197 protein-coding genes, 1 tRNA gene and 2 pseudogenes (2 of these 200 cut by a window edge) are annotated in these 230,686 nt (G+C 40.3%); 88 read left to right on the forward strand and 112 right to left on the reverse strand.

What is annotated here, in order from left to right; translation table 11 throughout:
• From ESV85_RS05330 to ESV85_RS05340, 4 genes and pseudogenes are all read left to right on the forward strand, one after another.
• Positions 1 to 491: pseudogene (locus tag ESV85_RS05330) on the forward strand (MFS transporter); its annotated part reaches 706 nt to the left of the window's first position; the annotation flags it as partial.
• Between the two features lie 3 nt (positions 492 to 494).
• Positions 495 to 776 carry a rhodanese-like domain-containing protein gene (locus tag ESV85_RS22455; RefSeq protein WP_223275934.1) on the forward strand — a complete coding sequence of 94 codons (282 nt, stop codon included), beginning with the start codon at positions 495 to 497 and terminating at the stop codon, positions 774 to 776.
• A 765-nt stretch (positions 777 to 1,541) separates the two neighbouring features.
• Positions 1,542 to 1,994 carry a hypothetical protein gene (locus tag ESV85_RS05335; protein WP_146915471.1) on the forward strand — a complete coding sequence of 151 codons (453 nt, stop codon included), beginning with the start codon at positions 1,542 to 1,544 and terminating at the stop codon, positions 1,992 to 1,994.
• A gap of 137 nt (positions 1,995 to 2,131) precedes the next feature.
• Positions 2,132 to 2,980: a toll/interleukin-1 receptor domain-containing protein gene (locus ESV85_RS05340; protein WP_146915473.1), complete on the forward strand. Its 849-nt coding sequence runs from the start codon at positions 2,132 to 2,134 to the stop codon at positions 2,978 to 2,980.
• An 84-nt stretch (positions 2,981 to 3,064) separates the two neighbouring features.
• Here the strand turns inward: ESV85_RS05340 and ESV85_RS05345 are convergent, their stop codons facing one another.
• Positions 3,065 to 4,078 carry a LacI family DNA-binding transcriptional regulator gene (locus ESV85_RS05345; RefSeq protein WP_146915474.1) on the reverse strand — a complete coding sequence of 338 codons (1,014 nt, stop codon included), beginning with the start codon at positions 4,076 to 4,078 and terminating at the stop codon, positions 3,065 to 3,067.
• 198 nt (positions 4,079 to 4,276) lie between these two features.
• Between ESV85_RS05345 and ESV85_RS05350 the strand changes: the two genes are divergently transcribed.
• The 8 genes from ESV85_RS05350 to ESV85_RS05385 all read left to right on the forward strand — a co-directional run bounded on the left by ESV85_RS05350 (position 4,277) and on the right by ESV85_RS05385 (position 16,813).
• Positions 4,277 to 5,320 (forward strand): aldo/keto reductase, encoded by a 1,044-nt coding sequence (locus ESV85_RS05350; protein WP_146915476.1) that lies wholly within the window; start codon positions 4,277 to 4,279, stop codon positions 5,318 to 5,320.
• A gap of 102 nt (positions 5,321 to 5,422) precedes the next feature.
• Positions 5,423 to 6,433, forward strand: a complete 1,011-nt coding sequence (locus ESV85_RS05355) for a zinc-binding alcohol dehydrogenase family protein (RefSeq protein WP_146915478.1) — start codon at positions 5,423 to 5,425, stop codon at positions 6,431 to 6,433.
• 94 nt (positions 6,434 to 6,527) lie between these two features.
• A complete protein-coding gene (locus tag ESV85_RS05360; protein WP_410488845.1) occupies positions 6,528 to 8,615 on the forward strand; it encodes an alpha-L-fucosidase in 2,088 nt (695 codons plus the stop codon).
• Between the two features lie 106 nt (positions 8,616 to 8,721).
• Positions 8,722 to 10,395, forward strand: coding sequence for a glycoside hydrolase family protein (locus tag ESV85_RS05365; RefSeq protein ID WP_146915480.1), 1,674 nt, complete (start codon positions 8,722 to 8,724; stop codon positions 10,393 to 10,395).
• A 109-nt stretch (positions 10,396 to 10,504) separates the two neighbouring features.
• Positions 10,505 to 12,970 carry a glycosyl hydrolase family 95 catalytic domain-containing protein gene (locus tag ESV85_RS05370; RefSeq protein WP_146915482.1) on the forward strand — a complete coding sequence of 822 codons (2,466 nt, stop codon included), beginning with the start codon at positions 10,505 to 10,507 and terminating at the stop codon, positions 12,968 to 12,970.
• A gap of 43 nt (positions 12,971 to 13,013) precedes the next feature.
• On the forward strand, positions 13,014 to 13,853 hold the full coding sequence (locus tag ESV85_RS05375) for a sialate O-acetylesterase (RefSeq protein WP_146915484.1): 840 nt from the start codon (positions 13,014 to 13,016) through the stop codon (positions 13,851 to 13,853).
• Between the two features lie 47 nt (positions 13,854 to 13,900).
• Positions 13,901 to 15,820 carry an alpha/beta hydrolase-fold protein gene (locus tag ESV85_RS05380; RefSeq protein ID WP_146915486.1) on the forward strand — a complete coding sequence of 640 codons (1,920 nt, stop codon included), beginning with the start codon at positions 13,901 to 13,903 and terminating at the stop codon, positions 15,818 to 15,820.
• A gap of 69 nt (positions 15,821 to 15,889) precedes the next feature.
• Positions 15,890 to 16,813, forward strand: coding sequence for an alpha/beta hydrolase (locus ESV85_RS05385; RefSeq protein WP_146915488.1), 924 nt, complete (start codon positions 15,890 to 15,892; stop codon positions 16,811 to 16,813).
• A 742-nt stretch (positions 16,814 to 17,555) separates the two neighbouring features.
• On the opposite strand, the gene ESV85_RS22460 is transcribed toward ESV85_RS05385, so the two are convergent.
• Together ESV85_RS22460 and ESV85_RS05395 are read right to left on the reverse strand one after the other, a co-directional pair.
• Positions 17,556 to 17,660 (reverse strand): ATP-binding protein, encoded by a 105-nt coding sequence (locus ESV85_RS22460; RefSeq protein WP_223275935.1) that lies wholly within the window; start codon positions 17,658 to 17,660, stop codon positions 17,556 to 17,558.
• A gap of 248 nt (positions 17,661 to 17,908) precedes the next feature.
• Positions 17,909 to 22,057 (reverse strand): two-component regulator propeller domain-containing protein, encoded by a 4,149-nt coding sequence (locus ESV85_RS05395; RefSeq protein WP_191321941.1) that lies wholly within the window; start codon positions 22,055 to 22,057, stop codon positions 17,909 to 17,911.
• 534 nt (positions 22,058 to 22,591) lie between these two features.
• On the opposite strand from ESV85_RS05395, the gene ESV85_RS05400 reads away from it, so the two are divergent.
• The 3 genes from ESV85_RS05400 to ESV85_RS05410 all read left to right on the forward strand — a co-directional run bounded on the left by ESV85_RS05400 (position 22,592) and on the right by ESV85_RS05410 (position 25,931).
• The gene (locus ESV85_RS05400; protein WP_146915492.1) at positions 22,592 to 23,596 is read left to right on the forward strand and encodes a hypothetical protein; all 1,005 of its coding nucleotides are present in this window, start codon (positions 22,592 to 22,594) and stop codon (positions 23,594 to 23,596) included.
• Positions 23,597 to 23,627: 31 nt separating this feature from the next.
• Positions 23,628 to 24,878: a glycoside hydrolase family 76 protein gene (locus ESV85_RS05405; protein ID WP_146915494.1), complete on the forward strand. Its 1,251-nt coding sequence runs from the start codon at positions 23,628 to 23,630 to the stop codon at positions 24,876 to 24,878.
• Between the two features lie 156 nt (positions 24,879 to 25,034).
• The gene (locus ESV85_RS05410; RefSeq protein ID WP_146915496.1) at positions 25,035 to 25,931 is read left to right on the forward strand and encodes an AraC family transcriptional regulator; all 897 of its coding nucleotides are present in this window, start codon (positions 25,035 to 25,037) and stop codon (positions 25,929 to 25,931) included.
• A gap of 676 nt (positions 25,932 to 26,607) precedes the next feature.
• Here ESV85_RS05410 and ESV85_RS05415 read toward each other — a convergent pair.
• The 15 genes from ESV85_RS05415 to ESV85_RS05485 form a co-directional block, all read right to left on the reverse strand.
• Positions 26,608 to 26,886 (reverse strand): hypothetical protein, encoded by a 279-nt coding sequence (locus ESV85_RS05415; protein WP_146915498.1) that lies wholly within the window; start codon positions 26,884 to 26,886, stop codon positions 26,608 to 26,610.
• Between the two features lie 12 nt (positions 26,887 to 26,898).
• The gene (locus ESV85_RS05420) at positions 26,899 to 27,156 is read right to left on the reverse strand and encodes a helix-turn-helix domain-containing protein (protein ID WP_146915500.1); all 258 of its coding nucleotides are present in this window, start codon (positions 27,154 to 27,156) and stop codon (positions 26,899 to 26,901) included.
• Positions 27,157 to 27,189: 33 nt separating this feature from the next.
• Positions 27,190 to 27,459 carry a hypothetical protein gene (locus ESV85_RS05425; RefSeq protein WP_146915501.1) on the reverse strand — a complete coding sequence of 90 codons (270 nt, stop codon included), beginning with the start codon at positions 27,457 to 27,459 and terminating at the stop codon, positions 27,190 to 27,192.
• Between the two features lie 44 nt (positions 27,460 to 27,503).
• Positions 27,504 to 28,286 (reverse strand): hypothetical protein, encoded by a 783-nt coding sequence (locus tag ESV85_RS05430; protein WP_146915503.1) that lies wholly within the window; start codon positions 28,284 to 28,286, stop codon positions 27,504 to 27,506.
• A gap of 61 nt (positions 28,287 to 28,347) precedes the next feature.
• On the reverse strand, positions 28,348 to 29,187 hold the full coding sequence (traN, locus tag ESV85_RS05435) for a conjugative transposon protein TraN (RefSeq protein WP_146915505.1): 840 nt from the start codon (positions 29,185 to 29,187) through the stop codon (positions 28,348 to 28,350).
• 29 nt (positions 29,188 to 29,216) lie between these two features.
• Complete coding sequence (gene traM / locus ESV85_RS05440) at positions 29,217 to 30,506, reverse strand: conjugative transposon protein TraM (RefSeq protein ID WP_146915507.1); 1,290 nt, start codon at positions 30,504 to 30,506, stop codon at positions 29,217 to 29,219.
• Between the two features lie 2 nt (positions 30,507 to 30,508).
• Complete coding sequence (gene traK, locus ESV85_RS05445) at positions 30,509 to 31,126, reverse strand: conjugative transposon protein TraK (protein ID WP_146915509.1); 618 nt, start codon at positions 31,124 to 31,126, stop codon at positions 30,509 to 30,511.
• 11 nt (positions 31,127 to 31,137) lie between these two features.
• Positions 31,138 to 32,358, reverse strand: coding sequence for a conjugative transposon protein TraJ (gene traJ, locus ESV85_RS05450; RefSeq protein ID WP_146915511.1), 1,221 nt, complete (start codon positions 32,356 to 32,358; stop codon positions 31,138 to 31,140).
• Positions 32,359 to 32,372: 14 nt separating this feature from the next.
• Positions 32,373 to 33,011, reverse strand: coding sequence for a TerB family tellurite resistance protein (locus ESV85_RS05455; protein WP_146915513.1), 639 nt, complete (start codon positions 33,009 to 33,011; stop codon positions 32,373 to 32,375).
• 7 nt (positions 33,012 to 33,018) lie between these two features.
• Positions 33,019 to 33,666 (reverse strand): hypothetical protein, encoded by a 648-nt coding sequence (locus ESV85_RS05460; protein ID WP_146915515.1) that lies wholly within the window; start codon positions 33,664 to 33,666, stop codon positions 33,019 to 33,021.
• A 27-nt stretch (positions 33,667 to 33,693) separates the two neighbouring features.
• A complete protein-coding gene (locus tag ESV85_RS05465) occupies positions 33,694 to 34,398 on the reverse strand; it encodes a conjugal transfer protein TraI (protein WP_146915516.1) in 705 nt (234 codons plus the stop codon).
• A 124-nt stretch (positions 34,399 to 34,522) separates the two neighbouring features.
• Positions 34,523 to 36,982: a TraG family conjugative transposon ATPase gene (locus tag ESV85_RS05470; RefSeq protein ID WP_146915518.1), complete on the reverse strand. Its 2,460-nt coding sequence runs from the start codon at positions 36,980 to 36,982 to the stop codon at positions 34,523 to 34,525.
• Between the two features lie 51 nt (positions 36,983 to 37,033).
• Positions 37,034 to 37,363 carry a DUF4133 domain-containing protein gene (locus tag ESV85_RS05475; RefSeq protein ID WP_146915520.1) on the reverse strand — a complete coding sequence of 110 codons (330 nt, stop codon included), beginning with the start codon at positions 37,361 to 37,363 and terminating at the stop codon, positions 37,034 to 37,036.
• A gap of 28 nt (positions 37,364 to 37,391) precedes the next feature.
• Complete coding sequence (locus tag ESV85_RS05480) at positions 37,392 to 37,718, reverse strand: DUF4134 domain-containing protein (RefSeq protein WP_146915522.1); 327 nt, start codon at positions 37,716 to 37,718, stop codon at positions 37,392 to 37,394.
• Positions 37,719 to 37,781: 63 nt separating this feature from the next.
• Entirely contained in the window at positions 37,782 to 38,216 is a 435-nt protein-coding gene (locus tag ESV85_RS05485; protein ID WP_146915523.1) for a hypothetical protein, read from the reverse strand.
• A gap of 325 nt (positions 38,217 to 38,541) precedes the next feature.
• On the opposite strand from ESV85_RS05485, the gene ESV85_RS05490 reads away from it, so the two are divergent.
• Positions 38,542 to 38,781 (forward strand): winged helix-turn-helix domain-containing protein, encoded by a 240-nt coding sequence (locus ESV85_RS05490; protein WP_146915525.1) that lies wholly within the window; start codon positions 38,542 to 38,544, stop codon positions 38,779 to 38,781.
• A gap of 236 nt (positions 38,782 to 39,017) precedes the next feature.
• Here ESV85_RS05490 and ESV85_RS05495 read toward each other — a convergent pair whose 3' ends face one another.
• From ESV85_RS05495 to ESV85_RS05550, 12 genes are all read right to left on the reverse strand, one after another.
• The gene (locus ESV85_RS05495; protein WP_146915527.1) at positions 39,018 to 41,288 is read right to left on the reverse strand and encodes a xanthine dehydrogenase family protein molybdopterin-binding subunit; all 2,271 of its coding nucleotides are present in this window, start codon (positions 41,286 to 41,288) and stop codon (positions 39,018 to 39,020) included.
• Between the two features lie 12 nt (positions 41,289 to 41,300).
• Entirely contained in the window at positions 41,301 to 41,759 is a 459-nt protein-coding gene (locus ESV85_RS05500; protein ID WP_146915529.1) for a (2Fe-2S)-binding protein, read from the reverse strand.
• A 94-nt stretch (positions 41,760 to 41,853) separates the two neighbouring features.
• Positions 41,854 to 44,103, reverse strand: a complete 2,250-nt coding sequence (locus ESV85_RS05505; protein ID WP_146915531.1) for a xanthine dehydrogenase family protein molybdopterin-binding subunit — start codon at positions 44,101 to 44,103, stop codon at positions 41,854 to 41,856.
• Between the two features lie 215 nt (positions 44,104 to 44,318).
• On the reverse strand, positions 44,319 to 45,428 hold the full coding sequence (locus tag ESV85_RS05510) for an aldo/keto reductase (protein ID WP_146915533.1): 1,110 nt from the start codon (positions 45,426 to 45,428) through the stop codon (positions 44,319 to 44,321).
• Between the two features lie 64 nt (positions 45,429 to 45,492).
• Positions 45,493 to 46,740 carry a PQQ-dependent sugar dehydrogenase gene (locus tag ESV85_RS05515; RefSeq protein ID WP_146915535.1) on the reverse strand — a complete coding sequence of 416 codons (1,248 nt, stop codon included), beginning with the start codon at positions 46,738 to 46,740 and terminating at the stop codon, positions 45,493 to 45,495.
• A gap of 46 nt (positions 46,741 to 46,786) precedes the next feature.
• Positions 46,787 to 48,394 (reverse strand): carboxylesterase/lipase family protein, encoded by a 1,608-nt coding sequence (locus ESV85_RS05520; RefSeq protein WP_146915537.1) that lies wholly within the window; start codon positions 48,392 to 48,394, stop codon positions 46,787 to 46,789.
• Between the two features lie 43 nt (positions 48,395 to 48,437).
• A complete protein-coding gene (locus ESV85_RS05525; RefSeq protein ID WP_146915539.1) occupies positions 48,438 to 49,289 on the reverse strand; it encodes an aldo/keto reductase in 852 nt (283 codons plus the stop codon).
• Between the two features lie 82 nt (positions 49,290 to 49,371).
• A complete protein-coding gene (locus ESV85_RS05530; protein ID WP_146915540.1) occupies positions 49,372 to 49,800 on the reverse strand; it encodes a helix-turn-helix domain-containing protein in 429 nt (142 codons plus the stop codon).
• Positions 49,801 to 49,837: 37 nt separating this feature from the next.
• On the reverse strand, positions 49,838 to 50,446 hold the full coding sequence (locus tag ESV85_RS05535) for a flavodoxin family protein (protein WP_146915542.1): 609 nt from the start codon (positions 50,444 to 50,446) through the stop codon (positions 49,838 to 49,840).
• 12 nt (positions 50,447 to 50,458) lie between these two features.
• Positions 50,459 to 50,902, reverse strand: coding sequence for a nuclear transport factor 2 family protein (locus ESV85_RS05540; RefSeq protein WP_146915544.1), 444 nt, complete (start codon positions 50,900 to 50,902; stop codon positions 50,459 to 50,461).
• Between the two features lie 154 nt (positions 50,903 to 51,056).
• The gene (locus ESV85_RS05545; protein WP_146915546.1) at positions 51,057 to 51,506 is read right to left on the reverse strand and encodes a nuclear transport factor 2 family protein; all 450 of its coding nucleotides are present in this window, start codon (positions 51,504 to 51,506) and stop codon (positions 51,057 to 51,059) included.
• Between the two features lie 26 nt (positions 51,507 to 51,532).
• The gene (locus ESV85_RS05550; RefSeq protein ID WP_146915548.1) at positions 51,533 to 52,618 is read right to left on the reverse strand and encodes an alpha/beta hydrolase; all 1,086 of its coding nucleotides are present in this window, start codon (positions 52,616 to 52,618) and stop codon (positions 51,533 to 51,535) included.
• 425 nt (positions 52,619 to 53,043) lie between these two features.
• On the opposite strand from ESV85_RS05550, the gene ESV85_RS05555 reads away from it, so the two are divergent.
• From ESV85_RS05555 to ESV85_RS05565, 3 genes are all read left to right on the forward strand, one after another.
• Positions 53,044 to 54,042: a sensor histidine kinase gene (locus tag ESV85_RS05555; RefSeq protein ID WP_146915549.1), complete on the forward strand. Its 999-nt coding sequence runs from the start codon at positions 53,044 to 53,046 to the stop codon at positions 54,040 to 54,042.
• Positions 54,039 to 54,746: a LytR/AlgR family response regulator transcription factor gene (locus ESV85_RS05560; RefSeq protein WP_146915551.1), complete on the forward strand. Its 708-nt coding sequence runs from the start codon at positions 54,039 to 54,041 to the stop codon at positions 54,744 to 54,746. Before ESV85_RS05555 ends, ESV85_RS05560 begins: the two co-directional genes overlap by 4 nt.
• A 198-nt stretch (positions 54,747 to 54,944) precedes the next feature.
• Complete coding sequence (locus ESV85_RS05565) at positions 54,945 to 55,574, forward strand: hypothetical protein (RefSeq protein WP_223275913.1); 630 nt, start codon at positions 54,945 to 54,947, stop codon at positions 55,572 to 55,574.
• A gap of 246 nt (positions 55,575 to 55,820) precedes the next feature.
• On the opposite strand, the gene ESV85_RS05570 is transcribed toward ESV85_RS05565, so the two are convergent.
• Genes ESV85_RS05570 through ESV85_RS05580 form a run of 3 tightly spaced genes read right to left on the reverse strand, consistent with a single transcriptional unit; the run spans position 55,821 to position 58,261 of the window.
• Positions 55,821 to 56,870, reverse strand: a complete 1,050-nt coding sequence (locus tag ESV85_RS05570; protein WP_146915553.1) for an NAD(P)-dependent alcohol dehydrogenase — start codon at positions 56,868 to 56,870, stop codon at positions 55,821 to 55,823.
• 10 nt (positions 56,871 to 56,880) lie between these two features.
• Positions 56,881 to 57,270 carry a cupin domain-containing protein gene (locus ESV85_RS05575; protein WP_146915555.1) on the reverse strand — a complete coding sequence of 130 codons (390 nt, stop codon included), beginning with the start codon at positions 57,268 to 57,270 and terminating at the stop codon, positions 56,881 to 56,883.
• Between the two features lie 10 nt (positions 57,271 to 57,280).
• Positions 57,281 to 58,261, reverse strand: a complete 981-nt coding sequence (locus ESV85_RS05580; protein ID WP_146915556.1) for an aldo/keto reductase — start codon at positions 58,259 to 58,261, stop codon at positions 57,281 to 57,283.
• A gap of 449 nt (positions 58,262 to 58,710) precedes the next feature.
• On the opposite strand from ESV85_RS05580, the gene ESV85_RS05585 reads away from it, so the two are divergent.
• The 4 genes from ESV85_RS05585 to ESV85_RS05600 all read left to right on the forward strand — a co-directional run bounded on the left by ESV85_RS05585 (position 58,711) and on the right by ESV85_RS05600 (position 63,784).
• On the forward strand, positions 58,711 to 59,625 hold the full coding sequence (locus ESV85_RS05585; protein WP_146915558.1) for a helix-turn-helix domain-containing protein: 915 nt from the start codon (positions 58,711 to 58,713) through the stop codon (positions 59,623 to 59,625).
• A 446-nt stretch (positions 59,626 to 60,071) separates the two neighbouring features.
• Positions 60,072 to 60,542, forward strand: a complete 471-nt coding sequence (locus ESV85_RS05590) for a JAB domain-containing protein (protein WP_146915560.1) — start codon at positions 60,072 to 60,074, stop codon at positions 60,540 to 60,542.
• 426 nt (positions 60,543 to 60,968) lie between these two features.
• Complete coding sequence (locus ESV85_RS05595) at positions 60,969 to 61,955, forward strand: ArdC family protein (RefSeq protein ID WP_146915562.1); 987 nt, start codon at positions 60,969 to 60,971, stop codon at positions 61,953 to 61,955.
• Between the two features lie 350 nt (positions 61,956 to 62,305).
• Positions 62,306 to 63,784 (forward strand): Fic family protein, encoded by a 1,479-nt coding sequence (locus ESV85_RS05600; protein WP_146915564.1) that lies wholly within the window; start codon positions 62,306 to 62,308, stop codon positions 63,782 to 63,784.
• A gap of 150 nt (positions 63,785 to 63,934) precedes the next feature.
• Here ESV85_RS05600 and ESV85_RS05605 read toward each other — a convergent pair whose 3' ends face one another.
• On the reverse strand, positions 63,935 to 64,234 hold the full coding sequence (locus ESV85_RS05605) for a DUF3892 domain-containing protein (RefSeq protein WP_146915565.1): 300 nt from the start codon (positions 64,232 to 64,234) through the stop codon (positions 63,935 to 63,937).
• Between the two features lie 115 nt (positions 64,235 to 64,349).
• Entirely contained in the window at positions 64,350 to 64,595 is a 246-nt protein-coding gene (locus ESV85_RS05610; protein ID WP_146915567.1) for a hypothetical protein, read from the reverse strand.
• Between the two features lie 394 nt (positions 64,596 to 64,989).
• Here ESV85_RS05610 and ESV85_RS05615 point away from each other — a divergent pair, with 394 nt between their 5' ends.
• Both ESV85_RS05615 and ESV85_RS05620 read left to right on the forward strand, forming a co-directional pair.
• Positions 64,990 to 65,367, forward strand: a complete 378-nt coding sequence (locus ESV85_RS05615; protein WP_146915569.1) for a nuclear transport factor 2 family protein — start codon at positions 64,990 to 64,992, stop codon at positions 65,365 to 65,367.
• 49 nt (positions 65,368 to 65,416) lie between these two features.
• Entirely contained in the window at positions 65,417 to 66,622 is a 1,206-nt protein-coding gene (locus tag ESV85_RS05620) for a hypothetical protein (RefSeq protein ID WP_146915571.1), read from the forward strand.
• Positions 66,623 to 66,878: 256 nt separating this feature from the next.
• On the opposite strand, the gene ESV85_RS05625 is transcribed toward ESV85_RS05620, so the two are convergent.
• From ESV85_RS05625 to ESV85_RS05665, 9 genes are all read right to left on the reverse strand, one after another.
• Positions 66,879 to 69,059 (reverse strand): TonB-dependent receptor family protein, encoded by a 2,181-nt coding sequence (locus tag ESV85_RS05625; protein WP_146915573.1) that lies wholly within the window; start codon positions 69,057 to 69,059, stop codon positions 66,879 to 66,881.
• Positions 69,060 to 69,137: 78 nt separating this feature from the next.
• A complete protein-coding gene (locus tag ESV85_RS05630) occupies positions 69,138 to 69,686 on the reverse strand; it encodes a hypothetical protein (RefSeq protein WP_146915575.1) in 549 nt (182 codons plus the stop codon).
• Between the two features lie 856 nt (positions 69,687 to 70,542).
• Positions 70,543 to 72,963: a TonB-dependent receptor domain-containing protein gene (locus tag ESV85_RS05635; RefSeq protein ID WP_146915577.1), complete on the reverse strand. Its 2,421-nt coding sequence runs from the start codon at positions 72,961 to 72,963 to the stop codon at positions 70,543 to 70,545.
• Positions 72,944 to 74,320, reverse strand: coding sequence for an HTTM domain-containing protein (locus ESV85_RS05640; RefSeq protein WP_223275914.1), 1,377 nt, complete (start codon positions 74,318 to 74,320; stop codon positions 72,944 to 72,946). Before ESV85_RS05640 ends, ESV85_RS05635 begins: the two co-directional genes overlap by 20 nt.
• The gene (locus ESV85_RS05645; RefSeq protein WP_146915579.1) at positions 74,307 to 75,434 is read right to left on the reverse strand and encodes an imelysin family protein; all 1,128 of its coding nucleotides are present in this window, start codon (positions 75,432 to 75,434) and stop codon (positions 74,307 to 74,309) included. Before ESV85_RS05645 ends, ESV85_RS05640 begins: the two co-directional genes overlap by 14 nt.
• 74 nt (positions 75,435 to 75,508) lie before the next feature.
• On the reverse strand, positions 75,509 to 76,684 hold the full coding sequence (locus ESV85_RS05650; protein WP_146915581.1) for a DUF4856 domain-containing protein: 1,176 nt from the start codon (positions 76,682 to 76,684) through the stop codon (positions 75,509 to 75,511).
• A 487-nt stretch (positions 76,685 to 77,171) separates the two neighbouring features.
• Positions 77,172 to 77,435 carry a hypothetical protein gene (locus tag ESV85_RS05655; RefSeq protein ID WP_146915583.1) on the reverse strand — a complete coding sequence of 88 codons (264 nt, stop codon included), beginning with the start codon at positions 77,433 to 77,435 and terminating at the stop codon, positions 77,172 to 77,174.
• A 119-nt stretch (positions 77,436 to 77,554) separates the two neighbouring features.
• Positions 77,555 to 77,872, reverse strand: coding sequence for a carboxymuconolactone decarboxylase family protein (locus ESV85_RS05660; protein ID WP_223275915.1), 318 nt, complete (start codon positions 77,870 to 77,872; stop codon positions 77,555 to 77,557).
• 197 nt (positions 77,873 to 78,069) lie between these two features.
• On the reverse strand, positions 78,070 to 78,315 hold the full coding sequence (locus ESV85_RS05665; RefSeq protein ID WP_146915585.1) for a hypothetical protein: 246 nt from the start codon (positions 78,313 to 78,315) through the stop codon (positions 78,070 to 78,072).
• Positions 78,316 to 78,376: 61 nt separating this feature from the next.
• On the opposite strand from ESV85_RS05665, the gene ESV85_RS05670 reads away from it, so the two are divergent.
• The 4 genes from ESV85_RS05670 (at position 78,377) to ESV85_RS05685 (ending at position 82,923) form a co-directional block, all read left to right on the forward strand.
• Positions 78,377 to 78,886 (forward strand): hypothetical protein, encoded by a 510-nt coding sequence (locus ESV85_RS05670; RefSeq protein WP_146915587.1) that lies wholly within the window; start codon positions 78,377 to 78,379, stop codon positions 78,884 to 78,886.
• Positions 78,887 to 79,433: 547 nt separating this feature from the next.
• Entirely contained in the window at positions 79,434 to 79,706 is a 273-nt protein-coding gene (locus tag ESV85_RS05675) for a hypothetical protein (RefSeq protein WP_146915589.1), read from the forward strand.
• Positions 79,707 to 79,836: 130 nt separating this feature from the next.
• Positions 79,837 to 80,484 (forward strand): hypothetical protein, encoded by a 648-nt coding sequence (locus ESV85_RS05680; protein WP_146915591.1) that lies wholly within the window; start codon positions 79,837 to 79,839, stop codon positions 80,482 to 80,484.
• A 285-nt stretch (positions 80,485 to 80,769) separates the two neighbouring features.
• Positions 80,770 to 82,923, forward strand: coding sequence for a DNA/RNA non-specific endonuclease (locus ESV85_RS05685; protein WP_146915593.1), 2,154 nt, complete (start codon positions 80,770 to 80,772; stop codon positions 82,921 to 82,923).
• Between the two features lie 199 nt (positions 82,924 to 83,122).
• On the opposite strand, the gene ESV85_RS05690 is transcribed toward ESV85_RS05685, so the two are convergent.
• The 15 genes from ESV85_RS05690 to ESV85_RS05760 form a co-directional block, all read right to left on the reverse strand.
• The gene (locus tag ESV85_RS05690) at positions 83,123 to 83,833 is read right to left on the reverse strand and encodes a M48 family metallopeptidase (RefSeq protein ID WP_146915595.1); all 711 of its coding nucleotides are present in this window, start codon (positions 83,831 to 83,833) and stop codon (positions 83,123 to 83,125) included.
• Positions 83,826 to 87,065: a type I restriction endonuclease subunit R gene (locus ESV85_RS05695; protein WP_146915597.1), complete on the reverse strand. Its 3,240-nt coding sequence runs from the start codon at positions 87,063 to 87,065 to the stop codon at positions 83,826 to 83,828. The genes ESV85_RS05690 and ESV85_RS05695 overlap by 8 nt, the downstream gene beginning before the upstream one ends.
• Positions 87,066 to 87,080: 15 nt before the next feature.
• Positions 87,081 to 88,448, reverse strand: coding sequence for a helix-turn-helix domain-containing protein (locus ESV85_RS05700; protein ID WP_146915599.1), 1,368 nt, complete (start codon positions 88,446 to 88,448; stop codon positions 87,081 to 87,083).
• Positions 88,449 to 88,459: 11 nt separating this feature from the next.
• A complete protein-coding gene (locus ESV85_RS05705) occupies positions 88,460 to 89,230 on the reverse strand; it encodes a GGDEF domain-containing protein (protein WP_146915601.1) in 771 nt (256 codons plus the stop codon).
• Positions 89,231 to 89,242: 12 nt separating this feature from the next.
• The gene (locus ESV85_RS05710) at positions 89,243 to 90,208 is read right to left on the reverse strand and encodes a CBASS cGAMP synthase (RefSeq protein WP_146915603.1); all 966 of its coding nucleotides are present in this window, start codon (positions 90,206 to 90,208) and stop codon (positions 89,243 to 89,245) included.
• Positions 90,205 to 90,633: a hypothetical protein gene (locus ESV85_RS05715; RefSeq protein WP_146915604.1), complete on the reverse strand. Its 429-nt coding sequence runs from the start codon at positions 90,631 to 90,633 to the stop codon at positions 90,205 to 90,207. Before ESV85_RS05715 ends, ESV85_RS05710 begins: the two co-directional genes overlap by 4 nt.
• Positions 90,634 to 91,647: a CBASS cGAMP synthase gene (locus ESV85_RS05720; RefSeq protein ID WP_146915606.1), complete on the reverse strand. Its 1,014-nt coding sequence runs from the start codon at positions 91,645 to 91,647 to the stop codon at positions 90,634 to 90,636.
• A 3-nt stretch (positions 91,648 to 91,650) separates the two neighbouring features.
• A complete protein-coding gene (locus ESV85_RS05725; protein WP_146915608.1) occupies positions 91,651 to 92,664 on the reverse strand; it encodes a CBASS cGAMP-activated phospholipase in 1,014 nt (337 codons plus the stop codon).
• Positions 92,657 to 92,908, reverse strand: coding sequence for a hypothetical protein (locus ESV85_RS05730; protein ID WP_146915610.1), 252 nt, complete (start codon positions 92,906 to 92,908; stop codon positions 92,657 to 92,659). Before ESV85_RS05730 ends, ESV85_RS05725 begins: the two co-directional genes overlap by 8 nt.
• Positions 92,909 to 92,917: 9 nt before the next feature.
• Positions 92,918 to 94,222, reverse strand: coding sequence for a restriction endonuclease subunit S (locus tag ESV85_RS05735; RefSeq protein WP_146915612.1), 1,305 nt, complete (start codon positions 94,220 to 94,222; stop codon positions 92,918 to 92,920).
• The gene (locus tag ESV85_RS05740) at positions 94,222 to 95,751 is read right to left on the reverse strand and encodes a type I restriction-modification system subunit M (protein WP_146915614.1); all 1,530 of its coding nucleotides are present in this window, start codon (positions 95,749 to 95,751) and stop codon (positions 94,222 to 94,224) included. Before ESV85_RS05740 ends, ESV85_RS05735 begins: the two co-directional genes overlap by 1 nt.
• Positions 95,752 to 95,755: 4 nt before the next feature.
• Positions 95,756 to 95,983, reverse strand: a complete 228-nt coding sequence (locus ESV85_RS05745; RefSeq protein ID WP_146915615.1) for a DUF2188 domain-containing protein — start codon at positions 95,981 to 95,983, stop codon at positions 95,756 to 95,758.
• Positions 95,976 to 96,545 carry a restriction endonuclease subunit S gene (locus ESV85_RS05750; protein WP_146915617.1) on the reverse strand — a complete coding sequence of 190 codons (570 nt, stop codon included), beginning with the start codon at positions 96,543 to 96,545 and terminating at the stop codon, positions 95,976 to 95,978. Before ESV85_RS05750 ends, ESV85_RS05745 begins: the two co-directional genes overlap by 8 nt.
• A 123-nt stretch (positions 96,546 to 96,668) precedes the next feature.
• On the reverse strand, positions 96,669 to 96,869 hold the full coding sequence (locus ESV85_RS05755; protein ID WP_146915619.1) for a hypothetical protein: 201 nt from the start codon (positions 96,867 to 96,869) through the stop codon (positions 96,669 to 96,671).
• Between the two features lie 970 nt (positions 96,870 to 97,839).
• On the reverse strand, positions 97,840 to 98,712 hold the full coding sequence (locus ESV85_RS05760; protein WP_146915621.1) for an exonuclease domain-containing protein: 873 nt from the start codon (positions 98,710 to 98,712) through the stop codon (positions 97,840 to 97,842).
• A gap of 177 nt (positions 98,713 to 98,889) precedes the next feature.
• Between ESV85_RS05760 and ESV85_RS05765 the strand changes: the two genes are divergently transcribed.
• The 10 genes from ESV85_RS05765 to ESV85_RS05800 all read left to right on the forward strand — a co-directional run bounded on the left by ESV85_RS05765 (position 98,890) and on the right by ESV85_RS05800 (position 114,566).
• Positions 98,890 to 101,226: a tellurite resistance TerB C-terminal domain-containing protein gene (locus tag ESV85_RS05765; protein ID WP_146915623.1), complete on the forward strand. Its 2,337-nt coding sequence runs from the start codon at positions 98,890 to 98,892 to the stop codon at positions 101,224 to 101,226.
• Between the two features lie 2 nt (positions 101,227 to 101,228).
• Positions 101,229 to 102,536 (forward strand): ATP-binding protein, encoded by a 1,308-nt coding sequence (locus tag ESV85_RS05770; RefSeq protein ID WP_223275916.1) that lies wholly within the window; start codon positions 101,229 to 101,231, stop codon positions 102,534 to 102,536.
• Between the two features lie 11 nt (positions 102,537 to 102,547).
• Positions 102,548 to 104,674, forward strand: coding sequence for a DEAD/DEAH box helicase (locus ESV85_RS05775; RefSeq protein WP_223275917.1), 2,127 nt, complete (start codon positions 102,548 to 102,550; stop codon positions 104,672 to 104,674).
• Between the two features lie 1,198 nt (positions 104,675 to 105,872).
• On the forward strand, positions 105,873 to 106,016 hold the full coding sequence (locus ESV85_RS22200; protein WP_191321942.1) for a hypothetical protein: 144 nt from the start codon (positions 105,873 to 105,875) through the stop codon (positions 106,014 to 106,016).
• A 107-nt stretch (positions 106,017 to 106,123) separates the two neighbouring features.
• Positions 106,124 to 106,513, forward strand: a complete 390-nt coding sequence (locus tag ESV85_RS05780; protein ID WP_146915629.1) for a hypothetical protein — start codon at positions 106,124 to 106,126, stop codon at positions 106,511 to 106,513.
• Positions 106,514 to 106,670: 157 nt separating this feature from the next.
• Positions 106,671 to 108,641 (forward strand): DUF2779 domain-containing protein, encoded by a 1,971-nt coding sequence (locus ESV85_RS05785; protein ID WP_146915631.1) that lies wholly within the window; start codon positions 106,671 to 106,673, stop codon positions 108,639 to 108,641.
• Positions 108,628 to 109,629 carry a helix-turn-helix transcriptional regulator gene (locus tag ESV85_RS05790; RefSeq protein ID WP_146915632.1) on the forward strand — a complete coding sequence of 334 codons (1,002 nt, stop codon included), beginning with the start codon at positions 108,628 to 108,630 and terminating at the stop codon, positions 109,627 to 109,629. The genes ESV85_RS05785 and ESV85_RS05790 overlap by 14 nt, the downstream gene beginning before the upstream one ends.
• Before the next feature lie 105 nt (positions 109,630 to 109,734).
• Positions 109,735 to 109,908, forward strand: a complete 174-nt coding sequence (locus ESV85_RS22205) for a hypothetical protein (RefSeq protein WP_191321943.1) — start codon at positions 109,735 to 109,737, stop codon at positions 109,906 to 109,908.
• Between the two features lie 171 nt (positions 109,909 to 110,079).
• Entirely contained in the window at positions 110,080 to 110,787 is a 708-nt protein-coding gene (locus ESV85_RS05795) for a toll/interleukin-1 receptor domain-containing protein (protein ID WP_146915634.1), read from the forward strand.
• An 11-nt stretch (positions 110,788 to 110,798) separates the two neighbouring features.
• The gene (locus ESV85_RS05800; protein WP_146915636.1) at positions 110,799 to 114,566 is read left to right on the forward strand and encodes a tetratricopeptide repeat protein; all 3,768 of its coding nucleotides are present in this window, start codon (positions 110,799 to 110,801) and stop codon (positions 114,564 to 114,566) included.
• A gap of 150 nt (positions 114,567 to 114,716) precedes the next feature.
• On the opposite strand, the gene ESV85_RS05805 is transcribed toward ESV85_RS05800, so the two are convergent.
• Positions 114,717 to 114,929 (reverse strand): helix-turn-helix transcriptional regulator, encoded by a 213-nt coding sequence (locus tag ESV85_RS05805; protein WP_146915638.1) that lies wholly within the window; start codon positions 114,927 to 114,929, stop codon positions 114,717 to 114,719.
• A gap of 986 nt (positions 114,930 to 115,915) precedes the next feature.
• Between ESV85_RS05805 and ESV85_RS05810 the strand changes: the two genes are divergently transcribed.
• The 3 genes from ESV85_RS05810 to ESV85_RS05820 all read left to right on the forward strand — a co-directional run bounded on the left by ESV85_RS05810 (position 115,916) and on the right by ESV85_RS05820 (position 122,183).
• Complete coding sequence (locus ESV85_RS05810; protein WP_146915640.1) at positions 115,916 to 117,556, forward strand: TlpA family protein disulfide reductase; 1,641 nt, start codon at positions 115,916 to 115,918, stop codon at positions 117,554 to 117,556.
• Positions 117,557 to 117,560: 4 nt separating this feature from the next.
• Positions 117,561 to 120,746, forward strand: a complete 3,186-nt coding sequence (locus ESV85_RS05815; protein ID WP_191321944.1) for a SusC/RagA family TonB-linked outer membrane protein — start codon at positions 117,561 to 117,563, stop codon at positions 120,744 to 120,746.
• A gap of 120 nt (positions 120,747 to 120,866) precedes the next feature.
• The gene (locus ESV85_RS05820) at positions 120,867 to 122,183 is read left to right on the forward strand and encodes a RagB/SusD family nutrient uptake outer membrane protein (protein ID WP_146915644.1); all 1,317 of its coding nucleotides are present in this window, start codon (positions 120,867 to 120,869) and stop codon (positions 122,181 to 122,183) included.
• Between the two features lie 44 nt (positions 122,184 to 122,227).
• Here the strand turns inward: ESV85_RS05820 and ESV85_RS05825 are convergent, their stop codons facing one another.
• Positions 122,228 to 122,503 (reverse strand): DUF6520 family protein, encoded by a 276-nt coding sequence (locus ESV85_RS05825; RefSeq protein WP_146915646.1) that lies wholly within the window; start codon positions 122,501 to 122,503, stop codon positions 122,228 to 122,230.
• 210 nt (positions 122,504 to 122,713) lie between these two features.
• Positions 122,714 to 123,163, reverse strand: coding sequence for a MauE/DoxX family redox-associated membrane protein (locus ESV85_RS05830; RefSeq protein ID WP_146915648.1), 450 nt, complete (start codon positions 123,161 to 123,163; stop codon positions 122,714 to 122,716).
• A 188-nt stretch (positions 123,164 to 123,351) separates the two neighbouring features.
• Between ESV85_RS05830 and ESV85_RS05835 the strand changes: the two genes are divergently transcribed.
• From ESV85_RS05835 to ESV85_RS05850, 4 genes are all read left to right on the forward strand, one after another.
• Positions 123,352 to 125,016, forward strand: coding sequence for a terpene synthase family protein (locus tag ESV85_RS05835; RefSeq protein WP_146915650.1), 1,665 nt, complete (start codon positions 123,352 to 123,354; stop codon positions 125,014 to 125,016).
• Positions 125,017 to 125,040: 24 nt separating this feature from the next.
• Positions 125,041 to 125,889 carry an RteC domain-containing protein gene (locus ESV85_RS05840; protein ID WP_146915652.1) on the forward strand — a complete coding sequence of 283 codons (849 nt, stop codon included), beginning with the start codon at positions 125,041 to 125,043 and terminating at the stop codon, positions 125,887 to 125,889.
• 97 nt (positions 125,890 to 125,986) lie between these two features.
• On the forward strand, positions 125,987 to 126,826 hold the full coding sequence (locus tag ESV85_RS05845; RefSeq protein WP_146915654.1) for an RteC domain-containing protein: 840 nt from the start codon (positions 125,987 to 125,989) through the stop codon (positions 126,824 to 126,826).
• Between the two features lie 18 nt (positions 126,827 to 126,844).
• On the forward strand, positions 126,845 to 127,252 hold the full coding sequence (locus ESV85_RS05850) for a hypothetical protein (protein WP_146915656.1): 408 nt from the start codon (positions 126,845 to 126,847) through the stop codon (positions 127,250 to 127,252).
• Between the two features lie 119 nt (positions 127,253 to 127,371).
• Here ESV85_RS05850 and ESV85_RS05855 read toward each other — a convergent pair whose 3' ends face one another.
• Entirely contained in the window at positions 127,372 to 127,632 is a 261-nt protein-coding gene (locus tag ESV85_RS05855) for a hypothetical protein (protein WP_146915658.1), read from the reverse strand.
• Positions 127,633 to 127,657: 25 nt separating this feature from the next.
• Positions 127,658 to 127,939: a hypothetical protein gene (locus ESV85_RS05860; protein ID WP_146915659.1), complete on the reverse strand. Its 282-nt coding sequence runs from the start codon at positions 127,937 to 127,939 to the stop codon at positions 127,658 to 127,660.
• A gap of 255 nt (positions 127,940 to 128,194) precedes the next feature.
• Between ESV85_RS05860 and ESV85_RS05865 the strand changes: the two genes are divergently transcribed.
• The 9 genes from ESV85_RS05865 to mobC all read left to right on the forward strand — a co-directional run bounded on the left by ESV85_RS05865 (position 128,195) and on the right by mobC (position 140,106).
• Positions 128,195 to 128,869, forward strand: a complete 675-nt coding sequence (locus ESV85_RS05865; RefSeq protein ID WP_146915661.1) for a response regulator transcription factor — start codon at positions 128,195 to 128,197, stop codon at positions 128,867 to 128,869.
• Entirely contained in the window at positions 128,866 to 130,155 is a 1,290-nt protein-coding gene (locus tag ESV85_RS05870) for a histidine kinase dimerization/phospho-acceptor domain-containing protein (protein WP_146915663.1), read from the forward strand. Before ESV85_RS05865 ends, ESV85_RS05870 begins: the two co-directional genes overlap by 4 nt.
• Positions 130,156 to 130,214: 59 nt before the next feature.
• On the forward strand, positions 130,215 to 130,679 hold the full coding sequence (locus ESV85_RS05875) for a PepSY-like domain-containing protein (protein WP_146915665.1): 465 nt from the start codon (positions 130,215 to 130,217) through the stop codon (positions 130,677 to 130,679).
• Positions 130,669 to 133,077: a TonB-dependent receptor domain-containing protein gene (locus tag ESV85_RS05880; RefSeq protein WP_146915667.1), complete on the forward strand. Its 2,409-nt coding sequence runs from the start codon at positions 130,669 to 130,671 to the stop codon at positions 133,075 to 133,077. Before ESV85_RS05875 ends, ESV85_RS05880 begins: the two co-directional genes overlap by 11 nt.
• 20 nt (positions 133,078 to 133,097) lie before the next feature.
• Positions 133,098 to 133,850, forward strand: coding sequence for a glycosyltransferase (locus ESV85_RS05885; RefSeq protein ID WP_146915669.1), 753 nt, complete (start codon positions 133,098 to 133,100; stop codon positions 133,848 to 133,850).
• Complete coding sequence (locus ESV85_RS22210) at positions 133,843 to 136,113, forward strand: lipid-A-disaccharide synthase N-terminal domain-containing protein (protein ID WP_191321945.1); 2,271 nt, start codon at positions 133,843 to 133,845, stop codon at positions 136,111 to 136,113. Before ESV85_RS05885 ends, ESV85_RS22210 begins: the two co-directional genes overlap by 8 nt.
• Before the next feature lie 326 nt (positions 136,114 to 136,439).
• Positions 136,440 to 136,826 (forward strand): plasmid mobilization protein, encoded by a 387-nt coding sequence (locus tag ESV85_RS05895; protein WP_146915671.1) that lies wholly within the window; start codon positions 136,440 to 136,442, stop codon positions 136,824 to 136,826.
• Positions 136,811 to 138,094 (forward strand): relaxase/mobilization nuclease domain-containing protein, encoded by a 1,284-nt coding sequence (locus ESV85_RS05900; RefSeq protein ID WP_146915673.1) that lies wholly within the window; start codon positions 136,811 to 136,813, stop codon positions 138,092 to 138,094. Before ESV85_RS05895 ends, ESV85_RS05900 begins: the two co-directional genes overlap by 16 nt.
• Before the next feature lie 20 nt (positions 138,095 to 138,114).
• Positions 138,115 to 140,106, forward strand: coding sequence for a conjugal transfer protein MobC (mobC, locus tag ESV85_RS05905; protein ID WP_317130770.1), 1,992 nt, complete (start codon positions 138,115 to 138,117; stop codon positions 140,104 to 140,106).
• 326 nt (positions 140,107 to 140,432) lie between these two features.
• Here mobC and ESV85_RS05910 read toward each other — a convergent pair whose 3' ends face one another.
• The 8 genes from ESV85_RS05910 to ESV85_RS05945 form a co-directional block, all read right to left on the reverse strand.
• Complete coding sequence (locus ESV85_RS05910) at positions 140,433 to 141,293, reverse strand: class I SAM-dependent methyltransferase (protein ID WP_146915675.1); 861 nt, start codon at positions 141,291 to 141,293, stop codon at positions 140,433 to 140,435.
• Between the two features lie 175 nt (positions 141,294 to 141,468).
• Positions 141,469 to 143,250: an efflux RND transporter periplasmic adaptor subunit gene (locus ESV85_RS05915; protein WP_146915676.1), complete on the reverse strand. Its 1,782-nt coding sequence runs from the start codon at positions 143,248 to 143,250 to the stop codon at positions 141,469 to 141,471.
• A gap of 62 nt (positions 143,251 to 143,312) precedes the next feature.
• On the reverse strand, positions 143,313 to 143,735 hold the full coding sequence (locus tag ESV85_RS05920; protein WP_223275918.1) for a heme-binding domain-containing protein: 423 nt from the start codon (positions 143,733 to 143,735) through the stop codon (positions 143,313 to 143,315).
• 20 nt (positions 143,736 to 143,755) lie between these two features.
• Complete coding sequence (locus ESV85_RS05925) at positions 143,756 to 144,364, reverse strand: DUF3347 domain-containing protein (protein WP_146915680.1); 609 nt, start codon at positions 144,362 to 144,364, stop codon at positions 143,756 to 143,758.
• A 162-nt stretch (positions 144,365 to 144,526) separates the two neighbouring features.
• Positions 144,527 to 146,566, reverse strand: coding sequence for a copper-translocating P-type ATPase (locus ESV85_RS05930; protein ID WP_146915682.1), 2,040 nt, complete (start codon positions 146,564 to 146,566; stop codon positions 144,527 to 144,529).
• A gap of 21 nt (positions 146,567 to 146,587) precedes the next feature.
• A complete protein-coding gene (locus ESV85_RS05935) occupies positions 146,588 to 148,960 on the reverse strand; it encodes a multicopper oxidase domain-containing protein (protein ID WP_223275936.1) in 2,373 nt (790 codons plus the stop codon).
• A gap of 57 nt (positions 148,961 to 149,017) precedes the next feature.
• Positions 149,018 to 149,476: a DUF305 domain-containing protein gene (locus tag ESV85_RS05940; protein WP_146915686.1), complete on the reverse strand. Its 459-nt coding sequence runs from the start codon at positions 149,474 to 149,476 to the stop codon at positions 149,018 to 149,020.
• A gap of 2 nt (positions 149,477 to 149,478) precedes the next feature.
• Positions 149,479 to 149,706, reverse strand: a complete 228-nt coding sequence (locus tag ESV85_RS05945) for a hypothetical protein (RefSeq protein WP_146915688.1) — start codon at positions 149,704 to 149,706, stop codon at positions 149,479 to 149,481.
• 108 nt (positions 149,707 to 149,814) lie between these two features.
• Here ESV85_RS05945 and ESV85_RS22215 point away from each other — a divergent pair, with 108 nt between their 5' ends.
• Positions 149,815 to 149,979: a hypothetical protein gene (locus ESV85_RS22215; RefSeq protein WP_191321946.1), complete on the forward strand. Its 165-nt coding sequence runs from the start codon at positions 149,815 to 149,817 to the stop codon at positions 149,977 to 149,979.
• A gap of 102 nt (positions 149,980 to 150,081) precedes the next feature.
• On the opposite strand, the gene ESV85_RS05950 is transcribed toward ESV85_RS22215, so the two are convergent.
• The 5 genes from ESV85_RS05950 to ESV85_RS05970 all read right to left on the reverse strand — a co-directional run bounded on the left by ESV85_RS05950 (position 150,082) and on the right by ESV85_RS05970 (position 156,719).
• Positions 150,082 to 150,498 carry an HYC_CC_PP family protein gene (locus tag ESV85_RS05950; protein ID WP_146915690.1) on the reverse strand — a complete coding sequence of 139 codons (417 nt, stop codon included), beginning with the start codon at positions 150,496 to 150,498 and terminating at the stop codon, positions 150,082 to 150,084.
• Between the two features lie 160 nt (positions 150,499 to 150,658).
• Entirely contained in the window at positions 150,659 to 153,748 is a 3,090-nt protein-coding gene (locus ESV85_RS05955; RefSeq protein ID WP_146915692.1) for an efflux RND transporter permease subunit, read from the reverse strand.
• Positions 153,749 to 153,760: 12 nt separating this feature from the next.
• Complete coding sequence (locus ESV85_RS05960; RefSeq protein ID WP_223275919.1) at positions 153,761 to 155,254, reverse strand: efflux RND transporter periplasmic adaptor subunit; 1,494 nt, start codon at positions 155,252 to 155,254, stop codon at positions 153,761 to 153,763.
• A 39-nt stretch (positions 155,255 to 155,293) separates the two neighbouring features.
• The gene (locus ESV85_RS05965) at positions 155,294 to 155,515 is read right to left on the reverse strand and encodes a hypothetical protein (protein ID WP_146915695.1); all 222 of its coding nucleotides are present in this window, start codon (positions 155,513 to 155,515) and stop codon (positions 155,294 to 155,296) included.
• A 19-nt stretch (positions 155,516 to 155,534) separates the two neighbouring features.
• Entirely contained in the window at positions 155,535 to 156,719 is a 1,185-nt protein-coding gene (locus tag ESV85_RS05970; protein WP_146915697.1) for a TolC family protein, read from the reverse strand.
• 331 nt (positions 156,720 to 157,050) lie between these two features.
• On the opposite strand from ESV85_RS05970, the gene ESV85_RS22635 reads away from it, so the two are divergent.
• The 13 genes from ESV85_RS22635 to ESV85_RS22465 all read left to right on the forward strand — a co-directional run bounded on the left by ESV85_RS22635 (position 157,051) and on the right by ESV85_RS22465 (position 171,656).
• Positions 157,051 to 157,173 carry a hypothetical protein gene (locus ESV85_RS22635; RefSeq protein ID WP_262713333.1) on the forward strand — a complete coding sequence of 41 codons (123 nt, stop codon included), beginning with the start codon at positions 157,051 to 157,053 and terminating at the stop codon, positions 157,171 to 157,173.
• Positions 157,174 to 157,356: 183 nt separating this feature from the next.
• Complete coding sequence (locus ESV85_RS05975; RefSeq protein ID WP_146915699.1) at positions 157,357 to 157,749, forward strand: hypothetical protein; 393 nt, start codon at positions 157,357 to 157,359, stop codon at positions 157,747 to 157,749.
• 132 nt (positions 157,750 to 157,881) lie between these two features.
• Entirely contained in the window at positions 157,882 to 162,252 is a 4,371-nt protein-coding gene (locus ESV85_RS05980) for a CusA/CzcA family heavy metal efflux RND transporter (protein ID WP_146915701.1), read from the forward strand.
• 105 nt (positions 162,253 to 162,357) lie between these two features.
• Positions 162,358 to 163,548: an efflux RND transporter periplasmic adaptor subunit gene (locus ESV85_RS05985; protein WP_146915703.1), complete on the forward strand. Its 1,191-nt coding sequence runs from the start codon at positions 162,358 to 162,360 to the stop codon at positions 163,546 to 163,548.
• A 38-nt stretch (positions 163,549 to 163,586) separates the two neighbouring features.
• Positions 163,587 to 165,551, forward strand: coding sequence for a heavy metal translocating P-type ATPase (locus ESV85_RS05990; RefSeq protein WP_146915705.1), 1,965 nt, complete (start codon positions 163,587 to 163,589; stop codon positions 165,549 to 165,551).
• A gap of 68 nt (positions 165,552 to 165,619) precedes the next feature.
• On the forward strand, positions 165,620 to 165,976 hold the full coding sequence (locus ESV85_RS05995) for an STAS/SEC14 domain-containing protein (protein ID WP_146915707.1): 357 nt from the start codon (positions 165,620 to 165,622) through the stop codon (positions 165,974 to 165,976).
• A gap of 220 nt (positions 165,977 to 166,196) precedes the next feature.
• The gene (locus ESV85_RS06000) at positions 166,197 to 166,991 is read left to right on the forward strand and encodes a cation transporter (RefSeq protein WP_146915709.1); all 795 of its coding nucleotides are present in this window, start codon (positions 166,197 to 166,199) and stop codon (positions 166,989 to 166,991) included.
• Positions 166,992 to 167,525: 534 nt separating this feature from the next.
• Complete coding sequence (locus ESV85_RS06005; RefSeq protein WP_146915711.1) at positions 167,526 to 168,710, forward strand: di-heme oxidoredictase family protein; 1,185 nt, start codon at positions 167,526 to 167,528, stop codon at positions 168,708 to 168,710.
• A gap of 62 nt (positions 168,711 to 168,772) precedes the next feature.
• Positions 168,773 to 169,162, forward strand: a complete 390-nt coding sequence (locus ESV85_RS06010; protein ID WP_191321947.1) for a Rieske (2Fe-2S) protein — start codon at positions 168,773 to 168,775, stop codon at positions 169,160 to 169,162.
• The gene (locus ESV85_RS06015) at positions 169,159 to 170,385 is read left to right on the forward strand and encodes a hypothetical protein (protein ID WP_146915715.1); all 1,227 of its coding nucleotides are present in this window, start codon (positions 169,159 to 169,161) and stop codon (positions 170,383 to 170,385) included. Before ESV85_RS06010 ends, ESV85_RS06015 begins: the two co-directional genes overlap by 4 nt.
• A 97-nt stretch (positions 170,386 to 170,482) precedes the next feature.
• Entirely contained in the window at positions 170,483 to 170,851 is a 369-nt protein-coding gene (locus ESV85_RS06020) for an ArsR/SmtB family transcription factor (protein ID WP_223275920.1), read from the forward strand.
• A complete protein-coding gene (gene merTP, locus ESV85_RS06025) occupies positions 170,848 to 171,441 on the forward strand; it encodes a mercuric transport protein MerTP (protein ID WP_146915719.1) in 594 nt (197 codons plus the stop codon). The genes ESV85_RS06020 and merTP overlap by 4 nt, the downstream gene beginning before the upstream one ends.
• A gap of 5 nt (positions 171,442 to 171,446) precedes the next feature.
• The gene (locus tag ESV85_RS22465; protein WP_146915721.1) at positions 171,447 to 171,656 is read left to right on the forward strand and encodes a GDCCVxC domain-containing (seleno)protein; all 210 of its coding nucleotides are present in this window, start codon (positions 171,447 to 171,449) and stop codon (positions 171,654 to 171,656) included.
• A gap of 465 nt (positions 171,657 to 172,121) precedes the next feature.
• On the opposite strand, the gene ESV85_RS06035 is transcribed toward ESV85_RS22465, so the two are convergent.
• From ESV85_RS06035 to sucC, 7 genes are all read right to left on the reverse strand, one after another.
• The gene (locus ESV85_RS06035; protein ID WP_146915723.1) at positions 172,122 to 173,321 is read right to left on the reverse strand and encodes an MFS transporter; all 1,200 of its coding nucleotides are present in this window, start codon (positions 173,319 to 173,321) and stop codon (positions 172,122 to 172,124) included.
• A 6-nt stretch (positions 173,322 to 173,327) separates the two neighbouring features.
• A complete protein-coding gene (locus ESV85_RS06040) occupies positions 173,328 to 174,452 on the reverse strand; it encodes an MBL fold metallo-hydrolase (protein WP_146915725.1) in 1,125 nt (374 codons plus the stop codon).
• 67 nt (positions 174,453 to 174,519) lie between these two features.
• Complete coding sequence (locus tag ESV85_RS06045; RefSeq protein ID WP_146915727.1) at positions 174,520 to 175,095, reverse strand: Crp/Fnr family transcriptional regulator; 576 nt, start codon at positions 175,093 to 175,095, stop codon at positions 174,520 to 174,522.
• A 740-nt stretch (positions 175,096 to 175,835) separates the two neighbouring features.
• Positions 175,836 to 176,783, reverse strand: a complete 948-nt coding sequence (gene rhuM, locus ESV85_RS06050; protein WP_146915728.1) for a RhuM family protein — start codon at positions 176,781 to 176,783, stop codon at positions 175,836 to 175,838.
• 73 nt (positions 176,784 to 176,856) lie between these two features.
• Complete coding sequence (locus ESV85_RS06055; protein WP_146915730.1) at positions 176,857 to 178,071, reverse strand: site-specific integrase; 1,215 nt, start codon at positions 178,069 to 178,071, stop codon at positions 176,857 to 176,859.
• Positions 178,072 to 178,453: 382 nt separating this feature from the next.
• Positions 178,454 to 178,527: transfer RNA gene (locus tag ESV85_RS06060), tRNA-Arg, on the reverse strand.
• 38 nt (positions 178,528 to 178,565) lie between these two features.
• A complete protein-coding gene (sucC, locus tag ESV85_RS06065) occupies positions 178,566 to 179,780 on the reverse strand; it encodes an ADP-forming succinate--CoA ligase subunit beta (RefSeq protein ID WP_146915732.1) in 1,215 nt (404 codons plus the stop codon).
• 231 nt (positions 179,781 to 180,011) lie between these two features.
• Between sucC and ESV85_RS06070 the strand changes: the two genes are divergently transcribed.
• Positions 180,012 to 180,662, forward strand: a complete 651-nt coding sequence (locus tag ESV85_RS06070) for an ABC transporter ATP-binding protein (protein WP_146915734.1) — start codon at positions 180,012 to 180,014, stop codon at positions 180,660 to 180,662.
• A 289-nt stretch (positions 180,663 to 180,951) separates the two neighbouring features.
• On the opposite strand, the gene ESV85_RS06075 is transcribed toward ESV85_RS06070, so the two are convergent.
• Entirely contained in the window at positions 180,952 to 181,401 is a 450-nt protein-coding gene (locus tag ESV85_RS06075) for a peroxiredoxin (RefSeq protein WP_146915736.1), read from the reverse strand.
• Positions 181,402 to 181,544: 143 nt separating this feature from the next.
• Here ESV85_RS06075 and ESV85_RS06080 point away from each other — a divergent pair, with 143 nt between their 5' ends.
• The 5 genes from ESV85_RS06080 to ESV85_RS06100 all read left to right on the forward strand — a co-directional run bounded on the left by ESV85_RS06080 (position 181,545) and on the right by ESV85_RS06100 (position 186,007).
• Positions 181,545 to 182,357 (forward strand): DMT family transporter, encoded by an 813-nt coding sequence (locus tag ESV85_RS06080; protein ID WP_146916134.1) that lies wholly within the window; start codon positions 181,545 to 181,547, stop codon positions 182,355 to 182,357.
• A 56-nt stretch (positions 182,358 to 182,413) separates the two neighbouring features.
• Positions 182,414 to 183,910, forward strand: a complete 1,497-nt coding sequence (locus tag ESV85_RS06085) for a nicotinate phosphoribosyltransferase (RefSeq protein WP_146915738.1) — start codon at positions 182,414 to 182,416, stop codon at positions 183,908 to 183,910.
• Positions 183,888 to 184,526: a bifunctional nicotinamidase/pyrazinamidase gene (pncA, locus tag ESV85_RS06090; RefSeq protein WP_146915740.1), complete on the forward strand. Its 639-nt coding sequence runs from the start codon at positions 183,888 to 183,890 to the stop codon at positions 184,524 to 184,526. The genes ESV85_RS06085 and pncA overlap by 23 nt, the downstream gene beginning before the upstream one ends.
• Before the next feature lie 2 nt (positions 184,527 to 184,528).
• Positions 184,529 to 185,044, forward strand: a complete 516-nt coding sequence (locus ESV85_RS06095) for an acyl-CoA thioesterase (protein WP_146915742.1) — start codon at positions 184,529 to 184,531, stop codon at positions 185,042 to 185,044.
• A 375-nt stretch (positions 185,045 to 185,419) separates the two neighbouring features.
• Entirely contained in the window at positions 185,420 to 186,007 is a 588-nt protein-coding gene (locus ESV85_RS06100; RefSeq protein ID WP_146915744.1) for a hypothetical protein, read from the forward strand.
• 603 nt (positions 186,008 to 186,610) lie between these two features.
• Here ESV85_RS06100 and ESV85_RS06105 read toward each other — a convergent pair.
• A complete protein-coding gene (locus ESV85_RS06105; RefSeq protein ID WP_146915746.1) occupies positions 186,611 to 187,849 on the reverse strand; it encodes an ADP-ribosylglycohydrolase family protein in 1,239 nt (412 codons plus the stop codon).
• Complete coding sequence (locus tag ESV85_RS06110) at positions 187,846 to 188,811, reverse strand: phosphotransferase (RefSeq protein WP_146915748.1); 966 nt, start codon at positions 188,809 to 188,811, stop codon at positions 187,846 to 187,848. Before ESV85_RS06110 ends, ESV85_RS06105 begins: the two co-directional genes overlap by 4 nt.
• Before the next feature lie 171 nt (positions 188,812 to 188,982).
• On the opposite strand from ESV85_RS06110, the gene ESV85_RS06115 reads away from it, so the two are divergent.
• Together ESV85_RS06115 and ESV85_RS06120 are read left to right on the forward strand one after the other, a co-directional pair.
• Positions 188,983 to 190,140, forward strand: a complete 1,158-nt coding sequence (locus tag ESV85_RS06115) for an acyl-CoA dehydrogenase family protein (RefSeq protein WP_146915750.1) — start codon at positions 188,983 to 188,985, stop codon at positions 190,138 to 190,140.
• 302 nt (positions 190,141 to 190,442) lie between these two features.
• Positions 190,443 to 192,125, forward strand: coding sequence for an AMP-binding protein (locus tag ESV85_RS06120; protein ID WP_146915752.1), 1,683 nt, complete (start codon positions 190,443 to 190,445; stop codon positions 192,123 to 192,125).
• Between the two features lie 510 nt (positions 192,126 to 192,635).
• Here ESV85_RS06120 and ESV85_RS06125 read toward each other — a convergent pair.
• Positions 192,636 to 193,022: a hypothetical protein gene (locus tag ESV85_RS06125; RefSeq protein WP_146915754.1), complete on the reverse strand. Its 387-nt coding sequence runs from the start codon at positions 193,020 to 193,022 to the stop codon at positions 192,636 to 192,638.
• A gap of 448 nt (positions 193,023 to 193,470) precedes the next feature.
• Here ESV85_RS06125 and ESV85_RS06130 point away from each other — a divergent pair, with 448 nt between their 5' ends.
• Complete coding sequence (locus ESV85_RS06130; RefSeq protein WP_146915756.1) at positions 193,471 to 195,039, forward strand: sulfatase; 1,569 nt, start codon at positions 193,471 to 193,473, stop codon at positions 195,037 to 195,039.
• 82 nt (positions 195,040 to 195,121) lie between these two features.
• Here ESV85_RS06130 and ESV85_RS06135 read toward each other — a convergent pair whose 3' ends face one another.
• The 5 genes from ESV85_RS06135 to uxaC form a co-directional block, all read right to left on the reverse strand.
• Positions 195,122 to 196,054 carry a UDP-glucuronic acid decarboxylase family protein gene (locus tag ESV85_RS06135; protein WP_146915758.1) on the reverse strand — a complete coding sequence of 311 codons (933 nt, stop codon included), beginning with the start codon at positions 196,052 to 196,054 and terminating at the stop codon, positions 195,122 to 195,124.
• A gap of 100 nt (positions 196,055 to 196,154) precedes the next feature.
• Positions 196,155 to 196,709 (reverse strand): sugar O-acetyltransferase, encoded by a 555-nt coding sequence (locus tag ESV85_RS06140; protein ID WP_146915760.1) that lies wholly within the window; start codon positions 196,707 to 196,709, stop codon positions 196,155 to 196,157.
• An 87-nt stretch (positions 196,710 to 196,796) separates the two neighbouring features.
• Positions 196,797 to 197,981: a mannonate dehydratase gene (gene uxuA, locus ESV85_RS06145; protein ID WP_146915762.1), complete on the reverse strand. Its 1,185-nt coding sequence runs from the start codon at positions 197,979 to 197,981 to the stop codon at positions 196,797 to 196,799.
• Positions 197,982 to 198,023: 42 nt separating this feature from the next.
• The gene (locus ESV85_RS06150; RefSeq protein ID WP_146915764.1) at positions 198,024 to 198,842 is read right to left on the reverse strand and encodes an SDR family oxidoreductase; all 819 of its coding nucleotides are present in this window, start codon (positions 198,840 to 198,842) and stop codon (positions 198,024 to 198,026) included.
• Positions 198,843 to 198,844: 2 nt separating this feature from the next.
• On the reverse strand, positions 198,845 to 200,284 hold the full coding sequence (uxaC, locus tag ESV85_RS06155) for a glucuronate isomerase (RefSeq protein ID WP_146915766.1): 1,440 nt from the start codon (positions 200,282 to 200,284) through the stop codon (positions 198,845 to 198,847).
• 167 nt (positions 200,285 to 200,451) lie between these two features.
• Here uxaC and ESV85_RS06160 point away from each other — a divergent pair, with 167 nt between their 5' ends.
• Complete coding sequence (locus tag ESV85_RS06160; protein WP_146915767.1) at positions 200,452 to 201,471, forward strand: LacI family DNA-binding transcriptional regulator; 1,020 nt, start codon at positions 200,452 to 200,454, stop codon at positions 201,469 to 201,471.
• Between the two features lie 93 nt (positions 201,472 to 201,564).
• Here the strand turns inward: ESV85_RS06160 and ESV85_RS06165 are convergent, their stop codons facing one another.
• The 4 genes from ESV85_RS06165 to ESV85_RS06180 all read right to left on the reverse strand — a co-directional run bounded on the left by ESV85_RS06165 (position 201,565) and on the right by ESV85_RS06180 (position 209,358).
• Entirely contained in the window at positions 201,565 to 203,235 is a 1,671-nt protein-coding gene (locus ESV85_RS06165; protein ID WP_146915769.1) for a RagB/SusD family nutrient uptake outer membrane protein, read from the reverse strand.
• Between the two features lie 6 nt (positions 203,236 to 203,241).
• Complete coding sequence (locus ESV85_RS06170) at positions 203,242 to 206,259, reverse strand: SusC/RagA family TonB-linked outer membrane protein (RefSeq protein WP_146915771.1); 3,018 nt, start codon at positions 206,257 to 206,259, stop codon at positions 203,242 to 203,244.
• A 353-nt stretch (positions 206,260 to 206,612) separates the two neighbouring features.
• On the reverse strand, positions 206,613 to 207,956 hold the full coding sequence (locus tag ESV85_RS06175; protein WP_146915773.1) for a Gfo/Idh/MocA family protein: 1,344 nt from the start codon (positions 207,954 to 207,956) through the stop codon (positions 206,613 to 206,615).
• A 19-nt stretch (positions 207,957 to 207,975) separates the two neighbouring features.
• Positions 207,976 to 209,358, reverse strand: a complete 1,383-nt coding sequence (locus ESV85_RS06180) for a DUF1080 domain-containing protein (protein WP_146915774.1) — start codon at positions 209,356 to 209,358, stop codon at positions 207,976 to 207,978.
• A gap of 573 nt (positions 209,359 to 209,931) precedes the next feature.
• Here ESV85_RS06180 and ESV85_RS06185 point away from each other — a divergent pair.
• Positions 209,932 to 211,095 carry a class I SAM-dependent RNA methyltransferase gene (locus tag ESV85_RS06185; protein WP_146915776.1) on the forward strand — a complete coding sequence of 388 codons (1,164 nt, stop codon included), beginning with the start codon at positions 209,932 to 209,934 and terminating at the stop codon, positions 211,093 to 211,095.
• 77 nt (positions 211,096 to 211,172) lie between these two features.
• Here ESV85_RS06185 and ESV85_RS06190 read toward each other — a convergent pair whose 3' ends face one another.
• The 9 genes from ESV85_RS06190 to ESV85_RS06230 form a co-directional block, all read right to left on the reverse strand.
• A complete protein-coding gene (locus tag ESV85_RS06190) occupies positions 211,173 to 212,684 on the reverse strand; it encodes a DUF4301 family protein (protein WP_146915778.1) in 1,512 nt (503 codons plus the stop codon).
• A 108-nt stretch (positions 212,685 to 212,792) separates the two neighbouring features.
• The gene (locus tag ESV85_RS06195) at positions 212,793 to 213,665 is read right to left on the reverse strand and encodes a biotin-dependent carboxyltransferase family protein (RefSeq protein WP_146915779.1); all 873 of its coding nucleotides are present in this window, start codon (positions 213,663 to 213,665) and stop codon (positions 212,793 to 212,795) included.
• Positions 213,662 to 214,357, reverse strand: coding sequence for a 5-oxoprolinase subunit PxpB (gene pxpB, locus ESV85_RS06200; RefSeq protein ID WP_146915781.1), 696 nt, complete (start codon positions 214,355 to 214,357; stop codon positions 213,662 to 213,664). The genes ESV85_RS06195 and pxpB overlap by 4 nt, the downstream gene beginning before the upstream one ends.
• The gene (locus ESV85_RS06205) at positions 214,354 to 215,073 is read right to left on the reverse strand and encodes a LamB/YcsF family protein (protein WP_146915782.1); all 720 of its coding nucleotides are present in this window, start codon (positions 215,071 to 215,073) and stop codon (positions 214,354 to 214,356) included. The genes pxpB and ESV85_RS06205 overlap by 4 nt, the downstream gene beginning before the upstream one ends.
• Positions 215,074 to 215,136: 63 nt before the next feature.
• Positions 215,137 to 215,646, reverse strand: a complete 510-nt coding sequence (locus ESV85_RS06210) for a YdeI/OmpD-associated family protein (protein ID WP_146915784.1) — start codon at positions 215,644 to 215,646, stop codon at positions 215,137 to 215,139.
• A complete protein-coding gene (locus ESV85_RS06215; protein ID WP_146915786.1) occupies positions 215,646 to 217,124 on the reverse strand; it encodes a hypothetical protein in 1,479 nt (492 codons plus the stop codon). Before ESV85_RS06215 ends, ESV85_RS06210 begins: the two co-directional genes overlap by 1 nt.
• A 102-nt stretch (positions 217,125 to 217,226) precedes the next feature.
• Positions 217,227 to 218,672 (reverse strand): hybrid sensor histidine kinase/response regulator, encoded by a 1,446-nt coding sequence (locus tag ESV85_RS06220; protein WP_223275921.1) that lies wholly within the window; start codon positions 218,670 to 218,672, stop codon positions 217,227 to 217,229.
• Positions 218,673 to 218,681: 9 nt separating this feature from the next.
• Positions 218,682 to 219,125 carry a response regulator gene (locus ESV85_RS06225; RefSeq protein ID WP_146915788.1) on the reverse strand — a complete coding sequence of 148 codons (444 nt, stop codon included), beginning with the start codon at positions 219,123 to 219,125 and terminating at the stop codon, positions 218,682 to 218,684.
• A 100-nt stretch (positions 219,126 to 219,225) separates the two neighbouring features.
• Positions 219,226 to 220,665: a sensor histidine kinase gene (locus ESV85_RS06230; protein ID WP_146915790.1), complete on the reverse strand. Its 1,440-nt coding sequence runs from the start codon at positions 220,663 to 220,665 to the stop codon at positions 219,226 to 219,228.
• A gap of 188 nt (positions 220,666 to 220,853) precedes the next feature.
• Here ESV85_RS06230 and ESV85_RS06235 point away from each other — a divergent pair, with 188 nt between their 5' ends.
• The 6 genes from ESV85_RS06235 to ESV85_RS06260 all read left to right on the forward strand — a co-directional run bounded on the left by ESV85_RS06235 (position 220,854) and on the right by ESV85_RS06260 (position 224,317).
• A complete protein-coding gene (locus tag ESV85_RS06235) occupies positions 220,854 to 221,006 on the forward strand; it encodes a lmo0937 family membrane protein (protein ID WP_146915792.1) in 153 nt (50 codons plus the stop codon).
• A gap of 65 nt (positions 221,007 to 221,071) precedes the next feature.
• Positions 221,072 to 221,257, forward strand: a complete 186-nt coding sequence (locus ESV85_RS06240) for a CsbD family protein (protein ID WP_146915794.1) — start codon at positions 221,072 to 221,074, stop codon at positions 221,255 to 221,257.
• Between the two features lie 29 nt (positions 221,258 to 221,286).
• The gene (locus ESV85_RS06245; RefSeq protein WP_146915796.1) at positions 221,287 to 221,538 is read left to right on the forward strand and encodes a hypothetical protein; all 252 of its coding nucleotides are present in this window, start codon (positions 221,287 to 221,289) and stop codon (positions 221,536 to 221,538) included.
• Between the two features lie 133 nt (positions 221,539 to 221,671).
• Complete coding sequence (locus ESV85_RS06250; RefSeq protein ID WP_191321948.1) at positions 221,672 to 222,052, forward strand: response regulator; 381 nt, start codon at positions 221,672 to 221,674, stop codon at positions 222,050 to 222,052.
• Between the two features lie 4 nt (positions 222,053 to 222,056).
• A complete protein-coding gene (locus ESV85_RS06255; RefSeq protein WP_146915799.1) occupies positions 222,057 to 223,469 on the forward strand; it encodes a sigma-54-dependent transcriptional regulator in 1,413 nt (470 codons plus the stop codon).
• Between the two features lie 359 nt (positions 223,470 to 223,828).
• Complete coding sequence (locus ESV85_RS06260) at positions 223,829 to 224,317, forward strand: Dps family protein (protein WP_146915801.1); 489 nt, start codon at positions 223,829 to 223,831, stop codon at positions 224,315 to 224,317.
• Between the two features lie 132 nt (positions 224,318 to 224,449).
• Here ESV85_RS06260 and ESV85_RS06265 read toward each other — a convergent pair whose 3' ends face one another.
• Entirely contained in the window at positions 224,450 to 225,478 is a 1,029-nt protein-coding gene (locus ESV85_RS06265; protein ID WP_146915803.1) for a sugar phosphate isomerase/epimerase family protein, read from the reverse strand.
• Between the two features lie 144 nt (positions 225,479 to 225,622).
• Between ESV85_RS06265 and arfB the strand changes: the two genes are divergently transcribed.
• The gene (gene arfB, locus ESV85_RS06270; RefSeq protein WP_146915805.1) at positions 225,623 to 226,054 is read left to right on the forward strand and encodes an alternative ribosome rescue aminoacyl-tRNA hydrolase ArfB; all 432 of its coding nucleotides are present in this window, start codon (positions 225,623 to 225,625) and stop codon (positions 226,052 to 226,054) included.
• 32 nt (positions 226,055 to 226,086) lie between these two features.
• Here arfB and ESV85_RS06275 read toward each other — a convergent pair whose 3' ends face one another.
• From ESV85_RS06275 to ESV85_RS06290, 4 genes are all read right to left on the reverse strand, one after another.
• Complete coding sequence (locus ESV85_RS06275; RefSeq protein WP_146915807.1) at positions 226,087 to 226,476, reverse strand: hypothetical protein; 390 nt, start codon at positions 226,474 to 226,476, stop codon at positions 226,087 to 226,089.
• Positions 226,477 to 226,688: 212 nt separating this feature from the next.
• A complete protein-coding gene (rpiA, locus tag ESV85_RS06280) occupies positions 226,689 to 227,390 on the reverse strand; it encodes a ribose-5-phosphate isomerase RpiA (RefSeq protein ID WP_146915809.1) in 702 nt (233 codons plus the stop codon).
• 129 nt (positions 227,391 to 227,519) lie between these two features.
• Positions 227,520 to 228,734, reverse strand: coding sequence for a serine hydrolase domain-containing protein (locus ESV85_RS06285; RefSeq protein ID WP_146915811.1), 1,215 nt, complete (start codon positions 228,732 to 228,734; stop codon positions 227,520 to 227,522).
• A 405-nt stretch (positions 228,735 to 229,139) separates the two neighbouring features.
• Positions 229,140 to 229,631, reverse strand: coding sequence for a DUF1080 domain-containing protein (locus ESV85_RS06290; RefSeq protein WP_146915813.1), 492 nt, complete (start codon positions 229,629 to 229,631; stop codon positions 229,140 to 229,142).
• 362 nt (positions 229,632 to 229,993) lie between these two features.
• Between ESV85_RS06290 and ESV85_RS22470 the strand changes: the two are divergent.
• Positions 229,994 to 230,598, forward strand: a pseudogene (locus ESV85_RS22470) (IS1595 family transposase); the annotation flags it as partial.
• Positions 230,599 to 230,634: 36 nt separating this feature from the next.
• Here ESV85_RS22470 and ESV85_RS06310 read toward each other — a convergent pair.
• Positions 230,635 to 230,686, reverse strand: the 3' portion of a protein-coding gene (locus ESV85_RS06310) for a DUF1080 domain-containing protein (protein WP_146915819.1). It continues 749 nt past the right edge of the window; only the last 52 of its 801 coding nucleotides appear in the window; its start codon lies off the right edge, out of view; it ends in the stop codon at positions 230,635 to 230,637.

The following is a 230,686-nucleotide window of genomic DNA, read 5'->3' on the forward strand; positions in this document are numbered from 1 at the left end:
TAAATGATGGAATGGTCTGGGGAATATTCCCGCTATTATTAATCAGCAAAAATTTCACCATAGAACAAATTGGTTTAATTACAGCAGTTTATCCAGCAGTATGGGGAATTGGGCAATTATTTACAGGCAAAATGGCCGACAAATACCAAAAGAAAGAAATGTTATTTTGGGGAATGTTATTACAAGCCATCACCCTTTTATTATTTGTATTTGCTCAAGAATTGTATCAATACATTACACTAGCTGCAATTTTAGGATGGGGAACCGCAATGGTTTACCCTACCTTTTTAGCAACTATTGCTGAAAATACAAATCCAATTGATAGAGCAAAAAGTATTGGTATTTTTAGATTATGGAGAGATTTAGGTTATGCTATTGGGGCAATATTAACGGGGTTAATTGCAGATTTTTATAACATAAATAGTTCGATTATTTTTATAGGATTGCTTACGCTAATTTCTGCAGTTATTATTAAATATAGAATGCGAAGTAAGATGAATTGTATTTCAAAATCAGATGTACTTAAATATAAAAATTTTATAATACTTGATGTAAGAACTAATGAAGAACGAGAAATTAAGTATATTCCCAACTCTATTCATATTCCAATTAATGAACTGGAAAATAGAATAAACGAACTGTCCAATAAAAACTTTTATATAACCGCTTGTGGAAAAGGTGGAGGGAGATCAATTCTGGGTGCTGAAATATTACGCAAATCAAATTTTGAAGCAAGCTGGCTCTGTAATGGGACAATAGGATGGCTTGAAAAATAAAAAACACATGGTAACACAATCTAAAAATTCAAGAGAATCTTTCTGTTGAATTAAAGGATACCTGTGATTTCCACATCAAACAATACCACGAAAATTACCGCTTTGATCTGAATTCGTAATTGAAAGACTTTTCGCTTCTGGATTTTAAAGTGTCAAATGAATAGCTTTTGATTAGTTAACCCTTGCATAAGAGAGAGAGAGATTAGTGGGCCTATAGCTGAATAAATAGGAAGATACCCCTTCAGCCTTCCAAAATGATGACTAGAATGAAGGTGGGGAAAAGTGATAATACAGCTGGGACTGTGAGGATTAATAAAAAGACGAAATAATCTGTTCAATTAGAATCCCCATCAGTTAATTTTCTGACTCGTAGTTAATTTGAATTTTCTCAACTTTTTGCTTCAGACATGATTCCCTGATAATTAGTTTAGTTTCTATCCTGCTTGTTTCCATAAGCATTGTCGGATTTTGGATCTTGTTAAGTAAGTAATTTGCTCCCATTACACCCATTTCAAACGGCTGCTGATTTACTGTGCTATGAGTGGGGCTGATGTAGGTTCATCGGCAAAAGCTTTCAAAGAAAATTTCTTAAGCATCAGAGTTCTATCTACTCACCCAAAAAATAAATTTCATCTCCTGCACAATTCCCCTCGACGAAATCCTTAATTTGGACTCAACATCACCTCGGAACCCTGTGGACAATAGTGATATAGACGCAATAGGGTAGTGGGAGGTGAGTATATACAACTGTTGGCACCAATAAAAATGACACGAACCGCATTTCTGCTAATATCGACAATCATTTATCTAAGTCTTGGTAATCAAATAGTCTTTGGGCAGTTTAAGCGACTGACCATTTCTTCTAATGATACTTCTGCACTTTTTATAGAATCCTACGAAGTAAATTTCAACAAGGAGAAAATATACCGAAAGACTCCCATTTCCAATTACTTACATATTCAAGGTGAAAAGCTCAAAAGCAAAATTAGGATCTCTAAAAAGGACTGGAAGGAATTAGAAAGTTTATTACGGAGAATAAATTTAACTGAATTTGAAAATCAGATTTCTGCTAATTCAAGTGAAAACACTTTCTATTTAGAATTTGAAAAGGAAAACAATGAAATAGAACGCTTTCGTTTTTCAAAAGACCAAGTGCCAATTGAAATTGAAAATATTTGGAAAGAAATTAAAAAAATAACTGGTGCCAACAAGATGTAAAAAACAGCGCGGGTTGACGGCCAACCGAGGGGTTTTGGCTTTTCGGCCAGCTTTGCACACGGCCGACAATAACGTACTTTTAACCGCGCCATTCTTTACACAGACCGTTATGTGGCAAGCTTAAAAATGACAGAGCAATGAATTCATCCTATTACCAAAACCAAGTCAATAGACTTGAAAAAGATGTTGCTGACTTACAAAAGAAGATAGCAGACGAAAGCAAAAAAGAGAATGAAAAAAATCGTCAGATTGATTCTATTAATAAGTCTATTAGTAAAAACACGTCTTTGTCTTCATTGCAAAGCAAGCAAAGACAGATTCAAGGTTATCAGAACGATACATATAATTGTAAAAAGAAAATTGCAGACTATCAGCAACAGATTGCAAAAAAATCAATTGAGATCGGTAAGAAAAAGCATGATTTAAGAAAAGCTGAAGAAGCCGAGCAAAAAAAGCAGCAAAAAGAACAATTAGACTTTCAGCGTAAATTGCAGCAAGACTTTGAACGACAGAAATCTCAATTAGATTTTCTAATAAATCAAACTTACTCATCAAAAAAAGCGAGTCTTAACGATATAGACAACAAAGAATACGATTTTTTCATATCACACGCATCTGAAGATAAAGACGAGATAGTAAGAGATTTAGCTGATGCTTTAAAGGAGAATGGATTTGAAGTTTGGTATGACGAATTTGAGTTGAAAGTTGGAGATAGCTTAAGGAAAAAGATTGATAGTGGTTTGTCTAGATCCAAATATGGAATTGTGATTATTTCACCTTGGTTTGTGAAAAAGAATTGGCCAGAATATGAATTAAATGGAATGGTAGCCAAAGAAATGAATGGGCACAAAGTGATATTGCCTATTTGGCACAAAATCACAAAAGATGAAGTGTTGAAATTTAGTCCTACATTGGCAGACAAGATGGCTTTAAACACATCAATTCATAGTATTGGAGATATTGTGAATTCATTGAAAGAGTTATAAATGAAAGCCTGCCATTAACTATATTTCTCTACTCTCAGAAGGGTTACTACCAACATTCAAAAGCAACGTACTAGGACTTGAGATTTAATTATTCAGATTTCTGCAAGATTCCCTTAGGATTAGTTTAGTTTCTACCCGGCTTGTTTCCATCGCTATAGTAGGATCATGAATCCTATTCAGTAGATATTTTGCTCCCAATACACCCATTTCAAACGGCTGTTGATTTACGGTACTTAGGGTAGGGTTGATGTAAGTGGAAATAGGTTCATCCGCATAGCCTATCACGGACAATTGCTCAGGAATCGGGATTTTAAGTTCGCTTGCTACCTTGTAGATCTCAAAAGCTAGGTAATCGCTGTAAGTGAAAGCTCCATCTAAAGGGTGGTTTTTCATACAGGAAGTGATCTTTTCAAACAAATCCGGATCACTGCCTTCCAGTATTAAATGCTCATTCAACTCGATTTCATGCTTGCGTAGCGCCTCTTTATAGCCCATAAAGCGGTTGAAAGTGGTTGAGAGATTATCAGGCCCTTTGATATGTAGGATATTTCTGCACCCGTTTTGGCACAAATATTCCACTGCCGAAAAGGCTCCCTTGAAATCATCCGAGATCACATAGGGAGTTTCTATTTCCTCTGAAAAACGATCTACCAATACCAATGGTGTTCCGCTGTCCAGTACTTCCTGAAGATGCTCAAACTTATCATTCATCTTGGAGATCGTGGCAAGAATTCCATCCACTCGTGCATCCAAAAGGGTTAGTGTGGATTTTATTTCCTGATTCTGATTTTCATTGGAAGTACAAATCAGCAATTGGTACCCGGCCTTAGAGGTTACACTTTCTATTCCGGCAAGCATGCGGCTGTAAAAATGATGAGTGAATTCCGGGATTATCAGGCCTATGGTATGGGTTTTATTTTCCAGAAGACTTTTAGCGATCGGATTGGGTCTATATCCAAGTTCTTTTGCCAAGGCTATAATTTCAAGCCGTTTTTTCTCAGAGACTTTTCCGCCACCATTCAGCGCCCGGGAAACCGTTGAAGGTGTCACATGCAGGGCATAGGCAATATCGGTGATGCTGATTCTTTTCTTTTTCATTCTAGGCTACTTGACAGTCACAATTTAGAATAAATGCATGAAGGCTGGATGGTTTTTAGTCAGGCGGTTCAATTGCTTGGTCAAACGTTTGACCAACATTCTTTTATACAGAATGATGATATTGGTTTATTGTTTTGGTAAAATAGATTTAGTCCATACAAAATATTGATAAAGTAAAGAGTTGAAGCGTTTAGAATTATGGAGTTAGGGAATACAGGCATAGAAATACCTTCTATGATTATAGGGACAAGCTCTTTGGGGAATCTCTATGAAGCCAAACCTTATGGAGAAAAGCTGGAATTAGTAATAGCCGCTTTGGAATGCTTCAAGGATGAGATTGTCTTTGATTCGGCAGGGAAATATGGAGCAGGTTTGGCTTTGGAAACTCTGGGGCAAGCTCTGAATGATTTGCAAATTCCAAAAGAGAAGGTCTTGATTAGCAATAAGCTGGGATGGAAGCAGGCTCCTTTGCAAGGAGAACCAACTTTTGAAAAAGATGTCTGGAAGGATCTTAGCCATGATGCGGTGCAGGACATCAGTTATCAGGGAATCTTAACTTGCTTTGAAGAGGGGAATGTGCTGTTGAAAGGATACGATAGTCAGTTGGTTTCCATCCATGATCCGGACGAGTATTTGGATCAGGCAGATTCCCCTAAAGATTACGAAAAACGATTTGCTGATATTCTGGATGGCTATGCGGCATTGGATGAATTGAAACAAGCCGGCAAGGTGAAAGCAATTGGTGTGGGGTCCAAAAATTGGAAAGTAATCGAAAAGATCTATTCAAAGGTGAAGCTTGATTGGGTGATGATTGCCAATAGTATGACGATATACGATCATCCCGAGGCCCTATTTCACTTTATGTGTAAATTGGAAAAGGAGGAAGTAGGAATTATCAATTCGGCTGTATTTCAATCAGGATTCTTGGTTGGAGGAGATTATTTTGACTATCAAAAGATGGAAAAAAGCGATCCGCACTATCAGCAAAGACATGAGTGGAGATACCAGTTCTTCCAAATTTGTGAAGACCATGGAATAGATCCAGCACATGCCTGTATTCAATTTGCACTTCAGCTCCCCGGAGTTAATTGTATAGCGCTCAACTCCACTTCTCCTAGGAGAATTCATGCAAACGCGGAGTTTTGCTCCACCAAACTCCCAAATGCTTTTTGGGATGAAATGAAAGATAAAGGGATGCTCGCTGACTATTTATCAGAATTTAATTTGAATCAAACAACATGAAATCGAGCAAGGACCACGAGTCATAAACAAGAATGATTTGCAGCATTGCGAGATTCCTCCCGATAGCGATCGGGATGGCCATTAAAAGAAAATTATAATCACATGAAAATATTATCCTGTAAAACACCGGGAGAATTTGAATATCAAGAAAGCACTATTCCACAGCTTTCAGAAGGTAGGGCTATTGTCAAAATCAAGAAAATAGGTATTTGCGGTACGGATCTTCATGCATTTGAAGGTACCCAACCTTTTTTCTCTTACCCAAGGATTTTGGGACATGAGCTGGCTGGTGAGGTGATTGAAATTGGAGATAATGAGGAAATCCTGAAAGGTGATTTAGTCACAGTGATTCCCTATTTCAACTGTGGAACTTGCGTGGCCTGTAGAAATGGTAAACCAAATTGCTGTCAGAAAATCAGTGTTTTTGGAGTTCATGAGGATGGAGGAATGCGGGAATATGTCTCTTTACCCATCGCATCTTTGGTTAAAAAAGAAGGTCTTAGCCTTGAGCAACTTGCGATGGCGGAGCCTTTTGCCATAGGCGCTCATGGAGTGCGCAGGGCAGGAGTGAAGCCAGGGCAGTTTGTATTGGTAATTGGTGCAGGCCCTATTGGATTAGGAGTTATGGAGTTTGCACGAATCGCAGGAGCTACGGTCATCGCGATGGATATCAACGCGAAGAGATTGGAGTTTTGTAAGGAAGTTTGGAAAATCCCACATGTGGTGAAAGCTGGTAAAACTGCCAATGAGGCAATACAGGAAATCACAAACGGGGATTTCTGTGATGTAGTCATTGATGCCACGGGTAGCTTGGCCGCCATCAACCAAGGATTTCAATACATAGCGCATGGCGGAACCTACGTCTTGGTGGGCTTGCAAAAAGGTGAAATTGCTTTTTCCCACCCTGAATTTCATAAGCGAGAAGCCACATTGATGAGTAGCAGAAATGCCACAAGAGCCGATTTTATGCAGGTGTTAGATGCTATGGCTTCAGGGCAATTGTCTGTGGATAATTACATCACTCACCGGGTAAGCTTTGATCAGGTAAAAGAAGATTTCCCGTCCTGGCTGGATCCTGAGACTGGAGTGATCAAGGCAATGGTTGAAATGTGAATTGAATAAAAGTAGAATTGAGTTAAAAGGAAGCAGCAGTGAATTGCTTCAGCATCTAATAAGTGAGAATCATAAAATTAACCAAGGAGTAAAAATGTGTAACAAGGGCTTTATTTTCAGTATGTTCTTTATTCTGGGTCTGCTATTCACTGCATGTGAAGAAGTGAAACCACCCGAACCTTTCGGCCCCGTGCCGGACGAAAACCAGATGAACTGGCAGGAGATGGAATATTATGGATTTATCCATTTTTCAGTCAATACCTACACGGATATGTCTTGGGGCTTTGGAAATGAGGATCCAAGCACTTTTGACCCAAAAGAACTTGATGTGCGCCAATGGGCAAGAATTGCCAAGGAGGCTGGAATGACTGGGTTGATTTTGACGGCCAAGCACCACAGCGGTTTTTGTCTTTGGCCTTCTGAATACACCGATTATGATATGACTAGCTCTCCTTATAAAGATGGAAAGGGCGATATCGTACGGGAATTAGCGGATGCATGCAAGGAATATGGATTAAAGTTCGGAGTTTATCTTTCTCCTTGGGACAGGAATTTTGCAGACTATGGCAAGCCTGAATACATCACTTATTTCCGAAATCAATTGACTGAATTGCTTACCAATTATGGGGATATTTTTGAAGTTTGGTTTGATGGTGCCAATGGTGGTTCGGGTTACTATGGTGGAGCAAATGAAACTCGAAAAATTGACCGCACGACTTATTATGATTGGGCAAATACGTACGATTTGGTGCGCAAACTTCAGCCGAACATTGTCATTTGGAATGATGGAGGCAAAAGAGCAGATCTTCGCTGGGTAGGAACAGAATCTGGCTATGTGGGAGAAACCAATTGGAGCTTATTGGATTCTCTTGGAGATGTGCCAGAGGATATGTTGCGCCACGGTGTTGAAAACGGAAATGCCTGGGTGCCAGGGGAAGTCAATACTTCCATTCGCCCAGAGTGGTTTTACCATAAAAGAGAAGATTCCAAAGTCAAAACACTTCCTGTTTTGATGGATACATATTACAATTCCGTAGGAAGAAATGGGACCTTGCTGCTCAATTTTGCTATCATGCCAAACGGCTTGATTCATGAAAAGGACGAGGAAAATGTATTGGCTTTTGCAAAAGCTGTCAAAGAAGCATTTGATGAGGATCTTGCACTAAATGCAGATGCAGAAGCTTCCAATGTGCGCGGCGGAAGTAGTAAATATGATGCATCAAAGGCTTTAGATGGAGACAAAGAATCGTATTGGGCAACTGACGATGGAGTAAATACGGGTTCGCTGACGATATCCTTTGATGAGCCGACAAGTATTAACCGCTTTATGGTTCAGGAATACATTCGTTTAGGGCAGCGAGTAAAAGCATTTACAATAGAGGCAATGGTGGACGGAGAGTGGAAAGAACTGGATAGCCAAACCACGATTGGATACAAGAGAATCTTGCAGTTCCCAACCGTAGAAGCTACCAAGTTCCGTCTGAACATTACAGATTCAAAAAGCAATTTTCTCATTTCATCGGTCGGTGTATTCAATGCTCCTCAAATTTTGACTTCACCGAGTATAATCCGGGAGCAGTCAGGAAATATCCGGATCATTCCAGCTGATGAGGAGTCAGTGATTTACTATACGCTGGATGGAAGCGAGCCAACAACAGATTCACAGGTTTATTCAGACCTTATTTCAACTGGTGATGGCAAAGCACAGGTCGCTGCTATGGCCTATGATCCAGATTCTCAAAAGAGCAGTCCGGTGACGGAGGAAAGTTTTGATATTTCCAGAAAAAGCTGGAAGGTCATTTCCGTAGAAAATGAGCGTGTTGGGCAAATTATTGATGGAAATCCCAATACAGTTTGGCATCAATCAAGGGAAACAAAGCTTCCTGTTGATTTGGTGATTGACATGGGGAAAGAGGAGGAGCTTATCGGTTTTAGATATCTCCCAGATCAAAACCTTTGGTCGAGTGGAATTATTACCGAGTATGAGTTCTCCGTTTCTCTGGACAATAAATCCTGGACTAAGGTGAGTCAAGGTGAATTTTCCAATATCAACAACAATCCGCTTTGGCAGAGTAAGGAATTCGCAACTAAGAAAGCGAGATATATTAAGCTCACAGCATTGAAGAATACCCAGAACAATAATTCAGCTGGCTATGCCGAGATCGATGTGATAACCCAGTGATTTCTTTGCGCTCAACCTTAACCTAAAATTTAAAAACCTATCCCAAAATGCCTGTTAATCAATACTCTTATTTAAGAAGCTTATTTTTTATAGTATGTATCATAAAATGAAACAGAAAAATTTCAATAAGCTCTTTGTAATACTCCTTTTAGGAACTGTCGCCTATATACCTACGAAAAGCTGGGCCCAAATTCAAGAGCGAGCCAAGCCTGCAGAGTGGATAGACCTTGTTCCGGGAGGAAAGTTTATTGATTTATTTCAACCTATATCTCCAGTTGGACAGCTTACTTCAGATACTTGGGGGACAGCTACAGTGAAGCCTCGGTACGTGGATAATGGTATAGAGGATAATGAATGGTCTTATTGGGGAGGAAATATTTTAGAAGGAGAAGATGGACAATTTCATCTATTCGTTTGTCGATGGAGGGAAGATTCTCCAAAAGGGCATCATGAATGGTCTAATTCTATTGTCGTACATGCAGTATCTGATAATTCAATGGGACCGTTCAAGGTTTTGGATGAAGTAGGAAAAGGTCACAATCCGGAAGTTTATAAGACAGCAGACGGTAGGTTTGTAGTCTATGTTATTGATGGTTACTATGTAGCCAATACGCTAAATGGACCTTGGGAATATGGCAAATTTGAATTTGACCAAAGAGATAGGCCAATTATAGAAGGTCTTTCAAATTTGACCTTCGTACGTAGGGAGGATGGTTCCTATCTTATGGTTTGTCGTGGTGGTGGAGTTTGGTTTAACCAAGATGGACTGGGTAAATTTAATCAGGTTTCTAACGAAAGGGTATATCCCCCTGTGGATGGTAGGTTTGAAGATCCAGTGATCTGGAAAGATAATGTGCAGTACCATCTGATTGTCAATGATTGGTTAGGGAGAATTGCATTTTATCAGAGATCCAAAGATGGCGTGCATTGGAAAATTGATCCAGGGGAAGCATACATGCCGGGAATATCGATTTATGAAGATGGAACGAATGAAGATTGGTTTAAATATGAGCGGATCAAGATTTTTCAGGATGATCTAGGTAGGGCTGTTCAGGCAAATTTTGCCGTGATTGATACCTTGAAAAATGAGGACAAACCCAATGATTCCCACAGTTCAAAAAATATAGGAATCCCATTAAAAGTTGGTATGCAGCTGGATTTGCTAAATAAAAAGCAAGTAACCGCAAGTACAAAAACGATGAAGGTATTGGTCAAAGCTGAATCGGGTTTTGATCCTCAGAATGACTTGGATCTTTCTTCCTTACGATATGGAGCCTCAGAAGAAGTCAATTTTGGCAGAGGCTCAAAAGTGTTGAGTTCTAAAGTCAAAGGAAATGATCTGGAAATCACTTTTGAAGGAAAAGGGAATGGTTTCAAGGAAGATAATTTTGCAGGGAAAATGCTTGGAAAAAACCAAAATGGAGAAATGGTATTTGGTTACTCCAGACTTCCTTGGGTGGATTATAATCAGGCAATCCTTTCTGCAAGAAAGCCTGAGATTTTAAAAGAGCAAGGGATTGTCCGTGTCAAAGTAGAGAATTTTGGCCAGGTGAATTCCAAAAAAGCAATGGTGTCGGTGGAGATTTTTGAAGATGGGAAAAGTGCTTTCGTTTCCACCAAGAAAATCAAAGGAATCCAGCCTTTTGAAGGAGTAACAGTAGATCTTCCTTTTGACGAATTTATTCCATTAGGCACCAACCTTTCTTTCAAAGTTTCAATTCAATCTTCAAAGGTCGAGTCAGAAGTTTTTGAAGGAAGTTTGTCTGGTCCAAATAGGTGATAGAATAGTATTCAGCTGATTGATTGTCAGTATTTTAATAATTAACAAAGGTGTCTCAATGATCCTTAGCAGGAAAAGAGAGAATTGCCAAAATCCAAAATTTTATCTCATGAAAAATGTGATGTTTTCTTTTTTCGTCTTCCTTTCCTTACAGAGTTTCGCTCAGGAAAGCTCGCCTCTTACTCTTTGGTATAAGCAACCTGCCGCCGAGGTGTGGACAGATGCCCTGCCCATTGGAAATGGGAGATTGGGAGCCATGATCTATGGCAATGTGGAAAATGAGCTGATCCGCTTGAATGAGCATACTGTCTGGTCAGGCGGGCCAAACAGAAATGATAATCCAGATGCTTTGGCAGCTTTACCGGAAATCCGAAGATTGATTTTCGAGGGAAAACAAAAGGAAGCGGAACAGCTTGCAGCAAAGACGATACAAAGCAAGAAGTCTCACGGGCAGAAGTTTCAGCCTGTAGGAGATCTGAAAATCGCCTTTGAGGGTCACGATGAGTTTAGCCAATATCGCAGGGAACTGGATATTGAGCGGGCGATTTCCAAAGTAAGTTATGTAGTGGATGGGGTAACTTATACCCGTGAATCCATCGCTTCCTTCGCTGATAATGTTATTGCTGTTCACTTGACAGCAAGCAAACCGGGGAAAATATCTTTTACCGCCTCCATGGCAACACCTCAGCCAAATTCGACTATTGGCCTCAACTCAGAAAACGAATTGACAATTTCGGGTACTACCACTGATCATGAAGGGGTGCAAGGTGAGGTGAAATTCAAGAGCCTAACTAAAATCAAAACTTTGGGAGGTAGAATTTCATCTACTGATTCTACACTGATAGTATCTGATGCTGATGAGGTGACAATCTATATAGCCATCGCTACCAATTTCAACAATTACAAAGATCTCGCAGGTGATGAAAATGCAAGAGCAGAGGCTTTTATGGCAAAAGGTTCATCCAAAACCTATGATGACTTATTGAAGACAAACTTGGTAGATTATCAAAAGTATTTCAATCGTGTGAGTTTGGATTTAGGGAAGTCTGAGGCATCAAATCTCCCAACTGACGAACGTTTAAAGAACTTCAGATCTGCAAATGATCCCCAGTTGGTTACGCTCTATTATCAATATGGTCGATACCTTTTGATCTCTTCTTCCCAGCCAGGAGGACAGCCTGCAAACCTTCAGGGCATTTGGAATCAACAGATGTCACCTCCATGGGACAGTAAATACACAATTAATATCAATGCACAGATGAACTACTGGCCGGCTGAGAAAACTAATCTGCAAGAGCTTCATGAGCCCTTCCTGAAAATGGTTTCTGAGATGGCAGAAGCAGGGGAAGAAACTGCCCGAGTAATGTATGGTGCCAGAGGCTGGATGGCTCACCACAATACTGACATTTGGAGGATTACAGGTCCGGTGGATGCGATTTTCTGGGGAATTTGGAGTGGAGGAGGAGCTTGGACTAGTCAGCATATGTGGGATCATTTCCAATACAGCGGGGATATGGATTATCTGAAGTCAATCTATCCGGTTTTGAAAGGTGCTGCGATGTTCTATGTTGATTTCTTGGTAGAGCATCCCGATAATAAATGGTTAGTAGTAAATCCTGGAACTTCTCCAGAGAATGCCCCAGCTGCACATGATGGTTCTTCCTTAGATGCTGGAACTACGATGGACAATCAACTGGTTTTTGATGCATTTAGTGCAGTGATTCAGGCGGCAGAGATGCTAGGCAAGGATCAATCTTTTGCAGATTCTCTTCGTGCGATGAGAGATAGACTTCCGCCAATGCAGATCGGGAAGCATGGGCAGCTACAGGAATGGCTGGATGATATCGACGATCCTAATGATCATCATAGACATATTTCGCATTTGTATGGATTATTCCCATCCAATCAGATTTCACCATTGCGCACACCAGAACTGTCTTCAGCAGCTAAAAACACACTAATTCAGCGGGGAGATGTTTCCACAGGATGGAGCATGGGTTGGAAAGTGAATTGGTGGGCAAGGATGCTCGATGGCAACCATGCCTACAAACTGATCCAAAATCAACTCTCTCCAGTAGGTTCTAACCAAGGGGGCGGTGGTTCTTATAACAACCTTTTTGATGCACATCCTCCCTTCCAGATTGATGGAAACTTCGGTTGCACTTCAGGGATTACCGAAATGCTGGTGCAAAGTGCCAACGGTGAAATACATCTTTTACCTGCCTTACCGGACGTTTGGCAAGAAGGAAGCATCACCGGAATTCGTGCCAAAGGTGGATTTGAGGTAGTAGAACTGACATGGAAAGATGGGAAGATTGAAAAAGCGGTGATTAAATCGACAATCGGAGGAAATCTACGATTGAGAGTTCCAAATGCTTTGACTTTAGAAAATGGAAGTGTGCTTTTAAAAGCATCTGGAGAAAATACCAATCCTTTCTACCAGGTGCCAGTAACTGCCGAGCCTATTGTATCGCCACAAGCTACAATTGACTTACCTGATCTTGGTGAAACCAGCGTCTATGACTTAAAGACTGAGGCGGGCGAGACCTATGAATTTATGCCCAAAAGCCTATAAGGAGAAAGCCTAATTAAGCTCTCAAACCTAACCTATACCCAAAATGAAAAAGCCTAGCATCTTCTTTTCAATTCTCTTTTTACTCTTACTGACTTCCCAGAAAGGGTTTTCACAGGACCCTAACTTTTACATATTTCTGAGTTTCGGTCAATCCAACATGGAAGGAAATGCCAGATTTGAACCGCAGGATACGGTAGCTAATGAACGATTTATGCTGCTCCAAGCAGTGGATTGTCCAGACTTAAATCGGAAAAAAGGGAATTGGTATCCTGCCGTTCCCCCACTTAGCCGCTGTAATACCGGGATTACTCCGGGAGATTATTTCGGTAAAACTCTCGCTGCTAGTCTTCCAGATAGCATCAAAATCGGGATCATCAATGTTTCTGTGGGAGGTTGTAAAATTGAGCTTTTTGAAAAAGACAGTTATGGAACCTATGTAGAAACTGCTCCAGGATGGATGAAAGGGATGATCGCCCAGTACGATGGAAATCCATATGGAAGTTTGGTTGAGCTCGCAAAGCTTGCCCAGCAGGATGGAGTCATCAAAGGGATTTTGCTGCATCAAGGTGAGTCTAACACAGGTGACCAATTTTGGCCAAAGAAAGTGGAAGGAGTATATGATAATTTGCTAAGCGATTTAGGATTAGCTCCCGATTCTGTTCCTTTATTAGCGGGTGAACTAGTCAGTGCTGAGCAAGGTGGCAAGTGTGCGAGCATGAACCCAATCATTGCTACACTTCCATCAGTAATTCCAAATTCCTATGTGATTTCATCGGCTGATTGTGAGGCTATTCCGGATGGACTTCATTTTTCGGCCGCAGGTTATCGCTTGTTGGGATCCAGATATGGAGAAAAAATGGCTGAGCTTCTGATGAAAGAATAATCCCAAAGCTTATAATAGAAATAATTTAACCCAGAAAGTAACCCTATATGAAACTCTTAAAAAACCTATTAATCCTATTGTTTCTGTTTGTGGGGCAACTCAATGCCCAGCAACTGGAAAAAGAAGCCCCCGCGGGTTTTGACAAAGTTAAAGATGGTATTTCTCACGGGAAAATTGATACCATCAACTATTCATCCAAGACAGTTGGCTCCACTCGGAAAGCCTTGGTCTATACGCCTCCGGGCTATTCGAAAAAGACAAAGTATCCAGTTCTTTATCTGCTACATGGTATTGGCGGAGATGAAAAAGAATGGCTCAAAGGGGGACATCCAGAGATCATCTTGGATAACCTTTATGCGCAAGGAAAGTTGGAACCCATGATTGTGGTCATGCCAAACGGCAGAGCCATGAAGGATGATAGTGCAGGTGGAAATATCATGGCTCCTGATAAAGTGGCTGCTTTTGCTACCTTCGAACAGGATCTATTGAGTGATCTGATCCCTCACATTGAAAAAAACTATCCAGTTCTTACCGATAGAGAAAGCCGCGCAATTGCAGGTCTTTCCATGGGTGGAGGGCAGTCACTGAATTTTGGCTTGGGCAACTTAGACAAGTTTGCTTGGGTAGGAGGCTTTTCTTCAGCTCCAAATACTAAAGCGCCAGAACTCCTTGTTCCAGATCCTGAGAAGGCAAAAGAACTGCTAAAAGTGCTTTGGATATCCTGCGGTGATGCGGATGGATTGCTGAGTTTCAGCTCTCGTACGCACGATTATCTGCTAGAGAATGATGTACCGCATATTTACTATTTGGAAACTGGGGGACATGATTTCAAAGTATGGAAGAACGGACTTTATATGTTCTCACAGCTCCTTTTTAAACCAGTTGATCAATCCAAATTCAATAAATACAGTCCCTTAGGAATGCCTTCAGCTACTAACATTGGTGCTTCAAGTTTTCCACAGATTTTCCCGGATCATCGTGCTGCTTTCCAGTTAAAAGCTCCAGAAGCCCAAAAAGTGCAGTTGGACCTCGGTAAGAAATACGATATGGTGAAGAATGGTGAAGGTATATGGGAAGTCAAAACTGATTCACTCAGCGAGGGTTTTCATTATTATTCATTGATCATTGATGGGGTAGCAGTTGCAGATCCAGCAAGTGAAACATTTTATGGAATGGGTAGAATGGCCAGTGGGATAGAGGTACCATTTAAAGGAGATGGCTATTACGAACTTAAAAATGTTCCTCATGGTGAAGTGAGAAGAGTTCGGTATTTCTCAAATGCTTTGAGAAGCTGGAGACAGTTTTTCCTTTATACACCTCCGGGATATGATATTCAAACTTCAGAAAAATATCCTGCCTTATACATTTATCATGGGGGAGGAGAAGATGAGACAGGTTGGGCAAATCAAGGTAAAACTGATTTGATTTTGGATAACCTGATAGCAGATGGGAAAGCAAAACCGATGTTGGTGGTGATGCCAGATGGAAATATGCCTGCCAGTGCTTTTACCGAAAATGGACTGAAGCAATTTGAACGAGAGTTGAAGGAAAGTCTTATTCCTTATATCGAAAAGAATTACCGGGTAAAAATAGGAGCAGAAAATCGTGCTTTGGCTGGCTTATCTATGGGGGGAATCCAAACCCTTTATGCAGGTGTGAATAATACGGATATATTTTCTTATTTGGGCGTATTCAGCTCGGGTTGGTTTGCTAACCAACAATCTGATATCACAGATGCTCAGTACGAGTTTATGAAGGAAAATTCAACCAAAATCAACTCAGACCTAAAGGAGTTCTGGATTGCTATGGGAGGCAAGGAAGATATTGCTTACCAAAATTGTCAGGTCATGATGAAGAAATTTGATGAAATGAATATTGACTATACCTATTCAGAATATCCTGGTGGACATGCCTGGCCGGTATGGAGAAATAACCTGTCTACGTTTGCGCCGCTTTTATTTAAGTAGAATTGGACTAGGTGAATTTTCCCGAATTGCCTGTTAGATTTTAACCAATTAACAAAACCCAATACAAAAATGAACCTATTTAAGACCTCAATTCTGGCTTCATGCCTTTTAATTGCTTCCTCCGCCATGGCACAGGATGGCACTATTTATCCATTAGAAACTCCAGCTGAACCTCATGCAATTTTGCTTGGTACTGGTGGCGTTGAAAACCAACCAGCCTCAGAAACATGGTTCAAACAATGGGGAGACCCTATGGCACGAAACATCACTGTGGCAACTTTGACTCCTTTTTTGCCCGCGCCGGGCACGGCTACGGGAGCAGCGGTACTCGTTGCACCGGGCGGTGGATACAGATGGCTTTCTTTGAAAAATGAAGGATGGGAAGTTGCAGAGGCATTGGCAAAGCAGGGAATTGCTGCCTTCGTTCTGAAGTACAGACTTCGCCCAACTCCTGAATCTTTGGACGGTTTCAAAGAATCAATGAACCAAACCTTAGCTCCACCACCAGCCCCTGCTGGTTCTCAACCTGCGACCCGGCCAACTCCAGCTCCCTTTGATCTCTCAGATCAATTGGAAGATGCTGAAGCTGCCTATGCCATGATCTTGGATCGGGCAGAAGAGTGGGGAGTAGATCCAAAGCGATTAGGTATGATAGGTTTCTCTGCTGGAGCAGGTCTGACCATGCACAGCACTCTCAACTCTAAGACTATGAAATTGGCCTTTATCGGCCCGATATATGGCGGTATGGGTCCGGTAGAAGTTCCTAAAAATGCTCCTCCCATGTTCAACGTTATTGCCACAGACGATTTTCTTTTTAGAGGCCAATTTGGAGTGATTGATTCCTGGTACAAAGCAGGTATTCCGGTTGAATTCCACCTATACCAAAACGGTGGTCATGGCTTTGGTCTTGGCAATCCAAACCGAACAAGTAATCGCTGGTTTGACGCTTTCATATACTGGCTGGAAGTCAATGAATTTCTCGCGTCTAAATGAGTTCATAGTTAGCTCTTATTTTCCTTTTTACACCAAGTAAAAAAATCCTGAATAGAATGATAAAACCATACTGTCTAATTATCAGGTGTGAAAACTGTATGTGATAGATTTTTTCATGTGCGAATAAAAATATTTTAAAATATTGAGGTTGTTTGACCTCAATTAAAACTCTTTATAAGTGAAGAGTGGAGATACTTTCCTGTTCAAATGAAAAAAGCCCAGACTTTAATTATATCTATCGAAAGCATGTAGCGGATCTATTTAACTATGGAATGCAAATCTGCAAGCAAGAAGAATTAATCAGGGATTGTCTTTAGAAAATGTTTGTAGATCTACGTAAAAACCAAGCGAAACTTGGGGATGTACAGCGTATAAAAGGTTATCTGTACACAATGTTTCACCGTTAACTTTTCAAGTTTCTCAAAAAAGAGAAAAAACTAAATGCTGATTTGATATCTCTCGAGTCCGAGGAGAGCATTTTTTATTTATAACCTAATCTCATTTTATTACTAGTAGTAAGACTTGTAGTCTTATTGCTTGTCTCTTATAAGACCTAATAGCTATTTACTCCTAAAGAGAGGGTGTCCATTCAGGGGTTTATATAGGAATATAAGGTGTTTCCCATCGAGCAGATTGAAGGTATTTAATGAGCAACTTCCTGTCAGCGCTGCAATACCTGTCTCTAGACCCCAGTGATAATTGTTTTTTTAAGTAAGAATTGTGGACTTACATCGTGCTAAAGTTATTGAATTGCAGGATTGATTTTTCGTTTGCTTTTCAGGGATTCTCCCTGTAGTTCGATGTGGCGTACATCGTGTACAATTCTGTCCAAAATAGCATCTTCCAGCGTGTGGTCACATGTTTCGTATACAGGTGAAGAATGAAATTAATTCAATTAGGAAATTCAGGATGAGAAGTCTTATGTCGTATTAGAAGTTATAGTTATGTAATAGTTTGAGCAACAAGTACCTTTCTGAAGGAGATTGCAACGTTCAATTCTTTCTTGATTAAACGCCTACTTAAGTTAAAGCACTTACAATATTTTTCTCTAGAATTTATTTAGTTGATGGCGATGATTTAGTTTACTGTGGATTTCTAATTTTGCCTAAGTGCTTGCATATACTGCAAAGGTGATTTGCCGTATTTCTTTTTGAATACCTTAGAAAAATTAGAGCTGCTCTGCAAGCCTATTCTTTCGACTACCTTATTTAAGGGGATGTCCTCATGGGTCATAATTTGGATCGCTTTCTTGAGTCGTATAGTTCGTACAAAGTCGCCGACAGATTGATCCGTGATACTTTTTATTTTTTGATAAAGCTTAGTTCTGCTGGTATGCATATGCTTGCATAAAAAATCAACATCCAATTCAGTGTCTTCTATATTATCTTCTATCAGGTTCAAAAGCTCCTGAATAAAGGACTTATCCTTCTCCGAGTGTACGAGTTCAGTGGCTTCTGATAGATAATCATTGGTGTATTTAAGTTTTAATTTTGCACTTTGCTCGAAAATATTGTGAACAGTTAGTAGGAGCAAATCAATACTTAATGGCTTGGCAAAATAGAAATCAGCTCCCGATTCCAAGCCTTCAATTTTGATTGCCAACGCATCCTTCGCTGAGAGAATTATAAATGGAATATGACTGGTCTCAAAACGTTCCTTTACTGCTTTACAAAGTTCAATTCCATTCATTCTAGGCATCATCACATCACTTATGATTAGATCTGGGACTTTTTCAATGGCTATATCTAAAGCAGCTTGACCATCTGCAGCCTGATAGATTACATAGCTTTCCTCAAATGTCTGTCGTAAAAATGTTCTCAACTCCTCATTGTCTTCTACAATCAGAATTCTTTTGTGGCCAAATGAAGAAGCAGGAAACGCTACTTTATCAGGTGATTTTATCGGCATAAGTTCAGAAAGGTCCACCGTTTCCAATCCTAGCTTTTGTTCATTTCCTACTTCCTTTCTTTCCGATTCATTATAATTTTCATCACCTAAAGGAATTCCAATGATGATCTCTGTTCCTTTATTACGCTCACTATACACGTAAATATCTCCTTTGTGTAATTGTGTAAGGCTTTTTACCAATGCTAGCCCAACACCGGAACCCAGATGATCCTGGCTAATCCTATAAAAGCGATCGAAAATATGAGTGATACTATCGCTTGAAATGCCGATTCCAGAATCCACCACACGAAAATATAGATAGCTAGTGGCGCGATGGGATTCATTTGGAAGTTTAAAACCTGTGGTGAAAGAAGGAGTAAAGTCTTCTATATTCTTGAAGATTTCGAAATATACTTTTCCACCATTACCGGTGTATTTAAAGGAATTATTTAACAGGTTGAGGAGAATCTTTTCAAGGATATGATTGTCAAAAAGTCCTTTTATCGGCCAATCTGCAGTTGATTCAGTACGGTCAATGAATTGAAAATCAATCTCTTTTCCCGCTGCGATAGGTTGAAATTCTGTGTACAGATCCTGACAAAACTGATTAATATCCAAAAGCTGTACCTGCAATTTGATCATACTTTCTGCCACTTTTCTGAAATTCATCAGCTCACTGATCAGGTTAAAAAGTCTTTTCGCATTTCGGAGCATCAGTTGATATGAATTATCCATTGCCCCATTTCGGTTCAGTCGAATCAAATTTTCCAATGGACCAAGAATTAGCGTCAAAGGAGTCCGGAATTCATGCGAAATATTAGTGAAAAAAGTCAGCTGCTGCTGATACAGTTCTTCCCGTTGCGTGTACATTTCCTCTCGCTTCTTTTCCTTAAGTTTTCGAACTTCCATTTCTCTTTTCAGGCGATACCACCTTGCCTGGTAAATGTAAATTCCCGAAATAACCGATAACACTAACAGGGCATAAATGACTTTTGCTATATCAGTTTTCCACCAAGGTGGAGTAACAACAATAGTGAGTTCGGCTGTGTTTCCACTCCAAATTCCATCGTTATTAGTCGCTTCCACTATCAGTTGGTATCTTTCATAATCCAGGTTGCTATAGGCTGCAGTTGGTCGTCTTCCATCTGTATAGTTCCACTCGTTGTCAAAGCCAATCAGTTTATATCGGTATTCGCATTTCAAAGGATTCGCGAAATGCATGGCAGAGAAAGTGATTACAAAATTATTTTGCAAATAACTGAGCTTTAATTCATTACTATAACCAATCGCAACCCCAAGAGTATTCTGCAAAGAATCTTCTGCAGAGTAATGTGGTCTTTTATTATTGATCAGAATATCGGTCAAAATAGGCTTAGCTTCAATTTCGTTGGCCTTGATTTGTTCTGGGTAAAAGTAATTCAACCCATTCACACCACCGAAGTATAGCCTACCGTCAGCCCCTTTTGCAGATACGCCGACCTTAAAGCTGTTGCCTTGAAGCCCATCATCTTTATTATATCTGATTACTTTTCCGTTTTCTGGATCCAAATGTTCTAACCCATTTCCACCCATCCAAACATGGCCGATCTGATCAATTTCCACGCTTTCTACGTCGTTAAATTCACCGGATTCATCACTAAAAGCACTGAATGAATGAGTATTGTCGATTGCTTTTAATGAAAATTTGTTCAGTCCACTTCCAATAGTGCCGACCCAGTAGGTGCTGTCATTCTGGCGACTGAGGGCTGTTATATAGTCGGAACTTATGGAGCCGGGGGTAGCTGAAGCATTGTACTTAAAGGTTTGTGTAATATTTCCTTCCTTGTCCACAATGATTCGCTTCAAACCATGTCGGCTGGAAATAAATAGTTGGGGTTTAGTTGGGTCAGGTAAAATGAAATAACCTTCTAAGTAAGTTTTAACAGAGTATAGGCCTTTTTCATCTTTCCAGATCACACCGAAATTGTCCATGTTGCCAAACCAGATATTTCCAAAATAGTCTTTAGCAAGAGTGCTGATATTAAAGGTGGGAAATTGATTATACCCTGGCGGATTCAAAAGATTTTTTCGATCAGATCTTAATATTTCAATGCCTGACTTGCTGCCGATCCATAAGTTATGATCAGAGTCAAAAGTCAGGGCAGTTATTTCATTATCCTTGAGTTTGATAGGCGTACTGTTGGTATTGAAAAAGGAAAATTGCTGGGTTTTTAAATTATACAGATTCAACCCATTTGCATTTGTGCCGATCCATACCTCTTCTCCATCTTCTAGAATGGATTTCACATTATTACCACTCAGAGAATTTAGCTGGTCAGGAATGCTCTTTAACGTGTAAAACAGCTTTTGATTCAAGTCACAATAATTAAGGCCACCACTTGAAGTACCTACCCAAAGGCAATCCGAGCGATCGATAAATGAGCTTAAAACTGTATTAGAATTCAGGCTGTTCTGAGTGCCTTTGTTATCTATTTTTTGGATGAAATTAAATTGAGAATCCAGCCTTGTTAATCCTCCTCGGGTATTAATCCAGTAATCTCCATTTTTGGCGACTGAAATTACCTGCACCAAGTCTGCATCTGCGATGGTCACCTGCTTGTTAACCGATAGGGAAGAAGAACCCTTATTTCTAGACTGGTGCTGATTTACAAGAAAAAGGCTGTTTCCGGATGCCAGTAGCAAATTATTCTGTTTGTCAAAAAATACCTTTGACAAATCGCTATCCGGCAAACCATTTACAGCAACTCGGACAAAACTTAGCTTTTCATCCAATCGCCACACTCCTTTATTACTTGCAAAATGAATGATGCCATATTGATCTGCTTGCATGTCAAAAAACTGAATTCCCTCGGGCAGATTGATTTTTTGCTCTTCAAGATGACTACCGTTAACCTTAAAAACTCTAAAGGAATTATTCAGATAACCATAAATTAAATCACCCGCCGGTTTGAAGAAATTCCAAAATACTGGACTTGGCTGATCTTGACCTATGCTGAAATCTGTGAACGTTTCGGTTTTAGGATTGAAGCAATGTAAACCATCTTCAGAGCTTAGCCAGATATTATCCTCTTCGTCGGGATATATTTTAATAATGCGGTTTTTAAACGCGTTTTTGATCGGTTCATTGTTGTTGTAGAATTTCCGGATGGCATATCCATCATACCTATCAAGACCGAAATTAGTCGCCAGCCAAATGTATCCCTTACCATCTTGGGCTATGTCGTTGACATCAGTATGGGACAGTCCTTCGTCTACGGTCAGATAATTGAATTTGTACGGAAAGGACTGGCCTGAAACCCGGTAGGTAGCTAAAAATAAAATTGCGATAAAACATAAAATTCGTATCGATATACTCAAACTAAAGGGTGTATGACAATTAATAATCGACCGGAGCATTTTCACAAAGCTAGAATAGGATACTTTTTGTTACTTCAAAAGGAAAGGTACTAAATGTACGAGGGTACAAAAAACGTGAATGTAAGGACAAATTTATTACTAGGCCTGGCTATTCAGAAAGCGCTGCTATTCAATAATAAATGTACGAATGGGATAAAAAAATGTACATCTGCGTAATTCTCCTGCACATTTAAAATCGGTTATTTGGGTAGATGGATAAAGGTAACTTGGTATTGCCAAGGACTTGTTTATGAGTAAGGACCTCTAGTAGGTCCTTACTTTAAATACATAGTTAAAATAAATATCACCGTAGATAGTAATCCAATTTCTCATCATTGAATTGCTTACAAAATCATCTTAAAGGTTAGACATATCAGGTTAATTCTCATGTAAGGAGTACAACCTAATCAATAAGTTGTTTTAATTATGATTTTGGAGTAGGAATTTAAATGAAGGAGTTAAATTATAAATAGTATAGAAATTAACTACGCCAAAATGATCTCAAGAAGTCTTATAACTAAAATTTTTGTGATTTGCATCGTTCAAATTACTGCGGTGGAAAGCTTTGTGCTTGCTCAGCAGGCTACTGATTCAGAAGTAGCATCAAAAATAGATTTGTCAAGGCATGATTTCCTCTACGCTGGAGAGGCCAAAGTTCAGGACATGTATATAGTGAAGGATGGCAAAGTGGTCTGGGAGCACAAAGGTCCTAGAGTGGAAGAATACTTGGGAGAGATCAGCGATGCGGTGATGATGACCAACGGAAATATTCTTTTCGCGCACCAATATGGAATTACCTTAATTAATCAAAAGGATGAGACGCTTTGGAATTATAAAGCCCCCGCTAATACGGAGATACATACAGCTCAGCCCATTGGAAAAAAGCATATCATTTATGTGCAAAATGGTAATCCTGCTAAAGTGAATGTCATGAATATTGAGACCAATAAAATCGTCCACAGCTTCATTGTTCCTGTTAAAAATCCAGATAATACCCATGGTCATTTTAGACATGCTAGACTCACCAAAAACGGAACCTATTTGTTGGCTCATATGGATTTGGGTAAAGTAGCTGAATATGATTTTGACGGCAATGAGGTTTGGTCTATAAATGCACCGGGTGTTTGGTCAGCTGAACCACTTAAAAACGGGAATGTATTGCTTTGTGGAAGTGATAGGTGGATACGTGAAGTGAACAAAAATAAGGAGGTAGTTTGGGACTTTAAATTAGATGATCATCCTCAGTATAAAATGACCTCGCCTCAGATAGCCACTCGCTTGGACAATGGAAATACCATCATCAATACGTGGTTCAGCCAATGGGGGGATAAATTGGATTTAAAAAACCCACCTATCCAAGTTATAGAAGTGACACCGAGAAAAGAAGTAGTGTGGGTGCTACAATCTTGGGAAGATCCATATTTAGGCCCTTCTACTACTATTCAGGTACTAGGAGACAAAAGGATTTCTGAGCATGCACATTTCGGCAATATTAAATAAGATTATTTCATTAAAACCATTTTATTAAAAGATGCATAAGATCAATTTATTTATCATTCTCTCTCTACTCTTTGTTTTTTCTTATTGCGGAACCAAGAGTGATGCAAAGCAGGGTTTGGAGGCTGATCAATACTCGACTGAATCAAGTCTCGGTGACGTAAATAGAGATAAAGTCTATTGGGGAAATATAGCCAATGGCATGAGTCGATCTCTGGTCAATCATTTTTGGGGTGCAAACTTCGAAGGGTATGAGGGTCGCTACTACTTTAATTATGGTAGTGATTTATCTAATATGACCACAAACCACTATTGGCCACAGGCACACGCGATGGATGTAATTGTGGATTCCTATAAACGTAATTCTGACCAATTTTATCTTGACTACTATCCACTTTGGTGGGAGGGTGCACCTAAGTATAATTTCTCTGGAAGGGATGAAGACGCCTGGTGGAATGTTTTTGTAGACGACATGGAGTGGATTGTACTTGCGCAGCTTCGAATGTATGAATCCACTGAGAAGGAAGTATATTTTGCGAAAGCCCAACAAATGTACAATGATTGGATATGGCCAGCATGGGGACCTGAGAGTGAGGAGCCTTGGTTTGGAGGAATCACCTGGAAAACAGATGTAGAGAAAACAAAAAATGCCTGTTCCAATGGACCTGCTGCAATTGTGGCTGCAAGAATATACAGCATGTATGATCAGATTGATAATCCTGGCGAAAAGCCTAAGCAGGAATATTTAGATGAGGCAGTTAAAATATATTCTTGGTTGAAGGAAAATCTTTATGATCCAACCGAGGGAAAAGTCTTTGACAACATGAATGGAAAGGGAGAAATAAGCCCCGCAGTTTATACTTATAATCAAGGAACTTTTATAGGTGCTGCTCATGAATTGTACAAAATCACTGGTGACAGACAATACCTCGAAGATGCCATTACAGCCTCTAATTATGTGATAGACCATATGTCAACTAATAATGGAGTGCTAGCTAATTCAACATCAGGAGACGGCGGACTGTTTAACGGTATTTTCTTTCGTTATTTTGTCAGCTTAGTTAATGAACCTGATTTGGACTCAGCAACTCACGAGAAATTCCACAACTATATCACAAAGTCTGCGACTGTGATGGTTGAAAATGGTTTAAATCAAAAGACAATGTTATTTGGAGGAGATTGGTGGCATGCTCCTGGGGAAAATGAGCCTGTGGCTTTGACTCCTATGTTGTCTGGATGCATGCTTGCCGAAGCCATGTGTATACTGAAGCCTTTGAAGGATTAACAGGTTCTAACACCAGCAGTGCTTAAAATGTACTATAATTTTCGGCCTCATGCCTAATAGTAAGCCATTTCATTCTAAAATGAATCCTGCTCTTGATATTTGGTCAAAATACATATTGAAACCTAAAGCCTATACCCATTATTTTACTTGTCTTTTATGAATGCTAAATACCATAATATTCCAATTAAACCTCAAAAATCCTTCAATTTCCGGCATGAAATGAATTCTGATTTTGGGGATCTATTTCACTTTCACCCTGAACTAGAACTGCGACATATTGTAAAAGGAAAAGGGGTTCAATTAATAGGAGATGATGTTAGTGTTTTTTCAGAAGGAAGTATGTTTTTGTTGGGTGAAAACCTTCCCCATGCATGGCGTTTCGAAAAGAAATATCGACAAGAAGATCCATGTTTAAATGTGGAATCTCATGTTATAGAATTTTCAACTCAATTTAGTTCTCAGTTTTCAAATTTACCCGAGGCAGTAGCTGTCAAGACATTGTATGAAAAGGCTAAGCAGGGTATGATAATTACAGGAGAGACAAAAACTAGACTGGCTGATCTTTTGCAAAAATTAGAACCTACCGACAGTTTAAAAAACATTGTGCTGTTACTCGATATTGTAAGAGTTTTATCTGAAACCAATGAATACACTACCATATCTCCTGGCTTTGTCACTAGTACTTTGAACTACGTTCCTGAGCACGATAGACTTGAGAAAGTGTTCTTATTCATCAGGAACCATTATAGTGATGAAATTAAATTAGATGAGGTAGCGGCACTAGCCAATTTTAGTGCTTCAGCTTTTTGTCGTTATTTTAAATCGGTGACGAATCAGACATTTACCGAATATGTGAATCAAATTCGAATTTCTAGGGCTTGTCGTAAGATGATTGAGAAAAATGGTTCTATAGAATCGATTTCATATGAGTGTGGTTTCAATACTATTTCTAACTTCAACAGGCAATTTCGTAGAATCACAGGCATGACTCCGTTTAATTACAAAAAGGCTCATATGTATTTCCCGAAAGGCAACCGAACGATAGATTATTGATGATATATTTAAGATAAAAAAGTAGTTCAATAGTTTTTTTATCACTTAAGAATTCGAAGTCCCCTGATTGCAGCTAAGGTGATTTTTCATGCGTATGAAGGGTCGAATGAAAAATTATTCAGGTAATAATTGATACTCTGGACAGGTATCGCTCCGTCAGCCGAGGGGCAACTTCATCGTTTTTTGCAGATTAAAATCAGGTTGTTATTATTGATTATTTAGAAAAAGTGTAAAAGCCAGATTTTCCGGAAAAACCTGGCTTTTACACTTTTTTGATCTTAAATAAAAAAGGCTTAAACGTATGTCTAAGCCTTTATGTGCACTCGGAAGGATTCGAACCCTATTTGTAATCCTTTTAAAATCAATGATTTAGCTGATCTTGTTTTTTGTGACTACATGATTGACGCAACTAATAATTGATGGATTTTAGTAAAATCTAATTTACACCTGTTGAATTCCACTTAGTCAAAGAGCTTGTTTTCAGACGACTAAGTTATGAAATAATATTTGTTTAAAGCAATAAACATTCAGAATGAAATACACGGATAGTAGTTAGCATACCATATTTAGATGGGCAAACTTAACCCTTAATTTTGATGTAAATAATGAGGTTGTTGATCGTTCAGAGGGTGTAATTTTGGATAAATTGGACGAAAGCAATCCAGCTTACCATAAATTACTTCAATCTCACTTCACTCCCCATCTTAGGATGATACGAAGGCCTATATAAAACAAATCCCCGATCAGTCAACTCAGAGATACATTTGTGGTAGGTGACAATACTTTTCACTCCTGAAAGTTTCATGATTTTACTTCTAGAGATCTGAAAGGGATTTCTACGCTCCTGTTCTTTCCAGAGTTGGATTATAGCTAAAAAAACTGATACTCTTGTTGGTTGAAGATCAGGTTCTTTTAATATACTTTCCACCAAATGTTCCATTCTGAGAGCTGTCATAAGTGATGGTTTTTATTGCTTGAAAAGTGATTTCAGCTCTTCTGATTTGTAGTAATAAAGGCCTGAGATTTTAACAGGATGCACTAATCCCCGAATCCTTAAATTCTGTAAGGCGGCATCGGAGATACTCAGCATCTTTTTTACATCCCGGCTACGAAGCCATTCCTTGCTGTCCTTACTGGGTTCATCCTGCTTTTCCAGCAGTTCCTTCAGATCAGCAAACAGCTGAAAACGTAAGGTTTCCAAATCTTCTTTAGTGATGGTTTCCATGCTTTTCTGATTTTAGGTATTATTAAATTACTGTTACATAGTTTCCACTTCACTACCTATACTGACCCTGCTTTGGCGCATCCTGTTGAAGGTGGGCAGGTAGTGGATGTAGCCGTATTCATTCAGTTGTCGGATGATTTTGAAGTAGGTGGCAGTGCTGGATATCTTGGCAGCCTTCATTAGCTCCTCCCGTTTTATTGGAAAGGGTTCTATGCCGTCAAATTCTTCCCGTACATGAAGCAGCACGGAGAACAGTCCGATATGGGAAAGACTGATCCTAGGATCTTTATCAATCCCGGACATAAAGTTCTCCAGCGCTTTTTTAATCTGCTCCATAGGTGGGTGATCTATCCTGCTATTCCAGTACTTTTCCTTTTTCTTGTTTTTTTCGTGGGACTCTCATCCGATTCTTCTTTCACTTCCTGCTTTTTTGTTTTGGACTGTGATTCTGATTTGCTTTCCCTCTGTGTTTCTGAGGTACGCATCAGGTTAGTATCGTAGATATTCACATTTTTGAACTGTGGGCTGGCTTCAATGAAGCGTTTTTGATCCTTTCCTTCGCTACCTGTAAAAGTCACGGATTGACGGTTTCCTTTTTTTAAGGAATCTATCAGTCTAGACTGATCTTCCTGATTGTTCAGCTCTTTGATCGGATGCTTTTCCAGTGCTTTAGGCAGATCAAACCCGTAATTTTCGTGGAATTGCTTCAGTTTAAAATTGCCCTGATTATCAGTCTCCTTAAAGTCTAACTGCACCCATGCATTGTATTTTTCCTGCTCTTTGTTAACCAAGTCTTTGTTTACTGCACGTCCGTCCAATAAATTGTAGCCTTCTTTTAAGGTGATGTTATTGTCCTTACCGATGTAAAAGGTTTGGTTGATTGCTGGTTCATCCTGTCCTGATTTGGTCAGGCTCAGGTCGTATTTATTGAAGAAATACATGTCTGTTAAGGCTGATTTTCTGAAGTGGAGATTGGCATTGACAGTATCACCCCCGAAATCTGCCTGATGTTTCAGGGAGAAATCGGGTTCTCCTTTTTGGATTTGTTCCTTTAGGGGAGCTTCAAGCGAGTCTCCAAACCCGCTGTACTTGACCTGGTTTTTGAGGTAATCAAAGTTTTGTTCGTTCATGGCTTTGGTGTTTTGTGGTTAAATTGTATGTATATGAAATGTGTAGTACTAGAGTGGTTTCCTAGTCCACATGCATAGCCTTCATCAGGTGTCTATTTTTTACTTTTATCTGTAGGTGACGTCCTCCCTTTTGTTCCATCAGTTCGATTTTCAGTTGTTTTTGATCGGGAATGGTGAATTTGGGGAGGGCCACAACCAGTGTTTGGGTGGATTGGGCTGGGATACGATCTGACTCTCCATAAATCAATAGGGGTATCTGTTCCAGTTCCTGGGATGCGCTGCGTTTGCTTTGCTTATTGTCTCGGATAAACAGGCGAAACTGTTCGATATCATAAGGGATATTGGTCTGGTTTTCCAGCCTTAGCTGAAAATAAAGCAGGTCGTTTTCAATATAAATCCCTGTCAGTGCGATCCCTGTCAAATACCTCCGCTGTCGGATAGGGGGTATGGACCTGTTTTTCCTAGCGACTTTTCTTGCGTTCTCTGCCAGTTCAGATTCTGTTTGCATCGGTTTTGAAAAATCTGCAAGCTCTGCTTTCGCGGCGTGTTGGATTTTCAGATTGAGATTTTGGGGAACTTCTTGGTACTCCACTGCGAAGGAATAGAAGCTGCCATCAGCGGTTATTACCGTAAGATTACTGTTATGCATCTCGCTGCTTTCCGCTTTGACCTGAAGGATGTTTTCAACGGCATTGGCTTTTTGAACCAGGATTTTCCGATTTCCCCGGTCAACACTTTTGATTGCGTGGGGAAAGATCAGGTTAGTTGTCATTTGATCACTGATCTGAAGCTGGGAGGCAGGGATGGCTTGTGCTGAACCTTTTGAAATACCTTGTGCGGTTAAATTAACGGTAGGGAGGAGAACCAATATGGCAAAGAGAATGAGGTTAATGATTTTCATGGAAGTGGATTTAAATGGATGGTGAATACTTACTTGTTTTCAATAATCCAGACCTGATAGCCTGCTTTGAGATTGACCCTGACCTGCCTGACCTTTCTGCCTAAGAAGCTTTTTGCGGTTTCTATTGCGGCACTGGTAGCTTGGGCTTCCAGGGAATTATCAAAGCTACTGAAGCCTAGTCCCTGTAAGGCTTGACTTCCTGATTGCGTACTGACTTGCTGTGTAATGGAACCGGGAATCCGTATTCCTTCCATGCCATCGGCATCATGGATGCGGAGATCGACAGGAATTATTGCATCGGCTACTCGGATCTGTCTGATGGAAATCTTCAACCGGTTTCCGTTTAATGAAGCTATGCCATAAATGAGCTGATCTTTGGGTAGATGAGTTCCTGAAACCTTGGTCTCCTGTGTTAACCGCAACTTGACTGTTTCTCCCGATACAAGGGTTTGTTCCTCATGGATTACCGCTTGGATTGATTGAGCTACATACGATTTTGTTAAATCGGACTCCAATCCAAAGAACCCGTTTTGGGATGTGCTTTCATTTTGTAAATAGCTGGACGATGGGCTATCCAAACTGGTGGATTGGGTTTCGGAAATAGGTGAAATGACCTGGTTTTGATGCTCGTTTTTTGCCTTACTTTCTGCAGCCAGCCTTTTCTGCACTCTTTCTGGATGTTGGATGTCAAGTATTTTGTCTAGCAATTCTGCCATTTGCTGAAATTCAGGGTCGGGTTCAGCGTTGGTATTTTGCATCTGCATCATCATTTGATCCAGTCGATCCAGATCTTTATCCAATCCATTGCTTGATTGAATTGGTGCTGAGCTGACCTCAGTAGGAGGGGTGGCTGATGCGGTTAAAGATTCCGGGCTTTCAGAAAGAGTTCTGTTAAGGGCTTCCAGCCTTTCCAGTATCAATTCTTCCTGCGGATCACTATACAGGTTTTTGGAAAGGTTTTGATATGAAGTTTGGTCTATCTCTGGTGATTCCAATGATGGTTGGGATTCACTTTCTGATTCGGCATTAAATGCCATTCGATAATAGGGGTCTTTATTTACTTCCTGAAGGTATCGGGTAGAGTCGGCTTTGGAGCGTTGATAATGTTCCATTTTATCCAAGACTTTTTCTTCATTTTCTGCTATTCCGGGAAGCTCTAGATTGAAGCCCTTCTGTTTAGAAGCAACGGAGAAATCACTTGGTGTTTTACCTCCTCCCAGTGCCCAAAAGGTAAGCGTCAGGAAGGGTACGGTCAGGATAGGGATCATGAGCAGCAGTTGTCGCCTTTGCCTGAATTTTTGGTTGTTCGAATGGTTCATAGCTATCGTGTTTGGATTTGGATGTCATAATTTTCCAGGGTGTTCCAGTTTTCGATTAGGAATCCATGGGGATTGTGTTCACTTCTGGAAACAGTTCTTAAGAAGCCTTCTGTGATCAATTGTCTGGTGACAATGGATCCGGTCCGGGTAAGAACCTGTTTGCCATAAAACCTGAAATAATAAGGTGCTTGCGCCAGATCTACCTTTACGCTGTCAGTTTGGATATCCTGACTGATGTTTCCGGCAATGATGTTGGAGTAGTAATTGCTTTCCCGCAGGTTATCATATTGCCTTTTTGCGGAGGCATCAGCCAGATAAAGAGCTTTGCCAGTATTGGCTCTGATCACTTTTTCATCGGGATCCAGTGTGAAAAAATACTTGTGAAATGTGGAAATATGATCTTTGGCCTCTACAGACAGATTTTCTCTACGGTCGGTCAACAGGGCTTCGAGTACTTTTCCATTGGCCAGGATATACACCTTTTGCTGCAATGCGGAACTGAGTTGCTGGCTTTGGTACAGGGTAAAACCCGAAAAGAGTAGGCATCCCAAAATCACCACAAGTGTAAACAGTCGGATTTGACGGAAGGCAGTATCGATGTTTTTTGGTTTGTTAAACATGGGTCGTAGAATTAAGAGTTGCCTTTAAGTTTTCCGGATTGATAATCGCTATCCTCCTTGAAATAACCGGAAGAGGTGCCACGGGAGGCCATGGATTGGTTCATGCTTCCTGCCTTATCCCCATAGGAATCTGTAGACATACTAGATCCTTTGGTAGCCATTCCAGCTGCGGTTCCAGCCATAGAAACTGTGCTGATTGCACCTTGGGTGAAAAATCTGGATGCTTTATGTGGAAGTGCTCCGCCTGATGCAGCATGGACAATGTAGTTGGCTACGGATGGGACTGAGAAATAGCCGATGATACCGATAACCAAAAAGATCAGATATCCTGTATCTGTGGCTGAAAAGAAGGTGTCTCCAGTGCTTTCGATTTGTCCTATGTCCAGCACCAGCATTTTTTCCTGTATAGTGCTGATGATAGCCCCGAAGATATTCGCCACAGGTAGCCAGAGGTAGATGTTAATGTATCGGGCTAGCCAGACAGTCAATGTGTGATGGAAACCGTCATAGACGGAGAGCCCAAAAACCAATGGTCCTAGAATAGATAGAACAATCAGTTGAAAGGTTCTCAAGGTATTGATGCAAAGGGCTGCTGCTTCAAAGAGCAACTGTAAAATTTCAGCAAGTGCCTGTTTGATCCAATGTTTAAAATTGAAACTGAATTTTTCTCCTGCAAACGCCAGACTATTTCCTATGGATTCCCAAAATCCTTCCTCTGATGACGGACTTTCATCGGGAAGTCCCTCAGTGTATTTCAACCATTTTTCATAATCTCCCTGTCGGTGATTATTGCGGTACATTTCTCCCTGAATGGTCCCTTTGACGAGTTCTTCTTTGTGCTTTAACAGATTCTCGATTGCCTGATTGGAATTGTCCATCATGGACGCTGTGGCTTTGACGGTCGGGTTCATCACCCCATTGATCAGGGAAAGGACGGATGGGAATAACAGGATACAAAAGCCGATGACAAATGGACGGAACAGCGGATAGAAATCGATGGGTTCAGCATTGGCAATGGAACGCCAGACTCTCGAGGCGATATACCATAAGGCTCCAAATCCTGCTATTCCCTGTGCCACGCTGATCAACTGGCTGCATAGTGGCATCATCTCAGTGTATAGCTCTTCCAAAACCCCATGCAGTCCTCTGTCATAGCCCACCTGAGCATGTGAAGTCACCGGGATAAGAATGGTTATTGAAAGTGTAGTGATGGATTTAAGAAATAATTTCATGATGCTAGCAAAACTTAGTTGTCTCTTTTTTGGTAGAGGTTTCTGATTCCATCCAGTTGCTTGGTTTCTCTAAATCGGCTGATAGCCAGCATCTGGGTTTCCTGGTTGAATGCGGTCAGGAACATCAGCTTGTTCTGGATATCCAGATGGATGCGGTCTATGGCTTCCAACCGTTCTTCATCGGACATTCTCAGTTTTCCTGCAGTCAAAACCAGCGTCAGTTCATCGAGTTGTTGCAGGCTCTTTTTAAATAGATTTCCATAGACCTGGGACAGGTAGGAAATTTCATTTACTGTAAACTGGCCTGAAGCTTTGAAGCCGGAAAATGCCCGTTTGTAATCCCTGACCAGCTTGAGCTGATAGTTGATGATTTCTGCTGTTTTGTGGTAGTTTTTTACAGCAGGACTTACCTGTAGCAGTTGGTTGAGGAAGGCCTCATGCAAGTTGAAGTTTCCCGATGCCAGGTTTTCTATCTGGGAATAGCCTGTCCTCAAGGTGGTGTACCCTTTTTCCAGATCTGAAAGGATTTGCTTGAGCTGTTCGAGTTTGGTGACGTTGAGCAGGAGCTGGGCAGCCTCGTCGGCCTGGGCATTGGAGTTCTGAAGCCCAAGCGACAGGTATAGCGGAAGTAGAAGAATAAGGAATGGTTTCATAACTTATTTAATCTTTGGTTGGTATGAATAGACTTTTATAATGTTTGATTGCCCGGGATTCATGCAGCCTCGAAAGGCTTAGGTTTTGGCAGTTTTGGTAGAAACGGACGGTATAGGTGTAGGCTTCCAGCATACTTCCATGTATTTTTTTGAGTAGAATGGCCCTTTCAGAATCACTCATTCTCAATTCATCATTTTCAAGCAGGGTTTGGAGCTCAGCCAGGATATCATCGCAGTCTTTAGCAATGGACTGAAGCACATACCGGATGATATTTTCCTCTGAAGCTTTAAACTGATTTTCGGCAAAAAGTTTAGTGGGAATCTGCAGCGTCAGTTGCCTGGTTTTGGAATAGAGGGCAAGGGTACGTTCTGCTTGTGGATGCTTTTTGATCAGGGGATTGACAGTAGAAAATGAGCTGAAATAAGTTTCATGCTGGATGTAATCACCATTTTGAATAGTATGCAACAAACCCAATCCTTTGGATGCTACTTCATAGCCTTCTTTGAGTACAGCTCCATAGGCTTTTAAAGCAACAATTTGTTCTGCCAGATACTTCTTTTGGGTGTCTTTCTGCTTCCACCATTCATTCCAAGTTTGGGCATGGGAAGGCAGGGACATGCTTGCCAGATAGAAAATGAGAATCAGTCGTTTCATGTTTTTGGAGTTTAATTGGGTGCTGCTTTAGGGGGTGATTCCGTAGAGGTATTGGATCTGGTTGATTTCCTTTGTGTTTGCAGCCCGTTGCAGACTGAGCTGTCCGTTGCTGAGATTGAAAGCAATCAGATCCTGATAGTTTTGATCCACCCGGTTTGCGGTTTCATTGATCAGCGCCAATCGTTCCCCTTCACTCATCTGAAGGGTAAAGGATTTGACCAGGAGAGCCATCTGGTCCAGATTTTCCACCGTGGTTGCCAAAATGCCCCCATAGATCCTGGCCATGTATTCTTTTTCCGATATGGTAAAATGCCCGTCCTGCTGGATGACTGACCAGACTTTTTTGTATTCTGACACAATGCGGGCCTGCTTCTGGGAGATACCTTTGATCCTCTGAAATCCGGAAATGGCTGATTTGACTGTCTGCAGCTCGTTGAAATATTTTCCGTACAGATCCCGCTGCTTTTCTGTCCAGTCGGCGATTTGTTCCAGCTTGAGTTTGGATAGCGTGTTTTCCAGAACCTTTTGGGCATTCTGCATCCAGAGTACTTTGTTTTGCTCACGCTGGATCTTCAGATCCATGGCCACAATGACTTTTTTCACACCCGCTTTGATAATTTCAAGGATGGCCAAGGGGACGGCTGCTTCACTCTGCCTTGGGGATAGTGTAAGGAAGGTGCACAGCAGGGTCAGAATTAGGCTTCTATGGAGTATGTTTCTGTAGGTTTTCATGTGTTTATAAATTGATTTTGAAAGGCCACATAGCCTGTCCCGAACTCGATTAAGGAGAGTCTCGCATGGTGAATAATCATCTCTTTATGTGTATTCGATATGCTCGATTTCATATGGGAATGGTTTAGGTATCAGATTCAGCACAAAGGGCTGCAATTCCCTTTTGGATGGATCCGAAGCGTTGCGCATATTCCATGACCTTGATTTTCTCGGTTTCCTCGGTGGTATAGGCTAGGTATTCTTCTTTTGAGACCTCGGTTCGGTACACTTTGGAAAGGGTTCCTCCCAAGCTGATAAATACTTCCTTGTATTTTCGTTTGGGATCATTGGCCTTGTTGACAGAGAGGACCAATGCCCTTTCTTTGTCGGTCAGCCCCAGGAGTTGCTGGATCTGGTCGAACTTGTTCTGGTATTTGGATTGATCGAGCAGGATTTTGCAATCACTATTGTTGATAATTGCCTGTTTGACTACCGGTGAGCTGATGATATCTTCCACTTCCTGGGTGACCACGATGGCTTCCCCATAGAACTTGCGGACAGTTTTGAACAGGTATTTGATGTATTCGGCCATACCTTCCTTGGCGATGGCTTTCCAAGCTTCTTCGATCAGGATCAGTTTGCGGATGCCTTTCAGCTTGCGCATTTTGTTGATAAAGACCTCCATGATAATGATGGTGACCACTGGGAAAAGGATGGGGTGGTCTTTGATGTTATCCAGCTCAAATACTATAAAGCGTTCCTGAAGTAAGTCTAGATTTTCAGAGGCATTGAGCAGATAGTCGAATTCTCCACCTTTATAATAGGGGCGCAGTACATACAGGAAATTGCCGATATCAAAGTCCTTCTCTTTTACCTTGTCGGACGAGAGTGTTTCCTGAAAATCTGATTGCAGGTATTCATAGAAGCTGTTGAAACTTGGAAACAGGGATTTATCTGAAGCCAGCTTTTCGTAATAGCCTTTTAAGGCATTGGAAAGGGCGACGTATTCACTTCGCTTAAACGTCTCATTGTCTTTTTTCCAGAGGGCAAGCAGAAGGGTTTTGATGCTTTCTTTCTTTTCGGTGTCCAGTTGGTCTCCTTCGGCAATGAAGAATGGGTTGAAGCGGATAGGGTTCTTTTCATCATAGGTGAAATAGTATCCATTTACCATATCACATAGTCCTTTGTAAGAATGCCCCACATCCACTAAGACCACATGAGTGCCCTGCTCGTAATAACTTCGGATCAGGTGGTTGGTAAAAAAGGATTTTCCGGAACCACTTGGACCGAGGATGAATTTGTTGCGGTTGGTGCAGATTCCTCTTTTTACCGGTTCGTCGGAAAGATCCACATGGATAGGCCTCCCGGTCTGTCTGTCTCCCAAGCGGATACCAAATGGACTGATGGAATTTTGATAGCCCGTTTCCAGATTGAGAAAACAGGACGCTTGCTCGACAAAAGTGTCAAAGCTGTCATTCATGGGGAAGTCGGCACAGTTTCCGGGAATCCCTGCCCAAAAGAGCTGTGGGGCTCCTACGGTTTCTTCTTTGACAGAGGCTTCCATCTGGGAAAAGGCGGAGCCTACCTGCTTTTTAATCTCTGAAAGTTGATTTGGGTCTTCCGTCCAGGCCAGGATATTGAAATGGGCTTTGACCGGAATCCGTTGCTGGCCGATGGCTTCATTGAGAAAATCGTTGGTGGCATCCCGGGCAATGCAATTTTCTCTGCTGTAGTTGGCCAGAGACTGGAGCCGCAGCCGTTTGGACTCCAGTTCTTTGAGGGTTTGCTGCGTGTCACCGATAAAGAGGTACTGGTTGTAGATATGGTTGCATGGGAGCAGCTGTCCTAGGGAGGAAGCAAAACCCACACTGAATTTTGTGGTGTCCGTGCTGTATTTATCGTAGTTGATCCGGGAGCCACAGAGCAATGGGAGATCATCGGTTTCACTTATGCTGAAAATCCTGCAGGATTTATTCCCAACCTGTAGACTGGGTTTAAAAAGGATATCTGAAATCCAGACCGGTTTTTTATCGCCTGTCAGACCGCAGTATTTTTCCACAATCCCTACCTGGGTTTGATTGCTATATAGCCAATCCTCTTTCATTTTGCTTAGGCTGACAAATCCACTATCAGTTAGGATCCGCTCAAACTGTCCGCAGGCATCCAGGAAATCTGGAAGTATATGGGGCAAATTCAGCCCTTCAGGAATAATATGGGAGCGGAGTAGAGTGGAGAACAGACTACTGGATGGTTTCCTGTTTTTGGGTTTTAGGGTAAGAAACAGGTAGCAGGAATGGTCGAGAAAGGGTCTTTCATGGAAAAAGCGCTCACTGCTTCTGTTTAGGAAACTAGGGTTGTCTTTGCTGAAATCTGCCTGATGGATGCTCTCTGTAAACCAGTCCTGCTTATGAAGAATACTGTTTTGGGGCAGAGTTTTAATTGCTTTGATCCAGGCTTGATGAAATGCCTCATAATCCCGGTCGCTAAGTGTGAAGATTTCAGGAAGGATGGCTTCGTAAGCTACCGTGATATCTCCCATTTTGGATAGGATACAGTCTTGCTCTATACTCAATATCGGAAAATGCTTTTCCAGTAATCGTTCCATGGGATTCAGTGTTTTGGAGATGAAGGATTGATTTAGTATTGGGATATAGGGTTATTTACTTGTGGTTTTCACCTTGCGGAAAACCCCTCTGGATTTGAGACGGATCGCATGGGGAACCTGGCGATAGGCAAGTTTTTTGCCTAGTCCATGTTCCCCATAGGTTTTGCTGAACCGGTAGACCTGGATGACCAGAATGGTTCCTGAAATCACTACAATTGCAAGGCACACAAATGGATTTATTCCCAGAAAATATAGGATGGCAAAAAGGATAAGTAGTGCCAGCACACCGGCGCCGAGGTACCAGATGTACTGGGCTTTTAATCCCTTGAATTCTATGGGTTTGTTGATCCCTTTGTTGATTTTATAGATGCTGTTGGCCATGGCTTTGGAGATTTGGATAGGTGGTTGCTTAGACTCCGAAGAAGGATTGGATGACTGTGGCTACTACCACAAGAAACACACAGCTGCCGAACCAGGCTGCGGCAACTTTTCCGGTGTCGGGATCACCTGCATTCCATTTTTGATAGACTTTCACTGCCCCGATCAGACCGAGAATGGCTCCGATGGCATACATCAGACTGGTGCCTGCGGCAAAGTAACTTCTGACCTGACGGTCTGCTTCGGCTATTCCTGCCAGGCCATCCTGGGCCTGTGCTGTGATGGAAATTAATGAGAGCAGGAAAGCACCTAAGAAGAGTTTTTGGTTTGTGGATTTGATTAGGATTGGCTTTTTCATAGGGAGGGATTTTAGAAGTTTTGGTATGTTTTTATTGGAGTTTAGGGAGTAAGGTTAATTGGATTATTCTGTCCAGAGAGTTTCCAGCTCAGATTCGCTGATATCGTGGCGGGTTACTTTGGGTATGTTCTCTGAGAGGTAGTTACCAATGGCAACCCGGTAGGCGGGATCCCGAAGCCCGGGGTGGCTGGACAAAACCTGGCTTAGCTGCTCAAGCATAAGATTCTTGTCTGTTATATTTCCCGCTCTTCCGAGTGTGCCTTGGAGTTCCGCAACCGTGACCTCCAGTTCTTCAAACAGATCAGTTTTGGTTGGGTCAGTCCTACTCTGATGCCGTTCCTTTTCCTGCTGACCGGAAGGATTGAACTGCATTGATTTTCCAGAAATCAGACTGCGGAGTTCTTTGGGGTAGTATAGTCCGATGATGATGAGGTAATAGGTTGTGATGCCTATTGCCAAAGTGATGAAGTAGTTGTTCCAGGTAATTGCTTCCAACATGGGATTTCTGTTTTGTTGATGCGGGTTTGTTTTCCGCTGACAGAAGCAAATTTGTGTGTTGTAAATCCCTGTATTTTACACCGTTGTGGTAGCTACCAAAAAAAGTTATGAACTTATTTATAGAGAATAAGAAAGGGTAGATGCATTCATTGACCTGTAGAGATTGGTCAGGGGAATATGGGTTATGTTTTGGAGGATTAGTTTTTTCATATGATAAGGCTACCGTTGGTTTTTCTCAAATTGTGGATAGAATCTTTTGTCTAGTAATACTTCAGGTTAAATTTAACTTATAATTAGAATTCAAATGAAACAGGCCTAATTGAGCATGAACAAAGAAATCCGTATACGCTGCTGGTTTGAGATTGACGGGATAAAATTTTTCAGTCCCGGTCCGGCCAGACTTTTGGAGCTGATTCAAAGTAAGGGATCTCTTTCAGGGGCAGCAAAAAAGATGGGCATGTCTTATAAAAAGGTCTGGGATTTAGTGACGGATCTCAATACCAGAGGGCAAGCCCCTCATGTTGTCTCCCATAAAGGAGAAGGAAGGGAGGAGAAGCGGAGTTGACAGCCAAGAGAGAAGAGATTGTAAAAAGATTCCGGGAGTTGAACAATAAGCTGATTGATTTATAAGATTCAGAAAGGGATCTTTTATACATCGATAAGAATAAAAATTACCGAAATGTATTGTTTTGCTCCGGTTTTATATCCTAAGTGGAACCCTAAACGAATATGCTTTTTTCTTAAAGAGAGAATGGTTCTCCCTGGATAGGAGAACCATGTTCGTTATTTTAAACCAACAGATTACATTCTCAGATTTTCCATCTGCATAATCTGTGGCTGGAAAGGCTGATCATACAAACGCTTGCCGGTTGCTTTGTAGAGTGAATTGCCCAAAGCAGCGAATACAGGAGGGAAGAGCGGTTCTCCCAATCCAGTTGGATCTTCAGTACTTTCAACGAAATGAACCTCGATTTTCTTTGGAGCTTCGCTGTGGCGGATCATGCGGTATTTATCGAAATTTGTCTTGGTAGGAACTCCGTTTTCGAATGCCATTTCCCCATAGAATGCATTGCCGATTCCATCGACAATCGCGCCTTCGCCCATATTTGCTGCTGCATCAGGATTGACGACTATACCGCAATCAACTGCCGCAAATACATTTTCTACCACAGGCTGATTGTCTTTTATACTTACATCAATGACTTCAGCTACATAAGAATTATGACAGAAGTAAGCAGAAACTCCGCGAGATATTCCATTCGGCACGGAAGACCAGTTTGATTTTTCCCTGACCAGTTCCAGTACTCCGGCATACCGCTTAGGATCATAATCATTTCTTTCCCCTACAGGGTTGGTCTCTGCTCTTTTAAGCAATTCCAGACGGAATTCGATCGGATCTTTTCCCATTTCTTCGGCCAATTCATCCAGAAAGCTCTGTTCCGCTCCTGCGATAAAGTTTGATCTGGGTGCACGGAAAGCCCCGATTGTAATGTTGGACTCGATCTGCCAGCCTTCAGCCAGATAATTGTCAATTGCTCCTGCAGGAAATCTATTGGCATGAAGGGGAGATTCGGGAATTCCCCCTGCTTTTATATGAAGAGCAAGTAGGTTATTGTTTTCATCCAAAGCAGCTCTGTAAGTGGCAGAATAAGTAGGTCTATACACCCCTGCACTCATATCATCTTCCCGGCTATACACCATTTTCACAGGAGCCTGGATTTTTTGGGAGATCAAGGCTGCCTCTACCAAATGATGGCTATAGGCTCTTCGACCAAAACCACCTCCCATTCTGGCAAGGTTGATCTGAATATTTTCTTTAGGGAGGCCCAGGCTACTGGAAAGGGCATTCATAATGGATTCCGGAGCTTGGGTTGGGCCATAGATTACTGCCTTGTCACCTTTTACATCTGCAAAAGCGTTCATAGGCTCCATGGTATTATGTGCCAAGAAAGGAGCAGTATAAGTTCTCTCGAGGACTCGGGCAGCTTTTTTAAAAGCTCCCTCAGGATCCCCGTCTTTTCTTTGAACATTTCCCGGTTTGGTGATATACTCAGCCATCTTTTCTTTATGTGCAGCAGAGTTTTCCAAGCCTCCAGGGACTTTAATGTCCATATTTTGACCTCCTCTACCCGCCATAGGGAAAGTGGAGTCAGGAGCTTTCTCCCATTCTACATTCAGTTTTTTCTTTGCCTGCATCACTTCCCATGTGCTATTGCCAACGATGGCGATTATCTCCGGGAATGTCGTTGTGTCAAAGAAGTTTCGTCCATAATCATCCTTGAAAACTTTCACTTCAAAGGCATCCTGAATTCCCGGCAGGGAAGTGACTGAGCTTTTGTCAAATGATTTCAGCTTCATACCGAATGCCGGAGGATGGACGATGGCAGCATATTTCATCCCTTCCACTTTATGGTCTAATGCAAAAAGAGGTTTTCCTGTCACAATTTTGGCTCCATCCACGTTCTTTTTGGAATTACCGATGATCTTGAAATCTGCATTTTCCTTCAGTTTCACTGCCTCGGGATCCGGAGCTTCAAGGGTTCCTGCCAGCGATGCCAGTTCACCATAACCGGCTTTTTTACCAGAACTTTTATGTTCTAGCATTCCTGTACTGGTGGTGATTTCCCCTGCAGGTACATTCCAGGTCTGCGCAGCAGCATTTATGAGCATATATCTGGCTGTAGCACCAGCTGTTCGAAGCGGTTTCCAACTTGAACGCACACTATTGCTTCCCCCAGTAAACTGTCTTTCAAATCGTTCCGGATAGAAGTCTGCTTGCTCTACAAAGACGTTTTTCCAATCCACATCCAACTCATCAGCAAGGATCATTGGCAAGGAAGTTTTGACGTTTTGGCCAAACTCAGGATTCGGGTTGAAAAGTGTTACGGCTCCATTTTCACCGATTTTGATATAACTGTTTATTGTAAACCACTCATCAGGCATGGTCAGTACTTCTTCAGCGGTGGGTTTACATCCAGCCAGCCAGCTAAAGCTTAGCATCATTCCTCCTCCTGCCAGTGTAGAGACTTTCAGGAAAGATCTTCTGTTTAATTTTTTATCAATTAATGTCATGATTTGCGCGGATTAGAGTGATTTAGAAGCAGTTTTTATGGCTGCTTTGATTCGGGTATAGGTACCGCAGCGACAGATGTTCCCGTTCATTGCATAGGATATTTCTTCATCTGTAGGATTGGGATTTTCAGCTAAAAGTGAAGCGGCAGTCATTATCTGCCCGGATTGGCAATAGCCGCATTGGGGTACATCATGTTCCAGCCAGGCTTTTTGCACTGGATGATCGCCTTTTTCGGACAAGCCTTCTATGGTAACCACTTTTTTGTCTTCAATCACACTAACAGGGTAGGAGCAGGATCTTACCGCCTCGCCGTCTATGTGAACGGTACATGCACCACACTGGGCGATGCCGCAACCGAATTTGGTGCCGACCAAATCAAGATGATCTCTCAATACCCATAACAGAGGGGTGTTGGGATCGACATCTACATTCATTAATTTTCCGTTGATGCTTAAATTATACTGTGCCATAAGTGTTGTATTTATCTCTAAATTAATTATTTACAAGGAGTGTTGCTTACGAAATTCAAACGAAGCGTATTTTCTGCCATCGAATTATTACTATTTAAAAGGATTCTAACTTCAACTGATTGATAAAGGGCTGATCATAAAACCGTTTGCCGGTTGCCTGATACAGTGCATTAGCCAAAGCGGCGAAAACAGGAGGGTAGGCAGGTTCACCGAGTCCAGAGGGATCTTCTCCATTCTCCACAAAATAGGTTTCTATGGATTCGGGAGCTTCCTGCATTCTTATCATTCGGTAAGTATTGAAATTGGTTTTGCTGACAACTCCTTCTTCGAAAGTCAATTCTCCATACATTGCCGTTCCTATCCCATCCACTACTGCTCCTTCACATAGGTTTTTGGCAGCGTCGGGATTCACCACCAATCCGCAATCAACTGCATTGGTCACTTTATCGATTTTCACTTCACCATCAACAATTCTCAGATCCAACACCTGGGCTGCGTAGCTGTTGTGACAGAAATAGGCAGATACCCCTCTGGAAATCCCTTCCTTCGAACTTCCCCAATTAGCCTTTTCCCTAAGCAATTCCAGTACTTTGGCATAGCGATCCGCATCGTAATCATTTCCATCTCCCACAGGGTTTGCTTTGGCTTTTGCCAATAATTCCAAGCGGAAATCAATCGGGTCTTTGCCTGCCGCCTCGGCAACTTCATCCAAGAACGATTGTTCCACGCAAGCCATAAAATTGGATCGCGGGGCACGAAATGAACCTGTGGTAATATTGGAAGGTACTTCCCAGCCTTCTGCCAGATAATTGTCCACAGCACCAGCGGGGAATCTATCCGGATATAATGGATTCTCGGGAAGCCCTCCGGCATTGACATGAAATGCGGTCAGTTGATTGTTTTCATCCAACGCCGCCCGGTAAGTTGCCTGATAGCGTGATCTATAAACTCCTCCGGTCATATCATCTTCCCGTGTGTAGATCAGTTTGATCGGCGCGTCCATTTTTTGTGATATGACTGCAGCTTCGATGAGCCAATGTGCGTAAGACCTTCTTCCATAGCCACCACCAAGTCGGGTCATTGCTATTTCTATGTTTTCCAAGGGAATTCCCAGTCTGGAAGAAAGTGCCTGTTCGGTCAATTCCGGTTTTTGCAAAGGACCAGCGCACTCCGCTCTATCACCTTTTACATGGGCAAAGAAATTCATCGGCTCCATGCAGTTATGTGCTAAAAAAGGGCCAGTGTAACTTCTTTCTATGACTTTGGCGGCTTTGGCAAATGCAGCTTCAGGATCGCCGTCTTTCCGTTGGGTTTTGGGTTTTTGTGCTGCTACTATCATTGCCTGCTCTTGGGATGCAGCTCCTTCCAGACCTTTCGGTACTATTCTTATCCCTTCCCTGCCTAACATATCCCGCTTCTCTTCATAGGCTTCCTGAATCTCCCATTCTGCTTCGATAACTTTCTTTGCCTGCATTACCTGCCAGGTACTTTCTCCTACGATAGCGATGAGATCTGTGAATTGGACGGTGTCAAAAAATGTTTTTTTGTAATCGTCCTGAATAGACTTGATCCGGAAAATATCCGCAATTCCCGGCATGGTACGTGCCTTAGAATCGTCAAAAGATTTCAGTGTTTTGCCAAAAGCAGGGGGATGGACGATCATGGCGATGAGCATTCCTTCCCGCTTGGTATCTATGCCAAACAGTGGTTTTCCAGTCACTATATTTTTGGCTTCTACATTCTTTTTGGAGGTCCCGATAATTTTGAAATCCCCTGTGTTTTTTAATTGGACTTCCTCAGGTACCGGCATCTTAGCCGCCAAGGAAGCAAACTCACCGAAATTTGCTGATTTGCCTGATCCCTTATGGGAAATGGTACCTGTTTTCACAGTTATTTCATTTGCGGGAACATTCCAGCTCTGGGCTGCTGCAGCTACCAACATCGCACGGGCAGTTGCCCCTGCGGTTCTAAGGTTGGTGAAACCCGAGCGGATAGCTTGACTTCCACCTATGAACTGTCTCGTGAAGTATTTGGTATCCAAATCCGCCTGCTGTACGACGACATCCTTCCAATCCACATCGAGTTCTTCGGCAACGATCATCGGCATGGAAGTCTTCACATTTTGTCCGCCTTCCGGATTCGGTGACATGACAGTTACCAGCCCGTTTTCGCCGATTTTAATAAATCCATTGAACTGGAACCATTCTTTAGGCATCCCCAAAGCGTTTGCTTCCTTAGGTTGGCAAGCCGCCAGCCAGTTGAGACTGAGCAGCATCCCACCTCCGGTAAGTGCGGAGACCTTGAGAAATGAGCGGCGGTTGATTTTAGTGCTTGCAGTTTTCATGAATATAGTTTCACAGATTTTTAATCCAGACTTTTTGTGAATAAAGCCATCACTTTCGTCCTTATCTCCTCTACGTCAAACATAGATCCGAAGTGGGGAGCGTCTTTGGCAATAATCAATTCATTGGGTACTTCTTTTACCTTCAGCCAAGAAACCAGTAAATGAGATTTAATTTACTGATTTAAAAGGTGATATGCTTAGGTGTAGTTTAGAATTTACTGATCAACCAAAGCAGATTCTTTCGTACGGACACCCAGCAATTCGAATTTTTCTATTTCAGATCGAATTTCAGTTAACTCGCTTTCGCTAAACCTCACTTCTAAAGCTCCGAGGTTTTCTTCCAAATGCTGGGGGCTGATTGTTCCCGGAATAGGCACGATAAACGGCTTTTGGGCAAGTAGCCAGGCAAGGGAAAATTGCGCCATGGTGATCCCTTTTTTCTGTGACCATTCCTCGACAATCCGCAAAAACGGCATGTTCTGTTCCAATCCCTCAGCAGAGAAAAATGGCAACTGAGAACGTCTGTCCAATTCGTCAAATCGGCTATACTCATTAAACCTTCCCGTCAGAAAGGATCTCAATGTCGGTCCCCAAGGCACGAAACCTACTCCAAGCTCTTCGCAAATATCCAGAATTTGGTTTTCGGGAAATCGCTCACCTAAGGAGTACTGGGTTTGCAGAGCAGAAACAGGCAATTCAGCATGAGCTTTTCTCAAGGTATCGGGGGCAACCTCTGATAATCCCCAGTGTTTTGCTTTTCCTGCTGCTATGATTTCTTTAAATGCTCCTGCTACTTCTTCAATCGGAACCTGTGGATCCCACCTGTGCAGATAAAGGAGATCAATGGTTTCCACACGAAGCCTTTTTAAGCTACCATCGACCACTCTTTTAAGTGATTCAGGGCTGCTGTTTCGTCCCATACGCTGCCTGTTTTGGATCTCGAAACCGATTTTAGTAGCAATTTTGATTTGACCTGTGAATGGTTCCAAACCTTCACCAACAACTTCTTCGCTGCCATAAGGGCCATAAACTTCCGCCGTATCAAAAAAGGTGACTCCACGCTCTACTGCTTTGCGAAGATGGGCGATCATATCCTGTTTTGGTGGGGTTGGATTATAAGTGCCCGCCACCATACTCATGCATCCCAGACCGATCCCTGAAACTTCTAAATTGCCCAGTTTTCGAGTGGGGAGATCAGCTGATAAGTTCAGGCGTGGTTTGTCACCTGAGCTCATTGCCAGTGCAGGAGTCATTACCATACCGGCTCCCGCCAATGCTGCATTTTTAAAAAACTCCCGTCTGTTGGATTTTATTTTATTGGTCATGTTTCTCTATTTACTTTAAATTCTGAATCCCCTTGAAATGATCCATCCCAAGGGGATATTTTACTTATTGCCTGTCGATTTTATATAATCTTCCAGCATCTGTAATGGCATAAAGGGCATTATCCAATCCCTGAATAACATCCCTGAACCGTTGACTTTCGCCTGACAGCAATCTTTCTTCTCCTACCACTTTATTATCACTGTCGATTACCAGTCTGGCTATATGCGTACCGCTTAAGGCTCCGATAAATAGATTATTTTCCCATTCCGGAATTCGATTTCCTGAATAAAATGTAATTCCACTTGGAGAAATTACCGGATCCCAATAATAAACCGGCTGTTCCATGCCTTCCTGTTGCTGGATTCCATCACCCATAATATCACCGCTGTAATCAATGCCATAGGTAATCACTGGCCATCCGTAATTAGCTCCCGGTGTGATGAGATTTACTTCATCCCCTCCTCTGGGTCCAAATTCACTTAGCCATAAGTCACCGTTGGTGGGATGGAAGGCCAAACCCTGCGGGTTTCTGTGTCCATAGCTATATAACTCCGGCAAAGCTCCGGATTCCTCAAAAGTTGGATTCCCTGGGGCAGGTTGGCCATCTGTAGTGATCCGTACGATCTTCCCCAATCCGGTACTTACCGATTGTGCCAGAGCTCTTGTGGCTGGCCAAGCTCTTTCTCCGGTACTCACTACCAGATTTCCGGTTGCATCAAAAAGGATACGTCCACCATAATGTGCATTGCTGTTATCTGCTGGATTGGCACGATAGATCACTGCCGGATTTTCGATGGTACTTTCATTGTCAGCAAGTCTGCCTTTGGCAACTGCTGTCATATTTCCTCCGGCGCTTTGCTCAGAGAAAACCCAATAGACCATTCTATTATTGCCAAAATCTGGGTCAACACATAACCCCAGTAATCCTCCTTGCCCGGCAGGATTGACGGGTGGCAGACCAGTGATCGCTCCGCTCAGTTCTCCTGAGGTGGTAGCAATCCGCATCTGGCCTGCCTTTTGGGTGATTAACAACCTTCCATCTGGGAGATTGGTGATTCCCCAGGGAGCTGTCAAATCAGAGGATATAACAGTTGCCTCAAATGGGGTTTCAGTAGTTACACTTCCAATTCTTGTTTGACCTTCAAAAGCTGGCTGAAAGTTTGAGTTTGGCGAATTCGTTTCCACCGGTGTGCCTACTTCCTGCTCCTGACCAGTGTCTTGATCATCGATCAGGCCATCATCTGCGGTACAACTCACATGTAGCCCCAAACTGATGATGGAAAAGAGAAGAATAAATTTTGATGTTTGCATGTGGTTGTAGTTTTAGTGGTTGTTGGATAATCAGAATCTAAGGGATTTAAAAACCGAGTCTAGTTTGCAATTTGGTGCGATTCTTAAATGCTTTTTCCAACACATCGAATCGTGCTTTTCTAGGATCGGGGGTGCTAGTCACTTTTCCGTCGAGCGTTATATCCAAAATCTCTGCTTCTTGAACGTCGTACTGAGGCCATTCAGGAAGGTTGTTTCCGTTAGGATTTCCGGTTTTGGCAAAATTGGCCCAATAGCTATTCATGATCCGTGCTAACTCCTTTTCCTCTTCTGTTGGCTCACCTTGGGCTCCCCATCTTGCATTCAGCGTGTTAAAGACAAAAGAAGTTTCCGAACCATGCCCCGCTCCATAAGGAGATCGCTCTCTTGCAGCAGGAGGGACGTATCCAAACTGCCATACGTAAACTGGTTGGTTCTCTTCGACGAACGCTCTTGCCGACATCCGAGCTGGCTCGCCCCAACCCCAATCGGTCGTAAACTTGGTCAGGACTTCATTGAATTCTTTGTTACCATCTGGATCGTAAGCAGCTTTGGCTTCTGCTTCCAATTCACCGAATTGTGAAAAAAGCTCTTCTTTCGTTTGGCTGGCATTGATAAATCCGCCACCGATTTCTGCACTTGAGCTTCCGATCATCAACGGAACTTTTGCCTGTCTTCCGGCTTGATAGGAAGTTTCGGCAGTTTCCACAACGAGTTCTCCATCCAGAATAGGACCTGAATAAGTTCTGGCTCCCGTGCTGTCATTTTCCTGACCACCATCTAAAATTTCTTCGATGCTCAATGCACGAAGTTGATCCAGTGCAGCTTTATCAGTTCCTTGAATGCCGTATCTTTTTGCAAAGTTGATTCCGATGGTTTCTGCCGAAACTGGGTACAATTCATCAGCATTATCTTCTCTGATAGGTCTTCCGGTTAAAACCCCATCACGTCCACCTCCGGATTCGCTGATGGCTTTATGAAAAAGTCCATTTGCTGATGGAATGCTTAACAGGGAATGCACAGCAACTCCTCCAGCAGAAAAACCGAAAATTGTCACATTATCAGGATCTCCACCAAATTCTTCAATGTTGTCCTGAATCCATTTCAGCGCAGCGATTTGATCCATGTAGGCATAACTTCCTTTCATTTCTTCAGGATGCTCCTGGCTCAAAGCCGGAAACGCAAAGTGACCCAATCTACCCAACCTGTAATTGATGGTTGTCAAAATAACCCCCTGCTTCGCAAATGCATCTCCCGCTGAGCCTGGACCTGCACCACTTCCACCTGTAAATCCTCCTCCATGAAGCCACACCATCACCGGAAGTTTCGCTCCCTTTACTGCGTCAGCGGGTTTCCATAGGTTCAGGAATAGACAGTCCTCTGATGTTTTGGCTGTAGATCCCGGCCAGGTTCGTTGCGGACAATCGGCACAATATTCCGTGGCATTTTTCACCCCTTCCCATACTTTGACTGGCTGGGGAGGTCTCCAACGAAACTTTCCGACAGGAGGCGCTGCAAAAGGAATCCCTTTGAAACTGGTGACATCGCCTTCCGTCGCTCCCCGGAGTGAACCAGAGCTTATTTTCACGATGGGTTCCTGAGCATATCCTGTAATTGCTATCAGGAAAAATAAGCTGATCAATAGGGTTTTTTTCATTTGATTTAAGGTTGGAGTTGGAAGTTTATTGCTTGATTGATGGCTATTCCTCTAATTTTCTACTGGTCAGCCATTTGACCATATTTGGATCCCGATGATCAAAGAAGGAGCTTTCCTTTTGATCCAGAGTTTCTATCAGCTTGATGTCTTCAGGACTGAGTTCAAAATCGAAAACATTGAAATTCTCGGCCATCCGTTCTTTTCTGACTGATTTTGGAATCGATATCACCCCACGCTGGGTCAACCATCGGATCACAACTTGTGCTATGGATTTCTGGTAGTTGGCACCGATAGCAGCTAAAAGCTCATTACTAAAAAGCCCATTTTTTCCTTCTGCAAAAGGCCCCCAAGATTCGATTTGAATGTTGTTTTCAGTTAGAAATTGCTGGGTCTCGATCTGTTGGTGGAAAGGGTGCGTTTCGATCTGATTGATAGCAGGAACGACTTCATGGAATGCCATCAAATCCACCACCCGGTCAGGCTGAAAATTACTGATGCCAATCGCACGGATTTTACCCTCTTTGTACAGTTCCTCCATCGCTCGCCATGATTCATGGACATTTCCGAAAGGTTGATGGATCAGGTAAAGATCCAGGTAATCCAGTTGGAGCTTTTTCAGGGATTTCTCTACTGCGGCTTTGGTCTTGTCAAAACCTGTGTCTTCAATCCAAAGCTTGGTGGTGATAAACAATTCTTCCCGTGCAACTCCACTGTTTTTAATTGCTTTACCTACTGCTTCCTCATTTTTATAAGAAGAAGCAGTATCCAATAATCTGTAACCAACTTCGATTGCATCTATTACACTTCTTTCACATTCTGCCTGATCGGCGATTTGAAAAACCCCAAAGCCCAAAATGGGCATTTTTACTCCATTGTTTAATGTTATGTTTTGCATGTCAATTCTCTTTTTTGTTTGATTAGATGAACTAGAAAAGCCAAGGCCACATGGACCTGGACTTTCTTTCTTGTAACCCAATCTATGTTTTATGTTTTCTGTTCTCATTTAATGATTTGCGGAACTGGGAAGGATTCATATTCATCGCTTTTTTGAAAAAGTTATTGAAATGAGTCACTTCTGTGAATCCCAATGCATAGGCTATTTCAGACACGTTCCAGTCAGTTTGCTTCAAAAGTCGTTTGGATTCAGCAAGAATTCTCCCGCGAATAATCACTGAAGTTGGTTTGTTGTTTATTGCTTTGACTGATCTATTGAGATGGTTTACATGGATATCCAGTTTTTGAGCAAAATCTGATGCAGACCTAAGCTTAAGTGTATTGCGTAGATCAATAATGGGAAATTGACTTTCCAACAATTCGAGAAAATTTGCATTGATCCTGTTTGCTGCAGAATTTGAATGTTCTTCAGTATTAATCTTTACACATTTTTTATTCGCTGTCTGAATCATAGCTTATTCTAATCTTTTTTGCTGCGTGGATGATCGCTTAGTAGCCCAAATCACTCAGCCAATTATTGACAGCAATTCTTACTTCTACTTCCTTTTCCCCTTCCATGACAAATAATACCCCATCCCTTTCTATCCCTCCTGTAGTAGAGTAGCCTTCCAGAATGTTACTTCCCGGGCATAGCTCCTCTACTGAGTCAAAGCTGCTTCCTATTCCATAGCCTGCGTTGGTATTGAATGGAATGACCGTTTTGCCGCTGAGGTCATTTTCACTCAGGAATGTTTTCATCGGTGGGGGCAGCTGCATTCCCCAGGTCGGAAATCCCACAAACACAGTTTCGTATTTTGAGAGGTCAACCGTTGTTTTTAATGGAGGCAGTACTCCCGTCTCATTTTCCTGGGCAACCTGGGCTACAATAGCTCCATAGTCTTCAGGATAAGGAGTCTCCAACTCCAGACTTACCAAAGTCCCGCCTACCTTTTTCTGAATCATCTCTGCTACCGCTTTCGTGTTTTTGGTACGGGTGAGATAGACGATGAGGATTTTATCCGAGTCCATTTCAACCGGATTTATATCAGCCTCAGTTTGAGTTTGACTGGTGCAGCTCAAGGAGCTAAAGAGGAAAATGAAAAGGAAGAAATACTTCATGGATTTTTATTTTTACCGATCCCCAGGTCCCATCAATTTGGTAAAGGAAAGTGAACCCAACTTCCAGCCTTCGGCTTTTTTGATGTAAACCTCAGTGACTTCGAAAGGATTGGTGACTTCATTGCCTCCAACTTCGGCGATCAATGTGATGCGGTTTAATAGAATAGCAGTGTTATCGATAATTTCAACGGAAACTTCATGGATATCCGCTTTCTTATACCAGATTCCGCCACTGCGGATGATGTTCACTTCTTGCTCTTTGCCCCAAGCACCGCCCATATGCACAAAAACTGATTTGTCGTCAAAGAGCTCTGCAAGTTTATCGGCTTCTTTGTCTGCCATCCACTGCCATTTGGTTTTGGAGAGTTCGATGATTTCTTGTTTGGTCGCCTCTTGTCCAAAGGAGATTTGTACTGCGGAGAACATTAAGAAGAATGCTAGAATTGTCTTTTTCATATGCTTATAATTGTTTTTCAACGGTCATATGGAATCTCGCTTTGTCGATTCATCCCTATGTGTTTCGCGTTCGACATGCTCGATTTCATGGTTGATGGGTTGATTTTGTTTCTTAGTTCAGGTTAGTGAGACACTAACCGGTGCGGTGCTTGGATTAATGTTCAATCTCATGTGTGTCCCTGACACTACTGAATGTCAAAACCAGCATTTTCCAGTCTTCACCCTGCTTTTGATAAACTTCGGTCACCGTAAATTCTGTGACCACATCGTTGCCTCTAACATGCGCTGTCAAAGTGATTCTATTCCAGACTACAGCTGTATTTCCGGAAACCTCAATGGCTGTATCATGGACTTCTGCGTTTTTGTACCAGATACTTCCCGTTTCGATAATTTCCAGTTCTCGGTCTTTTTTCCAACTTCCGCTCATGTGGACAAATTTGGCTTTGTCGTCAAAGAGTTTTTCCAGTTTGGCTACATCCTTATCCGCCATCCATTGCCACTTGTCCATGGAGAGCTTTTTGATTGCCTGCTCTTCGGAGGATTGGGCAAAAGTGTATGAAACACTCAATAGGAGGAGAGTAAGGATGGATAGGTACTTTTTCATGGTTTTATTTTTTAATTAGTTGATGTTTAATTATTGAAGCCTTTTTCCTTGAGCCATTCGGACATCAAGTCGGCTATTTGCTGATTGTTTAGGTCAGAGAATGGAAAGTGGGTGTTTCCTTTGATGCCGATTTCCGGCAGATGTACCAAGGTGACATCTCCACCATTTTCGTTTACTGTTTCTGTCCAACGTTTCGCCATTTGCAGGGCAGCCCGCCATTGTTCTTGGGCTGGGTTTTCTACCGGTTCGGTCGGGATATAGTCTCCGTAATAAATTACAATAGGGATTTGGGTCAGCTTTTTGAATTCATCCATTGGTACACCAACTGCACGCAATGTTCCTCCTACGTAAGTGATTGGATCTGGTACACTGCCTTCCGGAAAGACGAAATTGCTTCCGGGCTCATAGGATACTATTCCTTTAATATGTTCTGACTTTAATGCTGTAAGCCATCCTTGTCCGCCACTATGGGAATGGGTGACCAAAATACCATCACCGATTTGGTCAAAAAGGGCAGTGACAGCCTCTGTATTTGCATCAAAATCAATAGGTCCGGTATCCGGGGTGATTTGTCTTAAAAACTGATCCAAGGTTTCAGGACTTTTATCAAACTGAACTCCTGGATAGAATTCGGTGCCTACTCCCAGGCGAAAAATCCCAAACCAAAGTTGATCATCAGGTGATGCAGAAATGGTTCCAGGTACAGTGCTCCTTCCAGCTCTTCCCCGTCTGGGTTGGTCGATGAGGTAAACAGGATATTTCTTGCGTAGGAAGATGTTTTGAAAGCCTTCCCTTCCATCAGGGGTTGTTTCCCATGTTTTGGAAAACTGACCATAGCCATGCCAAAAGACCAAAGGCAGTTTCTTGGCTTTTTCAGGAATTTGGTAAAATACATAGGCATGGTCTCCATGGAGGGTCTGCCCGTCTGAGCTTTGATTGCCTGGATTAAAAGCCCCATCAGCTATTGGGTCAAACGTACCCGGAGCAGTTATTACTTTTCCTCCCACTGCAAAACTTCCCTGGTCTTCTAATACAATAGATCCTTTCTGACCAAAAGCTGGGGAAACAGTGCTAAGTGCTAGGATGAAATGTAGAATTCTAATTTTGAACATGACTATAAGTCGGTATGTTTCTGAATCTTGTAGTAGGCATTGAATCGGATGCTGAAATGACTCTGCCGGATCTTGTAAACCTTTTTATACACAACTAAGAGACGAAAAATATTCCTACGGTTTGTGGAAAATCAACAGACAGCAGAGATCAATCACCCAAATGACAGATTTGATCTACGAATGAAAAGTGGTTTTTTGATTTCTCCCCTTTCTGGGGCAGTTCCTATAAGTTGCCCACTAGTGTTTACTTTGCTTTTGATTGCATCAGCACCTTTACAGAAAAGTCAGTACCGAGTGCGTTTTCTCCCGGTAACTAGATCGGAATATTTTACCACTTGTAGGTTAAAAAAGGTATTCTGTAGATCACACGTGTCAGTTGGATGATCTCTGGGATTTGGTGTTATTTAAAATCCTAAATTTCGATAATGAAACATAATCTCGTATCGCGTCCGGTTTTTTATGCGCTGCATGTCCTCTTCTGGCTTTGCTATGGGGCGATATTATTTGCTTCGCTGAGCAACTGGATTAGATCACCCAACGATGTGTGGAAAGCTGTGATCTCTGATGTGCTGACTTCTTCATCTATAGCCTACATCAATTATTATCTACTTCTGCCGCGTATTTATAAAAAGGGAAGGTATTCGGCCTATATTTTAGCGTCTATCGCTTTGGTGGTAATCATTGTTCTCTTGAGGGTGAGCCTTCTGGGTATGACCCATATGTCTGTAACCTACACGTATTTTATCAGGGCAGTTCCGGCTCTTGGGTTTTATCTCATTACTACGGTGATCTGGTTTTTTGCAAGTATGATTTCGGCACAGAGAAATGCGATAGAACTCCGAAACAGCCAACTGGCTTCTGAACTGAAGTTTCTCAAGCTTCAGCTGAGTCCGCATTTCCTGTTTAATACGCTGAATAACATTTATTCTATGGCTTATTTCAGTGACAGCAATACTGCTCCTGCAATCATGAAGCTGTCCGAGATGATGCGCCATATGCTCTATGAGGATCAGGGAAAGTTTGTTTCGCTTGCCAAAGAAATCTCCTTTATGGAGAATTTCATAGAGCTCTGGAGACTCAAGCTGGATGAGAAACCCAAAATCATTTTCAAACATAAGGGAGTGAGAGACAGTCATCAGATCGCCCATTTGATCTTTTTGGTTTTCTTGGAAAATGCCTTCAAACACGGAAATACCATTGATGGAACAATAGAAATCAAGCTACATGTCGATGCCAATGATCAGTTGTTTTTCCATATTAAAAATGATGTGATCGATGCCCGCAAAACCGCCGAAGAGGAAAGTGGGGTAGGGCTGTCTAATGTGAAAAAGAGGCTGAATCTGATTTATCCCGGTAAACATGAGTTGATCATGGATCAGCAACTCACCTCTTTTGAAGTGAACCTAACCATAAACCTAAAATGAACTACCAAATCCTAATTGTGGATGATGAACCACCAGCAAGGAAATTGCTTTCGGATTATGTGTCCAAAGTAAGTAGTCTGGAGCTGGCAGGAGTGTGTAGCAATGGGGAGGAAGCTTTGGCTTTCCTGAAGGAAAATACGGTGGATATCCTATTACTGGATATCCGGATGCCACTGATGACGGGCATGGATGTGCTGAATGAATTGGAAGATAAACCGCTCACCATATTTGTGACTGCCTATGAGGAGTATGCAGTGAAAGGATATGAGTTGGACGTCATTGATTACCTGGTAAAGCCGGTATCTTTTGAGCGTTTTAGAAAAGCTATTGATAAAGCTGTTGAATACCTATCAGTTCAAGTAGTTGCTGAAGAGACAACCGAGAAACTTGATTACTTTTTTCTTAAGACCGATACGAGAATTGTGAAATTTCTCTATTCAGAAGTTCAGGCCATAGAAGCCCAGCGGGAATACATTAAAATCATCACTCCAACTCGAAAAGTGATGTCATTGGTTTCTCTGACTGGAATTGCCAATGCTTTGCCGGGAGAATTTGTGCGCATTCATCGCTCCTTCATTATCAACATGCGGCATATCGATGAGGTGCAGTCCAATGAGGTTTTGATAGGAAAAGAGCTATACCCGATCAGCCGGAATTATAGGGACGAGTTTTTCAAAAAATTGGGAGACAGGAAGTTGCTGTAAGTTTCTCGGATGCTTTTTTAAGACTAATGGGCTAGTTTAGTGAGTTTTAAAGTGGGGAAATATTTTCGTTGTTAGCGATTGTTTCTCCTTATAAATAAGATTGATACTTAGGTTTTTAAAGGGGAAAGGACTGTGAACCTGAATATTCTAGTAGGAATAACTCTTGTATAATTTAACTGTAATAAACCACTGTTTACTATGAAAAACTTCAAAGATTTCAATAGAATAGCCAAGAACAGGCTGCTGTTACTTTCAAATTTAGTCCTCGTCGGATTGTTGATTTTCTCAGGATATTCCTTTAAAAATAGGCTAAACACTACATCAACTGAGTTGAAAGCTGAGGAGGTTAAGTCTCTGGAGGCTTTTGTGGATGTATATAAAGTCCTGATGAGCCCTCGCTGTATGAACTGCCACCCGGCAGGAGATATTCCTTTGCAAGGTGATGAACAAAAACTACATGCCATGTCCCCAATGAGAGGAGTGGATGGCAAAGGTATATTGACACTCAAATGCTCCAATTGTCACGCACCCGAAGGTGTTCCCGGAGAGCATACGCCTCCGGGCAATCCCGAATGGCATTTACCGCCTGCGGATATGAAAATGGTTTTTGAAGGTAAATCTCCCAGAGAGCTTGCACTTCAGTTAGTTGATCCGGAGAGAAATGGACATAAGGATATGGAGGCCTTGAAAGCTCATGCAGATGATGGTCTGGTAAAAGAAGGCTGGACAATGGGAGGGGACAGAGCTTTGCCCCCGTTAAGCTATGAGGAATTTAAAGAAGCTTGGCTGACCTGGATAGAAAATGGAGCCGTGGCAACGGCGGAATAGGAGGTAAGAATAACTACATTTAAAAAGAAACTGAAGCCAAATCATTAAGTTTTAACTTTTTATTCGGCTTCAGTTATTTTTCCTGTTCTTCCAAGGACTGATTTAGGATTTTTAATCAGCCTATATTTAAAGTTGCAGGGCTTATGCTCCACTTCTAGGAAGTTTTTTCATGGAGAATTATTAGTATGCCTCGCAAAATTTCACCTGACTAGGTTCCTAAAGAGAAGGTTTTATAGGTTAAAGATTTTAGAGTGAAGCCATGTCGATCACAAAGCGATACTTGACATCGCCTTTTTCCAATCGCTCAAATGCCTCATTCACTTCTTGCATTGCAATGATCTCAGAATCTGCCGTGATGTTATGTTCATAGCAGAAGTTCAGCATTTCCTGCGTCTCTGCAATGCCTCCAATATTTGACCCAGCGAAACTTTTTCTTCCCATGATGATATTGAAAGCACCGACTTCCAGTGGTTCAGGAGGAAGTCCGACCAATACTACTGTACCGTCATGTTTCAATAAATTCAGGTAGGAATTCACATCATGCTTTGCAGAAACAGTATCAATGATAAAATGTAGCTGTGCAGTGTATTTTGACATTTCCTCAGAATTGCTGGAAAGGACGGCAAAGTCGGCACCTAGACGTTTTGCGTCCTCAACTTTAGAAGGGGAGGTAGTAAAAACTGTGACTTCAGCACCCATGGCCTTGGCGATCTTGATAGCCATATGGCCAAGACCGCCGATTCCCAAAATCCCTACTTTTTTTCCAGGTCCTGCATTCCAGTGTTTCAAAGGAGAGTAAACGGTAATTCCTGCGCATAGTAAGGGAGCCGCTGCCCCCAGATTTTCAAAATTTGGCATGTGCAGCATGTATCTCTGATCACATACATAAGACTTGGAAAATCCCCCAAATGTGGCACCTCCAAGGTGTCTGTCTGGTGAATTGAAGGAGAAAGTCACTCCTTTTTCGCAGAACATTTCAAGATCCTCCTCGTAACTTTCGCAGTGACCACAGCTGTCAACGATGCAGCCAACTCCCGCGAGTTCACCGACTTTAAAAGAAGTTACTTGATCCCCAACTCGGGTTACTCTTCCGAGAATCTCATGCCCTGGGACAATTGGGAATATGGTCCCACCGAAGTCATTCTTAATTTGATGTAGATCCGAATGGCAGATTCCGCAGTAAAGGACTTCCATCTCTACATCAGTAGGAAGAAGTTCTCTGCGTTTGATTTCCATTTCATGCAAAGGTGTGCCCTCTGTTTCTGATCCGTATGCTTTACTAGTGGTTGTTTCCATTGATTTGGTTTTAAAATTTCGATTTATATTCTTCTTCTGTGACAGGATCTAGCCACTCTGTCCTGTCCGTTTTACTTCCGGGAACGATGGCGATATGCCGCATCGCTTTTTCTTTTGAAGCACCATGCCAGTGAATCACATCAACAGGAATTTGGACCACATCACCCTCTTGGATAACCTGAATTGCTTTTCCCTTTTCCTGATAATAACCTATCCCATCAGTGACAACAAGAATTTGCCCATTGGTATGAGTATGCCATTTTGTTCTGGCTCCTGCTTCAAAAGACACAATTCCCATAATGGTATTGTAATCTGCCGGGTTAAGTAACATGTTGACATTGACTGTGCCGGTAAAGTATGCTGATGGAGCGTTACCTCCTTTTTCTTTAAATGAGTTCATGATTTGTAATTCAATTGCCCGCTCTTTTCGCCAAATGTGCTGGATATCTTGCTCCTTGAATTTCAACTTTTGATGCAATAGCGTCTATTTTTTCCAGATCCTCTGAGTTGAGATTAACCGACGCTCCGCCCAGGTTTTCTTCTAATCGATGCAGTTTGGTGGTTCCGGGAATAGGGGTGATCCAAGGTTTTTGAGCCAACAGCCATGCTAATGCGATCTGTGCCGTAGTTGCTTCTTTTTCAGTTGCAATTTCCTGTAGCAGTTCCACCAGAACCTGATTGGCCATTCTGTTTTCCTCGGTAAATCGAGGGACAATATTTCTAAAATCCGAAGCATCAAACTGGGTGTGTGCCTTAATAGCTCCGGTTAAAAATCCTTTTCCCAATGGGCTGAATGGAACAAAGCCGATTCCTAGTTCTTCCAAAAGAGGAAGTATTTCCGTTTCAGGTTCTCTCCACCAAAGTGAGTATTCGCTTTGCAAAGCTGTGACGGGCTGAACCGCATGTGCTTTTCTGATGGACTGGACTCCGGCTTCAGACATTCCAAAATGCTTCACTTTTCCTTCCTGAATCAGATCCTTCACTGCTCCGGCTACCTCTTCCATAGGGACTTCTGTATCGACTCTGTGTTGGTAAAAAAGGTCGATCACATCTGTTTTTAATCTTCTCAGAGATTCTTCTGCAACTAACTTGATTCGCTCAGGTCGGCTATCCTGACCTTGCTTAGAGTCACCGTTTTTAAACCCGAATTTGGTCGCTATGACCACATCTTTACGGAATGGAGCCAATGCCTCACCGAGCAGTTCTTCATTTGCAATACCATAAGCCTCAGCAGTATCAAAGAATGTGACACCCATTTCTACCGCAGCTCGGATGAGTTTAATCCCTGTAGATTTGTCAGTGGCAGGTCCGTATCCAAATGTTAAACCCATGCAGCCTAATCCTAAGGCTGAAACTTCCAGTCCGCTGTTTCCTAATTTTCGCTTTTCCATAATGAGTTTTTTTATTCAATGAGTGCAATTCAGCTAATTTGAAGAGGAATCGAATCATAAAAATCCAAGAGAATCCTTGCTGAAGTGTTACACTACAAATTTTGCGGATTCGTAATTTTTAGAATAACTCCAATCAAACAATAGCTTATACTATTCAAACAATCGGCATGTTCTCTAGATACTTTCTGGCTCTTGCTTATGCTGTTTTTGGGGTGTAGTTATTTGAAGTCTGCCAGTTGATAGTATTTTTTACTTTAGTTATTCAAATCAAGCATAGTCGATTGTTGAGGTGAGGAAATGAGCTTTTTATTGATTTATGTTTGAAAATCGTAAGTTTTGATTTGAATTCTAGTATTTCTTTAAGAGGTGTTTTCGCAATTTTGTATTTGGAATGGTCGTCTGACTGTGTTGGCCCAAATGCTCGTCCTGTTAGTAAAAAATTAATAACAATGGAAAATTCCGAAAGACTAAATGAGGTCTATCAACCAAAAAACGATTGTGTTCCTGAGGATTTTCAAAATGAGGTAAAGCATTTCAACCTTTTTCATTTAAAGCCTCTAGAGCCGGGGAAGCCTTTGGTTATTCCTTACAGAAGACGTGATTTTTATAAAATCATGCTGGTGATGGGAAATAGTAAAGTGCTATATGCAGATAAGGAGGTAGAGATAAAAAAGCAGGCTTTGTCGTTTTCAAACCCTATGATTCCCTATCAATGGGAACATCTGGATCGTCACCGAGAGGGAGTTTACTGTATATTCAGTACTGATTTCTTTGATCAGTTTGGGCAGTTCCAACAATATGAGGTTTTCCAAAGTCAGGGTACACATGTGTTCGAATTGTCTGATGAACAAGTGACTGAAGTGAGTTCTGTTTTTGAGAAAGTGGAATCTGAATTCAATTCGGATTACAAGTATAAATACGATCTGATCAAGAACCTGCTTTTTGAACTGATCCACTTTGGACTGAAATTGCAACCGGCTTCCCAGATTGAAAATAAGCTCAATTCCGCTTCCCGACGGATAGCGAGCATGTTTTTAGAGCTATTGGAAAGGCAATTCCCTATAGATGACCTACATACCAGCGTGAAACTAAGAACGGCCTCTGATTTTGCAGGTCAGTTAAATGTCCATGTTAATCATTTGAACCGGGCCTTAAGAGAGGTTACCCAAAAGACAACGACTGCACTAATAGCGGAACGTGTCCTGCAGGAAGCGATGGTGTTATTGAAATACAGCACCTGGAATATATCAGATATTGCCTACGCTTTAGGTTTTTTAGAAGTGACACATTTCAATAACTTTTTTAAAAAACACACGGTAAAGAACCCCACACAGTTCAGGAAATCAGCCCTTTCCGAAAAGTAGAACATATATAGGTTAGTTAACAAGAAAGTCCAAGCTCAAGTGGGCTTGTTTTTTTTAGGACTGAACAATTTTATGTTGTTTGGCCGTTCCTGCGGACGGGCTTTTTATTTCAATCTCCTTCGGAGGATTTACTTTTCAATCCCTAACGGAAGTTTAGCAGCCTGGGATAAGTCAGCTTACGTCTGTATTATTCTGATTTTAACAATTTCAGTGTGATTTTAGTAAAAGGGAGAATGATCTTTAGATGTAGAAGGCTAGTTAAGCAGGGATGATTTTTTACCCCTGAATTCTTCATTAAGTTAGTCCTTTGGGCTCTGGGCGACCGTAAGCTTCCGGCATAAAGCCGCTTGCTGCGCTGCGCTTTTTATTCCTTTGCCTTCCGGTCTTTGTCGCCCACGGCCTGATGAAGCTTCATAATTCATTGTTCCACAAAAACGAAAAAGATTATGGAGACTTCCGAAAGAAAAATTGATTTGTTTGAAGTAGCTGAGATTAAGCTGAGCTACAGTGCAAAAGTAAAGTCATCCCAAAGACCTAGGGTAGCAAGTTCAAGACAGGTGTATGAAGTATTTGCAAAGGCTTGGGATCAGGACAGGATAGAGTTTGTAGAGGATTTTAAAGTAATGCTGCTGTCCAGAGCAAACCGGGTGCTGGGTATTGTGAACATCAGCTCAGGCGGTACAGCAGGGACTGTAGTGGATGTAAAGCTGGTTTATGCAGCTGCCATCAAAGCTAATTCCAGTTCAGTGATTTTAGCGCATTGCCATCCGAGTGGGAATCTACTGCCATCTGAACAGGATAAGCGATTGACCCAGCGGATTAAAAAAGCGGGTGAAATCCTGGATATCCCGGTACTTGATCATTTGATTATGACTGCTGAAGGATACTATTCATTCGCAGATGAAGGGGAGCTTTAGGGCTCTTCTTCTTTTTTTAGCTTCCATGAACTTTCCGTTTCGGAAAATCCATGGAAGCTATTTGTAGGCATTCATTTTTATAAAATCTCGATTGATTGCAGATTTCTATACATGGGTATTTCTACTAATGAACCTTTCATGATCCTATAGCCATTTGAATGTTGTTTTTAGCTGTTCCAAATGGAATTTATACAATTCGATCATTCAGACTTTTTGATATTTCAAATAAGCCAACAATAGGACTTATTATTTTTTCCATTCCTTCTTCCGCCAATTTAGCCTGATCCCGTCACACGAGGCAAGAGACTACGGCATAAAGCCCACGCGCTTGCCTTTGCTGGTTTATTCCGATTCCTCTTGCACTAAGTGCCGGTCTCAGGCTGGTGCAGCTTCATAAGTATTTGTAAAACCAAAACACAAAAGACTATGAAGACGCAAACAAAATCATCAGCAACGACACCGGCCAAGAGAAAAAGCCGAAATGATTTAGCAAGAAACAAGGGGACACAAACCGCAAAGGGATTATCGGATATCTATCAAAAGGTTACCGACCTGATTATTGAGAAGCTGGAGCAGGGGGTGATTCCCTGGAAGCAACCTTGGCATGAGATGGGAATGCCATCCAATTACCTGACAAAGAAACCCTACAAGGGAATTAATCTGTGGCTATTACTATCCTGTGGCCATCAGTATCCCTACTACCTGACTTTTAAACAGGCTAATTCAATGGGAGGTAAGATCAAGAAAGGTGCAAAGGCTCTTCCGATCTGCTACTGGAACTTTGCCTTTCGGGACAAGAAGACGGGTAAAGTGATTCCTGAAGATAAGGTCGGGGAATATGATCTGAAACTGGTGAGTAAATCAGGTTTTCTCAAGGAGTATAAAGTGTTTCCCATAGAACAGATTGAGGGAATAGACTGGGAGTTTCCAGAAATCAGCAAAGAAGAGCCACTGCCTGTGCCTGATAATGAACAATGCCAGAAGATCTATGAGGAAATGCTTCGGGCTCCTGAGTTGGTCCATTCCGGTTCCTCTGCTTACTACCGGGCAGACCTGGATCAGATTACGATGCCAGAGAAAAAACTGTTTGCAACTGCTGAGCAATATTTTGGGGTATTGTACCATGAGGTAGTCCACAGCACAGGTCACCCTTCCAGATTAAATAGGATAGGAGTTTCAGAACCCCAACAATTTGCGTCTGAAATTTACGGAAAAGAGGAATTGATAGCTGAGATGGGAGCAGGGTACCTAAACAACCTCACCGGGATATTGGATCAGAACTTACTGGAGAACTCGGCAGCCTATATCCAAAACTGGCTAAACGAACTTCGCAACGATAAGCACTTACTGATAGAGGCTGCCAGCAAAGCACAGAAGGCGGTGGATTATATTCTTAATGAATGTCCTTTTTAGGAGTAAGGGGAGAGATCCCCTTTTTTGGTCATAACTGAATGCTGAACAGGTTTTGGTCTGTCTAAACTCAGGATTTAAATATGAAAGGATCGAACGTTTGATGTGCCTGCTGAGATGTGCACGATGAAAGCCTTTAGGACGTATTATTCAATTCTTTAAATTATTGTTTAATAGAAAGTATTGTCAATTTTAAGGATTATAATGGAAAATATTTGTCTTATTCGATAATCAGAGCACATGTAATGGAAAATATTTGCGAAATTTGTTCTTTTAATTTAATAGAAAATATTTGTATAAAATATACTCAAAATAGAAATAATTTGTCATATTGACCTTAAATCTGTTTTATTATGGAAAAAAAAATACCGATCCACTTACAGGAAATTTTATATAGTTCCTCTGATCCAACTATTTCAAGGTATGTTTCAAAACTGGAAAAAGAAGGGGAAATCAGAAAGATTGCACCTAGACTATATTCGGCTAATTTCGACGATAGTCCAGCAGCTATCATAAGAAGAAATCTGTATTCAGTTCTTGGGAAATTATATCCAGGGGCGGTGCTAAGCCATCGTTCTGCACTTGAATTTAAACCTACGGGTTCCGGCCAGATATTCCTCACATATAAATACACCAAGAAAATTATACTGCCTGGCATAATTATTCACTTTTTGAAAGGTATTGGACCAATAGAAGGAGATAACCCGTTATCTGGAGAGTTATATGCCTCTCAACGTGAAAGGGCATTATTGGAGAACCTGCAAGTCTCAAGAAAACCAGGGCTAGATTCAAAAACGTTAACATATCCTGAAATCGAAGATCGTCTGGAACAAATTATAAGGGTAAACGGAGAACAGGAGCTGAATAAAGTAAGAGACCGGGCTAGGATCATAGCCAAGGAATTAAATATGGAACCCGAGTTTGATAAACTGAACAAGATAATCAGTGCACTACTCACAACGCATCCGTCTACTATATTAAAATCTCCGGTAGCTGCCGCACGGGCATTTGGTAATCCTTATGATCCTGCCAGAATTAGTTTATTCGAAATGTTGTTTCAGGAATTGACCCAACAGGAATTCAAATACAGGGAAGAGCAAAACATAAGTAACAAGTCATACCGGAATTTTGCATTTTTTGAAAGTTATTTTTCAAATTACATTGAGGGTACCGTGTTTGAAGTAGCGGAAGCAAAGCAGATTATTCAGACCCAACAACCACTAGTAAAGAGAAATGAAGATTCGCATGACGTTTTGGGGACCTATAAGATTGTCTCAAATAAGCGCGAAATGAGTACTACTCCCAACTCACCGGAGGAATTACTTACCATATTGAGTTACAGACACCAGCTATTGTTATCAGCTAGGGTAGATAAGAATCCTGGAAATTTTAAACATATAAATAACTATGCCGGTCAAACTGAATTTGTTGATTCTTCACTTGTGAGGGGAACACTTATTAAAAGTTTTGAATTTTACCAAGCACTCAAGCACCCATTTGCGAAAGCAGCCTATATAATGTTCGTTGTAAGCGAGATTCATCCGTTTTTGGATGGAAACGGGCGTGTGGCCAGGGTAATGATGAATGCTGAGCTGACAAAAGCGATGCAGTCCAAAATAATAATACCTACTGTGTATAGGGAGGATTATTTGGGAGCTTTAAGAAAATTAACCAGGCAAAGTGATCCTAAACCATACATTCGAATGCTTACCCGTACCCATGAATTTAGCGCTACAATAGTAAGCGAGGACATGGACAAAATGCAGGCATTGTTGGAACAAAGCAATGCCTTTTTGGAACATACGGAAGGTAAACTGAGGATTATTGGCTAAGTGTCCGGTAGCTATTGATAACTACCTCCAATTGCATATGATAAAGTGCATCTAATCGTAAAACACTTGCGGCAAGGCTTCTTCCGTTTTCTGTCTTCCCTGCTGTTCAGCAAGAAAATAGGGCTATTGGCATTATTTAGGATAATCAGATTAAAGAATTTCCTCTGAATTGATTTCAGGCAGATCTTCCAACAGGTTATGGAGGTATCCGTCTCCTTGGGCGATCAATACCGGGGGTTGATTTTCTTCTTGCCTGATCCGCACCGGGATTTCATTGTTGTTGGCCAAAATAAACAGCTCCCACTGCCCGGACCGGATTCCTTCTATGGCTTCTTTGGTGCTGATTGCCCATCGCTGACCGGTATTGTTTACTCCCCCGATCTTCAGGATCTGGATAGCTTCCTTGCTTTTTTTGTCCTTTTCTATAAAATGGACGGTTAATTTTTTCATGCGTCTCTACTTCTCTGCTGCAAATATGTAAAATACTCCCCAAGTTGTCCTCCCCAGTTTACCTTAAACCATATTTCTCTGAGGCGGAAAACACCCATCAAACTTGTATTAAGCACTATTCCCTCACAGATTTCAGCTTGACTCCTTTTTCTAACAGAATTCTTAGGATCATCTCAGCATCTTTATCCAAATCATGTTCCATCAGCAGACGAATGGCTTTGGATAGAGCAATAATTTCCTTGCCTTTCCGCAGGCGGTCATATGGGAGTGAAGGGCTTTCAAACCTTAATTTGTCAAGTTTCTCTTCTGCTTTTTTCTCCAGATCCTTGAGCTCACTGCATATCTCGGCCCAGTTGTACATGCGGTTTTAATGGATAAATCGGATGCAATATCACACTATGTCGGGAAAGTCTGGAGCTTGAGGTTTAAACTAACCAAAGTTTGAACCAAACTGTCGCATTTTGGTGAGAAGATGGCTTTGGTGTATAACAGCTATTCAACTGTTGTTTTGTTAGAAGGTAAATCTGAGATTAGGATGGGTTTGGTGGGAGGAGCCAGGCCTGAGGGCCAAGTAATTGTATGTTGGGAGGTAGCCGGCACTGATTTATTCTAATCCCTATAGACATAAATTAGCCTAAACAAATCGAACGTTTTCTCCATGAAAATATCCATATCCGGTTTAACCGTATTGACTGAATCGTTAATTTGGTCTAATGTTCTACATAGCAGTGTGTTGAAGTTTAAAACTCTACAAAATGACTAAAATTATTTCCAGCCCAAACTGTGGAAACTCACCAAAGATGGAGTTTCTGAAACAACTTAATATCGCTTTCGCCAAGGGTAATTCGGAATTTGTAACTGAAAGCGTAACCGATGACATTGTGTGGGATATAATCGGTGACAGAAAGACCGAGGGGAAAGAAAAGTTTGTTGAAGAACTGGAAAAGATGAAATCCCAACAAGCGACTGAGCTGATCATCCACCAGATTTTATCCCACGGAAAAGAAGGAGCTGCAAACGGAATCATGAAAATGAAGAACGGAAAGACTTATGCATTTGCGGACTTCTATGTGTTTAAAGATGCAAAAGGGACACTAATAAAATCCATAACATCCTATTGTATTGAAATTTGATAAAAATGATTGTCCCCGCTAGGTTTGTATTGATTAAAATTTCTCAAAAATGGATTATAGCTCTTTGATCAAAAAGTGCAGTAAAGTCAGTGATTTTTCTGAACCGATATTAAACAGGATCATGTATTATGCTGCTGAGCGGAACAAACTGGAACAGCGATTTGACCTTCTGGTCAAAAGGCATAAAAATGTCTTTGGGAGATTGGGTAAAGCAAATCAGGATATGTTCAAAACCCAATACATTATCCATGAGCTTTTTAAAAACAACGGGCTTATTCATAAATACCTGAATCATGCTCAGATCAAAGCTTTGCCTAAGGAGGAGTATGAATATCTACAGGCTCAGGCTACTAATCCTTGGAGGTTTACCTATTGGTTTGTTCGGAGCAACCCATCTCCTGATTTTTATGAGGCAGTGGATATTTTTACCGGTGAGGAGTTTTTGCTCTATTCCCCAGGGGCAAGTCGTACTTTGATCGATCAGAATGTGCTGACTTTTGGTGGGATGATCAGTTCCAATGGGGATTGTTATCAGACCTATGGTCCTTTGATGGGGTTTGGTAGTTTTCAGGCAGACGATATTTTCTTTTACGCAGGGGAACTGGATCCTACGATTGAGACTATTGAAGAGCTGACAGGTTTGATAGAAAAAGACCTCTTTTCCTTCTTGTTGCTTTCAGTTTACTCCGCTATTCCGATGGTGCAACACCATGGTCATGAAATCCTGTTTGTACTATCGACTATAGACGCCGAAGATTTTGATATGGATTCTTGGAAAGAGGCGTTCCGTGTGGAGTATGCAGAAGAGGTATTTAAAATGAGCCTGATAGAACTGGAAGGCTTCCCACATTATGCCTGTATCTATTTTGATGAACAGCAGGAAGAAATGACGATCTCTGCCATGACGGACTTTGGATATGACAGGTTGGTTGCGGAATTGATTAGGATGGGAATTGATGCTCCGGCGGAGCCTTATATTAGATTACATGTATCCATGAAGTCAGCCATAGAGGAGATTACAGGTCATGATCCGGAATTGCTTCCCCATGAAGGTCTTTTCAGCCAAGCATCCCCCGGACAGGAAGATAGTCCTGAACTGGATGCGATCAACAAGTTCCTGGCAGAGTTGATGCCGGCTATCAACTCCAAAACAAAATTTGATCTGGATGAACTGATCAGTAGAACGGGAGCAGATCCTGATGCCGCCAAAGAAATTTACGGGGATTTAATGAAGAAATTGAATAGGTGTTATTGACCTGTTCCCGGAAGAAATAGAGGCTAACAAAAGTAGGAAGAAAAGGCTGGATGCTGTGTTAGAGGGATTAGATATGGGGAGTTTCGGGAAGATAGTGTAAGGCAGCTTAGTGGTTTATAATTTTAAACCCACATTAAATGGAAACACCTAATAAACTACTGTTTATTAGGTGTTTAATTAGCTTTCTTGATAGAATTTAGCTAGAGGTAACCATATGGTTCTTCAGCGTTGTTAAACTTTTAAGTACCCTGATTTTTTAAAGCTTAAAGCCTATGGATACTACAAAACTTCTACCGTCTGATGGCCAGATTCCCGGTCCGGGATACATCTGAGGTCTTTTTGTAAAGTAGCTCTCATTCAGTAGGTTGTTAACGCCTGCCCTGACAATAAAATTTGAGCTTACCTGATAAGAGGTGTTTAAATCCCAGACGTGGTAAGAGGGGACTCTTCCTACAGCTCCGCTTTCGGGTGGGGTCTCAGTATTCAGTGCATCCGCATAGGTGTCTCCCACAAACTGGTGTTGAAGCAGTACCTGCAAACCTTTGAAATGTCCCGAAAGTCCGTTTCTGCTTAGCCATTTTGGGGCAGCTTCGATTCTGTTTCCGGAGATATCCTGATTGCCTTCCTCTCCTGCGATTTCGCCTGAGGTATACTTGGCATCCATTAAACTGGTGGAGGTATAGAAACTCAAGTCCCAGTTATTGCCTTTCCATAGCTGGTAATCCAGATAGAATTCGATCCCGTTAGTGAGGCTATTGCCGATATTTGTTTTTTGAATGTACGTTTGTCCCTCTTGCTCCACATAGATATTTCCCAGACGGTTGCCTATGGATGTTTGGAAGAAGGTGATGTTGTACTTCAGGCCTGATATGGAAGAATTTTCCCATCCTACTTCTGCGTTGTATCCAAAACTATCCTCCAGATTTTCAGAGATCAGCATCAGAGGATTTCCAGGGATAATATCCTGGAAAATTACAGGTCGATTGGCTTGTGAGAATCCGGCATATACCCGTGAATATCCATTCAGCTGATAATTGGCCTTGATGCCAAGCGCGGCAAAATCATAATCAATCGTCTTGGGTACCTTAGCCTCCTCGATGTAATCTATACGTCCGGTCATTTTTGAAGAACCTGTTTCTATCCGAATACCTGGAGTGATACTGAATTTTTCAGAGAGCAAAAACTGGTTTTCCAGCGCTATTGCAAAACTTTCACTTTTGAGGTTCATGTCCCTTTGGAAGTCCCCAGTGATGCTTATGTCGTAATCCGAACCTGTTGTTCCCTGTCCGCGCTGCCTTCTGTCCATGCTGTTGTTGAAATACCGGAAGTTAGCGGAGAAATTATTTTTCACGGCTCCTAGTTGATAGGAATGAATCAATCTGCCTTCTGAGGTTCGTGTATGGTAATTATCTATATCCACGTTTCTGGGAGCGTATTCACCGGTAGCAGGATCAATGAGATCAGGTTTATTGGCAAAGCCATCAAATGTGACTGAAGATCGTTGCCCGAATACACCCGAAACTGTCCAGCTGAGAGAAGTTCTGGAAGATAATCGATAATCCAAAACCAATGCTGGAATCCAGATTTCCGGACTGTAATAATTCCTGCTTCGGGTAGCTTTTTTCGGATCTTCGGCAAACATCCTGTCATTCAGCGGGCCGGGGATCTGGTACAAATAGGTACTTCGGGAAAGTTCTCCCCTCAGCTTTAGTTTATCGTTGAATTGATAAGTCAGGTCCACATGCTGTGCATCTGATTTGGAATTTGAATTTCTGCGGTAACCTTCCGAAACCCGCTTTTGATAGTAAGCATAGTAGGTCAGTTTTCCCACTTTGCCACCGATGGCGTTGAAGGTAGACAGCAAGCCGTAAGATCCCACAGAGCTTAAGTTTTCGAAGGAAAACCGTTTGGTAGAATCCGGCTCTTTTAAGATGTAATTCAGCATGCCTCCGAATTGCTGTCCATATTGCAGGGCACCTGTACCACGGGTCAACTCTATCTTTTCTACTGCTTCCATTGGCATAGAATAATGGCTGGCAGGATAGCCGTATATATCTGTGTTTATCATCACGCCGTTCTGTCGAACATTGAATTCCCAGCTTCTATGGCCATCCAGTCCACGGACTGAGAAGTTGATTTGGTTGCCTGAACCATCCATGTCATACACGAATCCCCCGGGGATTTTGGCAAATAATTGCCTTCCTGTTTTCTCTGCCAAGTTTGCGGGGAGCTGACTGATTTGGATTGACTCGGTTTTTGTCCCTCCAATCAGGAAGTTGCGGTTGATGTTGGGAAGAGGGGAAACCGGTGCTAAATCCCGGTATTCCCTTAGCTGAAATTCTTTTAAGTCCAGTGTCCTGATGCTGTCATTTTGGGCATAGGTGTAGGCCACGACACATTGGAATAACCCAATGAAGAGTAGTTTTTTTAAATTCATAAGTAAGGATAAAATAAATACGCGCTGTCAATCGGGTCAATTGAATCAACTGCCAGCAAAAATGATTAAGCGTTTGTTTTATCCTGTCTGCGGGGGTGGGGTAGATATGGGGGTAGCAATATCAGCGTAATCAGCCTGAAGTGGCCAATTCCTAGTGAAAGTATTCTGGATAAAGGCAGTTTTGAGTTTGGGGATTTCTGCTGCCATAAAGTCTTTTGGAAATAACTTGGCAAATAGCTGATTTCTTTCCTGTTTGTTTTGAGGGGATTGGTCAGTGATGGATCTTATCCAGTCGTTCACTTGGTTTTCAAGTTGCTGCTGCTGATGATCTTTGATATAGATCAGTTGTAGCGTATCATTTTGGTAGCGTTGCTTGACCACCCTAAGAAATTCTCCATCTACTTCCATAGCTAGATTAGTAGTCTGAAAAAATTCCTGGTTGGCCATATACGGGAGGGAGAGGGGTATTTCCCTCATTTCAGTGGCAGAATCATCATACAATTCTTCCCAGATACTTTCTTCCCATTCTCTATTGAGGCTATGCTGATAAGCGTAGAAATAGATCAGATACCCGAAATAGTACAGGCAAAAACAACCGAGCAGAATTATGGAAGAGAGTTTTCTCACATGCTAAATCTACTGAATAATTATTTTGATATAAAATAAAGAGATGTCAATCGAATAGTTTTTCAATGGTAACGCTTCAGCAGACTTACTTAGTAGGATTTTTGAAAATATGTTTGTTTTAGCAAGCTGATCCTCTTCAAATCCTTAAATTGAATTCATTTTCTGTTCTATATTTTTTGTAGTTGTTTATATAAAATCGCCCCATCTGTTATCAACATGATCTATTGTGCAAAACTCATCAAGTTTCCTTTCATTGACGACAGTGACATTGGTTAGAATTTCAAAAAGAAATTCAGAATTCCACTAATAGAAACAACTACCACATTGAGATTGGCAAATTCTATTTTTAAAACTGTTGTATATGAATTGTGTAGTTATTTTCAAAATGGATTTCTTTATTTTCAGTTAAATATCCAACCATACTAAAAGTGAATTTAATCGCCCATTTTGAAGAACTTGAAAATCAAAATCTTCATTTATTCCTGAAACTGCACCTTTCTGTATTTAAATGCTAGCGCCAATAATTGCCTGATTTTGTAAATTTTTGATTTTTCATTTAAGGTGGTCTGGAAAAAACAGCAATCGAGAAAAGTACAGCAACTATAGTTAAGTAATATTTCGTTTTTATATAGGCTTATTGGCAAATAGTATGCAGAGTTAAGCTTTATAGATAGAATAGCAATTTTTTATTAAATAACAGTAGTTTTAAATTCATAGAATATTGGTTTTCAATATTATAGATGAAAATCAATAAATAGTATATGGGGATTTATAGGCATTATAAACGCAGATAGATACTACGGATGGTAAATCAGGATTCAAAAATGTCCTTTTCAAAATTTTCGAACTTTATTGATCAGATTTTAATTTGTGCAGTGATATAAAATCCTCTACCATCCGATGGTAGAATGCCTGGGCCGGGATATCCAGTCGCTCTTCGGGTGAAATAGATGGCATTTGTCAAGTTGTTAACTGATCCTTCCAGCTTAAATTTTTGGAATTCATAGGACAAACTAAGATCCAGGATATGATAGGCCGGAATCAATCCCACTACTGCTGATACCCCGCCTTCAGTGGCATTGGTGGCATCACTGAACTGGTCACTTAGAAAACTGTATTGTATGGAGGTTTTGAACTTATCGTATCCCAAAGCTACGCCACTTTTGAAGTTGAGTTTGGGAACAAACTCTACTTGATTACCAGTGATTCCAGGCACTTCGCTCAGTTTATACTGGGAGTGAATCAGGGCAATATTGGTGAAAACAGATCCTTTCCACAGCTTGTTTTTAGGTAGGAAAGTGTTCATATAATTCCACTCTACATAACTTTCCAAACCCTTGAGGATGGCTTGCCCTATATTCGTTCTCTGTCTAAGCACTCTATTGCTTTCGTTATAATACTGCACTTCCCCAATTCTGTTGTTGTAATTCAGGTAGAAAAAACTCAGGTCGTAATTGAGGATTTTACCCTGATCTGAGCGAATTCCCAAATCCAAAGAATAGCCCTTTTCATCCTGCAAGTTGGGATCTATGGTCGCGGAGGGATTAGATATCCGCATGTCGCTGAAGGTAATGGATCTGTAATTTTGGGTAATATTGGAATACAGTTCTACCTGCTGCGTAGGTTTGTAGCTGAAACCCAGACCTCCTATCAGGAAACTTCTGGTATTTGACCTGGACTCCTCAGTGACCGTTCTATCCAAAATATTGCCTGCAAGGTCTTTAAATTCCGTAGCATAGTAACCCTCAGATGAGGTTTTGATGTACTCAAATCTTACCCCCGGAGTAATGGAAAACTGCTCATTGATGAAAAAGATGTTTTCCATAAAAAGAGAGGTATTTCTATTAGGAAACTCATAATCATTGAGCAATTTATTTTCCCCAGGCACATAGTCAAAATCAGCATCTGACCCTGTGCTACCAAATCCCTGACTGCTATGGTTATACCCATGGTAATACCTGATGCCCGCAAGTCCTATCGATTGAATATTTCCTATCGTGTATCTTTTCAAATACCGAAGTTCTGCTCCCCAGTTTTCGAAATCCCCTTTGATCAAATCTCTTTCCGAGTTGTCGTCTATAGTTGCTACACGGTTGGGACGAAAGCCCACAGAATAGCGGTTGGCATTCAAGCCAAAAACTCTAAGGTTGATGGAATTACTTTTATTGAATTTATGGTCCAAATGCAGCGCATAAAGATTCCAATCCACCTGAAACCAGTTCCTCTCCCTGTTGCTTTGTCGAGGATCCTGCAGGTACATCTCATCGGTAAGTCCACCCGGCTGCTGGGCGAGGTAAGACATCTTGGTGAAATCCACACCCACACTGGTTTTCTCAGAAAGCTGGTAATTGATGTTTGAGTAAAAATTATAGCTCTCAAACTGAGAATTGGGTCTCCAGCCCATTCCTTTTTTGTATTGAAAAAATGAGTAATAACTGAGTTTGCCTGCAGTGCCGCTGACGCTGGTAAAGGTATTGTAAAATCCGAATGAGCCTAGAGTCTGTCTGACCGTAAGTTCAAACTTTTTATCTTCCACCGGGCGTTTCATCTGGAAGTTAATCAGCCCTCCGAATTGAGTTCCATACTGCAAGGAAGCCGCTCCACGGACGATTTGAATTTTCCCTACACCTTCCAAAGGAGGGGTATAATAACTCTCAGGATAGCCCAAGGCATCGGCGCTGATATCGTAGCCGTTTTGTCTAGTGTTGAAATTGGAAGAGCGATTGGGGTCCAAGCCCCTGCCTCCTATGCTGAGCTGAAGTCCTGCCCCATCATTTTCCCAGATATTCAAGCCGGCTACTTTGGAATAAGCCTGTCTGGCATTATTGGTAGATAGGTTTGCTGTCAAATTCTCGGTTAGAATCACCTCAGACTTTTTAGCTTCATAAAGTCCCATGTCATCCACCGAGCGCATTCTGACAAGCCCAAAATCTGAACCTGAATCTGTCACTACCGTTTCGGCTAAGTCCTGACTTTGGGGAGTTAATAGGACTTGCAGGGTATGATCTTTTCCAGAGATAAGCACCTGTATATTTTTATACTGGAAGGATTCACTCGTGAAATGTACCGTATAGGCTCCCTCAGGAAGCGTATCGAAACTGAATTCTCCTTTCTTATTTACCTCTACCAATTTGGATCCATCATTCAGGTAGACCGTGCATTCTGCAATGATGCTCTGATCCTCAGCAGACTTGACAGTTCCGCTCAGTTTGTGTTGAGCCATCAGGATCAGCGGAAACAAGCTTAATATCAGGGTGTTATAAACCTTTAATTTCATCTTGAAATGGTAATATCCAATGTTTAGGGCGAAATGATTCTTTTTCCTTTGACAGGTCGACGGTGGGGTCAATCAGTGCTTTTCCTATTCTTCCGTTTAGAGAGACGTAGGTATCTGCATAGATTTCAGGGTTTTTAAAACCCGCTATTTCATAATGTTCTTTGAGAATATGGGCATACTGCAGCAACATATCTGGCTGTGTTGCCATCATTTTCTCCTGCTGTGGAGTCAGGAACTCCTTGTTATCCACCTCAATGATTTTCCCCAACTCATCCATTACAATAAATGAGGCTGCACCCATTTTTTCCATAAGCATAACACGCCAGGAAAATCTATAGCCTTCCTCCGTCCAGAATAACTCACCCGGATATAGCAGGTATCTAAAAGGGAAAAGAAGCTGAAAGGAGAAGAAAACAAGCAGTCCAACTGTCGCCAGATTTTGCTGGATCTTCGAAAAACTATAGGTTCGAACAGGTGTAAGGAAGGAATGGCTAATCTTGAGAATTGCAGCTATTTTCCCGATCAGGGCTTGGTGAAATCCGGTAGAGAAGAAGATCATTGCCGTCCCTATCATGATGTAAGGGAACATCCCAATCGGAAAGAGTAGCGAGGTAAGCAAGTGGAAAGTAACCACTGAAAGGAAAGCCAGTTTACGGGTAGGCTTATAGAGCAAGAGAAAAGCTATACTCAAATCATATAGGCAAGCGATCCAACTGAACAGGTACGCCACCCACAGTTCGTTGAATAATCCTCCAATAAGCGGAATATCATTTTTTGCCGGAAGCCATATTTTCATAGGTAAGGCATGGAATAACCAGTCAGAGTTCAGCTTGGCCAGTCCGGCATAGAAATACAGGATAACTACTAGCAATCTGATGGAATCAGTGCACCAGCTTGGGATTTTGTCTGAGTTTATACTGGGTTTTCTCCAGGCATCCACAGAGAAATAGGCATTTGCTGGCAAGAAAATCAGGAGAAAACTGAGCAGGGAGATGAAATAGTAATGGTTTAGATAGGTGGTTTTATCCATCAGCTCTATGTAGGTGAAGCTAAGGAAAAACAGAATGCTCGCTCCCCAGTAAAATAGGCCAATGCAGATAAGCAATGCGGATAGCATCGCCACAATAAAAAGCAGGTAGGTATAGGGTCCTAATGGCTTTATCCATTCGAAACCATAAAAAGTGAAATGATGCTTTGGCTCTATGTAAAGCTGAAAAATCCAGCCCTTGTACCAAAAGCGTAACATACTGATCATCATCAAAACACCAAACATCATCCTGAAAACAGCCAAGGCTGCAGCGGATGATGTCTGGTTTAAATAGGATGAAAATGATGTATTCAGATCAGTCACCATCATTGTCTGTGTAAGTGATGGTGATGCTCATGGCTGAAGTCATGTCAACCTTAAGAATTCTCACAGCTTTTTGCATCTCCTGATACACCTTAACCATGGCTTCATTATCAGTTTCTATTTGATAGGAATAATCATCCGATAAGGCTTCAACAAGATTTTCTATAATTGAAAATTGCTCATTAATGTATTCCGATAGTAATTTTCCGGTGCTAGGATCTTTTGCATCAATTGAATTCAAATAGGACTTCAAGGATGGTCCTTGTTTTCCATTTGCAATTCCATTGAAAAAATTGCTGAAAGCTAGCTGAGCGGTCTTAGCTAATTTCCCTGAAATGTCTTTTTTATAATAAGCTTCCACTTTATCAGGGTTTGGAGTGCCTGCACTGGCAATCGTTGCTCCTGAAGGAATACCAAATTTCCCGCTTCTCACATGTCTCTCATAATAAAGCACATAAGCATTCACCAAGGAGGCAGTGGATGAACCTATATCCAAACCGGTTCGACTGATAAAATCCGCTTTTGCAGTTCCCTTCCAATCAGAGATGACCTGATCTAACAGGATATTCATTCTGGAAACAAGCACATTTACATAAGAAAGTCTCTGTGCTCCTTTTTCTGTGTCTTGATAAAAGGCAAGGATGTTTTCGTCTTGAGCTGCTACTCCATTGAGAAGGAAATCCAATGCTGGAAATCCTTGCTGGGCATAAGCGGCTGGCAGGTTTAGATTGGCAGTACCTGAATTGATGTTGTTCTGAATTCCGGCTACATCCGCAGGATAGATATTATAGAAACTTCTAAACGTATATTTTTCTGCAGGTCCTACCTCATACATTTCAACATTTTGCCAGGAAATATAAGCTTCAGTCCAGGATGATCTAAAAGCAGAAAGGCTAGCCTGAGTGGGATTTGTGGTGAATTCATCTGCACTGATCACCATTGCCTGCAAATCCTTGTCAAACTCAGCGTAAGAAGGAAGAATCAATTCCTCTACCCAGAAAGTCAGCATTTCTTTTCGGTCATTGGAAACGTCCGGCTCAGTGATCTTCTCGGTTGAATCTACGCAGCTACTCATGGCAGTCAAAAGCAGAAATAGAATTAGAATCTTATTATTTTTCATCGTTATGCTTTGTCAGAAATGAAAAAGTATCGACCCAGTAAATAGGTCGATACATTTTTGGAAATCTTTATTTATCAGAGGTTAAACTTTGCCTTAATGGCAGCTTCTGCGTTGCTGATTTTAGAAGCATCTAAGTCCCAAAATCCATTGTCACTCCCAATAAGTGCGAGTAAGATTGAGTCTGAGAAATTGGCATCAGCTTGATAAGCAGTAGCAAATCGTAAGGAGTAAATGAATCCAATGGCTTCGCCAATAGCATGCGCTCTCTTATCTTCAGTTGCGCTGGTTCTCCACTTGCCTAAATAACCTAGGGCGGCATTGGCCAACGCTTTTTCAAATTCCTGACGGATAAATAAGGCTTGATTTTCTAATTCAACACGGTCATTGTTAGCAATCGCAGCTCTTCCTCTTAGAAATGCGGGATAAATTTTAGCATAGCTTGCTTTATTGTACTCCCAGATGTAAGATCCTGCACCAAACTCAGATACAGTTCCCTTCTCACTGTCTGTGAAACCTTCCAGGTAGATTGGATTAGTAGTAAGCGTACCGTAGGCTGTATCCCAGTTATGCTCAAGTTGCGTGTAGTTTTTTCCAGCTACTAGTGTAGAATTATCAGCATTTAAACCAGCTGATAAAAGCACGTTGCCAATGTAATCAAGCTGAAATGCTCCAATCAAAGATTTCTGAATGACCTGCGCCACTTCAACTCCGTCCTCATTTACAAGGTAGGTTCCTAGTTTGCCGGCCTTGTTCACTGCCGCTTCCTCATTGAGAGATAAGCTTATGTCTTCAATTTCTGCAAAAAGTAATTCGAAGTTTGCCCTTGTACTTTCAATCTCCTGAGCTGATTTGGAAGCTGCAACTCTCTCGCTTAAGCTGATATCAGAGCTGTTCAGATCAGCAGCAGTGAATAAATCACCTGTTAATTCCAGCGTTGAAAACGGAGACTGAGTATTCGTAAATAGATTAGAAAGTATGGTCTTATCCAGTTGGGTGTTTGCGCTGACATTGGACGTCACGTACTTGTTCAAGGATTGAAACATCGTCAAGGAGATATTTCCTTCTTCAAGGGATACTGTGGAAGTTCCATTGGCATCAAGGAATTGCGAAGAATAGGAACTGTTGGCATCTAGGCTGCTGTATGCTACTTCAGCTCTAAGATTTGGATTTTCTGGTTCATCTATACAGGCAGTGGTTCCTAAAAGTGCTAATCCTATAACTAGATGAGATTTTCTGATATTCTGAATCATTTTAATTTGATGGTTTAATTAAGATATGTGGCAAAGATATTTATTTAGATTAATTCTAAAAAGGTTATTTAGAATAATTACAAATAAAATTTGTAAACACTACCTGGTAAATATTTTAAGCCTTATAGCAGTTTAACCTGGAAATTTTTGGATGACATTGAAGTTTTTTAAAACTTAGAGTTAGCTAGCAAAAGGTCTTTTTAATACAGGCTAGTCAAGTATTTAGGAAGACCTCTTAGGGTTTAAAGCAAAATATGAACAACGAATCTCCAACATTGCATGTACCTAATTGCGGGAAAAGTGATAAATGTAAAAAAATTGTGCTTTAGTTAATTTTGGAATGGATCCACGAGTAGGCGCTTTGAAAACCGCATCAAGCCATATTACAATTCAATATTTATTTAGAATTTGTCGTCCAACTGTAAAATCTATTTTTTTACTAATTCTTCTTCCGCCAATTTAGCCTGACCCCATCACAAGAGGCAAATCAGGGACATTCTGGCAAGTCTTCCAATAAGTTATGTAAATAACACTGGCCTTTCGCACTTAGAATGGATTCGGGATCAGTTGATTTGCAAACACTAACTTGTAATTCTTCACGATTTTCGGTGATAGAGAATTCCCAAGTCCTCGAATTGATTCCCTCAATTGCCTCTATGGTAGAAATGGTCCATTTGTCACCAGTTCCATTTACGCCTCCGATATGTGTGATACTTCCCACCAGTGAGCCTTCAGATATTTTTTTGCACACAGAATTCGCAATCGCTTCATGAATAATTCTTAGTTGGAGTGTGAGGATGCATCAAGGCAATTGAACATTAATTCAAGTTGGCGACTTTTCGAATTACTAAACGATTATGGATCATAGGACTAGGTATTACTGACATTTCCAGTTGTCTCTTCAAAAATTTTCATCGCCAATAGTCCATTTCCCACCGCGCCACCAGCCCTTATAGCAGAAGCTATAAAGACAGTTTCCGCAAGCTCCTCTTTGGTGGCACTGGCTTTTACTGCATTTTCAATATGAGATTCGATGCAGTAGGCACACTGAGTGGTCAATGCTACCGCATTGGACATCAATTCTCGATACTTTACAGGGATTACCCCTCTGAACGCTCTGCGGTATGTTTGAGGTTTAAGAAGGCTTCTGCTTCTTTCTTTGCTGAATTGATCAATGTATTGATGCATTTTCTGTCCTCGGGGCTTTGGTATTGATACATGATTTAGTTGATGAAGGGATTCGCTATTTATATTAATTCTCTTTGATTAAAACTAAACAGTTTTTTTGACAGTAAAGTGTACCTAATACCTATTCGTTTTATCGAGGTATTTCGGCTACAACCTTATCGATGTTGCTTTCCAACTTCACTTTAATGATTGCTACTTCACCTCACCGACTTTAATTTTAATCCTTTTTCTTGGAGCATATTGAGTACCACCGTAGCATCCTTTTCCAGATCCTGGTCTATAAACATCCGCAGAGCCATAGAAAGCGCCATTATTTCCTTGCCTTTCTTTAATCGCTCATAGGGAAAAGGATTGGCGCTCACGCTGATGATGCAATTCATTTTTGTATCTACCCGTTTTTCGAGTTCCTTCAGTTCGCTGCATAAATCGGCCCAGTTGTACATGTATTTTTGAAATCTGATTGCAATATGGTGGGATTTGGTGTCGGTTCGAATCTAAACCTATATGTTGGAAACTTTTTTGAAACAAGCTGTCAAAGTATTTTTAGAATTATCTAGAGGTACCTTAAGTGAATTAATCGTTGACAAATATCTTGTACTCACTTATGGTAATCTCATACTATCTATGGATAATCCCGACGAAATTATACGGAAATTTGAAGCTGAGTTTAATTTCATTAAGCACAAATTCAGAATTATTGATCTTAAACTTAGTGAAGTGAAGTCTTCAATGGAGGAATTCGTGTATCACCCAGGTGTGTATATTTTTTATAATTCAACAAGTGTGATTAAAGTGGGAAGACATTTGGTGAATTGCAGGAAACGGGCGTTGGAGCATGTTCGTGATAACACAAGAAATGAACATTTGGAAATGCGTGAGTTAGTCTCAGATTCTGCTTCACGAATCCTATTTATCAATAGCAAGAAAGTGGAGGACAGACATTGGGTAGCGGCGGTGGAGCTATTTATGGAAACTCACTTGTCACCGGTGATTAAGTCAAAAAGACTAGGCTAATTAACCAATTGCATACACTCGTTATTTCAAAATATACTTGAAATCCTTTATGCATAAGCTGTGGTCGCTAAGCCCAGCCACAAAAGGTGTCAATTTAGTAGAAAAGTAGATGCGATCAATTTCTGCATTTTGTTAAATTCCTAGCTGTTTCTCGCTTCTTTTTCCCTAGGTGTTCTCAGGATTATCCTATAGTATAAACTGGTAACATAACGTGCTGAAAATATGCTTTAATTCGACTCTCCTTCGATGTTTCTACGATGCTACTACGATCCTTGTCCGATCTGATATCGTAGATTGATCGGAAATGTATAAGAGAAAGTGTGGGTGAATACTGTATTTGTAGTAGCTTACAACTGATAGAACTGCCCTTTGGGATTTACTTTCAGATGATTTTTCTACCAAACAACCTTTACTAAAAGACAGGCTATATGAGAACAGAAGCGAAGGTTACTTTTTTGGTTTATAAGGTTTTGGTTCAGTTAGCTATCCACTGGTTTATTCCTGATAAGTCCGATATTGGTTTGGTAAACCCACAGACTTTTCTCCTATGGATGTACCAATTATCACGTTTGAAGAAATCATCAAATTAAATGGCCACGACTGGGATAGGGCTTATGCGGTGCTGACCTACCATCTCGAAAAAGGCAATATCAAAAAAGAAGTACTGGGAGGCGGGATGGTGATCTGCCATAATGTGACCCTAGTGCAGGAATTCACCCTGATCCATGATAAACTAATTGAGCCAGATCCTGTCAACAAAGTCGTGATGCGCCCTAGACGGAATCGGATAATTAGGGGTGAGGGTACGGCTGAGATTTGAAAGCCAGTTTCTCCCGACTCCTGGAAGGAGTGTTGTCTAATAGAAATTTTTAACTATTCACTTTTCCTAAAACCCCATAATTCGAAAAACTGAAACTAATTAACCCAGAATTGAGATCAAACGATTTTCCATGAATCATTCCCCACAAAATATCACTTTTATCAGTACAGTGCATAAGGAGATTGGAATGTGTAATGCTGAGGAATTAGCATGTATTCTTAGTGAAGAACATCCAGATGTTGTTTTTTTGGAAGCTCTCCCTGAAACGTATTCAGATTATGATAAAATGACCTTTTCCTCATTTGGAGTATATCACGCTAATCTTGAGATTAAAGCCCTTCAACTATTCAGTTCAAGATCGCTTGTAGAATATGTTCCTGTGCTCAACAGTGGATGGTCCGAGCTGTTTGAGCTGAAATACAATCAGGTTTGCGAGAATCCTGAGTTTAGAAAAATGCTGGAAGAATTTAATGCATTGGTTGGTGAGCTAGGTATTAAATTTCTCAACAGTGATGATAGTGTAAAGTTACAGCAGAGAATACGAATGCTGGAAGACATTATTTTAAACGATAAAGACCTTAAAGCAAGGTTTAATATAGAATTAGATGCATATGAAGATTCTATGCTTAACAATATCTATTCATTTTGCAGAAATAATCAATTCGAAAAGGCAGTGTTTATGTGTGGGGTGGCTCACAGAAAGTCATTAATTGAAAAAATTCAAAGTTACAACAGTAAGGATACATCCAATCTGAATTGGACTACTTTAGGGAATTAAGTTTCGGAGTGAAAGCCTTGATGGACAGTGGATCTTGCCGATGCTAAGCTTTAGCACTACGAATCTTTTATCTATTGCTTACCTACCTTCTCGGTCAACGTATAGGCATTCAGGTGATTAATAGTGAAAAATACCCTATATAGGGTATTTATTTTTTATAAAAAAAACTTTTATTGCAAGCTAAAAGCACAATATAACCTCATAATTAAAATTCAATATGTAATTAGGGATTATTTACTTTACTGCACTATCGATTAATTTTATTTATAACCACAATTTACTGTTATGAAACTGAATAGAATTGAAAACTTTGTTAAACCATATGCTAAAGCATATGCTCCTGATTTTATTTATAAAATGAAGAAGGAAGTGAATGAACAGAAAATAAATGATTTAGTTAGTAAGGATAGAATTGATTTAAGGGAAAAGCAAGTAATAGCTAGGGAAGGAATGTCCCGCACTGCAACAGAAAGAATCCTTGGATTAAATGATTTAGTGGATATTAATTATTTTTTCAGAGGGATTGAAGCAAGCCGTTCAGTTTGTAGAATAATATTAAGGGATGTTAGTTTAAGAGAGGTTGGATATGCAACTGGCTTTAAAATATCACCTAGTCTGTTAATTACCAATTTTCACGTTTTTGAATCAGAGCAATGGGCTAGGAATGCAATTATTGAATTTAATTTTGAATTGAATAGTAATGGTAACCCGAAACCTACTACAAGATTTAGTCTATCTCCTGATCGTTTTTTTGTGAATAATAAAAACTTAGACTATGCTATTGTAGCAATAAATCCAACAAGTGTATTTGGACTTGAGGAATTAAAAGATTTTGGGTTTTTGAGGTTAAATCCAAAATTGGGAAAAATTAATAAAGGGGAATACGCTACCATTATTCAACACCCGGGGGGGCAATCAAAGCAGCTGGCTATTAGAGAAAATCAAATTATCAATGATATTGTTGATGATGATTTTACCCTAATGTATTACTCGGATACTGCACAAGGCTCGTCCGGTGCTCCTGTATTTAATGATTCTTGGCAGGTAGTTGCGCTTCATTTCACTGGAGTTCCGAGAAAAGATGAGAATGGGAACTGGTTACTTAAAAATGGTTCAATAGCAACAGGATTGGATGATGATGCAGACGTAGATTGGATTTCAAACTCAGGTATACGGACTAGTAAAATTGTAAATAGTTTTATAGAACTGGAAATTAAAGGAGATTTAAGCCTTAGACAGGAATTTATTGACGCAAGTAATGGGGAAATATTATCTGAATTGAGAAAAAGTGAACCTTCAGACAATTCTAATCACCTGCAATCCGCTATTCCGAAATCATCAAATAGTGATGAGGGGTATATTGATGCAAACCTGAATCAATTACTTTTCCAAAAAGCAATAAACATTCCTTTAATATTTAGTTTACATCTAGGTGATATCATTCCTCCCTTTAATTCCATAAGCTTACCTAAACAATCGACTATAGATCAACTCCCAAGTGTTTCATTTGGTCTGGAAGCTAAGAAAAAACCTTTTTATGACTTGGATTACAGTAATCGTAAGGGGTACGATCCCAACTTCTTGGGTGTTGATGTTCCCATTCCGAAGGTTTTAAATTCAGATAATTTATCAAAAATGGTAAATGGTGATTACTACATTCCTTATCACAAGTTTACAATTGTCAATAACAAACAAAGAAAACTTGCATTGTTTACCGCTTCAAATATTGATGGAAGTAGTGCGGCTAAAAATCCCGATCCGGATAAAGTTTATTCTAGAGATGCCTTAGCAGGATTGACTAAAAGTGATACAGAGGAATGGTTTATTGACCCAAGGATTCCACAAGCTGATCAATTATCAGATGAATTTTATAATAAAGACCGAATGGCTTTTGATAAAGGACATCTGGTAAGGAGAGATGATGTAGCCTGGGGAAAAGATTATTTAGAAGTTAGATATTCTAACGGTGATACTTTCCATATCACAAATTGTTCGCCCCAAGTAAAGGATTTCAATCGGTCAAATTTAGGAGGAAGATGGGGCATGCTTGAAAACACTATTTTGAATCAGGCTAAATATGAAAAACTTAGTGTTTTTAGCGGCCCAATATTGTATAAGAGTGACCCGATTTTTAAGGGAGTAAATTTTCAGAATAGTGTAGAAATTAAGATACCGAAAGCATATTGGAAAATTATTATTGCTTTGTCTGAAAATGGAATTTTACAGTCATTTGCATTTTTATTATCACAGGATCTAAGCCAGGTTCAATTTGAGTTTGATCTTGAAAAGCAATGGAAAGGATACATGGTTTCCATTAGTTATCTTGAAAACTTAATAGGTAATATTAAATTTGATCCAATAGTTAATAATGCTGATCAATTTGAATCAGAAACAGGAGTTTTTGTGTTAAACCAAAGCCAATTCGAAACATTAAAATAGTATTGAATTAGTGCTTAAGGTAAGGTCAATTCAATCAACTATCCATCTTTTTGTTATTCCTAACCGGAGTCAATCCACTCAAATTTAGGATGTTCACTAATTTAGAATCAAAAATGAAGTGAGCGGGAGTGAAGTAGATGTTTTTGGACTGTACTGCCGAAACTTCCATTTTGGCAAAAGGGCTTGTATAGAAACAACATCAAACTAGCAAATGCTCCAATCTTTCTTTCCACTTTTTCCAGTCTGGCATAATGGTTTCCTGCAGAGTATAAAAAGCGCGTGTATGATTATGGTGAATCAGGTGACATAGTTCATGAATAATCACGTATTCAATACTTCCTTTGGGAGCTTTGATCAGTTCGGGATTTAGAATCACTTTTCCTTTAGGTGTACAGCTTCCCCATCTGGTAGGCATTTGTCTTATCTGAAGCTCAGGCTGATGGATGTTGTGCCTTGAGAAAAGTGGTACTATTTTTTTAAGGGATTCTTCAAAATGCTCCATTGCTTTTTCTCTATACCACCCAGAGAGCAGGTTTTTGGTAGATGATTTGGCTTTTTTATTTACCAATAGTCTTCCCCTGAATAACTTTACTTCATTAGTGGGCGCTTGTTCGATTCTCAACTTGTATTGTCTCCCTAAATAGAGATGGGTTTCTCCATTGATATATTTTCTCGGCGGGGTCAATGGATGATAAGATAGAAACTCTAGCTGTTGCTTGATGATCCAGGGTGCTTTCTCTCTGAGCTTAGCGGTTAAGTTTTCCTCAGAAGTATTCAAAGGAGCAATAACCTTGACCCTACAGTCTGGGTAAACCCGGATACCTAGGCTTTTTCGTTCCTGATAAGATAGCTCATAATTGATCTCTCTGGAGCCAAATACCAAGGATTCTATGGTTGTTATTTCAGACATATTTCAACTTGGCAATCTTCAATCCTTCTTCTATCAATTCATCTATTAGATCAAAAGGTAACTCAAGATCATGCTGCGCCTTTAATTCGTATAAATAGTCGTCAATCTCAATATTAATCCTCCCTTCAATATCCGATTTGGTTACCCAATCAATAATTGGTTTCCCGTTTTCAAAGACAATGGATTTGATGACCTGGTCGATACCTTCTGCCATCAAAGCAGCTGTATTTTGAGTGCCTTCCGTACTTTTGAGGTGTCCCTTAAATATCTCGTTTATGAGGTTATATATCGCAATTCCTGTGTCATTTCCAACCAGGTTTTCAGGTGCATTATCCTGCCTGCCATTGTGAAATTGATCTTCGTAATTCCTGGATTTATTGTAAAAGTCTGCTTCAGAAATGCGGTGTTGGTGATAATCATCTATGGTATCTCTAATAAGTCTTGATAGTTTTTTATAGTAAACAGGATCTTCGCTCATTTTTACGTTGATGGCTTTGATGGTCCTGCTGGCTATATGATCTGCTTTGGCAGCCTTAGAGGTTAGTTTTTCAACTTCCCGATCTCTTTCTTCCTTATCAAAAATGTTGACCAAATCTGTGATGCGAAGAATTTCGCCTTCTGTGGTGATATGCTTATCGATCAACTTCTGGACCTGTGGTTCATATTCTTTGTATTCAAGATCGTCAAAATACCTTCGCTTGACAGAGATCCGTAGTCCAAGAAAGAACTTAGCATCCTGTTTGTACTTGTTGAGTTGCTGTTCAGGTGTTTTGTTGATGAACTCAAAACTCGAAAGTGCTAATTTCAACAAACGTGCAAAAGCTGATACTTTTTCATAAAAGGTATGTCTGATGGCATCATCTTTCAATAAGGTTTCATAAGCCGGTTCATCATATTTGTTCTTTATTTCCTTGAAGATGTCCCAAACTTCAGAATGAGCCTGAGGTAATTTTTTGAGCTCTTCACTGATATTGGTCAATGCGCCATCGAGGTCATCAGAATCAAAGTTTTCTGCACCTGCATAGGCTTCCAAAGCTGTGTCCAGATTAGAAAGGTTTCCATAGTAGTCGAGGATTAATCCATGTTCTTTACCAGGAGCCAATCTATTGACCCTAGCTATGGCTTGCAACAGGGTATGTTCTTTTAGTTGTCTGGTAAGATATAGCACATAGTTGTTCGGCGCATCAAAACCCGTGAGCAGTTTGTCCACCACAATAATGATTTCAGGATGGTCTTTCTTTTTGAATGAGTTGATCAGAGCTTTCTCATATTTTTCTGCATTGCCATATTTGTCCATCATAGCTTTCCAGAATTTCAAGATCAAATCTTCACTTTCCTCAAACGCATCGTCATGGTTTTCCCGGACATCCGGTCCAGAGATTAACACTTCACAGGAGACCTTACCGATTTCCTTGATGAATTTTCTGTATCTCAGTGCTGTGGTTTTATTAGAGGCTACGAGTTGACCTTTTGCTTTTAAACTACCAAAAAATATGTCCTGTACATGTTGTTCAAAATGATCCGAAATGTCCCATGCCCTTGCATAGATAATTTCTTCCGCTTTATTCAATTGGTTTTTGGAACTGAACTTCCGCTTTAGTGCAGCTTTACCGTAGGGAGTAAGGGGTTCTGAGACCCGATCAAAATAATTGTCGAGCGGCTTCTCATTGACCTCAATTAAATTATGGCGCCCCTCATAGAGTAAAGGAACTACTGCTCCATCTTCTACTGCATCAGTGATGGAATATACATCTATCAATCCACCAAATCGATTAGCTGTACTTTTCTCTTTTTTCATTAAAGGTGTTCCTGTGAAGGCGATAAAACAGCCTTTTGGAAACACTTTTTGCATTTTGATATTGAAGGTGCCGTATTGGCTTCTATGGCCTTCATCCACTAATATGAAAATGTCCGGAGAGTCAAAGCCTTCCTTTGCACGGTTGACAGCAGCTTCAAATTTGTGGATCAATGTGGTGATCACCGTGTCACCTGTACTTGATAGTAACTCAACCAAATGCTTGCCTGACTGCGCATTTTCAACGGGTATTTGACATTTTTTGTAGGTATCTGTGATCTGATCATCCAAGTCAATGCGGTCAGTGACCAGAATTATCTTAGGGTTCTTGATGTGTGGATTGGTAGCGATTAATTGTGCCAGCATAACCATAGTAAGGGATTTTCCACTTCCTTGGGTATGCCAGATCACTCCACCTGTTCTCAGACCTTTATGGTCTGTTTTAACCACCTTATCCAAGGTATTGTGCACCGCAAAATACTGCTGATATCGAGTTACTTTTTTTATTCCGTCATCATACAAGGTGAAGTTGAAGAATATGTCCAATATACGTTTAGGCTGACAAACAGCAAAGAGTAGTTTGTCTTGTTCTGTAACTGTCTGATCTTCCTTTTCCAGATTTTGGAAGTAAGTCCAGACATGCTTATACCTTTCCTTAAAAAGTGTTGTTCGTTCATTTGAAGCTAGGGGCTGATTTTTTAAAGTTTGAAGCTTTTCGATCCATGCGGATTCTTCAGCTTTAGTTTTAAAAAGCTCTCTCCAGAAGCTCCAGAATTCCTTTTGAGTGGCTGTTGTTGCATATTTAGCTTCATGACTTGCCAAGGCCATGACCAGATTAGAGTATTGATACAAGGAGCGAATACCATCTTCTTGTTGATTTCTCAAATGTTGCTCTATTGCCTTATCAATCGGGTCTTTGATATTGGGACTTTTACACTCAATGACCACCACAGGAATACCATTGATGAATAATACGATATCCGGGCGGTAATGCTCGCTGCTGCCACTTCTAAGTACACTAAATTCTTCTGATACGTGATAAGTGTTATTTTCTGGGTGCTTCCAATCAATGTATTGGAATGAGAAACTTTTCTTGTCGCCTAGTACAGCTTGCTCAAAGCTTCTGCCTAGGGTGATAAGCTCATAAAAAGCTTTATTGGCTGCTAAAAAACCGTCTTGAACCGGAAGATCACGAATAGAAAGAATCGCATTGTTTACATTGGCATCAGAAAAGGGGAACTCCTTTCCCTTGTATTCGATGGTGTTTATGACTTGAAGTTGCTCCTTCAAAATCGTCTCCAGCAACACATTGGATGTTCTTCTTCCCCGGTCTTCCAGAGCTTGCTCAGGAGTCAGGTATTTCCAGCCCATATTCATCAATAGCTTCAATGCTGGAAGCTGTGAGATATGGTCTTCTTTGAATGAGGGTACTGCCATTTTTTGAATGATGAATTAAGAATGATGAGTTAAAAGTTCCCAGCTACCGCCTTTAGTAGAGCCTACTCGCCTGACTCGCTTTTCTTTTTTAAGCTTATCAATATGATATTCTACCCCCCGCCTTGTCAAACCCGTGAGTGATTCCAAGTCCTTAGCTGTAACCATGGGATTATTTCTCATGGCGTTTAGAATTATCTCCACAGTTTCTTCCACAGTTTCTTCCACAGTTTCTTCCACAGTTCTGTGGAGAACAACTGTAAACATCCCTTCAGTCCTGAACACAGGATCTGGAAGTTTGGTAGATTTCATCAGATCCCTGATTCTACCAATCCCGGAGCCTACTTGCTCGACCATGTGAATGCGGACAAAAAGCCCGAAAATCAATGGGTTTCGGCTATGGCTTTTGGTTCCAAAATCAGCAGGAGAGATAGCGCTGGTTAAACCTCCTGGGTTGGAAATTTCCACTCTGTCTTTAAAAAGCTCAATGGTGATTTTTGCTCCTTTATCGTAATAATCCCGATGACAAAGGGCATTGATTATGGCTTCTTTCAAAGCTGTCTCTGGAACTTCCCAAATTTCTTTCCTAGGACCACTGCCTTCTATTTCATAGCGTACATCCAGTTTGTTTTTTAGCCATTGCATAGCCTGTCCATATTGTTTCATCAAAGGCCCACCAAATACCTTATCATCTATGATCTGTGTTTTTGTCACACCTTCGAAAGCAATGCAGCGAACCACAGCTGTTTCCACAAACAGCTCAGGTGCTGATCCAAAGAATAATGCTCCTCCGTTTTTTACATTTCCATCAGGTAGGACCAATCTGAGATTTTGGATGATTTGTTGCTGCGAAACCGTTTTGGACAACCCACTTTCAAGGCGGAATTCTTCAAACCAACTTAAGTCCATATCCCTGGAGAGATCGAAGGTGGGGCAGGGGGCTTCATCAAAATAGATGCGGTCGGATTGTTGGAAGAAATCCCGCATTTGCTCTACTGTTGTGAGCTTTTGGGTGTTTGGGCCTTGCCTGACGTATATCGCCCCGGATAGTACATAAGGTTTCTGTGTGCCACTGTTCACCTCAATTACCCAAACAGTTTTCCCTTCCACTTCCACCGGGCAGAGGATAGTGGGAATATGGGGGTTGATTTCGTTTAGTGAATTTTGGATGGCGGATCGTTTAGCATTGTCGATTTCCGCTCCATGAATCTGATTGTCATCACTCACCCCAATCAACAACACCCCACCTGCGGCATTTGCAAAAGCACAGATTTCTTCACTCAATTCCTTAAGCTTGCTAGGTACTCGGATTTTAAACTCTGCGTTGTAACCTTCTCCGGATTGGATAAGGCTTTGGATAGAGGAGGGAGTAAGTTGAGTGTTCATTAACAAAATTGTTAAATAGTTGATCTTGTACAGTTCTTACCTTTTAAATTTTTTGCTTCCAAAAGAGCATTATTAACCCTGTCAGTTAAACTTAAATAATCATCCTCCAATGGTTTTAATGCAGTAACTCCGCAGGAAACAGTCAAATTATAGGATGTCTTTTCAACCATAAATGAAATGCTTTCAATAAAAATCCGTTTACGCTCTGCTGCTTGGACAGCACCTGACAAGGATGTATTATTGGTAATAATTACAAACTCATCACCTCTCGAGAACTTTCTAAAAGTTTCATCCGTGGCTCTCTTATCACTTCCCAAAAACTCTCCCACTTTTCCAAGAATTCTGTCGGCAGTATTGTAGCCATATTTAGTGTTGAAATTTTTGAAGTCATCAATATCCATAAGTATGATGGACATTGAACCTCCATTTTTGCGATAATACTGTAATCTATCTTCAATATATTCCTCTAAGGCCTTGTGATTTTTCAGCCCTGTTAATTCATCAATTTGATTTTGCTCTTTGAATATTCTATAATTTCTATTATAAAAGAGTGATACAAAGACCACAGAACTCAATATTAGAAGTAAGCAAGAAAATATTACTTGAAAATTGGTGAAGAGTACAGTGCCTTGAAAAAAGTCTTTTATTGTTCCAATTGGAAGTAAGTCTGTAATTATCAAGCCTGTTAAACCAATCACAATCCATTTCATGACATCATAAAAGACTTTGGATAAAGCGTCAGCTTTAAACTTCTTAAAAGATTGCTTCAGATTTTCTATCATTATTCTTGACTATTAAAACCTCTCACCAAATATACTTTTCCACTTTGCTTTGGCTTTTAATTTATTAGGAGCACTAACAGCATCTGCTGCCAATGAAACCATTTCACCAATTTCATCATAAAAGTCTTCCTTTTGGGATGAAGTAAGTCGATGCATTACGTCATCACCAGGAGCAACAGGCATAATTGCATTCCATGTCTTTTTTTTGTGTAAATATTCCATTATCGCAGATGAAGTGTTGAAAAATGCAACATCATCACGACTATTTTTTTCATAACTCTTGATTGCCCAGAGGGTCAAAGCAAGTCCACTAGGAAACTTCTTACCTGTCTTAGTTTTTGTGTGATCAGCCCAAGCTTTTAAATATCGAATAATTCGAATTAACTGAGGATTATTGGAAGTCTCTTTTTTAAACCATGCTATAAAAGCTTTGGGATCTGATTCCTCCCAATCATGTCCTCTGGCTCCAAAATATGTTTTATCTGAATTTTTGTCTTTGTAATAAATTGGTAGATCAATATGGAAGTCTCGAACATAGTTTAATCGTACGCAATTCATTTTATTAGAAACTCCTTTGCTAGTATGCCCAATGAGGGCATTTTTAATGTGATTTTGAATGGTTTCAACATATATTCCTGGGTCTTTCGGGAATAGCACTGCGAGATCTATATCACAAATTGTGCTTCTGTTTTCGATGATAGTCCCCATTTTATAAGACCCCTGTATATAGAAACTGGGAATAGGAAGGCTTGTGTATTTTTTTAAATAGCAACTAACTTTTGAACGAATCGTATTATGTGCACGTCTGAGCTTTGCTGCTTTATCTGGATGAATGGTTATAGCTTGATTGAACTTTTTAAAGAAGTCATCACAATTGGAATGATCTGTAATCTCGAATTTTTCATCAGATTTAAATACCTCCTTACCAACAACGTAGGTAATTCCTAGAACTATAAGTCTTATTAACCATGGATTCATTTCTTATCACTTTTTTTATGTCGAACTTCAGGGTGTAGCCATTTACCCGTAAACTGATAGAGTTCGTAAAAGACAAACCATTCATGAGTCCAAGGGATAATTGTATCAAACAAATGATGAGTAGCATCCCAAACAAGGTCTGTCTTATGATATAGACATAAACTATTATCTTGAGGATAGATATGTATATCGTCATTGTATGTAATGACAGGATCAGTTACCGTAATCTTTGGCTTACATAAAGGAGCATATTTAATTCTGTAGGAATAAGTAATTGATTCTTCAGTAGGCTGATACTTTCCATAACAGTAAAGCATACCATTATTAATCTTACATTTTAGAAAGTCGTAGTGCTTTTCAATGAGCTTTTTCTCAACATTGGCAATGACAATTGGATTTGGACGATATTTTTTATGGTAAGCCATTTATCCTCCGTAATTCCTGTGAGGTTTATGTTCAACCCCTGTCGATTCTTGTATGTTACCATCTCTATCTGTTTTCGCACTTTTGCTCAAAATAGTCGCAGCAATTGCCGCTAAAGAATTGGCTTGTTTGTCAGCATCTTTATCCTCTCCATTAGGAAAGTATGATCCCAAATGTCTTTGCCAAAGGTTACTAGCTTTCAATTGATTTTTTTCTTCATCAATTGCCGTATCTGCATCTTTTATAAATGAATCTATTTGTTCAAAAAAGTAATCCTTGTCACCATTATAGTTTTCGAGAAGGTCGTCTTTTGGGGTGGTTGGCATAATACATGACCAAGATGATTTTAAACTACTTCTAATTTCTTTAATCGTATCCCTCAAAGAAATGTCATCTCTATCATTGTATTTAATGTTGTTGCTTGCAAGAACCGTCATTGTTAGCCCATTCGGCATTTTTTCATCTCTGTTATCGCACCATGCTTTTAAGGATCTAACAGTTCGAACAAGCTGACCTTTTGAGTCCTTTTTATCATTAAACCAATCCTTAAACTCTTTTGGGTCACTTTTAGACCATCCTGTGTTTTTTATAGCTAGGTGAGGGTTTTCTGCATCATTAGACTCGCTTTCTTTGTAATAAACTGGTAGGTCAATATGATAGTCGCCTTTGTAAATAACTCTTACACATTTTGCTCTGTGTAGTGGGTTTTCAGAAGTAGCGTCTTCCACTGCATCCCAAATCCAATTCTGCATTGTAGTGGCAGTTTCGTTAGGTTTGGGAAAGAAGTAAACTCCATTATCTAGGTCACAGGTGTCATCTTTCGTTCGGATCATTGTACCCATATAATAGGAGCCTTGGCCACGAAACTTGGGTTTGTAGTCGGGGTGTTTTTCCTTAAAATGATTTCTAATCTTGTCCTGTAACTTTTCCCGGGATGTCATGATGTTAGACTTCTTAGTAGAAGTTATATTCAGGTTGTTATTAAAGGTTTGGAAAAGATTGTGGCAGTTTGACATAGCTTATTGGGTTAAATATGTTTTTTTCGTTTTGAAGAATTGCATGACTTTGGCATTATTGGAAGCTGTGTATCCATCTTGATTGCCAAGTGATTTCAATGTGGTCAATACATTTAGATCTGCTCTATCCATAGCCAAAACCTTCATTTGATCTGAAGATAGTTTTGGTGATTCGATCCTAACATATCGAGATTTGGTGTCAAAATGATGGATAGCAGTGTCAAGGAAAAAGTGGGTAAAAAATGCCTGACCATCCATAGAGGTTTGAATCAATTTTTCCCTCCAGCCAATAAAGGATCTTTTTTTTCTCACACCTGAAGTCCAGCCGCTGGACTGAGAAATACTGGCAATAGAAAGGATTTCCACATGTGAATACTCCTTACCTTCACCAACGAAATACTTAATGGCTTCTAAAAGGCCACATAATGACGGGTTATTGGCCCAAACACCACCATCAATAAATAATGTGTCATCAATGCTATGGATTGGAAAATAAGTGGGAGCAGCAGACGTTGCCAATGCAGCATCCACTAGTTTGATGTTTTTATCCATAAAAAAGTCTCCTTCCTTGTGGGGGAACTTAAATGTTCGAGGCATTCCAGAAGTGAGATTAAAGCTCGGTATCAGCACGAGGTTCTGTAATTGTCCTAGTGTTGTCTCACCGAAAGTGCTTTCAAGAATTTTTTTTAGGTTTTTATTACCGAATTTCCCCCAAAAAAAAGTTTGAGTGGCGACCTGAATTATCTTACGTTGAATCCATCTGAGCTGTCGATTCTCAGCAGTAGGGAAGATTCCCTTCCCATTTTTAAGATAGAGTTCCACTAAATCATTTGCACTCATTTCATTGGCTAAACCCAATGCAATCAATCCTCCTGTAGATGTACCGCAAATCATATCGAAGCAATCACCGGATTTAACTCCTGCTTTTTCTTCTAGCCTAGCCAAAATAGAGGCACTGTAAAGGCCTTTTATACCTCCACCATCAATCGATAATATTTTAAAGGGCTTATTATGCATTAATTATTCTATTCATCAGTCGTTCAATTTCCATTTCATTAGCAATTGGGCTTTGGATGGACCAGATATCAATAGAAGAATTTATCTTTAGAAGATCTGAATCATTTGCATCATAAATTTCCTTAGTTAAATCAGAAAGCTTATTGCTCGATTGTGTTGCCTCGTTGAAGTTTCGGGCTTTGTTGCATTTAATAGCATGGATTACCGCTACTTTCCTCGTTAGTGTATATTTAGTCAAAGTCATTTTTTTAAATTAATTTATCTTGACCCTTAACTCCCCCGTCAACAACTTTTGCATTAAGCCTTTCTTTTGCTCTTTAAGTGCTGCTATTTGTTTCTTCAGTAATTCAATTTCTCTATCTGACTCAGAAAGTACCGCTACAATTCTTTTCTGCTCTGCTAATGAAGGAACTGGAATTTTTAGCTTTGCAAATTCTCCTTGACCCAAGGTTTTGTTTCGCCCTGCTCCACCGGGAGAGGCTAAGCCTAAAAGGTGCTTTCCTCTGGCTGTTTTGAAGTAATATAAAAGGTAGTCCAAATCAAGAACTCCTTTCTTAGGCTTATACATAGGGAAGCGGTGCGAAGCAATCATGCCCACCTCTGCTTCTGTGGTTTTTGCAACGGCATGTTCCCATGCAAATACGATGTTGACAACAAAGCAATCTGGCTGAATCCAGAAAACTGACTTGTTACCCAAGCTAGCTCCGGTTATTTCTTCTTTGTGAAATATGCCCTTGCAGTGCGAACGAATGCCAATTTCCCTGTAAACCGTTTCCGGCTCAGGGGTAATTGATTTTTTTACTCTTTGGGTAATATCTGATATGTGCTTAAGTTGCCAGTCTTCTGGCAGTTCACCAATGGGTGTTTTTATTGAAGAACTACTATTTATGAATTCCAGAAAGCGTTTTTTGCCTGATAGTATTTTTTGTTCTAAACCATTTTTTCGGCTTAAGCTCTCAATTAGTAATTGACTTTGTGTTGAAATGGCTTTGTCCCATTTACTGAGAATTTCAGCTATTTTTTGTTGTTCAGGAAGGGGTGGTAACGCAATATTTAATAAATTCAAATCACGGCTATAAATTGCCGCCACACTGGTTGTGCCAGTTGCAAATCCACGGAGCTGTGAAACCGCGTAATGCGAATTCATAGCATAGTTCATGAAATAATTAGAATAAACTTGAGTTTGATCAAACTCTAAACGCAACAAATTTGAGTTATACAAAGCTTGAGGTAGTTCTGATTTCCAGATTGCCACTTTGCCTACCAAATCCAATGTGTTTCGTGTATTGAGAAGCAAATCCGCTTCATTCAATATATCTTTTTCATCATATCTACTATCAGAAGGTATGTATTGTAAATGTTGTACACTTACCTTTCCACGAAGAATGTTCCCCATTTTTATTAATGGTAAACCAGTATTGTTTCCAGAGTTTTCGTAGTTACCTCCAAGCCTTGTTGTTATCAATATTTCAGATAAATGAAATGTTTTCCAATTAATTGGAATGATTCCTACTTTGGTTTTTTGATAACCAGTTGGTATTTCATTTTCAATGCTCATCAAAACCCCAGTTCTTTTAAGTAATCATTCATTTGTTGCTCAACTGCCACTAATTCCTTTTTTAATTCGGCGATATTGATTTGAGTAGCAGGAATATCCACTTCTTCATCCTCCTCAAAAGTGTCCACATATCGAGGGATATTCAGGTTGAATTCATTTTCTTCCACTTCTTGAATAGAAGCTCTATAAGCATATTTTTCCTCTATAACTTTTCCTTCCACACTAGTCAAGGGAGTCTCTTCCTGAAATGCCCTATACGTATTTACAATATTGTCAATATCAGAATCACGCAGTCGGTTTTGGTTAGTGCCTGATTCGAAACCTTGGCTGGCATCTATAAAGAGCACATCCTTGTTGTTCCCTTTAGCACGATTAAATATCAAAATGGCAGCTGGAATACCTGTACCGAAGAAGAGGTTAGCAGGCAGGCCGATCACTGTTTCTAAAAGGTTTTCTTCAATCAATTGCTGCCTGATTTTACCTTCACTGCTTCCTCTAAATAGCACACCATGAGGTAGGATTACACCTACACGACCGGTATCGTGGTAAGTAGATTCGATCATGTGAGAGATAAAAGCGTAATCACCTTTGCTTTTGGGTGGTATGCCTCTGTGGAATCGGGTAAACTGGTCAGATAATGCATTGTCTGCTCCCCATTTATCCAATGAAAATGGTGGATTTGCCCCAACTATGTTTCCTTTGAGTAGGCTGTCATTTTCCAGTAGTTTAGGGTTGTTGAGTGTGTCGCCCCATTCTATAGTTGCATCATCAATCTCATGTAGGAACATATTCATACGAGCCAAAGCCCAGGTACTGCCGTTGATTTCCTGACCATAAAGTGAGAAGTTCTTACTACCTACTTGTTTGGATAGTTTGATCAGCAAAGAACCCGAACCGCATGTAGGGTCTATGATCCTGTCACCGGGCTGAGGGTTAAGTAACTTGGCTAAGAGTTTAGATACCTGAGCTGGCGTATAAAATTCTCCCGCTTTCTTGCCAGCATCACTGGCAAATTTTTCAATCAAGTATTCATAAGCGTCACCGATTACATCATTATCCTCCAAATGGGAGGGTTGCAAGTCTAAAGCGGAGAAGTCAACCAACAGGTTTTTGAGTCTTCTGTTTCGGTCTTTGGTTTGTCCGAGATTGGATTCGGAGTTGAAATCTATGTTTCTGAACACTCGCTCCAACTTACTGCGGTTGGCATCTTCCATGCTTTCCAAAGCGGTATTAATCAGCTCGCCTACATTGGCTGCATTGCGGTGCTCAAAGAGGTAATCAAACATGCAGGTTTCAGGTACTTGAAAACGCTCGTTTCTCAATGCTCTTTCCACTCGTACCTCATCGGCATTGTATTTCTCAGCATAGAAATCCTTTTTATCCTTCCATACATCAGATACATACTTTACGAATAGCATGGTCAGGATATAATCCTTGTATTGTGAGGGATCAATAACACCTCTAAAGGTGTCACATGCCTTCCATACTATGTTGTTGATTTCGTTTTGCGTAATCGGTTTTTTACTCATGCTATTAGCCTTTTGGTGGAAATGGATCACTCCCGTGTGAATCTTTTCTTTGGATTTTACCATCTTTTCCGTGGATAAATAGTTCAGAACCTTCTTTCTTAGCCAGGTCCCTACTATATTTTTCCGCCTCCTTTTTATTGTCAAAATGTTTTGAAGCTCTTTCTGCTCCTGATTTTTTAAAGTCCCAACCTCCATCGGAATTAGGAACTACATGTCTTGATTTCTTACTCATAATGTTGGTGAATAATGTTTTTTATGACTGCCTGATATACTTTTTGCTTTTCGGCAATGATTGTTTGTGATAGTTCCATGTCTTTATAATGTAGCCGTTTAATGGCAATGGCTTTTTGCTGTAGTTCCAATGATGGAAGTACAAATGAAAACGCTTCCAGTTCAGATTTCCGAATGGAAGGTATGGAGCTGCCTGCTCCTAAAGTAAGAAAGTATGCCTGTGTTTGAGGCATATTAAACAAGGTGGTGAGAAAATCAGGGATCACTCTAGTTTGATCTACTTTGATCACAAAAAAGATAGAGGAGGCAATCGCAGGACCAAAATCTTTGTGATAAGTCCATGCGAAGTTCCTCATTCCTTTTCCCACCAAGATGATATCTCCATCTTCTAATAGATGGGATTCATTCTTTTGATCGATTTGAGCGAAAGTGTCTATCTGTTCCGACTGATTCCCCAAATCATCAAAATGCTTTGCCTGTAGGTAGACAGCATTTCCCTCTTCTGTAGGTTTGGTGTATAAACCAAATTGTAATTGGGTAATATCGCCTAGTTTTACCTTCATCGATTCTTGTAGTGCTTTTCAAATTTCAATAAAGGTAACGGATTTAGTAATATAAACAAGTTAAAAATATTGTAGAGTTTTTCAAAAAATAGAAAGAGTTGATTTAATTAACTCTTTCTAACATCAGGTAGTGTGGCAAGCATTGCAACAATAAAAGCATCCATTGCTTTTATTGTAGATTTTTTTTGCTGCTGCCACCGCAGGTACACAGCTGGAGTGCCAGCCTAAATCCCGATAATTACTTGGAAAATAAGAGCATCCTGGCTGATGAACCTCATGGTCACCATTTGCCTGAGCGACATTGTTTACTACAAAATTCGGCATTGTTCTGTGGTTTTAGTGAGATATAAATATGCTGCAATATGTTTAAAATGTGGTGTTTATAATATTGTAATAGTCTGTTTTGACGAAAATTGTCGGAGAAATAGAGGCGCGATGTTAAGGACTTTAGGCTTGAGTGCCGCTGATAGGTTTCTAGCCAGGTGGATTTTTCTTATGCCGAATTACTTTCAATTTTCTTTTCTCAATCTTTTCCCATGATTTGAGTTGTTTGTCCTTAAAGGAATATTTCAAATAGGTTTTAAAGAATACATTGAGATTTTTTAGTATTGGATTTATCACAAATGATAAAGATGAAATACCTACTCCCCATACGAGGTTAGATATTATTTCTATAACTGTTTGCTTTCCCATGTCTAGATTATTTGCCTGAAAATTGAATCAATCTTGTGGATAAGATTAGGACAGGAATTTTTCAAGTCAGAGGACAATGGAAAACAGCTCTTTCTATGCTCTCAACGCAGTTTTTGATAAGACTTCAAAGGAATGGATTCCCTTGGTTCCAGAAAAGACAAATCTGAGGCTTCATTTTTTCGGATAAAAAAGTATGAATTTTCTTTGGAGTTTGGACAAAAGTAGACGGGGGAGTTGGATGAATTTGGACGCGAAATTTAAGTTCAATCCCTTCGCGTTCAGAAATGATGCTGGTTAATTGCTTTTCTAAAATGACGAGTGACAATAGATTTTGGTTAAAGTTGTTAGTGACGGGAATTAAATGACTTTCAAATGTGATAGGACAGATGGCCTCCATAAATTTTGTGTTGAATTTTAAAAATTGTAAATTATATGATGTGTAAAGAAGCATAAAGTCTGACCCTGAAACCTTACAATGTCTTAGCTTCAAATAAAGCCACTTAAACGGCAGCTTATATCCCGTTAATAAAATTCTCCATAAAATCCATAGTCTTACCTTTCATACGTTCGGCGGTGGTCTTACATTCTTTTCAGTCCGCAGTTATGCTTTTGAAATTGCTAGAAAATCTTCCTCGGTGAGGATTCGGATTCCCTGATCTGCCTCAGCTAATTTTTCAGCTCTTCGATGTTTAGAACTTTTTTCATACCCAGCTAACCGGTAAGAATCTTGCCATCCCACCACTAACAACGTTGTTTCTTTGGTGATCCCATCTTGCACTCGGCAACCTAATTCAGATGCTAATTGAGCACAAACGGATCTAGGTTGGCTTAAAGTACCTGTAAATACAACTGATTCTCCATGCAACAAGCCTTCAGGGTTTCCTTCCAATTTATAACTAACGACTTTTCTTGAAGGGGAATAGAAAGGATTTTTAGAATGTAAGATTCTCACTTCCCATTCGGGAAGTGAAATTGCAGAGTGAAGTACCGCTCCATTTATTACTTTTCCTGTAGCGATAGCGTCTTGAAGCGCATTATGCGCTATGTACTCAATGCCCAAATGTTTTGTTATTTTCCCAAGTGCATATCCACTTTGAGCAAACTCGCTCCAAGATCTTCTCACTAATCTGGCAGAGTCCATCCATCTTGGTTTCCAAATTTCCGTACCATATCTTTCGCACGCTCTATTAATGGCGTTCTTATCGAATGGCATATGATGAAACAATCGACAACCTTCAACTTTCCTGGCAATATCGTTGGACAAATCTTTAAATAGAGGTTTACCTATAACTTGTTCAAATGTAATTCCATGTAATCTGCTTAAATATGGATCAAAGTATTGATCAGGATTCACTATAGATTCCCATGTAGAGATTAATTCAGTCCCCTGATACTCTGCTAGCCCAATTTGGCAAATGCTGGAATTGTCCAGATTGGCAGTTTCTACATCAATGACAAAAAAGTGATCCTCCATAGTTTTGATTTTTTTCCATTTTAGTGAAATTTAAAGACACCTAAATACCCTGCATAGGGTATTTTTGGTATTGAGAATATTCTTTTATTAGCAGGATATTAAAATTTTATGGGATATCATGATCTTAAGTATGCGCTGGTCTAAGTATTTAAACATAGTTTAATCCCATTATTTCAAATGAAGGTTATTATTAATACACTGATTTTTTTACTGATTCTCTTTTTCAATACCAGGGCGGTTGCGTCTGAAATCTATGAAGTCACCAGTGACGTATTTGTCAGATCAGGAATAGGGACAAGTAATGAGCCGATAGGTATAGCAAAGTCCGGTGATCACGTTAAAGTTTTGGATAAGTCAAATACTAACTGGTATAAAATTGAATTTGAAGAAAAGTTCGGATACATTTCAAGCAAATTTGTCAGGTTTGTAGAGCCTGTAACTCCTGATCCTGTTGAAGAAATACCTGTGATAAAAGAGAAAGAGTCTTATCCCTTTGCAGGAGTATTGATTATTTTTTTTGCTCTCTTTCTTATTGTGGAAATCACCAGAAGGATGCGAAAAAACCGAATCCAAAAAAGTATTAAAAATTTCCAAAACTCCTATCCAGAATTCAGTATTGATAAAGAGAGAAAGGTTGAAGTAAGTAAAAATACACTATTAAGAACTCTTTCTCCTTCTTTGAGGGAGTTGATTAATAATCAGGTGATTAATGGCTTGGATTCTGGAGATGACTCTATCATTGACGTTACAAGTGAAAGCCCTTCTCTGCTGCCAAAAAATGAAAAGCGAGGTTTCATGCAGGTTCCTACTTGGAACCATAAATATATTTATTCAAAATCCGATTTAAACTCCGCAACTTCTGAGCAAAAGATATTCTACCATCATTTTAAACAAAATTTTTTAAATGGTACTTCTCTGGATCTCTTAGGCAATACCAATTACGCCTTTGTATTACTTTTTGATTTATTGGATGATTACAGAAATCATCAAAACTTCAACTTGCTTGATTCTCAAATCAATAGCTTGGGCAATAACTACTATAAGACCAGATCCTACGGTATTCGGTTTCTAAAGGACATAAAAAAAGAATTAGGAATTATTCCTGGAGATATTGGGAGGAGCGCAAATCAGACAATTGAAATAAAACCCAGCGATGAAGTTTATTATGGCTCTGAACCTGACTATATCTATTGGAAGGTTGGGAGCAAGTACAAAGAAAAACTTGGGCTAAATGAAGAAGAAGTAAAGCTTCTCAACAAGCTGTGGGAATCAACCACTAATTTCTGTGGAATAGAATTCTGTTATTTTCAGGTGATACGACTTTACTTAGACGCTCTAGAAGCTTTCGCCGAACAATGTGAAAATTCCGGGTCCAGTTTGGAAGATGAATTTCTAATCGTATCCGACCTGATTGCAAGGAAGATTTTTAGATATCGAAAGGGAAGCGCAAATTATAAGATGAGTCTAAAAAACACCTCTGATGAATTTTATACCACACTTTTTAAACTATGTGAGAATGCTGTGAGGGAGCATTACGGTCACAAGAGAAAGTTAAGTACAGATATCCGTTTTTCTGATCCCTTGATCAGTGAGCAATTTGAGATCAAAATATCAGTTCCGTTTTCGAGCGTGATTGGTGAGCTTATTTTGAAGATTACTGAACCGGATGAGGCAACCCAAAAAGAACTCAATGCACTCAATACCAGTAGATGGAAAGATAAGTTCCAAAGCATTTGCGATAATTTTTCAGGTGATGAGAAGAAGTTTGTAGAAGATATAAAGAGACTAGGTGACCTCAATGCGAAGAATCCTTCGATTGAAAATATATTCTTTGAAGCATCAAAATTCATAGCATCTAAACACAAAGAATCATCCCTGATCCTATATATTCATTACCTACATTACGATCTCCAATCTGCCAAATTTGATAATAAAAGGCTCACGAAAACCATACAGAAAAACCTTTTTAAGTCTCAGGAACAGGTCGAGCAGTTCGAGGTCATTGTTAATGATTTTTTGAAGTATCAGAACTTGGATAAAGCTATCTCGGCTGGCTCCGAGCTTTATGCAGTTAAAAGGAAAAGGATTAAGTTGGATATAAATTCAATTGAAGAGGTTAGGCAACAGCATGCGGGTACTGTGGAGTTGCTCAATGAGTTTTTAAATGATGAGGAAGAAGATGGCGAGAAGAAAGAAAATGATATGAATTCTTTTAAAGAAGAAATAGAAATCCACATCACCTCAGTGAAAGAAGTATCTGAATCCCCGTTCTTGGACGAAATTGAATTTAAACCAATACATTATTCAGCTTTGGAATTATTCTCAAAGAATAATTTTTCAATCCCGGTTAGTGAGATTGAATCTTTTGCCAAAGCAAACGGAGTCTTTAGGAACCAACTCATTGAGAGTATCAATGAGGCATGCTTTGAAGTGCTCGATGATGTTTTAATTGAGGAGGAAGAAGATTTTTATACCATCGAAGCGATGTATTTTCAGACTATTACGAACAAATAACTATGAACATTAAACCAAAAGAAGCCACCTCTATTATCAATTCACTCATCGGTGGAGTGGTGCCCAAAATAGGTGTCCAGCATATTACGGTAGGTAGATCTTCTGAGATCAATGCCATGGTCACTGCATTGGAAGAAGTGACAAATGGACACAGCATGGTCAAATTCTGGATTGGAGACTTTGGATCAGGTAAGTCCTTTATGCTGCATCTTTTGAATACAGTTGCCTTGAAACAAAAATTTGTCGTAGCCAATGCTGATTTTACTCCCGACAATAGGTTGTACTCAAATGACGGTAAGGGAGTAGCCTTGTATGCGGCTATTATGGATAACATCGCAATCCAGACCAAGCCTGAAGGAGGCGCACTGCCTACACTTCTGGAAAAATGGATTGAGCAGATCATTAACAAGACAGCAGAAGACAATACTATTCTTTTAACCGAGATAAGGGATGAAAAGTATTTGGGGCTGATTCAAAACAACATCTTGAAAACCATTAATGAGATCACTGAAGTGGGTGGATTTGATTTTGGAACTGTGGTGATGAAATATTATGAGGGATATATTAAAGATGAGGAGAGTCTGAGAAGAAATGCTCTCAAATGGTTAAAAGGAGAATATAAGACCAAGACGGAAGCTCGTCAGGATTTAGGAGTTCGTGAGGTGATCAACGACCTGAATTATTATGACATGTTGAAGAACTTTTGCAAGCTCTTTGTCAGCATGGGGTACAGTGGGTTTATGATCAATCTGGATGAGGCGATCAATCTCTATAAGATTTCTACCTCTACAATGAGAGAAAAAAACTACGAGAAAATCCTTAGTATCTACAACGACTGCTTTCAGGGAAAAGTAGGAAACCTTTTTATCAATTTTGCCGGAACAAAAGAAGTCTTGGAAAATCCGAGAAGAGGTTTTTTTAGTTATGATGCGCTTAAAACTAGGCTGTCAACCAATAAATTTGAAACTGCTGAGATCAGGGATTTTGCGCAACCAGTGATTAAGCTTCTTCCTTTGGATCACAATGAAATATTTGTGTTGCTGAAAAAACTGAAGGATATTTTCGATTTCAATTATAAGACTCAGATTGATATTTCTGATGATGAAATCCAGCATTTTATGGAAGAATTGTTCAATAAGCCTGGTGCATCGGAGTTCCTTACGCCTCGTGAGGTCATTCGGGATTTCTTAAACATCCTCAATATCATTCGTCAAAATCCAGATGTGGATAAAAGCATTCTGTTTGGTGAAATAGAAGTATCCGACGAAAGGCCCGATGAATCGGGGCTTGAAGGCATAGAGGAGTTGTAATGAGTTATCAAATGCTCTCAGAACCTATTCGAAGGTTTATCAGGGATAAGGGATGGGAAAGTCTTCGACCAATCCAAAATGCTGCGATCACGAAGATCATGGGCACGGAAGATAATTACATCCTGGTCTCTAGAACAGCCTCAGGAAAGACAGAGGCAGCTTTTCTCCCGATTCTCTCTAAGGTTAATTTTATGGATAAGGGAGTCCAGGTGCTTTACATTTCTCCACTTATAGCTTTGATCAATGATCAGTTCACCAGGGTGGAAGACCTCTGCAAATATCTTGATGTAAAAGTCACCAAATGGCACGGAGAAGCTAACAGAACAATCAAAGAAAAACTGGTTAAAGACCCTAGTGGTATTATACTAATCACTCCTGAATCTTTGGAAGCCATGTTTGTCAATCGTCCTTATCAGGTAAAGGCACTTTTTTCTGATCTTAGATATGTGGTAATTGATGAGATCCATTCTTTTATAGGAACCGATAGAGGCGTACAGCTCCAGTCAATTCTATCAAGGCTCCAGCTAGTGAACAATTCTAGATTTTCAATAGTAGGCCTGTCTGCCACTATGAGTGAAGTGAATAATTTTCTGGAAGTTAAATCCTTCACAGGAGAAGTGAATCATACTAAAATTCTGATTGATAGAACCCCCAAAGAGATAAATGCTGTTTTCCGTTTTTTTAAAGCCGAGGGGGAAGAGCTGCCTCTTGAGTTATTGAAGGATTTATATCGGGAAACCAAAGAGTCAAAAGTGTTGATTTTCCCTAATAGCAGAGGTAGGGCAGAGGAGGTTGCCGTGAAATTAAAAAAGATCTCTGATCGTGTCCAAGGCCACCCGAACTACTTCTCTCACCATTCCTCTGTGGATAGACAGGTTAGGGAGTATGTGGAATACTTTGCAAAAAATAATAAGCAACAGAATTTTTGCATTTCATGTACCTCTACGCTGGAATTAGGAATTGACATCGGTTCTGTGGATGAGGTGGTGCAGATTGATTCCACTCATAGCATTGCATCTCTGATCCAGCGGGTAGGGAGAAGCGGTAGGAAAGATGACCATCAAAGCAATTTGTATCTGTATGCTACTGATAGATGGAGTTTACTTCAATCTATAGCTTGCTGGTTATTATACAAAGAGGGGTTTATAGAACCTCCTAAAATAACGGAGAAACCTTTCGATATTTTGCTTCACCAGGCGCTTTCCATTACCAAAGGATATTCAGGACTACCTATCTCAGAATTAATTGATCAACTCACTAAAAACTCCACCTTTACAGCTATTCATCAGAGTGAGATCATAGAGATCGTTGATCATTTGATCGAGATTGATTTATTGGAAAAACTTAGGCAAGAGGTAATTATTGGAGTAGAGGGTGAAAAGGTTGTTAACAGCAGGAGTTTTTACAGCATGTTTCAATCTGAGGATAATTTCAAGGTGGTCAATGCAGGCAACAATATCGGTGAGGTGCCCTATTCACCACAGTTGGTGGAAAATGAAAACATTCTACTTGCAGCCCGTATCTGGAAAATCAAATTTGTGGATGATCAGGCAAAGCGTGTAGAAGTTATACCTGCAAACGATGGCAAAAAGCCGATTTTTTTTGGCGGTGCTGGTGCCATACATCCAAAAGTCCGAGAGAAAATGTTTGAGATACTTTATTCTACCGAACCCTATGATTTTCTGGATGAGTCAAGCTCTATTGAATTATACATACTCAGGAAGGACTTCTCTGTCTTTAATATAATTGATCAAAGCTCGCAGAGACCCTTGAAAGTATCAGAAAAAAAGCTTGAGTTATTCACCTTTACAGGGAGTCGGATTAACAGAACAATTCAGTTCTTATTTGATATGGCTGGAATTACAACCATTTTGGATGAACAGAAAAGTGTTCTGCAAATTAAGGTTTCCGACGAAGAGTTTCAGTCACGCTGGGGTAGTTGGAAGGATTCACAAGTTGAGCTGGATCTAAAGATTCAGCAAAAAATTGAATCCAATCCCAGTATTATGAGCTTTTCCAAGTGGGCGGTATACTTGCCAATTTCGTATCAAACAAGGATTCTGAAGCAGAAGTACTTTGATTTCGATTCAGCAGAAAAATTACTAGATCAAATGAAACTGGTTAGGAATAGGATATAGCCTACCTATAGGCCTTAATGCGTTTTTGATAATAGGGAAAATGTCCAGTTTTTTAACTAAAAAACTGGACATTTTGGAGGTTAGAAATGTTACTTAACTTGTTGAAGGTAAATTGTTTATGGGTTTGTGATGGCTTTGGTACCTCGGTATTAATTCTGGATAAGGTGCAATAGGCTTTTTAACAGTGGTTTTACTTTGAAAATTTGACTGAGTTCCTTGCTAGAGGTTCTTGTGTTTTTTGTAAGTGTTTTATTTGTTGACATGTACTGTCGCAATTAGATTTTTCATCGTAGGTTTTCAATCCATCAATGGCTAGAATTGAAAAGCAGTAGGATAACTTATTCTGATGCTGCCACTAGTATTGACCAGCTGGGGCATAAATCCAGCGTTGTATTTATTAGAAACTTAAACAAAATCAACATGGCTGTTAAGCACACACCAACAAAGGAAGTTCATCAAGGACACAAGGGAGGAAAAACCGGATGTGGTTTCGATACCACGGTACAATCTGATCATTGGGTAAATTCCAATGAGAGGATAACCTGTGCAAAAAACGGGTGTAAGTAGGAATATTCTCTTTTGTGAGACTCTTTGAATTGAAAAATACCCTGTACAGTGTATTTTTTTGTGTCCAAAATTCTTTTTATTGCATATGTCTTTTAGTTATTGAAAACGAAGATCCCAAGAAGTGATGGATTTCGTGAACGACCAACCTACTTCTTACCCTTCACATCTATCTGGAGCAGAGCCGATCACACTCTCACTTCGGAGCCTGTCCCAAGAATCGGTAAGAGGGCAGGGGGTGAGGTAAAAACCAACTATTATGAACCCTTTCGGGCCTAAATCCGGGAAACCAAGTAATCCTGAATCTGATAGTGAAATGATAGCAGAGTTGATCGCCTTTTCCTAAAGGAGGAGGATGGGATGAGGTAGGAAAGCCAATTGCAATTTGTCAAGAATATTGGGGTGGAACTACAAATCCCACCCATTCAAAATAACGATTTGACTACACCTAGGCGGGGATTAGCAATTTGATTAGTATAAAGCTGTAGAGAATAAGGGCTTATTGACTAGTTAATGGGATTTGTTTTATCATTGTTAAATATCCCGACACTTTCTGTCCAAAGTCTTGTAAATTAGGAGGTTCTATCATTTTTTAGCTTAGATTCACTACATGTTTAATCAAAACCACACAAACATGGAAACTAGAAATGGAATCAAACCAGGGCCAAAGAGAATTGCAGATTCAACTGGAAAACCCGATAGGCGGCAACGGGATAATAAGGATACTCCTGGAAATACACCGTCCCTTAAGCCACATAAGCATAAGCCTGGAAAGTAAATTATGAGATGACTGGTGAAAAATACCCTGTACAGGGTATTTTTTTTGGGTTTTAAAAACACTTTCTTACCTACCAGTTATTTCGAGTCCCACAAACCCAGCTAACCTTGAAGAAGAAACTTCTTTATTCTTTCCTTTTCACAGCCTTCTTCCTGCTAGCAACCCAGCTTCAGGCGCAGACCGTCTTCATCACGAAAACAGGAGCGAAGTATCATAGAGAATCTTGCCGCTATTCCAAAACAGGCTGGGCAGCTACGCTATCAGAAGCCAAAAAGCGAGGCCTGACCGCCTGCTTGGTATGCAAACCTTCCAGTACAGAAACAAGTGAAGCCAAACCTCTTCCTTTATCCTCAGGGTCAAGTAAAACAGAACCAAGCAAGGAAACGAAGCCAGCTCAGTCAACATCCTCCCAGTGTAAAGCCACTACCAAAGCCGGTTCCAGATGCTCAAGAAAATCTGCTGCTGGAAGTAGTTATTGTTGGCAGCATGATGGGTAGAAAAGGTTGGACCAATTACCATTTGGTAAGGATACCTGTGTGGAATTACAAATCCCACCCTGTGACCATGAACTATCTAACTACGACGAGAGAGAGAATATGCCAATTTAACAGGACTTTACATACTTAGGATATTGGAACACTAAACAAATAGAAAATGAGAGTTCTCACTAAATCACGTTTTAAACTTGGCCTTGAATGTCCGAATAAACTTTTCTACACAAGAAAAGATGAATACCCAAATAGCAAATCAAGTGACCCGTTTTTACAAGCATTAGCTCAAGGAGGGTTTCAAGTCGAGGAATTAGCTAGGATGCATTATCCCGATGGTATTTTGATTGAAGGGAATGACTGGGACTATAATCTTCTTTGGGATCAGACTCAAGAATTATTAAAACAAGAGAACGTAGTCATATTTGAAGCGGCTTTCCTTTTTGATGGGCTTTTTGTCCGAACAGATATTTTAGTAAAGCAAGGAGACGAGATTGAATTAATTGAGGTGAAATCGAAGTCATTTGATCCTACAAATGATTTTATGTTTGTTGGTAGAAAAGGAGGGATTGTCGCTGCCTGGAAGCCATATCTCTTTGATATAGCTTTTCAGAAGTATGTTATGCAGGCTTGTTTTCAAGATTTGAAAATAAGGTCATATTTGTTAATGGCGGATAAATCAAAACAAGCAAGTATTGATGGGTTGAATCAGCTTTTTAGAATAAGTAAAAAAGTTGAAGGGAGAACAGGTATTATTAAGAAAGTCACTTCTTTGGAAGAAACTGGGGACTCGGTTTTGGGAAGAAAGGAAGTGACTGATATTGTTAATGATATTGAGGCCAACAAATTTATGTATCATAATAACCTCACCTTTCAGGACTCTATCAAGCATTTTAAAGAGAAATATGAAAAGGATGAATACTTTGGATGGCCTACCTCATATGGAGCATGTAAAGAATGTGAATTCACCTGTTCCATAGAAGAACTGAATCAGGGCAAAAAATCAGGATTCAGGGAATGCTTTACTAAACAGCATCAATGGGCCGACATTGATTTTGAAAAACCAAACACCTTTGATATTTATAGTTTTCGAAAAGGATCTAATTTATTTGATAATAGGATCATTTTTAAAAGTGATTTGAATGAAGAAATAATTGGTTTAAAAGAAGAAGCTGATAAGCTTAGTACTTCCCATAGGCAATGGCTTCAAATAGAAAAGGAAATAAAAAATGACCTTTCAATTTATGTTGATAAAGAAGGCTTGAAACAGGAAATGGATTCCTGGACCTTTCCGCTTCATTTCATCGACTTTGAAACGAGTACAGTTGCATTGCCATTTTATAAGGGGATGACTCCCTATGAACAAGTTGCATTTCAATATTCTCATCATATTTATTATGAAGATGGAATTATTGAACATGCTACAGAATACATTAATAATCAAGCAGGAGTATTTCCAAATTTAGAATTTATCTGGAGCTTAAAAAATAGTCTAGAAATAGATAGAGGTACAATTTTTAGGTATTCTCATCATGAAAATACAATCCTCAATGCAATCTATTTTCAATTACTGAACTCAAATGAAGTTGATAAAAATGAGTTAATGGCTTTCATTCAAGATGTTTCACATTCGAAAAGTGATAGTGTTGTTAAATGGGCAGGAGGTAGGGATATGGTGGATTTATGCGAGGTAGAAAAGAACTTTTATTTTAATCCCTTGACCAAAGGTTCCAATTCCATAAAGGCTGTTCTACCAGCATCATTGGCTTCAAGTCTATTTCTAAAGGAAAAGTATTCCCAACCCATTGGAAAAATTAATGTTTCCAGTAAAAATTTTCAGGAAAGTCATATTTGGCTCCAAAGTGAGGAGGGAAAAGTGACTAATCCCTATAAAATGTTACCACCCTTGTTTGATAACTGGACCCAAGAACAATTGGAAACCACCTTATCTGAAATGGAAGGGTTGAGTGATGGGGGAGCAGCTTTAACAGCTTATGGAAAACTCCAATATACCGATATGGAGCAGGCTGAAATTGATGAGCTAACTACTGCATTGCTGAAATATTGTGAATTGGATACTTTAGCGATGGTCATGATTTATGAACATTTTAGAGAACTAGCATATGGCGATTTTTAAACACCCCTTTGGAAGGTACCAAATTATTGATCGCGAATTATGCCGGAAAGACTGGGTTAAAACCAGTGAATTGGTCAAAATTATTAGGGTTGAGCTTTCAATTGATGTATCTAACAAAACAATTAATAACGATATTAATGCAATGAGATATGATTCCTTGTTGGGTTACTTTGCTCCAATAGAGGAAGACAAAAGAAATAAGGCATACTTTTATTCAGATAAAAATTATACCATTAAAGCCTTTGGACTTAAGGATGGAGACATTAATGCTCTGAAATTTTTTGCAAATACTTTAAACCAGTACAAAGAATATGAGGTATTTAAAGACTTTTCAAATGCGATTGAAAAGGTTCTTGATGCTGTCAAGATTAGAGGTGGGTTAAATAATTTTGAACAAGCAAAAAATGTTGTCCAAACTGAACAAACCCCCAAACTGAGTGGTAGTGAACTTATTCCACTTATCGTTCAATCTTTGAATGAAGGTAGAAAAATCCAATTTGAGTATAAAAAATTTGATGAATTCGAAGCTAAGGTAGTTCAACTCGAACCACATTTATTAAAAGAAGATAGACATAGATGGTATGTTTTGGGAAGGTTAGAAAAATATAATGATCCAACTACGACTTATGCCTTGGATAGAATGATTTCTGTTCAGTTGCTAGAAGAGAAATTTAATCCCGTGAATTTTGATTTTGAAGAATACTACAGGTATTCATTTGGTATTACAGTTACAAACATGCCACACGTAGAGGTTATTTTGTCTTTTACTGCAACCCAGGGAAAATATTTGAAAACATTAAAAATTCACCCAACACAAACGGAAATTATAGACAACGATAATGAATATCGAATTTCTATTAAAGTTAAGCCTTCTTGGGAGTTTTATGAGAAAATTTTAGGGTATGGAAATACTGTGAAAATCATCTCTCCTGATCTTGTGGTTGAAGAGTTTAAAGAGAGACTTCGTTTGATGAATGAACAGTACTGAAAAAACTAATATTTTTTTAAAATTTTTTTGACCGCGAAACTCAATTGCGTGATGCCACTTTTTCTTTGTAGCGTAATAAAATATCAAACGCTAAATTTTAAAAAGATGGCAACCAACAAACCATATGGCGATAACGCAAGAAAAGGGGCTATAAGAGAAAGGTCTCAAACTTACAATCCTAAAACCGAGCAATGGGTCAAGAGAGATTCAGAAACGGGAAAATTTATGGATGTAAAAAAGGATGGCAATCCGTTCAAAGGGGTGACAAAGGAGAAATGAGTATAAGTTAAATTGATGGTTAAACAGTCCACACCAAGAAGGTGGGCGGCAAAATAATCAAGGTGCCTGGACATAGAAGATCCACACCTAATTAAAGCCTTATTGGCTTCGGGCCGATCTATGGTCGGCTCTTTTAAAATGTTTATCACCTTACCTTATAATTATCTAATTATGTCTAGATGTACAGCACCAGTTCATGGTCATCGCTCAGCAAGTGCCAGGGCCAACTGCCCAGCATGCGGGGGAAGAGGAAGTTTTCGTAGTTCCTATTCATACCCATCTTATTCCTCGTATTCTTCTTCTTCATATAGTTCAGGAAGTCGAAGTTCTACCAGTGGGGCAAGTAAAACTAGAGTACGGTGGGCCTCACCTGGCTCTACGATCCTTTATACACCTGCAGAGATACGCACGCTTACTCCAGTGAGGGAAAATGTAGAGAAAAGGGCAGATTTGCCAGATCTTCGAGATGTTTTTCTTTGTCATGCTTGGGATGACAGGAAAGATGCCGCAAAAGATTTACATGATTTATTAGAGTCAAAGGGGGTTTCAGTTTGGTTTAGCGAAAAGGATGTTTTATTAGGATCATCATTACTCCGTGAGATTGACAAAGGATTGGCTAAGTCTCGTGTAGGAATAGTATTGGTCACTCCTTCTTTTCTCAAACGCATAAAAGGAGAAGGTATCGCTGATAAAGAACTTTCAGCTCTTCTTGCTAGGGATTTATTGGTTCCAGTAATTCATGATACCACTTTTGAAGCATTAAGAGATGTGAGTCCTCTTCTTGGTTCAAGAAGTGGTTTAAGTACTATCGAAGATTCAATGGGGAATATTGCAGCCAAATTGGCAGAATTAATTACTCCTGAGCCCATATTTAACTAGCCTTATAATTAATGGAATCATCCTCTCTGAAAATTTTATTATCACCGCTTATTAGAGTTCTTTCATACATTGTTAAACTGTCTAAAAGTAAGCTTGAGAAAGATCTTTATTGGTATGAAAAACTATCAAAAATATATCAAATCAAACTTCAAGATGATTTCGATTCAATTTATGTTGCAACCTTATATAAGCTTCTTATAGAGCGTGAAAAAAAACGAGATATCATAAGGATTTTCGAAATTGAGGAAGTAAAAAATGAATTCAAGAATTCAATATACAAAGGGGATGATTCTTCATTCAACCTCAGTATCGATGATAATGTCCATACCAACCCAAAACTAAGGAAACTAAAAGATCTAGATTTGGATGTTTTAGAAGAATTAAGTGATTTTAGGAAAACCTTTAAGACGGTAGTAAACGAAACAAGAAGACCTAAGGAATTAGAATCAGAGGATCGGGCTAATAAAATTGAAAATAAACTTAACATAATTGATATTGGAATTCAGCAATTATCACATAATGAGAAGCAATACTTTGAAGACTTAAAAGTTCCAGACGAGCTAAGGGGAAGAAAAGCAGTCTCCGAAGCACTAAAATTCTATGATAAGCTTATTAAAGAGAAATTTGACATAGGAAATAACCTATTTAAATATAAGCTTCTTGTTTCTAAAGGCTTCTGTTTACTAGATTTGATCAGAAACAAAGAGGCCGCCAAACTATTTATTGAAGCATTACAGTATAACCCTGATAGTGATAGAGCACTAGCTTTTGCAAGTCTTGGTTATTTTTTATTAAAAAGAGGAGATGACGCGGAGATATATGCCCAAAAATCATTGGAGAGGAACCCCCTGAATGAAAATGCTTATTCAACACTTATTAATGTATGGAGTAATAAAATGCCTTTTGATGAAATTGAAGGCAAGCTCCCTGAAGAAATAAAAGACGGGAAGGATATATCCTATCAAATGGGCAGAATCTATTATCTCAATGGAGATCTAAAAAATGCTGAAAGATGGCATAGAAGAGCATTAGTAAAGAGGAATGATAGAGATGAAGATATAATTGGAGCCCTTGGATCGCTGATTATTGAGCAGAGCCTAAATCCCTTTCATTATGTTACTAATCAGTTAGATGATACTGCTCTGGAGCATATTAAAGAAGGTAGGGATTTTCTTCTAGAAGCTTGGGAGAAGGTCAAACAAACAGATTTAGCCAAATCAAGGGTTGTGTGGCTAATCAATATTTCAATTGCAGATAAGATTCTTAACGATCCTGAAAATGCATTATACAATTTAAAAAGGGCTTATGAAATTGCTCCAGATGATTTTGATGTGGTTAAGAGACTGGCAATAGGTTACTTTGATATGGGAAGATATGATGATGCATATGATAAGATTCAAGAATGTCAGAATATCAAGAATGAAGAGGAATTAAGTGTTTTCGAAGCAGAGATACAATATGCCAAATATGACTTTAAGGGATGTTTGAATACAATCGAAAAATTGGATTTTAACAAACTTGAAAAAAGAACACATCAAGAATTATCATTCTTGAAAATCGCATGTTATTCAAGTTCCAAAAATCATGAAGAAGCTCTTAAGTTTTGCGATCAACTATTAGCTGATAAAGAATACGTTTTAAGAGCCTATTTAACCAAATCAAGAATATATAAAAGTATTGGTGATTATGAAGGATTTAAAGACTATTTAGACAAGGCCATTACTAGCGCTGATGATAATACATCAGTTGAAAATCTTCATGATTTAGTGTCATTAATGGCGCAGGACAATCGACATAAACAATCCATCGAGTTTTTAGAAAAGATTGTCAATCGGACTGTTTATTCAAAACAATCTCAACTTTTAATCGAGTGCCTTATAGAGGCTGGCAAGCTTAATGATGCCCTTGAATTAATAAATTCATTAAAAGCAAAAAATGAAAATGAATTTTTGATAGATGCTGAATTTAGAATTTATCATCAAATCCACGATTATCCGAAGGCAATTGAGTTGTGCGAGCAATATCTTGAAAAAAAGCCGAATAATGCTATTGTCAAACTGCGGTTGGCAACCATTTTCTCTCTTCAGGGAGATATTGATTTACTAAAACCATTAGTTCTATCTATAGATGATTTTGAGGATCAAAGTTTAGACTTCAAAATACAATTATGTGCTTTTATTATTCAATGTAAACAATCGTTAAAAGCAATAGAAATACTATATCAGGTCAGACGCGAAAACTATAGCAATGGGAGGATTCATTTAGCATATTTTCAACTATTTATCAAGGTTGAGGAGGAAATAGTCCAAAAATTTCTGGATAAGGAGATTGTTGAATTTGATACAACTGTCAAATTACACAATAGTGATAATGACCAAACAACAAGCAAAACAGTTTTAAAAAGTTCCGATGTGAGGTCTTATCAAAATGAAATTGGTTTAGATCACCAGATGACTTCAGATTTATTAGGGAAGAAGATTGGAGATAAAGTGTACGATTCAAATGGCGTATCACTTGAAATAGTAGGCATTGCACACAAATACTTGACAGCACAGCACGAATCCATGCAGCTATTAGAAAATCAATTTCAAGATATAAGCGGATTTCAATCTTTTAAACTAAAAAGAGCGCCCGGAGAAAAGCCTGATTTCGAAAGAGATTTAGCACCCATGCTAAAAAAAATTGATGAGGATAGATCATTCTTTGATCAACTGGAAAATCAATATGAAAATGGCTTACCACTAGGAACTTTTGCAAGTTTTTCTAAAAGAAATCCAATAAAGGTATGGAGTCACTTTATACAGCTTGGAAGTCCCGGAATTCATCATTTCCGTAATAGTCAAGAACATAATTATGGAATAAGTTTAATTACCTCAGGAGTTGATCTTGCTTTCAGTTCTTCAGCGATTCTTTCTTCCTATGCCGTAATGAAGGAAAAGCTCCCCCTTATTAAAAACAATTTTATTGTATCTCAAAGCTTTATTAATGAACTTAATGAGTTAATAACTGAATTGGGCGAATCTTTTCAAAAAGGAGGGTATTTGACTGTTGGCAAAAAGAACGGAAAATACTTTAGGGAAAATATTACATCGGAACAACTTGAAAATAATGTTCAATATTATTCTGATCTAAAGAAATGGGTTGAAGAAAATTTCATCATTCAACCTAATTATGATGAGATAAAAATTGAGAAGGGAGAAAAGGATAGGTTGGATGGACTATTCGGTGAGTCATTTATTGATGCTGCATTTATAGCCAAGGCAAAAAAAGGATTACTCATTGATGATGATGCTAACTTTCGTGGCATTGTAAAGCAGGAATACAATATAAATGGAGTAAGTATTTATAGTTTGATTCGCTCCTTTAGTGACCAAAATCTTATTTCAAAAGATGAGGAGTCAAGAATCTTGTATGATTTAGCTTGCATCAACTACAATCTAATCCCTCCTTCAGTTCAACTTCTTAACTATGCTCTTAATGAATTGAAATTTCAATTAAAGTTTCCACTTACTAATCTTCTGGATTCACTCGGGACAGAGATTTTTGAAGTCAATATTTCAATTGTAATTCTAGTTCAGTTTCTAAAACAAGTTTATCTGGTCGCAGGTGATTTAGTGTTTCAAAAAGTTGCTGATTACGTAATAAAGGTAGTAATGAGAAGAAATCCATATCCTCAAGCAAAAATGATATTCTTCAGTCTAGCCGAAACACACTTTAAATTATTAGTGTTACAAAGACAAACCCTTTACTCGATATGGAAAAATTATGAAATTATTTAATAATAACAATGATAAGGATGCTGGCGCAAGTGAGAGAGCTAAATCGTGCTTATCTTTTACCACCCGCTTCCCCTCCTCAGTAATCACATACCTCTGCTTTTGATTATTAAAACCTTTTAAATTTGCTTCTTTAGCGGAGGTACTGAAAAATCAGGTCTTTAAGGTTGAAACCAGAAGAGTCCTTACGTCAACCTCCAAAAAATCAGCTATTTCAAAAAGTCTTTCAATTGAGGGTTGAGAATCATTTGTCACCCACCGAGAAACTGTAGTATCCTTAACTCCCAGATTTTTCGCTAAATCAATATTTTTCTTTCCTTCTTCAGCCAAAACGGCTTTAATTCTATTAAAATTCTCTCTTTTCATTTGAAAACTGCCAAGTTTCCCAAATATAAGTAAAGGAAAACTTACAGTATTCAGTATTTTAATTTCGTAAAAAAGGTATTAAATATATTTTAAAGTAAAAATATTATCGTTTTATGAAATCTTTTTATATTTTTGGTATAATCAATGAAAATCAAATATTGATTTCAAAGCGAAAACTTTGAGAGATTTCTCAAATGCATTTGCACTTTATAGTCTCGTCTAAGAAAACTGCCAACTTTCAACATAGACAGTAGAAGTGAAGTGAAAATGCTCACGCTACGGCGTGAGCTCACTTTTGCTTGATTTTGTTGAAGCCTTTTCTTTCACGGACGATTGAGATATTCACTTATAGAATATTTCAAAATGACTTAGTAATAACCCGAGTATTATGGAACAGATGGTGATTTTTTCTGGCTTAAGTTGCTTCCCGGGAAGGAATTTCTGGAAGAAGGATATGTCTGCGCTTTTTTACTTTGGGGCACATTGCTCAATACCTATCGGAACCTATTGCTCATCACCAGAGGAGCACGGAATCGCCGCGGTAGATCGCCTGTATCCTCTGAAGCCCAAGAATCCGATTTAAGGGTTTGGGCACTTTTTCTCTCTGATTGCTTCTGATGGGCTTTGTATACTTCGTCGGGACTATCCACACAGATCAGGGAGTGATGTTACACGACAATGGAGATCATCCGCTGCAGCGGATCAACAGCTCCATTACTTAAAATATTTCTTATTCATTATTTGCTGGTTGCCTGAGAAAGGCAGGGTGGGAGAGGTATGTCTGGCTTAGAGTTAAGAATCTCGAACCTAGAGCCAAGAAGGTAGAGCCAAGATTCAAGCGTTTGAGGATCTGCTTTCAACTTTGAGCTTTCAGACTTCCCACTTCTGCTCAATGCGACTGAGATTGCTTCGTCCTTCGTCCTACCAATTACGGTGCTCTCACCGGACATCGGTTACCAGACACCCAGCAAAAAACAACTAAAAGCATGCAAAAACACATACTCACATGCCTCCTGATACAGCTATGTCTTGTCGGAAGCACTCTAAAAGCACAAAGTAAAGTTGCGGAGTCACCCCCAGGCACTGATTTGGTTTATCAGTCTGGTTTCCCAGGGCAGGAGGGCTTAGTTCCTTCTGCTCGCTTGGAAGAGGGAACGCTTTACTTTGAGCTTTCCAAAAGTCAGGATCTGGATTCTCTCACCCTGAGGTTTTGGGATCACCTGATCAGCGAAAGAATGAACGTGACACCGGGAACCAAGAAAATGGTTCCGGGTGCCGAGGGGAATATGTTTGAAGGAAGTATGAAGTTTCAGGTCTTCACTTCACCCTTTCCCGAATCAGATACCCATGGGTATTTTTCTGTCAATTCCGGCAGGGATAAGCTGATCAGGCAGTGGATCTATTTCCCGGAAGACAGGGTAAGAATTCGGGCGGACCTTGCCGCAGGACTGCTCCTCTTTGGAGGTCCCGATGCTGCTTTCTATCGGCTTCAATACGAGGTGGACAGGGCGTTCAAAGAAGATCAGTTCAATGCCAATCCCATTCTGTTTTCATCCAACAGGGAGTTTTACCGTTCGGATTCCCTGTCTGAAACTCTATGGCAGCAATCCCGAACCAGACCGGAAGACCTCTACGTGCAGATGCAGCTGATCAGCAATGCCGAGGAGGGATGGGAAGAATTGGAAAAGTATATCTCCTCCAACTGGCTGGAACATCCGGCTTCTGGGATACTGGATCGGTACAGCACCCTGCTTTCTGCCGAACGCTTAAATCTGGTAGAAGCTGCTATCAAGGGACAGCTTCTTTTTACGGCCATCAATAAAGCGGATCTGGCATGGCCTGCCATTCAACAGGATCCCGCAAAAATGGCAAAACTCAAGGAATGGGTGGAAGGCTTTTATTTACAGGATCAGGAATATTCCCATCCGCTACTGGCACAGGCGATGTTCCAGTTTTCTCTGATGGAAGCCCAGGCTACCCAAACGCCCATTGAGCAGGTTTACCGAGAGTTACCCAATCCTCTGAGGGAGGAAGTGATTGCCTTTTACGTGCTGGATAATTTCAACAGAATGGAAAACAGGCTGCCGGGAATCATTTCAAAAAACCTTCCCTTGCTGCAATCCGAATGGATAAAATCCAGATTCGAAAACCTACTGGCGAATGTCAGGGATCCATTTTCTGCCGAGGGCATTTTCTTACCCGATGGAAGCCAGCTAGATTCTGCTATCATCCAGGGAAAGACTGTATTGATCCATTTCTGGATTTCGGGTTGTAAGTTTTGCCTGGAAGAACATCAACGGGTCATGGCTGATCTCAGCGAACGATACCAAGGATCTGAAGATGTCCTGATCATGACAGTGAATGGCGATGCCAATAAGGAAAATTGGAAAAGGAGCCTGGCCACAGGAAAATATACCTCAGAAAGTTCCTTGAATACCTGGGTGCCCCTGAATACAGGAATCCTAAAGTCCTATTCAGTTTATTCTTATCCTCAAAAAATGATCATATCCCAGGACGGTGCCATCCAGCTACAGTCAATTGTGCGGATGGAATTGCAGGATCTGATCAATCGTCTGGATCATGCTTCGGAGTATACAACAGACGTCCTTTCATCAACTAATCAGTAAACTTATGAAACGATATATAATCTATTTATTGCTGATGTTCAGCATTTGCCAATCGGGATTTTCCCAGACTACCGAATTGAAAGGCAGGGTATCTGATGATGCTGGCATTCCCTTGCCAGGCGCCTTTGTCAAGCTTGCAGATTCGACCTATTCTGCCATCTGTAATGAGTCTGGTGAATTCTCCTTACAGGCTCCGGCAGGTACCTACACCTTGCTGGTTTCCTATATAGGAATGGAATCCCAGGAGATTGAAATCACCCTACCCATGGAAGAACGCCTGGAAATCCAACTGACCTCTCAATCACTGGATCTTGCATCTGTGGAAGTAGTTTCCACCGGATATCAGCAGATCCCTAAGGAAAGGGCTACAGGTTCCTTTGCATTTTTGGACGAGGAGCTGGTGCAAAGAAAAGTAGGAGCCAATGTGTTGGAAAGATTGGGAGATGTGACTTCCGGTTTGATTTTCAACCAAGGTCCACAGGCTGCCAATGACCCCATTTCCATCCGTGGGCGGAGTACCATTTTCTCCAATACCCAACCGTTGATTATCGTGGATAATTTCCCTTACGATGGCCCTATGGAAAATATCAACCCCAATGATGTGGCCAGCATCACAGTACTGAAAGATGCGGCTGCAGCTTCCATCTGGGGTGCCCGTGCCGGAAACGGTGTGATTGTAATTACTACCCATCGAGGAGGTGAAAGCCAGCCGCTGCAGGTAAGCTTCAACTCCAATGTCACGATTAGCCAGCCAAGGGATTTGTTTTATATGCCCCAGATGTCCATTCCGGATTTTATAGGGATTGAAAAGCAATTGTTTGAAAAAAACTTTTACCGATCTACTGAAAATAATGCCAACAAACCCAAGCTTTCCCCCGTTGTGGAAACGCTTATTGCACTGAGAGATGGAAAGATCACCCAAGCAGTAGCAGATGCAAGGCTGACTGACTATGCACAGTCGGATATCCGCAGGGATATAGAATCCTATTACCTCAGGCCTTCCGTCGCACAGCAATACGCACTATCGCTTAGGGGAGGAGGAAAGGTTCATAGCTATCATTTATCCCTGGGCTATGACCGGTCTGATGCCGATATAGTAGTAAATCCTTCTAACCGCTGGACCTTGTCTGGAGGAAATCAATGGAAATTATTGGAAGGAAAATTGGAAGCAGGGCTGGACCTGAATTTTGCCCGACAGGAATCCAGTAGCAGAACGGCTCTTCCCAATGGCTATGCCTATGAATCCCTGACTGATGAGGCGGGTAATCCTACTGGGATCATCCAGAATTACAATACCCGCTACATCGAATCAGTTAAGGGGCAAGGCTTGTTGGATTGGAACTACGTTCCGCTTAATGAAATCGGGAAGCTGGACAACAGCACAGAAGCTTATGACTTCAGGGTATCTCCCTATCTGAAATGGAATATTACCCCTGATCTGAATCTGGGAGTCTATTATCAATATTGGTCTAATCAGGCTGCAGGAAGAAACCGAAACAGTCAGGAGCTTTTCTACAACCGTGACCTGATCAATAAATATACCCAGAAAGATGAGCAAGGAAACCTGAGTTATCCGGTTCCCATAGGAGATGTGTTGGATGTCAGCGAAAACAACTCCTTTTCCCATACTTTCAGACCCCAAATGACATACGCTAAGGTATTTAGTGGAGTTAACTTTCTGAATGTCCTGGCCGGAGCAGAAATAAAAGACCGTCAGGGAGTGGGGTTTTCGGATCGCTTTTATGGCTATCGGGATGATCTGGGAAGCAGTGTGCCGGTGGATTGGATCTCGCGCTTTCCCATGTATTATAATCCGGGTTCACAGGTGAGTATTCTTTCTGCTCAGTCCCACTCGGGATTTACTGACAGGTTTATATCCTATTATGCAAATATTGGGTATGATTATGCTCACCGCTATTTCCTGTCCTTAAGTGCAAGGAAGGATCAGTCCAATATTTTCGGGGTAGAGAGCAACCAACGGGGAGTTCCTCTATGGTCTGTGGGAGGAGGATGGATTGTTTCGGAGGAGAAGTTTGCGTCTGGAGCCAACATGCCCTTCCTGAAATTTCGCGCTACCTATGGCTACAGTGGAAATGTGGACAAAAGCCTTTCCTCAGACGTGACAGCCCAGTTTGTCAATTTTCAGTTTTACGATGTGCTTCCTCAGATGCGTGCAGCGGTCTTGGTCAATCCACCCAATCCTGATTTGAGATGGGAGAAGGTTCAAATGACCAATCTGGCCCTGGACTGGGAAACCCAGAATGGCTTTTTTGCAGGCAGTCTGGAGTATTATTCCAAACATGCCAGCGATTTGTTGGGGGAATATTCAGTTCCTTCCTCTTCGGGTAAGAGCAGTTTTACCGGGAATTTTGCAGAGACCCAGACGCGTGGTGTAGATCTCAGCATGCAGGTAAAATGGTTACGGAATTCCTTTCATTGGAGCACCAATGTATTGTACAGCCATTTGAAGGAAGAAGTACTGGATTTTGAGAAAGAGCCTACGGTGAATAACCTATTAGGATCAGCATTTCTGGCAGCGCCATATCCTGTAGTAGGAAGACCCTTGTATGGGATTTATACTTATGAATGGGCAGGTCTTTCTCCTGATACCGGAAATCCCAGAGGTTTTTTGGACGGAGAAGCCAGTGAGGATTACCGAGAGCTCAGCAGAGCAGCTACCATCGAGAACTTACAGTATCATGGTTCGGCCAGACCTACCTCTTTTGGAGCGATACGGAATGATTTTTCCTTCAAAGGTTTTAGCCTTTCTGTCAATATATCCTATCGACTGGGGTATTACTATAAAAGGAGATCTATCGATTACTACACCTTGTTAAGAGGGGAGATCGGCCATGGGGATTTTGATAATCGATGGCAGCAGCCAGGTGATGAGGAATTTACGCAAATCCCTTCACTTCCAGCTTCTGCAGATAGCAGAAGAAATTCCTTCTATTCAAATTCTGGTGCATTGGTCGAAAAGGGGGATCATATCCGATTGAATGATATCAGGTTTTCCTATTCATTTTCAAAGGTGAATATGCCTTGGTTGCCCTTCCGCACTGCCCAACTGTACACCTATGGCAATAACCTGGGTATTCTTTGGAAAGCTTCTGATGATGCACTTGATCCCGACTACCAACTGTCAAGGCCTTTACGGTCCTTTGCGCTAGGTTTAAAACTGGACTTTTAACAATAAATACTGGGTAAAAGGAGGAAATGAATTTTCTTAATAAGGTTAGTTGAATTCAATCCAAATACCTCCCGGTCAGAATTCCTGACCACCCTTTTCCATTCCTAAAAATTAAAGAATATGAAAGCAATAAAAAATAGATTCCTGCTACTGATAGCCTCTTTAGGGTTGATTTCCTGTGAGGGTTTTCTGGATGAAAAACCGGAAAAATCCATCTTGGTTCCCCAGACAGTAGAAGATGTACGGGCCTTATTGGATTATTATACCAACTTGAATGACAATGCCCTGGCCGATTTTATTTTGGCAGATGATTGGGTAACCGAGGATGCAAACTGGGAAAGCCTTAGTCCATGGGAACAAAATACCTATCTCTGGAAGCAGCAGGTGTTTGAACCCTCGGAACGCTCCACAGATTACACCAAACTCTATCGTAAAATCTTTACAGCCAATGTTTCTCTGGAAGTTTTGGAAGGTTTGGGGATAGGGGCCGAGGTCAGAAGCTTACGGGGAGAGGCTTTATTTATTCGCGCTTTGGCTTATTTCCAGTTGTCCCAGCTGTTTTTGCCTTCTCCGATGCTGGGAGGCGATGAGATTAAATTGCCGGTCAAGCTCAATCCGAATGTCAACGAGTCTTCCCAATGGTGGCCTGTCTCAAAAGTGTTGATCCAAGTAGAGCAGGATCTGGTAGAGGCTTTTGAGTTAGTGGGATCAAGTTCCCAATTTAAAAACAGACCCAATAAGCAGGTGGTAAAAGCAGTTTTGGCTCGGCTCTATTTATACGAAGAACGGTGGGAGGATGCCTTGAATGCAGCTAACTATATACTGGAGCAGGGAACAGTATCCTTACTGGATTACCATGAAATGGACAGCACTGCAGCTTATCCTTTTAGCTTGTTTAATTCAGAGGTAATGTATTATGGGATTACCAGTAGCTTTTCAGTGACAGCGAGTTCGGCCACCTACATCAATCCGGACTTGATGGGGAAGTATGAGGAAGGTGATTTAAGAAAACCGCTATTCTTTACGGAGTCAGGAGAAAAACACCTTTTCAAAGGTTCCTACAATGGAGATTATAATCTATTCACAGGGATTAGCTTACCGGAGATGTACCTGAGTGGTGCAGAAGCGTTGGTCCGAATGGATAGAGTCCAGGATGGCCTGGATTTGATGGCTATTTTGGCAGAGAAGCGATATCAGTCCATGGATTTTTGGGATGGGAACCTCTCCAAAAACCCCTTGGATTTGGTTCTGGAAGAAAGACAAAAGGAGTTGGTCTTTCGGGGTACTAGATGGATGGATATGAAGCGGCTGCATGCATTAGGGGAATTGGATGATGTTCCTACCAGAGAAATTGCAGACCAGAATTATCAATTGACAGGATCAGATAAACTGTATTTGATTCTACCTAGTTATGAATTGGAACTGGAGAATAACTAAAAAAGCCCGGGGTCATGAATCCCGGGCTTTACATATTAAACTACTTAGTCAGCAGGAGGCAGTGTGCCTCTTTTAACAAAAACCTTGTCTTCATCAGGGTTGATGGGATTTCCATTCACTGCATCATGAAGACATTCTGCATCTATCAATTGATCACAGGTATAGGTACTGGGCCCAGGAGTTATTCCTGTGACATTGTACCATTGACCCGTAGCCTCACCGTATTGGTTCATGGCAAAATCCTTTGGACCAAACGCAAAGGCAAAAGTTGCCGCCAGCACCAAAGCGAGTGCAGGCAGCGATTTGATTAATTTATTCATCGTTATGTCCTGTTTTTTAACCCATCAAAAACAGGGAAACCGTTTAGTATCCCGAAAATACCATGTTTAGGTCCTTCGGGATGTGGATAAAGTGCCTACTCTGAAAAGGGTTTTCGGCTGCTCCCTGTTACATCACCCAGTATAGTTTGGAGTCTCCACTTCCAGACTCGGAGACAGGAGATGTAAGTAATGGGTTTGATTTAATTCTTATTAGTGTAATTTTTTGGGGTGGGATAATGCCTTTTCCTGCCCCGTTTTTTTTGTTCCTGAAAGTCCTATGATGCTTATCACAATCATAAAACAGTTGAGCCAGAAATGCTCCGCCCATCCCAGTGATTCCAGAATCCCGGCACAGTTGCAGGGAACTCTGGGGAAAGCTCCCACCCAGATCAGTCCCACATAAGTGGTGAAGACGGTGAGGAGGAGGATACTAGAGAGGTATCCCCACCATCTGCTGACCGAAAAGAGCAGGAGCAAGGCAATCAGGAGCTCTGAGATAGGCACAGCAAATGCTAAAACCTCTGCCAACTCAGCTGGAAAGGTTTGGTTATGAAATGCCTTCCTGCTAGCTTCCCAGCGGAGGATTTTGTCAAATCCGGTATAAGCCCACAAGAGGATCAAGAGGATACTCGGTACAGCTATTTTTTCTGGTTTTTCCATTCCTGTTTATGTAGGATAGAAAGTTGGGCATTTTAAAAAACCAGATTTCACAACCTGTGCGATAAACTTTAAAAGTGTATCAATTATACAATTTCAAGGTAGGTGGGAAAATAAATTGACTAATTAATTGGTTTTTAGGAGTTGAGATTTTAAACTGTATTACTGTTTTTTTAATTAAAAAGGGAACTATGCAAGTTCAACAGTTGAGTCTTCAACTGAAAAGGCAACTTAAGTTAAGTGACTCCTGCAAGGAGCTTAGTAAATGGAAGTACCTATGTAATTTAACTGGAGATACGATCATGAAGAGATATGATTTGGACCCTACGTTTCTAAAGAAACTTTTCGGACTGGAAGGAAAAGTAAATATTAATGCTTTTGAAAGAGTGGGAGAGTTTTTGGAGATACAGGATGCTAAACGGAAAACTACAATCCGCCACGCCGGTTCTGTGGAGACCGAATCCAGATTCTTAGTTGAAGGGCTGATAGGTATGTATTTTTTGGGTAATCTAACGCGACTCTACTTTCCAGGTGATGTGGTGATGGACTTTGATTCATACCAAACACAAGTTCCTAGCAAGTATGAACTCAAGGCATTAGGAGAATCAGTTTATATCAGTCTTTCTTATCAAAATGAAGAGCAACTCCTTAAGGAAATTCCGGAATTTACAGACTTTTCCAAATCCCAGATAGCAAAAGTGCGAAATGCTGATTTTGAATGGCATGCATTTACCCAGATGAATTATAGAGACAAGATTCTTCTAATAGAGGAGAAATTTCCCTCCTTCAAATATGATCTCACCAATACCGAAAAGGCAAGTTTGCTCGGCGTGAGTTATGCCACCGCAGCCCGTATAAAAAAGAGCCCTGAACTTAAGAAAGCAAGTGGAGAAAGTAAACAACTTGAAAAATTACTCAACTATCCTTTTCCCGCATATGTCCACAATGACGCAGCAGAAATTGAAGAGCTAAGTGCGTCATGGGCATTTAACTTCCATTCTTTACTACGGAGCAATGAGGAATTGGGCTATTATAAGAAACAAAAACTAAGCTATTTGTCCTCCTGTCTTTATCCTGAAATTGATTTTGATAAAGGGGTATGGATATCAAAGTTATACCTATGGCTATTTTATCTGGATGACATGACAGACAGTTTACCTGTTGGCCAAAAGGGTGTGTTTTGGAACTATCTAATGATTGGGGTTGAAAATATTGTCAACGGAAAACCACCGGTATTCAGTCCTTCCCGGATTTCAGTTTTTCTTAATGCATTTATGGATTTGGTAATGGATTTTAAAACGTTGGCTGCTGGAAATAAAGAATTAGTGGAAGTGGTATTTAAGGAGATTATGCTTTACCTCAGAGGGAACAAGTTAGAGTCTGAATATAAGGATCAAGGAAATCCGCCGAGCTTGGAAGAATATCATATATCCCGTCCTTATTTCTCCGGCGGTAATCTGGCCCTCTCACTTTGCTCCTTTGAATCCGGAGATAAATTCATACGTGATGGTACAGATTGGAAGAGCACAGAACAGCTTCGCATTTTGGGAGCCAAGCTTATCTACCTTTCAAACGATCTGATCTCCTATGCGAAGGAAGATTTTCAGGGAGATTTTATGAATTTAGTTGCACTTCTAATGCACCATGAGAGGATGGATTTCCCAACTTCTCAACAAGCAGTCCTGAATGAGCATTCTGAGACACTTGCTGAATTTATGAAGCTAGAAAGAAATTGGAGAGATGAATTCAGGCCTGAAAATAATGGAGTCTTGAAATACCTTAAGCAGATTAAATATAAGGTCGCAGGTTCGGTTCACTGGTCTCTTTCTATTTCTCCCAGGTATAAAATGCCCTGATACGGGAATCAAAATTGGTTTACTATGAACATTATCGAGTTTTCTGTAGAGATACTTTCCAAATTGAAAAAGGACTTGGATATTCTAAAAATGGATGGAGAAAATAAGCTGATACAGTTTGAGTCTGCCTTTCATCTTGTTGACAGGGCGATGGATAAAATCAAGCTCTTTATGGGGAAATATGAGTTTGTCTCAGATAAAGAGGAGATAGAATTCTTCAAAAAGCATATGTCATACTTTTTAAAGGAGTCTGTTTATTTCTCTGAGCTCTTTAACATGGAGTCAGTCAAGCCATCCGGACCCGAAAGTAAAATCAGGAAATTTTACGAAAAGGAACTGACCAGTATAAAAGAATTCTTGCAAGCCAATCAAAACTTATACAATTACCTGTTGATGAAAAAGGAAAACCAGGATAGGGTGTTTTTCTTAAGGAGTTCACAGGCGCCTGTCTATAAGCCTAATTTGTTCTGGCACACGCTGGATACCAGATATTGCACGGTTTACACCTTATACTTTGCCAGGATTATGGGCACACTAGCACTCGCAGATTATATCCACGAGCAGCTTCTTACCCTCAAAGTTTATAAAAACCCCATTGCTCAGGTGAAAAGATCCCCTTTATATTGGACGGGGAGAAAGACCGACCTAGTGGAATTGGTCTATGCTTTAAAAACATCTACAGCTGTGAACAATGGGAACGCCAGCGTTGCGGAACTAGTGACTTCAATAGGTGAAGTGTTTGGAAAGGAAATACATGATTATTACAGAACATTCCTTGAAATCAGATCGAGAAAGAAAAATAGGACTGTTTTTTTGAAACAATGTCAAGAGAAATTGGAAGCCTACATGGATGAATATGAGGGTAGGGAGTAACCATTAAACACTTTAAATGGGTGAATCAATTGAGAGTAAAGGGCACTGAATGATTTGAGAGGCAGGAAGGTGTCTGGCATATATAAACAAGGGGGATATGAAAGCATTTGTAGAAACGCTTTTTATGGAGATGGAGGAGTCACTGAAGCGTGTAACAAAGGAGACATTCAATGAGCTACAGAAAGTAGAAAGATGTGGCAGGGTGGTCAATGGGATATTGATTAAACTCAAAGCATTTATGTCTACTTATCAGTTTGTGAATTCAGAAGAGGAGATCTTGTTTTTCAAAGAGTATAAACCTACGTTTTTAAAGGAACTGATCTTCTATTCTGAGCTAACCTACCTAGAGTCAAAAAAGCCTATAGGGAAAAAGGAACAAGTGAAAAATTACTACCATCACATGATGGATCAGATGCAAGATTTTTTTGCTAGAAATCACCAGCTCTACATTTACCATCAGTTGGATAGGAGCGATCAGGATGATCTTTTATTTGTGAAAGATTCCAAGCCCGTGTCTCTGATACCTGACTATACGATTGACTTTGACCCAGAATTCTCTTCAATCAATAGCAGCAATTTAGCCAGAATAATGGCTTATGAGGACCTTACAGAATACGTTAGGAAGAGGTTGGTCAACCTAGACTTGGGGGTGGATAATTCAGGTAAAGAAAAGGCAAGGCATGAATGGACTGATTCGAAATCTGCTCTGATAGAATTGGCCTATGCACTTCACTCTAGAGGAGCAGTAAATCATGGTAAGAGTGATGTAAAGTTGATTATTTCCATCATGGAATCTCTTTTCAATGTACAGGTGGGTAATTTTTATAGAACATTTCAGAGTATGAGAGGAAGGAAAAAAGGTAGAACGATCTTTTTGGACAGCTTAAAAGACAGTCTTGAAAAAAGAATGGATGAAACAGATATGGGGTATCATTAATATTAACAATCTGATAGTATGACTTTACAGGATATAGTAGTTTCCGTTTTGGCAATCACATTGATGCTGTTTGGGTTTGCAATCCGTTATTGGATAGGGAAGAGACGTTTCGATCGACGAGGGCTTGGAGGATTGCAGCATTATTCCAGCTATTCCAAAGCACTTTTTATTTCAGCCCTTGAACGATTTGCTAATATTTTGAGCGTCCCGATGATACTGGGAGGAATATTCCTGTTAATGTTTTGGTGGATGTTTGTAAGAGATATTGCTTTGTCAAGAAATAAAGAAGATGTTAAAAGAAAAACAGAACATAAGACAGATCCCACAGCCCACTTCCTTATTCCTGCGGAAAAGGGCTATGGTAAAAAGCTGATCAGCCCCATACCAACCAATTCATTCCCGTTGTCCATGAATCGATTTGTATAAGGCTGATTTGATCATTGGAATGATGCTTAGGCTGACCGTATTTTTAGAGTAGTTTGAAAGCTCAGGTGCCCTGATAAAAATTGGTATTGTTATTTTAACAAACTTAAAAGCATGACCATTTAACGGATACCATTTCTCTTTTTTCTGGAGGAACGTTGATTTTGGCTTGTTACTTTTTCTTGCTTACTATGAGTAATTTCAGAATGCCTTGATTGGAGGTTGCTTTCTTTAGGTGTCTTTAATTCTGAATCATTTTTTCCACAAATACCTTTGATAAGTTCTTCTGTAAAGTCACTTTCTCGACCGAAAGATGTAAGCGGATTTGCGTCAGAATCTATTCTTTCCTCCCTGTTTACCTTTTCTATTTCTTGCCTTTTCATATACTAGGTGGTTTTGGGGTTTAGGCTAATCCTGATTTGATAATGCCTTTAGTTTAGAACCTAGCTCAGTGAGTCCTGCTTTTTCCAGACTCTCTGAGATAATGGTTTTCAGTTCCTCTTCTGACTCTTTGGAAATCCGGATTGCAGGATTTCCTGATTCTGGTTTTTGTTCCATACCTCTTGTAATTACTTCTGTTAAAAGTAGAACGGTTTTGCGGGGGATTTTCAGATCGATTTTTACAATGTCATGCATCCCTGGCACTGCTAGTAGGGTTTCGTAAATCGTTTCAAGTGATGTAGTGGACATAGTTTTATTGGTTTTGTTGTAACAATATTTATTGAGCTAAATCTACTTTGAACCAATGACTTGAGCCTATTTAGAAATTGATCAGGATAGGTAAATGTATAAAGACTCATTTATGGTATTGCACAAATTCTAAATTCCTTCCAAATTCAATGCTTACTTTGAGTCTTATGAAATCGAGCATTTAGCAGGAGACACACGGAGGTAATCATCAGAAATGCGAGATTCCATCTGACCATTTAAAAAATATATAGACAGATGAAAATCCTGGTAATCGAAGACGAAAAGGAACTGGCAATTGATATTGTGAAATATCTGTCATTGGAAGACTATCGTTGTGAGACAGCCAATGATTTTGCGACAGCCAAAGAAAAAGTAAGTCTGTATCAATACGATTGCATTTTACTTGATCTCATGCTGCCTGGCGGAGATGGGTTTGATATTCTAGCGCATCTGAGAAGTCAGAATAAGCAGGATGGCGTGATTATTATTTCTGCCAAAGACACGCTTGAGGACAAGATCAAAGGTTTGAATATCGGTGCAGATGATTACTTGGCCAAGCCATTTCACCACTCGGAGTTAGCCGCGAGAATACATTCCGTGATTCGCAGGAAACAATTTGATCCTTCAAACCTTATCATACAAAACGAAATTAAAATTGATTTACTTTCAAAAACTGTTCATATAGAAGGGAATCCAATCGTGCTGACTAAGAAGGAATATGATCTATTACTTTTTTTCATAGGGAATAAGAATCGGGTTTTATCAAAAAGCGATCTGGCTGAGCATCTTTCTGGGGATGTGGCGGATATGTTTGATAGCCATGATTTCGTCTATGCCCATGTTAAAAACCTTAAGAAAAAGCTCAATGAACAGGGGTATGCTGGCTATCTCAAAACAATCTACGGAACTGGTTATAAGTGGGAAATATGACAAAACTGCTCGATAAACCATTAAAGGCATTCACCATTTATGCCTTGATTATTCTTTTGGTCAGCATACCAATTTATTTTTTGGTGGTGGATTGGATTTGGGTGACAGAGATAGATGATAATCATGAGATCATCATGGAGCGTATCGAGAATCGATTTGAGCAAGCACATGTGACTGGGCATGATTTGGAAACGATTCTCAATACCTGGAATACCTTGCAGCCGAGTTCTTCGATACTGCCGATTACAGAAAATATTGCGAGACGGGATAGCATATATGAAGTAACGAAGTTCAATGAATACGAAGCTGAATGGGATCGTTTTCGTGGGTTGCAAGCTGTGATCCGGATTGATAATACACCCTATTTGCTCAATATCGAAACCAACGTAGAGGAAGCCTACGAGACTATTTTTGCTATTGGTCTGGTGACCGTAGTGCTATACGGGCTGCTGGTTTTTGGATTTATACAACTCAACCGGAAGATTTCTAAAAGTGTCTGGAAACCGTTTGACAGCACACTTACAAAGTTGAAATCCTTTGAGCTGAGCACGAGTAAAGTAGTGACTTTTGAGCATACTGATATTGAGGAATTTGAGGCCATGAATGAAACGATCAGCAAGCTGATAGCCGAAAATGTCAATACTTATAATCTGCAAAGAGCCTTTGTCTCCAATGCCGCCCATGAATTACAAACTCCAATTGCTTTGCTGAAATCAAAATTGGATATACTATTTCAGGATGAAAAACTCGGCACCAAGCAATCAGAACTAGTAAATGCGATCCAAGTTCCTCTGGCTAGGCTGACTCGAGTCAATAAGAATTTACTCTTATTGGCTAGGATCGACAACAGTAATTTTTCTGATATCTCGGAAATAGATTTTGCCGAGAAAGTTGAGAAAAGCGAAGAACTCCTGCAGGATTATATCGCTGAAAAGAATTTGAGCATCAAGAAAAATGAAAGAGGATTATGTGTCTTTCAATGTAGCAAGTTTCTAGCAGAGACATTGGTCAATAACTTACTTTCCAATGCGATTAGACATACTGCCGAAAATGGTAAAATTATCATAGACTGGGATGAAAAAGGCTTTTCTTTTAAGAATTCAGGCAAAGAGCCATTGAATCAAGAATCGCTTTTTAAACGTTTTTCTATATCCACCACAGAGACGACCAACAGTGGATTGGGGCTGGCCATCGTGAAAGAGATCTGCAAGCAAAATGGCTGGGAAATCAACTATGATTTTTTGGATCATTTCCACATTTTTTCGGTACGCTTCAGTAAATTCTAAATGTGTTCTAAATCTCATGCGACTTTTGGGTAATCATATTTACCAAACCCAAATTTCATATGAACAAGTACCTAACGATTTTATCTATTGGCGTCTTGCTTTCCACGGGCGCCTGTGCTCAGGAACAATCTGACGAAGAAGTGCCTGATGCGGTGAAAACTGCCTTTTCTCAGAAATTTCCAACCGCAAAGAAAGTAAGCTGGGATATGGAGTCTGCTACGGAATGGGAGGCCGAATTTAAACTGGAAGGGAATGAGTATTCTGCGAATTTTTTAGCTGACGGAACTTGGCAAGAAACTGAATACGAAATTAAAAAAGCTGATATCCCAGAAGCTATCAAACAGACTTTAGCTCAGGACTTTGCCGGATTCAAAATCGAAGAAGCAGAGATCTCAGAAAAAGCCGATGGAAGCGTCTATGAATTGGCGGTGGAAAAAGGCGAGGAAGAGTGGGAGTTAGTTTTCGATATCAATGGAAAACTAATCGAAAAGAAAGCAATTGAAGAAGAAGGTGATGAAGATTAAAAACTATTTGCTGATCACTTTTCTAATGCTATCTCAGTCGCTTTTGGCTCAGGAAACGAAAGTAAAAGTATCAGGAGAAATTTTGGACAAAGCTTCTCAGGAAGCTTTGTCCTATGTAAATGTAGTGCTGAAAACCATTAAAGATGCCAGTTTTGTGACTGGCGCTATTACCGATGAAGCTGGTCTTTTCACCTTAATAGATGTGGCTCCAGGAAACTATGAATTGGAAGCGAGCTTCATAGGATTTGAGACTGTTAGCAAGGAAGTTTATGTGGGAGCAAGTTCTGCATTTCTGAATTTGGGCGAGATTGCTATGACAGCATCTGAGCTAGAGTTAGGTGGAGTAGAAGTGGTAGGGCAGGCAGAATCAGTAAGCGCCAAAATGGATAAGAAAACCTATGATTTGGGTCAGAATATCAGTCAAAGTGGAGGCTCTGTGCTTCAGGCTATGTCCAATCTTCCTGGAGTAACCGTGCAGGATGGTAAAGTTCAGATTCGGGGAAATGATCGGGTAGCAGTTTTAATCGATGGCAAGCAGACCGCTTTGACAGGATTTGGTAATCAAACTGGCCTGGACAACCTTCCTTCTTCCGCCGTAGAGCGAATAGAAATCATCAATAATCCCTCTGCAAAGTTTGATGCTAATGGAAATGCAGGAATTATAAATATCATTCTCAAAAAGGAAAAACAAGAAGGGTTCAACGGAAAAGTTGGACTAGCGCTAGGAGTAGGAGCACTTTGGGAGAAACAAGCAAATCTTCCGGGTATCAGACCTCAATATCAAGGCACGCCAAAAATCAATCCTTCGATTTCTCTGAATTACCGCAAGAAGGATGTGAATTTCTTCCTTTCGGCAGATAATCTCTATACAGAGACCTTGAATAAAAATGAGTTTGTCACCCGAACCTATGAGGACGGAACCGTCATCAATCAGCAACTCAAGCGAAACAGAAATACCAATTTCCTTACCACTAGAGCAGGGATGGATTGGACTATTAATTCCGCGAATACACTCACGGTTTCAGGGCTTTTCGGGAGTGAAAAGATCATAGATAGAGGCGATCAGCCTTTTTACAATGCTGATAATTCCGAACTGTTGAGGCTCTGGCAGTTTCTGGAAGATGAATTGAAAACTACCGTAATGGGGACTGTGGCTTTTCAGCATAAGTTTACAGATCCAGGGCATAGTCTTTCCGCAGGAGTAAATTATACTTTTCACCGTGAGGATGAGCAGTATTTCTTTACCAATACGCTTCCTACTTATGTTGGTGAAGAAGCCTTCAAATTGCTTTCAGATGAAAACGTGGTGGACGTCACGCTGGACTATGTGAAGCCTTTGAAAAATGGTCGACTGGAAACTGGAATGAAGTTTAGGAGACGTTGGATTCCGACTAACATGCAGTTTTTTCCAAGTGAAAATTCCCCGATTGATTCACTAGCAGGTGGAGCGGCAACCTACAAGGAAATCATTCCTGCTGTGTATGGTAATTACGTGTTTGAGTCCAAAAAACTGGAAGCTGAGATTGGACTGAGACTTGAATACATCAAACTTGACTATGAAGTAAATCCAGATCATCCTACCTACAAAAGTGATGGGTACAATTACTTCCAACCTTTTCCAAATACCCGGATTTCCTACAAAATCAATGAGCTGAACAAGCTTACTGCTTCCTACAACAGGAGAGTAGATCGACCAAACGAAGTAGATATCCGAATCTTCCCAAAGTACGATGATGCTGAAATTATTAAGGTGGGAAATCCTGCCTTGAAACCGCAGTTTACCAATTCCTACGAACTGGGCTGGAAGACAGGCTGGAGTAGCGGATCACTGTATTCAGCGGCTTATCACCGAATGGTGGATGGGACGATCACCCGGATTTCCACTACCTATGGAGACAGCAAACTGATCTACGCCATCTTTCAGAATGCAGGTAAAAGCTATAATACAGGGTTCGAATTGATATGGGATCAGGATGTAAACGACTGGTATTCTTTTGACCTGAATCTGAATGGATACCACAATCAGATCGATGCATTTACGGTAGAAAATCTGTATCCTGAGCCGCATACTTTCAGCGTTGATAAGCAGGAGATTTTCTCTGGAAATGCCAAATGGAATTCCAAATTCAAGTTTGCTGAGAATTTCACGGGGCAATTGACAGCCATTTATTTGGCTCCGGATATTATTCCGCAGGGTAAGATTCAAGGAAGATTTACCCTGGATATGGGATTGAAAAAAGTGATCCAAGAGGGAAATGGAGAGTTGTTTTTCAATGCCACCGATTTGCTGAACACCATGGTGATCAAGAAGACTATAGATGGAAATGACTTCAGCTACACGAGTGCGGATTATTACGAGACGCAGGTATTTCGGGTAGGTTATAGTTACAAGTTTTAACGGTTTGGTCTAAATTTTCTATGAAAGAAAATGCTAACGGAATCACTATAGTCATCCCTATTTTCAATGAGGAAGATGGGATAGGAAGAATTTTGCCAGCTTTTGAAGCGTATATTAATCAGTCAAAATTCGAAGTTAATCTATTATTGGTCAATGACGGCTCTACAGATAATAGCCTTTTTGAAATCAAGAAACTAGCTGAGCTTCATGACTTTGTTGGGTATATCTCTTTTGAGAAAAATGCGGGATTGAGTGCTGCCATACGAGCAGGTTTCGAAAGATCGAAAACCAAATGGGTGGGATACATCGATGCTGACTTGCAGACAGACCCGATGGACTTCCTCAAGTTGGAAGCAATGATTCCCAGCTACGATCTGGTGACAGGTAGGAGAGAGGGACGTAAGGACAGCGCAGTGAAGAAAATGTCTTCTACTTTTGCCAACTGGTTTAGAGATTCCATGCTGCATGACGGTGTTCATGATTCTGGCTGTCCCTTAAAAATCATGCTAAGATCGGTAGCTTTGGATATGCCATTTTTTAAAGGAATGCATAGATTTTTTCCTGCCTTGGCATTGATTCAAGGTAAAAAAGTAGTGGAAATACCCGTAAAGCATTTTCCCAGAATTACGGGTAAATCTAAGTTTAACCTTTGGAATCGGCTGTTATCCCCCTTTCAGGACACACTAGCGCTGCGATGGATGATGAAGCGACAGTCAACATACATAATATCTGAGAATTCCATCAAAAACCATAAAACCGTAATCCATGAATAGCTCCTTGCTTCTTGGAATTGGTTTTCTTGCCCAAGGTCTTTTCTCAGCTCGATTTCTGATTCAATTAGTGAAGTCAGAGAAAGCAGGGAAAGTGCTTTCCCCGGTTATTTTCTGGCAACTCAGCTTAGTTGCTTCCTTTCTTTTGTTGGTTTATGGGACATTTCGCCAAGATTTGGTGATTGTCGGCGGCCAATTGGTAGGCTATTTCATTTACATCCGAAACCTGAAAATCCAGAATGCCTGGCAGCTTTTCCCAAAATGGATTCGCTGGAGTTTCATTCTTCTTCCCATGTTGTTTCTTGGATACTTAGTCTTTCATGCCCATTATGATTTTCACAGTTTGGTGCACAATTCGGAGATCAGTGGAATGCTACTCACTTGGGGCACATTAGGTCAGGTTATTTTCACCACGAGGTTTGTGGTGCAATGGTTTGAAGCAGAGCGAAGCAAGGAATCCCAATTCCCATTGAGCTTTTGGTACATCAGCTTGGTAGGAGCGGTATTGATCGCTTCCTATGCGATACTTCGCAAGGACTCTGTGCTGTTTATTGGTCAGGCGTTTGGGATCTTGGTGTATGTGAGAAATCTGATGATACACTACGGAGCAGCCAATGAGGAGAAACTCAGTTATCTCGATCGGATCAAAAGCATGAGAATGACTTTGCTGTTGGTCTTTGTCGGCATGGTGTTGTTTTTCAACTTGGGAGCTTGGTCTGTCACCGAATCCAGCGAAGCTCGCTATGCTCAGATTGCTAAAGAAATGATACAAACAGGTGATTGGCTGCATCCTCAATTGATGGGGATTTACCATTATCACAAGCCACCAATGACCTACTGGCTGACTGCTTTGAGCTATAAAGTAATGGGCGTTTCTCCGTTTTCCGCAAGATTCTTACTTCAGATTTCTGTGCTCCTCCAGATCTGGCTAGTCTATAAGATCGCTTTGAATTTCTTTGACCGAACCAATCCTGCTTTTCTTTCCGCCATGTTGTACGCCTCATTTCCAGCCCTGATTATTGGAAGTAGAGCATTAACTACGGATACATTTTTGACACTTTTTGTTTTGGCCGCTTTGTATTTCTGGTTTGATTTTTTGGAAGGTAAAAAACATTGGAAACTAATTCTATGCTACGCTTTTCTGGGAATTGGTTTCCTGACCAAAGGGCCAGTGGTACTTATTGTGCCGCTCTTAATCTGGGTCCATCAAGGACTTGTGATGAAGCAGAGAATGGGGGCATTCAAAATTCATCTGGCTGGAATAGTACTGATGCTGGGAATTGGGCTTAGTTGGTTTGTATTCCTGTATTTGGAAGATGATCGCTTTCTCAATTACTTCCTTTTCAAACATACCATAGACCGTTTTGCCACAGATACTTTCCATCGTGGGCAACCTTTCTGGTTTTATGGAGCGGTTTTGCTCGGTACAGCATTTCCTTGGGTAATTATCCTGCTTAAAAAAATTCCTCTCAAGAAAACAGATTTCGTTAACAAAGGAGCACTTCTAGTAATGTGGGTGCTATTACCCTTGATCTTTTTCTCTCTAAGTCAGTCCAAACTGGTGCTTTATATTTTGCCGTTGTATTCCGGCTTGGCCATTGGAGCGATTTATTATTGGGAAAAGTTGATGGATTCCCAGCAGAAAATCTGGGAAAGATGGCAGCTGGGTTTTCATGTATTATTGATGATATCTTTGGTCGCTTTGCCACTTATCGATCCTAAAATCTCACTTAATTTCAAGTTTTACTTTATCTGGTTTATTACGGCGTCTCTACTTGTTGCCATGCAGAAAGTAGATATTCGCAGAGTAGATCGCACGGTGATTTCCGCTTTAATTTTCACGATGGGGCTTACCGGAATGTCTACTTATTTTATGAGTCAAAATACTGGACTTACTAACGATACACGTAATGTAACAGCTTGGCTTCATCAAAATAATCCTGAGTTAAGGGAGTTAATTGTTTACAATAAACGTCTGCCTTCTATTCTTTTCAATTCCGATTTGAAAGTGATTTCGGTTTATGATGGTGATGAAAGCCTGAACCGGGAGACGCAGTTTCAGCAGAATGATAATTATAAGTTTAGCTTGATCAACCTGCAATCTGATTCTACCTGGATTACAGAGGAAGCTCCTAATATGTCGATTTGGATTTCAAAATATGGTAAAGATTTGCCAGCCTCTAATAGTTCGATAAGTTGGACCCAACTTAAGGTCATTGATGGTTGGGTAATATCTAAATTAAATACAAAGGCTAATACATTTTGATTTTATAAGAAGTAATCGAAAGTCGTAAGTAAATTTAATCCCACACTGCACTTTGTCAATTATTGACTGAGCCTATTTAGAAATTGATCAGGATAGGTAATAGTCAACCTCACTTTTTATACTTGTATCACCTACTGACTGGGATTAAGAAATGGACATAGTGATTTTTCCAAAGCTTCATAATCTTTGAATAAGCCAACGGGATTTCCTGTGTCCTCCGAAATCGGCAAGATGTACGGTTGTATCACAACCGGATCTTGAAACCCCTTACTCCGGAGTCGTGGGGTTTGAGTTCGAAAAGCTTTTAACCGTGAAAATGAACTGCGATGAAAGAAGAAAACAAGAGAGACAAATGGCTGCATATCCGATTGACAGACCGGGAATTACTGAACCTAAAGGCAAATTGTGAAGAGACAGTGCATGACAATCTAAGTGAATATTCCAGAAGGATTTTGCTCAAAAAGTTGGTGATAGGTAGGTATCGGGATACCGGTATTCAGGAGCTTTTAAAGGAGTTGACAACACTGAAGCGGGATCTCCATGGCCTTGCCACCAACTATAACCAGTTGGCTAAAAAGATGAATACGGCTACTGATGATGAAATTACTTCCAGCCGTTTCCAGGTTGATACTTTGGAGCAAAGTATCCAAGAATCACTGAAGCAGGTGAATCGATTTGTTGATCAAACAGTTGAAAAATGGTTGCAATCATAAAGACCAGTAAGTCTTTGAGACGACCATTTCACTACAATGAAAATAAGGTGGAGCAGGGAGTGGCTGAATTGCTTTTAGCCCAGAATTATCCCATGAAAAATGCGGAACAGACTGCTGATTTGCGGTTGAAATACTTGCTCAAATTGGCAAATCTGAACTCCAGAACGTCGGTAAATGCAGTCCATATCTCATTGAATTTTGCACCCGGAGAGGACATTGAAAAAGAAAAATTACAAAACATAGCCAAGGAATATATGCGTGGGATCGGCTTTGAAAACCAGCCTTTTCTGGTCTATAAACATACCGATGCAGGCCATCCGCATCTGCATATTGTGACTACCAACATTGAGCTCGACGGCAAGCGGATTCCCTTGCATAATATCGGAAAACTCAAATCAGAACCTACCCGAAAAGCCATCGAAAAACAGTTTGGTTTGGTGCCAGCCGAGTCACAAAAACAGGGACTTTTTATAGCCAAACCCGTTGCTCTTTCCAGACTGGAATATGGTAAATCAGAGACCAAACGGGCCTTAGGAAATGTGCTGCAGCATGTGCTCAAAAACTACAGATTCACTTCCTTGCCTGAGCTAAATGCGGTATTGAAAGGCTATCGAATAGTGGCTGACCGTGGGAATGAAGAATCACGGATTTTTAAAAATAGAGGACTGGTTTACCGGGTATTGGATGCTGAAGATAATAAGATTGGAGTACCGATAAAGGCAAGTAGTTTTCACTTTCGAGCTACACTGATTGCGATTGAATCCAAGTTTGAGGCTAATGCTTTGGAACGCAAGAAACATATCAAATCAATACGCTCAGCAATTGATCTGACTGTGTTGAAGATGCCTAAATGTAGTTTCGAAGAGGTAATGAAAAGCCTAGAGAAGCAAGGCATTGTAACGGTCAAACGGGAGAATCAAGCCGGTAGATTGTATGGGATCACTTTTGTGGACCATCGTACCAAATGTGTATTTAATGGAAGTGCATTGGGTAAAAAATACAGTGCGAATGGCTTGTTGAATCGAATAGAAATAAATCATAAAAATGATGCTATAACTCCCAAATCATATATCAAATCAGCAAATCAAATACAGGTAAACCAAGGTGATCAGCGGCTAGTGAAATCGGGTGCTGATGAGGAAAATGGTAGAGGAGAGAACTTTTCAAAAAGATTATTGGAGTCCGTAATTACTCCAGAGGAGACATATAGTTATCTGCCATTTGAATGGAGGAAGAAGAAGCGTAAGAAAAAAAAGCAAGTAAAGTAATAGGGATAAACTAAGAGGGGATGGGGATGCAAACCGGAGAAAACGAACAGGGATTACGCAAGATTTTGGATATGACTCGCCTAATGGGGGTTGGGGTTTTGGGACTGCATTTTTATTACTATTGCTATGCTACTTTTAGAGATTGGAGGCTGGTTTCGGATCTGACAGATGGAGTTTTAGAGAACATTTTTAATACGGGTCTGTTTGAGAATTTTTACACTTCCAAGGTAATTGCGGTTGTCTTGCTGGCCATCTCTCTTTTGGGGATCAAAGGTAGGAAGAATGAAAAGATGAACGCCAAGACGGCTTCGGCCTATGGCCTGCTGGGCATGGGATTTTACTTCGGAAGTTACATTCTAATGCATTGGAAAGCGCCAATAGAATGGGTTTCGATTGCCTACATGACATTTACTTCCTTAGGTTTTTTGCTTATACTTTCGGGTGGAACAAAGCTCTCGAGAATCATTCAAGAGCAGCTTAGCAGTGATGTTTTCAATTCAGAAAATGAAACCTTTCCGCAGGAAGAACGGCTGTTAGAAAATGAATTCTCAATTAATTTACCTGCTAAATATAGCCTAAAAGGAAAGGTTAGAGGCAGCTGGATCAATATCATCAATCCTTTTCGTGGGTTGATGGTGTTGGGAACTCCAGGTTCTGGGAAGAGCTATTTTGTGATCCGCCATGTGATCACCCAGCACATCAAAAAAGGATTTTCCATGTTTGTCTATGACTTCAAATTCGATGATTTATCGGCTATTGTTTACAATACCTGGCTAAAAAATAAGACTGGTTATAAAGTGGTTCCCGAGTTCTATGTGATCAACTTTGATGACCTCACCCGGAGTCACCGCTGCAACCCGTTGGCCCCTGAAACCATGTTGGATATTACCGATGCAGCTGAGTCGGCACGGACTATTTTGATGGGGTTGAATAGGGAATGGATCAAAAAGCAGGGAGACTTTTTTGTGGAATCACCGATCAATTTTTTGACCGCTATCATCTGGTTTCTTCGCAAATACAACAATGGTGAGTTTTGTACTTTGCCCCATGTCATCGAGTTGATGCAGGTTGATTATGACGAGTTGTTTACGGTATTGAGGACTGAAAAGGATATTGATGTGCTGATCAATCCCTTTGTGAATGCCTACCTGAATGATGTGATGGAGCAGCTGGAAGGACAGATCGCCTCTGCCAAAATATCCATGGCAAGGCTATCTTCAGCGCAGTTATACTACGTGCTTTCCGGTAATGATTTTACACTGGATATCAATATTCCCGAAGAGCCAAAGCTAGTATGTATGGGAAACAATCCACAGAAAATACAGATCTATGGAGCCGTACTTTCTCTCTATGTAAACCGTCTGGTGAAGCTGGTGAACCAGAAAGGAAAGCTAAAAAGCAGTCTGATTTTCGATGAGTTTCCGACCATCTATTTAAATGGAATGGACAGCCTTATTGCCACGGCACGGAGCAATAAAGTGGCAACTACTTTAGGAATTCAGGATCTTAGCCAGCTACGAAAAGACTATGGGAGAGAGTTAGCTGATGTGATCATGGGGATTGTTGGAAACATTGTTTCAGGTCAGGTGACTGGTGATTCAGCCAAACAATTATCGGATCGAATAGGGAAGATTATGCAGGACAGACAGAGCCTTTCCATCAACAGTGCAGACACCTCGATCAGCAAATCAAAACAGTTGGAATCTGCTGTTCCTCCTTCCACCATATCCTCGCTTTCCTCAGGGGAATTTGTGGGGATGGTAGCCGATAACCCAGACTGTAAAATGACTTTAAAAGCTTTTCATTCGGAGATTATCAACGACCATAAGGCCCTGAAAATAGAGCAGGAAAACTACCAGCCCATTCCTGAAATCCGAAAGATTGACACAACCATTGTTCAGCGAAATTACCTCCAGATCAAGCAGGACATTAGGGATATTATACTTTCTGAAATGGATAGGTTGGTTAATGATCCTGGGCAGAAACATTTGGTGATAAAGAAAGAGGGATAATAAAATGATATCCCTCAAACGATTTATTTTTTTGGCTAATTTTAAAGATTAAGGTTTTAGACCCTTCCTCTCTACATCTAAAAAACCTAACCTTCTGAAAAAATGATGGTTAGGTTTTTTTATTTTGAGACAGTAGCGAAATCAGTAGCGTTTTGGTCTTGTTTTGGAGATGGTCCAACGCTTTAATTGGCTACTCCGAAAATTCAGTATGGTACTTTCTCCAAGCTAATCAGTTCAATAACGTGCCTTTTGCTAAGTCTCAGAATAGCGATAACTTATTGATGCTAAAAATGACTCATTCTTGATAAAGGTAACTTCATAGTTAACTATGAATTTGTGGCGGTAAGGTATATGAAATTTGTTCCATCTGATTCAATGGACTTTTCGCGTATGATTCTAAACCCAAATTTTGTAAAATAGTAATGGTATGGGTGGCAAAAACTTAACTCACTTCCATAAATAATGGAATGCTTCTGTTTTCTAATATTGAATCCAAGCTCTATAGGTTCGTAAATAATAAATGCGATGTTTTGAAGTGCGGATAGTTCTTCAATTAAAATAACTAGTTCTTTTTCTGTCAAATACTCTAAAACTCCGCCAAAGGACAAGAAGATTTTATTCGATCCTTTGATCAAATTTATATTGCTAGTAATGTCTCCTGCTACAAATCTCAGGTTTTCAATAGTATTATAAGTACTGTTATTTATTTCAATTTGTGCTTGGTTAATGTCTATTCCCACGAAATGAGGAATACCAATAAATTTTTCTGAAAGGTTTTTCACTACCATCCCTTCGCCACATCCTATTTCAATTAGTTCTTGATAGTCGGTTTCACTGAGTAGATTAGTTATTGATTCATATATAGGTTCTTTTAATAAATTAAACATTCCTTGCAGGCGACCAGATGTCAAATCAAAATAGCCTTGAGTATGATTTGATGACCAAATTTGCCTATGAAGCTCAGCTAACTTTTCATATTTGTTATCTGCTTTCAGTTCTATAAATATTGAACATAGAATTGCGCGCTCGATCTTATTTGAAGGAATCTTTCCATTCAGAAGCTCGTTTCGAATTTCAGGTTTAATTAGTTGAGCGATTTTTCCAACCAGGTTTTTGAGTGCTTTTTTTACTGGACTTTTCGGAATCAAAACTGGAAATTCCCAATTACTATTATTACTTGGTGTCATATAATATTTGATTTAGTGTTAAGAATATTGTTTTTGAAACCAGATCCTCCTGCTAATTCTGCAAGAGAGAATATCCGAAGATGTATGTTGTTGAAATTGTCTCTTACTGCGTAATCCATCTTATATAGCATTGGTGAATTGTCTGCTTTTACCATCTCCTTAGAAGGAAGTGTATTTATTCTATTGTTTTGATTACTTCCCCACACGTGACCATGGAAGGTCCAAAATATGGGTTGATTACTTTATCCTGCAGACTTAACCAATCCGCACCTCTGTTACTATCTGCCATAGGACAATGTTGAACATATATTTTGGATGGATAGGGATGGAATTTCTCTGCCATTGCTACCATTTCATCAGAAATATTAAGGAAGTTTTTTCTCACCTCTTCAAGTGATTTTTGCTCAACAAACTTTTCAAGGTAGATTTTAAGATTGTCTTGGTATTTCATCCAACTCATATGGGATTCAACTTTGAATTTACTCATGTCTACTTTTGAAATGATCGATTGCATTCTCTTTGCAGAGGTCAAAGAGGCTGTTAACTCATCTTTGGTCAAGGCATCTTTTAATTCAAAATAGCTATCAAAAAGGGGCTTCAGCTCATTTTTAGCGTCTTGGGAAATAGATTCAGAAACAGTATTGGATGAGGCATTTGATACAGGCATTGTCATACCCGCGTGGTTATGTCCTGTCATAGCTGAGCCTCCCTCAGGGCTCATCATGCTTGGCTTTCCTGCCAATTGAGCAGCGGCATCAATACTAAATGTACCATTCACGGCTATCTCGTCTCCTTGGGACAATCCAGATTCTATTTGATAATGATCTCCCAAAGCTGAGCCTAGAGTTACTTCTCTAAGTTGGAAGCTTACGGACTGATTGGTAGCTGTCTTTACATATACTACGGAACGGGTTCCAGTCCACATTACTGCAGTCTTTGGTACGACGACACTGTTTTCATTAGATGCACCTTTGCTTTCTACTTTGCCGGAAACAAACATCTCAGGTTTAAATTTCAAGTTAGAGTTTTGTACTTCCAGTCGTGCTTGGGCTACTCTGGTTTGAGGGTTGATAATAGGATCTATGTAGCTTAATTTGCCAGAAAAAGTCTCTCCGGGAAGCGATTGAACGGTGAACTCGATGATATCACCTTTTTTGACCCATTGCAACTCGGATTCATACACATCAAATAATACCCATACCTTGCTCAAGTCAGCGATTTGATAAATAGGTTCACCTCGGTTCACGTAGTCACCCAGATTTACCATTTTCTCAGTTACATATCCAGATACATTTGCTAAAATTGGTACCTGTTCAGTTACTTTTCCTGTTGCCAGAATTTGATCAATTTGACCATCTGTTAATTTCCAGTTTTTCAGTTTTGATTTTGCAGCAGCGAAAAGTGAAGGCTGAGAATCCTTAATTTTCTGAGCCTGAAACAATTCCTCCTGAGCTGTAGCCAATTCCGGAGAATAGAGTTGTCCTAAAGTCTGACCTTTTTTAACATACTCTCCTGTAAAGTTGACTGTCAGATTTTCTATTCTCCCAGAAATATGGGCTGACTGGGTATAGTTTTGGCGTTCATCTGCTTGGATCTTTCCATTGAGCCTTATTGACTTATCACTTGAAGAATTTCCAACAACCAATGATTGGATTCCTGCCAATTGCATGGCCGTAGGAGACATTGTGATAGCCATTGGGTCAGCTTCTGTATTTTCATTTTCCAGAGGGATCAAATCCATTCCACAGATAGGGCAATCACCTGGTTCATTCTGTCTTATCTGAGGATGCATGGAGCATGTGTACGTAATAGGGATTCCTGCAATCGATTCTACGTGATCATGTTCGTCCATTTCCATTGTTGGAGCTGTATCTGGTTTAACCAGCCAGCCTACACCTATCCCTATCACTAATACGGTGATAAGTATCACAAGCTTGTTGTTGAGGATATTTTTCATTTTTGCGATCTATTTTTAATCAATCCACGGACAACTCCAAGGGTAGATTTTAAGGTTTTCAATTAGTGCAGAGTTTTCAAATAAGTTGTTAGCTCCTTCCGTTCAGCATCCGACAATATAGCCTCTCGGTGAACCAGCGTATAAGAGGAAATAGGCATTTTTTCTTGCTCAATTTGTTTGATCATACTTTCCAATTTCATCTTTTTCATCCGACCAGATAGTCTCCCAAATTCTGAGAAATTCAACTCAGATATTCCCTCTTTAATATGCTTATCTAATAGCCAACCTGCTGGCTGAAAATTACTGTACCATGGGTAGTTGACCTGATCACTATGGCAGTTATAGCAGGATGTTTTAAGCATCTTTCCTATATGCACTGGAGAGCTATTTGTAACCAGAAAGTCATCGGGGCCTGCAGGTATGTTTGGATTGTGGTTGGTGGGAATGAATTGAATTCCCACCAAGACAATTATGAGTATAAACAAGGAAACCCAGATTAGCTTTTTCACCCGACTTCAATTACTTTTTTGACAGAACCACAGGTTTGCATCTTTCCAGCAAATAAAGGATTAACAATTTCTTCTGAATCACTTAGCCATATACCTCCTTCATTTTTATTATACATCGGGCAGTATTGCTCATAAAGTTTTCTGTCCGAACCTACAATGGCCAGTAGATCTTCAAAATCCTTACCCATAGCTTGAAAATGTTCAATCTGATGATCCATTTCACTTTTGGCAATGTGTTCGCTGTGTTCTTGAATAACTTCAAGAATTTCATTCACAGTTGTTTTATCATCAGTAGATACCTGATCGAAAGAGATCGTTTTGGCATTTTCAGCCAGTTTGGCGGCTGCTTTGGCAGCATCGACTTTGTTGTTGGCACTTAGAGCTTTCTTAATTTCCAAGTATTCGTTAATAAGTTCTGTCTTAGAAGCAGCTCCGGTCATGGTCATTTCTTGATCCGTATTTTCCATCGTTTCAGACATAGCCTCATGATCATGTTCTTCTGATCCTTCAGCGTGGTCATCTAGTTTTTTCTCTCCACAGGCGATAAGGGAAATTGCCAGTCCGGCAATGAGTGCCAGCGATAAAATTGATTTTTGAGTTTTCATATTTTTTGAGTTTTAAATTTGTTTCGTAATTGTTGATATAATGGCTCTTCTTAAGCCATTTGATTATGGTTGCTAAATCAATTACCCAATACTCCATTGCCCTTCAGTATTAGTGAATAAGCCGTGAGGAATTGTGGGGATTGATAATCAAAGCACGCTCACTTATGATTTAATTTGTCTTTTTAATAACTGTGCGTTTAATGCGACGATCACTGTACTTAAGCTCATTAGTGCTGCACCAATGGCAGGACTTAGGATGATTCCAGCTCCAGCCAATACACCAGCTGCCAGTGGAACGGCCACGATGTTGTAGCCTGCTGCCCACCAGATATTCTGCATCATTTTTTTGTAGGTAGCTGTTCCGAAGAGGATCAGATTTGCAATGTCTTTTGGATTGCTATTGACCAAAATGATATCTGCAGTTTCAGCAGCAACGTCAGTTCCTGATCCCACAGCGATTCCAACATCTGCCTGAGCTAAAGCTGGGGCATCGTTGACACCATCTCCGGTCATTGCCACGAATTCACCTTTTGCTTGCAAATCTTTGATAATCTTCTGCTTGTCTTCTGGCATTACTTCAGAATAATAGCCGTCCAGCCCGAGTGTTTCACTTACAGCCTTTGCAACTATTTCATTGTCACCTGTCGCCATAAGTATTTTTATACCCTGCTTTTTAAGTGTCTCTATTGCTTCTTTGGATTCGTCACGGATTTCATCCGCCAAAGCGATGAATCCTATTAGTTTTTCATCCGAAAGAACAAAGACTACTGTTTCATCTTCTGTTTTGAAAGCTCCATCAGGTTGCTCTATGTCTTTTTGTTTTAATCCTCCTGGGCTCATAATGCTGATTTTTTTGCCATCGAGTGTGGCTTCTATGCCCATCCCAGTGATGTTTTGGAAGTTTTCTGGCTTGCTGAGGTTTAGTTTTAACTCCTTGGATTTCCTCACTATTCCAGCTGCGATTGGATGTTCAGAACTGTTTTCAAGTGCTGCTGCAATGGCGAGTAAGTCTTTATCATCTATTCCCTCTGCTACACTTTTGAATCGAGTCACTCCGAATTCACCTTTGGTCAAGGTTCCTGTCTTGTCAAAAATGATGGTAGTCAGTTTTCGTGAATTTTCGAAGGCAGTTCTATTGCGGATCAATAAGCCATGCTTAGCCGAAACTGATGTAGAAATCGCGACCACTAATGGCACCGCCAATCCCAATGCGTGGGGACAGGAGATAATCATGACCGTTACCATTCGCTCCAGCGCATAGTTGAAATCTTTGCCTAAGCTTAGCCAGACCACCAAGGTGATAATCCCTGCTGCCAAAGCGATGTAAAACAACCAGCCTGCTGCCTTGTCAGCCAGATTTTGAGTGTTAGACTTAGTTTTCTGTGCTTCTGTCACCAATCCGATTACTTTGGACAAATAGGAGTCTTCACCGGTGTGCTTCACCTTGATTTTCAGTGCACCGTTGTCGTTGACTGACCCACCAATCACCTCATCGTCTTTTTGTTTGGATACGGGCTTAGATTCCCCGGTAAGCATGGATTCGTTTACATGACTGCTTCCTTCAAGTACTTGTCCATCAGCAGGGATTTTCTCGCCAGGTCTCACCAGAATAGTGTCTCCAGATTTCAACTCCGAAATAGGAACATCTTCTGACTCTCCATCTTCCATAATTCTCCTAGCTTCCGAGGGCATCATCTTCGCCAATTCCTGTAAGGCATTCGATGCCCCCATCACGGATTTCATTTCTATCCAATGACCCAGCAACATGATGTCTATTAAACTGACGAGTTCCCAGAAAAATATTTTTCCGCCTAAACCAAATACCACTGCGGAGCTATAGAAGTAGGCTACCGAAATGGCCAAGGCAATCAGGGTCATCATTCCTGGTTTCTTGTTCTTCAGTTCATCGACCATACCTTTTAAGAAAGGCCAGCCACCGTAAAAGAACACCAAAGATGAAAGAGCAAATTGCAGGTATCGATCCCCTTCGAATCTGAACTCATAGCCAACAAGATCCTGAATCATTGGAGCCAGCACGACTATCGGCAAGGTGATCACCAGAGAAATCCAGAATCGCTTTTTGAAATCCTCGATCATGTGCATATGATGCATGCTGTGGTCATTGCCTTGCATACCTTTCCTCTCATGCTTTCCCTTTTTATGAGAATCATGTTGTTTATGACTGTGATTTGAATGATCCATTTTCTATTTATCTAAATGATTTTAAAATCTCACTGTTAATCCACCACCAGCGCCAAAGCGATTGTCATAACTTCCCATCACGGAGAAGTTTCTGGAGAAAATATAGCTGGCACCTGCTGACCAGGTAGTTTCACCTTTGTAATTAGAATTTTCACCTGATTCAGGAAGAGTATTAGTCCATCCAAAATCCATTTTGTACTCATAGTTTCCAAAAATGGTAGTTCGAGGGAAAACCATAATCTCCCTACTAATGCGAAATTCTGGTCTGAGTTTGCTATCCAGTCTTACATCCAGATTGAATAGGTAAGGGGTGAGGAATCGAATACCGACTACAGCGGTTGTACTGATTTTATCCAGACTTTTTTCGATTTCATTTTCCATATTTACTCCAGCAAAGACTCTGAAATAATCATAGAGGTAGCGCTCATAACTTACTTCTGCCTCAAAATTCTGATTATAACCATATTCTAAGTTTAGGTTGAATTGATTTCTAATATTGGAAGACATCAGATTTAGACCAACCATTTGAGATGCAACTTCAGCTGTGCCCCAGTTAAAAAATTCATCGCTTTCTTTGATGAGTTTCTTAAGTGGAAAATCCTTCAATCTTGGATCTCGTGGAGTGTCATAAGAGAACACACGTGCCATTCCGCCCATCATGTGATAGAGCACATGACAATGGAAAAACCAATCACCTTCTTCTGTTCCTTCAAATTCAATTGTGATCTTCTGCATAGGTGGAACATTCACGGTATGCTTGAGGGGTGAATATTCCCCTTTGTCGTTGATTACTCTGAAGAAATGCCCGTGTAGGTGCATGGGATGATGCATCATCGTCAGATTATTCAAGGTGATTCGAGTCACTTTTCCACCTTCGATCGTGATCTTATCAGCTTCGGCCAGTGGCACACCATTCATACTCCAGATGTATCGCCACATATTTCCTGTAAGATTCAGCAGTACTTCATTGACAGGTTCATCGGCAGGAAAACTAGTTTTTTCAGGTGATTTGAGGTAATCGTAATTGTATTCGGCGAACATATCCATACCCTGCATTTTGTCCATGGATTTTCCCTTGTCCATTTTGCCATTCATTTCCATAGGTTTGTCCATTGGCTGACTGTGGTTCATTTTGGAATGATCCATGCCTTGCATAGCAGCTTTCTTAGAAGAATCACTGGTGCTTTTCTCCTCCATATTCATCTTCGAATGATCCATTGTCATGTTAGACTTCTCCATTTTCGAGTGATCCATTTTCATGTCATTATGATCCATGTCGTCCATGTTCATTTTATCATCCATCTGCATTCCCCACTTATCCATCATTTCTTTAGGTTCCTCTTCAGCCGGTTTAAACTTCATGGCTGGGGCACCCATCTTCATGTCCATCTTTGCCATTTTCATCATCATTCCGATTTTGTCGGGACGGGGAACATCTGCAGCAGCCAGGACATCTCCACTCCCTAAGAATGCGGAGGTCTGTCCTGAACCATCTTGTGCAGTGGCTCTGATTTCCATTTTTCCAGAATCGGGAATGGTGACAATAAAATCATAGGTTTCAGCGATTGCGATGAAAGTTTTGTTATGAATGACTGGCACCACATCCAGCCCGTCAGCAGCTACAAGCAAAGGATCTTTTCCTCCAAATGTTATCCAAAACTGTGAAGAAGCAGCGCCATTGATGAATCGGACACGAACTTTCTCCCCAGGTTTGAAATCAGGATATTGGGTAATCACTTGACCATTATTCAGGAAAGCATTGTAGTAGATATCGGCAATGTCAGCACCTTCCATCCGCTGTTTCCAGAAGTTCATTTGGGCTCCAAAACCGCCTCGGCCAATCACTTGGTTTAAGGGAGTGGCGGTACCTTTTTTAATGTTGTACCATTCATTACCTCGCTTGAGATTCCGCAGTACATTCATGGGTTTTTGATTGGTCCAATCCGAAAGTAGAATGACCAGATCTGAATCGTATTCTAAGGTCTTTTCCTTCGGTTCAATCACTATGGAGCCATAAACGCCACTTTGCTCTTGAAGCATAGTATGTGAATGATACCAATAGGTACCTGCCTGTTTTAGCGGAAACTCATATTTCTGAGTTTCACCGGGCATGATAGGTGGAGTGGTGAGGTAGGGGACTCCATCAAAGAAATTTGGCAGCAGAATTCCATGCCAGTGCACGGAAGTTTCCTCTTCCATTTCATTTTTAACATAAATGACCGCATATCCGCCTTCCTGAAAAGTCAGGGTCGGTCCTGGAATCCCACCATTGACAGTCATGGCAGGCACAAGCTTTCCTGCCTTTGAAACCATTTCTTGTTTTAATGTGAGTGTATAAGTTGAAGTATCAATGGGTACATCTTGCGCAAAGGACGTTTCAAAACCTAAAACCATAAGGCCTAGGAATACGATTGGAACAAATAGTTGATCTAGTCTTAGTCTCATATCTAATTATTTAGTGGCTTCTAGTCTCTGGATCATCGCCTGCATCTGAGCGATTTCCCGTTTCTGTGCTTCGATGATATCCTGTGCTAGTTTCTGAGCTTCTGGATCTTGGAGATGAGCTTTTTGGCTCACCATGATCGCGGAAGAGTGATGTGGAATCATTGCCTTCATCCACTGCACATCCGCAATGAGCGTCTGATTTCTCAACATAGTCAGTGTGCCAAAAAAGATGATCAAGGAGCTGACCAAAATGGCGTAATTGACTTTTTTGTTCTCATACATTCCCCACATAAATAGCATCATGGAAATTGCCATAGGAGCAATCATCAAAATGGTCATGTAGGTTCTGGTCGTGCTGAGCATGACATGCTCAAATACGTCAGCGTTCAAAAACATCACTGCGTACATAATAACAAATGATACGGCCATCATTGCTGCGAATTTTAAATAGCTCTTGCTTTTCATAATTAGTAGGTTTTAGCGGTTACATAATTTATTTGAGCCAAAGAAGTCTGGTAGGCTACCATGGCTTTGAGTTTCATTTTTTGGAATTCCAGCAGTTGCTGTTGTATTCTCAATACCTCTTCGAATTCCCTTCCAGAATTGCTATAGGAATTGTACAGCAAGTTCAAGGCCTGGTCGGTGGTTTTGATTTGTCTGTCATAGAGAAGGAGCAAATTATCAAGTGTCTTCATATCAAAGGAGTAGCGGTAATAAGACCCATAGAGACTATTAGTACGCTCCTCTTTCTACATTGAATAGGATTTCTGACATTGGTGAAAATCAACAAATTGTTTTCACCAATGCCAGGATTGGCATCCATGGGTACAGGCTCTGATGGAAACGAACCTACTTTCCAGCCAAATGGAGCTGTTACAATTCCCCATGCTATCAAAGCAATAAGTAGAAGAACTGTAACTAACTTGTTTTCAAGGGAATACTTTATAATTGAGTTAAGCATGAAATAATCCTAAGAAAATTGAATACTGGATAAACTTTGCTATAAGCAATTGAGCTCACAGAAAAAAGGTGGTCTTTATGACCTTGGTTTACCTATCCGGATTACCGGATTAAATCAAGAATGATTGAAAAAGAACTGTATAGTCCTTATCAATCGAGGGGGGAGAAATGAATACGTGGGAATACTCAGTTGAATTAACTGGATCAATTCCGAAAATGAAAAGTTGGGTGAAAGCTGCTACAAAAATAAGTTGGGCAGCGTCAAGGTGTACTATTTTAAGATTCTGGTCACTATCGTTGTGAACGAGTTCGAAACTATTTTGGCAGCATTTATCAGCATTGCTTAAACCTTCTAGATCACTCGAAGGAGATTCCGATTGATGTTTCATTCCGCAGTCCAAATTTTTTGCAGAAAGACCAATTGCATTTAACATCTCAGATCCCATGCATACATGGCTGCTCTTCGCCAAACCAATGTTTGCAAAAAGCAGTAATGCTGCTAATAATATGGAAAATGTGTTTTTCACTGGGTGCTAAAATAGGGAATTAAAAATAAATGCTCAAAAAGGGTTAAATCTATAGATGCATCTATACACTACGGTACCAATCTACAAGAGTTTCTTACTTTTAAGAAATTGAATAAAAAATACCCCGAAGCAAAAGCAACGGGGTATTTATTCTAGGTGTCTAATTGCGGTTTTCCCTTTTCAAAACCAACTCGTACACACATGGTATCACAAATAGATTTAGTAAGGTGGCAGTAAGCAATCCTCCCAAAATAACTATAGCCATTGGACTTTGAATCTCATTTCCAGCCTCACTTCCTTTTAGCGCTAAAGGAATCAATGCCAGCCCTGTTGTAAATGCTGTCATTAGGATGGGATTAAGTCGATCCATTGCCCCTTCAAGCAAGAGCTCAGCTCCGACTTTCCCTTCTTTTCTCAGGTCTTCATACCTAGAAACGAGGAGTATTCCGTTTCTAGTTGCGATACCAAACAAGCTGATAAAACCAATCGTAGCTGCAATACTAATCACACCCGAAGTAAAATAGACAATCAAAATTCCTCCAATCAGAGCCAAAGGTAGATTGAGCAATACAACCAAGGAGAGTTTAATATCCTGAAACTCGTAATACAACAAAAGGAAAATAACCAAGACTGCCATTCCTGCTGTGATCAACAGAAGCTGAGAAGCTTTGGCCTCACTCTCAAACTGCCCATCATACTCGACACGATAGCCTTCTGGAAGCTGAATTTGATCTCCAATGATTTGTTGGATCTCATTGACAACAGATCTAAGGTCTCTTCCTTGTACATTGGCTGCAACTACAATTTTCCGCTGTACGTTTTCTCTGCTAATGGTATTTGGGCTACTCACTGACCCTATACTTGCCAGTTGATCCAGCGGAATTTGACCTCCATTAGGCAATGAAATCAAGGCTTTGTCAATACTAGCTCTAGAACTTCTGGATTCAGGTCTAAATCTAACTACCAGATCAAAGTACTTTTGCCCTTCATAGATCTCACCTGCCTTTTCGCCTGCAAAAGCAATATCAACCTGCTCCATCAATTCATACACAGTCATCCCATTAGCGGCAAGTAATTGTCGATTTGGAGTAATCCTGAGTTGAGGAACTTCTACTTGCTGATCTACTGCCACATCGGCAATACCCTCAATTGACTTGATGCTGGTTTCGATATTCTTCCCCACCTCAAACAAGCGCTGTAGATCAGAACCAAAGACTTTGATGGCAATATTAGCACGGGTGCCAGAAAGCATATGGTCAATCCGGTGTGCAATTGGTTGCCCAAGCGTTATACTTGCGCCTGGAACCAAACTCAGTTTAGTACGCACTTCTTCGAAAAACTCCTCTTTGGATTTATCCGAAAGGACAAATGGAACGTCAATTTCCGCTGCATTTACACCCTGAGCGTGCTCGTCCAATTCAGCCCGTCCTGTTCTTCTGGTAACTACATTCACCTCGGGCATGTCTAAGAGTATTTGTTCCACCAAAAGACCGGTTTTGTTACTTTCTTCCAATGACATTCCAGGAATACCCACTACACTGATCACCAATGAACCCTCATTGAACTCCGGTAGAAAGCTTCTTCCCAGTTGTGAGAAAAGGATTAAGCTCACTATAAATGCAGCAGCAGTCAAACCTATGATCCATTTGGGAATTTTCAGGGCTCTGCGTAAGACCTCGGAATAGTGCTTTTGCAGCCAACGTTCTACTTTGGTTCCTTCCGCTTGTTTTTCAAGTACCTTTTCATTTTTCAACAAATAGGAACAAAGAACGGGAGTCACCGTCACTGCTACGATCAAGGATGTCAGAACTGAGGTGATAAAAGCGATTCCCAAAGGCTGCAATAGCCTTCCTTCCATACCACTTAGAAAGAAAAGTGGAATAAAAGAAACTATGATAATCAGCGTGGCAATGATGATCGAACTACGGATCTCAACAGAAGCATCCTGAACTACTTGTAGCACAGACTTACGCTGTTCAATGGGCTTGCGAACGTTCTCTCTCAATCTTTTGAATACATTCTCAACATCTATAATCGCATCATCGACCAATGCGCCTATTGCAATAGCCATCCCTCCAAGACTCATGGTGTTGATGGTATATCCCAAAAGCTTTAAAACGATCACGGATACCAATAGTGAAATCGGAATTGCAACTAAAGAGATTACAGTAGTTCGCCAATTCATCAAGAAGATAAACAGGACAAGTGCCACGAAAAATGCTCCCTCAAGCAAAGTTTGATTCAAATTCGAAATGGAAGCGTCAATGAAATCAGACTGCCTGAAAATATGACTTTTGATTTCCACCCCAGCAGGTAACGTATTTTGCAAATCTGCAATTGCGAGATCAAGACTCTCAGTAAGTTCCAAGGTGTTTACATCGGGTTGCTTAGAAACAGTCAGAATCACAGCTGGAGATGCATTCAGCGACCCATCTCCGATTTTGTCTGCTGCTCCGATCTGCACGGTGGCCACATCTTTTATTTTAATGGATTGTCCGTTTACCTGCTTCAATACTGCCTCTTGCAAATCTTCCACTGCATACGCTCTGCCGCTTCCCTTGATGATGTATTGATTTCCAAATTCATTCAATATACCTCCCGGAGCATTAATATTGGACTCGGTTACTTTTTCCAACAATTCTCCCAAAGTGACATCGTAGTATTTCAGTTTTTCAGGATTGGCAAAAACTTGGTATTGCTTAAAGTCACCTCCAATCACCACCACATTTGCAATTCCGCCAATGGATTTGATTCGTGGTCGAATTGTCCAATCTGCCAGGGTACGTAATTCCATGGGAGAAAGACTGTCCGAGGTAACTCCCAATAGCATGATTTCACCCATAATAGATGAGATCGGAGCCATCGTTGGAGTACTTACACCTTCGGGTAAATTTTCCTGAACCATAGGAATTCGCTCACTCACAATTTGCCGGGCACGATAAATATCTGTACCCCAGTCAAATTCTATCCACACAATCGATATCCCAGCAGCCGATGAAGATCGAATTCTTCTGACATTGGGAGAACCGTTCATTGCTGTCTCCAACTGGTATGTAACCAGTTTTTCCACTTCTTCTGATTCCATCCCATGTGCTTCTGTCAAGATCGTAACAGTCGGTGCTGTCAGATCAGGAAACACATCCACATTCATCGTTCGTGCCAAAAACAGTCCTGTAACACTGAGTACAACAGCACCAAAAAGCACCAACAATCTATTGTGAAGTGAAATCGATAAGATTTTATTTAGCATAGCTTAGATACATTAATGTTCATGGCCATGCGCTGGTGCCTGTCCTGACATGGAAGCCATCTTTACCTGATATGCACCACGCGTAACGACCACTTCACCAACCTTCACTCCATCTAAAATTTCAACTTCTTCCCCGTTTCTTCTGCCTATCCGAACAGCTCTTCTTTCAAAGCTTTCTCCCGAAAGTTCTACGATCACAGAATAATTCCCATAGTCTTCCAGTAAAGCTGATTCAGGAATAACTGCTCCCTTTTTAGGCTGGCCAAAAGCTAGCTGAACCTCTGTGAAACTACCTTCAGGCATTTCCACCACATCATTGATTTCCGCAAATATTGAAAGCAGAGGCTGATCACTTTCGACCTCTTTCCCTACAGATAGTACTTTACCTGCTGTGGCTTTCAATCCAGACCAATGGTCAGATCTATTTTGATAATAGATGTCCTGGATATTCTGAAGCTGATTTGCGTAAGATGGACTTACCTGAACTTCTAAGAGACTGGTTTTATGACTGGTAATGGTCACCAAACTTGCGCCTTCAGAAACAAATGCTCCGTTATCTACAGCAATTGATTTAACATATCCCTCCATTGGGGCCACGATTTGTTTGCCACTGGATGTAAACCCAGCATTAAGAGTCTCAAAGGTTGACTTAGCAACTAGATACTTTTGTTCCACCTGCTCAAATTCTGCCTTGGGGACAATCTTGGATTCAAACAGCTGCTTCTTTCGCTCATATTCCTGGCTTGCCTGCTCATAGGCCGCTTTGGCTTTCTGGATCTCAGCCGAAAGATTATTTGAAGTCAATCCGGCACTGCTTACAGACATCAGTAATTGGCCTTTTTGTACTTTCATCCCTTCATTGAGATTACTGCCGTTGAAATTCACTTTCCCGTTAGTTGTAGCGATTAGCGTCTGATAATCCGAAGGAGATACTTTCCACCTCCCAGAAGTCGGGATGGTTTCATAAATTTCCTTTTCTACAACTTTTGCAGTCTGAAAATCTATCTTCCAAGCCTGCTCTTTCAGGAAAGTAATAGAGCCGTCATCAACTTCCGCTGTGCCCAATGCTTTTATTGCATCTTCCAAAGTAGCATAAACTGTTACCTGATCAATTACAATTCGATCAGTTACAGTTGGTGTTTTGAGTTCAAATAGCAACTGGTAGTTTCCTGCTTCATTTGGTTGTAAAGAGGGCTTAAAGATTCCAGGGGAATCGGGGGATTCAGCCGTATTACGAATTCCAGTTTCACCTTTGATTAGACTTACTGTCAATGTGCCCTCACGAACAGGTTGATGCTTATCCATTAGGGTAAAGTGAGCAGCAAATCTACTTGTAGACCCAACCACCAAAGCGGGATACTCAACAAACAACTCTGTTTTATCCGTCCATACTGTAGCATCCAGGGTGGGGATTTCCGCTGACTCTTCTACATGTCCACCATTTGCATCGTGGGCATGATCCTCCTCTTCCTTTGCCTGACATGAGGCAAGGAGGAGTGTAATCATTAGAATTACATATCGCATAATCAATATAATTCGACTAGATTAATGATCACTGTGGGTGGCTCCATCTTCATGGGTATGCACAGCAGAATCCTTTTCTACCTTGAATTCTTCCTGATGGTGATCGGCATCCTCTGTTTCATGTTCATGACCGTGGGCTTCTTCTGTAGTATGCTCGTGACCATGATCATTTTCTGTTTTTTTGTTGCCACATGAAACAGAAACGATTAATAGAAGTGCGAATAGAATATTTGAGATTTTCATAATTTTTTTAGTTTGAATGTTATAATTGATGTTTTAATAATTCGGCTTTAGATTGAACTAACTGGTTTTCCATTTCCAGCATTGAATCCAAAGCTTTTTGATAGAATTGCAATTCGATATAGTACTGCATAAAGGATAGTTCACCCAATTCAAATGCCTGAAGCAATAATTCTTCGCTGCCCAAGGACTGAAGAGTGGACTGGTATTCCTGGTATTTTTTCAGCAGCACTTGATATACCTCATATTTACCCAAGAATTTGGTGTGCAGGACATCCGTTTTAACTTGGGTAAATGATTTCTGATAATCATAGTTTGCTTCTGCTGCCTTAACGGTATTTCTGCTACTCCATAAAGGGATGGAAATCCCTCCATATATACCGGAATAAGTAGATCCTGAAACGCCTTGGTAATTATATCCCGCTGTCAAATTGGGAAGGGTCTTGTTTTTGGAAAGTTTGATCTGTTGCTGAGCCACATTTTCTTGCTCTCCAAGGATTCTTAATTCAGGATCAACCTGCATTTTCTCCTGCCATAGACTTTCAGGATCATCCACGATTAATGACCCTACATAGTCGTTCGGAGCAAAATCCAATTCCATTCCTCCATTCATATTTTTAAGCTCGATCATTATTTTTTTGCGATCCGAGCCTAAAATATCAAGTTTAAACTGCTCTTGAATCCAGGCTATTTTGGCTTTGTTGAGTTCGAGGATACCGACTTGCTCCAGCTCAAATAGCTCATTAGTCTGATCAAATATCTTCTTAGACTGCAAAACCCTAATTTGTTCTACATCCTCTTTTTTGTCCAAGAATATCAGTTCATTCAGAAGTTTCAAAGCTGGCAGTAACACCTCTTGTCTTTTCAATTGGTATTCCATAGCATTTTGCGCCTCCTGCATATCGATGAGGGTGCCTCGTGTGCTGTAAACTGTGGGAAACTCAAATGACTGCGTTACCTGAAACTCCGTGTAATCTCCTGAGGTGTGATTACCAAAAGGAAGGTAATATGCACCCGCCTGTGGATCAGGGAGGTTATTTAATGCTTTTTGCGTTAGCTTTTTACTTTCCAATAAGGAAGAAAAAGCCTTTAGGGTGGCATTATTCTGTTCGATTTGCTGTAAAGCATCCATTGTACTGGGAGACTGAGCTACAGCAACAAACGAAAATAAGCACACGCAAAAAGCGAGTACATTATTTTTTAACATGAAGTTGAATTTAGAATGAATCAATAGTTTTCAATGAAAGGGTATCCATTGACTTTGATACGTCATCAAAGATTGATTTATCCTAATGATGGGGGCCCGCGAAGGGCAATCGAAACAAAGTAGGTGTTCTTAGGTATCCTTAACGATTCAAGGACAGTCTTTTCTGAAGCTGGCCTTATCTCATTAACAGGTACTCGAAAAAGTTCTGGAACCGTTCTCTGAACTTTACTCTTGTTTACGTGATTTTCGGTAGCCTGTGCTTGTGAAGGCGAATGATCAACTATCTGTTGTGAATGAGCATGGTTAGCAAAAAATATGGTAAGAAAGTCTAATGGACTTTTCTCATCTGAATGATTCTCATGCTCTGTTCCTTCATGGTCGTGATCATGATGATCTGAGAGAACTTCTACTTCATGCTGGTGATGAGAATGGGGCGCCAATTGATGCAACATGAACAAGCAGAACATGCTGAGTAAAAATCGAGCTATTATCGTAGAGAAAGTGCGCACCGCTTGCAAAGGAATTTAAATTATCCCTCAAATCAAATGTTTTCTTTTCAAAGGGTGAGGAGTAAAATTAAAGAAGTACAGAATATTGCAATAGCCTTGCATTACTTTATTTCATAGATTTGCAGAACATGAAAATGATAAGAAACAGATCTTTTATTGCTTTGCTCCTTTTGGGGATGCTATCGATGAATTTCGATCTATGTTGTCAGATTCAAAAAATCCCGTTTTTACTTTCACATTTTGGGGAGCATAAAGTTTTGCATGACGACTCCGTATTTGAATTCATAGTAGAAGATTATATTGATCATGGATCAAACAATACCAGCCATGATGAAGAAAGTCATGAAAATTTACCTTTTCATGGAAATCATACCTGTTCACACGCTCCCATCTATTTCTCTTTAATAAATGATTTTTCTGTAGTCCGGTCTTTTAATGAAAAAGTAGAGCCAGCGACTTACTATACCTTTCTTTTTACTTCACCGGTTTTAGGTGAACTCTTTCAGCCTCCTCGGAGCTAAATTTCCCGTTTCACACCAGATTTACCCTTTTCGATCAGCTCTTTTCAATTGACTGATCAAGTCTGTTGTGCTCAGTTTTTTCTAAGGGCACCTGTGCCCATTTCCATTTTATTTCATAAAAATTAATTCCTTATGCTGGATAATATAATCCGGTTTTCAGTTAATAATAAACTGATTATCGGCCTACTTACCATAGGATTAGTCATTGTGGGAGGGTATTCACTTACTCAGCTTCCCATTGATGCTGTTCCTGATATTACCAATAATCAAGTTCAGGTAATCACTACCTCTCCCTCTCTGGCTGCTGAGGAAGTTGAGCGGCTTATTACATTTCCCATTGAAATCACAATGGCAACTATTCCCGACATAGAAGAAATCCGAAGCTTTTCCCGTTTCGGACTTTCGGTAGTTACTATTGTTTTTGAGGAAAATGTGGATGTCTATTGGGCTAGACAGCAAGTCAATGAGCGGATGGCTGAAGTCAAAGAACAGATTCCGCCAGGAATCGGAGCTCCAGGTATGGCTCCGATAACCACTGGTTTGGGTGAAATTTATCAATATGTAGTCGGTGTGGAACCAGGCTATGAAGATAAGTACGATGCGAGAGAACTGAGAACTATCCAAGATTGGATTGTAAGAAGACAGCTACTTGGTACACCTGGTGTTGCAGATGTGAGCAGTTTCGGAGGTTACCTTAAGCAATACGAAATAGCAATTGAACCGGACAGATTGAAATCTTTAAATGTTTCGATCGCAGATATTTTTAAGGCGCTTGAAGATAACAACGAAAATACCGGTGGGGCATACATTGAGAAAAACCTAACCGCTTTATTCATTCGGAGCGAAGGACTAGTGGGATCTTTTGATGATATCAATAATATCCCAGTTCGAGTTAATGAAAACGGTATTCCGGTATTGATAAAAGATGTAGCTAAAGTCCAGCTGGGAAGTGCTGTACGCTATGGAGCTACCACAAGAAACGGAGAAGGTGAAGTAGTCAGTGCAATTGTGATGATGCTAAAGGGAGAGAATTCGGCAGAAGTCATAGATAATGTCAAAGCTAAAATCGAAGAGATCAAGAAAACACTCCCAGAAGGAGTGACTTTGGAACCCTTTTTAGATCGGTCAAAATTAGTGGATAATGCCATTGGGACAGTTAGTAAGAATTTGATTGAGGGAGCTTTGATTGTGGTTTTTGTGCTCCTGCTTTTGCTGGGTAATATGCGCGCAGGGCTAATTGTGGCGTCTGTGATTCCATTGGCACTCCTCTTTGCTTTTACGCTTATGAATTTGTTTGGAGTGTCGGGCAACCTGATGAGTCTTGGAGCGATAGATTTTGGGTTGATTGTAGATGGGGCTGTAATCATTGTAGAAGCGACCCTGCATCATTTAGGATTGGTGAAAAAAGAAAGAAACCTGACCCAGCTTGAAATGGACGAGGAAGTATTCCTATCTGCAAGCAAAATCCGAAATTCAGCCGCTTTTGGTGAAATCATCATTCTTATCGTATATCTCCCGATTCTAGCATTGGTCGGCACAGAAGGCAAAATGTTCAGACCTATGGCTCAGACAGTTGCATTTGCTATTTTGGGCGCATTTATTCTTTCTCTTACCTATGTGCCGATGATCTCAGCACTTTTTCTAAGCAAAAAGATCAGTGATAAGCCCAATATCTCTGACAAAATCATGAATTTTTTCCATGGTTTCTACGATCCTTCCATCCGCTGGGCTATGCATCATCGAGCAGTAATTTTAAGCACTGCTTTGGTTTTATTATTGGTTTCAGGCTGGGTTTTCTCCAGAATGGGAGGTGAATTTATTCCAACACTGGAAGAGGGTGACTTTGCGGTGGAAACCCGTGTGGTCACAGGTTCTTCACTTCAAAATACCATAAAGGCCACAACCCAGGCAGAGAAGATTCTTTTGGATCAATTTCCAGAAGTAGTTGAAGTAGTATCCAAAATAGGAGCTGGTGAAATACCGACAGATCCCATGCCAGTGGAAGCAGCTGATTTGATGATTGTCTTAAAGGATAAAAGCGAGTGGACTACAGCAACTAACAGGGAAGATTTAGCGAATAAAATGTCCGAAGCGTTGGCTGTCCTGCCAGGCGTCAACTTTGGTTTCCAGCAGCCCATTCAAATGCGTTTCAACGAATTGATGTCCGGCGTTCGCCAGGATGTGGCAATAAAAATATACGGAGAGGATTTAAACCGACTTTCTGAATATGCCAATCAGATAGGTCAGATAGCGAGAGGTGTAGAAGGGGCGGAGGATATCTATGTAGAAGAAGTGACAGGAGTGCCACAAATCGTCATCGATTATAAACGGGCACAATTGGCAAAATATGGCTTAAGCATCAAGGAAGTAAACCGTTCGATTCAGGCAGCTTTTGCCGGGGCTTCCGCTGGAAAAGTTTACGAAGGGGAAAAGAGATTTGATCTGGTAATCAGACTTGATCAGACCAAAAGGAATGAACTGGAAGATGTTCAAAATTTATTTATTGCACGGGCAAATGGAGATCAGATTCCGCTGTACCAAGTAGCAGAAGTCTCCGTGAAAGAAGGACCATATCAGATTCAGCGGGATGACACCCAGCGGAGAATTGTGGTGGCTTTCAATGTGAGAAATAGGGATGTGGAAAGTATCGTCAATGAAATTGAAGCTAAAATTGACAAGGCTGTGAATTTCGACACGGGTTACTTTGTCACATTCGGTGGACAATTTGAGAATCTTATTGAGGCCAAAGCCAGACTGGGAATTGCCGTTCCTCTGGCGCTCTTACTCATCTTCGTTTTACTTTTCTTCACTTTCGGATCTATCAAACAAAGTGTATTGATATTTACTGCGATACCGCTTTCCGCCATTGGTGGGATCTTCGCTTTAACTATACGGGGAATGCCTTTTAGTATTTCTGCAGGGATAGGTTTTATCGCACTTTTCGGAGTAGCGGTGCTGAATGGAATTGTACTGATTGCTGAATTTAACCATCTGAAAAAAGAAGGGATCACGGATATATTTGAGCGAATCTATTCAGGTACACGTACCAGACTAAGGCCTGTGATTATGACAGCTTCTGTAGCATCCTTGGGCTTTTTGCCGATGGCACTCTCTTCTTCAAGTGGAGCAGAGGTTCAAAAACCATTGGCCACAGTAGTCATCGGTGGGCTAATCACTGCCACGATTCTGACTTTGGTGGTTCTGCCTGTTTTGTATTACTATTTTGAAAAAGGATTTAGGAAATCCACAGGCAAAGTAGGATTGCTGGTCATTACATTTTTGACTGTTATAAATATGTCAACTTTCGCTCAGGAACCTCAGCGAATTTCTTCAGTGGACCAGGCAATAGAACTGGCTCTGGAAAACAATCCCAATGTCAAAGCAGAAGCGCTGAGGCTGGAGCAGCAGCGAGCTTTAAAAGGGGCAAGCTGGAACATAGGCAAAACTGCTGTGGATATGGAGTACGGTCAGACCAACAGTTCATTTACCAATGATTCCCGTTTTTCAGTTTCACAAACCTTTGAATTCCCGACTACTTATAGCAGACAAAATGGACTGGCTGAGTCCAAAGTAATTTCAGGTGAATTGGCCGTGGAAATGAGTAAAAATGAACTTACAAGAGCCGTAAAGTCAACTTGGTTTGCCTTATGGACGGCAAAGGAAAGGGGTAATCTACTAGTCAGACAGGATAGTATCTATTCCCGGTTCGCATCAGCTGCCACCCTCCGCTTTGAGGCAGGGGAAACCAATCTGCTTGAAAAGGCAACTGCCGAAGCGGAGGTGGCTGAAATCCAGGCACTACTGGCTCAGAACAAAGCCGATATTGAAATCTACTCTAAGAGGCTGAAAATGCTTTTAAACACTGAAGTAGAGATTGAATCTGAAATGGGAATACTGGAACAAAAGTCATCACCCCTCTCACTATCTTCTATAAGTGTGGATAGTAATCCAACGTTAGCCTGGGTTCAACAACAAATAGAAATAGCAGAAAAGGAAAAGTCAGTGGAGAAATCTAGGTTGATGCCTGATATTAAAGTTGGGTATTTTAATCAATCTCTAAATGGCCCAGGCGAAACCGTGACAGGTGATCCCAAATTCTTCACCTCCAAAGATCGTTTCGATGGTTTTCAGGTAGGATTAGCTATTCCGGTTTTTAGCATAAAATCTCAGTCCGCAAACATAAAATCCAAAACCATTCGGATAGCCGAAGTGGAACAGGAAGAAGAGGCATTTACCAACGAGCTTGAAAATCAATTAACCACGTTACTTCTTGATTACGAGAAATTCCAGACCAGTTTGGATTTTTATGAAACCAATGCTTTACCTCAAGCTGAGCTGATTTTGAAACAGTCGCAGCGGGGCTTTCAAAGTGGTGAAATTGGGTATGTGGAATATATCCAAGGACTAAGCAGAAGCTTAACCGTGTCTTTTAATTACCTGGATCTACTTGATAAATCCAACCAGGCTCTTATTCAGATCGAATTCTTGTCGGGAATCAATTAACTCCAATTAAATAAATATGAAATCGAGCATGAGTGAAAAGTCATTCAGAAGAATGAGTCTAAACCCTTTGAGATTCCATAGTACCAATACTAAAAATCATTTAAAATGAAAAAATATATCATAAACAGCCTAATTACCTTGACGATCGCTGGTATTATAGTTTCCTGTAATTCCAAGATTGAAAGTGTTGAAATTCAGGGAGAGCACGAAGAAAATGAATCCAGAGTAGAACTGTCTCAAGCGCAATATGAGGTAACAGGGATTGAGCTGGGCAAATTGGAATTTAAAGAAATTGGAAGCGAACTTATGGTGAATGGGGTGATCGATGTCCCCCCGCAGAACAATATATCCATTACCATGCCCTATGGAGGTTTTGTGAAAAACACCACACTTCTTCCTGGCGATGCTGTCAAAAAAGGACAGCTGCTTGTAACGATAGAAAATCCTGAGTTCATTCAATTTCAACAGGACTATTTAGAGAGTCTGGCTAACAGCTCCTATTTAAAATCTGAGTACGAGCGTCAGGAGAAATTGTATGGTGAACAAGTGGCCTCCGGAAAAACCTTTGAAGAATCAAAAAGTAATTTTCTGGCCAATGAGGCAAGAATAAAAACTTCCAAAGCACGGTTAACAATGATTGGTTTTGATCCTGGGAAAGTGGAAACAGGAGAAATTAAATCTGTAGTAAATATCTATTCCCCTGTTGCCGGTTCGGTGCTTGATGTGTATACTAATATTGGCAAATATGTCAGTCCGCAGGATGTGATCATGGATTTAACCAATTCGGATGATTTGCATGTGGAACTTTCTGTCTATGAAAATGACATTACTAAAATTAAAAAGGATCAACGCATCAAATTCAATATTGCCAATACGGATGAAGAATGGAGAGAGGCGCATGTGTTTTTGGTAGGTAAGGGAGTCAGAAAGGATAGGTCAGTAACCGTTCATGGTCATTTTGACAGCAAGAATACTGATTTGCTCCCAGGAATGTATGTGACTGCCAAAATAGAAACTGCAAGTGAAAAAGCGCTAGTAGCGCCAAATGATGCAGTTGTACGGTTTGGAGAGAAACATTTTATTTTTTCCTATTTGGGACAGCGGGATGAAAACGGGAAACCCGCTTACGATTATGAGATGATAGAAGTGATAATGGGAAATAATGAAGACGGGTTTACTGAGGTGACATTATTGGATTCCGCCCGTGCCTATGAGGAAATCAAACTGGTAACTAAGGGAGCTTTCACACTACTTTCAAAAGCTAAAAACAGCGAAGAAGAAGGTGGACATCATTGAAAAACAAAGGAAAAATACGCTAACTGATATATGAAATCATGGAAAAGGAAAAAGTAGAACATTCAGGGATATTCGGAAAAAATAGTGAGTTGATTTTCTCAATTTGTTGTGGAGCTCTCTTGGGAATCGGGTTTGGTTTAAGTTTTATGGAGTCCGTACCTCAATGGGTTAGTCTTGGAATGTATATAGGAGCCTATTTTTTTGGAGGGTTCTATACTGCCAAAGAAGCAATTGAGACCATTCTTAAAGGTGGGTTTGAAATAGATTTTCTCATGTTGGTCGCAGCCATTGGGGCTGCGATCCTTGGGGAATGGGCCGAGGGTGCTTTGCTGCTATTTTTGTTTAGTCTCGGGCATTCACTGGAGCACTACGCTATGGGAAAAGCACATAAATCGATTGAGTCTTTAGCAACTCTAGCTCCCAAAACTGCCTTGAAAAAGGATGAGAATACTACCAAAGAAATCGGTATTGAAGAATTGGAAATTGGGGATATTATTTTAGTCAAGCCCAACACTCGTATAGCTGCTGATGGAGTAGTAATCAAAGGTAGTAGCGCCGTTGATCAGGCCCCCATCACAGGTGAGAGTATTCCGGTGGACAAAGTTGCTATGCAAAATGCAGATTCAAATGAATTATCTCTTAAAGATGTTCCTGAAGAAAGCCGTGCATTTTCAGGGACTATAAATGGAAATGGAACCTTGGAAATAAAGGTGTTGAAATTAGCCACGGACTCTACCGTATCAAGATTGATCACCTTAGTCAACGAAGCAAAGGCACAAAAGTCTCCTACTCAGTTACTCACTGATAAATTTGAGAAGTATTTTGTCCCTTCGGTATTGGTTTTGGTGGTGATACTGTGCTTTGCTTTTTTAGTCATTGATGAGTCTTTTAGCCAAAGTTTTTATAGAGCGATGGCTGTTTTGGTAGCTGCGAGTCCTTGTGCATTGGCCATTGCTACACCCAGTGCTGTATTAAGCGGTATAGCCCGTGCTGCCAAAAAAGGAGTATTGATCAAAGGGGGGAGACCCTTGGAAGATTTAGGTGTTTTGACTGCAATCGCTTTTGATAAAACAGGAACACTCACTGAAGGGAAACCCAAAATCACAGAGGTGATTGCTCTGGAAGGAATTTCCACCGAAGAATTACTTGGAGATGCTATAGCAGTGGAAGAGCTGAGTGATCACCCACTTGCCAAAGCGGTAGTTAGAGACGGTAAAGAACGAATGGATGGCAAAGAAATTCCCAAAGCTGATTCATTGGAAGCAGTGTTGGGAAAAGGAATTAAGGCTAATGTGGGTTCGGATAAAATCTATATCGGAAACCTGGATTTATATGAAGCGCTGGATGATAAAAAACCTTCTAAAGAGGTAGTCAAAAAAATTGAAGAATTGGAGTCCAATGGAAATACAACTATCCTCATCAGGAAAAATGACACCTATATGGGTATCATTGGACTGATGGACACTCCTAGGGAATCGGCCAAAGCTACCTTAAGGGAACTGAAGGAGATTGGAATTGAAAAGATGATCATGCTCAGTGGCGATAACCAGAAAGTCGCAGATGCAATTGCCAATGAGGTTGGACTGACTGGTGCAAGAGGAAGCCTACTGCCTGAAGAAAAAGTAGAAGCTATCAAGCAATTAAAGCAGTCAGAATCCAAAATCGCCATGGTCGGCGACGGGGTAAATGATGCTCCGGCTATGGCTGCAAGTACCGTGGGTATTGCCATGGGAGCAGCAGGTTCTGATGTCGCTTTGGAAACTGCAGATATTGCATTGATGGCTGATAAACTTGAAGTATTGCCTTTTGCAATTGGGCTAAGTAGAAAAGCTAAGGGGATTATTAAACAAAACCTGTGGATCAGTTTAGGTGTAGTAGGTGTATTGATTCCCGCTACGATCTTTGGATTTGCCTCAATAGGAATTGCTGTACTTATCCATGAAGGATCTACGATAGTCGTTGTAGTAAATGCATTAAGGTTGCTGGGATACCAGAGAAAATGAATTAACCACAGGGAAGTAGAGGAATCAATCCCCACGCAGGGTGGGGATATTTACTTAAAAACAATATTATGCTGCAGATACTAGAACAGACTGAAAACAATATCATAGCAACAAAAGCCTCAGGAAAATTAACTGAAGTTGATTACAAAAAGCTATTACCATTATTGAAGAACGCGCTCGACAAGCATTCAAAGATTCGATGGTACTTTGAAATGGTTGATTTTGAAGGGTGGGAATTGAAAGCCTTTTGGGAAGATGTGAAGTTTGATGCAAAACATGCCAATGACTTTGATAAAGTGGCCATGGTAGGTGAAAAAAAATGGGAGAAAAAGATGTCTGACCTAATGGGTTTTTTCACATCTGCTAAAGTTAAATACTTTGATATTTCAGATAAAGAAGCTGCGTTAAAGTGGATTAAAAAATAACAGCTAGACAGTAGCAAAAAAAGATAACAATATCAGACAGTCTTTTTCCTGAATCTAGCCTTTACCGTGGTAGAAGTCACAGGAGGTTTGATTTCAGGCAGATTCATGCAATTTTAAGCGATATAGATACCGAACATACCAACATTGATCTGAAGAGTTCTGATTGATAATATATACTTAAATCTTAAAAATCTTTCATTCAAAAGATAAGCTAGTCAACATGCAAAAAACAATCTTTGAGATAACCAAAATGGACTGCCCTTCGGAGGAGAATCTTATCAGGATGAATTTGGACGGTATTTCCAGTATTGAGAATTTGGAATTTGATATTCCTAACCGGAAACTGACAGTTTTTCATCAAGGGGAAATTGAAGCAATCGAAAAGTCTATTGTGGACTTAAATTTAGGAGGGAGGAAAATTTCCACCGAACAGACTGACCAAACGGTCTTTAAAGAACACACTCACCAAAAAAAGTTACTATGGTCTGTCCTTGCAATAAACTTTGCATTTTTTCTAATAGAAATGACCACGGGAATTATTTCCAAATCTATGGGGCTGGTTGCCGATAGCTTGGATATGCTTGCGGACAGTTTTGTGTATGGGATTAGTTTATTTGCAGTGGGGGGAACAATATATAGGAAAAAGCGGATTGCTAAATGGGCTGGATATTTTCAAATTATACTTGCGATCATAGGATTTGTAGAGGTATTAAGAAGGTTTTTTGGAGTCGAGAAGCTTCCGGATTTTTCAACAATGATTATTGTCTCAATTCTTGCTCTCATGGCGAATGGAATTTGCCTTTACCTGTTGCAAAAATCGAAAAGCAAAGAAGAGGCTCATATGAAAGCAAGCATGATTTTTACATCAAATGATGTAATTATTAATTTAGGTGTAATTGCTGCAGGACTACTAGTTCATTGGCTAGGATCGAGTATGCCTGATCTGGTTATAGGAGCAATTGTTTTTGTCCTGGTTGTTCAAGGGGCATTTAGAATTTTAAAAGTGAGCAAGTAGAGGCGTTTTACTCGGAAAAACTTCCCTAAATTATCATGTTAAATAAATCAGGAAGTTCTTTTTTAGATTAAAGAGGCGGTTTTAAGGGTTTACCTGGAAATAGTACATTATGGCTTTAGTCTGAGTCAAAGCTGGAGAATTGAAGGCTAGAAGTGATTCTACTGCAGCTTCCACATTTTTTTTTTGAACAGCTGCTAGATTCTTGGCATTATCGTCTATAGCACCGATGTAAGCTACTTTATTTCCTTCTCTAGTTTTATTCCACTTTCTTACCGATAGGATGAATAGTCAGTGAGATTTAGGTGATGACAATAAAGGTAGCGATGTCCAATCCGAATGAATAATTAAATAAGCATCTATCTCGGGCTTTAAACAGTAATCTTCTTAAGAAAATTGAGAAAATTATCTCAAAATCCTTCCATACATATGAAGCTCTAAGAATGAAAGTCACATCAATAGGTAACAGTTTTTATTAGAAAAAATATTTATTAGGTCAATCTAACTTATTACTTTTACTATTCTAATAATAAATTTGTGAAGAAGCTTATTCTGATACTGCTCGTTTGCCTGGCTTTCGCCTGCGAAAACATCATTCCCGAACTGCCGGCAGAGAATGAAATTCTGGACGGCCCTTTAAAAGGGCTCAATACCAGCGAACAAGCTCAATTCCTTGCTGGGGATTTTGCCTTCAATGATGAGGTATTTTCCTCTGGTGTCGGTCTGGGGCCTACGTTCGTGGCTACTTCCTGCGGTAGTTGCCATGCAGGTGATGGAAAAGGACATCCGTTTACTACACTGACACGCTTTGGCCAGACGGCTCCAAATACGCCTCCCAACCTGCATATCGGGGGCCCTCAACTCCAAAACAGAGCTATACCAGGATACACACCGGAAATACTTCCAGAAGGAACGCCATTCATGAAGCTGACCCCTCCTGCTGTCACTGGCTTGGGTTTTCTGTCAGCCCTAACAGATGAGCAGATCCTGACTAATGCAGACCCCTACGATCTGGACGGAGACGGAATTTCCGGGGTGCCCAACTATGTGAATCCTCCGGCTTATTTTGTTCCTCAGAGGTTTCATCAAGATGCACATGGGCGCTATATAGGGCGTTTTGGCAAAAAGGCAGCTGCCATCGATCTTCACCACCAGACCGTATCAGCGTACAACCAGGACATGGGCATTACTTCCACATTTGAACCTGTTGATCCTTTTTCAGGATTAGCGGTTGATCCGGAAGTGAGCGACCAGACGATCAGAGATGTGGTTTTTTACCTCCGGACACTTAAAGCTCCCATCCAGCGCTCACAAAATGACCAACAAATAATTCAGGGAAAGACTTTGTTTTCCCAAATCCAATGTGGGGATTGTCACACCTCTGAATGGACCACCCTAACCTCTGATATTGTAGCATTGTCCAATAAAACCTTTTTCCCATACACAGACCTTTTGCTACATGATATGGGGACGGGACTGGACGACGGTGTAACCGAAGGCTCTGCTGAAACTTTCGAATGGCGAACACCTCCCCTTTGGGGTTTGGGCCTTTCGCCCAACTCTCAGGGAGGCAGCTACTTTCTCATGCACGATGGTCGGGCTTCTACCATCGAGGAGGCAATTTTACAACACGGTGGAGAGGCAAATACAAGCCGTACCAAGTTTGAGTCGCTATCCGCAGAAGATAAAACTGCTTTGATCCGTTTTCTTGAATCCCTATAACCTTCAAATCCATGAATAGAAATGAGTTTATAAAAAGCTGTGGATGGGGGTGTTTTGGCATAATGGCGGGAATTTCCGGCTTATCCTCCTGTGCTGGCACCAAATACTTTCAGGCAAGCTTGGATGGAGATTTTATGATAGTTCCGATGGATGCATTCGTGAATCTTAAGAACGGTCAATCCAGCTATCGGTCAAGTGTGATAGCGCATCACGAATCACTTCAATATCCCATTGCGGTTTTCCGGTTGTCTGAAACAGCATATCAAGCATTATGGATGCGATGTACCCATCAGGGCACAGAACTTCAGGTCTTTGGCGACCGGCTCCAATGCCCTGCCCATGGTAGTGAATTCACCAATACCGGTATGGTGCAAAACGGCCCGGCAGACGATCCATTGAGAACCTTTCCTGTTCAGATTGAAGCAAACACCTTAAAGATCGACTTGAAATGAAAAAATATTTATTCCTTCCTGTCTTTTTGTTTGCCCTGGTTGCAAATGCCCAGATCGACAGTACACTGTTAAAAAGAATACCGGTAGATACTTCAAGTACTCAAACCATGAACATGGATGCAGTGTACAATCGTCCTTTTCTTCAGATAGGAAATTTGCCGGCTTCCATTGGTGGGTACGTAGAGGCCGATTATCAATACATGGGCCAAGATGGGATCACTGAGGGCCACAGTTTTCGTATCCCCCGCTTTACTCTCTTTGTGGCTTCTTCGATTCACAGGAAAATCAAGTTCCTCTCTGAGATTGAGTTGGAGGAGGGCGGAAAACAAATATCCATCGAATTTGCTGCGTTGGATTTAAATTTCCATCCTCTACTTAACCTACGTGGTGGAGTAGTGATGAATCCCATCGGAGCATTCAACCAAAATCATGACGGTCCAAAATGGGAATTTGTGGATCGGCCAATTGCCATGACTGAAATGCTGGCAGCCACTTGGAGCAATGTTGGTTTTGGTCTGTATGGCAAATATTACTCTAAAGCTTGGGCTTTTGGGTATGAAGCCTACCTGACTAATGGCTTCGACAACAGCATAATCAGTAATAATCAAAACAAAACTTTTCTACCGGCAGCCAAAGAAAATGCCCTACGCTTTGAAGAAAGCAGCAATGGGCAACCCTTGTTCACAGGCAAAATAGCAGTCAGAAACAACAAGGTGGGAGAAATAGGACTTTCCTACATGGGGGGAATTTATAACCGATTTGAGGAAGATGGTCTTGTTCTGGATGCCAAAAGACACCTGGACGTAGTAGCCGTGGATTTCAACACTACCATTTCGGCAACAAAAACCTATTTGGTTGGCGAATGGGCCTGGGTAATGGTTGATGTGCCGGAGACTTACAGTCAGCAATTTGGTGAACGGCAAAAGGGAGGGTTCGTAGACATTGTACAACCTATTTTGAGAGGGAAACTGGCAGGTTTTGATAAAGCCGTGTTCAGCCTGGCCTGCCGACTGGAATATGTGGACTGGAACGTGGGAAGGTTCGAGGAAACCGGAGGAAATATTTCTGATGATTTGTGGGCTGTAGTCCCGACAATCAGTTTCAGACCAGTATCACAAACGGTCATCCGACTTAACTATCGGTACATGCAACAACAGGATATCTTGGGAAATCCACCAGCTAAAATCGGGGGAGTGCAATTTGGGTTGTCCAGCTATTTTTAACCGCATTGTATTCCAAAGTGGTAATTTCAGTATTTAAGGACTTGCTTAAATAAATTTTACTTCATAGCTTGTTAAGCAAATGCTTAAATACAAATATATGAATACATGTATTCGCGTCTTTGCCGATAGCGACCAGATCAATAGGTGCCGGGAGGACTTGAAAAGCAAGGAGGAAGATTTTTTAGAACTTGCAGATGTATTGAATCTTGCCGGCAATGCGGTCCGCCTCAAAATCCTGTACCTCCTGAAGCAGGAAAATGAACTTTGTCCGTGCGACATATCAGACATTTTGTGTATGACTGTTCCAGCCGTCTCCCAGCATTTGAAAAAGTTGAAGGATGCAAGAATCGTGACTACTAAAAAATCGGGACAAACCATTTTTTATTCAGTAGAAGCGCAAAGTCAGCGAATCATTTCGTCAGTGCTCGATTTGTTTAACCTCCCAAATTCTAATACTACGTTTTGAGAAAACCCCTTTTAACTAGTGGCCTTTTAGCTGCTTTAGTGAGTTCCCTTTGCTGTATCACCCCGGTGGTTGCTCTAGTGGCGGGTACAAGCGGGATTGCATCCACTTTTTCCTGGCTTGAACCAGCAAGACCTTACTTTATAGCTTTTACAATTTTGACACTTGGTTTTGCTTGGTATCAGATATTGAAACCTAAAAGAGAAGCGGATTGCTATTGCGAGACGCCGACTAATCCGAAGTTGATTGAAACCAAAACATTTTTGGGTATTTTGACTGCATTTGCCATGCTCATGCTTGCCTTTCCTAGTTACTCGCACATCTTCTACCCCAAGACAGGAAGCCAGACGGAACTGGTTGACAATGAAAATCTTCAGACCGTAGAGTTTTCTATCAATGGGATGACATGCGCAAGTTGTGAAGAACATGTAAACCATGAAGTGAATAAACTTTCTGGAATAATCAGCTCGACCACATCCTATGATAACGGCAATGCTATTATACAGTTTGACAGCTTAAAAACGAATGTTTCTGAAATTGAAACAGCAATAAATAGAACAGGTTACAAAGTAACAGAAAGAAAGGAAAAGTAATTAGCATGAATGCCCTACTAAAATCAATAATCACCTGCCCTGAGTGCGGAAATCAAAAAGAAGAAAACATGCCGACAGATGCCTGTCAATTCTTTTATGAATGTGAGAATTGTAAAAAGGTATTGAAACCTAAGAAGGGAGATTGCTGTGTTTATTGCTCGTATGGAACAGTGCCTTGCCCTCCTATTCAAGAGAACAAGCCTTGTTGTTCCTGAAATTGGCAAAATCTACCTTCCTATATTCAAAGGATAGCACATCTGGTTATAAATTTTTTTCTAATTAAATATTAAGTTATTTAAGTCTAAATCACCTTTAGCCATAGATTTCGAGAAGTCTTTATTTATCACTTTATCCTTTTATTTGAATAATTTAAATGATGATCTAATTAGGGGATTTATTTCATCTAAAAATTGGTTAAAAGTAACACACTGCCAAGCTAAGTAGGGTACTGAGATAAGTTATACACCGTTCTTCAATTTCGGTTCCAGTCTTTATTAGCTTTTCAACTAGTTTGTTTCTACAAAAAAAATGAACATTCAAATCACCATAAAGAGTAGTTTCAAGTAGATATAACTAACGTATTTTCCTTCCTGTGAGATAAATCTTTAAGTAAAATTGAATTTTAAAATTCTCATTCAAAATATACCTCTATAATCGTTGGTAAATTGGAGTTTATTTAACTACTCATACTTCATTCTTGCCTTTATCACAATTGAGGATAATAAAGTAATAATTCCAATAAGAATTATTGAATTGTCAACTCCAAAAAAGTCCGCTATTAAACCTGTCAAAATTGCACCTATTGCATAACCTAAATCACGCCACAATCTAAAAACTCCTATAGAGTTAGCTCTTTGTTCAGGATGGGTATAATCTGCAATTGCGGCAAGGAAGGTTGGATAGACCACTGCTGTTCCAATCCCCAACAGGATGCTCAAAAGTGTGAATTGGACAAAGGAAGTAGCAAATGCCATTGCAACAATGGTTAAGCCTTGGATGAGCATTCCCCAAAACAGCATGGATTTCTTCACCCAGCTATCAGCTAGTTTACCTGTGACTAATTGACCTAAACCCCAAATTATCGGATAAACAGCTACAACTTTCCCAACTTCATCCAGACTAAATCCTTTACTTGCCAAGAGAATAGGGAATAGCCCCCAGATCATCCCGTCATTCAGGTTGTTGACCAATCCTGCCTGAGTAATGGAACCAAGATTTGGGTTTGACCAAGTGGTCTCTCGAAATACATTTTTTAGCTTCTTGACCTGGCTGACTTTGGTCTCTGAACTGACATGATGTATTGTGTCCTTTACAAAAAAATAGCTGGCCAAAAGACCTACTATAGCAAACCCGATTCCTAAGTAAAACGGATAGGGGCGAACCCCATATTCTGAGGCTATCAACCCAGTGAGAAAAGCAACGATACCTACGGCCAGGTAGCCTGCCGATTCATTTAAACCCATGGCCAGCCCCCTGTTCCTGTCACCCACCAAGTCGATTTTCATCACTACGGTACTTGACCATGTCAGTCCCTGGTTTATTCCTAATAGGATGTTTGCTGCTATGATCCAATTCCAGTTTGTAGCATAGATTAGGATAAGTGGAACAGGAAGCCCGACTAACCAACCAATTACCAATAAGTTCTTTCGCCCAATCCTATTGGCAAAAGCACCAGTGTAATAGTTGGTAATGGCTTTGGATATTCCGAATACCACAATAAAGGATAGAATAGCAGATTTGGCAGCTATGCCAAAATCGGCTTCTGCAATCTGTGGCAGTATGGTTCGCTCCAAGCCTATCATGCCGCCAACAAAGCCATTGATAATGACCAGTAATGTGAACTGCCTCCAGTTCTCCTTTAACCCTAATTTAACTTCCATGACTCCTTATGATATGGCACAACGATTGGCTCCTGCTTCCAGATCAATAGGGTTCACATCTGTAAAATCTCCTGTAATGTTCTTCTCCACAATCTTCAGATAGTTTTCTGGTGGGTTAGGAATCCTTTTCAGCAAAGACTGAACAAACTCCTGCTCACTTTCTTTGAGCAATTGCGTGTTTTTCACTACCTCTCTCAATAAGGATTGTATTGGTTGATTATCAAATGCTACGGGTTGGCTGGTGTGACCTGGCATTACGATGATTGATTGGTCTAATCTTATAAGCTTTTGAATGGAATGAAAAAGTAAGATTGCTTTCTTCTCTGCTTCTTCTTTGTCTGCTTTCAGATCTGGTCTTCCTACACCGTTGGTAAATAGCGTATCACCTGTTAACAGCACTTTATCATTGATTAAATAACTGCTGCTCTCCAACGTGTGCCCTGGTGTGTGAATGGCTTTAATCTTTATGCTCCCTATGCTGAAATCTTGTCCATCTGCAATAGGGTTGAAGGGAAAACTCAGTTTGTCATTAGATGGAAGAGAAGGATTTATCCCATGCTTTTCAGCCAGTTCTAGTGTTCTACTCAAGTGGTCTGCATGAATATGTGTGTCAGCAACATAGTTAAGGACAAGTCCTCTTTGGTCTATAAATTCCTGATAAACCTCTACCGGCAAAGATGCGTCGACAATCATGGCTTCCAGATCTGAAATGACCATATAGGAAAGACAACCTTTTCCGGTGCGCCTAAATTGAATAATTTCAAAATCCTGCCCCCCTACAGGAGAGGCATCAAAGACTATTGAAGCTGTGTTCCAGGCGAGGCTCCAACTTTTCATACCTCCTTGGAGGTTATATGTTTCATATCCTGAATTATGAAGTATTTCGGCGGCATTTGAACTGGTTTTGCCTCCTGCACAGACTGTAACCACAGGAATGGACTTATCAAAGTTTACTAACTTTAAAGCGTCGGGATTGTTCTTTTTCAACTCAGTATAAGCATCTATGTGGATGCTCCCAGGGATTTTCCATTCTTCTCTTTCACCGGTTGGCCTGACATCCAAGACAGTCACTTTTTTGCCTGCATCCAGCCAGGCTCTTAATGTATCGGTATTGATTTCTCTTTGTCCCATCGTATTTCATTTGTCAATACAAAGGACGGAGTGTGCGTAATCAATCTCTTTTACATTTGTTAAATAATCAGGAGATTGCTGCTCTGATTCGGCTTAGGCTTACCTGAGTAATCCCCAGATAGGAGGCGATGTACTTTAAGGGGATTTCCCTGACTACCTCTGGTGATTTTTTAATGAGGTCCTGATATCTTTCCTCTGCAGTATGAAATTGCAGACTTTCAAGTCTGTTGATGGTATCAACATAAGATCGCTCCACTATTTTTCTAAAAAGTCTTTCTACCTCATGGTGTTTCTCAAATAATCCAAAAAGTAGAGCCGCAGGTATGGCAATAAAAGATGTATCGCTGATAGCCTGTATGGCTTTGTGACTTTGCTTCCCTGTAAAGAGGCTCTCAGCTCTGATAATCATGTCGTTTTCGAAGGCAAAATACTCAGTGACATCCTTATCCTCTTTAAAATAATTAATCCTTGCTATTCCTTCTACTACGAAGTATATCGTTCTGCAAGTTTGCCCGATTGATTGTAGATTGTTGTTTTTTTTGATGTGGACAATTGTGGTCAAATCACTTATTTCTTTTTTTGCCTCTGTTGAAATCGCATAGATGTCCGATAAGTAGTTAAGAAATTTGTTCAGATGTTCCATCATCATAATTTGAAATAATTTAGCTCTTCATTTTACCTTATAGGTGTCGTTTTCACTGCCTCCACTGTCCTAATTTCGGAATATCGCATTTAGAAAATTAAGGAATTCGGCAATACTGTCAAGCAGCATTAGTAATTTCTTGCAAATTCATCACTCACCTATTTCTTCTTACATCAGAGGTGTCGTAAACATTGACACTTAGATGATTCTCAACCACTATTAGGTAGACCTGAAGCATCCAATACAGCGAAAGCGCAATCCAACACCTCAGCTGAACTAGATCGATTTAGGTTCAGCGAAGTAGTAGAAACAGAACTCCTCGGATTACACGAAGGAAATTTTGTGCGCTATAGAATCAAGCCTTCCGAGTTTTCCGCGTGGATAAAGAAATGGGATTCATAAAAAATGGGATAGTTTAATCAAAAGGAATCGATTTGAATCACAAGCTGCATCAAAAACTCTATAAAACATAAAAAGTTGACCAAAACATGATGTACTAATAATTTAATTTATGGAGCAGTACTGATTTAAAATAGTTTACGATTTATCGGGCATAAATATCGGTTGTCCGACGAAATGTATATTTTTCATCCGCTGTATTTAGAGGTTGTGGTAAACTGAAAATACAGAAAAGGGGAAGCTTTCTGAAAGGAAATTTCCCTAAATTTTAAACCCTTTGTTGGATAGTAGTAATTAATAATTCCTATTCAATATACTGATCACAAGTTTCTTTACCGTTTCTATCTTCCCGACATTCGTCGGGACTGGCTCTCAGGTTTGCTGGAAGCAATGAACAAAGTCAGACTGGCCAGTGCATCATTGCTGATGATTGAATGGCCCTCCCCAGTATGTAATAGGTCATTTGACTGCAAAAAGAGGAGGAAGCAAGCTGCGGCTATCCGTTTGTTGCCATCTACGAAGCCGTGATTTTTGACAATTAGGTAAAGGAGCGTAGCGGCTTTTTCTTCAAGGGTAGGGTAGAAGTCCTCTTCACCAAAACCCTTGCTAATCTGTGCAACTGCGCTCTCAAAGCTCCCGTCTTTTTCCTTCCCAAATACTCCGGATTCAAAATCTGATTTCATAGCTAAAATAACTTCTTGGTAGTGCGCTAACTCAGGATAGTTTGCCTGTCTTTTAGTTAGTCCTTTTTTATCAAGGTTCTCATGATCATAATCATCCAGTAACTCAAGTCCTTTTGCAAAGTGATTAAGCCAATCCAAGTTTTGATCTTGTGCTTTTTGTTCAATTGCACGGCTTAGGATCCGGATTCCGTCTTTCAAGGTCAGGACTTCTTGTTGCTTCTGAGAAAGCCTCCTCTCATTGATGGCATAGCCCTGAACAAGGAAGTCTTTGAGCCGTTGGGTTGCCCATTGACGGAATTTTATACCATTTTTTGAATTTACTCTATAGCCAACTGATATGATCATGTCGAGGTTGAAGTGATCGATATTCCGTTCAATTTCCCTTTTTCCCTCCAGTTGAACTATCCGGAAATTCCGGATAGTTGGGTCCTTCTCCAATTCATGGCTTTTATAGATTGTTTTGATATGTTCATTTATTGTTCTTACATCCTTTCCAAAAAGCTCAGCCATTTGCTTTTGACTTAGCCATACAGTTTCCGCCTCAAATTTTACCTCAATTTGAGTCTGTCCATCACTTCCCTGATATATTTCGATTTGATTTCCCATTGTTGTTGTTGTTCAATTTAAGATTCATTTACGAGTTTGAGTCTCTTCGTTAAAAAAGAAGGTAGTCTCGATTTCAATGTAATTTTTCCCGGAGAGCCTTCATATCAAAACTGATCTTCGTATCCAGGATTTTGGCATAATGCTGAGTTTGCGTTATGGATTTGTGTCCTAGCATTTTCGATACTGTTTCGATAGGTACTCCATTACCTAATGTAATGGTCGTAGCAAAAGTATGGCGAGCAATATGAAAAGTTAGGGGCTTATTGATGCCACAGACATCTGCTATTTCCTTTAAATAGGAATTCATTTTCTGATTACTTAGTACAGGTAGTACATGCTTCCCACTAATACACATCTCATGTGTTTTGTACTTATAAATTAGTTGAAGTGCTTTAGGGAGAAGTGGTAATCGAGTGGGAGAATTCGTTTTTTGGCGATGAGTATGAATCCAGAGTTCTCCATCAATTCCATTAACTATCTGATTTTTCCCCAAATTTTTAACATCAATGTATGCGAGGCCTGTATAACAACTGAAGAGAAAAATATCACGAACATGATTCAAACGGTCTGTAACGAAGATTTTTTCAGAAATTTTTTGGATTTCTTCCACTGTCAGAATTGATCTGATTACTTCCTTTTTTACCATTTTGAATTGGAGAAATGGATTTCTGATTAACCATCCATTTTTCACGCAAATCAATACGATCTTTTTGAAATTGGTCAGATATTTCAGCGTAGTATTATGATTACAGTTTTTGACTGTCTTTAACCAGAAAGAGAAAGAGGAAATAAAATCGTAATCCAAAAGCTGTATATCCATATCTTCCTTATTATATTTCCAGCGAATAAAGCATAATGTATGATCTAAAGTTGTAAGATAGCGTTGCAATGTAGCGGGGGTATATTCTTTGCCAATCAGGGATTTTACTTGACTATTATGATCATGAAAAATCTCAATAATCATCCTCTTCTTTTCGCCGATCCCTAATAAAAAGTTTTTAATGGCTTCGGAAGAGACTTCTCTATCTGTATCGATCAGGTGCTTTTTAGCCTGTAAGGCTTTAAAATAAAGTGTTTCAAGATAAGCGTTGAGGGTTTTGCTGTCCTGATTATTGCCCTCAGCTCTCCCGGCAGCCGCATTCCATCGTGAAGTCTTCCATAATCTCTTAGTAGAGAGTTCTTTGGATGCTCTATCGACAGTGATCCGAAGGTAGATATACCTTTCGCCATTTTGATTTTTTTTGGATTGTTTCAAAAAGAAGAACAATCCGAAGCTTTTTTCTAACATGATTAGTTTAGTTAGGTGAAATAAATGTCGGAATACAAGCTCTAAATCGCAAGAGGTTCACATATTGAACATGTTGGTAATCAATTGACTAAGTTCTTTCAAATGCGTCTTTTTTTTCGAGTAGGTGAACTACACGATTGACGCAATGGAATTACAGGTAATTATGAAGATTTTGGGGGTATTGATCATAAAAAAAACCTGTAAAGAATTTCTTTACAGGTTTTTTATGAAGTTGTTGATATTAACCGATTGGATAGTTAATGTCTTATTTTTCAGTCTTTTAAATCAATATTGTCTTTGATTTTTCTGATATTATCACTTGAATTGTTCCTTTTCAAGGATCTGATTATAGTATGCCCTAGACCGAAATCTAGGGCTTTTGTGCACTCGGAAGGATTCGAACCCTCAACCCTCAGAGCCGAAATCTGATATTCTATCCAGTTGAACTACGAGTGCATGATGTATTGAGGATTGCTCCTCAATACACTTATAAATTATGCTTCGAGTACAGCCTGTACTTTGTCAGCAGCTTCTTTCAAAGTGATTGCAGAGAATACTTTCAATCCTGAATCATCAATGATTTTAGCTCCTTCTGCAGCATTGGTTCCTTGTAATCTTACGATGATAGGAACTCTGATGTCTCCGATAGTTTTGTAAGCTTCTACCACACCGCTAGCGATTCTGTCGCATCTTACGATACCACCGAATACGTTAATCAAGATAGCTTTTACATTAGGATCCTGAAGGATGATTCTGAAACCAGCCTCTACAGTAGTAGCATTTGCCCCTCCACCCACGTCAAGGAAGTTAGCAGGTTCGCCACCTACCAATTTGATCATATCCATAGTCGCCATTGCAAGACCAGCGCCATTCACCATGCAACCTACGTTTCCGTCAAGTTTCACATAGTTTAGACCTGATTCTCCAGCTTCTACTTCTAATGGATCTTCTTCAGCCACATCTCTCAATGCTGCCAAAGCTTTTTGTCTGTAGAGTGCATTGTCATCGATGTTCACTTTAGCATCTACTGCCAAGATCTTATCATCAGACGTTTTCAATACTGGGTTGATTTCAAACTGAGAAGAATCAGTTCCTTCGTATGCATTGTAAAGAGCAGTGATGAATTTCACCATTTCTTTGAAAGCATTACCAGATAGACCAAGAGCAAAAGCTACTTTTCTAGCTTGAAAAGGCTGAAGACCAACTTTAGGGTCGATCCACTCTTTCATGATTTTCTCAGGAGAGTTTTCCGCAACTTCCTCGATGTCCATTCCACCTTCGGTAGAGGCCATGATTACGTTGCTACCTGTAGCTCTGTCCAATAGGATAGATAGGTAATATTCTTTTGGCTCGGAAGCACCTGGATAATACACATCCTCAGCTACCAAAACCTTATTTACAACTTTTCCTTCTGGGCCAGTCTGGTGAGTTACCAATGTACCACCAAGGATATTTTTAGCCTTTTCAGCTACGTCTTCCAATTTCTTGGCTAGAACCACACCGTTAGAACCTGTCTCATTGACTTTGCCTTTTCCACGACCACCTGCGTGAATCTGAGCTTTGATCACAAACCAGCTAGTACCAGTTTGCTCGTTCAACTTAACCGCTGCTGCATGAGCTGCTTCAGGTGTGTCGGCGACTATACCTTCCTGAATACGGACTCCGTAACCTTTTAATACTTCTTTAGCCTGATATTCGTGAATATTCATGTGTGTATGATTTTTTTCTCAAATGTCACATGGAATCTCGCATGGCTGGGGGTACTACCCCTGTGACTTTTCAGTCATGCTAGATTTCATCCTTTGGAAATTTTTGCCCGAAGTTAAGCCCTTAGACTCGATAAATCAAACCTGACTTTTTCCTTTTTTGATAAAAAAAGCCGTTAATTCCCTGCTGAGAAAGGCATTTGTCCTATTTTTGAACTGATTAAAAATGTTAGCATGCTGAAAGCCAATGGAATCCATAAATCCTATGGAAGCCTACAAGTACTAAAAGGTGTAGATCTAGAAATTTCAACTTCGGAAATTGTTTCTATTGTCGGTTCCTCTGGAGCAGGGAAAAGCACTTTACTTCATATTCTAGGAACTTTGGATCATCCGGATCAGGGTACACTTGAGATGGATGGAAAAATGCTCCTCAATCTAAAAGGGGAGGAGTTGGCTAAATTCAGAAATGAGCGGATTGGTTTTATTTTTCAATTTCATAACCTGCTTCCGGAATTTACTGCTCAGGAAAATATTATGATTCCAGGCTTGATCGGTCAGGCTTCGACGGAGTCGTTAACCAAAAAATCAGGGGAACTCGCAGAATTGCTAGGTATTTCCCATCGCTTGGATCACAAGCCTTCCACACTTTCAGGTGGAGAGCAGCAACGTGTAGCTGTGGCTAGGGCTTTGATTAATAGCCCCGCGGTGGTATTTGCTGATGAGCCCAGTGGAAACTTGGATACTCAAAATGCCAAAGGACTTCATGAATTGTTTTTCACCCTTCGCAAAGAACTGGGTCAAGCGTTCGTGATCGTAACTCATAATGAAGAGTTAGCTGCCATGGCTGATAGAAAAGTTGTGATGCAGGATGGCTTGATTCTTTGAAGACGTTAGATTTTAGACACAAGATATTAGATGAGGAAGGGTAGTTTGAGAAAGAGAGAAAATAGATAGGAGATTTTTCCCATTTTAACTTAAGTCTTTAGACCTCCCTGAAGTAGTCAGGGTTTTACTTCTGTCAGGCTGAGCGGAGTCGAAGCCTAATATAGTCCTATGCTATTTGAAAATTAACCTTGAACTGACCCTTCGATCCCGTACAGCCGTCGGGACGCTCAGGGTGACAAATAAATGGTTATAAAACGTTGCGCTGCCGCGCCGCTGCGAGCATTAGAACCTACTTCTGCAGACTCTTCAGCATTGCGTCGATATGTCCCTTGGACTCAAACATGTCAGAAAATGCAGCTGCAATCTTATGATCTTTATCAATGAGGTAAGTAATACGCTTGGGCATTTTGATCAGCGGGATAAGCGCGTCATAAGATTTGCATACTTTACCTGAAGGATCAGAAAGTAAATCAAAAGGGAGCTTATGTTCTTTCTTGAATCTATTGTGAGTTTCTATATCGTCCTTACTTATACCAAAGACAGGGATATCCAGATTCCGAAAAGCTTCAAATTGATCTCTGAATTCACAAGCCTCGGCTGTACATACCTTTGTGAAATCCTTCGGATAGATATAAAGTACAAATGCTTTGCCTTTCAACTCCTTGGTAGAATCGATTGATTTAGCGCCCGTAGATTTTAAATTAAATTCCGGTGCAGTTGCTCCTTTTTTCAATGCCATAGATAGTAGAACTCAAGTGGCGTAGAATGGTTCGTAAGGGATTTTGTTTTTGTGAAATATTTTTGAACTATTGCGCAAGCAAATTCCTTAGAAAAATATCACTTTGAAAACCTACTATTTTGAAGATTAACAGTGTCCAGTCCATGCTTTTGGCTGGTATATTTTTCGCTCTGATGAATGTCTCTGTCAAGTACATTCCGCATATACCCGCCATAGAAATCATTGTATTCAGATCTGTTTTTTCTTTGGTATTCAGTTATTTAGTGCTTAAAAAGCAAAAGATAAATGTCTTTGGGAATAATAAGAAATGGCTGATTATCCGTGGAGTTGTGGGCTCTATAGGTTTGATTTCCTTCTTCTACACGCTACAAAATATACCGCTAGCCAGCGCAGTGACCATCCAATATTTGTCACCCATATTCACCACAGTATTTGGCGTTTTCTTACTGAAAGAAAAAGTAAAGCCCATTCAGTTCTTATTCTTTACCATTTCTTTTGCCGGAGTTCTGGTGATTCAAGGAGTTGATGCGAGAGTAGATACCTTCTGGGCAGTGGTAGGGATTATCTCCGCGATATTTTCAGGCTTAGCATATAATGTCATCCGCAAGTTGAAGAACACCGAGCATCCCTTGGTGATCATTTTCTATTTTCCCTTAGTGACTTTACCATTTGCGTTGATAGTTTCTGCTTTTGGGTGGGTGAATCCAGTGGGTTGGGATTGGGCGATCTTGCTTTTCATAGGTATATGCACGCAGACAGCGCAGTATTTCTTGACCATTGCTTACCAAAATGCCAACGTGTCTAAAGTGGCAAGCCTTACCTATATAGGGATTGTGTACGCATTGATATTCGGTTTCTTCTTCTTTGAGGAGACTTTCAATGCACTGGCTTACGTGGGCATGGGGCTTGTTTTACTTGGGATTTTACTGAATATGCGGGTAAAGCAAGTTTCGTAAATGAATTGGACATGAAGGGAATGAGGGTTATTTTTGAATCAAGCTAAAAACGAAAAATGAAAATCACTAAAGACCTATACCAAGGCTCTCTCGCGCTTCTGACAGATTTTTATCAGCTAACCATGGCTTACGCGTACTGGAAGTCTGGCAAGGCAGAGCAGGAAGCAGTGTTCAATCTTTTCTTTCGTAAGCATCCCTTTCAGGGAGGATTTACCATTGCTGCCGGCTTGGATTATATCGTCGATTACTGCAGCAACTTCAAGTTTAGCGAGGAAGATTTGAGCTATCTGGCTACGATGAAAGGTAAGGATGATCAGGTTTTATTTGAAACTGGTTTTCTGGATTACCTCAGAAAAATGAAATTCAGCTGTGATATAGATGCCGTAGAAGAAGGAACTGTAGTATTTCCTAATACTCCTTTGGTGCGGGTGAAAGGGCCCTTGATCCAATGTCAATTATTGGAAACCCCACTTTTGAATATCATCAACTTTCAAAGTCTAATCGCTACTAAGGCTGCACGAATCAATCTGGCAGCTCAGGGTGAACCAGTGTTGGAATTCGGCTTACGCCGTGCCCAGGGAATTGACGGGGGCTTGGCGGCCTCCAGAGCAGCTTATATCGGAGGATGTGCATCCACTAGCAATGTGATGGCAGGGAAACTCTTTGGAATACCTGTCTCTGGTACGCATGCTCATAGCTGGATTATGTCATTCGAGACAGAGATGGAAGCTTTTGAGGCCTACGCAGATGCTTTTCCAAATCAATCCATTTTCCTAGTCGATACCTATGACACAGTGAATGGAATAAAGAATGCCATCAAAGTAGGAAATGCTTTGCGAAGCAAGGGAAAAGAAATGGTAGGAATCCGAATAGATTCCGGTGACTTGGCCTATTTCAGTAATGTAGCGCGCGAAATGCTCGATGAAGCAGGTTTTCCTGATGCTAAAATCGTAGCGTCAAATGATCTGGATGAGCATATTATTACTTCGTTGAAAGGGCAGGAAGCCTCTATCAATGTGTGGGGTGTAGGGACGAAATTAGTAACGGCTTTTGATCAGCCAGCGCTTGGAGGTGTGTACAAACTATCCGCTATCCGTGATGAAAAAGGGAATTGGGTTCCTAAAATCAAACTTTCTCAGCAGTCCTTGAAGATTAATATCCCGGGACTACATACGGTAAAGCGCTTCTTTTCTAAGGGAAAGGCAGTCGCTGATATGATTTATCTTGAGGGGCAGGAGTTGAACCCACAGGCAGCATTGATTATAGATCCGAATGATCCGACCAGGAGAAAGCGTATGATGCCTGCATTTTATCAGGAAGAAATATTATTGAAACCCATCTTCATCAAAGGCAAGCTGATGTATAAGCTACCGACAATCAGTCAGATCAGAGATAGAGTGCAAAGTCAGCTGGAATCCCTGGATAAGACACATAAGAGATTGGTGAATCCGCATTTGTATCCTATCGGTTTGGAAGAAAATCTGCATCAATTGCGGATGGAATTGGTGATGAAAGCAAAACAAATTGACAATGGCAATGAATCTGAAAAATAGTGCACTACTCATCGTAGATGTGCAAAATGACTTTTTACCAGGAGGGGGGGCTTTGGCTGTAACTCGAGGAGATGAAGTGATTCCTGTAATCAATGCGTTGCAGGAGAAATTCAATTTTATAGTCGCTACTCAGGATTTTCACCCAGAAGACCACGGAAGTTTTGCTGTAAATCACGAAGGAAAAAAAGTAGGTGATACAATCGAACTAAATGGTTTATCACAGTTTTTATGGCCCGTTCACTGCGTACAGGGATCAGAAGGAGCAGAGTTTCATGAGGAATTGAATCCTCTCAGATGGACAGCAATTTTCCAAAAAGGAACAAATCCCGAAGTAGATTCTTACTCGGGCTTCTTCGATAATGCCCGAAGAGAAGATACTGGGCTTGGAGATTTCCTACAAAACGAAGGAATAATGAATGTATTTGTGACTGGACTTGCTCAGGATTACTGTGTGAAATTCACCGCATTGGATTCAGTGAGTTTAGGATTCAAAACTTACCTGATCATGGATGCTACCAAAGCTGTGAATGTACATGCTGTTGATGGTGATAAAGCTTTGGAAGAAATGAAAAAAGCAGGAGTGATATTAATAGAAAGTACAGTTATACTAGCTTAATCATGTTTGAATATAACCCAGAGAAACATTACCCGAAGGAAACAGAAAGTAGAGTCTTGATCAGATTTCAGGATTGTGATCCTCTTAGACATCTGAACAACGCGAAGTACTTCGATTATTTTTTCAATGCAAGGGAAGATCAAGTACCTAAGCTATATGGAGTGGAGATGATGGATTTCATCAAAAAATACCAAGCGGCTTGGGTGATCTATAACCATAACATTTCCTATGTAAAGCCAGCCATGGTGGGCGAGTGGGTTCGGATCAAGAGCCGGATCATTTGGCATAATGATAATACGGTGATTTTAGAATATTACATGACTGATGATTCTGAGACACAATTGAAAACGCTCTTGTGGACAACCATGCGCTATGTGACATTGTCCGAAGGGAAATCCACGAATCATGCCGGAGCAGTCAATGAGTTTCTCGCCGCGACTTCAATGAACCTAGATATTGCTGGTATAGAGATAAAACAACGGGTGAAAGCACTTTCCCAAGAGTTGAAAAAGGGTTGACCTAAATCAAATTTATGTATCTCACCGAACAAGACCTGTACACGACCGTACAGGTTTTTGTTTTTTAAATTATTTAATTTCAGGCACTTACAATTATTTTAAAAATTAATTTTCTCTAACATATGTAATAAAGTGTAACCTACATTTTTTTTAAATACCTACTAAACTGTTCGGGTGCAATACAATTTTAAGGTAAAGCGATCATTATTAGAACAGGTTGGATTAATTAACAGGTGTTACAAGCAAATTATATTTTGTGCTACTGTTAATTTTTGTAAAGTAATAAAGCCTTCAAAATGCCTCAGAAAGGCCTGTCTGGCACAGTTGGTACATGGTTCGCAACAGGGTGAAGCATAACTCTAAACCAACAATGTTATGAAAACTTTATTCACACTCGCACTAGCTGGACTTTTAGCAACCAGTACTTTTGCAGCCAATGGGCCAGAAGATTTGAAAGAAATGTCAACCGTGCACGCTGTCTACAAAAAAATAGATGTGCACCTTAAAGAAGGTGTCGGCAAAGCAAAAATTGCCATTTATGATATGGCTGGCAAAAGACTGCACAGACGTTCTGTAAAAGTAAATAAGGATCTACGTGTTCCTTATGATTTGAACGAGCTTCCTTGTGGGAAGTATGAAGTGATTATTACTACTGAAGATGAGGAAGTTTCTTATACTGTAGAAACGGTGGAAAAGGTTGATCCAGCTCCTGTAGTGTACCCTCTGATGGCCTATGGTAAAAAAGTAAATGATTTCACCATTAATCTAGTAGTAATAGGCTTAGAAGAAGCCGGTGTAGATGTTAAAATTAGAAGAGTCAATGATAACCGACTTGTCCATGAGGAAATGGTAGATCAACCAGAAGGTTTCCGAAAAGATTATATACTTAACGGAATTAATGCTGAGGATGTCTATTTCGAAGTAACTGACGTAAAAGGAAGAACTCGCAAGATTTACATTTGAATTCTAAACCAACCTCTTGCGCTAGAACCCTGGATCGAAAGATTTGGGTTTTTTTTGTTAGAAATTTTTAAACCACATAGACACATAGATAAACATAGAGATGGTGTTATTTATAGGTGGTCAATTCTCAATTTGAGCTTTGTTCTCTTTGTTTCTTTAGGGTTAAAAAAAACTAACACAAAAAGCATATAGAGAACAAAGGAAATGAAGTTCCTATTGAAGTGTAATCGTACCATTTTAAAGCTATGAAAATCTATGATTCTAAGTGGTTAACTATTTTTACTTCAAAGGAAATAGAAAAACATAGAGATGGTGTTATTTATGGGTGGTCAATTCTCAATTTGAGCTTTGTTCTCTTTGTTTCTTTAGGGTTAAAAAAAACTAACACAAAAAGCATATAGAGAACAAAGGAAATGAAGTTCCTATTGAAGTGTAATCGTACCATTTTGAAGCTATGAATATCTATGATTCTAAGTGGTTAACTGTTTTTACTTCAAAGGAAATAGAAAAACATAGAGATGGTGTTATTTATAGGTGGTCAATTCTAATTTTGAGCTTTGTTCTCTTTGTTCTCTTTGTTTCTTTGCGGTGAAAAAAGTCTTATCATTTCCCTAACATGTGCCCCGTCAACTCGTTGGCGATTTGCTCCAGATCTGTTCCAAGCAACTCTTTATTGACCCGTAGCACTTTTTCCCGCTCCAGTTTTGGTAGATTTTCAAATCCGTAATAAGCACCTAAAATCCCGCCGGCTACAGCAGCAGTAGTATCATTATCTCTTCCGTAATTCACCAAAAAAGTAAGGGTTCCCATGAAATTAAAGTCTGAATAAATCATTGCTGTAAGCGTCTGAAGCCAGATTTCACCTGCATGAAAAGGCATATCCTGTAATCTTCCATCAAGTTGGGCAAAAGCAAATTGAAGCGCTTTGCTATCTGGGTGTAGTTGATTTCCCAAGCTGTCTTGCTTAGCCGCCTCATCTGAAATCCATAGTGCATTTTTAAGGATATTGTGAGCTGTGCGACCTACCAAACGACTCTCAAAGTAATGCTCCGGATCCAAACGCAAGGAGGCGAGTAAATCTTCCTTGGTAGCTCCTTGCTTCATTCCTGCCGCGGTCATGGCAGCAGAGAGGGCGGAAATATCCTTTGCATAGCCCAAATCATAAAATGAAAGCTTGTAGGCTTCCGCGTATGCTTTTTCAGGATTTCCAGGAAAAAAGGAACCTAGTGTGGGAGAATATAGTAATCCAGCGCAAACCATCTCTCCTCCATAGAATTTACCCAAGGAATCGGCATATCCGATCAGGTTATTATCTATAAATGGTTGACTTACCTTCGCCCATTCTTGAAGCCATCCCATCTTGAGCGTTACTGCTTCAAAAGGTTCAGGATCAGTACTTTTTATATCCTTAAACTCTCCAGTATATGATTCGTATCTACTGAGTATTTGCTTCGCAAAATCCTTAGCGTTCAACTCATCCCTTTTTTGCGTAAGTAGGTAATTGGAAGTTAAAACTTTCCAGCGTGTATCGTCCGTCGTTCCTCCTGCTGGTAGGTTTGCTATCCAAATTCCTTCCGGAGATACTTCTCTGACCATCGAGTCCAGGCTTTCTACAAATCCATATTCCAGACTGATTGCCTCTCTTGACCACATCTCCGTGGGAGCTCCCATCGCATCACCAATGGCCGAACCCACGAGCATGCCAAGTATTTTGTCATGCAATTGTTTTTCAGTCAGCCCCATTTCGGCTATTTCTTGATCAGAAAACTGAATGGGGGATTCCTTTTTGCCGCAGGCGCCAAGTAGAGAAAGGAAAAGTACTAGCAGACAAAGGTTTTTCATTGAGGCAAAATAAAGTTTCTGGCTTTTTCCATAAGTGATTTCTTTTCCGCTAGAGAAAGTGAAAGCGGTAGCTGAGCTATACCTATGAGTCTTCGCATAATTTCCATGCCTCGGTAGGCATTCACCAAGTCTTCAGCATAGCTATGTTGATACAGCTGCAAAAAGGTTTTCTGATAACTTTCATCCATTCTAGCTAGATCAAAATGTGCGAAAAGAACTCCAAGGTCGTATTCACTATCACCCATATAAGCAAATTCGGTGTCGATGATTTTGACCCCATTCTCAGTTTTGAGCCAAGAGGCTGGGTAAAAATCCCCATGTAATAAGGTGGTGCCAAGCGCTAAATATCGCTTTCCTAGTAACTCTAAGGCGTGTTTTAAGTCAATGTCTGTCTTGTACTTAGAACTGATTTTCTGTAAACCGGGCTGCACAGTATCTAGGTCAAATCCATTTTCTTCCAAAAATGGAAAACGAATAAGATGCTCATGGTTTAGCTTTTTCATTTCCATATTATCTGGAAAATTGCTTACCTCAAGTGAATGCAATGCATTCAAATACCGGCTGATAGAATAGAAATCACTGTCTTCCCACTTGTAATTTTTTTCATAAATGTTATTGAAGTTAATTCCATTTCCCAAATCCTCTATGAGTAAAATGTGATGCTCAGCATTATAAAGAATTACTTTGGGGCTATAGGGACTGAGAACATCGTCATCTTCTATAAGCTGGTAGTAGCAAAGTTCAATTTCAACTCTATCTACCGGAGCTGATATCTGTGGGAATTTCTGGACGTAAGGTTTGGATTGCTTAAGGATAACTGATCTTATGTTTGTGTTTACACGTAAAACTAGATTCATGTTACTTTCCCCTGCAGATTCTACGGAAAGCAACTTTTCATCTTTCCCCCAAAGTGGGAGCGAATGTAGCATCTCTAAGCTGGAATGCTCATTAAGGTCAATCATATTGATGTGTTTGGGTAATTAGAAGTATCGAAACTATAATAAAGTTTTTAGAGACGGGCACGTTTTGTTAAAAGTTGAAAAATCAGTGCTAAATGGTCTTTTAGAAGACAAGTGCAAGCCCGATTTAAAAATCCCTATTTTTGAATTGAATTAAACCCTAAAATAAAAAACATGTTTGGACTACCCCGAACTCTTTTCACAGAAGAACACGATCTTTTCAGAGTCAGCGTAAGAGATTTTATTGCCAAGGAAATCACGCCCTACAATTCTCAATGGGAGAAGGATAAGATGGTGTCCAGAGAAAGTTGGCTTAAACTTGGAGAAAACGGGTTTTTGGGAATACAGGCTCCTGAGCATTTAGGAGGAATGAATATTCAAGATTTCAGATACAATGCTATCTTTATTGAAGAGCTTGGACTGAGTGGATGCTCCGCTCCGGCGATCGGATACCCGCTTCACAATGATATTGTGATACCGTACATTTTGCATTTCGGAACAGAGCATGCCTTGGAAAAGTATATTCCCAAGATGATCGCTGGCGAATACATAGGAGCTGTGGCTATGACCGAACCTGGAGCTGGCAGCGACCTGCAAGGGATCAGTACTAGTGCGATAGATCAGGGAGATCATTACTTAGTCAATGGAAGTAAAACATTTATTACTAATGGCTATCTATCTGATGTAGTGGTGGTCGCGGTGAAAACAGACCCCAAAAAAGGTGCAAAAGGAATCAGCTTACTTTTGCTTGATAATAGCATGGAGGGATATACTAAAGGACTTCCATTTGATAAAGTAGGACTGCATGCCCAAGATACCTGTGAGTTATTTTTTGAGGATGTGAAAGTCCCTAAAGAGAATTTGCTTGGTAAAGAAGGAGAGGGGTTCAAATACCTCATGACTGAGCTGGCACAGGAGCGATTGGTGGTATCTCTGGCAGCGGTAGCTTTGGGAGAATATATGCTTCAGGAGACCATAAAATATGTAAAAGAAAGAAGGGCTTTTAATCAGGCTATTTCCGAATTTCAAAACACGCGCTTCAAATTGGCGGAGATGTGCGCCGCACTAGAGCAGGGAAGGATTTACTGCGATTACTTAGTGCAGCTTCACAATGACGGAAAGCTGGACTCCGCTATGGCTTCAGCAGCCAAGTACAATATGACCGAATTGCAATGTAAAGTAGCAGATGAGTGTGTGCAGTTGCATGGAGGATATGGCTATATGTGGGATTACGGTGTAGCCAGAGCCTATGCAGACGCCAGAGTTCAGCGAATATATGCAGGCACCAATGAAATAATGAAAGAGTTGATCGCAAGAAAAATCCTGAAATAGCTGAGAAATCTTTTGACCTAAGCCAAGTTTTTGATTAATTCAATAAAAATAGTTTATGATTATCCGCATTTATGCTAGAATGGTCTCGGCAAGCCCGTCTGTCACCAGACAGGCTCGACCACCGAAACTTTGATGGAGAGTTGGGAGAGTAAGGAATTGCGGCGTCGCCGCAATTCCTTACTCTCCCTCAACCGTGACTCAATCCGGTCACCGAGCTTGCCGAGGTGAGCCATAGTTTGGTTCGTTGCTGGCATCATTGCAGATTATTATAAATATAAATACACCCAACAATAACTCATATCATGAAGGATTTCCCCTGGTTTAAGCATTACCCGGAGTCTGTGCCCAAGGAAGTAGATTTTACTGCCTATACTAGTGTTGCAGAGCTTTTTGACGAAAGTGTAAAGAAATACGGTGATGCTGTGGCTTATGAATGCATGGGCAAAACCATGACATTTAATAAGTTGAACAAGCTCAGTGAGGATTTTGCCTGCTACCTGACTCAGGTGTTGCGATTGAAAAAAGGAACTCGAGTTGCCATTCAGATGCCAAATACTCTTCAGTATCCGGTGGCGATGTTTGGAGCGATTCGCGCAGGAATGATCGTGGTCAATACCAACCCGCTCTATACTTCTTCGGAAATGAAGCATCAGTTCAAAGACTCCGGAGCTGAATTGATCATCATCGTAGCTAATTTTGCTGACAACCTGGAGAAAATCCTCGATGAAATCCCAGCAAAGCATGTGATCGTAACCGAACTAGGCGATTTGCTTGGAGGAGTCAAAGGCACAATTGTCAATCTGGTGGTGAAATACTTCAAGAAGATGGTGCCAGCTTTCTCTATTCCAAAGGCTGTTTCTTTCAAATCAGCCTTGGCTCAAGGAGCAAATCATAAGTTCAAATCGGTAGACCTCACGTTGGAGGATACCGCATTTCTTCAATATACCGGGGGAACGACGGGAGTATCTAAAGGAGCTGAATTGACTCATGGAAATATAGTAGCAAACATGCAGCAGATTTCTGCCTGGATGAAGCCGAAGTTGAAAGAAAGGGAAGAGATTGTCGTTACAGCCTTGCCATTGTATCACATATTCGCGCTGACGGTAAACTGTCTAGCCATGCTCAAAATCGGTGCACACAATCTGCTGATTACCAATCCCCGTGATATGCCAGCCTTTTGTAAGGACCTTTCAAAAAAGAAGTTTACGGTATTTACCGGCGTAAATACCCTTTTCAATGGTCTTCTGAATCAGGAGTCATTTAGAGCATTGGATTTTAGTAGTTTGAAAATATCCGTAGGTGGAGGGATGGCTGTGCAAAAAGCCACTGCTGAAAAATGGCTGGCGGTGACAGGTACACCTTTGGCCGAAGGCTATGGCCTCACCGAAACCTCACCTGTAGCTTCCTGCAATCCCATAGATGGCACAGAAAGAAACGGCACTATTGGCATCCCACTTCCCAACACAGAATTCAAGATCATAGATGACGAGGGAAATACCCTCCCCACAGGTGAACGTGGAGAAATATGTATCAAAGGTCCTCAGGTAATGAAAGGCTATTGGCAAAAGCCGAAAGAAACAGCGGAGGTGATGCTGGGCGAATGGTTCAAATCAGGTGATATCGGTGTCATGGATGACGATGGCTTTACCAAGATTGTGGATAGAAAGAAGGAAATGATTCTGGTATCCGGTTTCAACGTATACCCCAATGAAGTGGAGGATGTGATCGCTTCTTATCCTGGAGTGTTGGAAGTAGGCGTGATAGGCATTCCTGATGTCAAGTCCACCGAGCGCGTAGTAGCCTATGTGGTAGTAAGAGATAAGTCCATCACCCAAGAGCAAATCATCTCCTATTGCCACGAATCCTTGACCAATTACAAATGTCCAAAGGAAGTACACTTCACCGATGAACTTCCAAAATCCAATGTCGGCAAGATCCTAAGAAGAAAGATCAAAGAGGCGCATATGGAGAAAATGGGGAAGTGATCAGTTTGGAGTAAACAGTTTTTAGTCCCCCGCTAGGTGTATAACCTGCGTTGGTCAAAGCGTAGATTTTATCTACGCTTTTTTATTATCAAGGATTTGCAATCCTAATTCTAAATGTTCAACCCCTTCGGGGTTGCCATTTCAACTCTAATTCTGGCTATCCACGGGTTGCACCCGCGGTTACGCCACGGCGCACAGGTATTGAAAAGTTGGACCACTCCGTGCTCGTGCGTGTGAAATTAAAACTAAAAGCATGACCCCGAACGGGGTCAAACCATTAATAGCCATGGGTGAAACCCATGGTTTGCAACCATTCCAATATGATTCCACGACCCTGTCTGCAACATGCAGGCCCGAAGGTGGTTGAATAATGAATGATCATCTTTACTCCTGAATCTTAGCACTCTGTCATCCAAATTCTAAGGGTTTTGGATGATACTTGACGCTGGTTCAAGTATTCGATTGAAAGCAAAAAAAAAATCGAAACGTAGCGTTTCGATTTTCTGAGAGTTATTTTTTCTTCGATTTTTTCTTTTTCAGAGCTGATTTTTTCTTAGCCTTTTTTTCCTTCAGCTTCTTTTGGGCTTTTTCTTTTTTGGCTTTCGCCTTTTTCTTTTTTTCAGCTTTTTTCTTTGCTTTTTTCGCCTTTTCCCTTTTCTTCTCTTTTTCTTGAGTCTTGTCACTCATTTTCTTTAATTCTTTAAGATTCTTTTTGTTCGATTTTTTAGTATCCTTATCTGATTTATCTCCGATTTTATCTTTTCCATTTGTAATAAGAATATCACTCTTCGATTCTATATCAGTAGTATCAATAGTAACTTTTGCAGTAGAAGTTGCAACTTCAGTTTCTGTATTCTTTTCCTGATTAAAATTTTTGGACTTTTGGCTTTCTTCCATTTCAACTGCTTGATTTAAATTGCTTTACTATTAATATAATGTTAAGTAAATGTAGGTAAATGAACCCAAATGTTAATATTAAGTTTTCATAAGGGTTAAAAACTTAACATTGGAGTAAATCATGCTCAATATATATGGTTCTAAGATTTTGATTTATTTCCATTAACTACTGCAATTTCCGACCGTGCTCCGATAAGAGTCGGGACAGGCACCTTGGTACTCTGATTAACCATCAATATTTTTCACCTAGCATTTCGCTTCCCTAATTCAGGACAGTACGTACTGCACCGTTGGCGCTTAGGTATCGTCACCTATGACCTCTGCGAATGTACACTGACTACTAAAACCAACTTCCTTTATATAAAATACTCTATAGCATATCACATTCACTTTTTGATTTTCAATGATCTTAACCATCTTAGGTTACTTAATAACGATAAACCTCCTCATGCTGAAGAAATTCATTCCTATCGCCGCGTTTGTGCTCGGTGTTTTTCAAACTTTTGCCCAAGCTCCTGAGCAACCCAACATTGTTTTTATTCTTGTAGATGACCTCGGTTACCATGATTTGAGTGTGACAGGAAGTAGTTATTACGAGACTCCGCACATCGATCAACTGGCAAATCGTTCGTATCAGTTTTCGCAGGGATATTCTGCTTCGCCTGTGTGTAGTCCGGCACGTGCCAGTCTGATGACTGGGTTGACACCCGCGACGCATGGAGTGACGGATTGGATAGGAGCGGGATATGGCGAGGCCTGGAGGAAGGCTGGGAGACATACGAAGCTCTTGCCTCCGAATTATGAGCATGCACTTAGGGCCTCATATCTGACTCTTCCTGAGGCATTGAGAGATTCTGGATACGATACTTTTTTCGCAGGAAAATGGCATCTAGGTGGTGAAGGTTCTTATCCTGAAGATCATGGATTTGATATCAATGTGGGTGGTTATGCTGCGGGTAGTCCTATGGGGGGATATTTTGCTCCCTATGATAATCCAAAAATGGAGCAAGGTCCTGATGGTGAAAATTTAAGTATACGTTTGGCAAATGAGACGGCCAAGTTTATTTCCCAAGAACATCAAAAGCCATTCTTTGCCATGCTGTCTTTTTACACAGTGCATGGACCTATTCAGACTACGGAGGAAAAATGGGCTAAATACAGAGAGAAAGCTGAAAAGTTGGGGATAGCAGATCATGGATTCGAAATGGAGAGAAGGCTTCCGATCAGACAGTATCAGGACAATCCTGTATATGCGGGGCTTGTAGAAGCCATGGATGATGCAGTAGGCATAGTGACGGCGGCATTGGCCAAGGCCGGTTTGGATGAAAATACTATTATCGTATTCACCTCAGACCACGGTGGAGTGGCCTCTGGAGATGCTTTTTCTACTTCTAATTTACCACTCAGAGGTGGCAAAGGGTATCAGTGGGAAGGTGGACTTCGGGTTCCTTATTTTATCAAAGTTCCTGGTCAAAAGGAGTTGATTGCGCTAGATGTACCTGCAAGTGGAATAGATTTTTACCCTACACTTTTGGAACTGGCAGGAGTGGAGATGCCTGAAAATATACAAATGGAGGGAGTAAGTTTGGCGCCAGCTATGAAGGACAAGAAACTCGCAGATCGCTCGCTATACTGGCATTATCCTCACTATGGTAATCAGGGAGGAGATCCTAGTTCTATTGTGCGTGATGGGGATTGGAAATTGATCTACTACTGGGAGGACGAAAGCGTAGAGCTTTATAACCTCGCAACTGATCCGGGTGAGCAGACTAATCTGGCTTTTAGCAAGCCTAAAGAGAGCAAAAGATTGACGACTAAATTGATGAAATGGCTGGCAGAAACCGATGCCAATAAGCCGACCATGGATCCAGAGTACAGCGAGGCGCTACATCAGGAAGTGTTGGATAAATTCAAAACGGTAAGAAGACAAGCTGTGGAAGACGAGCGTCTAAAAATGCTAAATCCGGCCTATGTTCCTAATGCTGACTGGTGGGGAAGCAAGGTGACGAAGGATTGATAGGTGAGAAGGAGGAAGTGGAAGGACAGTAAATAGCAAAAAAAGCCATCTTCGAAGATGGCTTTTTTTGGTGCTGGGATATTTAGATTACTGATTCGAAGTATTTGATAGTTTTCTCCAAACCTTCTCTAAGCTGTATTTTAGGCTCCCAATCCAATTCTTTTTTCGCAAGATCGATCACAGGTCTTCTCTGCATAGGATCATCCTGAGGCAAAGGCATAAAAATCATTTTACTCTTACTATTGGTCAGTTCGATGATTTGCTGAGCTAATTCAAGCATGGTGAATTCTCCAGGGTTCCCGATATTCACAGGGCCAGTAAATCCATCACGACTATTCATCAGTCTGTACATTCCTTCGATATTGTCGTCCACGTAGCAGAAAGAGCGGGTTTGCATACCATCTCCGTACATGGTGATGTCCTTTCCTTGTAGTGCCTGAACGATAAAATTACTCACTACACGACCGTCATTTGGATGCATTCTTGGGCCATAGGTATTGAAAATACGCATGACTTTGATTGCTACTTTATGTTGGCGATAGTAATCGAAAAATAGCGTTTCTGCACATCTTTTACCTTCATCGTAGCAAGCTCTAGGGCCAAGCGTATTTACACTTCCTTTGTAGCTTTCTGGCTGTGGATGAACTTCAGGGTCTCCGTAGATTTCTGAAGTACTAGCCTGAAGGATTTTGATTTTCAAACGTTTCGCAAGACCTAACATATTCATCGCACCGATCACAGACGTTTTAGTCGTCTGTACCGGATCAAACTGGTAATGAACTGGGGAGGCTGGACACGCTAAATTATAGATTTCATCTACTTCCACATATAGCGGATGCGTAACGTCATGACGAAGTAATTCGAAATTCTTGTTATCTAACAGATGGTGAATGTTTCTTCTATTGCCAGTGAAAAAATTATCAACGCAAAGCACTTCATTTCCTTCGGAGAGAAGTCGATCACAAAGATGGCTGCCAAGAAATCCGCCACCACCACTTACTAAAACTCGTTTCATTCGGTAATTACAAAAGGTTTAAAAACACTTGTGGCCAAAAATAAGCAAATGTTCTTTAAAATAAAGGAAGTAATTAGGTAAAGCTTGATATCATTAAAAGCTACACTAAATTTTTAATGATTTTGGCTGGGTTTCCTCCGATCACCACATCTGCTGGGAAATCCTTTGTTACTACAGCGCCAGCTGCAACTACAGTTCTGTCACCTATACTTACTCCCGGGCAAATCACTGCTGATCCACCAATCCACACATCGTTTCCAATCGTGATAGGTTTGCCGTATTCCCACATTTCACCTCTTTTGACAGAGTCAAGAGGGTGAGTAGCTGGGTAAAACTGAACGTTTGGAGCCACAAATACACGGTCACCAAGAGTGACTTTGCAGACATCAAGAACTACACAATTGAAGTTGAAGAATACATCATCTCCAACTTCAATGTTTGTTCCGTAGTCGCAGTAAAAAGGAGGTTCTACCCAGAAGTTTTTACCTGCCTTTCCAAAGATTTTTCTAATTAGAGAAACTCTCAACTCGGTATCTTCAGGATCTGAATCATTGAAGGTTTTTACCAGTTTTCGAGCTTTCAGGCGCTCTGCTGCCAATTCCGGATCACCGGCTTGGTAGAGTTCTCCTGCTAGCATTTTCTCCTTTTCGGTCATTTCATGTTTTTACTTGTCCACCACGATTACTCAGGATATGCTTTGGAATCTCGCATGTTAGATAATTAACTCTCTGGGTGAAGCTTTCTACTTACTCGATTTCTTTTGGCTGTATAGCAATCCTGCTTCCACGCCGCGTATTTCCGCAAGGCCTTTTAATCTACCAATGGCAGAATAGCCTGGGTTAGTTTTTTTGCTCAAATCATCCAACATCAGATGACCATGATCCGGTCGCATTGGAAGGCTCTTGCCTCGCTTCTGCTGAACCTGAATGATCGCATCAATCACTGCTACCATAGGCACATTTCCTTCCAAGTGATTGTCCTCAAAGAAGTTTCCAGCTTCGTCTCTTTTGGTGCTGCGCAAATGTATGAAGTGAATATTATCACCAAATTCCTCGACCATAGCTGGGAGATCATTGTCTGCACGAACTCCAAATGATCCTGTACAGAAAGTTAAACCGTTGTATGGACTTGGCTGATCTCTCAATATTCTTCTCGCATCTTCGGCTGTACTCATTATTCTAGCTAAACCAAAAAGTGGGAAAGGTGGATCGTCTGGGTGAATTGCCATCGAAACTCCATTTTCCTCAGCAACTGGCACGATAGCATCCAGAAATAATCTTAAGTGATCAGCTAGTTTAGCAGCGTCAATTCCATCGTACGTAGCAAGCATGGATTTGAATTCCTCCAAGGTATATCCAATCTCTGAACCAGGAAGCCCTTTCAGCATATTGTCGAAGATCATTTGACGTTTGGCAGGACTGAGCGCTTCGTAGTAAGTCTTTACTTCGGCATATTCTTCGGGAGAATATTCAGCTTTTGCTTCCTCTCTTTCTAGGATAAAAAGGTCAAATGCCTGAACAGCTTTTTTCTCGTAAAGTAGGGCTTTCACGCCGTTTGGAAGCTCATACTCCAGGTCGGTTCTCGTCCAATCTAGAATAGGCATGAAATTGTAGCATACAGTAAAAATTCCTTCTGCTGCAAGATTACGGATGGTTTCTTTATAGTTTTCGATTACCTGTAGGTAATTTCCAGATCGAGTTTTGATGACTTCGTGTACTGGTACAGATTCCACGACTGACCAGGTCAGTCCAGCAGCTTCGATGATGTTTTTGCGTTCTTTAATTTCTTCCCGTGACCATGTTTCTCCATTCGGTATATGGTGAAGGGCTGTTACGATTCCGCTTGCTCCTGACTGGAGTATATCTCTTAGACTAACTGGGTCATTTGGTCCATACCAACGCATGGTTTGCTCCATTTTATAGGTCATAGTATTTTGAATTTGAGATTTGAGATTTGAGATTTCAAATTGTTACACTCCAGAGTAAGCTCCAAAGCCACCGTCTACAGCCACGATGGTTCCAGTCACGAATGCTGAGGCATCTGCACATAACCAATGCAATGTTCCCAGCAAATCTTCAGGTTTACCAAATCTTGCCATAGGCGTATGATTTATGATTTGATTTCCTCTATCTGAAAGACTACCATCTGTTTCGGTGAGCAAAGCTCTGTTTTGCTCGGTGAGGAAAAACCCAGGAGCAAGTGCATTCACTCGGAACTCAGCACCATGTTTTGTACAAAGTTCAACTGCTAGGAATTTAGTGAAATTGTCAATAGCAGCCTTGGCGGATGCGTATCCCAATACCCTAGTCATAGGACGGGAAGCTGCCATGGAACTGATGTTTATGATATTTCCTTTGCCTCTGTTTAGCATGAGAGGAAGCAAGATTTGACTTGGGATAGCGGTACCCAAGTAGTTCAAATCCATCACTTTACGAAGTGAGTCTAAATCAAGATCAGAAATGTGTTGATCCGGTCTAATGACCGCACCGGGCATATTCCCACCTGCTGCATTGATAAGCGTATCTATGTAGACGTGCTCTTCAGCGATCTGGTTTGCTACTTTTTGCACACTATCAGCATCGGTAACATCACATATATATCCTGATGCTTTACCACCTGTGGCTTGAATGTCTTTTACCAATTCTTCTACTTTTGCAGGAGTTCTACCAAGAATAAAAACTTCAGCTCCCTCTTTGGCTAAGTAAAGACTCATGGATTTTCCCAAAACTCCGGTGGCTCCTGAAAAGGCAATTTTTTTTCCTGCAAGAGAGAATAATGAATTACTCATAATTAAACTTGTATGTTGTTTGGACTAAAGTCGAAATATTGTTTTGCATTGTTGTAGCAGATATCAGAGATGATACCACCCAGCCATTTCTCATCCCACGGCAACTCTCCATTAGCTACGTCCTGTCCAAAAAGGTTGCACAGAATTCGTCTGAAGTATTCGTGACGAGGGAATGAAAGGAAACTACGGGAATCTGTAAGCATACCTATGAAACAACTCACCAAGCCCATATTAGAAAGTGCATTGAGCTGTTTCTCCATTCCATCTTTTTGATCTAGGTACCACCAGCCAGAGCCGAATTGTATTTTTCCTTTGATCGAGCCGTCATTGAAGTTACCTATCATGGTGGCAAAGATCTCATTGTCGCCAGGATTGTTATTGTAGATGGCAGTTTTAGTAAGCTGATCATCCAAATTCAATTTATTGAAAAAGGCTCCCATTGCTTTTGCCTGAGAAAAGTCTCCAATAGAATCAAATCCTGTATCAGGACCCAAAATCTGGAGTGAGCGCTCATTTGTATTTCGTAAGGCTCCCAAGTGAAATTGCTGGACCCAGCCTTTTGCATGATACATTTTGCAAAGCGCTAGGAGCGTAGTGTACTTGAAGAAATTTACTTCTTGTGTAGAGAGTGTTTTTCCTGACTGCACCTGTTTGAAAATGGAGTCTATAGAAAAGTCATTTTCTTCAAAAAAGTATAATTGCTCCAAGCCATGATCAGATAGTCTGCAACCTCTTTCATGGAAGTAATCAATGCGTTCGCTAAGTGCTTCCACTAATTTCTCGAAGGAATTGATTTCAATACCTGTGGTTCCACCAAGCTGGTTGAGATAATTCAAATAGAAAGTAGGGTTCTCTACTCCATAGGCTTTATCAGGCCTGAAAGCTGGATACATACCCAACTCACTGTCTTTTTTGTGAAAAGAAACATGCTGATCCAGTGAATCAATTGGGTCATCAGTAGAACAAACCACTTCTACTTTCATTTGCTTTAATAGCCCCCGTGTGGAGAATGAGTCTTGTTGAAGAAGAGAATTGCAGTGTTGGTATACCTCCGACGCATTAGCTTCTGATAGCAACTCGTCGAAACCGAAATATCTTTTAAGCTCTAGATGTGTCCAGTGATAAAGTGGATTTCTGAGTGTGAAAGGCACTGTCTTCGCCCAGTTAGTGAATTTCTCAGCATCAGAAGCATCTCCGGTAATAAATTTCTCATTAATCCCAAAGGTCCGCATTGCCCTCCATTTATAATGATCGCCTGCCAACCAAACTTTTGAGATATTCTCAAAGCTTTTATTTGCATTTATTTCAGCAGGGGGAAGGTGATTATGATAATCAATTATTGGTAAGTCCTTGGCGTATTGATGATAAAGTGTTTTGGCATATTCATTATGCAAAAGAAAATCATCGGACAAAAAGGATGCTTTTGTGCTTGAATAGGGCATAGGTTAGCTGGGCTTAAATGATAAATCTCTAATTCAAAGTTAAAAATACCTCGAAACAACTGTTTTTTTGGAAGAAAATGCGGAAACGATTTCGAATTTTTATAAATGGGATAACCTTATTTCTGGCAATGCTTTGTACTTTCATGCTATAAATAAACCTAATAACCATGGCCGGAGGTATAAGTCTAAAGGAATTGGCCGCAGAATTAAAGCTTGCGCCGTCTACTGTTTCACGAGCACTGAATGACAGTTACGAAATTAGTGACGCTACTAAAAAGAAGGTCATCAGCATGGCCGAAAAGCTAAACTATCACGCAAACCCATTTGCGAGGAGTTTGAGGGAGAATAAGAGCAAAACTATCGCTGTCATCATCCCTGAGCGGATTAATAGTTTTTTTGCCCAGGTAATGGATGGTATAGAGGAAATAGCCCAAGAGCAAGGATATCATCTATTGGTTTACAATTCGCACGAGGATGTGGAGAAGGAAAAGAAGATCGTGAATTTGTTATTGAATGGTAGAGCTGATGCGATTGTAATGTCAGTTTCCAGTCAAACAAGTGATATTTCACATCTGAAAAAATTACACGATCGGGGTCTGCCTATTATTTTCTTTGATAGAATCTGTAATGATATTCCTACAACTAAGTTCATTACAAATGATTATCAAATTGCATTTGATGCTACTAAGCATCTGATACAACAAGGATGCAAAAAGGTCGCCTTCCTTATGCTGAGTAAAGACTTGTCAATCACCAAAGAAAGACAGCGGGGATATCTGAATGCACTGAAGGATGAAGGTATGGAAATGGATCCTGCGTTTGATTTCTACTGTAGTCATGTGGAAGAGACTAACGTGAAGTTGATTCGTGAAATGCTGACTTCACCGAATAAGCCAGACGGAATTTTAGCCTCAGTTGAGAAACTTGGATTTGCGACCTATCATGCGGTCAAGGAAACTAACCTCAGAATTCCGGAGGATCTGAAGTTGATTAGTTTTTCGAATTCTTCTATTGCGGGGCTTTTAAATCCATCTATGACAACGATTACCCAGCCAGCACTTACTATTGGTCACGAATGTGCTAAGTTGTTGATCAAAAAATTGAACAAGCCAAAGCATTATGATTTGGAGGATCAGGTGATCACCATTCCTTCTAAAATCACAATACGGTCTTCCACAATTTGTTGATAATATTCTTAAAGAATTTCTTTTCCTCCGATTAACTAAAAAAAAACTGCTCCGATTTCTCGGAGCAGTTTTCATTTTAGTTTAATCTAAACCTTAATATCCTGGATTTTGTGGGAATGCACTGGCATTGCCTTCGGCCCGGTCAATTTGATTTTGAGGAATTGGTCTCAAAACGTGGAAGGCTTGAATGTTTGGAGCTCCTTGAGGATTGTAAGCTTTCACTCGCTCAACAAGAATTCCCCATCTTTTTAGATCCAACCATCTAGTTTGCTCACCAATAAGTTCTCTAGCTCTTTCTTCTGTGATGAATTCGAAAGTAAGCTGAGATTCAGAGATATCCATCGCAGCTTCTTTACCTGGGAAAGCTGCTCTTCTTCTCACAATATTAATGTTCTTCGTTGCTAAGTCAATTTTACCTTGTTTGAACTGAGACTCAGCAAGTAGTAGGTATGTATCAGCAAGACGCATGGCGATGTAGTCTCTACCTCCTTCAAACTGAGTTCTATCAGCACGTCCTGGATCCATTTGCTTTTTAATTGCTGGGAATAACCTCTCAGTATAAAGCTCTGGAGTTAGCACCTGATAAGGATACTTAGCTCTTTCTGCCTCAGACATGTTGTAGCCAGGTAGCCATATGGTAGTGTCTCCAGCAGCAAATGTTACAGAAGCCTTAGATTTATCGAAAGTAGTATTGTAAGTACCTGGCTTATTGGACAAGAAATTATCACGGTATGTTTTTTTATACCTTGAGTCATTTACTCGGTCAGCAAAGACGGTGTTCAAAGTATAATCAGTAGACTTAAAGCGTTTGAATGGTCGACCATTCTCCGTGTCTCTTTGCATTCCTGGCTGTACGTCATATTCCATCAAGAAGAAAACATGAGCGTTGTTACCGCCTCCATTAGTCAATGGATTATAGGTGTACTGCGTAGACCAGATAACTTCATCGTTGATTTCATTGCCGAAAGCATGCACATTCGCAAAATCATCAAGTAGTTTGAATCCATAATTATCGATAACACTCTGTAGGAGTGGCTCTGCTTTTGCAAAATCTGAGGCTTCTCCAGCTTCAGAAGTAGCTTTAGTCAGATATACTCTTCCTAATAAGTGCTCTGCAGCTGGGCGAGTTGCTCGACCATAATCGGATGACTTCGCTTTATCTTCAAGGTTTGGAATAGCCTCCTGAAGATCCTTTATGATAGCAGCATAAATTTGGGCAACGGATGATCTAGAAACCACTTTAGTAGGAAGGATAGTTTCTTCAAGTTGAAGATCAATTGCCCCAAACAATTGGACCATAATGAAATAATGGTGAGCTCGGATGAACTTAGCTTCAGAAACTCGTTGTGCTATCAGGTCCTGAGAGATTCCTGTAAGATTCACAGATCTATCAATAACTGCATTACAGGTGTTTATACCTGCATAGAAACCGTCCCATAGCTCACGCACATGTCCATTTCGAGAATCAAACTGATTGGTGTACGTATTCATGAATTTCCATGAGCCATCAGCACCATTAGTGAAAATGTCAGTTCCGAAAGAAGTGAAGTTATTTCCACGCTCAGTACCATACCATAAGCGCATTGAACTATAGGCTGCATTTATGCCATCATTCATGCCTTTTGGTGTATTCAGGTAGTCATTTCCAATATTGGAAATTACAGCTTCATCTAGAAAACCATCGCAGGAAACAGCTGCAGAAAGTCCGAGTATTAGGGCAGTTGACTTTGCCCAGTATTTTATATTTATAGCTAATTTTTTCATTGTTGATTAGAATTTAGCATTTATACCAAATGTGAAAGAAGTGACAGCAGGGGATACGTTTGCATTAACTGCACCAGAACCTACACCTTGCTCACCATCCAAATAAACTTCTGGATCAATTCCTTTGTGCTCAGAGCGGTAGTTCGCAAAAATAAACGGCTGTTGAATACTTGTGTAAATTCTCAAGTTGGTCATACCTATTCTCTTTACAGCTTCTGGACTGAAATTGTATCCGAAGTTGATGTTTCTGACCTTGATAAATGTTCCGTCAAAGTACTCCATAGAGCTCGCATATTTCGCGCTTTCCTGATTTACATTTGGTCTAGGATATGCATTGGTAGGGTTATTGGGAGTCCAATAATCAATATCCAAGTTATTATATCGGCCTGCTAGTGTGTTGTTTCCAGTATGAAACTGAGATCTAAGCATGTAGCCAAATCTTCCATAAAGGAAGAAGGATAAATCAAATCCTTTGTAGCTGAATCTGTTAGTGAAACCCAAAGCAAAACTTGGAACCGCTGATCCTAAGAATTGTCTATCTAGAGAGTTGATCACTCCGTCATTATTAAAGTCTTCTATTTTTATTTCTCCTGGTACACTTCCAAAGGATTTTGCCTCATCTACCTCAGAAGTCTGCCAAATTCCGATTTTCTTCAGATCATAAAATACAGTCAAAGGCTGACCAATAAATCTACCTGCAGAAATATCATCACCATTTGGAAGAGAGATAATTTCCTCCGTGTTTTTAGTGAAGACGATATCTGAACTCCAGATGAAGCCGCCTTTCTCAACATTTAAGGTTGAAAGTGTAAGTTCAATTCCTCTGTTTTGAGTTTCACCTATGTTTGTGGTGAAACCGCCAAAACCGATAGAATTAGGCAATGGCTGTTGCGCTAGCAAATCACTCGTATTGGTGACGTAGAATTCCAAGGAACCAAATACTCTACTTTTCCATATTGCAAAATCCAAACCTAGGTTAAAAGTTGTGGAAGTTTCCCATCTTAAATCAGGATTTCCGATAGAACCCGGACCATATCCGAATGCCGAAGAGTTATCATAGGCGTAGCTAGTTCTGCCTAATAACGCTTGGGTTTGATAAGGATCGATGGCCTGACTACCAATAGAACCATAGGAAGCTCTTAACTTCAACTGATCAATTACAGAAGAGTTAGACATGAAGCTTTCAGAATGGATATTCCATCCAAGCGCAACAGAAGGGAAATAAGCGAAACGATTGTTTGCGCCAAATCTAGAACTACCATCAGCTCTTAAAGTAGCTGTTACAAGGTATTTATTTTTATAGTCATAGTTAGCTCTACCCATGAATGACATCAAAGACCATTGCACCAAGCCAGTACCTGCTCCTGTAATTTGGGAAGCGGCACCTAGATTATGAAAGAATTGAGATTCAGCTGGTATTCCTAAAACACTTATCCCAGTTCTCTCAAGATTATCCTCTTGGATGGACTGAAGTGCTGTGATATTTAGGTTGTGAACTTCATTAAAAGTTTTGGTATAGTTCACGATATTTTCAAGGGTATAATTGAACCGGAATTCTTCAGATACACTACCTGTAGCTGCACCACCACGTCTAGCATTGGTTTGAGAGCCTGTGAATCTACCGTTTCTGCTGATTGTGATATCCGGACCAAAAACTAATCTATAGCTAAGGCCTGGAAGAATGTCCCACTGAGCAAAAATACTGTTGAAAATTCTATAATTCTTGGTTAGATCTTCTTGCGCACCTTCTACTATTTCTGCAAATGGATTGGTTCTCAAACCGTCAGAAGTAGGAAGGAAAATTAAATTTCCATCTTCATCATATGGTTTCCCAAGTGGATTTTCTGCCAATGCTCCTCCAAGTGGATTGAAGTTTTCTCCATTTCGCTCACTGTAAGACACCAAAGTGGATGTGCCGAATTTGATGTTTTTAGTGATCTTATGATCTAAGTTTGCCCTGAAGGTATAGCGAGTGTAATCTTGGTTGATGATTACTCCTTCGTCTTTAAAGTAGTTGGCTGATACAAAGAAAGTAGTTTTGTCAGATCCTCCGCTTACACCCAGTTGGTAACTTTGGATAGATCCGTTTCTCATAAGTCCGCCAGGGTAATCGGTAGTTCTGCCTTGAGCGATTCCATCCAATTCTATTGGCTCAAAAATAGTAGCATCAGCTTCTGGTGTAGCTGGTCCTGCAGGATAGCCTTCCCCAGCTCTGCGGGATTCTCTTTTATACTCAGCAAACTCAGGTCCGTTAAAGACATCAATTCTACCCAATTCTTTATTGATACCATAATATGCATCTAAGGAAACTATTGTTTTACCGACACTTCCTCTTTTTGTGGTGATCAAGACTACACCATTTGAACCTCTAGATCCATAAATAGCTGTAGCAGATGCATCTTTCAATACTTCCATAGAGGTTATGTCTTGAGGATTGAGATCATCAATACCGCCTACTAGGGGAATTCCATCTACTACGTAAAGCGGCTCGTTGGAACCAGATATTGATCTTCTACCTCTGATTCTTACTTGTGGCGAAGCACCTGGCTTAGATCCTGGCTGTGTCACATCGACACCAGCAGCACGACCTTGAAGTGCTTGTCTTGCATCCTTAATAGGTAATTCTTGAATTTCCTTAGAACCTACAGAAGAGATAGCCCCAGTAAGCTGACTCTTTTTGGCAGTTCCATATCCTACTACTACTACTTCTTCCAGATCAGATAGATCAGGAGAGAGGTTCACATCAAGAACAGTTTGATTTCCTACGATCTTTTCTATTGGATTGTATCCAATGAAAGAGAAAATGAGGGTTCCGTTAGCCGGAACTGCAATGGAATACTTTCCATCCAGATCGGATGTGGTTCCACTTGTGGTCCCTTTGACTAGGATAGTTGCTCCAGGTAAGGCCATTCCTGTTTCGTCGTAGACCGTTCCTCTTACTTGAGCTTCCTGCGCCCAGCTGTACGAGACAGATAGCAACAGAAAGAGCACTACCCTCAGGTGAGTGTAAAATTTTGCTTGCATGGTAAATTGGGTTTGTTGTTAATTATTAATACTTATCAAAGCGTTTTAAAGCCTATTTTTTCTCTAATAGACATATTGCCACTCTATGATGAAGTCAAGTTAACTTGTTTAAACCCTATTTTCAAGAGGATAAGTGGTGGACTTACGCAATCGATTGCGTTCTTTTTTACTACAGTAGCAAACTGATCCAAGGCTTAAAAAATGTTAAACATGATAATATGACATGAAAGCCGTATTTCAGGATGTTCTGGAATATATATCTTTTGTCCTTCCAGTCTATTTAACAAGTAAAAAAAAACACCTAATCTATAATCTGATCAGGTGTTTTTGTAATGAAGGTTACGGTAATAAAATTAAATTTTTGGTGGCTCCCAACCTTTTTCATAAGATCTGGTCCATAGAGCCGAAGCTGCTTTCGATCCTTGTATATGTCCGTTCTTTGGATCACATGTCAGTGTTTCTCCAGTTCTATAGCTGATATTAGCCAAATGACAAAGAAGAGTGCTTACAGCTCCTTCTTCGATATTGGAATTTTGCTTTTCCAATCCTCTAACTGCGTTGAAGAAGTTAACGATGTGAGTCGTGCTCATATCACCTCCACCACCCAGTGCAGTGCCAGCTTCATTACTTGAGGACATACTGTTTTTCACTTCTTTACCAGATCTGTCAAATTGCTTATAGCCACCACGATCTACGTAAACAGAACCTTCTGTTCCGTAAATAATAGTCCCTCGGTCTGTGCCATAGGTTTTGTAGCTATTTCTACTTTTGCCATCCCATTGGATTACGGAGCCGTTTCCGAACTTGAAAGTAGCGTCCATAGTATCGTACATCACCCAGCCATCCTCGGCAAAGTGTCTTTTGTCTGCGGTGACCTGTACCTCACTTGGGTAGTCTACCTGAAGAGCCCAACGAGCCACATCTAGTTCGTGAGTGGCATTATTTCCAGTCTCTGCTGTGCCATATTCCCATCCGTACCAATGCCAATTGTAATCCCAAGTGTCATGAGTATACGCTTTTCTTGGAGCTGGTCCTTGCCACATTTCCCAGTCCAAGCCTGCAGGGGCAGGAGCGGCAACTGGATTTGGTACTGCTCCGCGGTTATTACTATAAAAGGCTTTAGCCATAAATGCTTTGCCTATAGCTCCATTATGTATGGCTGCAATAATTTCCCGGCTTTCAGGAGCAGAACGCTGCTGATTTCCCATTTGCACTACTTTATTATACTTCTTCTGAAGTGCAATCAGTAGTTCTCCTTCATGCGGATTGTGGGAGCAAGGCTTTTCTACATAGACATTTTTGCCTCTCTCAAGAGAAAGCCAAGTGCCTGGTGCATGCCAGTGATCTGGGGTCGCGATGATCATGCAATCCACCTCTTTGTCATCCATCACTTTCATGACGTTCTGCTCTAGCTTAGGTGCATAGTCTATGTGCTTCGCAAAATTCTTTGCTGCCTTTGGCATCTGTGATTCCATGGCATCACAGAGATACATGAGATTTACATTGCTGGATTTCAGGCCGATTGGCTCATAATAAGCTCCTAATCGTCTTCCCAATCCTGCAATGGCAACATTCAAACGTTCGTTTGCACCTATAATTCTACCATATGATTTTGCTGTAAAAGCAGCAGTACCCAGTGCAGACAAGCCTACAGTAGCAACCGCAGATTTTTTGATAAAGTCTCTTCTGTTGTTCATTATGTTTGATTTTGGGTAATTATTTTAACGACTTGATTTTGATGTTTTTGAAGCTCACCTCATTGCCATGATCCTGAAGAAGAATATGACCTTCTGGAGCTTCGCCAAAGTTATCCCACTTTGCATACTTGCTTTTCGCGACTAAATCACGGTATTCTTGAGATCCTCTTTCGTATTCTAGTACTTTCACACCATTAAGGTAATGCGTTACTTTATTGTCCGGAGTTACTACCACACGGCCTTTGTTCCACTCTCCAACTGGCTTGATGAATCTAGCATTTTTATCAGCCTTGATTAGATCATATAGAGAGGACATGGTGCGGTTACCATCTATTCCCATTTTAGCATCTGGATGATTATCATCATCCAACACTTGATATTCAAGTCCAATAGCTGAACCCTTATTTCCTTCAGACAAAGTGACAAAATACTTTAATCCTGAATTAGCTCCTTCAGTAAGTCTAAACTCAAAAGCCAAGTCAAAAGCTGAGAATTGCTCTTTGGTCACGATATCACCAGCATTGGTAGATTCGGTGCCATCTGTGGCTGCAATAGTCAAAAGACCATCATTGACAGACCAACCTGATTCCGGGAATGTCTCCTTATATGCACCTTTCCATCCATCAGAATTTTGACCGTTGAAAAGCAGTTTCCAGCCATTACTTTTTTCGTATTCTGTCAAAGAGTTTAAGCTGTTATTTACTACAAAGATATCTTTGCTAAATGCTTTCGGTTCAAGGTTTTCAGTTTGAATTTTTACATTCTTAAATGAAGTCTTTCTGCCTGCGTCTTCAGCTTTTTGAATACTGTGTACTTGAAGTCCGATAAAACCAGTCTTGTCCATGTCGTCAACAACATATGCCACTTCCTGACCATTAATCCAAGTTTTGATTTCATTGCCAATTGCTTCAATTCTGTAATGGTTGAATTCGCCCATTTTGAAAGCAGATTTTGCATCAGGATTTAGATCTAGAGGATATAACCAACCTCTCCTTGCTTCATCATATACTCCACCAGACCATGCTCTTTCAGATGGATCAGCTTCGATTTGGTAACCGAAAACCAAGCCTTTACCATCTTTTGCAGCTGGGTCATACTGGCCTCGGGCCATTACGCCAGAGTTACTGGAAAGGTGTTCTATTTTAAGATCAAGCTCAAGTATAAAATCACCATAAGTTTCTTCTGTGATAAGAAAAGTATTTGGGGATCCAGCTACTGAGGTTCCTTGTATTTCTTCACCGACTACTTCAAAAGTGGCAGTACCAGCTACTGGCTTCCATCCACTGAGATCTTTGCCATTGAATAAATTAGTCCATCCATCTTCAGTTTTCTGCTCTGCTGCACAGCTGGCGAGAGTGAGTGAGGCGATTAAAACCGCGAATATAGTACGGGTGTATTTCATAGTTTTGAGGTATTATTGTTCATTATAAAAGTCAAGTTTTTGTACCATTGCCGCAAATGCAATCCTGTTAAGTTACGCAATCGTTTGCGAGTTTATCCTTGAAATAATGATGAATAGCAATGCCTGAGGTAAGAGTGGAAAAGAATGCATTGATTTTTCATCTGGTTATAATTTGTTTTTTAGAGGTCATCCCGATCTCGCTAGAAATAATCATTTCTCTCTATGACTTTAAGTAAAGTTCGATTTCATATGATCATAATCTGTTTTTAAAGGCCATATAGCCTGTCCCGAATTTTTTTCGGGAGAATGCCCTTAATTATCATCTTTGTATTTGAGAAGTACTTGTCATGGGCATTTCATCTTTTTATAATTGTTTTTTAATGGTCAGATGCCCGCCCGGCTGACTCCAGTCGGACAGGGAATCTCGCTAGAAATAATCATTTCTCTCTGTGACCTTAAGTAAAGCTCGATTTCATATGATCATAATCTATTTTTAATGGCCATATGGAATGCCCTTAATTATCATCCCCCTATTTGAGAAGAACTTGTCATGGGCATTTATTACTTTTGCGCATGCTTGATTTCAACCTCAAAGGAAAAGTTTTTATTACCTGTAAGGATCGCTCGGTTTCTTATTTGGAAAAGGAAGTTCGGGAACTCGGTTATGTGCCGGAATCTGTCACTCGGACGGGAATAGAATTAAGAGCCACTCTGGAAGAGTGCATGGATCTTAATCTTTACCTACGCACCGCCTCCCAGGTTCTCTACGAAATCAAATCTTTTTACCTGAGAAATGCTGACGACATCTACAGAAGATTCAAGTCTATTCCTTGGGAAGACTACCTGGATGTGGATGGTTATTTCTCTGTTAATTCTGTAGCGGAGAATGAAAGTATCACAACCCCACTGATTGTAAATGTGAAAGTGAAAGATGCTATCGTCGATCGTTTTCGTGAATTGAAAGGTAGAAGGCCGGATTCTGGCTCTGACTTCAATGGCTTGGTTTTTCAGGTTTATTGGAAAGAAACTCAGTGCATCGTTTACATCAATACCTCAGGAGATACGCTTGCAAAGCATGGTTACCGCAAGATTCCTGGAAAAGCGCCAATGATGGAAGCTTTAGCTGCTGCGACTATCTATGCTACGGAGTGGAATACCCGTGTTCCTTTTATTAATCCTATGTGTGGTTCAGGTACGTTGGCTATCGAAGCCGCTTTGATGGCTACTAAGCGTTACCCAGGTCTTTTTAGAGACCATTATTCTTTTCAGCATATTTTGGGTTACGATGAGCAGGCTTTCCTTGCAAAGAAGAATAAGCTGGAAAGCAAAATCATGGAGCTACCTGATCTGAAGATTATCGCTTCTGACATTTCCCTTCAGGCAATTTCATTCGCACAGGAGAATGCTATCACGGCAGGAGTGGATCATATGATCGAATTCCAGGTTTGTGATTTTGCGGAAACAGAAATACCTGAGGGCCCACGTGGAGTGATTATGTTCAACCCAGAATATGGCGAAAGGCTAGGGGAGAACGATGAATTGGAAATCACTTACAAGAGAATGGGGGACTTCCTAAAACAGAAATGCGCAGGATATAGAGGGTATATCTTCACTGGAAATCTTGAGCTTGCTAAAAAAATCGGTTTAAAAGCGACTCGTAGAATAGAGTTTTGGAACGGTACCATTGATTGTCGCTTGTTGAAATACGATTTGTACGAGGGCAAAAAGGAAGAGTAATCTAATTTGGGATATGTGACTTCGGATTTCAGATTTGGTTACCGCACTATCCGAAATCCGAAATCAGCATTCCGAAATTATTGGTGTTCGTCTCTCAAGAGATCGTTCACTGTTTTTACAGGATTGAAAGTTATCAGTGGAACTTCCACAAAGATGGTATTCCAGCCAGACATAGAGCCATTCCATAGTCCTGGCAATTCCAATGCTTTGAGATCCTTACCACTTTTAGATTTCTCAGTGATAAACCCTGTCATCATATCACGGTACCTTAGCAGATCAAATGATTCCCCTTTATAATTTCTGGTAGCACACACCAAGTCAACCGGGTTGAAGTGGGTAGCGGCATTGAAATGTTCTTTTGATGAAGAGTCATTTAAGTCGATCTGAGCAGTTTCCAGGATTTGAAGTGATTGTGATCCATCATCTTCTTTAACCCAGAAAGGTCCACCACCTGGTTCTCCGGTGTTTTTCACCATTCCGCACACTCTTATTGGGCGGTTGAGTTTAATTTTTAGAAAAGCTGCTTTTGCTTCTACTGATAGATTAGAGAAATTCTCAGGAAGTTTTGCTCCTAGATCATTTATCGCAACTTGCTCTGCTTTAGCGACTGTTTCTTCAGTTTCTTCTTTATCTAGATCTCTTGTGGCTTCGAATACTTTTTCCTGAACTTCCAGAAGTAATCCCCCGATAGCCATTTTATAATTTTGAGTATCACCTTTCAATCGATCAGGAACGACATTATCTACATTTTTGATAAAGATCAGGTCAGCAGATACGTCATTTAGATTTTCCAATAAAGCTCCATGACCAGCAGGACGGAAAAGAATGCTTCCGTCTTCTTCTATGAAGGGAGTATTATCTGTATTTACCGCTATGGTATCTGTAGACTTCTTTTGTTGGGAGTAGCTAATATCAAAGTTGACTCCAAATTCTTTTTCTATTCCAGGTAGTATTTTTTCAATCTCCTTTTTGAATTTGGCAGTATGTTCCGGAGAAACGGTAAAATGGATTTTAACTAGTGATCCTGTCCCAATTGCATATTGTACACCTTCTATAAGGTGCTCGTATGCAGGTGTTCTTCTGCCGTTTTTGTAGCGATGGAATTTCAACAAACCTTTTGGTAAGTTGCCATATCCAAGTCCCTCATCCAACAGTAAAGCAGCCAAGATACTCTTGTAATTTTGTGTATCGATCGCCTGATAAATACTACTTTCCTGACTTTCCAGCTGCTCATCCAGGTCTTCGTAAAAAGCAAATTTCTCAATATGGTTCATGAACTTCTGGACAAAAACGGATTCACCTATGGCACCGTTACCTTCCAAAAAAGCATATAGATCTTTGAACATTCGGGAAGCCGCACCACTTGCTGGTACGAATTTCAATACTTCTATTTTAGAAGCTTTTTCTGGATAAGTACTTAGGAAATGTCTCAACTCCTTGTCGCTCAAAACTTTGATTCCATTGCCTGGGGTAGCAGGTGCGGTGATTTCTAGAAAAGGGAACCCATTTTCAAAATGCTGAATCTGTTGTGCTACAGTTTCAGGGTTCATACCCTGAGACAAAATTTGGGATTTTAAAGGATTATCCATGAGTTAGTGGGTTCAATGTTAAAGTGTAAGATAATAGGCTTTGTTGCTTTCCTCAAGGCAAAAAGTAGATTTTTTTACCTAGTTAGTTAAAATCAAGAATTTATGGATTCAGTGGGATTTTTTGATTTGGAACTTGATTATTTGCCGAGTTGGCACCTGTGCTAGAACAGAAAGTCCTTCTTCTGAAAACTGAAGGATTCTAGGATAGCCACCTGTGACTTGAGCATCTTTCATAAGTATAATCAATTTGCCACCAGAAGTAAGCTGAACTGTACCAGGAAAGACTGGAGCAGTAGCCATTTCAGGGAGCGTGTTGGGAAGTAATTCTGACAATTGGACAGCCATTCTATTTTTGAGTTCAGAGATGGTAAACTGCATTGATTCAATGAGTTCCTGGCTTTTTTTGTTTAATAACTTCCATTCTGGTCCTGCAAACACTTCGATGACATTCTTCTGAGCCCAATTGAAATCCCATTTTACTTTTGAAGCGGTGTAAGAAGGATAATCTTGATTTGTAAAATATGGAATTTGATCTTCTTTTTTAGCAAATTGAGAACTGGTAATACCCGAATACCAACTCCTGGAATTCATGATTTTATCTGATTGAAAACCATTTTTGATTCCCAAATAGAGTACAGATCCGAGGTGAAATGCACCAATTTCCAATTGATCACTTTCACGGATTTCATAAATACCATCACTGGCAATTATACCTCCATTCAATTTGATAGCTGCTTTTGCTCCAGCTAGGCAAATCAGTGTGGGTGCACCAAATTGAAGTTTAAGTCCAGGTTGACATATCTCCAGCACAGCATCTGAATCTTTGTTTTTCAACAAGTGATTCACCCATGCAAAGGATTTTGAATCTAAGGCTCCTGAAATAGGAACTCCATATTGAGCATAGCCAATTCTGCCTGTATCTTGGACAGATGTACCTGGCCCAGTTTTCAGGATTTTCAAGTAGCCAATATCCCTAATCATCTGAATTCCGGTTTTCGTGGATGCCTCGCTAATTGATCAAATTCCCGAATTGTAATTGGGGTGAATTCTATCCGTTCGCCAGCCGCTGCAAATACAGGAATGGGTAGTTTGGGATCGAAAAGAGAAATAGGGGTTTGTCCTATCAAATGCCAGCCTCCTGGACTGGAAGAAGGGTATATTCCCGTTTGTGATCCGCCAATCGCGACCGAACCAACCGGTACTTCCCGATCGGGAATGCTTTTTCTAGCTGTATGCAATTCTGCCTTGAGCCCGTTCAAATACATGAAGCCCGGTAAAAAACCGTAGAAATGAATTCTATAAAGTGGTTGGGTGTGTAATGAGATTACCTCTTCTTGATTTATGTTTTTAAGCTTTGCTAATGAACTAAGATCACGACCAGTGGCTAATGAGTAGCAAACAGGAATTTCCCAGATTTTTTCTGGAAGAGAACTTGAGATTTCTTCAGGATTTATGGAGTTCAACCAGTCTTCGAACACTGAGGAATTTAATGGATTGGAAAGTATAACAGCAAGGGTTTTGAAACCCAACCGGAGTTCTGTAATCTCTGAATCGAAGTCTTGCTGTAGATTCTTCTTGAACGTTAATTGGTATTGAAGCAACTCATCGGATGCAGCTGAATCCCACTCAAATTCACAAATCAGCGGAGAGATTTGCTTGAACCTAGGTTTCATGACCAGAATCTTTTTCGAATTATTGGCAAGAAATCGCAAATGCCTGGATTATCACCATGAAAGCAAACGGTGTCAGCTTTTATTTGGAGTTCTTTTCCTGTGTCAGAAAGAAGATGTCCATTCTCTAATAAAGTTTTGAGATGGGTAGAAATCTCAGCTTCTGTGGTCATGTGTGATCCAAAAACAGATCTGGGCATCAATTGATAATTGTCCAAATATCGCCTATCACCGAAAACCTCTGTTCTAGCGTTTAATCCTTTCTGTATGATAAACTTTTCCAGTTGTGAATGAGGAGGAGCAAAAATTGGAGTATTGTGAAAATATGTAGCGATAAAATCGGTCAGACTATCCGCCAATTCTGAATTGGCAACTGCATCATTATAGAGCGCTCCGTGGAATTTGATATGATCCATAGGTAGCCCTACCTTTTCTGCGAGTTGCTCGAACTTCAAGATTTGAATTAATATTGATTTGTGTAGATCCTTATCAGAAATCTTCATTGTCTTGCGACCGAAATTTTTCTGATCTGGATAGGAGGGATGAGCACCTGCTTTTTTCTTGTGTTTCAGGGCTAGACTTATACTTTCACTTATAGAATTCTCATCTCCAAAGTGCCCTCCGCAAGCGATACTTGCTGAATCGATGAGAGGAAAGATTTGTATTTCGTTTGGCATGCCTTCACCTAAATCACAGTTTATTTCTGGCAGTTTCTTCATTGTAAGGGGAAAAATTGAATAAACTCTAAAATACAAAATGTCGCCTAAGGGCTATACTATTTTCTATAACTTATTGTAATACTTGATCAGCTCATTGAGTTGTTTGTAATCTAGCTTGCCTTTTGCCAGTTTGAGATGATGAATGATAGCGAGTGCTTTTTTCATTCGGCTTTCTGGACTTTTGACTTTGGTGACAGTATAGACCATCATCCGTTGTTTTCCGGGCGTGAGACTTTTAAAGTAGTTAGCTCCTTCCTCATCTTGGTCCATTAGTACTTGGAGTTCCTCAGGCATTTCGTGACCATATTCACTGTGATCCCGGTCAATTTTGATAGTAAAAGGGTTCTTTTCATCCAAATTGAATCGAGTTCGGAGTTCGTGATTGACCAAGACATACCAATAGTCTTTGGCCTTCATCAGCGCCATGTGAAATGGTCCTTCACCTTTTATCCAAATCAATACTCGTCGATGTTTATCATCCATCATTTGAGATGAAATTTCATCTGAAATGGGAATGTGGTATTGCCAATGATTAAACTCGAACGCAGCCAATTTTCCTTGGAACGCTATCATCAGAAGTCTTTGGAAATAGTGATTTTTAAAGCGATTTCACCCTCTGTCAGTGTAACTGGGAATTCTAATTTTTGATTATTTGCGACGTAATTACCCAGGTCCTGGATCTCACCAGTCAGCGTATTGATGCTTTCTACCTTAAAGGTATTGTGGCTTTTAGCTCCAATTGTAATTTGTGAAGTCGATTTTCCTGCATCAATCAAATAAACCAGCCAACTCTCATTTCCGGTACTTAGGACATAGCCTGTCATTCCTGGAGCAGCTACCAAAGCTGATTGATCAGGTTTGGTTTTTTTTAAATCCAGGGAATGAAGTGTCTCAGAAAGAATTTTTAGCTCATTTCTCAATGCAGTACTTCCACCTCCTGGCGCTTCATTGACTCCTGTTCCATCTTCTTTTCCTACAAAAAAGGAATAATCCAAACTATTGAAAAGTCCGCCTCCAGAAAGCATAAATGCCCAAGCTTGTCTGCGGTAAACCATATCTTCTGAGCCTGCAAAACCTGACTCATCAAACCCAATCACTCTATTCCAATGATAATTCCATGTGGCAGATTCTGGCCAATTGTAATGGAAATTCAGGATAGAAATATGCTTGGATACGGAGGCTATAGGAGCCTTGAAGTTGGAATAGTTCTGTGCGATTAGATGATTTTTTGGAAGATTAGCTTCTGCTGTAGCTATTGTTTCTGCGATTTCTTCTTGCCATTCCAAAGATTTTTCATCTGCCAGATCTACTTTGGCTTGCCAGTTTGGTCCATCAATCGCATAGGTATTGGCAATATTTAGAGCGGTATATGGTCGATCCGACCAAGGTTCATTTTGAATCTCGAAAAAGAAATTGTTGTAGCCATTCAGCTCGGTGACGAGCTTGGTGACATAGGATTTTTGGAGTGATAATAATTCTCCATTTTCTGTAGTATGGACTAATTTTCTATCCAATGTTCCCGTTTCACCTGCTCTGTTTTTTGGATTTTGAGGGTTCATTTCCCAGTGATCATCATTGTAGATGGAGGAGAAAAGTGTGACTTCTACGATGATGTCCAGTTGCTCAGCTAGCTTCATAAACTTACCTAACCGCTCAAAATAAGCTGGATTAGAGGAAGACCAGTCATACTTTATTTCGCCATTTTCAGCTTTGATTATCCATGGAACAATCACTTTACTCGCTTCAGGTGCCAGCGTATTATGTTTGATAGAAAAGCTTTTGGATGGGATTTCGAAATAGCTCCCCATAAAAATCCTCGTGTAGTTCATTCCTTCTTCATGCAGCGTGTGGAGATATGATTCAAAATCAAAATCCTGATTTAAAACTGCCCCATAATGCTCCGCTGATGTAATCAGAGCCATCGGCTTGCCTTTATATTCAAAATAGTGAGGGTTTGTCTCTAGTAATTTGATAGGGCCATTCTGGGCAAGGCCGAAGGTAAAAGTGCAGAATACAAAAAATAAGAGTCCAGAAATTTTCTTAATGCTCATTTGATAGGGCTTTGAGTGAGATTCAGTGAGAAGATTTTTAAGGTAAAAAAATCCCCTCAATTTCAGCGAAAGAGGGGATCAGAAATTACTTAATTATATAGCTCAGCCTGGAAGATTGAAAGTAATCAGGAAGGAAGTTCCTTTTCCTACATCACTTTTTACCCGAATGGAGCCACCGTGACTTAAAATAATATTTTGAGTATTGGTAAGTCCAAGTCCAGATCCAGTGGCTTTGCTGGTAAAGAAGGGTTCAAACAAGCGCTCTAGATTTTCCTTTGGAATTCCTTCCCCATTATCCTTGATCTCAATTCTACATTGATTTGCCTTAATGCTTGTTTTGAGCAGCAGCTTACCTGTTTTTTCAGGTATGGCTTCTATTGCATTTACGATTAGGTTCACCAAGGCAATTTTCACCTTTTCGCCATCTACCTGTATGTCGCAAATATCCGTTTGATATTGTTTTTGAATACTTATGCCTTTAAAGTCTATGCGGTCTTTGACATGCTCAAGTGCTTCATCTAGTAAGGTGTTGATCGAGTGACTTCGGGCATCCAATTCTGTAAATCGAGTGCTATCCAAAAGCTGTGTTACGAGATGGTTTATTCTATCACAATTTCTACGAATCACATCGATTAAGTCACCACTTTCAGCAAGTACGGACTCAGGCAGTTCCATATGCAGTTGATCTGCAGATAGTAGAATAGTAGTAAGAGGGTTTTTAACTTCATGTGCTAAAAGCCTTGCGATTCTACCAGTTGAGGAGAATTTTTTTAGGTTCAGTTCTTCCTCTTCTTTGGCTTTGATCGCACTGAGATCCTTGATCAAAACCTGAAAAATGCTTACGTCTTGCTTTACAATACTTACTAAACTATTGATCGTATGTCCATGATCCACTGTCATCAGAGCTTCCATGTCATAAATCTCCTGATTTTTAAAAAACAGGTCGTCTAGCTCTTGGCGGGAAGATTCTTCAATAAAAAGGTCTTTGAAAAAGAAGCTTTCTGCTGAGTTAGGATCAAAAGCTTTAGTTCCAAATTTCTTGAGAAATGCAGGATTAGCTTCAATAATTTCACCTTCATCATCCATCAAAAGGAAGGGATCACTTGCAAGCTCAAAAATTGATCGGAATTTGACCGCTGCGCTAGCCAGTGATTCTATCAATTGGGCATCGCGAATGGCATATCTCAGCGTTCTATCTAGGATATGCGCGTCGAATTCTCCTTTGACTAAGTAGTCGGATGTTCCAAGGGTAAGAGCCTCTCTATCGATGTCCCCAGTACTCATGCCGGTGAGCATGATGACTGGAGCATGCTTTCTGATAGATTTTATTTCGCGAATCAATTCTAGCCCAGTATCTTTTCCCAGCCTGTAATCAACCAGAAATACATCGAAGTTTTGATTAAGCTTAGGAATGGCTTCTTCGAGGCTAGTTGCACCTTCTAATTCATAGGTAGTATCAGTAATCCTTTTTAGCAAAGTAGATACCAGAAAGAAATCATCCGGATCATCATCAACGTAGAGTATTCTTATAGTTTCTGTACTGATCATATTTTTTATCTATCCTGGTAACAACACTGTTTTTGACCAGTAATTTTCGATTTCTTCAGTGACTTTGACTAATTCTTCAAATGATCCTGGTTTGGTAATAAAGCTACTAGATCCCATTTTGTAGGTAGTCTGTATATCATCTACACTATTTGAGGTAGTGAAAATAATGACAGGGATGGATTTTAGCTCATCGATGCTTTTGATTTCAGCGAGTGCTTCTCTGCCATCTTTGCGTGGCATGTTGAGATCGAGAAGTATAATATCCGGCTTGGGATACTTTTCCAAATCATCATATGGAGGGTTTCGCTTTAAATACTTGAGAAGAGCTTCTCCATCTTCTACGCAAGTAACTTTTTCCTTTGGCAAAGTCCTTTCAAAGGCTTTTAGTATTAATAATTTATCATCTTCATCGTCTTCTGCGACTAGGATTTGAATGGGTTTCTCGAAAGACATGAGCATATAGTCTGTGACGAACAGAGGTTAAATTGTACTCATAAGATAAGCACGATTTTGGAAATTAAATACTTTAGAAATATGATGGGATATACAGCATTTAAGGCTTTATATACGGCAAAATTATATTGAAAACTGAGCCCTTTCCTACACTGCTTTCTGCAAATATTACACCTCCATTTTTCTCTATTATTTTCTTGGTGATGGATAGACCAATTCCCGTGCCCTCATATTCTTTCTTTCCATGTAATCTTTGAAATATGGAAAATATTCTGTCCACATGCGTTTTTTCGAACCCAATTCCATTGTCACTAACCTTGATTAAGTAGTAGTTTGCACTGCTGTCTAAGTTAGGATAGCTATTAATTAGTTCTTCGCTTGCTTGTTCAGAAGTGATTGAGATTTCTGGATTGACAGATGGTTTAGAGAATTTGAGGGAGTTAGAAATTAGATTTTGAAACACCTGTCTATACTCCGTCTCAGAGCCTATTACTTTCGGTAATTTACCGACAGCTATTTTAGCAGATTTATCTTGAATTGCGATTTCAAAATCTTCCAGCATTTCTGCGATGACTTTGGAAAGCTTTACTGATTTCACCTTTTCATTCTCGATTCTACCTGCCCGGCTGTATTCCAAAAGATCTGTGATCAATCGCCTCATCCTAACTGCTGCAGCTGTAATCCTGCTTAGATATAGGTCACCTTCTCCTTCTAATTTGCCATCGTATTGCTCTTTTAATAGATCAGAAAATGCTGTGATCTTGCGTAGAGGTTCCTGCAAATCATGGGAAGCTACATAAGCGAATTGCTCAAGCTCCTTATTTGAATCATCAAGCAGTTTGATCTGGTCTCTTAGCTTTTGCTGAAATAACGTGATCTCCTTATTAGCTGCGAGTTGCGCTTTATTGAATTGATAAATGGAGAAAAATGTCATTAAACCAATGGTAATAGAGAAAATTGAGATGAGCCCTACTATAAAAGGGAGTGCATTTATATTATTAATCAGACTTTGGTTTTTTTGCTGAAAGAGACCGTTTTCCACATCATTGATCCGCAAAACCACGTCTTTAATTAACGTATATCCGCTCAGAGCATTATTGATCTTATTGGGGTCCAGGAAGCCTACTAAGTCACCATGCTCTTTCATATACTCGATTGAAGCTTCAAAAGTCCTCACTCTTGAATTGATCAGTCCCCTTAGTTCCTCTATATTATTTTGTTGGAGTGTGTTATCTATAGTCAATGCCTGTAGCTGTATCAGAAGCAACTCCGCATTCACATTTGATTGATTATAGTTGGTTAAAAATTCTTCATTAGAAGTCAGCACATATCCTCTGATATTGGTTTCTCTTTCCAAAATACTTGAATACAATTCATCCGTGCGTTGAAGTACATCAGAGGTGTGCATCACACCATCTGTATAGTATTCTATCCTACCAGCCGTCCAATAGGAGACTCCGCTTCCAATGACAATTAAGATCAGTGTTACTATGGAGTAAATTTTGACTTGTTTGATAGATGGGTTTTGTTCGTTTTTCATTTGGTATTTCCCTAAATGGGGGAATTTATTGCCCGATAAGATTCGTCTTCTACTTTCATTTTTGTTCAATTATAGCCCTTTAAGCCCTAATTTACTCATTTAAGCTTGTTTTGTGTAAGATTCCCATTTAAGGCACACCTGTTGAACTAGTAGATATGAAATAATCATACAACCTAAACACCAAAACTATGAGTTCTTTATTGTATTTCATCGCAGTTATTCTTCTGATCGGCTGGCTAGTCGGAGTATTTGCTTACAGTGCAGGAGGATTGATCCATGTATTATTAGTATTAGCTATTGTTGCTGTGCTGTTCAGATTGATTTCAGGTCGATCCCTATAGCCTAGAGCAAATTAGCTACTTGATTTTGTAATCAAGGAAATTTGAAATGTTTAACCAACGAAACCATGAATTTTACTGAAATAAAAGGAAACTGGAACGTCCTCAAAGGTAAACTGAAACAGCAATATGGTGATCTTACAGATGATGATTTAACTTTTGCTGAAGGAAAAGAAGATGAACTTTGGGGCCGTTTGCAGAAGAAAATCGGTAAGTCTAAAGAGGAAATCATCGACGAGATCAAAAAAATCTGACTATCAATAACAACCACAATTACAACACTATGAATAAATCAACAATAAATAAGACCCTTTGGCTTAGCGGATTAGTAACAGGCGCTATGGTAGGAGCATACCTTTATAAAAACAAGGAAGAATTTGGTCCTCAAAAAGAAAAGTTAAATAGTCTATTAGGAGACTTTCAGTCCATCCTAGGAGATTTGAAAAATAAGATACTGGAGGCCAAAACTGACGGGTTGGAAGCTACAAAGTTAGCACTTCAGTCAGCAAAAGATAAAGTGGAAAAAGTTAAATGAAATAGGTTTAGAACATGAAAAGGTGTGGCCTTTAGCCGCACCTTTTTTATAATTTAATCCTTTAATAATTAGATATAATACCCAATTGACAGAATGAATGTGCCCGAGTTTGAAGAGTGTAGAAGATTATGTGATGAATAATAAGCTAATCTTAGTTATAGATGATGAGCCAGAAATTAGATCTTTACTATCCAGGTTTCTGGGTAGAAAGGGGTTTTCGGTGATTTCTGCTGGAACACTCCAAGAAGGAAGAAAATTGTTTAATCAATCTAAGCCTCAGCTAGTTTTCTTAGATGTTAACTTACCTGACGGAAATGGGTTACAGGAACTGAAGCATATCAATTCGGGTAAAACTCAGGCCAAAGTAATAATGATGAGCGCCTTCGATCACAACGAAATAAAAATGGAAGCAATTCAATATGGAGCGTTAGACTTCCTCAGTAAACCATTCAACATTGCTCGATTGGACCAGGTGGTTCAGAGCCAATTAATTAATTCAAATAACGCAAAGTAAAATCATGGCTAAGATTCTCGTAATTGATGATAACATAGATATCTGTCAACTTTTGGAACGATTTCTCACCAAGAAGGGCTACGATGTTGAGACTACAATCTCAGGAAAGAATGGATTAGATATGGTCAAAAAGACTTTTTTCGATCTTATTTTCTGTGATTTTAAATTGCGTGACATGGAGGGTAGAGACGTGCTGATGAAAGTACGAGAGATTTCTCCTGGAACTCAAGTGGCAATTATTACAGGTTATGCCGATGTGAAAATCGCAGTCGAAGTAATCAAAAATGGCGCATTTGATTATGTCACCAAGCCTTTGATTCCAGATGAAATTATTAACCTCATCGAGCGGGCTCTTGCGGCCTCAAAAGCTAATAAATCTAATACGCAAACCTTCACTAAAGCTACTCAGCTGAAAAAGGAATCAGAAGCTAAAAGCCAGAAATCTGATTCCAAGTTTCTGAAAGGTACTGGAGCAGAATCAAAAAAATTATATAAGGAAGTTGCTCTAGTAGCACCTACTAACCTAAGCGTCGTGATCTACGGAGAAAGCGGTGCAGGTAAGGAAAATATTGCACGTACAATTCACGATCAAAGTGAGCGTGCCGGTAAGCCTTTTATCGCAGTCGATTGTGGTGCGATGACCAAGGAGCTAGCAGGAAGTGAACTATGGGGTCACGAAAAAGGCTCATTTACAGGAGCTTTAGCTGAGAAACCAGGGCAGTTTGAGTTGGCAGATGGAGGTACTATATTTTTGGATGAGATCTCGAATCTTTCTTATGAAACACAAGTAGGTCTACTTAGACTGGTTCAGGAGCGTAAACTTAGAAGAATAGGTGGGACAAAGGATAAGTCTATCGATGTGAGAATTCTGGTTGCATCTAATGAAGATCTTAGAAAAGCTGTGTCAGCGGGTAAATTCCGAGAAGATCTATATTTTAGATTCAATGAATTTAGCATTACTGTACCTCCATTGAGAAATAGAAAGGCAGATATAGAAGCATTCGCCTACCATTTCTTAGAGCTGTCAAATGCAGAATTGAATAAGAAAGTCTTTGGTTTTGAAGAGCAGGTGATGGATGTACTGAAAGAATATCCGTGGCCAGGTAACCTACGTGAGATGTTAAATGTCATTCGTAGAGCTACACTTTTGACTGATGGAGGTAAAATGTCAGTTTCTGCCCTTCCTCCTGAGATTGTTTATTCTCAGAAATTTAATTTCTCTGACTCAGATTCAGATAAAAATGATAATAAGGCTTCTAAAATGCCTTTAAATCTTAAAGATGCTGCGGCTGAAGCGGAAGCGGAGGTTTTGAAAAAAGTTCTTGAAGAAGTCAAATACAATAGAACTCAAGCAGCAAAGCAATTAGGAATAGATCGCAAAACGCTCTTCAATAAAATGAAGCAATACGATTTGTAAGAAAAGTTGAATACCTAACCCGGATTTTGTTCCGGGTTTTTTTTTGTCCAAATCAAATTAACCTGCGGCGCAAAATAGTTTGAGATTGATAAATTTTGTTTTTTCTGAGGTACTACCTGCCACATAACTTGTTCAAAAATATATAAAATCTTCAACGAATTGGGGATTTTTTTTCATACTATTTTTTACTTCAAATAGCTTATAAAAGATGGGGCTTAGTTTTTATTCTCCCTATAATAAAATATCCCAAAGAGTATATTGTACAGCGTTTTACTACACTAATTCCTTTTGTAATGCCTTTCATGGCATGCCTGTTGGATGTATAGTTGTAGAATGTTAAATCTTAAAATACACCACATATGACTACCACTAAAGCAACACTTGCAAACCATTTGAAACTGGATACTAAAGCAATGAAGAATGTATCAGACAAGCTGAATGATTTGCTTTCTGATTATCACATTTTTTATCAAAATGTTAGAGGATTCCATTGGAATGTGAAAGGCGAAAATTTCTTTGACCTTCACGTAAAGTTCGAAGAACTGTATACTCAGCTGTATGAAAATATAGATGAGATGGCGGAAAGAATTGTAACGATTGGATTTAAGCCTTTGCATGCGTATTCAGACTATTTAAAAAATACGATTCATAAGGAAATCACTGATGTCTCTGACGGAGATGAATGCGTGAAGCACGTAATTGATGGATTGGGGATTTTAGCCCAATCACATAGAAAAGCAGCTAAAGCTGCAGAGGAAGCTGATGATATTGCAACTGCAGATATGCTAACCAAATTCGTAGGCGATATCGAGAAAAGAATGTGGATGTTCACCATGTTCTCCAAGTAATCCCAAAGAAAACTAAACCGACAAAACCACAGTGAGAGCTGTGGTTTTTTTGTATAAGAGAAAAAGCGGCAGTGTTTAGACTGCCGCTTTAAAAAATAGCTTGAAAAGCTTCATGGATAACAAAATTCTATACTAAGCTAAAGCTTTTTCACAAAATTCAACACACTTCTGAACTTCTTTTACAGGATCAGATCCTTCAGGTACCTGGTATTCTAACTCAATGGTTGCCGGGAACTTATACTTGTTTTTTGAGATCAAATTTAGAAGTTCAGGGATAGGGGTGTCACCAGTTCCCCAAGCCAAATTTCCTTTTCCATTTGCTGGAGTTTGACGATCCTTAGTGTGCATGCTGAGTATGCGGCTATGTTGCTTTTCGATCAGTGGAATAAGGTCTGTATTTCCAGCTGCGATGTAGTGACCTGCATCTAGGTTTAGCGCATTTCTTTTGCTTTGATCGAGTGCAGTATCCCAGAATGTAAACGTTTCTTGCTCATGTCCATGATAGCCTACAGACATCTTATATTTTTCTCCCAACTTCCCTAGGCGAAGCGTATGCGCATCGTTTGATGGATGTTCCAGCGTGACGTGTGTGGCGCCAAGAGCTTTGGCAGCTGTCATTCCGTAAGCAATTTCTTCGTCTGTAGCATTCATTCCAAAGGCATTTGGCTTGAATGCATAGATGCTAACTCCCGCGTCATTATACATTTTGCGCATTTTCTCAAAAGGAGCTGTACCAACTTTACTTCTCCATGCAGCAGCTTCTTTTCCGTATGCTTCGGATTGAGCAGTTAAATCTGCCAGTTTAGCTTTCTCCTCAGTTGTGAGTTCTTCGCCTTTTCTTTGTTTTGACATGAGCGGGTACATTTCCCGCATATTGACAGGGTTTACAGGTTTTCCGGCAAAAGATTCAGCGGGATCACCCATGAGCTCGATTGCGGATAGACCTGAGTCTAGTACATATTGAAGTGTTGCTTCAGCGCTCTGATCTGGCATGGATCTGAAGGAGTAGGTGATACAGCCGATTTGCACACCATTAATTAGTGAATTTGGCTTATTAAGCGACTTGATGAGCGCAGGAGCGCCTTGTAGCCAAGACGGTGCTAATGCAAGTCCGCCCACACCAAGTGCTGATTTTATGAGAAATTCTCTTCTATTATTCATGGTCTTTTGGGTTTGAGTGTTGAGTTAAACTTCAAATTAGTATTTACTTTTTCTTTTTTGCTGAAAAGTTTACCCATAATTTTATTTCTGGGCTGATTGGTCATATACTCGTTTGAAAATGAGTACTGTATTAAAATATCACATATGAATTACACTGAAGGAAATATAGAGCAAAGAATAAGTAGGGGAGACTTCCTTAGTGAACTTCAATTTATCACCTCAAGAAGCGGAGGAGCTGGAGGTCAGAATGTTAATAAAGTGGAAACTAAGGTTCAGCTGAAGTTTGATATTCCAAATTCACGGCAGTTGAGTGAGGAGGAAAAGATTATGCTTCTGGAGAAGCTTCAAACAAAAACTGACCAGCAAGGAGTATTGCAGTTACAGTCTCAGGAAAAGCGCTCACAGATTCAAAATAAAGAGCTGGTGGTCAGGAAATTTGAGGATTCGCTGCGTAAAGCTTTTCATAAAAAGCGAATACGCAAAGCTACCAAACCTAAAAAAGGGGCTATTGAAAAGCGACTTAAAGCCAAGAAAAATCAAGCTCAAAAGAAAGCAAACCGTAGCTGGAAAGAGTAGGGAGTTACTCAGTCATTTCAGTGATTATTCACTTAGTGTTCTTTAATCAAAAGTGTATAAGTCCTAGTAGAGTCAGGGCTGTAGATTTGAATGGGAAAATTTCCAGTTGGCTTAAAGACTCGCAGATGATAATTGGTAGCTGTATTGAGAATAATGCCAAGATTATCTTGATTAAGATTGAGGGAAGTTTCGCCCATATCAGGATAACTAATCTCATCCAGTGAATCCTGTTTTCCTATGTAGGTCGTATCGTTTAATAGTATTTCAGCGGGTAAAGAGTTTTTAATATGTATACCCTTCTGACTGTCTCCCGTAGTAGGGTGGGTGAAAACCAAGTCGTATTTTTTCGAGCTTACTGATTGTGAAAATGCAGACAGACAGGTAGCAATCGACAACAGTGTAATTAAAAGTACCTTTTTCATAGTAAATCTTTAAAGTTTAAAAACTCTCTCCATTGAATTTCAATGGTTTGTGATAGAATACGAACGACTGATAAGTTAGGTTTTAATTTTTAATTGAAACCTATTTCGATGCCTTATTGCTCATTTTTTGAGAAATAGTCCTTGTTAATACGTATGATTGGCTTGATAAATTAAAAAGTGTAGTGACTTGCTCAGCTCTGATTATAGATGAATTAGCTTGTTTCAAAAAGAATAGTTTCTACCGTATTTCCTTTTCCAACAATAATTATATCAGCGAGGTCTATGAACAGACCATGGCAAACTAGACCTACAATCCCATTAAGCGAATGGGAGAGGGACTTGGGATCTTGTATATGACCAAAATCAGCATCCAAGATCCAATTACCCTGATCCGTCACAAAAGTTTTGTCTTCTTTCTGACGAAGGCTACTCGTTCCTCCCAATTCCCTGACTTGATTCATTACATAATTGCAAGCAAATGGGATTACTTCTATTGGTAATTTAAATACCAAGCCAAGCTGTGCTACTGGTTTACTGGAATCAGCGACAATGATTTTCTTTCGTGTCATGGAAGCAACGATCTTTTCTCGCAGCAGTGCCCCTCCGCCACCTTTGATGAGCACCATCTCATCATTGAACTCATCCGCTCCATCTATGGTGACATCGATGTAATCTACACTGTTGCTGTCGATGATGGGGATATATAGAGACTCGGCGAGTTCCTGTGTTTTTTTAGATGTTGGAATAGCTTTTATCTGTAAACCATTCTGCACAAGCTTGCCGATTTCTCTGATAGCGTAATTGGCAGTGGATCCAGAGCCAAGTCCTATCACTTGACCATTTTGAATGTAGGTGACAGCTTTTATGGCTGCCAAGTGCTTTTCTTTATCTTTTGCTAATGATGAAGTTTCCATAGTAGACTTTAAATGGGGTTCAGATTACAACCAAGTTGAAATGACCACTTTGTTTTGGAAATAAAAATAGAATTGCCCAAGAGATTCACAACACTTTAAATCTACAACCTTTAACTTTTCAACTCAATGCTACCTCAAGCTCTCAAGGACCAACCTCACCAACTCATTCTTATCTCCTCCAGGAATCCATCTGGCGACGATTACTAAGTCATTTTCCTGATCTACATAGATCATATTAGTGCCTGCTCCAATATGAGAGAAGGCTGTAGTAGGTGCAGCTGGAATATCTTTTTGATCATAGTTCAGGAAGTAATTCATAAATCCATATCCCTGATTTGCTGGGGTAGGAGTTTTGGATTTTTCGATCCAGGAAGTGGGGATCAGTTGCTTTCCATCCCATTGTCCATTATTCATAGTCAGGTAACCAAACCTCGCCTGATCCCAGGCAGAAAGCATCATGCCACCTCCCCAGTGCGAACCACCACTGACGGACTGCATGATCTGTCCATCGATGATCACAAAGGAATTTTCATAGCCAGTCCATCTCCATGTATCGCTGGCGCCAATGGGATCCATGATTTTCTCTTTAAGCACGGAAGGAAGTGGCTTTCTCCAGATATTCATTAGAGCAAGAGCAAGCACATTTACGCGGGTGTCATTGTATTCATATACTGAGCCCGGAGCATTTTGTGGTCTTGCACGTTTTTCTTTGGCACCCTCTCTTGGTCTATCTGCCCAGTCAGGTTTTCCCCAGAGTGATCCTTCCCAGTCAGAAGTCTGACGAAGAAGATGATCCCAAGTAATAGTTCTGTTATGCGGCGTGTCGAAGAGTTCGAAAGTATCATCCTGGTCAAAGTGATCCGCTTTGTTGATGCTGAGTTTGCTAGGATCATACGGATAGATAGGAGCCATGTAGGGATAAACAAGATCCTTTTCGTCACCAATTAAACCTGCTTCTACTGCCAATCCAGCTGTGGTGGAAAGGAAACTCTTTGCTACTGAGAATGTCAAGTCCACACGATCGGGTTCTCCCCACTGAGCAACGACATAACCCTTGTAAATAATCAACCCGGAAGCAGGACCGCGGGTTTTCATTGGTCCTACGGGATATCCGAAGGGTTCACGTCCAAATCCGCCCTCGTAGTGCGCAATCTTCAGATTAGGATCTTCCTGACTCTCATGTGCGATAGCAAAGTCGATGGCTGCTTTAAGTTTTGATGCATTCAGCCCCATAGATTCGGGACTTTTACTTTCCCACTTATTCTTTTCTGGGAAATAGGTTTGAGCTGAAAGGGTAGAGGAAAGTGCGAAAATAAATAGGGCGGCGAAAAGTGGTTTTTTCATGATGTGATTTTAGTCAAAATAAATTTGCTAGTAAAGCCAATGATCAAGATGTCAAGCAATAGCAGAAGGAAGGCTATTGCTTTTTCTGGGTAAATGAAACACAGATAATAGCTTTTTCACTAAGTCTCAAATTCATAAAAGATCAAAAAGTCTTTAGGGTTGTTACAAGTGAAAGACTAGGTTGGCAGTTACTATTGATCTCGAAAAAGCTGGCTTTTATCTCTTGTTTTGGGGATTATTGCTGGTATTTGGTTGGATGAATACGAAGGAGGCTGTGGATTTCTTTTAGCTTATGTGCTCTAGGCGCTATTGAATAAATTTCCTAAGGAAAGGAATTATTAAATTGGTAGCAATGAATCAAAAGTGCCTACAATACATTTTAAAATAACTATTTCAATTATCGTCTTAAAGAGATTGAAGTTTTACATTTCGAAAACGGACCTCTCCAGTTCCCATGGCTTGAAGAGCAATATAACCTTCTGCTAGGCTTTTATCTTTTAAGTCTGCTGTCAGTACATTGTTTATCCAAGCTTGAATATGATCTCCCTGAATTTGAATTTTATAGGTATTCCATTTGTCAGTTGTCTCCACATAGTTGAGCGGTACTGCTTTATTTACAATTGCCCCAGTCCGAAATTCTTGATTTGTGTGTAGATCCCAGATATTGATTTCGTAGCATTCTGTAAAGCTTAATTTCTTGTTTTGACAGCGAATAAAAATCCCTGAATTGATAGTAATATCTGGTTTGAATTCTAATTCGAGGATAAAATCAGTGTACTTATCTTTAGTAATTACAAATCCTGCGCTGTCCTTTACAACTCCTACTAATTCATTTTGATCAAATTCCCATATAGCTCCGCCGAAAATTTCCCATCCGTCAAAGTTTTCGTCCAACATTTCCGTTTTTTGGTGGCAAGATGATAAGCAGAGTAAGGTCGAGATTAAGACCAAAAGGGTAGAAAAAGGTTCAAAATATATTTTTTGATTTTGGGTTTTTCGAAACATAAATAGGAATATAAGTTTGAGCTGTGAAGATTATAAATTGATAACCTAAAAATAGGTCAGAGAGTAATAGTTATTTCAAGACCTCATTTTAGTCAAAATAAATTTGTTTTAAAGCATTTGACCAAGATACCAAACAAAACAAATAGGAATGGGTTAACTTTTTGTAGTTAAATAGAAAACATAATATGTGTAACCTCATAGCTGCACATAGCCAAATAATGACAGATTGTGAAATAAAGTCGCTGGGTCAGATTAGTGGATTCATGCTCATGCATAAGATTAGAGTTTATATGGGCAAGAGAGATGCACTATACACACTTTCAGATATGGTGGAATACGATGATTGCTTTGTTACCGTGGCTACTAAGAAGGCAGAATCGGTAAGGTGAAAAGAGGTAAAGGAAGCCAGCGGAAAGCATCAGTGGCAGTGGCTGCTGAATCCGTTCCGGTTGAAAACCCAGAGACCGGGAAATCCGGGAAAGTCTGCGGCTACTTCAAAATGGAAGTACTGGGAAAGGTAGACAGACATCATGTCAACAGCTTTATTAAGAGAAATACCGAAGGGGATATTGCGCTTTTTACTGAAAAAAACTCAGTCTACGTTGATATAAAGGATATTGTGGCTACCCATTTCACAGTAGTATTGGGAAAAGAAGCAACCAATGGCACCCTGAGATGGGTACACTAGGCAATCAGCAATCTGAAAAGAAAACTGTTAGGGATTAACCATATGATCACTTATAAGTATCTCCAGAACTACCTCAATGAGTTCGTCTACAAGCTCAACAGAAAATTTTTTGGTGAAAGATTATTTGACAGATTGGTTCTTGCCTCAATTTATCCTTACGTGCAATCATGAGTATACACATATTTTAAAGTGCCTCCATTTTGATTCTTATTTCTTTGCCAAAGGTCTCAGCTCCACTTTTCTAAAAAATATCTCAGCG

Origin of the sequence: Algoriphagus aquimarinus (assembly GCF_007997215.1) — a bacterium.
Classification (GTDB): Bacteria; Bacteroidota; Bacteroidia; order Cytophagales; family Cyclobacteriaceae; genus Algoriphagus; species Algoriphagus aquimarinus_A.

What these genes read in the sequence shown, in the direction of transcription:
- ESV85_RS06115 (WP_146915750.1), top strand. Translation starts at nt 188,983, where the DNA reads ATGTTTGGACTACCCCGAACTCTTTTCACAGAAGAACACGATCTTTTC.
- ESV85_RS06035 (WP_146915723.1), bottom strand. Translation starts at nt 173,321, where the DNA reads ATGGAAGTTAAATTAGGGTTAAAGGAGAACTGGAGGCAGTTCACATTA.
- ESV85_RS06040 (WP_146915725.1), bottom strand. Translation starts at nt 174,452, where the DNA reads ATGGGACAAAGAGAAATCAATACCGATACATTAAGAGCCTGGCTGGAT.
- ESV85_RS06170 (WP_146915771.1), bottom strand. Translation starts at nt 206,259, where the DNA reads ATGCAAGCAAAATTTTACACTCACCTGAGGGTAGTGCTCTTTCTGTTG.
- ESV85_RS05855 (WP_146915658.1), bottom strand. Translation starts at nt 127,632, where the DNA reads ATGAAAAGGCAAGAAATAGAAAAGGTAAACAGGGAGGAAAGAATAGAT.
- ESV85_RS05700 (WP_146915599.1), bottom strand. Translation starts at nt 88,448, where the DNA reads ATGAACACTCAACTTACTCCCTCCTCTATCCAAAGCCTTATCCAATCC.
- ESV85_RS06165 (WP_146915769.1), bottom strand. Translation starts at nt 203,235, where the DNA reads ATGAAAAAATTAGCTATAAATATAAAATACTGGGCAAAGTCAACTGCC.
- ESV85_RS05485 (WP_146915523.1), bottom strand. Translation starts at nt 38,216, where the DNA reads ATGTTGGAAGCAATTACCTGGAACAACTACTTCATCACTTTGGCAATA.
- ESV85_RS05665 (WP_146915585.1), bottom strand. Translation starts at nt 78,315, where the DNA reads ATGTACAACTGGGCCGATTTATGCAGCGAACTGAAGGAACTCGAAAAA.
- ESV85_RS05540 (WP_146915544.1), bottom strand. Translation starts at nt 50,902, where the DNA reads ATGAAAAAGACAATTCTAGCATTCTTCTTAATGTTCTCCGCAGTACAA.
- ESV85_RS06095 (WP_146915742.1), top strand. Translation starts at nt 184,529, where the DNA reads ATGTTTGAATATAACCCAGAGAAACATTACCCGAAGGAAACAGAAAGT.
- ESV85_RS05945 (WP_146915688.1), bottom strand. Translation starts at nt 149,706, where the DNA reads ATGAAGACACTTGATAATTTGCTCCTTCTCTATGACAGACAAATCAAA.
- ESV85_RS06020 (WP_223275920.1), top strand. Translation starts at nt 170,483, where the DNA reads ATGAATACATGTATTCGCGTCTTTGCCGATAGCGACCAGATCAATAGG.
- ESV85_RS05640 (WP_223275914.1), bottom strand. Translation starts at nt 74,320, where the DNA reads ATGATGGTGACTGATCTGAATACATCATTTTCATCCTATTTAAACCAG.
- ESV85_RS05400 (WP_146915492.1), top strand. Translation starts at nt 22,592, where the DNA reads ATGATCTCAAGAAGTCTTATAACTAAAATTTTTGTGATTTGCATCGTT.
- ESV85_RS06105 (WP_146915746.1), bottom strand. Translation starts at nt 187,849, where the DNA reads ATGAAAAACCTTTGTCTGCTAGTACTTTTCCTTTCTCTACTTGGCGCC.
- ESV85_RS05970 (WP_146915697.1), bottom strand. Translation starts at nt 156,719, where the DNA reads ATGTTAAAAAATAATGTACTCGCTTTTTGCGTGTGCTTATTTTCGTTT.
- ESV85_RS05810 (WP_146915640.1), top strand. Translation starts at nt 115,916, where the DNA reads ATGCAAAAACACATACTCACATGCCTCCTGATACAGCTATGTCTTGTC.
- ESV85_RS06250 (WP_191321948.1), top strand. Translation starts at nt 221,672, where the DNA reads ATGAATAATAAGCTAATCTTAGTTATAGATGATGAGCCAGAAATTAGA.
- ESV85_RS06070 (WP_146915734.1), top strand. Translation starts at nt 180,012, where the DNA reads ATGCTGAAAGCCAATGGAATCCATAAATCCTATGGAAGCCTACAAGTA.
- ESV85_RS05840 (WP_146915652.1), top strand. Translation starts at nt 125,041, where the DNA reads ATGAACATTATCGAGTTTTCTGTAGAGATACTTTCCAAATTGAAAAAG.
- ESV85_RS05690 (WP_146915595.1), bottom strand. Translation starts at nt 83,833, where the DNA reads ATGTCTGAAATAACAACCATAGAATCCTTGGTATTTGGCTCCAGAGAG.
- ESV85_RS06000 (WP_146915709.1), top strand. Translation starts at nt 166,197, where the DNA reads ATGCAAAAAACAATCTTTGAGATAACCAAAATGGACTGCCCTTCGGAG.
- ESV85_RS05465 (WP_146915516.1), bottom strand. Translation starts at nt 34,398, where the DNA reads ATGAAAACCTACAGAAACATACTCCATAGAAGCCTAATTCTGACCCTG.
- ESV85_RS06175 (WP_146915773.1), bottom strand. Translation starts at nt 207,956, where the DNA reads ATGAACAACAGAAGAGACTTTATCAAAAAATCTGCGGTTGCTACTGTA.
- ESV85_RS05675 (WP_146915589.1), top strand. Translation starts at nt 79,434, where the DNA reads ATGGATGTACCAATTATCACGTTTGAAGAAATCATCAAATTAAATGGC.
- ESV85_RS05620 (WP_146915571.1), top strand. Translation starts at nt 65,417, where the DNA reads ATGGATTATAGCTCTTTGATCAAAAAGTGCAGTAAAGTCAGTGATTTT.
- ESV85_RS05815 (WP_191321944.1), top strand. Translation starts at nt 117,561, where the DNA reads ATGAAACGATATATAATCTATTTATTGCTGATGTTCAGCATTTGCCAA.
- ESV85_RS06265 (WP_146915803.1), bottom strand. Translation starts at nt 225,478, where the DNA reads ATGAATAATAGAAGAGAATTTCTCATAAAATCAGCACTTGGTGTGGGC.
- ESV85_RS06075 (WP_146915736.1), bottom strand. Translation starts at nt 181,401, where the DNA reads ATGGCATTGAAAAAAGGAGCAACTGCACCGGAATTTAATTTAAAATCT.
- ESV85_RS05365 (WP_146915480.1), top strand. Translation starts at nt 8,722, where the DNA reads ATGAAACAGAAAAATTTCAATAAGCTCTTTGTAATACTCCTTTTAGGA.
- ESV85_RS06135 (WP_146915758.1), bottom strand. Translation starts at nt 196,054, where the DNA reads ATGAAACGAGTTTTAGTAAGTGGTGGTGGCGGATTTCTTGGCAGCCAT.
- ESV85_RS06055 (WP_146915730.1), bottom strand. Translation starts at nt 178,071, where the DNA reads ATGTTAGAAAAAAGCTTCGGATTGTTCTTCTTTTTGAAACAATCCAAA.
- ESV85_RS05635 (WP_146915577.1), bottom strand. Translation starts at nt 72,963, where the DNA reads ATGAAATTAAAGGTTTATAACACCCTGATATTAAGCTTGTTTCCGCTG.
- ESV85_RS05955 (WP_146915692.1), bottom strand. Translation starts at nt 153,748, where the DNA reads ATGCTAAATAAAATCTTATCGATTTCACTTCACAATAGATTGTTGGTG.
- ESV85_RS06140 (WP_146915760.1), bottom strand. Translation starts at nt 196,709, where the DNA reads ATGACCGAAAAGGAGAAAATGCTAGCAGGAGAACTCTACCAAGCCGGT.
- traN (WP_146915505.1), bottom strand. Translation starts at nt 29,187, where the DNA reads ATGAAAATCATTAACCTCATTCTCTTTGCCATATTGGTTCTCCTCCCT.
- ESV85_RS05370 (WP_146915482.1), top strand. Translation starts at nt 10,505, where the DNA reads ATGAAAAATGTGATGTTTTCTTTTTTCGTCTTCCTTTCCTTACAGAGT.
- ESV85_RS05875 (WP_146915665.1), top strand. Translation starts at nt 130,215, where the DNA reads ATGAACAAGTACCTAACGATTTTATCTATTGGCGTCTTGCTTTCCACG.
- ESV85_RS05680 (WP_146915591.1), top strand. Translation starts at nt 79,837, where the DNA reads ATGAATCATTCCCCACAAAATATCACTTTTATCAGTACAGTGCATAAG.
- ESV85_RS05455 (WP_146915513.1), bottom strand. Translation starts at nt 33,011, where the DNA reads ATGAAACCATTCCTTATTCTTCTACTTCCGCTATACCTGTCGCTTGGG.
- ESV85_RS05490 (WP_146915525.1), top strand. Translation starts at nt 38,542, where the DNA reads ATGAACAAAGAAATCCGTATACGCTGCTGGTTTGAGATTGACGGGATA.
- ESV85_RS05585 (WP_146915558.1), top strand. Translation starts at nt 58,711, where the DNA reads ATGGAAAATTCCGAAAGACTAAATGAGGTCTATCAACCAAAAAACGAT.
- ESV85_RS06290 (WP_146915813.1), bottom strand. Translation starts at nt 229,631, where the DNA reads ATGTTGGACGAAAACTTTGACGGATGGGAAATTTTCGGCGGAGCTATA.
- ESV85_RS05360 (WP_410488845.1), top strand. Translation starts at nt 6,528, where the DNA reads ATGTGTAACAAGGGCTTTATTTTCAGTATGTTCTTTATTCTGGGTCTG.
- ESV85_RS05625 (WP_146915573.1), bottom strand. Translation starts at nt 69,059, where the DNA reads ATGAATTTAAAAAAACTACTCTTCATTGGGTTATTCCAATGTGTCGTG.
- ESV85_RS05995 (WP_146915707.1), top strand. Translation starts at nt 165,620, where the DNA reads ATGCTGCAGATACTAGAACAGACTGAAAACAATATCATAGCAACAAAA.
- ESV85_RS05565 (WP_223275913.1), top strand. Translation starts at nt 54,945, where the DNA reads ATGAAAAACTTCAAAGATTTCAATAGAATAGCCAAGAACAGGCTGCTG.
- ESV85_RS05595 (WP_146915562.1), top strand. Translation starts at nt 60,969, where the DNA reads ATGAAGACGCAAACAAAATCATCAGCAACGACACCGGCCAAGAGAAAA.
- arfB (WP_146915805.1), top strand. Translation starts at nt 225,623, where the DNA reads ATGAATTACACTGAAGGAAATATAGAGCAAAGAATAAGTAGGGGAGAC.
- ESV85_RS06195 (WP_146915779.1), bottom strand. Translation starts at nt 213,665, where the DNA reads ATGATTAGGGATATTGGCTACTTGAAAATCCTGAAAACTGGGCCAGGT.
- ESV85_RS05530 (WP_146915540.1), bottom strand. Translation starts at nt 49,800, where the DNA reads ATGATTCAGACAGCGAATAAAAAATGTGTAAAGATTAATACTGAAGAA.
- ESV85_RS05765 (WP_146915623.1), top strand. Translation starts at nt 98,890, where the DNA reads ATGAAGGTTATTATTAATACACTGATTTTTTTACTGATTCTCTTTTTC.
- ESV85_RS06260 (WP_146915801.1), top strand. Translation starts at nt 223,829, where the DNA reads ATGACTACCACTAAAGCAACACTTGCAAACCATTTGAAACTGGATACT.
- ESV85_RS06180 (WP_146915774.1), bottom strand. Translation starts at nt 209,358, where the DNA reads ATGAAATACACCCGTACTATATTCGCGGTTTTAATCGCCTCACTCACT.
- ESV85_RS05495 (WP_146915527.1), bottom strand. Translation starts at nt 41,288, where the DNA reads ATGACATTAATTGATAAAAAATTAAACAGAAGATCTTTCCTGAAAGTC.
- ESV85_RS06275 (WP_146915807.1), bottom strand. Translation starts at nt 226,476, where the DNA reads ATGAAAAAGGTACTTTTAATTACACTGTTGTCGATTGCTACCTGTCTG.
- ESV85_RS05560 (WP_146915551.1), top strand. Translation starts at nt 54,039, where the DNA reads ATGAACTACCAAATCCTAATTGTGGATGATGAACCACCAGCAAGGAAA.
- ESV85_RS05405 (WP_146915494.1), top strand. Translation starts at nt 23,628, where the DNA reads ATGCATAAGATCAATTTATTTATCATTCTCTCTCTACTCTTTGTTTTT.
- ESV85_RS05575 (WP_146915555.1), bottom strand. Translation starts at nt 57,270, where the DNA reads ATGAACTCATTTAAAGAAAAAGGAGGTAACGCTCCATCAGCATACTTT.
- ESV85_RS05510 (WP_146915533.1), bottom strand. Translation starts at nt 45,428, where the DNA reads ATGACCAATAAAATAAAATCCAACAGACGGGAGTTTTTTAAAAATGCA.
- ESV85_RS05960 (WP_223275919.1), bottom strand. Translation starts at nt 155,254, where the DNA reads ATGATTACACTCCTCCTTGCCTCATGTCAGGCAAAGGAAGAGGAGGAT.
- ESV85_RS05420 (WP_146915500.1), bottom strand. Translation starts at nt 27,156, where the DNA reads ATGGAAACCATCACTAAAGAAGATTTGGAAACCTTACGTTTTCAGCTG.
- ESV85_RS05755 (WP_146915619.1), bottom strand. Translation starts at nt 96,869, where the DNA reads ATGCCGAATTTTGTAGTAAACAATGTCGCTCAGGCAAATGGTGACCAT.
- ESV85_RS05895 (WP_146915671.1), top strand. Translation starts at nt 136,440, where the DNA reads ATGAAAGAAGAAAACAAGAGAGACAAATGGCTGCATATCCGATTGACA.
- ESV85_RS05990 (WP_146915705.1), top strand. Translation starts at nt 163,587, where the DNA reads ATGGAAAAGGAAAAAGTAGAACATTCAGGGATATTCGGAAAAAATAGT.
- ESV85_RS05720 (WP_146915606.1), bottom strand. Translation starts at nt 91,647, where the DNA reads ATGTCAAACTGCCACAATCTTTTCCAAACCTTTAATAACAACCTGAAT.
- ESV85_RS05850 (WP_146915656.1), top strand. Translation starts at nt 126,845, where the DNA reads ATGACTTTACAGGATATAGTAGTTTCCGTTTTGGCAATCACATTGATG.
- ESV85_RS06120 (WP_146915752.1), top strand. Translation starts at nt 190,443, where the DNA reads ATGAAGGATTTCCCCTGGTTTAAGCATTACCCGGAGTCTGTGCCCAAG.
- ESV85_RS05865 (WP_146915661.1), top strand. Translation starts at nt 128,195, where the DNA reads ATGAAAATCCTGGTAATCGAAGACGAAAAGGAACTGGCAATTGATATT.
- ESV85_RS05885 (WP_146915669.1), top strand. Translation starts at nt 133,098, where the DNA reads ATGAAAGAAAATGCTAACGGAATCACTATAGTCATCCCTATTTTCAAT.
- ESV85_RS05475 (WP_146915520.1), bottom strand. Translation starts at nt 37,363, where the DNA reads ATGGCCAACAGCATCTATAAAATCAACAAAGGGATCAACAAACCCATA.
- ESV85_RS05730 (WP_146915610.1), bottom strand. Translation starts at nt 92,908, where the DNA reads ATGACTTTGACTAAATATACACTAACGAGGAAAGTAGCGGTAATCCAT.
- ESV85_RS06010 (WP_191321947.1), top strand. Translation starts at nt 168,773, where the DNA reads ATGGCGGGAATTTCCGGCTTATCCTCCTGTGCTGGCACCAAATACTTT.
- ESV85_RS06190 (WP_146915778.1), bottom strand. Translation starts at nt 212,684, where the DNA reads ATGGATAATCCTTTAAAATCCCAAATTTTGTCTCAGGGTATGAACCCT.
- ESV85_RS06150 (WP_146915764.1), bottom strand. Translation starts at nt 198,842, where the DNA reads ATGAGTAATTCATTATTCTCTCTTGCAGGAAAAAAAATTGCCTTTTCA.
- ESV85_RS05785 (WP_146915631.1), top strand. Translation starts at nt 106,671, where the DNA reads ATGAGAGTTCTCACTAAATCACGTTTTAAACTTGGCCTTGAATGTCCG.
- ESV85_RS22465 (WP_146915721.1), top strand. Translation starts at nt 171,447, where the DNA reads ATGAATGCCCTACTAAAATCAATAATCACCTGCCCTGAGTGCGGAAAT.
- ESV85_RS05770 (WP_223275916.1), top strand. Translation starts at nt 101,229, where the DNA reads ATGAACATTAAACCAAAAGAAGCCACCTCTATTATCAATTCACTCATC.
- ESV85_RS05375 (WP_146915484.1), top strand. Translation starts at nt 13,014, where the DNA reads ATGAAAAAGCCTAGCATCTTCTTTTCAATTCTCTTTTTACTCTTACTG.
- ESV85_RS05745 (WP_146915615.1), bottom strand. Translation starts at nt 95,983, where the DNA reads ATGAGTAAGAAATCAAGACATGTAGTTCCTAATTCCGATGGAGGTTGG.
- pncA (WP_146915740.1), top strand. Translation starts at nt 183,888, where the DNA reads ATGGCAATGAATCTGAAAAATAGTGCACTACTCATCGTAGATGTGCAA.
- ESV85_RS05750 (WP_146915617.1), bottom strand. Translation starts at nt 96,545, where the DNA reads ATGAAGGTAAAACTAGGCGATATTACCCAATTACAATTTGGTTTATAC.
- ESV85_RS05705 (WP_146915601.1), bottom strand. Translation starts at nt 89,230, where the DNA reads ATGATAGAAAATCTGAAGCAATCTTTTAAGAAGTTTAAAGCTGACGCT.
- ESV85_RS05525 (WP_146915539.1), bottom strand. Translation starts at nt 49,289, where the DNA reads ATGCAAAACATAACATTAAACAATGGAGTAAAAATGCCCATTTTGGGC.
- ESV85_RS05965 (WP_146915695.1), bottom strand. Translation starts at nt 155,515, where the DNA reads ATGAAAATCTCAAATATTCTATTCGCACTTCTATTAATCGTTTCTGTT.
- ESV85_RS05380 (WP_146915486.1), top strand. Translation starts at nt 13,901, where the DNA reads ATGAAACTCTTAAAAAACCTATTAATCCTATTGTTTCTGTTTGTGGGG.
- ESV85_RS05535 (WP_146915542.1), bottom strand. Translation starts at nt 50,446, where the DNA reads ATGAAGTATTTCTTCCTTTTCATTTTCCTCTTTAGCTCCTTGAGCTGC.
- ESV85_RS05555 (WP_146915549.1), top strand. Translation starts at nt 53,044, where the DNA reads ATGAAACATAATCTCGTATCGCGTCCGGTTTTTTATGCGCTGCATGTC.
- ESV85_RS05795 (WP_146915634.1), top strand. Translation starts at nt 110,080, where the DNA reads ATGTCTAGATGTACAGCACCAGTTCATGGTCATCGCTCAGCAAGTGCC.
- ESV85_RS05340 (WP_146915473.1), top strand. Translation starts at nt 2,132, where the DNA reads ATGAATTCATCCTATTACCAAAACCAAGTCAATAGACTTGAAAAAGAT.
- ESV85_RS05985 (WP_146915703.1), top strand. Translation starts at nt 162,358, where the DNA reads ATGAAAAAATATATCATAAACAGCCTAATTACCTTGACGATCGCTGGT.
- ESV85_RS05825 (WP_146915646.1), bottom strand. Translation starts at nt 122,503, where the DNA reads ATGAATAAATTAATCAAATCGCTGCCTGCACTCGCTTTGGTGCTGGCG.
- ESV85_RS05910 (WP_146915675.1), bottom strand. Translation starts at nt 141,293, where the DNA reads ATGACACCAAGTAATAATAGTAATTGGGAATTTCCAGTTTTGATTCCG.
- uxaC (WP_146915766.1), bottom strand. Translation starts at nt 200,284, where the DNA reads ATGCCCTATTCAAGCACAAAAGCATCCTTTTTGTCCGATGATTTTCTT.
- ESV85_RS05925 (WP_146915680.1), bottom strand. Translation starts at nt 144,364, where the DNA reads ATGAAAACTCAAAAATCAATTTTATCGCTGGCACTCATTGCCGGACTG.
- ESV85_RS05570 (WP_146915553.1), bottom strand. Translation starts at nt 56,870, where the DNA reads ATGGAAACAACCACTAGTAAAGCATACGGATCAGAAACAGAGGGCACA.
- traK (WP_146915509.1), bottom strand. Translation starts at nt 31,126, where the DNA reads ATGTTTAACAAACCAAAAAACATCGATACTGCCTTCCGTCAAATCCGA.
- ESV85_RS22205 (WP_191321943.1), top strand. Translation starts at nt 109,735, where the DNA reads ATGGCAACCAACAAACCATATGGCGATAACGCAAGAAAAGGGGCTATA.
- ESV85_RS05805 (WP_146915638.1), bottom strand. Translation starts at nt 114,929, where the DNA reads ATGAAAAGAGAGAATTTTAATAGAATTAAAGCCGTTTTGGCTGAAGAA.
- ESV85_RS05580 (WP_146915556.1), bottom strand. Translation starts at nt 58,261, where the DNA reads ATGGAAAAGCGAAAATTAGGAAACAGCGGACTGGAAGTTTCAGCCTTA.
- ESV85_RS05385 (WP_146915488.1), top strand. Translation starts at nt 15,890, where the DNA reads ATGAACCTATTTAAGACCTCAATTCTGGCTTCATGCCTTTTAATTGCT.
- mobC (WP_317130770.1), top strand. Translation starts at nt 138,115, where the DNA reads ATGGGGATGCAAACCGGAGAAAACGAACAGGGATTACGCAAGATTTTG.
- ESV85_RS05715 (WP_146915604.1), bottom strand. Translation starts at nt 90,633, where the DNA reads ATGGCTTACCATAAAAAATATCGTCCAAATCCAATTGTCATTGCCAAT.
- ESV85_RS05470 (WP_146915518.1), bottom strand. Translation starts at nt 36,982, where the DNA reads ATGGAACGATTACTGGAAAAGCATTTTCCGATATTGAGTATAGAGCAA.
- ESV85_RS05860 (WP_146915659.1), bottom strand. Translation starts at nt 127,939, where the DNA reads ATGTCCACTACATCACTTGAAACGATTTACGAAACCCTACTAGCAGTG.
- ESV85_RS06160 (WP_146915767.1), top strand. Translation starts at nt 200,452, where the DNA reads ATGGCCGGAGGTATAAGTCTAAAGGAATTGGCCGCAGAATTAAAGCTT.
- ESV85_RS05410 (WP_146915496.1), top strand. Translation starts at nt 25,035, where the DNA reads ATGAATGCTAAATACCATAATATTCCAATTAAACCTCAAAAATCCTTC.
- ESV85_RS05355 (WP_146915478.1), top strand. Translation starts at nt 5,423, where the DNA reads ATGAAAATATTATCCTGTAAAACACCGGGAGAATTTGAATATCAAGAA.
- ESV85_RS05980 (WP_146915701.1), top strand. Translation starts at nt 157,882, where the DNA reads ATGCTGGATAATATAATCCGGTTTTCAGTTAATAATAAACTGATTATC.
- ESV85_RS05415 (WP_146915498.1), bottom strand. Translation starts at nt 26,886, where the DNA reads ATGACAGCTCTCAGAATGGAACATTTGGTGGAAAGTATATTAAAAGAA.
- ESV85_RS05685 (WP_146915593.1), top strand. Translation starts at nt 80,770, where the DNA reads ATGAAACTGAATAGAATTGAAAACTTTGTTAAACCATATGCTAAAGCA.
- sucC (WP_146915732.1), bottom strand. Translation starts at nt 179,780, where the DNA reads ATGAATATTCACGAATATCAGGCTAAAGAAGTATTAAAAGGTTACGGA.
- ESV85_RS05660 (WP_223275915.1), bottom strand. Translation starts at nt 77,872, where the DNA reads ATGCATCAATACATTGATCAATTCAGCAAAGAAAGAAGCAGAAGCCTT.
- ESV85_RS05425 (WP_146915501.1), bottom strand. Translation starts at nt 27,459, where the DNA reads ATGTCCGGGATTGATAAAGATCCTAGGATCAGTCTTTCCCATATCGGA.
- ESV85_RS05830 (WP_146915648.1), bottom strand. Translation starts at nt 123,163, where the DNA reads ATGGAAAAACCAGAAAAAATAGCTGTACCGAGTATCCTCTTGATCCTC.
- ESV85_RS05545 (WP_146915546.1), bottom strand. Translation starts at nt 51,506, where the DNA reads ATGAAAAAGTACCTATCCATCCTTACTCTCCTCCTATTGAGTGTTTCA.
- ESV85_RS05520 (WP_146915537.1), bottom strand. Translation starts at nt 48,394, where the DNA reads ATGAAAAAAACCCTATTGATCAGCTTATTTTTCCTGATAGCAATTACA.
- ESV85_RS05600 (WP_146915564.1), top strand. Translation starts at nt 62,306, where the DNA reads ATGGAAAAAAAAATACCGATCCACTTACAGGAAATTTTATATAGTTCC.
- ESV85_RS22210 (WP_191321945.1), top strand. Translation starts at nt 133,843, where the DNA reads ATGAATAGCTCCTTGCTTCTTGGAATTGGTTTTCTTGCCCAAGGTCTT.
- ESV85_RS05800 (WP_146915636.1), top strand. Translation starts at nt 110,799, where the DNA reads ATGGAATCATCCTCTCTGAAAATTTTATTATCACCGCTTATTAGAGTT.
- ESV85_RS22635 (WP_262713333.1), top strand. Translation starts at nt 157,051, where the DNA reads ATGGACTTTTCTCATCTGAATGATTCTCATGCTCTGTTCCTTCATGGT.
- ESV85_RS05610 (WP_146915567.1), bottom strand. Translation starts at nt 64,595, where the DNA reads ATGTACAACTGGGCCGAGATATGCAGTGAGCTCAAGGATCTGGAGAAA.
- ESV85_RS06045 (WP_146915727.1), bottom strand. Translation starts at nt 175,095, where the DNA reads ATGGAACATCTGAACAAATTTCTTAACTACTTATCGGACATCTATGCG.
- ESV85_RS06110 (WP_146915748.1), bottom strand. Translation starts at nt 188,811, where the DNA reads ATGATTGACCTTAATGAGCATTCCAGCTTAGAGATGCTACATTCGCTC.
- ESV85_RS05725 (WP_146915608.1), bottom strand. Translation starts at nt 92,664, where the DNA reads ATGCATAATAAGCCCTTTAAAATATTATCGATTGATGGTGGAGGTATA.
- ESV85_RS05505 (WP_146915531.1), bottom strand. Translation starts at nt 44,103, where the DNA reads ATGAAAACTGCAAGCACTAAAATCAACCGCCGCTCATTTCTCAAGGTC.
- ESV85_RS05650 (WP_146915581.1), bottom strand. Translation starts at nt 76,684, where the DNA reads ATGATTCAGAATATCAGAAAATCTCATCTAGTTATAGGATTAGCACTT.
- ESV85_RS05940 (WP_146915686.1), bottom strand. Translation starts at nt 149,476, where the DNA reads ATGAAAAGCAAGAGCTATTTAAAATTCGCAGCAATGATGGCCGTATCA.
- uxuA (WP_146915762.1), bottom strand. Translation starts at nt 197,981, where the DNA reads ATGACCTATAAAATGGAGCAAACCATGCGTTGGTATGGACCAAATGAC.
- ESV85_RS05350 (WP_146915476.1), top strand. Translation starts at nt 4,277, where the DNA reads ATGGAGTTAGGGAATACAGGCATAGAAATACCTTCTATGATTATAGGG.
- ESV85_RS05550 (WP_146915548.1), bottom strand. Translation starts at nt 52,618, where the DNA reads ATGTTCAAAATTAGAATTCTACATTTCATCCTAGCACTTAGCACTGTT.
- ESV85_RS22455 (WP_223275934.1), top strand. Translation starts at nt 495, where the DNA reads ATGAATTGTATTTCAAAATCAGATGTACTTAAATATAAAAATTTTATA.
- ESV85_RS05900 (WP_146915673.1), top strand. Translation starts at nt 136,811, where the DNA reads ATGGTTGCAATCATAAAGACCAGTAAGTCTTTGAGACGACCATTTCAC.
- ESV85_RS06240 (WP_146915794.1), top strand. Translation starts at nt 221,072, where the DNA reads ATGAATTTTACTGAAATAAAAGGAAACTGGAACGTCCTCAAAGGTAAA.
- ESV85_RS05820 (WP_146915644.1), top strand. Translation starts at nt 120,867, where the DNA reads ATGAAAGCAATAAAAAATAGATTCCTGCTACTGATAGCCTCTTTAGGG.
- ESV85_RS05845 (WP_146915654.1), top strand. Translation starts at nt 125,987, where the DNA reads ATGAAAGCATTTGTAGAAACGCTTTTTATGGAGATGGAGGAGTCACTG.
- ESV85_RS05590 (WP_146915560.1), top strand. Translation starts at nt 60,072, where the DNA reads ATGGAGACTTCCGAAAGAAAAATTGATTTGTTTGAAGTAGCTGAGATT.
- ESV85_RS05460 (WP_146915515.1), bottom strand. Translation starts at nt 33,666, where the DNA reads ATGAAACGACTGATTCTCATTTTCTATCTGGCAAGCATGTCCCTGCCT.
- ESV85_RS06230 (WP_146915790.1), bottom strand. Translation starts at nt 220,665, where the DNA reads ATGAAAAACGAACAAAACCCATCTATCAAACAAGTCAAAATTTACTCC.
- ESV85_RS05835 (WP_146915650.1), top strand. Translation starts at nt 123,352, where the DNA reads ATGCAAGTTCAACAGTTGAGTCTTCAACTGAAAAGGCAACTTAAGTTA.
- ESV85_RS05870 (WP_146915663.1), top strand. Translation starts at nt 128,866, where the DNA reads ATGACAAAACTGCTCGATAAACCATTAAAGGCATTCACCATTTATGCC.
- pxpB (WP_146915781.1), bottom strand. Translation starts at nt 214,357, where the DNA reads ATGAAACCTAGGTTCAAGCAAATCTCTCCGCTGATTTGTGAATTTGAG.
- ESV85_RS05735 (WP_146915612.1), bottom strand. Translation starts at nt 94,222, where the DNA reads ATGAGCATTGAAAATGAAATACCAACTGGTTATCAAAAAACCAAAGTA.
- ESV85_RS06235 (WP_146915792.1), top strand. Translation starts at nt 220,854, where the DNA reads ATGAGTTCTTTATTGTATTTCATCGCAGTTATTCTTCTGATCGGCTGG.
- ESV85_RS05915 (WP_146915676.1), bottom strand. Translation starts at nt 143,250, where the DNA reads ATGAAAAATATCCTCAACAACAAGCTTGTGATACTTATCACCGTATTA.
- ESV85_RS05500 (WP_146915529.1), bottom strand. Translation starts at nt 41,759, where the DNA reads ATGGCACAGTATAATTTAAGCATCAACGGAAAATTAATGAATGTAGAT.
- traM (WP_146915507.1), bottom strand. Translation starts at nt 30,506, where the DNA reads ATGAACCATTCGAACAACCAAAAATTCAGGCAAAGGCGACAACTGCTG.
- ESV85_RS05760 (WP_146915621.1), bottom strand. Translation starts at nt 98,712, where the DNA reads ATGGAGGATCACTTTTTTGTCATTGATGTAGAAACTGCCAATCTGGAC.
- ESV85_RS05695 (WP_146915597.1), bottom strand. Translation starts at nt 87,065, where the DNA reads ATGGCAGTACCCTCATTCAAAGAAGACCATATCTCACAGCTTCCAGCA.
- ESV85_RS06100 (WP_146915744.1), top strand. Translation starts at nt 185,420, where the DNA reads ATGAAAACTTTATTCACACTCGCACTAGCTGGACTTTTAGCAACCAGT.
- ESV85_RS06080 (WP_146916134.1), top strand. Translation starts at nt 181,545, where the DNA reads ATGCTTTTGGCTGGTATATTTTTCGCTCTGATGAATGTCTCTGTCAAG.
- ESV85_RS06285 (WP_146915811.1), bottom strand. Translation starts at nt 228,734, where the DNA reads ATGAAAAAACCACTTTTCGCCGCCCTATTTATTTTCGCACTTTCCTCT.
- ESV85_RS05930 (WP_146915682.1), bottom strand. Translation starts at nt 146,566, where the DNA reads ATGGATCATTCAAATCACAGTCATAAACAACATGATTCTCATAAAAAG.
- ESV85_RS22200 (WP_191321942.1), top strand. Translation starts at nt 105,873, where the DNA reads ATGGAAACTAGAAATGGAATCAAACCAGGGCCAAAGAGAATTGCAGAT.
- ESV85_RS05430 (WP_146915503.1), bottom strand. Translation starts at nt 28,286, where the DNA reads ATGAACGAACAAAACTTTGATTACCTCAAAAACCAGGTCAAGTACAGC.
- ESV85_RS05975 (WP_146915699.1), top strand. Translation starts at nt 157,357, where the DNA reads ATGAAAATGATAAGAAACAGATCTTTTATTGCTTTGCTCCTTTTGGGG.
- ESV85_RS05605 (WP_146915565.1), bottom strand. Translation starts at nt 64,234, where the DNA reads ATGAAAAAATTAACCGTCCATTTTATAGAAAAGGACAAAAAAAGCAAG.
- ESV85_RS06185 (WP_146915776.1), top strand. Translation starts at nt 209,932, where the DNA reads ATGCTTGATTTCAACCTCAAAGGAAAAGTTTTTATTACCTGTAAGGAT.
- traJ (WP_146915511.1), bottom strand. Translation starts at nt 32,358, where the DNA reads ATGAAATTATTTCTTAAATCCATCACTACACTTTCAATAACCATTCTT.
- ESV85_RS05710 (WP_146915603.1), bottom strand. Translation starts at nt 90,208, where the DNA reads ATGAATCCATGGTTAATAAGACTTATAGTTCTAGGAATTACCTACGTT.
- rpiA (WP_146915809.1), bottom strand. Translation starts at nt 227,390, where the DNA reads ATGGAAACTTCATCATTAGCAAAAGATAAAGAAAAGCACTTGGCAGCC.
- ESV85_RS06225 (WP_146915788.1), bottom strand. Translation starts at nt 219,125, where the DNA reads ATGTCTTTCGAGAAACCCATTCAAATCCTAGTCGCAGAAGACGATGAA.
- ESV85_RS06220 (WP_223275921.1), bottom strand. Translation starts at nt 218,672, where the DNA reads ATGATCAGTACAGAAACTATAAGAATACTCTACGTTGATGATGATCCG.
- ESV85_RS05515 (WP_146915535.1), bottom strand. Translation starts at nt 46,740, where the DNA reads ATGCAAACATCAAAATTTATTCTTCTCTTTTCCATCATCAGTTTGGGG.
- ESV85_RS05740 (WP_146915614.1), bottom strand. Translation starts at nt 95,751, where the DNA reads ATGAGTAAAAAACCGATTACGCAAAACGAAATCAACAACATAGTATGG.
- ESV85_RS06245 (WP_146915796.1), top strand. Translation starts at nt 221,287, where the DNA reads ATGAATAAATCAACAATAAATAAGACCCTTTGGCTTAGCGGATTAGTA.
- ESV85_RS06015 (WP_146915715.1), top strand. Translation starts at nt 169,159, where the DNA reads ATGAAAAAATATTTATTCCTTCCTGTCTTTTTGTTTGCCCTGGTTGCA.
- ESV85_RS06085 (WP_146915738.1), top strand. Translation starts at nt 182,414, where the DNA reads ATGAAAATCACTAAAGACCTATACCAAGGCTCTCTCGCGCTTCTGACA.
- ESV85_RS05670 (WP_146915587.1), top strand. Translation starts at nt 78,377, where the DNA reads ATGTTGGAAACTTTTTTGAAACAAGCTGTCAAAGTATTTTTAGAATTA.
- ESV85_RS06130 (WP_146915756.1), top strand. Translation starts at nt 193,471, where the DNA reads ATGCTGAAGAAATTCATTCCTATCGCCGCGTTTGTGCTCGGTGTTTTT.
- rhuM (WP_146915728.1), bottom strand. Translation starts at nt 176,783, where the DNA reads ATGGGAAATCAAATCGAAATATATCAGGGAAGTGATGGACAGACTCAA.
- ESV85_RS05775 (WP_223275917.1), top strand. Translation starts at nt 102,548, where the DNA reads ATGCTCTCAGAACCTATTCGAAGGTTTATCAGGGATAAGGGATGGGAA.
- ESV85_RS06215 (WP_146915786.1), bottom strand. Translation starts at nt 217,124, where the DNA reads ATGAGCATTAAGAAAATTTCTGGACTCTTATTTTTTGTATTCTGCACT.
- ESV85_RS05935 (WP_223275936.1), bottom strand. Translation starts at nt 148,960, where the DNA reads ATGGTTTTAGGTTTTGAAACGTCCTTTGCGCAAGATGTACCCATTGAT.
- ESV85_RS06205 (WP_146915782.1), bottom strand. Translation starts at nt 215,073, where the DNA reads ATGAAGAAACTGCCAGAAATAAACTGTGATTTAGGTGAAGGCATGCCA.
- ESV85_RS06255 (WP_146915799.1), top strand. Translation starts at nt 222,057, where the DNA reads ATGGCTAAGATTCTCGTAATTGATGATAACATAGATATCTGTCAACTT.
- ESV85_RS05335 (WP_146915471.1), top strand. Translation starts at nt 1,542, where the DNA reads ATGACACGAACCGCATTTCTGCTAATATCGACAATCATTTATCTAAGT.
- ESV85_RS06125 (WP_146915754.1), bottom strand. Translation starts at nt 193,022, where the DNA reads ATGGAAGAAAGCCAAAAGTCCAAAAATTTTAATCAGGAAAAGAATACA.
- ESV85_RS05880 (WP_146915667.1), top strand. Translation starts at nt 130,669, where the DNA reads ATGAAGATTAAAAACTATTTGCTGATCACTTTTCTAATGCTATCTCAG.
- ESV85_RS22215 (WP_191321946.1), top strand. Translation starts at nt 149,815, where the DNA reads ATGCCAGGATTGGCATCCATGGGTACAGGCTCTGATGGAAACGAACCT.
- ESV85_RS06210 (WP_146915784.1), bottom strand. Translation starts at nt 215,646, where the DNA reads ATGATAGCGTTCCAAGGAAAATTGGCTGCGTTCGAGTTTAATCATTGG.
- ESV85_RS05480 (WP_146915522.1), bottom strand. Translation starts at nt 37,718, where the DNA reads ATGAAAAAGCCAATCCTAATCAAATCCACAAACCAAAAACTCTTCTTA.
- ESV85_RS05790 (WP_146915632.1), top strand. Translation starts at nt 108,628, where the DNA reads ATGGCGATTTTTAAACACCCCTTTGGAAGGTACCAAATTATTGATCGC.
- ESV85_RS05345 (WP_146915474.1), bottom strand. Translation starts at nt 4,078, where the DNA reads ATGAAAAAGAAAAGAATCAGCATCACCGATATTGCCTATGCCCTGCAT.
- ESV85_RS05615 (WP_146915569.1), top strand. Translation starts at nt 64,990, where the DNA reads ATGACTAAAATTATTTCCAGCCCAAACTGTGGAAACTCACCAAAGATG.
- ESV85_RS05645 (WP_146915579.1), bottom strand. Translation starts at nt 75,434, where the DNA reads ATGAAAAATAATAAGATTCTAATTCTATTTCTGCTTTTGACTGCCATG.